Annotated in this window: 196 protein-coding genes, 3 tRNA genes, 1 other RNA gene and 4 pseudogenes (2 of these 204 cut by a window edge); 120 read left to right on the top strand and 84 right to left on the bottom strand. The window is 59.9% G+C overall.

From position 1 onward, the window contains the following. From M8Q45_RS21050 to M8Q45_RS21030, 5 genes and pseudogenes are all read left to right on the top strand, one after another. Positions 1-4,632 carry the 3' portion of a two-partner secretion domain-containing protein gene (locus M8Q45_RS21050; protein WP_249876235.1) on the top strand. It extends 2,805 nt beyond the left edge of the window, so the window shows 4,632 of its 7,437 coding nt (coding positions 2,806-7,437); its start codon lies off the left edge, out of view; the stop codon is at positions 4,630-4,632. A gap of 3 nt (positions 4,633-4,635) precedes the next feature. Beyond that, complete coding sequence (locus tag M8Q45_RS21045; RefSeq protein ID WP_249876234.1) at positions 4,636-5,088, top strand: hypothetical protein; 453 nt, start codon at positions 4,636-4,638, stop codon at positions 5,086-5,088. Between the two features lie 134 nt (positions 5,089-5,222). After that, positions 5,223-5,669 (top strand): hypothetical protein, encoded by a 447-nt coding sequence (locus M8Q45_RS21040; protein ID WP_249876233.1) that lies wholly within the window; start codon positions 5,223-5,225, stop codon positions 5,667-5,669. A gap of 260 nt (positions 5,670-5,929) precedes the next feature. Further along, a pseudogene (locus tag M8Q45_RS21035) lies at positions 5,930-6,418 on the top strand (PoNe immunity protein domain-containing protein); the annotation flags it as partial. A 101-nt stretch (positions 6,419-6,519) separates the two neighbouring features. Further along, complete coding sequence (locus M8Q45_RS21030) at positions 6,520-7,095, top strand: hypothetical protein (protein WP_249876232.1); 576 nt, start codon at positions 6,520-6,522, stop codon at positions 7,093-7,095. A gap of 190 nt (positions 7,096-7,285) precedes the next feature. Here the strand turns inward: M8Q45_RS21030 and M8Q45_RS21025 are convergent, their stop codons facing one another. Together M8Q45_RS21025 and M8Q45_RS21020 are read right to left on the bottom strand one after the other, a co-directional pair. After that, the gene (locus M8Q45_RS21025; protein WP_249876231.1) at positions 7,286-7,558 is read right to left on the bottom strand and encodes a hypothetical protein; all 273 of its coding nucleotides are present in this window, start codon (positions 7,556-7,558) and stop codon (positions 7,286-7,288) included. 369 nt (positions 7,559-7,927) lie between these two features. Beyond that, positions 7,928-9,490 (bottom strand): M10 family metallopeptidase C-terminal domain-containing protein, encoded by a 1,563-nt coding sequence (locus M8Q45_RS21020; RefSeq protein WP_249876230.1) that lies wholly within the window; start codon positions 9,488-9,490, stop codon positions 7,928-7,930. 176 nt (positions 9,491-9,666) lie between these two features. On the opposite strand from M8Q45_RS21020, the gene M8Q45_RS21015 reads away from it, so the two are divergent. The 3 genes from M8Q45_RS21015 (at position 9,667) to M8Q45_RS21005 (ending at position 13,177) form a co-directional block, all read left to right on the top strand. Beyond that, positions 9,667-11,148, top strand: a complete 1,482-nt coding sequence (locus tag M8Q45_RS21015) for a leucine-rich repeat domain-containing protein (RefSeq protein WP_249876229.1) — start codon at positions 9,667-9,669, stop codon at positions 11,146-11,148. A 242-nt stretch (positions 11,149-11,390) separates the two neighbouring features. After that, on the top strand, positions 11,391-12,224 hold the full coding sequence (locus M8Q45_RS21010; RefSeq protein WP_249876228.1) for an oxidoreductase: 834 nt from the start codon (positions 11,391-11,393) through the stop codon (positions 12,222-12,224). A 23-nt stretch (positions 12,225-12,247) separates the two neighbouring features. Beyond that, positions 12,248-13,177: an AraC family transcriptional regulator gene (locus tag M8Q45_RS21005; protein ID WP_249876227.1), complete on the top strand. Its 930-nt coding sequence runs from the start codon at positions 12,248-12,250 to the stop codon at positions 13,175-13,177. 31 nt (positions 13,178-13,208) lie between these two features. On the opposite strand, the gene M8Q45_RS21000 is transcribed toward M8Q45_RS21005, so the two are convergent. Next, positions 13,209-13,955: an NADPH-dependent F420 reductase gene (locus tag M8Q45_RS21000; protein WP_249876226.1), complete on the bottom strand. Its 747-nt coding sequence runs from the start codon at positions 13,953-13,955 to the stop codon at positions 13,209-13,211. Between the two features lie 103 nt (positions 13,956-14,058). Here M8Q45_RS21000 and M8Q45_RS20995 point away from each other — a divergent pair, with 103 nt between their 5' ends. Further along, positions 14,059-14,412: a winged helix-turn-helix transcriptional regulator gene (locus M8Q45_RS20995; RefSeq protein WP_249876225.1), complete on the top strand. Its 354-nt coding sequence runs from the start codon at positions 14,059-14,061 to the stop codon at positions 14,410-14,412. Between the two features lie 43 nt (positions 14,413-14,455). Here the strand turns inward: M8Q45_RS20995 and M8Q45_RS20990 are convergent, their stop codons facing one another. Continuing rightward, on the bottom strand, positions 14,456-15,334 hold the full coding sequence (locus M8Q45_RS20990) for a LysR family transcriptional regulator (RefSeq protein WP_249876224.1): 879 nt from the start codon (positions 15,332-15,334) through the stop codon (positions 14,456-14,458). 98 nt (positions 15,335-15,432) lie between these two features. Here M8Q45_RS20990 and M8Q45_RS20985 point away from each other — a divergent pair, with 98 nt between their 5' ends. From M8Q45_RS20985 to M8Q45_RS20960, 6 genes are all read left to right on the top strand, one after another. Continuing rightward, positions 15,433-16,596, top strand: coding sequence for a mandelate racemase/muconate lactonizing enzyme family protein (locus tag M8Q45_RS20985; RefSeq protein ID WP_249876223.1), 1,164 nt, complete (start codon positions 15,433-15,435; stop codon positions 16,594-16,596). Positions 16,597-16,703: 107 nt separating this feature from the next. Continuing rightward, positions 16,704-18,011 carry a C4-dicarboxylate transporter DctA gene (gene dctA, locus M8Q45_RS20980; RefSeq protein WP_249876222.1) on the top strand — a complete coding sequence of 436 codons (1,308 nt, stop codon included), beginning with the start codon at positions 16,704-16,706 and terminating at the stop codon, positions 18,009-18,011. A gap of 678 nt (positions 18,012-18,689) precedes the next feature. Continuing rightward, positions 18,690-21,458 (top strand): class I SAM-dependent DNA methyltransferase, encoded by a 2,769-nt coding sequence (locus M8Q45_RS20975; RefSeq protein WP_249876221.1) that lies wholly within the window; start codon positions 18,690-18,692, stop codon positions 21,456-21,458. After that, complete coding sequence (locus M8Q45_RS20970) at positions 21,455-22,513, top strand: PDDEXK nuclease domain-containing protein (protein WP_249876220.1); 1,059 nt, start codon at positions 21,455-21,457, stop codon at positions 22,511-22,513. Before M8Q45_RS20975 ends, M8Q45_RS20970 begins: the two co-directional genes overlap by 4 nt. Then, positions 22,513-24,627, top strand: coding sequence for a DEAD/DEAH box helicase (locus tag M8Q45_RS20965; RefSeq protein ID WP_249876219.1), 2,115 nt, complete (start codon positions 22,513-22,515; stop codon positions 24,625-24,627). The genes M8Q45_RS20970 and M8Q45_RS20965 overlap by 1 nt, the downstream gene beginning before the upstream one ends. Next, complete coding sequence (locus M8Q45_RS20960) at positions 24,620-25,810, top strand: GIY-YIG nuclease family protein (RefSeq protein WP_249876218.1); 1,191 nt, start codon at positions 24,620-24,622, stop codon at positions 25,808-25,810. Before M8Q45_RS20965 ends, M8Q45_RS20960 begins: the two co-directional genes overlap by 8 nt. Positions 25,811-26,230: 420 nt before the next feature. On the opposite strand, the gene M8Q45_RS20955 is transcribed toward M8Q45_RS20960, so the two are convergent. Beyond that, entirely contained in the window at positions 26,231-27,457 is a 1,227-nt protein-coding gene (locus M8Q45_RS20955) for a three-Cys-motif partner protein TcmP (protein WP_249876217.1), read from the bottom strand. A gap of 28 nt (positions 27,458-27,485) precedes the next feature. Continuing rightward, on the bottom strand, positions 27,486-28,271 hold the full coding sequence (locus tag M8Q45_RS20950) for a phage Gp37/Gp68 family protein (protein WP_173406541.1): 786 nt from the start codon (positions 28,269-28,271) through the stop codon (positions 27,486-27,488). 1,191 nt (positions 28,272-29,462) lie between these two features. Between M8Q45_RS20950 and M8Q45_RS20945 the strand changes: the two genes are divergently transcribed. The 4 genes from M8Q45_RS20945 to M8Q45_RS20930 are packed head-to-tail and all read left to right on the top strand — an operon-like array spanning position 29,463 to position 32,439. After that, complete coding sequence (locus tag M8Q45_RS20945; protein ID WP_249876216.1) at positions 29,463-30,863, top strand: YfjI family protein; 1,401 nt, start codon at positions 29,463-29,465, stop codon at positions 30,861-30,863. After that, positions 30,856-31,209: a hypothetical protein gene (locus M8Q45_RS20940; RefSeq protein ID WP_249876215.1), complete on the top strand. Its 354-nt coding sequence runs from the start codon at positions 30,856-30,858 to the stop codon at positions 31,207-31,209. The genes M8Q45_RS20945 and M8Q45_RS20940 overlap by 8 nt, the downstream gene beginning before the upstream one ends. Next, positions 31,193-32,173, top strand: coding sequence for an integrase domain-containing protein (locus M8Q45_RS20935; protein WP_249876214.1), 981 nt, complete (start codon positions 31,193-31,195; stop codon positions 32,171-32,173). Before M8Q45_RS20940 ends, M8Q45_RS20935 begins: the two co-directional genes overlap by 17 nt. Continuing rightward, entirely contained in the window at positions 32,170-32,439 is a 270-nt protein-coding gene (locus tag M8Q45_RS20930; RefSeq protein WP_095037538.1) for a hypothetical protein, read from the top strand. Before M8Q45_RS20935 ends, M8Q45_RS20930 begins: the two co-directional genes overlap by 4 nt. A gap of 166 nt (positions 32,440-32,605) precedes the next feature. On the opposite strand, the gene M8Q45_RS20925 is transcribed toward M8Q45_RS20930, so the two are convergent. The 8 genes from M8Q45_RS20925 to M8Q45_RS20890 all read right to left on the bottom strand — a co-directional run bounded on the left by M8Q45_RS20925 (position 32,606) and on the right by M8Q45_RS20890 (position 42,554). After that, positions 32,606-33,862, bottom strand: coding sequence for an integrase domain-containing protein (locus tag M8Q45_RS20925; protein WP_249876213.1), 1,257 nt, complete (start codon positions 33,860-33,862; stop codon positions 32,606-32,608). A gap of 186 nt (positions 33,863-34,048) precedes the next feature. Further along, positions 34,049-34,447, bottom strand: a transfer-messenger RNA (tmRNA) gene (gene ssrA, locus M8Q45_RS20920). A gap of 93 nt (positions 34,448-34,540) precedes the next feature. Further along, the gene (locus M8Q45_RS20915) at positions 34,541-34,831 is read right to left on the bottom strand and encodes a PA2433 domain-containing protein (protein WP_249876212.1); all 291 of its coding nucleotides are present in this window, start codon (positions 34,829-34,831) and stop codon (positions 34,541-34,543) included. Positions 34,832-34,955: 124 nt separating this feature from the next. Then, the gene (locus tag M8Q45_RS20910) at positions 34,956-37,766 is read right to left on the bottom strand and encodes an FAD-binding and (Fe-S)-binding domain-containing protein (RefSeq protein WP_249876211.1); all 2,811 of its coding nucleotides are present in this window, start codon (positions 37,764-37,766) and stop codon (positions 34,956-34,958) included. Further along, complete coding sequence (locus M8Q45_RS20905) at positions 37,763-38,434, bottom strand: LutC/YkgG family protein (protein ID WP_249876210.1); 672 nt, start codon at positions 38,432-38,434, stop codon at positions 37,763-37,765. The genes M8Q45_RS20910 and M8Q45_RS20905 overlap by 4 nt, the downstream gene beginning before the upstream one ends. Beyond that, complete coding sequence (locus M8Q45_RS20900) at positions 38,434-39,888, bottom strand: LutB/LldF family L-lactate oxidation iron-sulfur protein (RefSeq protein WP_249876209.1); 1,455 nt, start codon at positions 39,886-39,888, stop codon at positions 38,434-38,436. The genes M8Q45_RS20905 and M8Q45_RS20900 overlap by 1 nt, the downstream gene beginning before the upstream one ends. Further along, positions 39,885-40,709 carry a (Fe-S)-binding protein gene (locus M8Q45_RS20895; RefSeq protein WP_249876208.1) on the bottom strand — a complete coding sequence of 275 codons (825 nt, stop codon included), beginning with the start codon at positions 40,707-40,709 and terminating at the stop codon, positions 39,885-39,887. Before M8Q45_RS20895 ends, M8Q45_RS20900 begins: the two co-directional genes overlap by 4 nt. A gap of 150 nt (positions 40,710-40,859) precedes the next feature. Then, positions 40,860-42,554 carry a lactate permease LctP family transporter gene (locus tag M8Q45_RS20890; protein WP_249876207.1) on the bottom strand — a complete coding sequence of 565 codons (1,695 nt, stop codon included), beginning with the start codon at positions 42,552-42,554 and terminating at the stop codon, positions 40,860-40,862. Between the two features lie 263 nt (positions 42,555-42,817). On the opposite strand from M8Q45_RS20890, the gene M8Q45_RS20885 reads away from it, so the two are divergent. Beyond that, positions 42,818-43,585 carry a GntR family transcriptional regulator gene (locus M8Q45_RS20885; protein WP_249876206.1) on the top strand — a complete coding sequence of 256 codons (768 nt, stop codon included), beginning with the start codon at positions 42,818-42,820 and terminating at the stop codon, positions 43,583-43,585. Between the two features lie 118 nt (positions 43,586-43,703). Here M8Q45_RS20885 and smpB read toward each other — a convergent pair whose 3' ends face one another. Next, complete coding sequence (gene smpB, locus M8Q45_RS20880) at positions 43,704-44,186, bottom strand: SsrA-binding protein SmpB (RefSeq protein WP_030139770.1); 483 nt, start codon at positions 44,184-44,186, stop codon at positions 43,704-43,706. Between the two features lie 118 nt (positions 44,187-44,304). On the opposite strand from smpB, the gene M8Q45_RS20875 reads away from it, so the two are divergent. The 3 genes from M8Q45_RS20875 to M8Q45_RS20865 are packed head-to-tail and all read left to right on the top strand — an operon-like array spanning position 44,305 to position 46,458. Next, complete coding sequence (locus M8Q45_RS20875) at positions 44,305-45,708, top strand: sodium-dependent transporter (protein ID WP_249876205.1); 1,404 nt, start codon at positions 44,305-44,307, stop codon at positions 45,706-45,708. Between the two features lie 7 nt (positions 45,709-45,715). Then, a complete protein-coding gene (locus tag M8Q45_RS20870; RefSeq protein ID WP_030139772.1) occupies positions 45,716-46,159 on the top strand; it encodes a type II toxin-antitoxin system RatA family toxin in 444 nt (147 codons plus the stop codon). Continuing rightward, complete coding sequence (locus tag M8Q45_RS20865; RefSeq protein WP_249876204.1) at positions 46,156-46,458, top strand: RnfH family protein; 303 nt, start codon at positions 46,156-46,158, stop codon at positions 46,456-46,458. The genes M8Q45_RS20870 and M8Q45_RS20865 overlap by 4 nt, the downstream gene beginning before the upstream one ends. A gap of 58 nt (positions 46,459-46,516) precedes the next feature. On the opposite strand, the gene M8Q45_RS20860 is transcribed toward M8Q45_RS20865, so the two are convergent. Then, entirely contained in the window at positions 46,517-47,044 is a 528-nt protein-coding gene (locus M8Q45_RS20860; protein WP_030139774.1) for an outer membrane protein assembly factor BamE, read from the bottom strand. Between the two features lie 97 nt (positions 47,045-47,141). On the opposite strand from M8Q45_RS20860, the gene fur reads away from it, so the two are divergent. Then, a complete protein-coding gene (gene fur, locus M8Q45_RS20855) occupies positions 47,142-47,546 on the top strand; it encodes a ferric iron uptake transcriptional regulator (RefSeq protein WP_030139775.1) in 405 nt (134 codons plus the stop codon). 75 nt (positions 47,547-47,621) lie between these two features. On the opposite strand, the gene recN is transcribed toward fur, so the two are convergent. Further along, positions 47,622-49,295: a DNA repair protein RecN gene (gene recN, locus M8Q45_RS20850; protein WP_249876203.1), complete on the bottom strand. Its 1,674-nt coding sequence runs from the start codon at positions 49,293-49,295 to the stop codon at positions 47,622-47,624. A 241-nt stretch (positions 49,296-49,536) separates the two neighbouring features. Between recN and grpE the strand changes: the two genes are divergently transcribed. From grpE to M8Q45_RS20810, 8 genes are all read left to right on the top strand, one after another. Further along, positions 49,537-50,103 carry a nucleotide exchange factor GrpE gene (grpE, locus tag M8Q45_RS20845; RefSeq protein ID WP_181287537.1) on the top strand — a complete coding sequence of 189 codons (567 nt, stop codon included), beginning with the start codon at positions 49,537-49,539 and terminating at the stop codon, positions 50,101-50,103. A gap of 101 nt (positions 50,104-50,204) precedes the next feature. Further along, positions 50,205-52,121 (top strand): molecular chaperone DnaK, encoded by a 1,917-nt coding sequence (gene dnaK, locus M8Q45_RS20840; protein WP_030139778.1) that lies wholly within the window; start codon positions 50,205-50,207, stop codon positions 52,119-52,121. Positions 52,122-52,486: 365 nt separating this feature from the next. Next, complete coding sequence (dnaJ, locus tag M8Q45_RS20835) at positions 52,487-53,611, top strand: molecular chaperone DnaJ (RefSeq protein WP_030139779.1); 1,125 nt, start codon at positions 52,487-52,489, stop codon at positions 53,609-53,611. A gap of 9 nt (positions 53,612-53,620) precedes the next feature. Continuing rightward, complete coding sequence (dapB, locus tag M8Q45_RS20830) at positions 53,621-54,427, top strand: 4-hydroxy-tetrahydrodipicolinate reductase (protein WP_249876202.1); 807 nt, start codon at positions 53,621-53,623, stop codon at positions 54,425-54,427. A 255-nt stretch (positions 54,428-54,682) separates the two neighbouring features. Next, positions 54,683-55,819: a glutamine-hydrolyzing carbamoyl-phosphate synthase small subunit gene (gene carA / locus M8Q45_RS20825; protein ID WP_249876201.1), complete on the top strand. Its 1,137-nt coding sequence runs from the start codon at positions 54,683-54,685 to the stop codon at positions 55,817-55,819. 105 nt (positions 55,820-55,924) lie between these two features. Continuing rightward, the gene (carB, locus tag M8Q45_RS20820; RefSeq protein ID WP_249876200.1) at positions 55,925-59,146 is read left to right on the top strand and encodes a carbamoyl-phosphate synthase large subunit; all 3,222 of its coding nucleotides are present in this window, start codon (positions 55,925-55,927) and stop codon (positions 59,144-59,146) included. A 2-nt stretch (positions 59,147-59,148) separates the two neighbouring features. Continuing rightward, positions 59,149-59,625, top strand: a complete 477-nt coding sequence (gene greA / locus M8Q45_RS20815) for a transcription elongation factor GreA (RefSeq protein WP_030139783.1) — start codon at positions 59,149-59,151, stop codon at positions 59,623-59,625. Between the two features lie 28 nt (positions 59,626-59,653). Continuing rightward, positions 59,654-60,058 (top strand): MFS transporter, encoded by a 405-nt coding sequence (locus tag M8Q45_RS20810; RefSeq protein WP_249876199.1) that lies wholly within the window; start codon positions 59,654-59,656, stop codon positions 60,056-60,058. A gap of 10 nt (positions 60,059-60,068) precedes the next feature. Here the strand turns inward: M8Q45_RS20810 and M8Q45_RS20805 are convergent, their stop codons facing one another. Beyond that, on the bottom strand, positions 60,069-60,377 hold the full coding sequence (locus M8Q45_RS20805) for a YhbY family RNA-binding protein (protein ID WP_003177852.1): 309 nt from the start codon (positions 60,375-60,377) through the stop codon (positions 60,069-60,071). A 106-nt stretch (positions 60,378-60,483) separates the two neighbouring features. On the opposite strand from M8Q45_RS20805, the gene rlmE reads away from it, so the two are divergent. The 16 genes from rlmE to M8Q45_RS20725 all read left to right on the top strand — a co-directional run bounded on the left by rlmE (position 60,484) and on the right by M8Q45_RS20725 (position 75,988). After that, a complete protein-coding gene (rlmE, locus tag M8Q45_RS20800) occupies positions 60,484-61,116 on the top strand; it encodes a 23S rRNA (uridine(2552)-2'-O)-methyltransferase RlmE (RefSeq protein WP_249876198.1) in 633 nt (210 codons plus the stop codon). A 200-nt stretch (positions 61,117-61,316) separates the two neighbouring features. Continuing rightward, on the top strand, positions 61,317-63,227 hold the full coding sequence (gene ftsH / locus M8Q45_RS20795) for an ATP-dependent zinc metalloprotease FtsH (RefSeq protein WP_181287544.1): 1,911 nt from the start codon (positions 61,317-61,319) through the stop codon (positions 63,225-63,227). Between the two features lie 8 nt (positions 63,228-63,235). After that, positions 63,236-64,087: a dihydropteroate synthase gene (gene folP / locus M8Q45_RS20790; protein WP_249876197.1), complete on the top strand. Its 852-nt coding sequence runs from the start codon at positions 63,236-63,238 to the stop codon at positions 64,085-64,087. Between the two features lie 16 nt (positions 64,088-64,103). Then, positions 64,104-65,441: a phosphoglucosamine mutase gene (glmM, locus tag M8Q45_RS20785; RefSeq protein ID WP_030139787.1), complete on the top strand. Its 1,338-nt coding sequence runs from the start codon at positions 64,104-64,106 to the stop codon at positions 65,439-65,441. Positions 65,442-65,507: 66 nt separating this feature from the next. After that, positions 65,508-66,263: a triose-phosphate isomerase gene (gene tpiA, locus M8Q45_RS20780; RefSeq protein ID WP_249876196.1), complete on the top strand. Its 756-nt coding sequence runs from the start codon at positions 65,508-65,510 to the stop codon at positions 66,261-66,263. 4 nt (positions 66,264-66,267) lie between these two features. Continuing rightward, a complete protein-coding gene (gene secG / locus M8Q45_RS20775; RefSeq protein ID WP_181287548.1) occupies positions 66,268-66,651 on the top strand; it encodes a preprotein translocase subunit SecG in 384 nt (127 codons plus the stop codon). A gap of 21 nt (positions 66,652-66,672) precedes the next feature. Continuing rightward, positions 66,673-66,758: transfer RNA gene (locus M8Q45_RS20770), tRNA-Leu, on the top strand. A 97-nt stretch (positions 66,759-66,855) separates the two neighbouring features. Further along, positions 66,856-66,932 (top strand) — tRNA-Met (locus M8Q45_RS20765). Positions 66,933-67,068: 136 nt separating this feature from the next. After that, the gene (rimP, locus tag M8Q45_RS20760) at positions 67,069-67,527 is read left to right on the top strand and encodes a ribosome maturation factor RimP (RefSeq protein WP_033864484.1); all 459 of its coding nucleotides are present in this window, start codon (positions 67,069-67,071) and stop codon (positions 67,525-67,527) included. Between the two features lie 59 nt (positions 67,528-67,586). Continuing rightward, positions 67,587-69,068, top strand: coding sequence for a transcription termination factor NusA (gene nusA / locus M8Q45_RS20755; RefSeq protein ID WP_181287550.1), 1,482 nt, complete (start codon positions 67,587-67,589; stop codon positions 69,066-69,068). 27 nt (positions 69,069-69,095) lie between these two features. Then, positions 69,096-71,615, top strand: a complete 2,520-nt coding sequence (infB, locus tag M8Q45_RS20750) for a translation initiation factor IF-2 (protein ID WP_249876195.1) — start codon at positions 69,096-69,098, stop codon at positions 71,613-71,615. Between the two features lie 158 nt (positions 71,616-71,773). After that, positions 71,774-72,175, top strand: a complete 402-nt coding sequence (gene rbfA / locus M8Q45_RS20745) for a 30S ribosome-binding factor RbfA (RefSeq protein ID WP_181287552.1) — start codon at positions 71,774-71,776, stop codon at positions 72,173-72,175. Positions 72,176-72,178: 3 nt separating this feature from the next. After that, positions 72,179-73,096, top strand: a complete 918-nt coding sequence (gene truB, locus M8Q45_RS20740) for a tRNA pseudouridine(55) synthase TruB (protein WP_057450933.1) — start codon at positions 72,179-72,181, stop codon at positions 73,094-73,096. 140 nt (positions 73,097-73,236) lie between these two features. Next, the gene (rpsO, locus tag M8Q45_RS20735) at positions 73,237-73,506 is read left to right on the top strand and encodes a 30S ribosomal protein S15 (protein WP_039592311.1); all 270 of its coding nucleotides are present in this window, start codon (positions 73,237-73,239) and stop codon (positions 73,504-73,506) included. Between the two features lie 175 nt (positions 73,507-73,681). Continuing rightward, positions 73,682-75,787, top strand: coding sequence for a polyribonucleotide nucleotidyltransferase (gene pnp, locus M8Q45_RS20730; RefSeq protein WP_030139794.1), 2,106 nt, complete (start codon positions 73,682-73,684; stop codon positions 75,785-75,787). Positions 75,788-75,912: 125 nt separating this feature from the next. Next, positions 75,913-75,988 (top strand) — tRNA-Thr (locus M8Q45_RS20725). Between the two features lie 9 nt (positions 75,989-75,997). On the opposite strand, the gene M8Q45_RS20720 is transcribed toward M8Q45_RS20725, so the two are convergent. Next, entirely contained in the window at positions 75,998-76,546 is a 549-nt protein-coding gene (locus tag M8Q45_RS20720; RefSeq protein ID WP_249877372.1) for a hypothetical protein, read from the bottom strand. Positions 76,547-76,848: 302 nt separating this feature from the next. Between M8Q45_RS20720 and M8Q45_RS20715 the strand changes: the two genes are divergently transcribed. Beyond that, positions 76,849-77,154, top strand: coding sequence for a DUF6388 family protein (locus M8Q45_RS20715; protein ID WP_249876194.1), 306 nt, complete (start codon positions 76,849-76,851; stop codon positions 77,152-77,154). An 81-nt stretch (positions 77,155-77,235) separates the two neighbouring features. On the opposite strand, the gene nadC is transcribed toward M8Q45_RS20715, so the two are convergent. Further along, positions 77,236-78,084, bottom strand: a complete 849-nt coding sequence (gene nadC, locus M8Q45_RS20710; RefSeq protein ID WP_249876193.1) for a carboxylating nicotinate-nucleotide diphosphorylase — start codon at positions 78,082-78,084, stop codon at positions 77,236-77,238. A gap of 233 nt (positions 78,085-78,317) precedes the next feature. On the opposite strand from nadC, the gene M8Q45_RS20705 reads away from it, so the two are divergent. The 5 genes and pseudogenes from M8Q45_RS20705 (at position 78,318) to M8Q45_RS28670 (ending at position 84,332) form a co-directional block, all read left to right on the top strand. Continuing rightward, positions 78,318-80,528 carry a DUF1631 domain-containing protein gene (locus M8Q45_RS20705; RefSeq protein WP_249876192.1) on the top strand — a complete coding sequence of 737 codons (2,211 nt, stop codon included), beginning with the start codon at positions 78,318-78,320 and terminating at the stop codon, positions 80,526-80,528. 64 nt (positions 80,529-80,592) lie between these two features. Continuing rightward, a complete protein-coding gene (gene ampD, locus M8Q45_RS20700) occupies positions 80,593-81,153 on the top strand; it encodes a 1,6-anhydro-N-acetylmuramyl-L-alanine amidase AmpD (protein ID WP_249876191.1) in 561 nt (186 codons plus the stop codon). Continuing rightward, positions 81,150-81,986, top strand: coding sequence for a regulatory signaling modulator protein AmpE (ampE, locus tag M8Q45_RS20695; protein ID WP_249876190.1), 837 nt, complete (start codon positions 81,150-81,152; stop codon positions 81,984-81,986). The genes ampD and ampE overlap by 4 nt, the downstream gene beginning before the upstream one ends. Positions 81,987-82,334: 348 nt before the next feature. Continuing rightward, positions 82,335-83,426 (top strand): annotated as a pseudogene (locus M8Q45_RS28675) (methyl-accepting chemotaxis protein); the annotation flags it as partial. After that, positions 83,403-84,332: a methyl-accepting chemotaxis protein gene (locus M8Q45_RS28670; RefSeq protein ID WP_502940574.1), complete on the top strand. Its 930-nt coding sequence runs from the start codon at positions 83,403-83,405 to the stop codon at positions 84,330-84,332. The pseudogene M8Q45_RS28675 and the gene M8Q45_RS28670, both read left to right, overlap by 24 nt. 133 nt (positions 84,333-84,465) lie before the next feature. Here M8Q45_RS28670 and M8Q45_RS20685 read toward each other — a convergent pair whose 3' ends face one another. Next, complete coding sequence (locus M8Q45_RS20685) at positions 84,466-85,242, bottom strand: TatD family hydrolase (RefSeq protein WP_249876188.1); 777 nt, start codon at positions 85,240-85,242, stop codon at positions 84,466-84,468. A gap of 16 nt (positions 85,243-85,258) precedes the next feature. Then, positions 85,259-86,254, bottom strand: a complete 996-nt coding sequence (cra, locus tag M8Q45_RS20680) for a catabolite repressor/activator (protein WP_030139803.1) — start codon at positions 86,252-86,254, stop codon at positions 85,259-85,261. Between the two features lie 289 nt (positions 86,255-86,543). Here cra and ptsP point away from each other — a divergent pair, with 289 nt between their 5' ends. The 4 genes from ptsP to M8Q45_RS20660 all read left to right on the top strand — a co-directional run bounded on the left by ptsP (position 86,544) and on the right by M8Q45_RS20660 (position 93,842). After that, complete coding sequence (gene ptsP / locus M8Q45_RS20675) at positions 86,544-89,408, top strand: phosphoenolpyruvate--protein phosphotransferase (RefSeq protein ID WP_249876187.1); 2,865 nt, start codon at positions 86,544-86,546, stop codon at positions 89,406-89,408. Then, on the top strand, positions 89,408-90,349 hold the full coding sequence (gene pfkB, locus M8Q45_RS20670) for a 1-phosphofructokinase (protein ID WP_249876186.1): 942 nt from the start codon (positions 89,408-89,410) through the stop codon (positions 90,347-90,349). Before ptsP ends, pfkB begins: the two co-directional genes overlap by 1 nt. A gap of 14 nt (positions 90,350-90,363) precedes the next feature. Next, positions 90,364-92,109, top strand: coding sequence for a PTS fructose-like transporter subunit IIB (locus M8Q45_RS20665; RefSeq protein ID WP_249876185.1), 1,746 nt, complete (start codon positions 90,364-90,366; stop codon positions 92,107-92,109). Between the two features lie 191 nt (positions 92,110-92,300). Further along, on the top strand, positions 92,301-93,842 hold the full coding sequence (locus tag M8Q45_RS20660) for an alkaline phosphatase D family protein (protein WP_198797782.1): 1,542 nt from the start codon (positions 92,301-92,303) through the stop codon (positions 93,840-93,842). 160 nt (positions 93,843-94,002) lie between these two features. On the opposite strand, the gene M8Q45_RS20655 is transcribed toward M8Q45_RS20660, so the two are convergent. Further along, entirely contained in the window at positions 94,003-96,528 is a 2,526-nt protein-coding gene (locus M8Q45_RS20655) for a PepSY domain-containing protein (protein ID WP_249877371.1), read from the bottom strand. A gap of 222 nt (positions 96,529-96,750) precedes the next feature. Between M8Q45_RS20655 and M8Q45_RS20650 the strand changes: the two genes are divergently transcribed. From M8Q45_RS20650 to M8Q45_RS20640, 3 genes are all read left to right on the top strand, one after another. Continuing rightward, positions 96,751-96,918, top strand: a complete 168-nt coding sequence (locus tag M8Q45_RS20650) for a hypothetical protein (protein WP_249876184.1) — start codon at positions 96,751-96,753, stop codon at positions 96,916-96,918. A gap of 270 nt (positions 96,919-97,188) precedes the next feature. Further along, positions 97,189-99,450, top strand: a complete 2,262-nt coding sequence (locus tag M8Q45_RS20645) for an alpha-xenorhabdolysin family binary toxin subunit A (RefSeq protein WP_249876183.1) — start codon at positions 97,189-97,191, stop codon at positions 99,448-99,450. A 97-nt stretch (positions 99,451-99,547) separates the two neighbouring features. Beyond that, entirely contained in the window at positions 99,548-100,456 is a 909-nt protein-coding gene (locus M8Q45_RS20640; RefSeq protein WP_249876182.1) for a hypothetical protein, read from the top strand. 48 nt (positions 100,457-100,504) lie between these two features. On the opposite strand, the gene M8Q45_RS20635 is transcribed toward M8Q45_RS20640, so the two are convergent. The 5 genes from M8Q45_RS20635 to M8Q45_RS20615 form a co-directional block, all read right to left on the bottom strand. Beyond that, entirely contained in the window at positions 100,505-101,668 is a 1,164-nt protein-coding gene (locus M8Q45_RS20635; RefSeq protein WP_030139810.1) for a type III PLP-dependent enzyme, read from the bottom strand. 661 nt (positions 101,669-102,329) lie between these two features. Then, positions 102,330-103,487: an osmoprotectant ABC transporter ATP-binding protein OsmV gene (locus M8Q45_RS20630; RefSeq protein ID WP_249876181.1), complete on the bottom strand. Its 1,158-nt coding sequence runs from the start codon at positions 103,485-103,487 to the stop codon at positions 102,330-102,332. Positions 103,488-103,708: 221 nt separating this feature from the next. Further along, entirely contained in the window at positions 103,709-104,401 is a 693-nt protein-coding gene (locus M8Q45_RS20625) for an ABC transporter permease (RefSeq protein ID WP_249876180.1), read from the bottom strand. Positions 104,402-104,416: 15 nt separating this feature from the next. Continuing rightward, positions 104,417-105,319 (bottom strand): glycine betaine ABC transporter substrate-binding protein, encoded by a 903-nt coding sequence (locus M8Q45_RS20620; protein ID WP_249876179.1) that lies wholly within the window; start codon positions 105,317-105,319, stop codon positions 104,417-104,419. A gap of 24 nt (positions 105,320-105,343) precedes the next feature. Beyond that, positions 105,344-106,033 carry an ABC transporter permease gene (locus tag M8Q45_RS20615; protein WP_249877370.1) on the bottom strand — a complete coding sequence of 230 codons (690 nt, stop codon included), beginning with the start codon at positions 106,031-106,033 and terminating at the stop codon, positions 105,344-105,346. 447 nt (positions 106,034-106,480) lie between these two features. Here M8Q45_RS20615 and M8Q45_RS20610 point away from each other — a divergent pair, with 447 nt between their 5' ends. After that, a complete protein-coding gene (locus tag M8Q45_RS20610) occupies positions 106,481-108,064 on the top strand; it encodes a peptide chain release factor 3 (protein ID WP_249876178.1) in 1,584 nt (527 codons plus the stop codon). Between the two features lie 462 nt (positions 108,065-108,526). Then, positions 108,527-108,778, top strand: coding sequence for a hypothetical protein (locus M8Q45_RS20605; RefSeq protein WP_249876177.1), 252 nt, complete (start codon positions 108,527-108,529; stop codon positions 108,776-108,778). A 250-nt stretch (positions 108,779-109,028) separates the two neighbouring features. Here M8Q45_RS20605 and M8Q45_RS20600 read toward each other — a convergent pair whose 3' ends face one another. The 9 genes from M8Q45_RS20600 to M8Q45_RS20560 form a co-directional block, all read right to left on the bottom strand. After that, positions 109,029-110,009, bottom strand: a complete 981-nt coding sequence (locus M8Q45_RS20600; RefSeq protein ID WP_249876176.1) for a peptide ABC transporter ATP-binding protein — start codon at positions 110,007-110,009, stop codon at positions 109,029-109,031. Continuing rightward, the gene (locus M8Q45_RS20595; protein WP_249876175.1) at positions 110,009-110,977 is read right to left on the bottom strand and encodes an ABC transporter ATP-binding protein; all 969 of its coding nucleotides are present in this window, start codon (positions 110,975-110,977) and stop codon (positions 110,009-110,011) included. Before M8Q45_RS20595 ends, M8Q45_RS20600 begins: the two co-directional genes overlap by 1 nt. 10 nt (positions 110,978-110,987) lie before the next feature. Continuing rightward, positions 110,988-111,899: an ABC transporter permease subunit gene (locus tag M8Q45_RS20590; RefSeq protein WP_249876174.1), complete on the bottom strand. Its 912-nt coding sequence runs from the start codon at positions 111,897-111,899 to the stop codon at positions 110,988-110,990. A gap of 10 nt (positions 111,900-111,909) precedes the next feature. Further along, complete coding sequence (locus M8Q45_RS20585) at positions 111,910-112,920, bottom strand: ABC transporter permease subunit (RefSeq protein ID WP_063322947.1); 1,011 nt, start codon at positions 112,918-112,920, stop codon at positions 111,910-111,912. A 76-nt stretch (positions 112,921-112,996) separates the two neighbouring features. After that, positions 112,997-114,592, bottom strand: coding sequence for an ABC transporter substrate-binding protein (locus M8Q45_RS20580; RefSeq protein WP_249876173.1), 1,596 nt, complete (start codon positions 114,590-114,592; stop codon positions 112,997-112,999). A gap of 75 nt (positions 114,593-114,667) precedes the next feature. Continuing rightward, complete coding sequence (locus M8Q45_RS20575; protein WP_249876172.1) at positions 114,668-116,089, bottom strand: OprD family porin; 1,422 nt, start codon at positions 116,087-116,089, stop codon at positions 114,668-114,670. Between the two features lie 170 nt (positions 116,090-116,259). Continuing rightward, positions 116,260-117,861 carry an ABC transporter substrate-binding protein gene (locus M8Q45_RS20570; RefSeq protein ID WP_249876171.1) on the bottom strand — a complete coding sequence of 534 codons (1,602 nt, stop codon included), beginning with the start codon at positions 117,859-117,861 and terminating at the stop codon, positions 116,260-116,262. A 305-nt stretch (positions 117,862-118,166) separates the two neighbouring features. Then, positions 118,167-119,792 carry an ABC transporter substrate-binding protein gene (locus tag M8Q45_RS20565; RefSeq protein WP_249876170.1) on the bottom strand — a complete coding sequence of 542 codons (1,626 nt, stop codon included), beginning with the start codon at positions 119,790-119,792 and terminating at the stop codon, positions 118,167-118,169. A 255-nt stretch (positions 119,793-120,047) separates the two neighbouring features. Then, positions 120,048-121,649: an ABC transporter substrate-binding protein gene (locus M8Q45_RS20560; RefSeq protein ID WP_249876169.1), complete on the bottom strand. Its 1,602-nt coding sequence runs from the start codon at positions 121,647-121,649 to the stop codon at positions 120,048-120,050. Positions 121,650-123,060: 1,411 nt separating this feature from the next. Here M8Q45_RS20560 and M8Q45_RS20555 point away from each other — a divergent pair. Further along, entirely contained in the window at positions 123,061-123,444 is a 384-nt protein-coding gene (locus tag M8Q45_RS20555; RefSeq protein WP_249876168.1) for a DUF6124 family protein, read from the top strand. Positions 123,445-123,645: 201 nt separating this feature from the next. On the opposite strand, the gene M8Q45_RS20550 is transcribed toward M8Q45_RS20555, so the two are convergent. Continuing rightward, positions 123,646-124,362: an SIMPL domain-containing protein gene (locus M8Q45_RS20550; protein WP_249876167.1), complete on the bottom strand. Its 717-nt coding sequence runs from the start codon at positions 124,360-124,362 to the stop codon at positions 123,646-123,648. A gap of 273 nt (positions 124,363-124,635) precedes the next feature. On the opposite strand from M8Q45_RS20550, the gene M8Q45_RS20545 reads away from it, so the two are divergent. The 4 genes from M8Q45_RS20545 (at position 124,636) to M8Q45_RS20530 (ending at position 129,294) form a co-directional block, all read left to right on the top strand. Next, entirely contained in the window at positions 124,636-125,898 is a 1,263-nt protein-coding gene (locus M8Q45_RS20545; RefSeq protein WP_030139829.1) for an ATP-binding protein, read from the top strand. Continuing rightward, entirely contained in the window at positions 125,891-126,451 is a 561-nt protein-coding gene (locus M8Q45_RS20540; protein ID WP_003177957.1) for a response regulator transcription factor, read from the top strand. The genes M8Q45_RS20545 and M8Q45_RS20540 overlap by 8 nt, the downstream gene beginning before the upstream one ends. A 91-nt stretch (positions 126,452-126,542) precedes the next feature. Beyond that, positions 126,543-128,270, top strand: a complete 1,728-nt coding sequence (locus M8Q45_RS20535) for an ABC transporter ATP-binding protein/permease (RefSeq protein WP_249876166.1) — start codon at positions 126,543-126,545, stop codon at positions 128,268-128,270. A gap of 277 nt (positions 128,271-128,547) precedes the next feature. Continuing rightward, positions 128,548-129,294, top strand: a complete 747-nt coding sequence (locus M8Q45_RS20530; RefSeq protein WP_214999428.1) for a FadR/GntR family transcriptional regulator — start codon at positions 128,548-128,550, stop codon at positions 129,292-129,294. 163 nt (positions 129,295-129,457) lie between these two features. On the opposite strand, the gene M8Q45_RS20525 is transcribed toward M8Q45_RS20530, so the two are convergent. Beyond that, positions 129,458-129,814 carry a hypothetical protein gene (locus M8Q45_RS20525; protein WP_249876165.1) on the bottom strand — a complete coding sequence of 119 codons (357 nt, stop codon included), beginning with the start codon at positions 129,812-129,814 and terminating at the stop codon, positions 129,458-129,460. A gap of 382 nt (positions 129,815-130,196) precedes the next feature. Here M8Q45_RS20525 and kdgD point away from each other — a divergent pair, with 382 nt between their 5' ends. From kdgD to M8Q45_RS20495, 6 genes and pseudogenes are all read left to right on the top strand, one after another. After that, a complete protein-coding gene (kdgD, locus tag M8Q45_RS20520; protein WP_030139832.1) occupies positions 130,197-131,108 on the top strand; it encodes a 5-dehydro-4-deoxyglucarate dehydratase in 912 nt (303 codons plus the stop codon). A 128-nt stretch (positions 131,109-131,236) separates the two neighbouring features. Continuing rightward, positions 131,237-132,682: an aldehyde dehydrogenase family protein gene (locus M8Q45_RS20515; RefSeq protein WP_249876164.1), complete on the top strand. Its 1,446-nt coding sequence runs from the start codon at positions 131,237-131,239 to the stop codon at positions 132,680-132,682. Between the two features lie 264 nt (positions 132,683-132,946). Beyond that, positions 132,947-134,311: an MFS transporter gene (locus tag M8Q45_RS20510; RefSeq protein ID WP_109753530.1), complete on the top strand. Its 1,365-nt coding sequence runs from the start codon at positions 132,947-132,949 to the stop codon at positions 134,309-134,311. A 12-nt stretch (positions 134,312-134,323) separates the two neighbouring features. Beyond that, entirely contained in the window at positions 134,324-135,877 is a 1,554-nt protein-coding gene (gene garD / locus M8Q45_RS20505) for a galactarate dehydratase (RefSeq protein WP_249876163.1), read from the top strand. A gap of 486 nt (positions 135,878-136,363) precedes the next feature. Beyond that, positions 136,364-137,305, top strand: a complete 942-nt coding sequence (locus tag M8Q45_RS20500) for an AEC family transporter (protein ID WP_181287584.1) — start codon at positions 136,364-136,366, stop codon at positions 137,303-137,305. A gap of 40 nt (positions 137,306-137,345) precedes the next feature. Further along, positions 137,346-138,506: pseudogene (locus M8Q45_RS20495) on the top strand (IS4 family transposase); the annotation flags it as partial. A gap of 43 nt (positions 138,507-138,549) precedes the next feature. Here the strand turns inward: M8Q45_RS20495 and M8Q45_RS20490 are convergent. The 3 genes from M8Q45_RS20490 to M8Q45_RS20480 form a co-directional block, all read right to left on the bottom strand. Beyond that, on the bottom strand, positions 138,550-139,350 hold the full coding sequence (locus M8Q45_RS20490) for an autoinducer binding domain-containing protein (protein ID WP_249876162.1): 801 nt from the start codon (positions 139,348-139,350) through the stop codon (positions 138,550-138,552). Between the two features lie 79 nt (positions 139,351-139,429). Then, on the bottom strand, positions 139,430-140,014 hold the full coding sequence (locus M8Q45_RS20485) for an anthranilate synthase component II (RefSeq protein ID WP_249876161.1): 585 nt from the start codon (positions 140,012-140,014) through the stop codon (positions 139,430-139,432). Beyond that, positions 140,011-141,492, bottom strand: coding sequence for an anthranilate synthase component I family protein (locus M8Q45_RS20480; protein WP_249877369.1), 1,482 nt, complete (start codon positions 141,490-141,492; stop codon positions 140,011-140,013). Before M8Q45_RS20480 ends, M8Q45_RS20485 begins: the two co-directional genes overlap by 4 nt. A gap of 636 nt (positions 141,493-142,128) precedes the next feature. Here M8Q45_RS20480 and M8Q45_RS20475 point away from each other — a divergent pair. From M8Q45_RS20475 to M8Q45_RS20450, 6 genes are read left to right on the top strand one after another with little or no spacing between them, the layout of a single operon-like run. Continuing rightward, positions 142,129-143,481: a phenylacetate--CoA ligase family protein gene (locus M8Q45_RS20475; RefSeq protein ID WP_249876160.1), complete on the top strand. Its 1,353-nt coding sequence runs from the start codon at positions 142,129-142,131 to the stop codon at positions 143,479-143,481. An 8-nt stretch (positions 143,482-143,489) separates the two neighbouring features. Beyond that, a complete protein-coding gene (locus M8Q45_RS20470) occupies positions 143,490-144,035 on the top strand; it encodes a GNAT family N-acetyltransferase (protein ID WP_249876159.1) in 546 nt (181 codons plus the stop codon). Position 144,036: 1 nt separating this feature from the next. Then, positions 144,037-144,720, top strand: a complete 684-nt coding sequence (locus M8Q45_RS20465; protein WP_003200648.1) for an iron-containing redox enzyme family protein — start codon at positions 144,037-144,039, stop codon at positions 144,718-144,720. Positions 144,721-144,723: 3 nt separating this feature from the next. Next, a complete protein-coding gene (locus tag M8Q45_RS20460; protein WP_249876158.1) occupies positions 144,724-145,335 on the top strand; it encodes a flavodoxin family protein in 612 nt (203 codons plus the stop codon). A gap of 5 nt (positions 145,336-145,340) precedes the next feature. Then, the gene (locus M8Q45_RS20455) at positions 145,341-146,246 is read left to right on the top strand and encodes a DMT family transporter (protein ID WP_249876157.1); all 906 of its coding nucleotides are present in this window, start codon (positions 145,341-145,343) and stop codon (positions 146,244-146,246) included. Further along, positions 146,233-147,117 carry an alpha/beta fold hydrolase gene (locus M8Q45_RS20450; RefSeq protein ID WP_249876156.1) on the top strand — a complete coding sequence of 295 codons (885 nt, stop codon included), beginning with the start codon at positions 146,233-146,235 and terminating at the stop codon, positions 147,115-147,117. Before M8Q45_RS20455 ends, M8Q45_RS20450 begins: the two co-directional genes overlap by 14 nt. A 51-nt stretch (positions 147,118-147,168) precedes the next feature. Here M8Q45_RS20450 and M8Q45_RS20445 read toward each other — a convergent pair whose 3' ends face one another. From M8Q45_RS20445 to gatC, 6 genes and pseudogenes are all read right to left on the bottom strand, one after another. Then, the gene (locus M8Q45_RS20445) at positions 147,169-147,552 is read right to left on the bottom strand and encodes a carboxymuconolactone decarboxylase family protein (protein WP_249876155.1); all 384 of its coding nucleotides are present in this window, start codon (positions 147,550-147,552) and stop codon (positions 147,169-147,171) included. Further along, the gene (locus tag M8Q45_RS20440) at positions 147,549-148,610 is read right to left on the bottom strand and encodes a calcium/sodium antiporter (RefSeq protein WP_249877368.1); all 1,062 of its coding nucleotides are present in this window, start codon (positions 148,608-148,610) and stop codon (positions 147,549-147,551) included. Before M8Q45_RS20440 ends, M8Q45_RS20445 begins: the two co-directional genes overlap by 4 nt. 49 nt (positions 148,611-148,659) lie before the next feature. Then, a complete protein-coding gene (locus M8Q45_RS20435) occupies positions 148,660-149,037 on the bottom strand; it encodes a septal ring lytic transglycosylase RlpA family protein (RefSeq protein WP_181287586.1) in 378 nt (125 codons plus the stop codon). A gap of 149 nt (positions 149,038-149,186) precedes the next feature. Continuing rightward, positions 149,187-150,638 (bottom strand): annotated as a pseudogene (gatB, locus tag M8Q45_RS20430) (Asp-tRNA(Asn)/Glu-tRNA(Gln) amidotransferase subunit GatB); the annotation flags it as partial. A 143-nt stretch (positions 150,639-150,781) separates the two neighbouring features. Next, positions 150,782-152,233 (bottom strand): Asp-tRNA(Asn)/Glu-tRNA(Gln) amidotransferase subunit GatA, encoded by a 1,452-nt coding sequence (gatA, locus tag M8Q45_RS20425; RefSeq protein ID WP_249876153.1) that lies wholly within the window; start codon positions 152,231-152,233, stop codon positions 150,782-150,784. Between the two features lie 16 nt (positions 152,234-152,249). Continuing rightward, the gene (gatC, locus tag M8Q45_RS20420) at positions 152,250-152,537 is read right to left on the bottom strand and encodes an Asp-tRNA(Asn)/Glu-tRNA(Gln) amidotransferase subunit GatC (protein ID WP_020297123.1); all 288 of its coding nucleotides are present in this window, start codon (positions 152,535-152,537) and stop codon (positions 152,250-152,252) included. A gap of 214 nt (positions 152,538-152,751) precedes the next feature. Between gatC and mreB the strand changes: the two genes are divergently transcribed. The 8 genes from mreB (at position 152,752) to tldD (ending at position 164,208) form a co-directional block, all read left to right on the top strand. After that, positions 152,752-153,789 carry a rod shape-determining protein MreB gene (mreB, locus tag M8Q45_RS20415; protein WP_002555108.1) on the top strand — a complete coding sequence of 346 codons (1,038 nt, stop codon included), beginning with the start codon at positions 152,752-152,754 and terminating at the stop codon, positions 153,787-153,789. A 141-nt stretch (positions 153,790-153,930) separates the two neighbouring features. Continuing rightward, on the top strand, positions 153,931-155,067 hold the full coding sequence (mreC, locus tag M8Q45_RS20410; RefSeq protein ID WP_349654641.1) for a rod shape-determining protein MreC: 1,137 nt from the start codon (positions 153,931-153,933) through the stop codon (positions 155,065-155,067). Beyond that, entirely contained in the window at positions 155,064-155,552 is a 489-nt protein-coding gene (mreD, locus tag M8Q45_RS20405; RefSeq protein WP_249876151.1) for a rod shape-determining protein MreD, read from the top strand. The genes mreC and mreD overlap by 4 nt, the downstream gene beginning before the upstream one ends. 230 nt (positions 155,553-155,782) lie before the next feature. Then, positions 155,783-156,379: a Maf family protein gene (locus tag M8Q45_RS20400; RefSeq protein ID WP_249876150.1), complete on the top strand. Its 597-nt coding sequence runs from the start codon at positions 155,783-155,785 to the stop codon at positions 156,377-156,379. 56 nt (positions 156,380-156,435) lie between these two features. Further along, a complete protein-coding gene (rng, locus tag M8Q45_RS20395; protein WP_249876149.1) occupies positions 156,436-157,893 on the top strand; it encodes a ribonuclease G in 1,458 nt (485 codons plus the stop codon). Between the two features lie 61 nt (positions 157,894-157,954). Next, the gene (locus tag M8Q45_RS20390; RefSeq protein ID WP_249876148.1) at positions 157,955-161,758 is read left to right on the top strand and encodes a YhdP family protein; all 3,804 of its coding nucleotides are present in this window, start codon (positions 157,955-157,957) and stop codon (positions 161,756-161,758) included. Positions 161,759-161,896: 138 nt separating this feature from the next. Then, positions 161,897-162,760: a carbon-nitrogen hydrolase family protein gene (locus tag M8Q45_RS20385; protein WP_249876147.1), complete on the top strand. Its 864-nt coding sequence runs from the start codon at positions 161,897-161,899 to the stop codon at positions 162,758-162,760. A 5-nt stretch (positions 162,761-162,765) separates the two neighbouring features. After that, a complete protein-coding gene (gene tldD, locus M8Q45_RS20380; RefSeq protein ID WP_249876146.1) occupies positions 162,766-164,208 on the top strand; it encodes a metalloprotease TldD in 1,443 nt (480 codons plus the stop codon). 155 nt (positions 164,209-164,363) lie between these two features. Here tldD and yjgA read toward each other — a convergent pair whose 3' ends face one another. Beyond that, positions 164,364-164,888, bottom strand: coding sequence for a ribosome biogenesis factor YjgA (gene yjgA / locus M8Q45_RS20375; protein ID WP_014336624.1), 525 nt, complete (start codon positions 164,886-164,888; stop codon positions 164,364-164,366). Between the two features lie 152 nt (positions 164,889-165,040). Between yjgA and pmbA the strand changes: the two genes are divergently transcribed. Further along, positions 165,041-166,387, top strand: a complete 1,347-nt coding sequence (pmbA, locus tag M8Q45_RS20370) for a metalloprotease PmbA (RefSeq protein ID WP_249876145.1) — start codon at positions 165,041-165,043, stop codon at positions 166,385-166,387. A gap of 215 nt (positions 166,388-166,602) precedes the next feature. Here the strand turns inward: pmbA and M8Q45_RS20365 are convergent, their stop codons facing one another. From M8Q45_RS20365 to M8Q45_RS20320, 10 genes are all read right to left on the bottom strand, one after another. Continuing rightward, positions 166,603-166,878: an HPr family phosphocarrier protein gene (locus M8Q45_RS20365; RefSeq protein ID WP_249876144.1), complete on the bottom strand. Its 276-nt coding sequence runs from the start codon at positions 166,876-166,878 to the stop codon at positions 166,603-166,605. Between the two features lie 15 nt (positions 166,879-166,893). After that, a complete protein-coding gene (gene rapZ / locus M8Q45_RS20360) occupies positions 166,894-167,751 on the bottom strand; it encodes an RNase adapter RapZ (protein ID WP_030139850.1) in 858 nt (285 codons plus the stop codon). A gap of 2 nt (positions 167,752-167,753) precedes the next feature. Continuing rightward, positions 167,754-168,218, bottom strand: a complete 465-nt coding sequence (ptsN, locus tag M8Q45_RS20355) for a PTS IIA-like nitrogen regulatory protein PtsN (RefSeq protein WP_030139851.1) — start codon at positions 168,216-168,218, stop codon at positions 167,754-167,756. Positions 168,219-168,230: 12 nt separating this feature from the next. Continuing rightward, positions 168,231-168,539 carry a ribosome hibernation-promoting factor, HPF/YfiA family gene (hpf, locus tag M8Q45_RS20350; protein ID WP_030139852.1) on the bottom strand — a complete coding sequence of 103 codons (309 nt, stop codon included), beginning with the start codon at positions 168,537-168,539 and terminating at the stop codon, positions 168,231-168,233. A gap of 76 nt (positions 168,540-168,615) precedes the next feature. Continuing rightward, complete coding sequence (locus M8Q45_RS20345; protein ID WP_030139853.1) at positions 168,616-170,109, bottom strand: RNA polymerase factor sigma-54; 1,494 nt, start codon at positions 170,107-170,109, stop codon at positions 168,616-168,618. A gap of 164 nt (positions 170,110-170,273) precedes the next feature. Next, on the bottom strand, positions 170,274-170,999 hold the full coding sequence (gene lptB / locus M8Q45_RS20340; RefSeq protein ID WP_030139854.1) for an LPS export ABC transporter ATP-binding protein: 726 nt from the start codon (positions 170,997-170,999) through the stop codon (positions 170,274-170,276). Then, positions 170,999-171,547 carry a lipopolysaccharide transport periplasmic protein LptA gene (gene lptA / locus M8Q45_RS20335; RefSeq protein WP_030139855.1) on the bottom strand — a complete coding sequence of 183 codons (549 nt, stop codon included), beginning with the start codon at positions 171,545-171,547 and terminating at the stop codon, positions 170,999-171,001. Before lptA ends, lptB begins: the two co-directional genes overlap by 1 nt. After that, positions 171,534-172,106: an LPS export ABC transporter periplasmic protein LptC gene (lptC, locus tag M8Q45_RS20330; RefSeq protein ID WP_249876143.1), complete on the bottom strand. Its 573-nt coding sequence runs from the start codon at positions 172,104-172,106 to the stop codon at positions 171,534-171,536. The genes lptA and lptC overlap by 14 nt, the downstream gene beginning before the upstream one ends. Before the next feature lie 7 nt (positions 172,107-172,113). Further along, on the bottom strand, positions 172,114-172,638 hold the full coding sequence (locus M8Q45_RS20325; RefSeq protein ID WP_030139857.1) for a KdsC family phosphatase: 525 nt from the start codon (positions 172,636-172,638) through the stop codon (positions 172,114-172,116). Next, a complete protein-coding gene (locus M8Q45_RS20320) occupies positions 172,638-173,612 on the bottom strand; it encodes a KpsF/GutQ family sugar-phosphate isomerase (RefSeq protein WP_249876142.1) in 975 nt (324 codons plus the stop codon). The genes M8Q45_RS20325 and M8Q45_RS20320 overlap by 1 nt, the downstream gene beginning before the upstream one ends. A 274-nt stretch (positions 173,613-173,886) precedes the next feature. On the opposite strand from M8Q45_RS20320, the gene M8Q45_RS20315 reads away from it, so the two are divergent. From M8Q45_RS20315 to hisC, 10 genes are all read left to right on the top strand, one after another. Next, entirely contained in the window at positions 173,887-174,696 is an 810-nt protein-coding gene (locus tag M8Q45_RS20315; RefSeq protein WP_249876141.1) for an ATP-binding cassette domain-containing protein, read from the top strand. Beyond that, positions 174,696-175,493 (top strand): lipid asymmetry maintenance ABC transporter permease subunit MlaE, encoded by a 798-nt coding sequence (gene mlaE / locus M8Q45_RS20310; protein WP_249876140.1) that lies wholly within the window; start codon positions 174,696-174,698, stop codon positions 175,491-175,493. Before M8Q45_RS20315 ends, mlaE begins: the two co-directional genes overlap by 1 nt. Then, positions 175,493-175,960 carry an outer membrane lipid asymmetry maintenance protein MlaD gene (gene mlaD, locus M8Q45_RS20305; RefSeq protein ID WP_030139861.1) on the top strand — a complete coding sequence of 156 codons (468 nt, stop codon included), beginning with the start codon at positions 175,493-175,495 and terminating at the stop codon, positions 175,958-175,960. Before mlaE ends, mlaD begins: the two co-directional genes overlap by 1 nt. Positions 175,961-175,971: 11 nt before the next feature. Further along, positions 175,972-176,625 carry an MlaC/ttg2D family ABC transporter substrate-binding protein gene (locus tag M8Q45_RS20300; RefSeq protein WP_181287600.1) on the top strand — a complete coding sequence of 218 codons (654 nt, stop codon included), beginning with the start codon at positions 175,972-175,974 and terminating at the stop codon, positions 176,623-176,625. 8 nt (positions 176,626-176,633) lie between these two features. Further along, positions 176,634-176,939: an STAS domain-containing protein gene (locus M8Q45_RS20295; protein ID WP_249877367.1), complete on the top strand. Its 306-nt coding sequence runs from the start codon at positions 176,634-176,636 to the stop codon at positions 176,937-176,939. A 113-nt stretch (positions 176,940-177,052) separates the two neighbouring features. Next, the gene (locus M8Q45_RS20290) at positions 177,053-177,292 is read left to right on the top strand and encodes a BolA family protein (protein ID WP_003221710.1); all 240 of its coding nucleotides are present in this window, start codon (positions 177,053-177,055) and stop codon (positions 177,290-177,292) included. A 22-nt stretch (positions 177,293-177,314) separates the two neighbouring features. Then, a complete protein-coding gene (murA, locus tag M8Q45_RS20285) occupies positions 177,315-178,580 on the top strand; it encodes a UDP-N-acetylglucosamine 1-carboxyvinyltransferase (protein ID WP_249876139.1) in 1,266 nt (421 codons plus the stop codon). Between the two features lie 256 nt (positions 178,581-178,836). Further along, positions 178,837-179,472, top strand: a complete 636-nt coding sequence (gene hisG / locus M8Q45_RS20280; protein WP_030139865.1) for an ATP phosphoribosyltransferase — start codon at positions 178,837-178,839, stop codon at positions 179,470-179,472. 123 nt (positions 179,473-179,595) lie between these two features. After that, entirely contained in the window at positions 179,596-180,921 is a 1,326-nt protein-coding gene (gene hisD / locus M8Q45_RS20275; protein WP_030139866.1) for a histidinol dehydrogenase, read from the top strand. 1 nt (position 180,922) lies between these two features. Next, positions 180,923-181,975: a histidinol-phosphate transaminase gene (hisC, locus tag M8Q45_RS20270; RefSeq protein ID WP_249876138.1), complete on the top strand. Its 1,053-nt coding sequence runs from the start codon at positions 180,923-180,925 to the stop codon at positions 181,973-181,975. A gap of 338 nt (positions 181,976-182,313) precedes the next feature. On the opposite strand, the gene M8Q45_RS20265 is transcribed toward hisC, so the two are convergent. From M8Q45_RS20265 to algW, 3 genes are all read right to left on the bottom strand, one after another. Next, positions 182,314-183,033, bottom strand: coding sequence for a DUF4198 domain-containing protein (locus M8Q45_RS20265; RefSeq protein WP_249876137.1), 720 nt, complete (start codon positions 183,031-183,033; stop codon positions 182,314-182,316). 10 nt (positions 183,034-183,043) lie between these two features. Continuing rightward, positions 183,044-185,149 carry a TonB-dependent siderophore receptor gene (locus tag M8Q45_RS20260; RefSeq protein ID WP_249876136.1) on the bottom strand — a complete coding sequence of 702 codons (2,106 nt, stop codon included), beginning with the start codon at positions 185,147-185,149 and terminating at the stop codon, positions 183,044-183,046. 324 nt (positions 185,150-185,473) lie between these two features. Next, positions 185,474-186,634 (bottom strand): Do family serine endopeptidase AlgW, encoded by a 1,161-nt coding sequence (gene algW, locus M8Q45_RS20255; RefSeq protein ID WP_198797764.1) that lies wholly within the window; start codon positions 186,632-186,634, stop codon positions 185,474-185,476. A 104-nt stretch (positions 186,635-186,738) separates the two neighbouring features. Between algW and M8Q45_RS20250 the strand changes: the two genes are divergently transcribed. From M8Q45_RS20250 to cysN, 4 genes are all read left to right on the top strand, one after another. Beyond that, on the top strand, positions 186,739-187,497 hold the full coding sequence (locus M8Q45_RS20250; protein ID WP_249876135.1) for a Nif3-like dinuclear metal center hexameric protein: 759 nt from the start codon (positions 186,739-186,741) through the stop codon (positions 187,495-187,497). Between the two features lie 250 nt (positions 187,498-187,747). Then, positions 187,748-188,665, top strand: a complete 918-nt coding sequence (gene cysD / locus M8Q45_RS20245; RefSeq protein ID WP_030139871.1) for a sulfate adenylyltransferase subunit CysD — start codon at positions 187,748-187,750, stop codon at positions 188,663-188,665. 104 nt (positions 188,666-188,769) lie between these two features. Continuing rightward, positions 188,770-189,111, top strand: coding sequence for a four helix bundle protein (locus tag M8Q45_RS20240; RefSeq protein ID WP_249876134.1), 342 nt, complete (start codon positions 188,770-188,772; stop codon positions 189,109-189,111). Positions 189,112-189,164: 53 nt separating this feature from the next. After that, entirely contained in the window at positions 189,165-191,063 is a 1,899-nt protein-coding gene (cysN, locus tag M8Q45_RS20235; RefSeq protein WP_249876133.1) for a sulfate adenylyltransferase subunit CysN, read from the top strand. A 197-nt stretch (positions 191,064-191,260) separates the two neighbouring features. On the opposite strand, the gene yihG is transcribed toward cysN, so the two are convergent. The 3 genes from yihG to M8Q45_RS20220 all read right to left on the bottom strand — a co-directional run bounded on the left by yihG (position 191,261) and on the right by M8Q45_RS20220 (position 194,700). Further along, on the bottom strand, positions 191,261-192,169 hold the full coding sequence (yihG, locus tag M8Q45_RS20230) for a 1-acylglycerol-3-phosphate O-acyltransferase, YihG family (protein WP_249876132.1): 909 nt from the start codon (positions 192,167-192,169) through the stop codon (positions 191,261-191,263). Positions 192,170-192,172: 3 nt separating this feature from the next. Continuing rightward, the gene (pta, locus tag M8Q45_RS20225; RefSeq protein WP_030139875.1) at positions 192,173-194,272 is read right to left on the bottom strand and encodes a phosphate acetyltransferase; all 2,100 of its coding nucleotides are present in this window, start codon (positions 194,270-194,272) and stop codon (positions 192,173-192,175) included. A gap of 89 nt (positions 194,273-194,361) precedes the next feature. Next, positions 194,362-194,700 carry a DUF3565 domain-containing protein gene (locus M8Q45_RS20220; protein ID WP_249876131.1) on the bottom strand — a complete coding sequence of 113 codons (339 nt, stop codon included), beginning with the start codon at positions 194,698-194,700 and terminating at the stop codon, positions 194,362-194,364. Here M8Q45_RS20220 and M8Q45_RS20215 point away from each other — a divergent pair. From M8Q45_RS20215 to M8Q45_RS20205, 3 genes are all read left to right on the top strand, one after another. Then, entirely contained in the window at positions 194,669-195,154 is a 486-nt protein-coding gene (locus M8Q45_RS20215) for an FKBP-type peptidyl-prolyl cis-trans isomerase (RefSeq protein ID WP_018612607.1), read from the top strand. The two genes, M8Q45_RS20220 and M8Q45_RS20215, sit on opposite strands and share 32 nt — an antisense overlap. Positions 195,155-195,276: 122 nt before the next feature. After that, positions 195,277-195,759 carry a glutathione peroxidase gene (locus tag M8Q45_RS20210; RefSeq protein WP_249876130.1) on the top strand — a complete coding sequence of 161 codons (483 nt, stop codon included), beginning with the start codon at positions 195,277-195,279 and terminating at the stop codon, positions 195,757-195,759. A gap of 257 nt (positions 195,760-196,016) precedes the next feature. Beyond that, the gene (locus M8Q45_RS20205; protein WP_249876129.1) at positions 196,017-197,120 is read left to right on the top strand and encodes an NADH:flavin oxidoreductase; all 1,104 of its coding nucleotides are present in this window, start codon (positions 196,017-196,019) and stop codon (positions 197,118-197,120) included. Positions 197,121-197,233: 113 nt separating this feature from the next. Here the strand turns inward: M8Q45_RS20205 and M8Q45_RS20200 are convergent, their stop codons facing one another. Beyond that, positions 197,234-198,409: a glycosyltransferase family 4 protein gene (locus M8Q45_RS20200; protein ID WP_249876128.1), complete on the bottom strand. Its 1,176-nt coding sequence runs from the start codon at positions 198,407-198,409 to the stop codon at positions 197,234-197,236. Between the two features lie 64 nt (positions 198,410-198,473). Continuing rightward, a complete protein-coding gene (cysZ, locus tag M8Q45_RS20195; RefSeq protein ID WP_249876127.1) occupies positions 198,474-199,229 on the bottom strand; it encodes a sulfate transporter CysZ in 756 nt (251 codons plus the stop codon). A gap of 308 nt (positions 199,230-199,537) precedes the next feature. Between cysZ and trxB the strand changes: the two genes are divergently transcribed. Further along, on the top strand, positions 199,538-200,500 hold the full coding sequence (gene trxB, locus M8Q45_RS20190) for a thioredoxin-disulfide reductase (RefSeq protein ID WP_030139882.1): 963 nt from the start codon (positions 199,538-199,540) through the stop codon (positions 200,498-200,500). A gap of 196 nt (positions 200,501-200,696) precedes the next feature. Here trxB and M8Q45_RS20185 read toward each other — a convergent pair whose 3' ends face one another. The 7 genes from M8Q45_RS20185 to M8Q45_RS20155 all read right to left on the bottom strand — a co-directional run bounded on the left by M8Q45_RS20185 (position 200,697) and on the right by M8Q45_RS20155 (position 205,363). After that, the gene (locus M8Q45_RS20185) at positions 200,697-201,947 is read right to left on the bottom strand and encodes a 2-aminoadipate transaminase (RefSeq protein WP_249876126.1); all 1,251 of its coding nucleotides are present in this window, start codon (positions 201,945-201,947) and stop codon (positions 200,697-200,699) included. A 336-nt stretch (positions 201,948-202,283) separates the two neighbouring features. Further along, complete coding sequence (locus M8Q45_RS20180) at positions 202,284-202,622, bottom strand: HopJ type III effector protein (RefSeq protein WP_249876125.1); 339 nt, start codon at positions 202,620-202,622, stop codon at positions 202,284-202,286. Next, positions 202,615-202,911, bottom strand: a complete 297-nt coding sequence (locus M8Q45_RS20175) for a DUF1244 domain-containing protein (protein ID WP_181287618.1) — start codon at positions 202,909-202,911, stop codon at positions 202,615-202,617. Before M8Q45_RS20175 ends, M8Q45_RS20180 begins: the two co-directional genes overlap by 8 nt. Before the next feature lie 99 nt (positions 202,912-203,010). Next, positions 203,011-203,391, bottom strand: coding sequence for a dihydroneopterin triphosphate 2'-epimerase (gene folX / locus M8Q45_RS20170; protein ID WP_025211888.1), 381 nt, complete (start codon positions 203,389-203,391; stop codon positions 203,011-203,013). Next, on the bottom strand, positions 203,392-203,949 hold the full coding sequence (folE, locus tag M8Q45_RS20165) for a GTP cyclohydrolase I FolE (RefSeq protein WP_249876124.1): 558 nt from the start codon (positions 203,947-203,949) through the stop codon (positions 203,392-203,394). A gap of 20 nt (positions 203,950-203,969) precedes the next feature. Further along, on the bottom strand, positions 203,970-204,680 hold the full coding sequence (gene folM / locus M8Q45_RS20160; protein ID WP_249876123.1) for a dihydromonapterin reductase: 711 nt from the start codon (positions 204,678-204,680) through the stop codon (positions 203,970-203,972). A 122-nt stretch (positions 204,681-204,802) separates the two neighbouring features. Then, on the bottom strand, positions 204,803-205,363 hold the full coding sequence (locus tag M8Q45_RS20155; protein ID WP_249876122.1) for an antibiotic biosynthesis monooxygenase: 561 nt from the start codon (positions 205,361-205,363) through the stop codon (positions 204,803-204,805). 221 nt (positions 205,364-205,584) lie between these two features. On the opposite strand from M8Q45_RS20155, the gene M8Q45_RS20150 reads away from it, so the two are divergent. Then, the gene (locus M8Q45_RS20150; RefSeq protein ID WP_249876121.1) at positions 205,585-206,544 is read left to right on the top strand and encodes a MerR family transcriptional regulator; all 960 of its coding nucleotides are present in this window, start codon (positions 205,585-205,587) and stop codon (positions 206,542-206,544) included. An 8-nt stretch (positions 206,545-206,552) separates the two neighbouring features. Here M8Q45_RS20150 and M8Q45_RS20145 read toward each other — a convergent pair whose 3' ends face one another. Next, entirely contained in the window at positions 206,553-207,158 is a 606-nt protein-coding gene (locus M8Q45_RS20145; protein WP_030139890.1) for a hypothetical protein, read from the bottom strand. A gap of 52 nt (positions 207,159-207,210) precedes the next feature. Further along, positions 207,211-207,684, bottom strand: coding sequence for a PAS domain-containing protein (locus M8Q45_RS20140; protein ID WP_249876120.1), 474 nt, complete (start codon positions 207,682-207,684; stop codon positions 207,211-207,213). A 157-nt stretch (positions 207,685-207,841) separates the two neighbouring features. Here M8Q45_RS20140 and M8Q45_RS20135 point away from each other — a divergent pair, with 157 nt between their 5' ends. The 4 genes from M8Q45_RS20135 (at position 207,842) to M8Q45_RS20120 (ending at position 211,169) form a co-directional block, all read left to right on the top strand. Continuing rightward, entirely contained in the window at positions 207,842-208,297 is a 456-nt protein-coding gene (locus M8Q45_RS20135) for a flavodoxin (protein ID WP_249876119.1), read from the top strand. A gap of 150 nt (positions 208,298-208,447) precedes the next feature. Continuing rightward, entirely contained in the window at positions 208,448-209,230 is a 783-nt protein-coding gene (locus M8Q45_RS20130) for a class II aldolase/adducin family protein (protein WP_249876118.1), read from the top strand. Continuing rightward, a complete protein-coding gene (locus tag M8Q45_RS20125) occupies positions 209,230-210,132 on the top strand; it encodes an alpha/beta fold hydrolase (protein WP_249876117.1) in 903 nt (300 codons plus the stop codon). The genes M8Q45_RS20130 and M8Q45_RS20125 overlap by 1 nt, the downstream gene beginning before the upstream one ends. A 125-nt stretch (positions 210,133-210,257) precedes the next feature. Beyond that, the gene (locus tag M8Q45_RS20120; RefSeq protein WP_249876116.1) at positions 210,258-211,169 is read left to right on the top strand and encodes an SDR family oxidoreductase; all 912 of its coding nucleotides are present in this window, start codon (positions 210,258-210,260) and stop codon (positions 211,167-211,169) included. Positions 211,170-211,209: 40 nt separating this feature from the next. Here M8Q45_RS20120 and M8Q45_RS20115 read toward each other — a convergent pair whose 3' ends face one another. From M8Q45_RS20115 to M8Q45_RS20100, 5 genes are all read right to left on the bottom strand, one after another. Beyond that, positions 211,210-211,974, bottom strand: coding sequence for an N-acetylmuramoyl-L-alanine amidase (locus M8Q45_RS20115; RefSeq protein ID WP_249877366.1), 765 nt, complete (start codon positions 211,972-211,974; stop codon positions 211,210-211,212). A gap of 201 nt (positions 211,975-212,175) precedes the next feature. Beyond that, the gene (locus M8Q45_RS20110; protein WP_249876115.1) at positions 212,176-212,427 is read right to left on the bottom strand and encodes a bacteriocin immunity protein; all 252 of its coding nucleotides are present in this window, start codon (positions 212,425-212,427) and stop codon (positions 212,176-212,178) included. After that, on the bottom strand, positions 212,420-212,665 hold the full coding sequence (locus M8Q45_RS28665) for a pyocin-S2/colicin E7-DNase domain-containing protein (RefSeq protein ID WP_502940571.1): 246 nt from the start codon (positions 212,663-212,665) through the stop codon (positions 212,420-212,422). Before M8Q45_RS28665 ends, M8Q45_RS20110 begins: the two co-directional genes overlap by 8 nt. Positions 212,666-212,775: 110 nt before the next feature. Further along, positions 212,776-213,027 (bottom strand): bacteriocin immunity protein, encoded by a 252-nt coding sequence (locus M8Q45_RS20105; RefSeq protein ID WP_186611047.1) that lies wholly within the window; start codon positions 213,025-213,027, stop codon positions 212,776-212,778. Then, the gene (locus tag M8Q45_RS20100; RefSeq protein WP_249876114.1) at positions 213,024-215,768 is read right to left on the bottom strand and encodes an S-type pyocin domain-containing protein; all 2,745 of its coding nucleotides are present in this window, start codon (positions 215,766-215,768) and stop codon (positions 213,024-213,026) included. The genes M8Q45_RS20105 and M8Q45_RS20100 overlap by 4 nt, the downstream gene beginning before the upstream one ends. A gap of 634 nt (positions 215,769-216,402) precedes the next feature. On the opposite strand from M8Q45_RS20100, the gene M8Q45_RS20095 reads away from it, so the two are divergent. The 4 genes from M8Q45_RS20095 (at position 216,403) to M8Q45_RS20080 (ending at position 223,243) form a co-directional block, all read left to right on the top strand. Next, a complete protein-coding gene (locus M8Q45_RS20095; RefSeq protein WP_249876113.1) occupies positions 216,403-218,211 on the top strand; it encodes a DUF1302 domain-containing protein in 1,809 nt (602 codons plus the stop codon). 22 nt (positions 218,212-218,233) lie between these two features. Continuing rightward, positions 218,234-219,601 carry a DUF1329 domain-containing protein gene (locus M8Q45_RS20090; protein ID WP_198796638.1) on the top strand — a complete coding sequence of 456 codons (1,368 nt, stop codon included), beginning with the start codon at positions 218,234-218,236 and terminating at the stop codon, positions 219,599-219,601. Positions 219,602-219,810: 209 nt separating this feature from the next. Next, positions 219,811-222,363, top strand: coding sequence for a helix-turn-helix transcriptional regulator (locus tag M8Q45_RS20085; protein WP_249876112.1), 2,553 nt, complete (start codon positions 219,811-219,813; stop codon positions 222,361-222,363). A gap of 190 nt (positions 222,364-222,553) precedes the next feature. Further along, positions 222,554-223,243, top strand: coding sequence for a hypothetical protein (locus M8Q45_RS20080; RefSeq protein WP_249876111.1), 690 nt, complete (start codon positions 222,554-222,556; stop codon positions 223,241-223,243). Here M8Q45_RS20080 and M8Q45_RS20075 read toward each other — a convergent pair. After that, positions 223,223-224,029, bottom strand: a complete 807-nt coding sequence (locus tag M8Q45_RS20075) for an IclR family transcriptional regulator (protein ID WP_249876110.1) — start codon at positions 224,027-224,029, stop codon at positions 223,223-223,225. The genes M8Q45_RS20080 and M8Q45_RS20075 overlap by 21 nt on opposite strands. A gap of 151 nt (positions 224,030-224,180) precedes the next feature. Between M8Q45_RS20075 and hmgA the strand changes: the two genes are divergently transcribed. Genes hmgA through maiA form a run of 3 tightly spaced genes read left to right on the top strand, consistent with a single transcriptional unit; the run spans position 224,181 to position 227,442 of the window. Further along, positions 224,181-225,485: a homogentisate 1,2-dioxygenase gene (gene hmgA / locus M8Q45_RS20070; RefSeq protein WP_249876109.1), complete on the top strand. Its 1,305-nt coding sequence runs from the start codon at positions 224,181-224,183 to the stop codon at positions 225,483-225,485. 3 nt (positions 225,486-225,488) lie between these two features. Further along, positions 225,489-226,793, top strand: a complete 1,305-nt coding sequence (fahA, locus tag M8Q45_RS20065; protein WP_249876108.1) for a fumarylacetoacetase — start codon at positions 225,489-225,491, stop codon at positions 226,791-226,793. 10 nt (positions 226,794-226,803) lie between these two features. Then, positions 226,804-227,442, top strand: coding sequence for a maleylacetoacetate isomerase (gene maiA / locus M8Q45_RS20060; RefSeq protein WP_249876107.1), 639 nt, complete (start codon positions 226,804-226,806; stop codon positions 227,440-227,442). Between the two features lie 129 nt (positions 227,443-227,571). On the opposite strand, the gene M8Q45_RS20055 is transcribed toward maiA, so the two are convergent. Further along, positions 227,572-228,375, bottom strand: coding sequence for a SirB1 family protein (locus tag M8Q45_RS20055; RefSeq protein ID WP_249876106.1), 804 nt, complete (start codon positions 228,373-228,375; stop codon positions 227,572-227,574). Positions 228,376-228,560: 185 nt separating this feature from the next. Here M8Q45_RS20055 and M8Q45_RS20050 point away from each other — a divergent pair, with 185 nt between their 5' ends. Next, entirely contained in the window at positions 228,561-229,580 is a 1,020-nt protein-coding gene (locus M8Q45_RS20050; protein WP_030139906.1) for a Glu/Leu/Phe/Val dehydrogenase family protein, read from the top strand. Between the two features lie 15 nt (positions 229,581-229,595). Here the strand turns inward: M8Q45_RS20050 and M8Q45_RS20045 are convergent, their stop codons facing one another. Then, positions 229,596-230,686 carry the 3' portion of a benzoate/H(+) symporter BenE family transporter gene (locus M8Q45_RS20045; RefSeq protein ID WP_249876105.1) on the bottom strand. The gene runs 115 nt beyond the window's last position, so only the last 1,091 of its 1,206 coding nucleotides appear in the window; the start codon falls outside the window, past its right edge; the stop codon is at positions 229,596-229,598.

Genomic DNA, 230,686 nt, shown 5'->3' with positions numbered 1-230,686 from the left:
GTCGTGGTCGATGGCGTCCTCAACAGCTACGGTCGCCTGACCTCGGCGGCGGATATGAGCGTCACGGCCGCCACGCTCAACAACTACGGCACGCTGGGCAGTGCCGGCGCGCTCGGCGTAACGACCGGTGATTTGCTCAACGAACGCGGATTGATCTTCAGCGGCGGTAATACCAGCCTGCGCGTCAACAGCCTGACCAACCGCTATGCCGATATCTACAGCCTGGGTGATCTGAGCATCGATCGCGACGGCCTCGGCACCCGTGCCAGCCGCATCCTCAACAGCTCCGGCACGCTGCAGAGCGACGGCAACATGCGCCTGGCGGCCAGCACGATCGACAACGTGCGCGAGATCTTGACCACCCACGACGCAGGCATCTACACCGCCTCGATCAGTGAAGTGGCCTGTATCGAAGGGGTCAACGCCGGTGATTGCAGCGGCGGCAAGGAAAACCACGTCTGGCAGATCGTCCAGCGCGACAAGTTCGAAGTCACCGCGGCCAGCGCCGCCTCCAGCATCACCACCGGCGGCAACCTGAATATCCAGGGCGACACCCTGACCAACCGGAGCAGCAGCATCGGCGTCGGCGGCGCATTGACCGCCAACCTCGTCAGCCTGGACAACATCGGCATCGAGACCGGCGAAATCGAAACCTCGCGTACCTTCATATCCGAGCGCACGCGCCACCCGAGTGGCTGGCGCGCCGCTGCCAATGACTTCACCAACAAATACTGGCTGCAGAGCCCGGGTTACAACGCCAACGACCTGGGCGGCCTTGAAGCAGCGATGAGCCGCTTCATCGGCATGACCGAACGTGAGCTACCGCAGTTCCACACTCAAACAACCACCACCGATAACCAGACCTATGCCGCGATTATCCAGGCCGGTGGCGCCGTCGACATTCCTACCCAGGGCGACCTCAACAGCGGCGTCGTGCGTGGCGGCTACAACTACGTCGGCGCCGGCCCGCGTACCGACACCCAGGCCGACAACGCCTTCTCGACCCGCATCAGCGTCAATCGGCAACTCCCGCCGAGCCTGACCCAGCAACAGGTCGATCCACTGGCCCTGCCGGGCTTCGACTTGCCCACCGGGCAAAACGGCCTGTTCCGCATGAGCGGCGACGGCTCCACCACGCCAACCCAAAGCACGGGGCTCACGCAAGTACGTGGCCTGCCGGATCGCTCGTTCCAGGCCAACCCGCAAAAATACCTGATCGAGACCAACCCGGCGCTGACCGACATGCGCCGCTTCATGAGCTCGGATTACCTGCTGTCGAATCTGGGCTACGACCCGGACACCGCCGCCAAGCGCTTGGGCGATGGTTTCTACGAGCAACGCCTGATCCAACAAGCGGTGATCGCCCGCACCGGCCAGCGCTTCCTCGACGGCCAGACCTCCGACGACGGCATGTTCAAGTACCTGATGAACAACGCCATCGCCAGCAAGGACGCTCTCAACCTGTCGCTGGGCGTGAGCCTGACCGCTGAACAGGTTGCGGCCCTGACCCATGACATCGTCTGGATGGAAACCCGGACGGTGAATAACGAGCAGGTGCTGGTGCCGGTGCTTTATCTGGCCCAGGCCAATCATCGTCTGGCGGCGAATGGGGCGCTGATCCAAGGCTCGGACGTCAGCCTGATTGCGGGCAAGAACCTGAACAATGCGGGCACCTTGCGTGCGTCCAGCAACCTGAGGGCGACGGCGGACGACAGCTTTGTCAACAGTGGGTTGATGGAAGCGGGTGGTCGGCTGGAAGCGTTGGCGGGTAATAACCTGACTAACAGGGCGGGTGGGGTTATTGCTGGGCGGGATGTCAGCGTTGTTGCTCTGACTGGCGACGTGACTAACGAGCGTACCGTTACCACTCACGAAAGCAGCAGCGGCTACCGCACCGAACGCACCGACTTCATCGACAGCGCCGCGCGCATCGAAGCGGGAAACAACCTGACCGTCAGTGCCGGGCGTGACATCAACAGCGTCGGCGGCGTGCTGAAAAGTGACGCCGACACCACCCTAAACGCCACGCGCGATGTCAATCTCATCGCCGCCGAACGCATCACCAGCGGCACTCGCGGCAGGCATCGCGACCAAGACATCAAGCAATACGGCTCCAGCCTCGACAGCGGCCGCGACCTGACCGTCAACGCTGGTCGCAACCTCACCGTTGTCGGCACTCAGATCGATGCCAAGCGCGACGTTGCCATGGCCGCCCAAGGAAACTTGACCTTCGCCTCGGCGGCGGATGAGCAGCATTCCTACGGCAAGAGCAAGAAGGTCACCCGCCAAGAGGACCACGTCAGTCAGGTGGCCTCGACGGTTAATGCGGGGCGCAACGTTGTAATGAGCGCGGGGCAGGATTTGGCGATGATCGCCAGCAAGGTCAACGCTGCAAACCAGGCCTACTTCGTGGCGGGTGGCAAGCTTGAGCTGCTGGCTGCGCAGAACCGCGACTATTCGCTGTATGACATGAAGAAGAAAGGGGGCTGGGGAAGCAAGAAGACTCAGCGGGATGAGGTGACCGATGTGAAAAACATCGGCAGTGAAATCACTACCGGGGGCGACCTGCGATTGGTCAGCGGCGGCGACCAGCTGTATCAAGTGGCGAAACTGCAGAGCGGCAAGGACATCACGCTGGACAGTAGCGGTTCCATTACCTTCGAAGGCGTGAAGGATCTACATCAGGAGAGCCACGAGAAGACTGACAACAACGCGTTCTGGGTCTCGTCCAAGGGTAAGGGCAAGACCGACGAAACCTTGCGTCAAAGCCAGTTTATTGCTGAGGGCAGTGTTGCGATCAAAGCCGTCAACGGTTTGAAGATCGATATCAACCAGGTCAATCAGCAAACCGTCAGCCAATCCATCGATGCGATGGTCAAGGCTGATCCGCAATTGGCATGGCTCAAGGACGCGGAAAAACGCGGTGATGTGGACTGGCGTCAAGTCAAAGAGATCCACGACAGCTTCAAGTACAGCAACTCCGGCTTGGGGCCGGCTTCGCAGATCATCATTGCGATTGTGATGGCAGCGGTCGTTGGACCGTTAGCGGCAGGCGCAATGGGAACCGCGACTGGAGGGATGGTTGCCGCCGGAACAATTACGGCGGAGACGGCTGCAGGTATTTCAGCCGCGGCAGGCGCCGTTGCAGCGGGAGCTGCAACAAACGCGACCGTCAGCGTTGTCAATAATCGCGGCAATCTTGGCGCCGTGTTCAAGGACGTGACTTCTTCAGATGCCATGAAGGGGTATGCCATCGCTGGCGTTACAGCAGGGCTGACGGCTGCATATTTTGATGGATGGACTGGTACTGAAACGAATACGGCAATCGACAAAGTAAGCACGTCGAGCTCACTGAGCACTTGGAAAGGCGTCGGTCAATTTGCCGCCAACCAAACGTTGCAGAACGGAACCTCCATGTTGCTGAGCAAGGCGCTTGGACAGGGAGGGAGTGCCAGCGATGCGTTGAAAAGCGCGCTGTTTAATACATTGGCTGCGGCCAGTTTCAATCTGGTTGGCGATTACACCAAGAATGTTTTCGCGGATGGTTCAGCACCAAAAATTGCGATCCATGCCATGGTGGGCGGCCTGCTGGCCGAGGCCACTGGCGGTGACTTTAGAACCGGTGCCTTGGCCGCAGGCGCAAGCGAGGCGCTGGTCACTCATCTGGATGCATTGGTTAAAGGTAACGACAACCTGCTTACGATGAGTTCGCAGATCGTCGGTGTGGTGGCGGCTGCCGCCCAAGAGGATGCGGACGCGGCCAAGCTGGAAAAAGGTAGCTGGGTTGCGATGAATGCAACGAAGTACAACTATCTGTCACACAACCAACTTGAGAGGGCAGCCAAGAAGATAGCGGCTTGTGCCAATGACGCCTGTATTGAAGATACGACACGTGCATTCAAGGAGCTCAGTCTTCAGCAAGATATTGAAGCGATAACCGGTTGCAAGGCTGATCCTTCATCTTGCGAAGCGCGATCCAAAGAAGTCGCCAATACCATGGCGGACCTAAATCCAATCAAGGATATCGTCGAGTACGGTTCGCCAAAGGCTCGAGATGCAGTACAGAACCTCATAAATTCAAACTACGAGTTCCAAGAAATGCTAGCGACGGCGACCACCGAGCATACGGTAGGTGCGATGGTCGACTCTCTCAAGGCTAAATGGAACCTTAGCGATGCTCAGGCACAAGAAATCACCAACGATCTGAAAGTCGCGCTTGCTGTGGGGTTAGGTACCGCGGCAGGAGCATTAGCTTACAAACGTGCTGTGGCCCGTGGTGCCAAAGCAACCAATCCGATCGATACTCCTCCTGTGAAGAAGGGATGGCAGGTTGGTGATGATGTTTATAATCAAACGGCTAAAGGTAATGATCCTTCTTGGTCTACTGTTCGGTCCAGGTTTTGGAAAAACGAAGCTGTTGCTCCCGAGGCTGCAAATACGTATGGTTCAGAAAATTTGGCCCGGATGAGTAAGGGGCTCGCACCGCAGCGGTATAACGCGGATAAGGGCGGAATTGAGTCGATGGAATTAAGTCATGAACCCATTCCTGCTCGGGATGGAGGTAAAGACTTTGTTCCTCGTTGGCCACAAGATCACGCTGCTGTCGATCCTTTCAGAAAGCCAGGATATTGAAAAATGACGGAAACACTTTCTTCAATTTTTCAGCGGACACAAGGGGCACCTATTGAAATTGGTGAGCGTCTTGTGTTTCCGATATTTAAAAAGAAGATTAAAGCGGGACAAACTAACTTCTTGGCTAGAAGATTGAAATCATCTAAGCAGCCAGTGTCGGGGCTGCGCGTAAAAGTGCTAAAGGGTGAAATAGAGGTAAATAATCAGCGTCACTCTGAAATAATTTTATGGGCAGACTCTAGTCCGGAATCCGTTTTTTTTTCGGTGGTATCAAAAGTCGCATGTGAGTTGAAGATTTGGAATGTGTGGCGTGTTAATGGTGTTGTGCAGGCGTGGGTTGGGAACGCAGGAATTGTAATTAATGAAGAAGACGGAGTAACAAAGTTGGAATGTAGTGGAGGTACTGATTTAGTCGATTTCTCTACTTTGGTCTTTCATATTGAGTCTATTGATTGAGAGTGGAGCGGGGGCGAGCAGAAAGGGGGCAGAATATTTTGTGACGCACAGGAAGCAGATTTGTTGGTTTTGCTCGGGTTATAAATAAATCTGTCCCCTTTTTTCAAAGCATTTGATTAAATAGGTATGCAAGCATGACTGATAAACAAATATATGAATTAACCATTGATGATCTTGCTTGTTCTGGCGTTTGGTGCTTCCCTATGGATGAGTCTGCGGAAGATGAGCTGACAGTCCGACCTCTCCTTGACAAGGAGACTTGTAGTGACGCTCAAATAATCGTTCGCGCTAGTTTTGTTGGACTGGATGGTTCTAGTTATTTAGGCTATCTGTACTGGGATGGTAGTGGAGGGGTTGAGTATTTAAAACCTGTAATTCTTCTTGAGGATGGCTCGTTTGTTACATTTTGGAATGGGATGGTTGAGCCTTCTTGGGCAGACTACTCTGCAAATGCTCAAGCGCTGAGGAGCAGACTCCCTTTTTTGTATGTTTCAGATTCTGTTCTCGACCTGCCTAAAATGTCAGGAAAGCTTGAAGGGCTATATTATTTAGATGGGGATCACATTTCCTGGATAGGTTGATGGTGCAAAAGGGGGAGCAAAAGGAGGGGCAGGTGTTGAGGAGGCGTTTTTCAGGACGGTGACTCCGCTACGGGCCTTCTGAGTACGCAATTAGCTAAGGATACCAAGTCGTACCTTACAGATATTCAAGATTTGAGAGGTAGGCAGTTCACTCCCCAACAACTCGAAATTTTAGTGGAAAAGGGGACAGATTTATTTAAAAGGCGAGAGTGGATGTCATCGCTCTGACGGTTAAATAAATCTGTCCCCTTTTTTCCGTTCTTGAAATTCCCGACGACCAGTGGCTTCGTTTGGTTGCGTTGATAGGCGAGGGCGGGCAGGACGTTCTGCTTGATCGAGTCATGGCGTCTCGTCAACCAGAGCGGCCGATTGGGGAGAACCTCCTGCATGCCAAGCCCTACGCAAGGCTGCTCAAGGCCATTGACGCGCCGCAGGCGCAGCAAGCAACGTTGTTGCTTGCTTTCGTAAAACATTGGTATCCAGAGTTGAACCGGCGCGGCAAACAGCAACCGTGGTGGTACATCTATGGTGATCCAGTAAAACATCCGCTTGAGATGGGAAGTTATTTTGGTCGTTGGTGTTTCGAGGCGGTCGCCGCCGTGAAAGTCTTTGGGCTTGATGATAGTGGCTGCATCGGACATGAGCACTATCCGGGCGATTTACTCCATCCCAGCGAAGAAGCTGTTCCAACACCTGAGCCAGTCGCCAAGCCTGGATGGTGGGCAAGGTTGTTAGGACGTTCAGGTTAAGCGATGTCCAAATCAGCCATCGATTACTAGAACGGGGTCATCTCCATTCCGCTTTGTCGAAACTACTTCGGTGGTCATTCAAATTTTGCAGGGAAGTAATCATGAAAAAAACCACCTTTTTAGTTCTAGCCATGGCCCTGGCAGGCTGTCACTCAAATGTCAGGGACTCCTCGCCAAGCCTGTTCAAGGATGGCGTGCAGTTGCAACAACCCAAGGTCGTCGCTGACGCGGAACACGCCAAGATCATCATGAAGGCGACAGGATTCACCCACCCGGTGCAATTCTCCGTGCGGCGCAGTTCCGACGCAGACCAACGTGCCGAGGTCTTGGGAACCGTGGTCGATTCCGGTCGTGGCAAGGTATTCGGCTGGATCGCCAAAGTGAACGAGGTTGCCAACAGCGCCACCGTAAAACGCTTCCCCCAGCTGGAGGTGCAGGCTGACCCCGGGCAGGCGATTGAAGTGATCGGTGAATCACGGGTCTACGACTCGAACTATTACCGCTATGCCGGAAAAATTGTTTATGCATGCGGCCCTATGAGTTCCACCTTCAAGCCCGAGAAGCAAAAGATTTACCTGGTGGAGTTCGTGATCATTGGGGCAGGTTGTGAGCAGCATGTTTACGATGTCACTCAACCTCAGGAGCGTATTCCTGTGGCGAGCGTCCAGGGGCTTTGAGTCGACTTAAAAAGCAGAAGGTCCGAAAGCGAAAGGGGGACAGACTTATCTGTATGCTCAGTTCTTAAATGAATCTATCCCTTTCCCTCCGTTCGGTCGTCGGTGCTCGAAGGCATGCTTGTGTTGGCGCTGTTTGAGGACATTTTTTGGCGCAGTTATGGCGCAGTTCTCAGAACTGCGCCATTTGCATTTAATCCGCCGCCTGCGCCCGCAATCGCCTGCCAATCACATCCATCACATCACACCCGTCACGCAACGCGATCGTCAGCATTTTGCATAAGTCGGAAAGCACCAGCGTGTCGGAACTGATCTCTGAACGGAACGCAATATTTTCCAGCAGTTGGGTCACGGTGCGGATGCGGTAGTCAGCGGTTTCGAAGAGGACATCAAGCGGGGCTTCGGTGTCGATCAGCAGCGTGGCGGGGGTGCAGTCGATGCCGGTGATGGGCATGTATCGGTTCATGGGTAGGGCCTCATTCAGTTGAAAGGAGCTACCTCGTTGTCGAGTCGCCAAACCCGAGTCGCCATTGGGGCGACGACGAACTATAGGCCGTCCCGCTCAAGTGCCACAAGACACCGCTTTCCGAGCTTCGTGTAGGAGCGTTGGCGTTCCAGCAGTGGTATTTCCCTACATCGCTTTGCCGCTATCAACAAGGTCGAAACCAGCCGTCCATTAGGCACATTGGCATGGCTAGAGAGGTGACCGTGGTGAGGGAGCTTGCTCCCGTTCGGTTGCGTAGCGACCGCAAAATCGTAAGGCTGCTTCGCCCGAAGCGTCGGACCGGCCCAGTGGGAGCAAGTGAAATAGCCACAGATTTATTGCATGGCCTCATCAAACCACCGTCGGATCCTGATCCGTCATCCCTACCAGACCCAGCTCCACGTACCCTGGCGCGGTCGAATCAAGCAGATCCGCTCCATTGTAAGGCCCGGCTTGCACGGCATTGTTCGGTGCGCTGAATACCAGGTTGCTGTCGTCAAGTTGGGCGACGAAGTCGCCGTCGACCAGGAGTTCGAAGCGTTGGCCCTCGGCATTGGCTTCGAAGCTTTTCAGGTAGGTGCGGGTATGGTCGGCATTGCTCCGGATCGCCAGCGTCCCGTCGTAGCCGTCGCCTATGCCGGTGAAGCCCAGGGTGCTGAGGTCGATGCGGTCCTCGCTGGGGTTGAAGTCGAGTATGCGATCGCTGCTGCTGGTTCCAGCGGTTCGGAAGCTGTCGGCGACGCTGGTGTACTTGAACACATCGTGCCCCGCGCCGCCGGAAAGCAGGTCGCGGCCAAGGTTGCCCTGTAGCACATCGTCCCCTGCCAGGCCGCGCAGGATTTCGTCTGTCTCCAAGCCTTTCAACAGGTCGCTGCCAGAAGAGCCGACCAATCTGGCGCTGCCGTCCGTGCTGCCGAACGTGGTGTCGAGGCTGCCGTCGGCGTTTAGCTGAACGACGGCAAAATCGCTGCCGCCGTTGGCAAAAGCAGTTCCGCCCAGCAGCATCTTGCCGTCGGGCAGCAGCGTGATTTCGGTGGAGGCGGCCCAAACACCGGGCAGGTCGATGCGAGCCAGGCCCTGGTCGCCGAAGCTGACGTCTGGGCTGCCATCGGCGTTGAACCTCATGACGGTGAAGTCATCGAAGGCGGTCGTGGCGGACATCACTATCTTGCCGTCGTCCTGCACAGCCACGCCGCCGCGATAGCTGCCAAAGCTCGTCAACGCGAGGACGCCGTTATCGCCGAAGCCGGTGTCGAGTTCCCCGCTCGCGGTGTACTTGAACAAGCTGTTGTGGAAAGCGGGGGCGCCGTGGACCAGCATGCTGCCATCCGCGAGCGTGGTAATGCCTTGCACGGACTGAAGCGTGCCGGGGGCGGGCAGCGTCATCACACCGTTGATGCCAAATGACATGTCGCGCGTGCCATCGGTGAGCAACTGGGTCACCTTCAGCGACTGGCCGTCCACTGCGGCGACCTGTACGCCGCCATCGGCGTTGGCTTCCACGATCGGCCCGTAGCCGAACCCGCTGGACAAGCTGGCCGCCGCATTGCTGTTGAATACCGTATCGGCTTTGCCATCGGGGCCCCAACGCTGGACGATGGGCGTGTCGTCGTGGCCTTCATGAGCGGCTACGACCGCGCCGTCGGCCTGGACTCGCAGGGTGTAGGTTTTTTCAAGGGGGATTTGTTTATGAATCTCCTCCCGTCCAGCGTTGCCGTACGTAGTATCCAGACTCCCGTCGGGGCGAAGGCGAGCGAGAGAAAAATCCATGCCGTAGTCAGGGTCGAGGGGGTGATCAGTGACCCCCGCGATCAGTATCGAACCGTCGGGCTGTATGACCACGTCCTGGGCGTTCTCGGCTTGCCCGGAAATATCGACGAACATAATGCCAGGGGCGCTGTAGCTGGTGGGCATGATTTCAATCCTTTAAAACTTGGCAAAGCATTGACTCTAGCCTAGGGTCTGCGGTGCGCCAGGGGCCCTGGATAAGCGGTCATAGCGACTTGCACGGTGTCTTCGTAGTTTTTTCTTGCGCCCTGTTTCATCTCTCAAATTGTGTTTCGCGCCCCTGACTTTCGGACTGATAAACCGTGCCAACCCCTACTCGCAACGCGCTGATCGCCCAACTCGCCGCCAAACCCGATGACATCACCGCACGCGCATCGCTCTATCGCGACCTGCTCGATACCGGGGAGGCGTCACTGGAAGGTTTGCGCGTCGCGGCGGGCCTGGGCGATCCGGCGGCTAAAGTGGCGGTGGCTCAACTGAACACCGCGGTCCTTACAAATCGCCCCGGCCCATTGCTGCCGCAACTGCGTGGGCTGCCGGTGGATCAGCTGGAATTGAACAATGCCGAGCCAGAGTGGTGCGACGCCCTGGCCGGGTTGCCCCTGCGCACGTTGGTGCTCAACAGCCCCAGGTTCATCTGCGGTCCGCAGATGTGGCAGCGTTTGCAAGCCACTGCCCTCGAAACCTTGGAAGTCAGTAATTTTTCCCGCGACGATAACGCCCATTGCCTCCCGCCGACCACACGGTTGCGCCGGCTGAAGTTGCAAACCTACGGCGAAGATTTTGATGACCGTTTTCTCCATCAACTGAGCGACAGCCCGTTGCAGGAATTGTCGTTGAACCGTTGCGATGACATCACCGACGATGGCCTTAAAGCACTGTCACGCCTCAAGCTGCGATCCTTGACGTTGCAACGCGTGGGTGAGCTGACGTCCCGTGGCATGGCACATTTGGCCAGCCATCCCCTCGAACAGTTGTCGCTCAGTGACTGCGGCGCGATCCTCGATGATCCCGCCTGGCTTCGCGACCTGACGGGGTTGCGCTCGTTGAGTCTGGATGGCTGTTATGCAGGCGAGAGTGTTATGCAGGCGATTCGGGGGCTGCCGCTGGAAAAGCTTTCGCTCCATTGCGCGTTCATCTGCGAAGACGATCTTGAAGTCCTGGAAGGAATGCCGCTCGTCGACCTGGACCTCAAGGGGCTACGGCAGGTGATCGAGCGGCTCGATGTGCTGCAAGGTTTTCCGTTGAAGCGCTTGGGATTGTCTGATGTGCAAGGCGTCTGCGCAGATACGTTGAGTGATCTGCGCGGCCTGGACTTGGAGTCCCTGGAGTTGTCGTTGAACGACATCACCTGGAAGGAACTGAAGCAACTGGCCGGCCTGCCACTGAAACGGCTCGATCTGAGTTATTGCCGGGGCATCGACGGCAAGCTGTTGCGCAAGCTCGTCGAGTTGGGCTTGCCGTTGGAGCAACTTGAGATAAGCGGCCTGGACCTGCGCGATGCCGACTTGGCTTGTTTGCGGGACCTGCCGCTGCAGCGCCTGGGCTTGCATGACAGCCCCTGGCTGACGGACGCCGGGGTGGCTCATCTGGCGGGCATGCCGTTGCGGGACCTGGCGCTGGGTGCTGATCCAGGTGAATCGCGGCTCACGTCGGCCGTGGTGCCCGTATTCGAGCAATTGCCGCTGCAGAAGCTGTGGTTGCCCAATTGCTTGGGGATCGATGCGAACGGTTGGGATCGCTTGGCCAGGTTGCCCGCCCGTGTGACAGGTCCGGGAATCTGACGCGCTAGGCTCTGTACGAAATGTATCCGCACTCGCCCATACTGCGTTGAAACGGGGCTCGGAATGCTCATGTACTCCAGTACACTGCGCTTCCTCGCCCCGTTTCGCCTTGTCTGGCCTTCGCGCGAACACATTTCGTACAGAGCCTAATAGGAATAGGCAATGCCCCAAGGCAAACCCGCATAGGTGGGGCATTTTTCGACCGTTACCATGGCCTCCTGTCTACCCATTTGGAGTTCACCATGCACGACAGGAAAACCCTCTTCATCACCGGTGTGAGCAGTGGCTTGGGCAACGCCCTGGCGCAAGAGGCACTTTCAGCGGGTCACCGTGTCATCGGCACCGTGCGCAGTGAGGCGGCGTTGCAAGCCTTCGAAGCGCTCTCCGCGGAGCGCGCTCACGGTGTGATTCTGGATGTCACCGAGTTCGACCGAATCGATAGCGCAGTGGCAGCGGCAGAGGCCAGCTACGGCCCGGTCGATGTCTTGGTCAACAACGCCGGCTACGGTCACGAAGGCATCTTTGAAGAATCGCCGCTGGAGGAAATGCGTCGCCAGTTCGACGTCAACGTGTTTGGCGCGGTCGCGGTGACCAAGGCCTTCGTGCCGTATTTTCGCCAGCGCCGTGCCGGCCATATCCTCAACATCACGTCCATGGGCGGCACCATTACGATGCCGGGTATTTCCTATTACTGCGCGAGCAAGTTTGCCCTCGAAGGGCTCTCCGATACGTTGAGCAAAGAGCTGCTACCGTTCAACATCTTCGTGACGGCCGTTGCGCCCGGATCGTTCCGCACCGATTGGGCAGGCCGGTCGATGCAGCGCACGGCGAGGAGCATTGCCGACTACGACGCCAGTTTCGATCCGATACGTAAAGCGCGCGTGGAGAAAAGCGGCAAGCAACTGGGCGATCCTCGCAAAGCGGCGCAGGCGATGTTGCAGATCATTGCCAGCCCGACGCCGCCTGCGCACTTGCTGCTGGGCAGCGATGCACTGAACCTGGTGCGCGACAAACTCAGTCGTGCGGCCAGTGAGATCGATCAATGGGAAGCGCTGAGTCGTTCGACCGACGGTTGAACAGCCAGCAAAAGGGGACGCCGATGACTCAGGCCGCTGCGCGCATAGTGCAGTTGATGGAACAGCTCGCGCCCGTCGAGGGCTACAACCTCAGCGCACTGGACGACATTCGTTTCCTTCGCTCGAACCGGCCGCTGACGCGCACGCCGGTTCTGTACGAGCCCGGTATCGTGATCCTGTGCCAGGGGCGCAAGCGCGGCTATCTGGGTGAGGACGTCTATGTGTACGACGCCCAGCATTACTTGGTGGTGTCCGTTCCGGTTCCGTTCACCATGGAGACCGACGCCAACGCCGAGGAGCCCATGCTCGCGATCTACATGCGCCTCGATTTGCAACTGGCCAGCGAGCTGATGCTGCAAGTGGATGAGACCCTCGGCCCCAGCGATGCCCAACCCAAAGGCATGTACGCCTCGCCCATGGACGAGCGGCTGCGCAGCTCGACGCTGCGTTTCCTCGAAGCCATGAGCCGTCCGGGCGACGCGCAAATCCTCGGACCGTCGCTGGTACGGGAAATCTACTACCGGATCCTCACCGGCGAGCAGGGCGGATCGATGCGCGCCGCCCTCAGTCGCCAGGGGCACTTCGGCAAAATCACCCGGGCGATCCGCAAGATCCACAGTTGCTACCACGAGCATCTGGATGTCGAAACGCTCGCCGAGGAAGCAGGCATGAGCGTGCCCAACTTTCACCTGCACTTTCGCAGCGTGACAGACTCTTCGCCCATGCAGTATTTGAAATCGACGCGCCTGCACCAGGCGCGGTTATTGATGTTGCGCAACACCATGAGCGCCTCGACGGCAGCGTTCAATGTCGGCTACGAAAGCGCCTCGCAATTCAGCCGCGAGTTCAAGCGGATGTTCGGCAGGACGCCGCAGGCCGAGATTGAATGGATGAAGGCGACCTATGCATTGCCTGCGCCTGTTGGTCCGTCTGTTTATGTTTCGTCGCATTAGAACGGGGCGAAATCGCGCCGGTTAGTACGCGTCAATCAGGTGCGTTCAAGGAGCGGTTCATGGCGACAATATCGGCATGGCTTGGGTTGGGGCCGAGCCGCTCGAAGTGTTTAGGAAACTCGTCTCGTTTCGCAGCGGCTTGTCCTTTGGAGGCGGTCAAAAGCGCCTTGCGCAGAGTCTCGGCGTCGTAGTCACAGCAATAGCCTGGCGTACACGGTTGCTGTCTCCAGGACTCTTCCAGGGAACCTCCGTCCACCGGATCGAAGCCCGCTTGGTTGACCAGGGACATCACCGTTTCCTTCGCCTTGGGATCGTCGCCGGCCACTGCCGCTGCCAAGCGACCCGGGGTGCCTTCGGCACTGCCCAACTCTGCCAAGGTATAAGCCAGGATATTGTTGAAAGCCTTGATGACGGGGCGCCCAATCTGCTCCGAAACCCAAACACTTTCCGTCATCCCTTGATCAATTTCGGCAATGTTGGGGTCACGTAGGCCAGGGTAGTAATTACTCGTGTCCACCACCGGGACGCTGCCCGGTACAGCGGCAAACAGATCAGCAGGCAGTGCGCTCAACGCCGGTAGCGGTATGGATAGCACGATCACATCCGCGCCCTCGACTGCGCCGCGAATGTCCACCGGTTCGGCTCCAATCTCTTCGGCGAATGCGCGAACGCCGTTGATGCCTCGAGAGTTCGCAACACGTATGTCATGGCCCGCTGTCTTGAATTTTCGAGCGAGGGTGCCTCCGATGTTACCGGTTCCGATGATGCCGATTTTCATGGCTTAAGCCTCCTGAGTCATTTGTCTTGCACCGATTCTAGGAGGCTGGTGTGATAATGGTAAGTACCTACCAAAAGGTGTGTAACTCACCATCGAGGAAGAAATGGAACGGGAATGGGATTGCGGCGATCCGCAAAATCGTCGGAAATGGGCCGAGGCAACAACCGAAACGCTTCGCGTACTGGAAGGGAAGTGGAAGATCATTATCTTGTGCCAGCTTTTCGCGGCGAAGGGCGCGCTGCGTTTCTCGGATCTGGAGAAGTTGATTGAAGGGATCAACCAGAAGATGCTGATCCAACAGCTAAAACAGTTGGAAAAGGACGGCATTGTGCAGCGGACGGTGTATCCGCAAGTGCCACCGAAGGTGGAATACAGGCTCACGCCCATGGGACATGCACTGGGGCCGTCGATCCAGGCGTTGATCGAATGGGCAGAGATGAGGCGCGATCACACCTGACATGGCTGTCGAGGCGCAATGGCCCGACGCGGGCGAAGCAACTTCAGCAATCCTTTAGCTTCGCCCAAAACTCCTCCGCCGATGGGCTAATGGCGCCCGTTGGGCGAGTGAGGTGAATGTCCAGCGGGATATCCCAGCTTTCATCGAGGGCTCGTACAAGACGTCCGTCGGCAACCTCCTGCTCGGTCAGGCTGCTTGGCAGCCAGGCCACACCTTTGTTTTCCAGCGTCATGGACATGAGCACCGCTGCAAGGTGACTGCTGAACAGCGGCTTGAGGTGCAGGAACTCTTCCTTGCCCTGGAGTCGATGAGCGACGATGCGCCCCAGCCCGGACTCCTGGGTATACGCCAGGTACGGCAGCGATGCGGGCGCGTTGCCAAAGTTCGCGGAAGCGCTCGCCAGCGGGACGAGTACATCCTCTCCGACCTTCTTGCCCATGAACTGATCCGGGGCCAACAGCGGCGGGACATCCGGATGGCGATGGCAAAGCAGGAACTGCACCTGGCCCTGGATCAGCATCTGCTCACAGGCCGCCATGCTATCGGAATGCAGTCGCACCGCCTCGATGGGGGCGCCGTTTTCCGTGCTTCTCAGCCACTTCGGAAAAAACGTGAACGACAGCGAATGGGTGGCCGCGAATTGCAGCGTCTTGATCGCCATGCCCGCCACTTCCTGGGCGTCGCTGCGCATGCGATACAAGCGCCTGGCTGTCTCCTGGGCACTGGGCAAAATCTGCTTCCCAGCCTCGGTCAGCGTGGCACCTTGTGGCGTGCGAACGAACAGTTCCACACCCATCCAGTTTTCCATTGCGCGGACTCTGCGGCTGAACGCCGGTTGAGTCACGTGGCGCGCTTCAGCGGCACGGACAAAGCTGCCGTACTCTGCCAACGCTGAAAAATCTTCTAGCCAAACGAGTTCCAAGGGCAATGCCTCCTGTGCATGGGGCGCGGCATTATTAGCATTGGGCGGGTGTCCTCGCAAAGCATAACTTGGGGCCACCACAACAAGAGGACCCCGCCATGCGTATCGTCGACATCCGTGAAAAAACCGTTTCCATTGCCTCGCCAATTGCCAACGCCTACATCGACTTTTCCAAAATGACCTGCTCGGTCGTCGCTGTCGTCACGGATGTGATTCGCGATGGTAAACCGGTCATCGGCTACGGTTTCAACTCCAACGGTCGTTATGGTCAAGGCGCTTTGATGCGTGACCGCTTCCTGGCGCGCATCACCGAAGCCGACCCTGAGTCGCTGATCGATAAAGAAAACAATAACCTTGATCCGTTCGCCATCTGGAAAACCCTGATGACCAACGAAAAACCCGGTGGCCATGGCGAACGCTCGGTTGCGGTGGGCACCATCGACATGGCCGTCTGGGACGCCGTCGCCAAGATCGAAAGCAAGCCGTTGTATCGCCTGTTGGCTGACCGTTACCGCAGCGGCGTGGCCGACGACAAGGTCTGGGTCTACGCCGCCGGTGGTTACTACTACCCAGGCAAGGACGACGCCAAGCTTCAGGATGAAATGCGCAGCTACCTGGATCGCGGCTACGACGTGGTCAAGATGAAGATCGGCGCGGCGCCTCTGGCTGATGATATTCGGCGAATCGAATCCGTCATCAAGGTGGTCGGTGACGGGCGTCGCCTGGCTGTGGACGCCAACGGCCGCTTTGACCAAGACACGGCCATTGCTTATGCCGAGGCTTTGAAACCCTACAACCTGTTCTGGTACGAAGAAGCAGGCGATCCTCTCGACTACGCCTTGCAGGCGGAGTTGGCCAAGCACTATGACCTGCCGATGGCCACCGGCGAAAACCTGTTTTCCCATCAAGACGCCCGCAACTTGCTCCGTCATGGCGGCATGCGTCCCGATCGTGACTACGTCCAGTTCGACTGCGCGCTGTCCTACGGCCTGGTCGAGTACATGCGCACCCTGAAGGTGATGGAGGAGATGGGCTGGTCTTCGCGTCGCGTCGTTCCGCACGGCGGCCATCAGATGTCCTTGAATATCGCCGCGGGCCTGCATCTGGGCGGTAACGAATCCTATCCGGATGTGTTCCAGCCGTTCGGCGGGTTTGCCGACGGGATTCGCGTGGAAAACGGCTACGTGGGGCTGCCGGATATTCCGGGCGTCGGCTTCGAAGCCAAGTCCGCCTTGTACGCCGTCATGCGTGAATTGGGCTAGGGCTGACAGTCCCGAACGCGGCCTCTTCGCCTGAGGCCGCCGCTATCAGGCGTCACCCGTTGGCGCCACACCACACGCCCATCACAACAATAAAATGAGGTGCTTCCGTGGAAATCTCCAAGTCCCGCTGGTACAGCCAGCTCTACGTCCAAGTGTTGATCGGCATCGCGGTCGGTGCCGCAATCGGTCACTTCGAACCGCAGTTCGGCGCCAAGCTCCAACCGTTCGCAGATGGTTTTATCAAACTGATCAAAATGCTGTTGGCCCCCATTATTTTTGGCACCGTGGTGGTCGGTATCGCCAAGATGGGCAGCATCAAGGAGGTCGGCCGGATTGGCGTCAAGGCGCTGGTCTATTTCGAGATTCTTTCGACCATCGCCCTGGTCATCGGCCTTGTCGTGGTCAACGTTGTAAAGCCAGGCGTTGGAATGAACATCAATGTCGATACGCTCGATGGCAGTGCTATCGCCAAGTACAGCCAAGCCGCCACGGAGCAGGGTGGCACCATTGATTTCTTCATGAACATCATCCCGCAAACCTTCATCGGGGCGTTCTCCAATGGCGTCATGCTGCAAGTCATCCTGCTTTCGGTCTTGATGGGCGTGGCCCTGGTTCAAATGGGTGAGACCAGCAAACCGCTGATCAATACCATCGATCTGTTTCTGCAAGGACTGTTCAAAGTTGTTGCCATGGTCATGCGGCTGGCTCCGATTGGCGCTGGCGCGGGGATGGCGTTCACGATCGGCAAATATGGCATCGGTACGCTGCTGTCCCTCGGCCAATTGTTGATTGCACTCTACGTCACCACCCTGGTCTTCATCGTGATCGTGCTGGGCACGGTGGCTCGATGGTCGGGCATGCCCCTGTTGCAGTTTCTCCGTTACTTCAAGGACGAGATACTGATTACGCTCGGGACGTGCTCGACGGAGGCTGTGCTGCCGCGAATGATGGTCAAGCTTGAAAAGCTGGGCTGCAAGAAGTCGGTGGTGGGGATGGTGCTGCCGACGGGCTACACCTTCAATGCGGATGGCACCTGCATCTATCTGACCATGGCCGCGATCTTCATTGCCCAGGCAACCAACACGCCGCTGACGTTTATGGACCAGATGATCCTGTTGGGCGTTTTCCTGCTGACCTCGAAAGGTTCGGCTGGCGTGGCGGGGGCCGGATTCATCACCCTTGCGGCAACGCTCACCACCATCCACTCCATTCCGTTGGTAGGCCTTGTCCTGCTCCTGGGCATCGACCGGTTCCTCAACGAAGCGCGAGCCGTGACGAATTTGATCGGGAACGGTATCGGAACGATCGCCATTGCCAAGTGGGACAATTCTTTCGATGTGGAAGCTTGTGAGCGTGAAATCGCGGCCATGAAAAATGAAAAGGCGGCGCGTAGGGTGTTGGCTGCGCAGAAGTGATTGGTATTGCCTGCTTGATGGTGCTGGGAGCTTGGTTTGACTGGATTCCAGGCACAAAAAAAGACGTCCGAGGACGTCTTTTTTTGTTGGATTGGTGGGCCGGGGTAATTTGAATTGATTTGGCAAGTTATTGGTTTATAAGATTAATATCTTTTTTTGTTTTTCGCTGGAATACCAATTGGAATACTGGGATCTACTTTACGACCTATTTGCTGATCAGCACGATTCGTAATCACGATTGGCAGTGAACTGCTCCGGGCGGGCGACCGCCACTGGTAAAAACCGGGCAAAAGCGGAAATTTATACCAGGTCACTTTTGTTTCAACGCAGCTGTTCAGATCAGCGATCTAAGAGATTAGGTTTGAACGCCACACCAGAAACGACCACATCGACATTTTATGGCCTAGCCAGGAGGCTGTAGAAAACACGGGGAGGCCTAAGACTTTTTCGCATGGCAGAACCGCCTTCCTTTATCATCTCCACATCGTGCTCCCCGTTACTGGCATAGGGCGCTCGGCTGGCGTATACAGCAACATCCGGAAACACAAGCGGCTTGATCGACGGTGCTGAAAGCTAGCTGACAGAACGGCATGTGCTGGTCGGAATCTAACCATCAGAAATTTTTTTGCGGCTAAAATCGCCGTCTTCGCGCATCAGCGATCTGGACAGTGGTAAATCATGAATGCAGTAGAAATTGAGTCCGCTATTTCGGACCTAGCCCTTGAGCCCTTTGACGCGGCGGAGTTTCCATTTGTCTTCCTAGCCGCTTTTGGCAATAAGGAAACAACCCTCAAACGCTTGCGTGCCGGTAACAATAACGCTTCTGACGTGCCTGGCGGCGTGCTACTGCGCAGCAACATTCATATTGCCTCATGTGAGTCTGGTAGCGTGGGCGAAACGCTCGAGGCATTGCGCGCCAGTCCGGCCACCACAAAAGCCAAAGCCAAGTTTATCCTCGCCACTGACGGGCAGACCTTGGAAGCCGAAGAGCTGATCTCGGGTGAGACGATCACCTGCGACTATCCAGACCTCCCCAATCACTTCGGTTTCCTGCTGCCGCTGGCCGGCATCTCCACGATTAAGGAGATCAAGGACAACCCCATCGACGTGCGCGCCACCAGTCGCCTGAACAAGCTGTACATCGAGCTGCTGAATCAGAACCCGGACTGGGCCAAAGCCGAACGCCGTGCTGACATGAACCACTTTATGGCGCGCTTGGTGTTCTGTTTTTTTGCTGAAGATACTGACATTTTTAATGGCGATGGCCTGTTCACCAAAACGGTTGAGCAGTACAGCGAGCGCGACGGCTCTAACACCCATCAGGTGCTGTCGGAAATTTTCCGCGCTATGAACATCAAGCTGGCTGAGCGCGCCACTGTCCAGCCGCGCCTGCCCAGTTGGGCCAATAGTTTTCCCTATGTGAATGGCGGTTTGTTCTCAGGCAGTACCGAAGTACCTCGCTTCACGCAGATGGCGCGCACTTACCTACTGCACGCAGGCAAGCTGAACTGGCGAAAAATCAACCCAGATATCTTCGGCAGCATGATCCAGGCAGTGGCAGACGATGAGGAGCGTGGCGCACTTGGCATGCACTACACCAGTGTGCCCAACATTCTCAAGGTGTTGAACCCGCTCTTTTTGAATGATCTGCGTGCACAACTGGACGCAGCCGGAGATAACAAAGCCAAGTTACTCAACCTACGCAAGCGTATGGCACACATCCGGGTGTTCGACCCGGCCTGCGGCTCCGGTAATTTTCTGGTCATCGCCTACAAGCAAATGCGCGAAATCGAGGCAGAAATAAATCGCCGGCGAGGCGAGGCTAATAACAAGTCTCAGATCCCGCTGACCAATTTCCGCGGCATCGAGCTGCGCGACTTTCCGGCAGAAATTGCCCGTTTGGCGCTGATCATTGCCGAGTTTCAGTGCGATGTACTGTATCGCGGCCAGCAGGATGCTCTGGCCGAGTTTTTGCCGCTAAACGCGCAGAACTGGATTGTGTGCGGTAACTCGCTACGTCTGGACTGGTTGAGTATCTGCCGACCTACTGGCACAGGCGTCAAGATAATTGCCGACGACTTATTTGGTACACCGCTCAATCAGACGGAAATCGATTTCGAGAACGAGGGTGGCGAGACGTATATCTGTGGCAACCCGCCATACGTTGGAGATAAAAAACAGTCTCCGAGCCAGAAAGCTGACATGGAAGCCCTTTTTGGGGGTGTCAGTTCACGTTGGCGATCATTCGATTATATCTGCGGATTTATATTTAAAGCAGCCAACTATTTGAAGGCCACCCAAAGTTCGGCCGCAGGCCTTGTATCGACGAATTCTGTATGCCAGGGGATGCAAGTAGCCGAGTTCTGGCCGCTGGTTTTGGATGAAATACGATTAAATTTTGCAGTACTTTCCTTCAAATGGGCGAATCTCGCCGCGAATAATGCAGGGGTCACCTGCGTTATTGTTGGTTTGGATTGCATAGGATCCCGCGCGCCAGCCAAGCTCATAAACGGAGAGGTTGCACGAGAGGTAGAAAGTATTTCCCCTTACCTTACCTCGGGCCCGGTAATTTACGTAGCGGGGCGCCAAAAGCCGCTTTCGTTAGTATCTGAAATGCTGCTTGGTAACTTTGCCAAGGATGGGGGGCATTTGCTTCTATCCAGCAGCGAGGTTGCAGAAATTGGCTCTGCGGCCCGACAATTCGTCAGACCGATGTTCGGCGCCCGTGAGTTCATTCAAGGGGTTCAGCGTTATTGTCTATGGATCGAGGACCAGGATGTTGCTGTCGCAGCCGAGATCCCAAGCGTTAAGGAACGAATGCTCAAGGTTGCTGCAGAGCGGGCGAAAAGTCCAAAACTAGAGACGACACAGTGGGCAGCTCTTCCTCATCGCTTTGTTGAAATTCGATCGCCTAATTACACGTGCGCAGTCATCGTCCCGCGCGTAAGCTCAGAGAGTCGCGCATACCTTCCAGTGGGTCTATTGCCTGAGCAATCCATAATTACCGAGGCCTTTGGTTTTTACGACGCTCCGCTCTGGAACATGGCACTCATCGCCTCCCGCCTGCACTTGGTCTGGATTAGCACCGTCTGCGGAAAAATGAAAACAGACTTCCGCTACTCCAACACGCTTGGCTGGAACACATTTCCCGTGCCGCTGCTGACTGAGCAAAACAAGGCCGACCTGACCCGCGGCGCTGAAGACATTCTGCTGGCCCGCGAAGCTCATTTCCCCGCCACCATTGCCGACCTATACGATCCAGAGTCCATGCCAGACAACTTGCGCCGCGCCCACGAACGCAACGATGAAGTGCTGGAACGTATCTATATCGGTCGCCGTTTCAAAAACGACACCGAACGGCTGGAAAAGCTGTTTGACCTCTACACCAAGATGACAGCTGATACAGCGAAGGCCACGCCGAAAAAAACACTAGGAAGGATGGCATGAGCGATACCTCTGCTAGCCTGACAACCCCACCCGAGGGCTACGGCGAGTGGCTGGCTGACCTCAAAAGCCGCATCCACAACACCCAGCAACGTGCCACGCTGGCTGTAAACCGCGAACTGGTGCACTTGTACTGGCAGATCGGCAACGATATTTTGACCCGGCAGGCACAGCAGGGCTGGGGCGCCAGGGTGATCGAGAGACTGGCGCACGACTTGCGTACTGCCTTTCCTGAAATGAAGGGATTTTCTCGTGCCAACCTAATGTATATGCGAGCCTTTGCCGAGGCCTGGCCGGATGCTGCAATTGTCCAACAGGCTGTTGGACAATTGCCCTGGGGGCATAATCTGGTGTTGCTGACCAAGCTGAAAGATTCACAGCAGCGTCTGGCCTATGCCCGGAGCGCGGTTACTCATGGCTGGTCGCGTAATGTGCTGAACATACATATCGAAACCCGCCTGCTGGAGCGCAGTGGTGCGGCGGTCACTAACTTCGATGTCAGCTTGCCTAAGGCGCAGTCCGACTTGGCCCGTGAGTCGCTGAAAGATCCTTATCGCTTTGACTTTCTAGGTCTGCGCGATGAAGCGCAAGAGCGCGAGATCGAACATGCCCTGGTCAAGCACGTCACCGAGTTTCTGTTGGAGCTGGGCGCGGGCTTTGCGTTTGTGGGGCGGCAGGTACTTCTGGATGTGGGTGGTGACGAGTTCTTCATCGACTTGCTGTTCTACCACCTCAAGTTGCGCTGCTATGTGGTGATCGAGCTCAAGGCCGGCAAGTTCAAGCCCGAGCATCTTGGGCAGCTGGGGTTTTATATGACTGCCGTGGATCGCCAGGTCAAAGGCGAACACGACACGGCCACCATTGGCCTTTTGCTCTGCAAGAGCAAAAACAAGATCGTGGCCGAATATGCATTAGGCGATAAGACCCAGCCCATGGGCATTGCTGAATACAAATTGCTTGAATCTCTGCCTACCGAATTTCAAACCAGCCTGCCCAGCATTGAACAGATTGAACGTGAACTGGCGGGCGACGGCACCCTCATTGAGGATGAATCATAGTGACTAACACTACCAACCCGACCAACAGCTACACGGTGCCGTCGGTATCCATTGCTACAGCGCACACCGGTGCATCCAGCAAGGCCAATGAGTTGGGCATGCGTACCATGCAGGAGCGCGCCTACACCAAGCGCGGCGAACAGTACCTGCTGATCAAATCGCCCCCCGCATCGGGCAAGTCCCGCGCACTGATGTTTATCGCGCTGGATAAGCTGCATAACCAGGGTATGAAGCAGGCCATCGTCGTTGTGCCCGAGCGCTCTATTGGTGGCAGTTTCGCTGATGAGCCTTTGAGCCAGCACGGTTTCTACTGGGACTGGCAGGTAGCCCCACAGTGGAACCTATGCAATGCCCCAGGCATCGACGAACCGCGTGTGGCTAAGTCTAAAGTGGACGCCGTGTGCGCCTTCCTGGACAGCAGCGACAAGACGCTGGTCTGCACCCATGCCACCTTCCGGTTTGCCGTGGAAGAACTGGGCATCGAAGCCTTCGACAACCGCCTGATAGCCATCGATGAGTTCCACCACGTTTCCGCCAACCCGGATAACAAGCTAGGCAGCCAGCTGAGCGCGTTCATAAGCCGCGACAAAGTGCACTTGGTTGCCATGACCGGCTCCTATTTTCGAGGCGACAGCGAGGCGGTGCTGGCCCCGGAGGAAGAAAATAAGTTTGAGACCGTGACGTATACCTACTACGAACAGCTCAACGGCTACCGCTGGCTCAAGTCGCTGGATATTGGATACTTCTTCTACACCGGTAGGTATGTGAATGCTGTCGCCAAGGTGCTGGACCCGACGCTGAAAACCATCGTCCACATTCCCAACGTAAATGCCCGCGAGAGCCTCAAAGACAAGGAGCGCGAAGTCAACGAGATCATGAGTTCGCTGGGCGATTGGCAGGGTGTTGACCCTGGCACCGGTTTCCACCTTATCAAAGCCAAAGATGGTCGCACATTGAAAGTGGCCGATCTGGTGGATGACAGCGACGCTTCCAGGCGCTCCAAAGTACTCAATGCACTGAAAGACCCTGCGCAGAAGAACAACCGCGACAATGTGGATGTGATCATCGCACTGGGCATGGCGAAGGAAGGTTTCGACTGGATCTGGTGCGAGCATGCGCTGACCATCGGCTACCGTTCGAGCCTGACCGAAATTGTGCAAATCATCGGCCGCGCCACGCGTGACGCCGAGGGTAAGGAGCGCTCGCGCTTCACCAACCTGATCGCGGAACCTATGGCCGACCAGGCGGCTGTCGCTGAAGCGGTGAACGATATGCTCAAGGCCATTTCCGCCAGCCTGCTGATGGAACAGGTGCTCGCGCCACGCTATGAGTTCAGCCCGAAAGATAACGGGCCGAAAGACGGTTTCATTTACAACGGTGGCGAGGGTTATCAATCAGGTGGGACCAATCTGGGCGTGAACGATGCCACAGGTCAGTACCATGTCGAAATCAACGGCCTGACCACGCCGCAAAGCACAGAAGCCACGAGGATCTGTAAAGAAGACTTGAACGAAGTGGTAACCAGCTTCCTGCAGGACAAAACCGTGCTGGAGCGCGGTCTATTCGACAAGGAAAACACCCTACCTGAAGAGCTGACCCAACTGCGCATGGGCAAGATCGTGCGCGAGCGTTACCCCGACTTGAGCGACGCAGACCAGGAAGCAGTCCGTCAGCATGCCATCGCTGCTATGAACATTACCCAGCAGGCCAAATTGATGTTGGCTCAGACCGATGCCAGCCAGAGTGGCGCCTCACAGGGCAGTACGTCTCTGCTGGAAGGCGTGCGCAAATTCGTTAACGTCCGCGAGCTAGACATTGATCTGATCGACCGCATCAACCCCTTTGATGCCGCGTATGCGGTCCTTGCAAAGGCGATGGATGAAAAATCCCTGCGCCAGGTACAGGCTAGCATTGCAGCCAAGAAGGTGAGTATTCCCGAAAGCGAAGCACGAGACCTGGCAATGCGCGCCCTGCAGTTCAAAAACGAGCGCGGCCGGCTGCCAGACATCAACTCCGCAGATGCATGGGAGAAACGAATGGCTGAAGGCGTGGTTGCGTTCGCACGTTATCGCGCCCAAGCCAAAGCGACGCAGGGGGAATCCGCCAATGGCTAAAATGAATGATGACGATCTGCTAAATGCGCTAGGGGTAGAAATCCCCTCGCTTAAGACAGTCACTCGAACCCCTCGCGAAGAGCGCATCATCGCTGGCTTCGAGGACATTCAGCGCTTCCATCAGACCCATGGCCGCGCCCCCCTGCACGGCGAAGACCGCGACATCTTCGAGCGGTTGTACGCCGTGCGCCTGGATCAGTTGAGAAAGTTACCCGAGGCACAAACCCTACTGGCAGGCTTGGATAGCCACGGCTTACTGTCAGGTGTCGCGGTAGCCACGGTAAATGTGGATGACCTAGATGGGGACGCCTTGCTCGCCGAACTGGGCATCGGCAGTGAGTCGGTCCACCAAGACGACATCACCGTGCTGCGGCATGTGCGTTCCAGTGCGGCAATAAAGGCGGCAGAAGAAATTGCCGCCCGGAACCCATGTAAAGACTTCGAGAGATTTAAGCCGCTGTTTGAAGAGGTGGAAGCAGGCCTCACGCAAAAACTATGGGTAACCAAGCCCTTTGGCAAGAACGCCAGCATCGAGGTCGGGGACTTCTTCATTCTGAGCGGACTCATTGCCTATGTCGCCGAGGTGGGAGACACATACAAGACGCCGAATGCGGAAACGAATGGGCGTTTGCGAGTCATCTACTCCAATGAGACAGAAAGCGATCTGCTATTACGATCTTTGCAGCGGGCGCTCTACAAAGACAGTGACGGGCGTGCAGGGGCTCGGATCATCAAGGTAGACTCCGGCCCACTGTTCAGCGACATAACCGAGCCGGACGACATCGAGGCTGGCACTATCTACGTGCTACGCAGCCAGTCTAGTCACCCATTTGTAGCTAAGCATCGCGAGTTGATTCATAAGATCGGCGTGACCGGTGGAAAAGTAGAAGCCCGCATCGCCGCGGCGGATAAAGATGCCACTTATCTACTGGCAGATGTGGAGGTGATCGCTACTTACAAACTGCACAACCTGAACCGGACCAGGCTGGAAAACATTTTCCACCGCCTGTTCGGTGCCGTGCAGTTGGACCTAACCATCGAAGACCGCTTCGGCCATCCGGTCAAACCTAGGGAATGGTTCCTGGTGCCGCTGCATGTGATCGACGAAGCGGTTGAGCGCATTCGTGATGGATCGATTACCAATTTTACGTACGACCCGCAAACAGCTCGTCTGGTCAGTTAAAGCTCAACAGTCAGCTTCGGGAACAAACCTGTCTGTTCCCGGACTGGGAAACAGGGCGTTTAACTACGTTTCCTTTGGGTTGAGAGTCGCCGCCAGTGAGTGATAGTCCCGTATTCGTCCGGGCATTCCCGCCTTGTTTCAGTACCAACAGAGGTGGTGATATCAAATGCTGCGGCTGACGGTCAAGACGCGAATGCGTACAACGCGCTGGCTATTCGGGATGGTATGCGGTAGTTCCGCACGTACGGACCTATACGGGGGGCAGGCAACTGCCATCCCTACTGCGATCTTTTCGGATTAATTTTCGACGATATCGCGCGTCTGACTGGGGTCACAGTCGTGTAGACACATCGCGTCATTGCGGGAGCGGCCTATACACGGGTGACATTAATTTCACAGCGACACGCCTTGATTTGCTAACTACTTAAACATGAAGCTTCTCTGCTTTTTGAATTCAATATAATCCATAGTGTTGATTTGGCTTGATTTTCGCCTAGTGCCGCCAGTGGAGGTTTTTACCAGTAATTCATTGCTTCCGATTATCGCGGAATTGATGTCATCACTATGAGCCGGGGTGTGGTTGTAGATCATCTCATAGAAGCTTTTTACAGAAAGCGGCTGGCCAGAATCGCAAATGAAGCGCGGGATGTCCTCATGAAGCTCATCTTTTGCTTGGTCTCTGGCCGATGCATCAAAGAGGTAGAGCGTCTTATTTTCATTCGGGTCATGGGCTAGCATATTAAGTCCCGACCTACCATAGTGTGCCTGTGTCTCGCTATTCTGATGCAGGATGTCGTTGTATACCTGTCTGGCCCTATGGGAGTTGGCAAGATGTATTAACCAATATCGCCAGCCATCCGGATTGTTTATCGAAAAGGGGCTGACAAATTTTGCACATTTCTGAAAGGTGTCGAAAACTATCCGTTCAGCAATTCCGAGCCACTCTCGCTTCGAGGCTTGCTTGACCAGAGCCTCAAAATCTTGCTCGGTAAGTTGCAGATAAGACAGCTGTGCTGCCAGAGCTTTCGGATTATTTTGCTCCAAGAACGCCAGCAAAGCAGTAATGACGAACGTATAGAATACCTCAACGGACTCATTTAGGCCCATCATGTCAATCAGGGTCTCAGTTCGAACATGGCTATGACCACATTGGTCAAGATTGAAAATTATGCTTTTATGTCGTTCGGAGCGAATTAAAGACTTTATTGTTGGGTAAACTTCTTCGAAGAAGTTGCTAAAGTAGTGTGTGGTTATTTTTAGGTGGTTGTTGTTGAGCTTGGTATGTGTGAGTGCAGGGGCCAGGTTGACCTTCAATAGTTCTATGACGTTTTTGTCTGCGTCGTTTAGGATAAGGCTGCATTCGATATCAACCAGCGGCATATTGTTCACCGCTCGACGTAGATTGATGTCAGTTATTGCGCGGTTCAGTTCCTCCACAAAAATAATAGGAGAGCCAGCGGCGCCGCAATTGTAGCGACCCGCGCCACTGAATCCATCGACCACCGCCAAACGAAATTTCCTGACAAGTGGTGATGTGCAACGAATTTTTACATAGTTATAAAAATATTCGCGAAGAATCTGATGCTTCTTCCTTGAGTGCTCAGCTAGGGTTGCGCCTTCCTCCCAAGCGTACTTCTTCTCAGCCATGGATTTTCCTTGTCAGGCGACGGTCGATCTATTGGGCCATGCCTACCAATTTAATAGGCATTTCATCCCAAGTCTTGCCACGATATTCTCTACCGTTGGCTTTTTTAGAGCGGCGAACATTGTCTTTACCCCATGTCCCCCACTGTTTAAAGAAAAATGCTGTCCCGCTTTCTAGGCACTGAGTATAAATTTCATCGATCCAACTCTCTTCGATTGGACGCGCTTTGTTTCCGCTTTCACCGCCGACTATTGCCCAGTCGATTTCCGAAAGATCGATACTGCCCACAGGGCCAATGAGGGGCTCGAAGGAAATGAACCGAATCTGGGCCGGAGTTTCTTTCAAATATAGGACTCGCTTAGCCGCGTCAGCATCTTCAATGGAGGTGCCCAACCATACGTTCGGAAGTACCTCAGCGATGACTTCGTTGAGGATCTGCCTCATGCGCTTAGGACGCTTGGTCAAGATCTGGTAGTTGTGATGTGGCGTCTCCCGCATCACTTTCCAGACTGCAACGATGAACTCGTCACTGACCTTCTCATGGAAAAGATCGCTCATGGAGTTCACGAACACTTTTCTCGGCTTCTTCCATCGATACGGGATGGCCAAAGCGTCGCGATCTTCGACAATTGAGCCGTTCCAGACGATGCGCTTATTCTTCTTGCGGGTCAGCCCAACGTACTTTGGAGTGCCCATGGCCTCGAGGCGACGTGCCATCTCCATGGCATAGCAGTTTTTGCACCCGGCGCTAATGATGGAGCAGCCAGCTACTGGATTCCAAGTAGAGTCCGTCCACTCGATCTGTGTCTCTGCCATATCCCTTCCTAGCTCCTCGTTTGCGTTCCTGGCTGGCGCATTTGTCTCCGAGTGAGCAGAGTTCGATGGCCATCATAATGAATTCCTGCCCGTAAGGGCAGTCGTGCGGCTAAGCTGGCGCGCCTAGTTGACATTTGAGGCTTTGCTTTTCCCGCCAAACCCTCCGATCAAGCGATCTTTGATCGCGCTGATCGGAGGGTTCACTCGTTTTTTCTCGAAGCCGCCGCGTTCCACCATTCCATTTTCATATTTGATTAACGCCACGCTTGCTTTCACCCGTCAGTAATTACTCCGCGATTCCCTTTGAACGCAGTGCCATTAAGTGTGTGTGCGAATCTTTTCGTTGAGCATGGATATAGGGGTGGCGACAGCGGCGACGCCGGCGACAACCCACGTAGAACGTGGCCTGGGACTTGGCGACAAAAGTGGCGACAGTCGCCACTTTTTGAGCGTGTTGGCCGTGACCCTTGACCGCTTTTTCGAGTGGGTATAAAAATTGGCGCAAGGACCGCTGTCGTTGACAGCACCAGCCCAGGTAGCCAGAACCTTTAAGGCTACGCCACTTGCGTGGTGGTTCTTCCCCAAGTGCGATTAGCGTCCGGCGGCTCGCACGGCCACTCCTCAAGAGTGATGGATGCCTACTCTACCAATCTGCCCACTGCGGCAGACAATGGACCGACCTCGCTGCACTGCAGCAACCTCACCTTTTCGGCACACGTCGCTGCGCCAGACCTCGCCCGTCTCTTTCTTTTGGAAAGAGACGGGCGCTCGTACCACTGCTGCAAGCCACGTCGTACATGGCATTGCCGCAACTCTCCTCGTGACAATCGGACTGACAAATCCGATTCGTCGCCATCAGCAACGACACAGACACCGGTGCCGCAGCCTATGGAAAGGCTGCACCTGACTGACAGTCAGGCATGCCCCAGGTGTCCATGTCTTTGCCTTCTCCTGCCCAGGATCTCCAGGTGCCGAACTCGTCAGTCGGCGCAGCCTCCACCCGCCCGCATCTTCGGATGCGTCTAAGGAGGCCAGATTCATGGGTTTATGCCCTCGCTCCCGGTCGTAAGGAGCCGTGCGTTCCGCGTCAGTGAACACCTCGCAGGCCGCAGGGGCCTTGATCCCTGATAACACTCAACAGCCGTGGCGGGACTACGTGAGGACAACCAGCAATCACCGAGGAGAGGACCCATGCAGCAGTTAGATCCGACGCTTGAACTATCACGACCGCCTCGACCCCTGATTGAGTCGAATCCCGTGGCCGAGCCTTATCCAGTCCAGGCACTGGGTGAAATTCTTGGGCCTGCAGTCGAACGCATAGCCGAGGTCATCGGCGTGCCTCAGGCACTGGCCGCGCAATCGGTGTTGGCCGCCTCGGCGCTGGCCACTCAAGGTCATGCGGGCTTACAACTCGACGGGAGACATTATCCCCTGTCGTTGTACCTGATCACGGTGGCTGCGTCCGGTGATCGCAAGACCGCGGCAGACCGATCCGCACTGCTGCCAGCGCGCCAATGGGAGCGTGAACAGTGGCAACACTATCGTGAGCAGCTCTTTCGGTACCGTGCCGCACAGCGACAAGCGCAGCGTATCAATCCTGCCGATCCCGCCCCCACAAACAGCGTACCGTTCGAAGCGGAGCCTTCGGCCCCTCGGCTGATCACCACAGACCCAACGATCGAGGCCCTGATCAAGGGGCTCTGCCATGACTTGCCGAGCATGGGGCTGTTTTGTGACGAGGGCGGACAATTCCTTGGCAGCAGCACCATGAGTCGGGACAACCGTTTGAAAGCGGTCACGACCTTGTCGTCACTCTGGGACGGTAGCCCGATTGATCGTGCTCGCTCTATGGCAGGCGAAAGCCTAAGAGCCTATGACCGACGCCTGAGCCTGCACCTGATGCTGCAACCGTATTTGGCCATGCAGTTACTCAGTGACCCTTTGCTGCAGGGGCAAGGCATTCTAGGGCGCTGCTTGATGACCTGGCCTACCAGTCTAGCCGGGCAACGTAGCTACCAGGCTGTCGACTTGTCCAAAGACGCCGCCCTCAAGCGCTATCATCACCGCCTTTCGGCTCTGTTTTATCAGCCTTGGTCACTTTCCGCTGACGGAGCCTTGCAGCTGTCAAAGCTGAGCCTCAGTCCGCTGGCGCGTCGTCGCTGGATTGATTTGCATGATGCTATCGAAGCTCAGCTGGGGGAGTTTGGCGAGCTGGCCAGCGTACGGCCCAGCGGATCAAAGGCCGCCGATAACCTGCTGCGCATCGCCGGCATTCTTGCAGTTGTGGAGGAGGGCAGCGTCGTGGAGGTCGACCATATCCAACGGGCCTCCGCTTTAGTCGGCTACTACCTCACCGAGATCCAGCGCCTGACTGAGCAGGAGCCAGTGTGTCGAGTTAAGGAAGAGGCGGACCGGTTGTTGCGCTGGCTGCAGGTCAAAGATTGGAAGCGCTTCAGTATTCGAGACCTGAATCGCAACGGTCCCCGCTTTGCCCGTAAGAGCAGTCGCCATGCCACCAAGCTTCTGGTCGAGTTGCTTGATCATCAGTGGCTGATCACCGACGGCCACACCTTCGAGGTGCGCCATGTTTAATCTTGATGAAGCGCTGCGCAACCATCTGGCTCAGCGTCAAAAGGAGCCCAAAGCGCGATTTGTCGCCGCTACTGTCGCCACTTTGTCGCCACGCTCAAAACCAGGCAGTACAAGGGTTGTCGCCGCTGTCGCCAGTGTCGCCACCACCCATAAAGCTATCGCCTCGACGACAGCCATTATTCAATGGTTGAAAGAGGAGGGTGCGCATCTTTACGTCACCGACAACACGCTGTGTTTTCGCCCGACTGATTGGGCTCAGTTCGCGATTGTAAGTGCGCACTGGCGAGCCCTTTTGCATGATCTCGCGGCAGTCGATCAGGAACAGAAAAATGGCTCGGGTCGGTAAGCGAGCGGGGCGCAATTTCGGCTTCGGTCGCCAGCTTAGCTATGCTGGACCACAAGCACTGAAAGACCTGTTTGGCGACGGCCATTTTGCTACCGTCAAAGCCCATAATGATCGCTGGCAGGCGTTCGTGCATTGGTGTCGATCCGATGAGGGACCGAGGGTCAACGACGCGCGCCAGATAGACCGCGAGGTCCTCATGCGGTACGCCGTCCACGTGCGGGAGCAGGTTGATCAGGGCAACGTCGGCATTGCCACCGCGCAGAACCGACTGTCCAGCGTGAACCGAACGATGGCCGCGCTGCGCGGTGATCAATACGTCAAAATCCCGAGTCCGAGTAAGGCGCTTGGCTTGCAGCGCTCAAGCGTGCGTAGTGAGGCTCCGCAAGGCCAAGACCGTGCGCAGGTCGAGTTGATCGCGCGGGCGCTGTCAGATCGTCAGCAATCGAGGGTGAGTGCCATTGTGCTTCTCGCCCGTGAGACTGGTATGCGCCTGCGCGAAGCGATCCTAGCCGATCTGCCCCGACTGCAACGTGAGGTTCGGCAACTGGGAAAGATCAACATCCAGGATGGCACCAAAGGTGGTCGATCAGGGGCCTCGGCACCGCGCTGGATTACGGTAACGGATCAAGTTCGCGATGCCTTGGATTGGGCCAGCGCGACCTCACCCAATGGCAGCCGGAATTTGTTGGCGCCCGACGAAAGCTACAAAGACTTTATGCGAGCTGTTGTGCGACCGGCACGGGACATCCTGCATGAGTATGGATTGAAAGGTTTTCATGAACTGCGGGCGGCTTATGCCTGTGAGCGCTATGAGCAATTGACCGGTTTCCCTGCACCCGTTAATGGCGCCGGTGGTCATCAAAAAGATCGAGAGCTTGATCAGCGTGCACGACAGCAGATCAGCCACGAATTGGGACATAACCGCATCGATGTGGTGAGTGCCTACATCGGAGGTCGGCGATGACGGCCGAGTTCGACATAGCGTTGTTCCTGCGCCCCGTGCTCAAAGGTGCACATGCCACGCAGCAGCGGCACATCAGGCAAGCAGAAAGGATGCACAAGGTGATTCGTGAACGCTGGGGTTGCGCGACTCCCTGGTCCTGGAGAGAAAAGCACGTGAGATGGTTTCTGGAGCACTATTTGCGATGCTCAGCTCCAGCTACCATCTACTACTACGAGTTAACAGCAGGGTTGATCCGCCGTAGAAAGGCAAAAGTCGTGGTTGCCTGATAGACCTTTAAGCGTGAGCCCCTGAGTATGGGAATGCGGAGCCTTCCCATACTCAGGGGCTTGGCTGAAGAGGCGCAGGCGTACCAGAGATCTAGCGATTGTCGTCACTCCTTTCGCCCTACTACACGACACGGATCGTAGCCGGTGGCGCGTACCTTTTGGATGTTCAGCGAATCGGTACGACGTTGCGATCTCTGGTTTGATTGATGGCCGATGCCGACAGGCTGCCGGTGGCCGCCTTCTGGATATGTTCACTCCACCAAGCCATCATCGGACGCCGGCGTTCGATGTAATCCGTCCGGTTGTAGGCGCTACGAACTTCGTCCTTGTCAACATGCGCCAGTGCGACCTCAATCAGTTCCGGATCCCAGCCATGCTCATTCAGGATGGTGCTCGCCATCGAGCGCAAGCCGTGGCTGACTAGACGGTCCTGAAAGCCCATGCGCTTCAACGCCATGTTGGCGGTCTGGCTATTGGCATGGGTGCGGGGATTTCTATCTGAGGGGAACACGTACTCTCGGTTACCGCTGAGTTGCTTGAGCGTCTCCAGTAACGAAAGTGCCTGATCGGTAAGAGGGATTGTGTGCGGCCGGCGCTTTTTCATGCGCTCTGGCGGAATGGTCCAAATGCGCTTGTCGAAGTCGATATCTGCCCATCGTGTGGTGGCTGCTTCGGAAGGGCGGGTCATCGTATGCAGTTGCCATTCGATCAGGCAGCGGGTGGTGCGCTTGATGCTGGCGTTCGCGATTTCCATCATGAGCTCGGGAAGCTCCTCAGGTGGTAGCGCAGCCATGTTCTCTTTCTTGGGTTTCTTGAACACCGCCCGAATTCCATTGAGGGGGTTCGCAAATATCAGCCCGGAGTTGACCCCGTAGGTCATGATCTCGTTGAGTCGTTGGCTCAATCGTTTCACGGTTTCGAGGCTCCCTTTGGCCTCGATTGGGCGAAGGATCTTGATAACCATCGGAGCAGTGATTTGAGAGAGCGGCGTTGTTTTCATGCTTGGGAAAACATGGAGCGTCAGCGATCTCCAAATGTCTTCGGCGTAGGCTTTGGTTACGGAGTCTTTCTTCAACTCGAACCAGGCGGTGGCCACCTTCTCGAAAGTGTGTTCAGTCTCAGCAAGTTTGGCTTGCCTTACCTCATCACGCTGGGTTTTGGGATCAGTGCCCAAAGCGAGCAGTTCACGTGCCTCCGCGGCTTTCTTCCGGGCGTTGGCTAGCGAGAGGTCAGGGTATGGACCAAGCGTCATGTTGATACGGTTTCTGGTCAACGGCTCGCGGTAATTGAAATTCCACATCATCGAGCCGCTGGCGCGTACTCGAAGCTGCAAGCCATCGCCGTCACTGAGGACGAAGTCTTTACCAGTTGCCTTGACCGCCTTGAGCTGGCGATCGGAGAGGCGGGTTGCGTTAGTAGGCATGGGGGCTACCTCCAGCACCGTTTTGGTATCCTGAAAATAGCATTTGGTAGTCCGGGATACCACCTGGGATACCAAAGCGCCTGGAACTCAGAAACCCTACAAAGCCCCCATAAGCGCTGAAACCCCTGTATTCACTGGATTTCAGGCACAAAAAAAGACGTCCGTGGACGTCTTTAGATGATGAAGTGGTGGAGCCGGGGGGATTTGAACCCCCGTCCGCCAGTACTCCGCTGTCGGTACTACATGCGTAGCCGTGTCTATTGAGTTAACCCTCAGCGACCCGACGGGCAGGGTGCTTTGGGCGAGTTGTGTAAGTTTTAGCCGCTTCGTCCACAACGTACTGCACGGCGATTCCGTTCTATATGACAATCACTTTGGGTTTACGGACATCCCCTGGTGATTGCTGGACCCGAAGGTACCAGAAGCTCAGGCTCTTAGGGTTGCTTACGCAACCAGTTTGAGTTCCTGGCCGTAGTTTTCGTCATTGGCAACTATAGGAAGTTGCAACAGTGGATTTACGAGTTCTGTTACCAACTCGGCATGCACCTAAAGTTTCGCAACCGGCGTCGAATCCTAAACGGCCCCGAACTTGGCACTCTGTGAATCTGTAGAGTGACAGGCCTGCGTAGTGTACGCCAAAACGCATCCGGGGCCAACCCGAAGGTTGGCCCCCTGCATTCAGGAGTTTTTACCGTCTTTGCTGACTTTCTGAATCTCCTGGATGGTCTGGGTCGTTTCCGAGATGCATTTTTTGGTGCCCTCTTCGGTTTTCATAGCCTGATGGGCCTTGGCTTGCTGGACGCTCGCTTCGACTTTCGCTTCAAGATCCGAACCCTGGACCTGAGTCTTGGCGTTCTCGATGTTTTTGATGTTGGTGTCGCAGAGACTGTCCGAATCGCCGGCGGCAAAAGAGGGAGATGCCAGCATCGAGGCAGTGACAAACAGACCTAACAGCACAGAGCGTTTCATATGTCTCTCCTTGACCCAAGGGCAGCGTTCGCTGGCCCCTCAGGACTACCAAGTTTGAGGAAGCCCTGCGTTTGCAGGACCTGCTTAATGGACTGCCGCCGTTCGCCAGGGTTCTATTTTTTTCTCAAGTCGCCCTGGCGCGGGTCACTCGGTCGACCAGGTAGACCAGTCCGTGGTAGTCGATTGCACCGTGTTGCGTAAGACCGATCTCACAGGTCCTGCTGGTGGAAATTCCTTCGCTGCAATGCTGTACCGCGCCTTTGAGCGTGCGCAACGAATGGGCGTTCAGCTCCGGCGTGGTGAAGCCTTTGTCGCCGGCAAAACCGCAACAATGGATGCCTTCCGGAATGACGACATTATTGCTGCACTTGCGCACCAGATCGATCAGCGCCTGGCTTTCACCCAGGTGTTGCGTGCTGCAGGTGACGTGAACTGCGATGGGCGCTTCCTGAGGCGTGAAGTCGAGGCGATCCATCAGATGCGTGCGGATGAAGCGCACCGGGTCGTAAAGGTCCAGGCGCACGTCGCCGAGGTCCTGGACCAATCGCAGTGTGCAGGGGCTTGTGTCGCAGTAAATCGGATCGAGTCCGCCGCGACTGGCGTGCAGCAGCGCGCCGATCAGTTCCTGGCGCTTATGCTCGGCTTGTTCGGCATAGCCTTTGGACGCGAAAGGCTGGCCGCAGCAAAGACTGTCTACGTTGTCCGGAAAAACGACCTGATAGCCGGCCTTTTCCAGCAGGCCTCGGGTTTTGTCATGCAGCGACGTCTGTTCCCTGTCGCCCGCGGCAGGGCCCATGACCCGCGACACACAGGCCGCCAGATAAACCACCCTGGGCCGCTCATCCGACACCGCGGGACTGAAGCGAATAGCCCTCTCCGGCTGCGGCATGGCGCTGGTCCATTGTGGGACTTGTCCTTTGGACAGCCGCGTCAGGCCTGCTGATAAACGTGCCAGGCGTGGTGCGCCCAAGAGCATTCGCGCGCCATTGGCGACATGCAGCGTAAAGCGCGCGCCTTGCAGTGCTGTAGCGAAATTTCCCGCAAGCCAATCAGCGGTTTTCGTACGCGTTGCACTGCGGCCACGGAGCTTTTTCACCAGTTCGCCGGTGTTGATCCCTACAGGGCAACGTTGGGCGCAAAGCCCGGTGGCGGCGCAGGTGTCGATGCCCTGGTATTGATAAGCCGTTTCCAGCTCCGAGGTATCGGTGCCGGCGCGTTTTTTCGCCTGGATGTCCCGCCAGATCACGATGCGCTGGCGTGGGCTCAGGGTCAGGTCCTTGGACGGACAGACCGGCTCGCAGAAGCCGCACTCGATGCACTTGTCCACAATCCCATCGGCGGCAGGCAAGGGCTTGAGGTGCTTGAGGTGAATCTGTGGATCCTCGCTGAGCACCACGTCGGGGTTGAGAATGCCATTGGGATCGAGCAGGCGCTTGAGCTGCCACATCAATTGATAGGCGTCGCTGCCCCATTCCAGCTCGACGAACGGCGCCATGTTGCGGCCGGTGCCGTGCTCGGCTTTCAGCGACCCGCCGAATTCCACCGCCACCAGTTGCGCCACGTCATCCATGAACGCCTGGTAGCGTGCGACTTCGTCGGCGCTGTTGAAGCCTTGGGTGAAGACGAAGTGCAGATTGCCTTCCAGCGCGTGTCCGAAAAGGATTGCTTCGTCGTAGTGATGCTTGTCGAACAGCGCGATCAGGCGGTTCACACCGATCGCCAGTTGCTCGACCGGGAAGGTCACGTCTTCGATGATCACCGTGGTTCCGGTCTTGCGGACCGCGCCCACGGCGGGGAAGGTGTCCTTGCGGATCGCCCAGAGCCGGGCGTTTTCCCGTGGGTCTTCGGTGAAATCGACTTGCTTTTCCACCGGGAAACCTGCCAACGAGGCCATGATCAGGGCCAGTTGCTCCTGCAATAACGATGACGAAGCCGCGCGGGATTCGATCAGCAGGGCGCAGGCATTGTTCGACAGATGTTGTACGAAATCTGGCATGCCCGGCTTGTCCTGTACCGAACGCAGGCTGCGACGGTCCAGCAGCTCGACCGCGGAGACCGGCTGGCTTTTCAGCACGGTGACGGCGTTGCAGCAGGTTTCGACGTCGGGGAAGACGATCAGCGCCGACGCCTTGTTCGGGTGGTCGATGACCGTGTTGTAGGTCACCGCGCTGATGAAACCGAGGGTTCCTTCGGAGCCCACCAGCAAGTGGCTCAAGATATCCACAGGCTCGTCGAAGTCCACCAGGGCGTTGAGTGACAGGCCGGTGGTATTTTTCAGACGGTATTTATGGCGAATTCGGGCGGCCAGCGCTGTGTTGGCGCGTGTTTCGCGACCCAGGATCGCCAGTTGCTCCAGCAGTTCACCATGGCTTGTGCGAAAAGCCGCCACGCTGGCGGCGTCTTCGGTGTCCAGGCGCGTGCCGTCAGCCAGGACCAGGCGGATGCCGGCGAGGGTGTGATAAGTATTCTGCGCCGTGCCGCAGCACATGCCGCTGGCGTTGTTGGCGACGATACCGCCAATTTTGCAGGCATTGATCGACGCCGGGTCCGGGCCGATCTTGCGTCCGAATGGGGCTAGCCAGGCGTTGGCCTGGGCGCCGATGACGCCGGGTTGCAAACGAATCTGGTGGCCTTGCTCGCGAATTTCCCGTCCGTTCCAGTTATCCCCAAGCACGATCAGCACCGAATCGCTGATGGCTTGGCCTGACAAGCTGGTACCGGCGGCGCGGAATGTGACCGGAACCTGGTCGCGTTGGGCCAGTTTCAGCAGGGCGATGACTTCATCTTCGGATTCGACGCGCACCACCAGTTTTGGAATCAACCGGTAGAAGCTGGCGTCGGTGCCGAAGGCCAGGGTGGACAACGGATCGTCAAAGCGTCGTTTTTGCGGGATCAGTTGGTATGCGTCGCGCAGGAAAGGGGCCGGAAGCGTCATTGGTCCTCCAGGATCAGTACCACCAGGTCCTTCGGACCATGGGCGCCATAAGCCAGGACTTGCTCGATATCGGCGGTTTTCGATGGGCCGGACACCAGCAGGGCATTGGTCGGCATGCCCTGGGCCCACGCGAACTCCTGTTGCACTTCATAGAAGTTGTCGCGGATCTCGCTGGCCTTGAGCAGGGCGAAATGCACCGGCGGTACCAGACTCATGAGTCGCGGTTCTTCCCGCGTCGGCCAGAGAATCAGGCTACCGGTGGCGGCGATGGCTCCGAGGGTCCCGGTGAGGCTAGCCGGGGTGTCGTTGAACAGTTCGACTTTCCATTCTTCTACAGGCCGGTCGTAGGCCTTCAGAGCTGGCAGATCCGGATTATTCGCCCAGAACTGTACGATTTTTTGCCCGTGAGGCGTTGTCGGCGCGATCAGCAGGCTCGGCAGTTGTCGGTCGCGCAGCAGTTGCGCCAACAGTGCCGGCCAGGCTTCGCCACAGGTCAGGTGGATCTCGGTGTGCACCGCTTCCATTTGCTTGCGCAATTGCGGGATGCGTTCTCCAGGCCCATAGCGGTAGGTTTGCGTCACCAGTTCAACGTCATAGGTGTCGGCAACTGGTGTGGTGCCGGTCAGGCTTTTACGCAGCTTGGCGAGGATATTTTCCTTGGCGCTCATCAGCGGTCTCCCTGCGGGTTCAGGTGGTCGCGGGCCAGGTCATGCAGTGAGCGGGCGGCGGGTTTCGGGGCGCTGTGGTTCTGCGTCCACGGGCCGACATTTTGCGGGGCCAGGGCGCGCAGGCGCGTGGCAAGGAAGGCGAAGATCCGGTACAGCCTCGGCGAGCTGTTGAGCCGGGCCCAGGCATTCCAGATGAACCGTTCCTTGGCCGAATATTTACTGCCTTGGCCACGCATGATCGGGTTGGGACTGTCCGGTGCCTTGACGTTTTCCTCCCGGAGCCGCCGCAGCAAGGCAGGAATCGGAATCTTCACCGGGCACACTTCGCCGCAGGCGCCACACAACGAAGAGGCGCTCGGGTGATCCGGCACTTTCGCCAGGCCGACCATGTGCGGTGTGATGATTTTTCCGATAGGCCCCGGATACACCTCGCCGTAGGCATGGCCACCGATTCGGGTATAGACCGGGCAGTGGTTCATACAGGCGCCGCAGCGGATGCAGTTCAGGGTCTGGCGCAGTTCGCTGTCGGCAAACGCCTGGCTGCGACCGTTGTCGAGCAGGACCAGGTGGACTTCCTGGGGACCGTCCAGTTCGTCAGGCTTGCGCGGCCCGGAGATCATGTTGACGTAGGTGGTGATCGGCTGGCCCAGGGCCGAGCGGGTCAGCAACGACAGCAGCGGCACCACATCGCGTAGATTCTCGACGACTTTTTCTATGCCGGTCACGGCGATGTGCACCGGCGGTACCGTGGTGGACATCCGCCCGTTACCTTCGTTTTCCACCAGCAGCAGGGTGCCGGTTTCAGCGACGGCAAAGTTGACGCCGGAAACGCCAATGTCAGCTTCGAAGAATTTCTGCCGCAGGACCTTGCGACCGATCTGAATGAGTTGGTCAACGTCCTTGGTGTACTCCACGCCAAGTTTGTCGTGGAACAAGGACGCGACCTGACCGGCATTCTTGTGGATCGCCGGCATAATGATGTGTGAAGGCTTCTCGTGGTCGAGCTGGACGATGTATTCCCCCATGTCGGATTCGAGACATTCAATGTCCCGAGCCTCGAGGAAATGGTTCATCTCCATCTCTTCGCTGACCATCGATTTGCCCTTGATCACTTGCCGCGCCTCGTGAGCGCGGATGATCGAAAGGACGATGCCATTGGCTTCGTCCACCGTTTCCGCCCAGTGCACTTTCACACCGTTGCGGGTCAGGTTGCTTTCAAGTTGCTCGAGCAGGTCGGGCAGCTTGGATAACGCACGGGCGCGGACAGCGTTGCCCAGCACTCGCAAATGTTCTCTTTCGTGGGCATCGCTGAAAGACGTTGCCCGTTTGGTCATCAGTGAATCCATCGCACTGCGAAAGTTGTTTCGCAATTGCGTGTCGTCCAACGCCTTGTGGGCGCGGGCGCGAAAATCATTCCCCACTTCAACGGTCGGGATCAGCGTCGGCGTGCTCATGCGGCACCTCCGGTTCGCTGCCAGAGGAAGCTCGCCAGGTGTTGGCCGCGCAACGCTTCCTGCTGTTTTTCCAAGGCGCCATTGATATTCATCAAGCACCCGCAATCGGCACTGACGACCTGGTGCGCGCCGGATTCCTTCAGCGCCCGGGTCTTGTCGGCCACCATCGCGCCGGAAATGTCCGGCATCCGAACGCTGAACGTCCCACCAAAACCACAGCACTCACTTTCATGGCTGTGTTCGACGCGTTCCACATTACGCAGCTGTGCCAACAATGCGCGGCCATGCAAGTGGGTGTTCATTTCCCGGCGTGCCGAGCAGGACGTATGCAGCGCGACTTTCACCGGTGTGCCGCTGTCGTTCAATTGCACCTTGCAAACAAACAACAGGAACTCCGCCAATTCATAGGTCCTGGCAGCCAGGGCCTGGACCTGCTTGAGCGTTTCAGGCTCGTCCTTGAACAGGTCGGCATAATGCTCGCGCAACATGCCGGCGCACGAGCCCGACGGCACGACCACCGGATAATCCCCGGCAAACAACGCTAGCTGCGCCCGCGCCACCGTGCGCGCCTGTTCGGTGTAGCCCGAGGTGTACGCCGGTTGCCCGCAGCACGTTTGCCCTTGCGGATACTCCACTCGGATCCCTTCGCGTTCGAGCAGATGAATCGCATCCATCCCGGCCTCGGGATAGAACAGGTCCACCACGCATGTCCCGAAGAGGTAGACCCGAGGAGGTTTCTCGCTGGGGTACTGCCGAGGTTCGGGCAGGGGCGGGGCGACACGGGTCGCGTTCGGCACGGCGTTGTAAAAAAGCTCGCTCATCAGGCGTGTCTCCGGGTGGTCCCGGTTATCCGTCCGCTGAGGCTGCTGAATATAGTGAGGAAATCTTTCAGCAGCCTTGCAGACCCGGTTGTGAATAGCAGACACCGAATCACGGTTCGGCGTCGGTTTTTTCAGTGTTTTGTGTAGTACTTAGTGAACCAGCATGCCGGTGAACCAATAGGCCTGGGCCAGCGTGATCAGGCCAACGATCGTTGCAAAGAATAGGCTGTGTTTCAGGGTGAAACGGAACAGATCCGATTCCTTGCCCACCAGCCCAGTGGCCGCACAGGCCACGGCGATCGATTGTGGCGAGATCATCTTGCCGGTCACGCCGCCGCTGGTATTGGCCGCCACCAGCAAGGTGTCGTTTACGCCGATCTGGTGTGCGGTGGTGGCTTGCAGCGAGCTGAACAGCGCGTTGGACGACGTATCGGAACCGGTCAGGAACACGCCCAGCCAACCCAGGAAGGGCGAGAAGAACGGGAACGCCGCGCCGGTGCCGGCCAATACCAGGGCCATGGTCGAGGACATGCCGGAGTAGTTGGTGACAAACGCGAACGCCAGCACCATGCCGATGGACAGGATCGGCCAGCGCAACTCGAAAAGGGTTTCTTTGAAAGTGGTAAGACCAGTCTTGGCGTTGATTTTCAATACCAGCATCGAGATCAGCGCTGAGAAGAAAATCGCCGTGCCGGTGGCGGAAATCGGATCAAGCTTGAACACGGCCGGGATGGCGGTCGGGTTGACCACGATAGGTGCGGACTTGATGACCAGCTGATCCAGGTGCGGGATAGCGAAGTTGAACACCCAGGCGTACATCGAGCCGCCAGCGGCGAACATCGCCTTGAAGGGTTTCAAGGTCCAGATCGTGACCAGCACGGTGAGAATCAGGAAAGGCGACCAGGCCTTGATGATTTCCCCCAGGCTGTAGGGCGACGCCACGGTGCTGCGCGGCTGGCCGAAACCACCGGCGCTGGCGGAGACTGTTGCGCTGGAGGTGGCGCCAGCAATCTGGGCGCCTGCGGTGCGCTTGGGCTGCCAGACTTTCAGGAACAGCGTCAGGGAAATCAGGCTGGCGAGGGCGGACGTGATGTCCGGCAGCTCCGGGCCAATGAAGTTTGACGTGAAATACTGGGTGATGGCGAAGCTCAAGCCTGCCACCAGCGCCGCTGGCCAGGTTTCCCGCACGCCACGCAGGCCGTCCATCATGAACACCAGCCAGAACGGCACGAACAGCGACAGCAACGGCAGCTGGCGACCGGTCATCGCACCGATCTTGAACGCGTCGATCCCGGTGACCTGCCCGGCCACGATGATCGGGATACCCAGCGCGCCAAAGGCGACCGGTGCCGTGTTGGCAATCAGGCACAGGCCAGCGGCATACAAGGGATTGAAGCCCAGGCCGACCAGCAGGGCCGCGGTGATTGCCACGGGTGCGCCGAAACCGGCGGCACCTTCGAGGAATGCGCCGAAGCAGAAGCCGATCAACAGCACTTGCAGGCGTTGGTCATCGGTAATCGACAGCACCGAGCTGCGGATGACCTCGAACTGGCCGCTCTTGACCGTGAGTTTGTAGAGGAACACTGCGGCGACGATGATCCAGGCGATGGGCCACAAACCGTAGGCAAAACCATAGCCGGCGGCGGCGAAAGCCATATCTGCAGGCATGTTGAACGCGAAGATCGCCACGGCAATCGCCAGGGCCAGGGTGATACTGCCGGCCACGTGTCCCTTCAGGCGAAACACGGCCAGGGCCAGGAAGAAAAACACGATGGGAATGACGGCCGCGAGTGCGGACAAGCCTAGGCTGCCGAGCGGGCTGTAAAGCTGTTGCCAGGTTTGCATATTGGGTGAGCCCCTAATTGTTGTTGGTCAGGCACTGGTCAGCGGTTGTGGTTAATTGGTAATACCAATTTACAAGCGCTGTCGGCTAGGGTAAAAGCCTTGGTTGTCGTGTGTCAATTTGCCGCCCTGAAACTTTCGTCGAATAAGCGGTGCAGATCACATCTGATCTGCTGGCATTGGTGGTTTTTGGTGGGTGTGGACAAGGCCCGGATGGGCCAGAATAGAGAGCCCGGCGAGCCGTCGGGATCGTGGAGAATTGAGTTATGGGGTTTGATCAGATTCGTCAGCGCCGTTTGTCTGACGATATTGTCGAGCGGCTTGAAGGCATGATCCTCGAGGGCACGCTGAAGTCAGGTGAGCGCCTGCCGGCCGAGCGGACCCTGGCCGAGCAGTTCGGCGTATCACGCCCTTCGCTGCGTGAAGCGATCCAGAAGCTGACGGCCAAAGGCTTGCTGATCAGTCGCCAGGGCGGCGGCAACTACGTGGTGGAGTCGCTGGGCTCGACCTTCAGTGATCCGCTGCTGCAGCTCCTGGAAAGCAATCCGGAAGCGCAGCGCGACTTATTGGAGTTTCGTCATACCCTGGAAGCGTCCTGCGCTTACTACGCAGCATTGCGGGCGACGGAGGTCGACCGCGAGCGACTGACGACCGCGTTCGAAGCGTTGCAGGATTGTTATTCGCGCCACGAAGAAGTGAGTCGGGCGGAGGAGGGCGCGGCGGATGCACGTTTCCACCTGGCGATCGCCGAGGCCAGCCATAACGCGGTTTTGCTGCACACCATTCGCGGACTGTTCGACCTGCTCAAGCGCAACGTGGTGACCAATATCGGCGGCATGTACAAGCAGCGCAGCGAGACGCGCGACATGCTGATCAGTCAGCATCGCGAGCTGTTTCAAGCCATCATGGACGGGCACGCCGAGCTGGCGCGGGAAGTCTCCAGCCGACATATCCTGTATGTGCAGGAAGTCCTGGAAGAAGTGCGTCAGGAAGTGCAGCGCGTGGCGCGAGCGGAGCGGCGCAAGGGAATCTGATCGTGCCTGCGGACCCTGTGTGAGCAAGCTTGCTCGCGATGGCGGTCTATCTGACACATCTACAACTGATGTGACGACGCTATCGCGAGCAAGCTCGCTCCCATAAAGATCGAGGGCGTTAGTCTTCCTTGCCCTTGTTGCGCACCGCACGCTGCAACTCGCGACCGGCGTCGCGTTCGCGTTCGGTATCGCGCTTGTCGTATTCCTTCTTGCCCTTGCCCAGGGCAATTTCGCACTTGATCAAGTGCTTGCTCCAGTACAGCGACGTGCAGACGCACGCATAACCCTTCTGCTGCACGGAAGCGAAGAGCTTCTCCAGCTCGCGCTTGTTCAGCAGCAGCTTGCGCGACCGCACTGGGTCGGCAATGACGTGGGTGCTGGCGGTGGTCAGCGGCGTGATATGACTGCCCAGCAGCCACGCTTCGCCGTCCTTGAGCAAGACATAACTGTCGACCAGTTGCGCCTTGCCGGCACGCAAGCTCTTTACTTCCCAGCCGGCCAGGACCATGCCAGCCTCGAAACGTTGTTCGATGAAGTAATCGTGTCGCGCCTTTTTGTTTTGCGCGATGGTCCCTGTGGGGTGTTTCTTCTGTTTAGCCATAGGGGCGGCATTATAGGCAGTTGCGTGCGTGTCGGCTACGGTGAAGCGGTGTGCTTGAGCAGGTTGCATGAATCCCGGACAATGCGGCCTCTTTTTTGAACGCTTGGGCGTGATCACGATGTCGACAGACAAGGTTTCTGTCCACGGCAGTTGGGCTAGCCGCTGGGTCTTCATACTCGCCGCGACCGGTTCGGCCGTGGGCCTGGGTAGTATCTGGAAGTTTCCGTATATGGTCGGCGTCTATGGCGGCGGGGCTTTCGTATTGATGTTCCTGGCGTGCATCGTCCTCATCGGCGCACCCGTGATGCTGGCGGAAACGTTGATCGGTCGTCGCGCCCGACAGAGCCCGGCCAACGCCTTGAAGGTATTGGCGGTGGAGGCAGGGCACTCGCCGAAGTGGTCATGGGGCGCGTTCGCCGGAATGATCACGGCGTTGCTGATCCTGTCCTTCTACAGCGTGGTGGGTGGCTGGTCGCTGGACTACATCATCGACATGGGGCGTGGGGATTTCCAAGGTGCGACACCCGACCAGGTCGGTGCCTACTTTGGCGATGTGATCGCCGACCCGTGGAGGCTGACGCTTTGGCACACACTTTTCCTGGTGCTCTCCGCCGTGGTGATTGCCCGAGGCGTGGTTGCCGGGCTTGAGCGCAGCCTGCGGATCATGATGCCACTCCTGTTCGTGATGATCCTGGTGCTGCTGGGCTACAGCATGACCACGGGCCACTTCATGGAAGGCGTGCATTTCATGTTCGACTTCAAGCCGGAGAAAGTCATGGATGGCTTGTTGCCAGCCATGGGCCACGCATTTTTTTCCCTCAGCGTGGGGGTCGGCTCGATCATGATCTATGGCGCCTACATGCCGAAGAATGCATCTCTGACCAAGACCGTTGTCGGGGTCGCGTTGCTGGATACCTTTGTATCGCTGTTGGCTGGAGTGGCATTGTTCCCGATTGTGTTTGCCGCCGGCCTGAACCCCAGCGAAGGCCCGGGGCTGATGTTTGTCAGCCTGCCTTTTGCTTTCGGCAGCATGGCGTTCGGCCAAGTCATGGGGGTGGTGTTTTTTGTCCTGGTGGCTATCGCAGCCTGGAGTTCAGCCATTTCCCTGCTTGAGCCGATGGTGGCTTATCTTGTGGAACGAACCCGCCTGAGCCGCGCCTGGGTCACCTTCTGGCTGGCCTTTACTTGCTGGTTCGTGGGGCTGGGCACGGTTTTTTCCTTCAATATATGGAAGCAGGCAAAGTTTTTCGTGAACGAAGACGGCCTGTTCCACCTCTACCAGTGGGGAGCTGCCGGGGGACTGGATTTCTTCGGGGTGATTGATTTCTTTACATCGCGGATCATGCTGCCATTGGGAGGTTTGTGTTTCGTGGTGTTTGCAGGGTGGGTCATGGGGCGTGAAGCCGTACGCGACGAGTTGTCGCTGCGCAGTCCGGTGCTGTTCGCCCTGAGCCTGTTCTTGATGCGCTATGTGGCGCCCATCGGCATTCTTGTAGTGTTTGCCGCCCAGCTGTGGAAGTGACGCTTGCATGACGACACATATTCAACGCTCGGCCTTGCTGCCTTACCCGGCGCAGGCGCTCTATGACCTGGTCAACGACGTGGCGAGTTATCCGCAGTTCCTGCCGTGGTGCTCGTCCGCCGAGGTGCTCGAAAGCTCCGAAACCCATATGCGCGCCAGTCTCAACGTCGCCAAGGGTGGATTGAGCCAGCATTTCGTCACTCGCAATACGTTGGTGCCGGGCCAATCCATCGAAATGAACCTTGAAGAAGGCCCTTTCAATCAGCTTCATGGCGTATGGGTGTTCAAGCCGCTCGGCGAGAAGGCCTGCAAGATCAGCCTGGACCTGTCATTTGATTATGCCGGGCCACTGGTACGCGCGACGTTGGGCCCGCTGTTCAATCAGGCGGCCAATACCCTGGTGGACGCGTTCTGCCAGCGGGCCAAGCAAAATGCCGAGCTCAAGCGTTGATCGAGATAGAAGTGGTGTATGCCGCTACCGATCGCCAGGTCTTGCGCTCATTCAAGGTCGACGAAGGAACGTCTGTTCGCGCCGCACTGATCGTGTCGGGCATTGCCGAGGCGTTTCCGGAGCTGGACCTGACCACTTGCCCTGTCGGGATTTTTGGCAAAGTGGTTACCGATCCGGACCGGCAGGTGGTCCAGCCGGCGGATCGGCTTGAGATTTATCGACCTTTGCTGGCTGATCCGAAGGAAATTCGTCGCCTGCGGGCGGCCAAGGCCGCCCAGGCGCGTCAGGCGGATCAATAGCCGAGCTGAATTGCAGGCATGAAAAAACCCGGCATGCCGGGTTTTTTCTTGTCGCGATTTATTGCGGTGACGTATCCAGCGGCTCCGGAGTCGGCACAGGCACGGTCTCGACTTTGTCCACGTCTTTTTGGATCTGATCCAGCAGCGAACCTGGCTTGGCCGGTTTTTCCGGTTTTGGCTGTTCGGCGTTCTGGGTCGGGTCGGTCACCGTCGTGCCGCTGTCCTTGCCCATGATGGCTTCATCGCGGCTTACGCCCGGCATGAAATCACCCGACAGGCTGACAAGCTGATCATTGGCATTGAAGATAACGCTGATGCGTTCTTGTTGCCGCTCGCCGCCGCCAGGCTGCAAGCTGTACAGGTAATCCCAGCGATCGGCATGGAACGTGTCGGTCAGCAGGGGGTTGCCCATGATAAACCGTACTTGCCGACGGGTCATTCCCGGGCGTAACTGGTCTATCATGTCCTGCGTGACGACATTGCCCTGCTGGATGTCGATTTTGTAAACCCCGGGGAATGAACAACCGGCGAGTGCGAGCAGTCCCACGAAGGTGAAACTGGTTAGCAAGAGCTTGGTGTTTTGCATCGGTGGGCGACTTCCACTATCTTGGCTGGGACAACGTAAACGCCGATCATACCCGCAATAAGAGAAGCTGCGAAGCAGCATCGCGAGAAAGCTGACCATGGTTGAAAATAGCGAACTACGCAAAGCCGGCCTCAAAGTGACCCTGCCAAGGGTCAAGATTCTGCAAATGCTCGATTCCGCAGAGCAACGCCACATGAGTGCCGAAGACGTCTACAAGGCGCTCATGGAAGCTGGCGAGGACGTCGGTCTGGCCACGGTTTACCGTGTCCTGACCCAGTTCGAAGCTGCGGGGCTGGTGGCTCGTCATAATTTTGATGGCGGTCATGCTGTCTTTGAATTGGCTGACGGGGAGCACCATGACCATATGGTGGATGTGGAAACCCGTGAAGTTATCGAATTCGTCAGTCCTGAAATCGAGAAGCTGCAAAAAGCGATTGCTGAAGAGTATGGTTTCGAGCTGATCGATCACCATCTCGTCTTGCACGTGCGTAAGCGCAAATAAGCTCGTCGCGGGAATCAATTCTCCCAAAACGAAAGAAGGCGGCCCTCGGGTCGCCTTCTTGCTTTGCGGTGTCCTTTAGATTTTTGCCGCAATCACCATTTTCTTGGCGTGCGCCAAGGACTCTTTGGTCAGGTCGATGCCACCGAGCATCCGTGCCACTTCCTCCACGCGTTCATGCTTGTTGAGCTTGGACACGGCGGTACGAGTAGCGTCTTCGCCACGCACCTTGTGGACAAAAAGATGCTGGTGTCCCTGGGCGGCGACCTGGGGCAGGTGGGTAACGGTCAGTACCTGGCCGCGTTCGCCCAACCTGCGAAGCAATTGGCCGACAATTTCCGCTGTCGGGCCGCCGATCCCTACGTCCACTTCGTCAAATACCAATGTGGGCACTCGTGAGGTTTGCGCGGTAATGACCTGGATGGCCAGGCTGATGCGCGACAGCTCGCCCCCAGACGCCACCTTGGCCAGTGCCTTGAGCGGCTGGCCAGGGTTGGCGCTGACCAGCAGCTCTACCTGTTCAAGCCCATTGGGCAGCAGTTCGTCGCCGGCGTTGGGGTGCAGCTCGATGGTGAAGCGCCCGCCTGGCATGCCCAGTCGCTGGATTTCCTGCTCCACGGCATTGGCCAGCCCAGTCGCGGCCTGGCGGCGCAGCTGGCTGAGCTCGTTGGCTTTTTCCTGGTAATGACGCGCGTAGGATGCCAGCTCGTCGCCGAGGCGCTCGATGGATTCATCATTGGCGTTCAGGGTTTCCAGTTCTTCCAGCAGGCGTTGCTGCAGCTCGACGACATCGGTCGGCTGGACGCGGTGCTTGCGGGCGAGCGTGTAAATCGTATCCAGGCGTTCTTCGAGGTATTGCAGGCGTGCCGGGTCGGCGTCGAAATGATCAAGGAACCGGTTCAATTCCCCGACGGCTTCCTCGACCTGTATCTGTGCGCTGGTCAGCAGGTTCGTTGCTTCGTTCAGGGCGCCTACGGAGTTGCTGACGCTGGAGAGTCGGTTCAGGCTCGCCGTCAGGGCGTTGAGCACATTGCCTGAATCGCTTTCGCTGCATTGTTCAACGACCTGGCGGCAAATACCCAGCAGCGCCTCGGCGTTGGTCAGGTTCTTGTGTTCCTGTTCCAATTCCTCCAGCTCGTTTTCACCCAGGGCCAGGTTCTCCAGCTCTTCCAGCTGGTAGCTCAATAACTGGTGGCGAGCACGCTGTTCGTCGCCAGAGTTTGAGAGGCGATCCAGTTCCTGCCGGGTTTGCCGCCAACGCTGGGCGGCCAGTTGAACCTGGCGTGCCAGGTCTGTGGCGCCTGCGTATTCGTCGAGCAGTCGGCGATGGGTATCGGTCTTGAGCAGGGATTGATGTTCATGCTGGCTGTGAATATCAATCAGCAGCTCACCGAGGGCCTTGAGGTCGCCCAATGGACAGGGCGTGCCGTTGATATAGCCTCGGGAGCGGCCCTCGGCGGTGATGACCCGGCGCAGGATGCACAGGCCATCGGTGTCCAGGTCACGTTCGGCCAGCCAGGCGCTGGCTTCGGGAATATCGACCAGGTCGAAGGTTGCCAGGATGTCGGCCTTGTCCGCTCCGGGACGCACCACGCCGCTGTCGGCACGGTCGCCCAGCGTCAGGCCCAAGGCGTCGAGCATGATCGATTTGCCCGCGCCGGTTTCACCGGTTATCACGCTCATGCCCCGATCGAGTTCGAGGTCGAGATGTTCGACGATGGCGTAGTTGTGTACGGACAGGTGCACCAGCATAAGGCCGCTCCCAGGCTTTAGGTCTGGTTATTTATACAGTGTTTTGTTTCAGGCTGACAATGCCTGCGCTTAGCTCGATTTGCTTGGGAAGCTGCAATTCTTAGTGCGGCGAGGAATGATCTTGCCTCTGCCTTTTGTAGGGTTAATTCGTCAGATGACCCTTGAAGCTTGAAAACCCGGCCCCATATACCGGGGCAGAAGCGCGAGTCGAGCTCGCGGACGAAGTTGAAAGGAGAAATCTATGGCTGACGAACAGACGCAGGACACGCAAAATCTAGACGCCAATCAGGCTCCCCAGGACTCGGGCGAGGACCTGTCGGCACGTGTACAAGTGCTCGAGGAGCAACTGGCCGGTGCGCAGGATCAGGCGTTGCGTGTAGCCGCCGATCTGCAGAACGTTCGCCGTCGCGCCGAGCAAGACGTAGAAAAGGCCCACAAGTTTGCCCTGGAGCGTTTCGCTGGCGACCTGCTGCCAATCATCGACAGCCTGGAACGTGGTTTGGAGTTGTCCAACCCGGACGACGAGAACATCCGTCCGATGCGTGAAGGCATCGAGCTGACCCTGAAAATGTTCCAGGACACCCTCAAGCGCTATCAGCTTGAAGCGATCGATCCACACGGCGAACCCTTCAACGCCGAACATCACCAGGCAATGGCGATGCAGGAAAGTGCGGACGTCGAGCCAAACAGTGTGCTGAAGGTTTTCCAGAAGGGCTACCTGCTCAACGGCCGTTTGCTGCGCCCGGCCATGGTTGTGGTCAGCAAGGCGCCAGCTCCGGTTTCGCCTTCTATTGATGAGCAGGCTTGAAATCGGGCGCAACGGCCCCATTAAGAAGTCAAGCGTTTAAGTACTACCGCAGTTAGCCACCACTGCTGCGGCAAAAATATTCAAGTTCCGGGAGAGTTAACATGGGCAAGATTATCGGCATCGACCTGGGGACCACCAACTCGTGCGTCTCCGTGCTGGAAAACGGCAAGGCCAAGGTTATTGAAAATGCTGAAGGCGCGCGCACCACGCCGTCGATCATCGCATACGCCAACGATGGCGAGATCCTGGTGGGCCAGTCCGCCAAGCGTCAGGCTGTGACCAATCCGCATAACACCCTGTACGCGGTGAAGCGTCTGATCGGTCGTAAGTTCGACGAAGAAGTCGTTCAGAAAGACATCAAGATGGTGCCTTACAAGATCGCCAAGGCTGATAACGGCGACGCGTGGGTTGAAGTGAACGGCCAGAAAATGGCACCGCCACAGATCTCGGCTGAAATTCTGAAGAAAATGAAGAAGACCGCCGAAGACTACCTCGGCGAAGCGGTGACCGAAGCAGTCATCACTGTCCCTGCCTATTTCAACGACAGCCAGCGCCAGGCGACCAAAGACGCCGGCCGCATCGCAGGCCTGGACGTAAAACGTATCATCAACGAACCTACCGCGGCGGCGCTGGCCTACGGCATGGACAAGGCCAAGGGCGATCACACCGTGATCGTTTATGACCTGGGTGGCGGTACTTTCGACGTTTCCGTGATCGAAATCGCGGAAGTCGACGGTGAGCACCAGTTCGAAGTGTTGGCCACCAACGGTGACACCTTCCTCGGTGGTGAAGACTTCGACATCCGCCTGATCGACTACCTCGTCGATGAGTTCAAGAAAGAAAGCGGCATGAACCTCAAGGGTGACCCGCTGGCCATGCAGCGCCTGAAAGAAGCCGCTGAAAAAGCCAAGATCGAACTGTCCTCGAGCCAGTCGACCGACGTGAACCTGCCGTACATCACCGCAGACGCTACCGGTCCTAAGCACCTGAACGTAAAAATCTCCCGCGCCAAGCTCGAAGCGCTGGTGGAAGACCTGGTTCAGCGCACCATCGAACCTTGCCGCATTGCGATGAAGGATGCCGGTATCGACGTGGGTTCGATCAACGACGTGATCCTGGTCGGCGGTCAGACCCGTATGCCACTGGTGCAGAAGCTGGTTACCGATTTCTTCGGTAAAGAAGCTCGCAAGGACGTGAACCCTGACGAAGCCGTTGCCATGGGTGCCGCTATCCAGGGCGCCGTTCTTGCCGGTGACGTGAAAGACGTTCTGCTGCTGGACGTCAGCCCGCTGACCCTGGGTATCGAAACCATGGGTGGCGTGATGACCGCGCTGATCGAGAAAAACACCACGATTCCTACCAAGAAATCCCAGGTGTTCTCGACTGCCGATGACAACCAGAGCGCCGTGACCATCCACGTCCTGCAAGGCGAGCGCAAGCAAGCTGCCCAGAACAAGTCCCTGGGCAAGTTCGACCTGGCCGAGATTCCACCGGCACCACGTGGCGTGCCACAGATCGAAGTGACCTTCGACATCGACGCCAACGGCATCCTGCACGTCGGTGCGAAAGACAAGGCGACCGGCAAGACCCAGTCGATCGTGATCAAGGCCAACTCCGGTCTGTCCGAGGAAGAAATTCAGCAAATGGTCCGCGATGCTGAAGTCAACGCCGAGGAAGACCGCAAGTTCGAAGAGCTGGCAAGCGCTCGCAACCAGGGTGACGCTCTGGTGCACTCGACTCGCAAGATGGTTGCCGATGCTGGCGAAAAAGTGACCGCTGAAGAGAAAACCGCTATCGAGGCAGCCGTGGTTGCCCTTGAAGCGGCTGTCAAAGGTGACGACAAGGCGGCCATCGAGGCGAAGATCGAAGAACTGTCGAAAGTCTCCGCTCCAGTGGCTCAGAAGATGTACGCCGAACAGGCCCAGCCAGCTGAAGGCGCCGCGCAGCAAGGCGAATCGGCGGAAAAAGCCGACGACGTCGTCGACGCTGAGTTCGAAGAAGTGAAAGACAACAAGTAATCGCTTGTTGGTCGGCCGGTTGACTGCATTTGTGCGGTGGCTGGTAGGATGTCGCCGCGCGGGAGCTTGCTCCCGCGTTGGCGTGTCTGGAGCCAGCGAATTTTTACAGCATGCGACAGTGTTCGGGTGTTGGCGGTGTGTTCGGGAATGCTCCTGCTTTTCGGGCGATGAGCACCGCATTTTGGCCGGGGCCCTGGCTAAAAGATTTGGATTGTAGGAGACGTCGCGCAGGCACTTTTCCTACAAAGCCTACGACCAGGATCGTTGAATTGACGTGAGTTGGGTCCGGGCCTGTATTGGGGCTCAACGAGTTTGGCAAGGTTCAGGAGAGGTTTGCCGAACGTCCTATAAGAGTGCAAAGACTAATGGCAAAGCGTGATTTTTACGAAGTATTGGGTGTCGAGCGCGGTGCCAGCGAGGCAGAGCTGAAAAAGGCTTATCGTCGCCTGGCGATGAAGCATCACCCGGACCGTAATCCCGGCGACAAAGCGTCGGAAGAGATGTTCAAGGAGGCCAACGAGGCTTACGAAGTCCTGTCCGACTCCAGTAAGCGCGCGGCCTACGACCAGTATGGTCATGCCGGTGTCGACCCGAGCATGGGCGGCGGTGGCGCCGGTTTCGGCGGCCAGAATTTCTCCGACATCTTCGGCGATGTTTTCAGCGATTTCTTCGGCGGTGGTCGCGGCGGTGCCCGTGGTGGCGCCCAGCGTGGCAGTGACCTGCGCTATACGCTGGAGCTGAACCTGGAAGAGGCGGTGCGCGGTACGACGGTCAATATCCGTGTGCCGACGCTGGTCAACTGCAAACCGTGCGATGGCTCGGGGGCCAAGAAGGGTTCCTCGCCCGTGACCTGCCCGACGTGCGGCGGTATCGGCCAGGTTCGCATGCAGCAGGGCTTCTTCTCGGTCCAGCAAACCTGCCCGCGGTGTCACGGTCAAGGCAAGATCATTTCCGACCCGTGCGATTCCTGCCACGGCGAAGGGCGTGTCGAAGAGTACAAGACGCTGTCGGTCAAGGTGCCAGCCGGTGTCGACACCGGTGACCGCATTCGCTTGTCTGGCGAAGGTGAGGCGGGGGCCCAGGGCGGCCCGACTGGCGACTTGTATGTCGTGATCAACGTACGCGAGCACGCGATCTTCCAGCGCGACGGCAAACACCTGTTCTGCGAGGTGCCGATCAGCTTTGTCGATGCGGCGTTGGGTGGCGAGCTTGAGATCCCGACCCTCGACGGTCGCGTCAAGCTGAAGATTCCCGAGGGCACACAGACCGGCAAGCAGTTCCGGATTCGCGGCAAGGGCGTCGCGCCAGTGCGTGGCGGCGGTGCGGGCGACCTGATGTGCCGTGTGGCGGTGGAAACCCCGGTCAACCTGAGCCGGCGCCAGCGTGAGTTGCTTGAGGAGTTCCGCAGCTCCCTTGCGGATGACAACAGCCACTCGCCGAAAACCACTGGCTGGTTCGAAGGCGTGAAGCGCTTTTTCGGCGATCTCTAAGGAGTCCGCATGCGACGTATAGCAGTGATGGGCGCCGCCGGGCGCATGGGCAAGGCGTTGGTCGAGGCCGTGCAGCAGCGTTCGCCGCTGTCGGGGTTGACGGCTGCCATCGTCCGGCCTGACAGCACCCTGGTCGGCGCCGACGCTGGCGAATTGGCCTCGATTGGGCGTATCGGCGTGCCGATGTCCGGTGGGCTGGAAAAGGTGATCGACGAATTTGACGTCCTCATTGATTTCACCTTGCCGGAAGTCATGCTGAAAAACCTTGCCATCTGCCGCAAGGCAGGCAAGGCCATGGTGATCGGTACGACCGGTCTGGATGCTGCGCAGAAGCAGTTGCTGGCCGAAGCGGGCAAGGACATCCCAATCGTGTTCGCGGCGAATTTCAGCGTGGGCGTGAACCTGTCACTCAAATTGCTCGACTTGACGGCGCGGGTCCTGGGTGACGATGCGGATATCGAAATCATCGAGGCGCATCACCGGCACAAGATCGATGCGCCTTCTGGAACGGCCTTGCGCATGGGTGAAGTGATTGCCGATGCGCTGGGGCGCGATCTGCAGCAGGTGGCTGTGTATGGGCGCGAAGGGCATACCGGTGCTCGCGAGCGCGACACCATCGGCTTCGCGACCGTACGGGGCGGCGACGTGGTGGGTGACCATACCGTGTTGTTCGCCACCGAAGGCGAGCGCCTGGAGATCACCCACAAGGCGTCGAGCCGGATGACCTTCGCCAAGGGCGCCGTGCGTGCCGCGTTGTGGCTGGATGGGCGCGAGCCTGGTTTGTACGACATGCAGGACGTTCTCGACCTGCGTTGATGTCCTTGAAGGCGGGGTTCAGGTTATACTGAACCCCGTTTTACACCGCTTCGCGACGACCTGTCGCATTCCCCTGCCTTTAAGGCTCATTAGCGGTGGACCAAAAAAGCCTTTTTCTGTAAGCTACAGCTTTAGTGTGTCCACTAAAAGCGCGCAGAATAATTCAGTGAACAAGCGGGGTGACGTGTCCATACGTCACTCCGCTTTTTTACAACCTGCGATCGCCCTTTCAGGCTTTATTTACGGGAGGTCTTCTTGACTAAGCCAGCCATACTCGCCCTTGCTGATGGCAGCATTTTTCGCGGCGAAGCCATTGGAGCCGACGGTCAGACCGTTGGTGAGGTGGTGTTTAACACCGCAATGACCGGCTATCAGGAAATTCTTACCGATCCTTCCTACGCCCAGCAAATCGTTACCCTGACTTACCCGCATATCGGCAACACCGGTACCACGCCGGAAGACGCCGAGTCCGATCGTGTCTGGTCCGCCGGCCTGGTCATCCGTGACTTGCCGCTGGTAGCGAGCAACTGGCGTAACACGATGTCCCTGTCCGATTACCTGAAAGCCAACAACGTCGTGGCGATCGCTGGTATCGACACTCGCCGCCTGACCCGCATCCTTCGGGAAAAAGGCGCGCAGAACGGCTGCATCATGGCCGGCGACAACATCTCCGAAGAAGCCGCCATCGCCGCTGCCCAGGGTTTCCCTGGTCTCAAGGGCATGGACTTGGCGAAAGTCGTCAGCACCAAGGCGCAGTACGAATGGCGCTCCACAGTCTGGGACCTGAAGACCGACCGTCACGCGACGATCGAGGCTTCCGAGCTGCCCTACCACGTGGTTGCCTACGACTACGGCGTCAAGCTGAACATCCTGCGCATGCTGGTCGAGCGTGGTTGCCGCGTCACCGTGGTACCGGCGCAAACCCCTGCCGCCGACGTCCTGGCGCTCAAGCCTGATGGCGTGTTCCTGTCCAACGGCCCTGGTGATCCGGAGCCTTGCGACTACGCGATCCAAGCGATCAAGGACGTCCTGGAAACCGAGATCCCGGTTTTCGGTATCTGCCTGGGTCACCAGCTGCTGGCCCTCGCATCGGGCGCCAAGACCCTGAAAATGGGCCACGGCCACCACGGTGCCAACCACCCCGTACAGGACCTGGACACCGGCGTGGTGATGATCACCAGCCAGAACCATGGTTTTGCCGTGGATGAAGCGACGTTGCCAGCCAACGTTCGTGCGATCCACAAGTCGCTGTTCGACGGCACGCTGCAAGGCATCGAGCGTACCGACAAGAGCGCGTTCAGCTTCCAGGGCCACCCTGAAGCGAGCCCGGGCCCGAACGATGTGGCGCCGCTGTTCGATCGCTTCATCAATGAGATGGCCAAGCGACGCTGACCGCGTGAAGCCCGAGGGCGGCCCCGAAAGCGGCGGCCCCCACGGGCGCTTCAAAGATTGTTCGACGGCCTAGCCGACTGACCTGCGGATTTGAGTGACAAACCCATGCCAAAACGTACAGACATAAAAAGCATCCTGATTCTTGGCGCTGGCCCGATCGTGATCGGCCAGGCCTGCGAATTCGACTACTCCGGCGCCCAGGCCTGCAAAGCCCTGCGCGAAGAGGGCTACCGCGTCATCCTGGTGAACTCCAACCCGGCCACCATCATGACCGACCCGGCCATGGCCGACGCCACCTACATCGAGCCGATCAAATGGCAGACCGTTGCCAAGATCATCGAGAAGGAGCGCCCGGACGCGCTGCTGCCGACCATGGGTGGCCAGACCGCGCTGAACTGCGCCCTGGACCTGGAGCGCGAAGGCGTCCTGGAGAAGTTCGGTGTGGAAATGATCGGCGCCAATGCCGACACCATCGACAAGGCCGAAGACCGTTCGCGTTTCGACAAGGCGATGAAATCCATCGGCCTGGACTGCCCACGCTCGGGCATCGCCCACAGCATGGAAGAGGCCAACGCCGTCCTGGAGCGCCTCGGCTTCCCGTGCATCATCCGTCCGTCTTTCACCATGGGCGGCACCGGTGGTGGCATCGCCTACAACCGTGAAGAATTCGAGGAAATCTGCGCCCGTGGTCTCGACTTGTCGCCGACCAAGGAACTGCTGATCGACGAATCCCTGATCGGCTGGAAAGAATATGAAATGGAAGTTGTCCGCGACAAAAAGGACAACTGCATCATCGTCTGCTCCATCGAGAACTTCGACCCGATGGGCGTGCACACCGGTGACTCGATCACCGTCGCACCGGCCCAGACCCTGACCGACAAGGAATACCAGATCTTGCGTAACGCCTCCCTGGCGGTGCTGCGCGAGATCGGCGTGGAAACCGGCGGCTCCAACGTCCAGTTCGGCATCTGCCCGAACACCGGTCGCATGGTGGTCATCGAGATGAACCCGCGAGTATCCCGTTCGTCGGCCCTGGCCTCGAAAGCCACGGGCTTCCCGATCGCCAAGGTCGCTGCCAAGCTGGCTGTGGGCTACACCCTGGACGAGCTGTCGAACGACATCACCGGCGGCAAGACCCCGGCGTCCTTCGAGCCGTCCATCGACTACGTTGTGACCAAGCTGCCACGCTTCGCCTTCGAGAAATTCGCCAAGGCCGATGCCCGACTGACCACTCAAATGAAGTCGGTGGGTGAAGTCATGGCCATCGGCCGGACCTTCCAGGAATCCCTGCAGAAAGCCCTTCGTGGCCTGGAAGTGGGCGTTTGCGGCCTCGATCCGAAGCTGGACCTGGCCGACCCGGAAAGCATGAGCGTGCTCAAGCGCGAGCTGACCGTGCCGGGCGCCGAGCGCATCTGGTACGTGGCCGATGCTTTCCGCGCGGGCATGACCGTCGAGCAGATCTTCGGCATGAACATGATCGACCCTTGGTTCCTGGTACAGATCGAAGATCTGATCAAGGAAGAAGAGAAGGTCAAGACCCTGGGCATGTCCAGCATCGACCACGACACGATGTTCCGCCTCAAGCGCAAAGGCTTCTCCGACATGCGCCTGGCCAAGCTGCTGGGTGTGACCGAGAAGAGCCTGCGCGCCCATCGTCACAAGCTGGAAGTGTTCCCGGTCTACAAGCGCGTCGACACCTGCGCGGCCGAGTTCGCCACCGACACCGCCTACCTGTATTCCACGTACGAAGAAGAGTGCGAAGCCGCGCCATCGACCCGGGACAAGATCATGATCCTGGGTGGCGGTCCTAACCGGATCGGCCAGGGCATCGAGTTCGACTACTGCTGCGTGCACGCGGCACTGGCCCTGCGCGACGACGGCTACGAGACCATCATGGTCAACTGCAACCCGGAAACCGTGTCCACCGACTACGACACCTCTGATCGCCTGTACTTCGAACCCGTGACCCTGGAAGACGTGCTGGAAATCGTCCGTGTCGAGAAGCCAAAAGGCGTGATCGTCCAGTACGGCGGCCAGACCCCACTGAAACTGGCTCGCGCCCTTGAAGCCGCCGGCGTGCCGATCATCGGCACCAGTCCGGATGCGATCGACCGTGCCGAAGACCGCGAGCGCTTCCAGCAGATGGTCGAGCGCCTGAACCTGCGCCAGCCGCCAAACGCCACCGTGCGCAGCGAAGACGAAGCGATTCGTGCCGCCGCCAAGATCGGTTATCCGCTGGTGGTGCGTCCGTCCTATGTGCTGGGCGGCCGTGCGATGGAAATCGTCTACCAGGAAGACGAGCTCAAGCGTTACCTGCGTGAAGCGGTCCAAGTGTCCAACGACAGCCCGGTGCTGCTGGACCACTTCCTCAACTGCGCCATCGAAATGGACGTGGATGCGGTCAGCGATGGCAAGGACGTGGTGATTGGCGCGATCATGCAGCACATCGAGCAGGCCGGCGTTCACTCCGGTGACTCCGCGTGCTCGCTGCCGCCTTATTCGCTGCCGGCGCACATCCAGGACGAAATGCGCGAGCAGGTCAAGAAAATGGCCTTGGAGCTGGGCGTCATCGGCCTGATGAACGTGCAACTGGCCCTGCAGGGCGAGGACATCTACGTCATCGAAGTCAACCCGCGTGCTTCCCGTACCGTGCCGTTCGTTTCCAAGTGCATCGGTGTTTCCCTGGCAATGATCGCTGCACGGGTCATGGCTGGCAAAACCCTGAAAGAGCTGGGCTTCACCAAAGAAATCATTCCGAACTTCTACAGCGTGAAAGAGGCGGTGTTCCCGTTCGCCAAGTTCCCAGGCGTGGACCCGATCCTCGGCCCGGAAATGAAGTCGACCGGTGAAGTGATGGGCGTGGGCGATACGTTCGGTGAAGCCTTCGCCAAGGCGCAAATGGGCGCCAGCGAAGTCTTGCCGACTGGCGGCACGGCGTTCATCAGCGTGCGTGATGACGACAAGCCACTGGTTGCAGGCGTGGCCCGTGATCTGATCAACTTGGGCTTCGAAGTGGTTGCCACTGCCGGCACCGCCAAGCTGATCGAGGCGGCGGGACTGAAAGTGCGCCGCGTGAACAAAGTGACCGAGGGCCGTCCACACGTGGTCGACATGATCAAGAATGACGAAGTCACGCTGATCATCAACACCACCGAAGGTCGCCAGTCGATCGCCGATTCCTACTCCATTCGTCGCAACGCGCTGCAGCATAAGATCTACTGCACCACGACCATTGCTGCGGGCGAAGCGATCTGCGAAGCGCTCAAGTTCGGTCCCGAGAAGACCGTGCGTCGCTTGCAGGATCTACATGCAGGATTGAAGGCATGAGCATAACCAAGTACCCGATGACTGTTCAGGGCGCGAAGGCCCTGGAAGAAGAACACGCTTTCCTGACCAAGGTCGAGCGTCCGCGCTTGAGCCAGGCTATTGGTGAAGCGCGTGAGCTGGGCGATCTGAAGGAAAACGCCGAATACCATGCGGCCCGCGAAGAGCAAGGCATGGTCGAGGCGCGAGTCCGTGACATCGAAGGCCGCATGCAGAATGCGGTGATCATCGATGTCACGACGATTCCGCATACGGGCAAGGTCATTTTCGGCACCACGGTGGAAATCGCCAACGTCGAGACCGATGAAAGCGTGACCTACCAGATCGTTGGCGAGGACGAGGCAGACATCAAGCTCGGCAAGATTTCCGTCGGTTCACCTATTGCCCGCGCCTTGATTGCCAAGGAAGAGGGCGATGTGGTGGCGGTGAAGACGCCGGGTGGTGTCATCGAGTATGAGATTGTCGAAGTCCGTCACATCTGAACGAAGGCGCCCGCTGCGAGCCGGCGCCATGATCTGGCAGCTCACCCAGATGTTATGGGTGGGCGGCGTCTGGTTGTTGCACATCGGTTTGCTGCCGGTGCTGGGTCGAGTCGGCCTGGCACCGCTGCTCATCGACGAAATCGCAGGCATGCTGACGGCGCTGCTGGTGGCGTTTTCCGCAGCGTGTGTGATGTTTCAGGCTTTGGTGCTGGTTCAGGCCGAGGGCCTTGCCAGTCTATGGCGCGACATTCGTGGGCAGTTGTTGCTCATGTCGTTGTACGCGTGCGGGATGTTCTTTGCGGTGCATCTCGGCTGGCCGGATGCGAGCCAGTGGCAGGTATTCAGTTACCTGGTGCTGGGTTTTTCCGGATTGGTGCTTGTATTGCAGCCGGTTCCTGGCTGGAGTGGCAGGGTGTGCGAGGCACACCCTTGACCCTTTGGCATCACTTGAAGCGGTGAACGTTCGACAGTTGCTTGTTGACGCTGAAATTCTTGCGATAAATCAGCGCCATCTTGCCGATGACCTGCACCAGGTCTGCCTTGCCGGTCTTGCACAGTTCGGCAACGGCAGCCAGGCGGGCTTCGCGATCGAGGATGTTGAGCTTGATCTTGATCAGCTCGTGATCGCCCAAGGCGCGTTCCAATTCGGCGAGCACACCTTCAGTCAAACCGTTGTCAGCCACAGTCAAAACCGGTTTCAGATGGTGGCCGATGGATTTGTATTGTTTCTTCTGCTCTTGAGTGAGCGGCATAATCTGACCCCTGCGTCTGATCTTGTAAAAAAGCGGCGGCCAGTTTACCCGAGCGAGTCCGGGACCGCCCACTTAATCACGACCCGTTTTATTTTTGAGGTGGCCCGTGGCCCGTTCCAAGACAAGTCTTAAATGGCTGCAAGAGCATTTCAACGACCCATTCGTGAAAATGGCGCAAAAAGACGGGTATCGTTCCCGTGCCAGCTACAAGCTGCTGGAGATTCAGGAAAGAGACCGTTTGATCCGTCCAGGCATGAGCGTGATCGACTTGGGTGCCGCCCCGGGTGGCTGGTCCCAAGTGACCAGTCGTCTGATTGGTGGGCAAGGCACTCTGATCGCTTCCGATATCCTGGAAATGGACAGCATCCCGGATGTGACCTTCATTCAGGGCGACTTTACCGAGGACGCCGTACTGGCGCAGATCCTCGAAGCGGTTGGAAAAAACGAGGTGGACCTTGTGATTTCCGATATGGCCCCCAATATGAGTGGACTGGCATCTGTTGATATGCCGCGATCGATGTTCCTGTGCGAGTTGGCGCTGGACCTTGCGACTCGGGTGTTGAAGCCAGGTGGTGATTTTTTGATCAAGGTCTTCCAGGGCGAAGGCTTCGACGAATACCACAAGAGCGTGCGCAAGCAGTTCGAGAAGGTCACGACGCGCAAGCCGAAATCATCGCGTGATCGCTCCCGTGAGCAGTACCTGCTGGGTCGTGGTTTCCGTGGTCGCGGTGAGGAATAAGAGGTTTTTCGACCGGGGCGATAGGTTTTTCGTATTTCGTCCCGTGAGCATTAACGAATATTGTGTAGAAAGTGTTTCACAAAGGGTTACAGACGGCGCCTGCCAGAGTCGTAGGTAATGTAGTAAGTTAGGCCGGTGAATATCATGCGAAGCGCGCGCCAGTAGCGGAGCTTGCTTCAGAGGGTAGTTAATTGAACGATATGGCAAAGAATCTGATCCTGTGGTTGATCATCGCCGCTGTCCTTGTGACCGTGATGAACAACTTCTCCAGCCCTAACGAGCCGCAGACCCTCAACTATTCCGACTTCATCCAGCAAGTCAAGGATGGCAAGGTCGAGCGCGTAGCCGTTGATGGCTATGTGATCACCGGCAAGCGCACCGATGGCGACAGCTTCAAGACCATTCGTCCAGCAATCCAGGACAATGGCCTGATTGGCGACCTGGTGGACAACCATGTCGTGGTCGAAGGCAAGCAGCCTGAACAGCAAAGCATCTGGACCCAGCTCCTGGTCGCGAGCTTTCCGATCCTGGTGATCATCGCGGTGTTCATGTTCTTCATGCGCCAGATGCAAGGCGGTGCTGGCGGTAAAGGCGGGCCGATGAGTTTCGGCAAGAGCAAGGCCCGGTTGCTGTCCGAGGATCAGGTCAAGACTACCCTTGCCGATGTCGCTGGTTGCGACGAGGCCAAGGAAGAGGTTGGCGAGCTGGTCGAATTCCTCCGCGATCCAGGCAAGTTCCAGCGCCTGGGTGGTCGTATCCCGCGTGGCGTGTTGATGGTGGGGCCTCCGGGCACCGGCAAGACCTTGCTGGCCAAGGCAATCGCTGGTGAAGCGAAAGTACCATTCTTCACGATTTCCGGTTCCGACTTCGTTGAAATGTTCGTCGGTGTGGGCGCCAGCCGTGTTCGCGACATGTTCGAGCAGGCCAAGAAGCACGCACCCTGCATTATCTTCATCGACGAAATCGACGCCGTCGGTCGCCATCGTGGTGCCGGCATGGGCGGCGGTCACGATGAGCGCGAACAGACTCTCAACCAGTTGCTGGTCGAGATGGACGGTTTTGAAATGAACGACGGCATCATTGTGATTGCCGCTACCAACCGTCCCGATGTGCTCGACCCAGCGCTGTTGCGTCCAGGGCGTTTCGACCGTCAGGTCGTGGTGGGGCTGCCAGATATCCGTGGTCGCGAACAGATCCTGAAGGTGCATATGCGCAAGGTGCCGATGGGCGATGACGTCGCCCCGGGAGTGATCGCGCGTGGTACGCCAGGCTTCTCGGGTGCCGACCTGGCCAACCTGGTGAACGAAGCGTCGCTGTTTGCCGCCCGTTCCGGCAAGCGCATCGTGGAAATGAAAGAATTCGAATTGGCCAAGGACAAGATCATGATGGGCGCCGAGCGCAAATCCATGGTCATGTCGGAGAAGGAAAAACAGAACACCGCTTACCACGAGGCGGGTCACGCCATCGTTGGTCGTGTGGTGCCTGAACATGACCCGGTGTACAAGGTTTCGATCATCCCGCGTGGTCGGGCGCTGGGTGTGACCATGTTCCTGCCGGAAGAAGATCGCTACAGCCTGTCCAAGCGTGCATTGATCAGTCAGATCTGTTCGCTGTATGGAGGTCGTATCGCCGAGGAAATGACCTTGGGCTTCGACGGTGTAACGACCGGCGCGTCGAATGACATCATGCGCGCTAGCCAGATTGCCCGGAACATGGTGACCAAATGGGGGCTTTCCGAGAAGCTGGGGCCGTTGATGTACGCGGAGGAAGAAGGTGAAGTATTCCTCGGTCGCGGTGGCAGTGGCCAGCATGCGAGCTTCTCGGGCGAGACGGCCAAGCTGATCGACTCTGAAGTGCGTAGCATCATCGACCAGTGCTACGGTACCGCCAAGCAGATTCTCACGGATAACCGTGACAAGCTGGACGCGATGGCCGATGCCCTGATGAAGTACGAAACCATCGATGCCGAGCAGATCGACGACATCATGGCCGGGCGCCCGCCTCGTGAGCCCCGTGATTGGTCGGGTGGCACGGGTTCTTCCGGTACGCCACCGGCGGTACAGGGCGAACGTCCGGAAACACCGATCGGCGGTCCGGCTGCCGACGTTTAAGGCTTGAAATGACTTCTGCCCAGTCCTCGACCCGGCTGCCATGCGGCAGCCGGGTTCTTGATTTGTCCCATGCGCACGTCATGGGCATTCTCAATGTCACTCCTGATTCCTTTTCCGACGGCGGCCGATTCAGCCAGCTTGACGCGGCGCTGCGACATGCCGAGGCCATGGTGGCGGCGGGTGCAACGCTGATCGACGTGGGTGGTGAGTCGACCCGCCCAGGCGCGCGGCCGGTTTCGCCGACCGAAGAGCTGGAGCGGGTGGCGCCCATTGTCGAACGCATCCATCGTGAGCTTGATGTCATCATTTCGGTGGATACATCCACGCCTGCGGTCATGCGCGAAGCGGCGCGCCTGGGGGCGGGACTGATCAATGATGTTCGCTCCTTGCAGCGTGATGGCGCGCTGGACGCCGCGGCCTCCACGGGATTGCCGGTTTGCCTGATGCATATGCTTGGCGAGCCCGGCACCATGCAGAACGATCCGCACTATCAGGACGTGACCAGGGAGGTGGGGGATTTTCTGGTGGGCCGAATGAACGAATGCGCCGCCGTGGGCATTCCTGCCGAGCGGATCATTCTTGATCCGGGGTTCGGTTTTGCAAAGACATTGGCGCACAATCTCAGCCTCTTCAAGCACATGGAAGCCCTGCATGCTCTGGGCCGCCCCTTGTTGGTTGGCGTCTCGCGAAAGAGCATGATCGGAAATGCCTTGGGGCGTCCGGTGGGTGAACGCTTGTATGGCGGTCTTGCGCTCGCGGCATTGGCTATTACGAAAGGTGCGCGCATATTGCGGGTACACGATGTAGTCGAAACGATGGACGTCGTGCGGATGATCGCAGCAGTGGATTCAGCCGAATAAGAATGATGGAGCACTTATGAGCAAGAAATATTTTGGCACCGACGGTATCCGTGGTCGGGTCGGTGAATATCCTATTACCCCCGATTTCATGCTCAAGCTCGGCTGGGCTGCGGGCATGGCGTTCCGAAAAATGGGCGCCTGCAAAGTGCTGGTTGGCAAGGACACGCGGATCTCTGGCTATATGTTTGAATCGGCGCTTGAAGCCGGCCTGACGTCGGCGGGTGCCGACGTCATGTTGCTGGGGCCGATGCCTACGCCTGCCATCGCCTACCTGACGCGAACCTTCCAGGCACAAGCCGGTATCGTGATCAGCGCCTCGCATAATCCCCATGATGACAACGGTATCAAGTTCTTTTCCGGCAAGGGCACGAAGCTGCCGGATGAAATCGAGTTGATGATCGAAGAGCTGCTGGATGCACCGATGACGGTGGTTGAGTCGAGCAAGATCGGTAAAGTGTCGCGGATCAACGATGCGTCGGGTCGCTACATCGAGTTCTGTAAAGGCAGTGTTCCGACGGGTACCAGCTTTTCCGGCCTCAAGATCGTCGTCGACTGCGCCCATGGCGCAACCTATAAGGTCGCCCCTAGCGTTTTTCGTGAGTTGGGCGCCGAGGTGGTGGTGCTGTCCGCCCAGCCTAACGGGCTGAACATCAACCACAACTGCGGCTCGACGCACACCGAGGCGTTGCAGGCGGCGGTTCTGGCTGAGCACGCAGATCTCGGGATCGCCTTTGACGGCGACGGTGACCGGGTGCTGATGGTCGATCACACTGGTACGGTGGTCGATGGTGATGAATTGCTGTTCATCATCGCTCGAGACCTGCACGGTCGTGGCAAGCTGCAAGGCGGCGTCGTTGGGACGTTGATGAGCAATCTTGGGCTTGAGCTGGCCCTGGCGGACCTGGACATACCCTTTGTACGAGCCAATGTGGGTGACCGTTATGTCATCTCGGAGCTGCTGGAGCGCAACTGGGTGATTGGAGGCGAAAATTCGGGGCATATCGTCTGTTTCGACCACACCACTACCGGTGATGCGATCATCGCGGCACTGCAGGTGTTGATGGCCCTCAAGGCGCGCAATGAAAGCCTGGCGCAATCACGCCAGGCGTTGCGCAAGTGTCCGCAGGTTCTGATCAATGTGCGTTTCGGTGGCGGTGCGAGCCCGCTCGAACACGCGATGGTCAAGCAGGCCAGTGAGCGCGTAACCCAGGCAATGGCGGGGCGTGGACGGGTGCTGTTGCGCAAGTCGGGTACCGAGCCTTTGGTGCGTGTCATGGTCGAAGGCGAGGATGAAGCACAGGTCCGCGGTTACGCCGAAGAGCTGGCGAAACTTGTAACTGAAGTTTCTGCCTGAATTCGGCTTGCCAGTCATGAATCGGTTGGGTAACATCTGCGCCCACTTTGACCGACGAGGTACAGCATGCGTCGCCCTATGGTAGCTGGTAACTGGAAGATGCACGGTACCCGCGCCAGCGTCGCTGAGCTGATCAAAGGCCTTCGTCTTCTGGCCTTGCCAAGCGGTGTTGATGTCGCGGTATTCCCGCCTTGCTTGTATATCAACCAAGTGGTTGATGGCTTGAAGGGTAAGTCGATTTCGGTCGGCGCGCAGAACTCTGCGGTGGAATCCATGCAAGGTGCGTTGACCGGTGAGATTGCACCGAGTCAGTTGGTGGATGCAGGGTGTTCCCTGGTCCTGATCGGACATTCCGAGCGTCGTCAGATCATGGGCGAGCAGGACAAGATGCTGATCCGCAAATTTGCTGCGGCCCAGGCTTGTGGTCTGATTCCGGTGCTGTGCGTAGGGGAGACCCTCGAGCAGCGTGAAGCCGGCAAGACGCTTGAAGTTGTCGGGCGTCAGCTGGGCAGCATCATCGAAGACTTGGGTGTCGGTGCTTTTGCAAAGGCAGTCATTGCTTACGAGCCGGTCTGGGCCATTGGCACTGGGCTTACGGCTTCGCCGCAACAGGCGCAGGATGTGCATGCAGCCATTCGCGCGCAGTTGGCGGCAGAGAATTCTGAAGTGGCACGAGGTGTGCGGCTTCTATACGGCGGCAGCGTGAAGGCGGCCAATGCGGCCGAACTGTTCGGCATGCCGGATATCGATGGGGGGCTCATTGGTGGAGCTTCCCTGAATGCAGATGAGTTCGGTGCGATCTGTCGCGCCGCGGGAAACTGAAAAAATGCTGGAAACAGTCGTAGTCGTTTTTCATCTGCTGGGCGCGCTGGGTGTAGTCGCACTCGTATTGCTGCAGCAGGGTAAAGGTGCGGATGCTGGTGCGTCTTTCGGTGCAGGTGCTTCAAATACTGTATTCGGAAGCCAAGGTTCCTCTACCTTTCTTAGTAAGTTTACTGCTATACTCGCCGCCGGTTTCTTCATAACCAGCTTAGGGTTAGGTTACTTTGCTAAAGAGAAGGCTCATGAGCTGACTCAAGTAGGTTTGCCAAACCCAGCGGTGTTGGAAGCGCCAAAGCAACAGCCGGCTTCTGATGATGTCCCGGTGCTTCAAGAGCAAAAGTCGGCCAATTCGGCGACTGACGTACCTCCAGCTCAAGAGCAGAAGTAAGAAGGTTTCAAACGTTGTATTGCCGAGGTGGTGGAATTGGTAGACACGCAACCTTGAGGTGGTTGTGCCCATAGGGTGTAGGGGTTCGAGTCCCCTTCTCGGTACCAATTATCAGGAGAGCCCGCTATTGCGGGCTTTCTTGTAGGTGGAAGGGTTACATTGACCCTATAAGGGATCGGTCGTATACTTCCGCCCCAGCTTTGTCGCGGGATGGAGCAGCCTGGTAGCTCGTCGGGCTCATAACCCGAAGGTCGTCGGTTCAAATCCGGCTCCCGCAACCAGTTTCAGGGCCCCTTCCAAGGGGCTTTTTGTTAGCTGGACACTTTATAACGCCGCTGTTCAACGGCGTTTCAAGGATGGGCGTTTCGCCCATTTTTTATTTTGCAAAGCATGCACTACATGCACGAGGGGGTTCAGGTGTCGAGCAAGCTAGAAGAGTTGCAGGCCTTGTTGGCCCCGGTGGTCGTGGCCCTAGGCTATGAATGCTGGGGTATTGAGTTTTCGGCTCAAGGTCGCCACTCAATGTTGCGCGTTTATATTGATAAAGAAGGCGGTGTGCTGGTGGACGATTGCGCCATTGTCAGCCGTCAGATCAGCGGGGTGCTGGATGTTGAAGATCCAATCGCCTCCGAATACACCCTTGAAGTTTCCTCGCCTGGCATGGAACGCCCTCTGTTCACTCTTGAGCAGTTTGCTTCGTTTGCCGGTGAACAAGTGAAGATCAGGCTGCGCTCGCCTTTCGAAGGTCGACGCAACTTCCAAGGCCTTCTGCGCGGTGTGGAAGAGCAGGACGTCGTGGTGCAAGTAGACGAGCACGAGTTCCTGTTGCCGATCGACATGATCGACAAGGCCAATATTATTCCCAGTTTTGACTGATACGTGCCAGATACTGCGGATCCCGCGGATCCAATGGCTTGCGAAAGGCGAGGCGTACGATGAGCAAAGAAGTACTGCTGGTTGTTGAGTCGGTATCCAATGAAAAGGGCGTACCGGCTAACGTTATTTTTGAAGCGCTGGAGCTGGCCCTGGCCACTGCTACCAAGAAGCGGTTTGAAGACGAAGTTGATTTGCGTGTGGAAATCAATCGCCACACAGGTTCCTACGAGACTTTCCGTCGCTGGACGGTCGTCGAGGAAGCGGACCTGGACGATCCGGCTATCGAAACCTGGCCGAGCAAGGTTGCGGAAACGCATCCTGGCGCCAAGGTCGGTGATGTCGTCGAAGAAAAAATCGAGTCCATTGAATTCGGTCGCATCGCTGCACAGACTGCCAAGCAGGTCATTGTGCAGAAAGTTCGCGAAGCCGAGCGCGCGCAAGTCGTCGACGCTTATCGCGAGCGCCTGGGGGAAATCATCTCCGGCACCGTGAAAAAAGTCACCCGCGACAATGTGATCGTCGACCTGGGCAACAACGCCGAAGCGTTGCTGGCTCGCGAAGACATCATTTCTCGTGAAACTTTCCGGGTTGGCGTGCGTTTGCGTGCGCTGCTCAAGGAAATCCGCACCGAGAACCGGGGCCCGCAGTTGATCCTGTCGCGTACCGCGCCGGAAATGCTGATCGAGTTGTTCCGCATCGAAGTGCCGGAAATTGCTGAAGGCCTGATCGAAGTGATGGCCGCTTCCCGTGATCCGGGTTCGCGCGCCAAGATCGCGGTCCGCTCCAAGGACAAGCGTATCGACCCGCAAGGTGCCTGCATCGGCATGCGTGGTTCGCGTGTCCAGGCCGTATCCGGCGAGTTGGGCGGCGAGCGTGTGGACATCGTCCTGTGGGACGACAACCCGGCTCAGTTCGTGATCAATGCCATGTCGCCTGCTGAAGTGGCGGCAATTATCGTCGACGAAGATGCCCATGCCATGGACATCGCCGTTGGCGCAGACAATCTGGCTCAGGCCATCGGTCGCGGTGGTCAGAACGTGCGTCTGGCCAGCCAATTGACTGGCTGGACCCTGAACGTGATGACCGAATCGGACATCCAGGCTAAGCAGCAAGCTGAAACCGGCGACATCCTGCGCAATTTCATCGAAGAGCTTGAAGTCGATGAAGAACTGGCGCAGGTGCTGGTGGATGAAGGCTTTACCAGCCTGGAAGAGATTGCCTACGTACCGGTGGAGGAAATGCTCAACATCGACGGCTTTGACGAGGAAATCGTCAACGAGCTTCGCGCTCGGGCCAAGGATCGCTTGTTGACCAAAGCCATCGCTACTGAGGAAAAGCTGGCAGACGCCCATCCGGCCGAAGACCTGCTCTCGCTTGAGGGCATGGACAAGGATTTGGCGATGGAACTGGCGGTGCGCGGCGTAATTACCCGCGAAGACCTGGCCGAGCAGTCTATTGACGATCTGCTCGACATCGACGGCATTGACGATGATCGTGCCGGCAAGTTGATCATGGCCGCCCGAGCCCACTGGTTCGAGTAATTAGGCGCGGCCTGAGGAGAGAAGTGCATGACGCAAGTCACGGTGAAACAACTGGCCGATGAGGTCAAAACACCGGTAGAGCGCCTGTTGCAGCAGATGCGTGAGGCAGGTCTGCCGCACACCGCCGCCGAGGAACATGTGACCGACAGTGAGAAGCAGTCCCTGCTGACTCACTTGAAGAGCAGTCACAAGGCGAAAGTGGAAGAACCGCGCAAGATCACTCTGCAGCGTAAAACCACCAGCACCCTGCGTGTTGCCGGTAGCAAAAGCATCAGCGTTGAAGTACGCAAGAAGAAAGTCTTCGTACAACGCAGCCCGGAAGAAATCGAAGCCGAGCGCAAACGCGAACAGGAAGAACGTCGCGCAGTAGAAAATGCTGCTCGTCAGAAGGCTGAAGAAGAAGCCAAGCGTCGCGCTGAAGAAGAAGCGCGTCGCCAGCCTGCTGCTGCGCAACCTGCTCCAGCCGAAGCCGTCGAGGCTGTTGCCCCGGCCGCCGAGCCTGTTCGCGAAGCGGCTCCGGTCGCGGCGCCAGCGCCGGCTCCAGCCGATACTCGCAAGCGCGACGAACAACGTCGTCCGGACAAGCCACGTGCCGACGACAACCGTCGTGGCGGTGGTGATGGCGAGCGTAAAAACGCTCCTCATCGTGCTTCGGTCAAGGAAAAGGCGCCGGCACCACGCGTTGCGCCGCGTACCACCGACGAAGAAAGCGATGGCTTCCGTCGCGGCGGTCGCGGCAAGGCCAAGCTGAAGAAACGCAACGCCCACGGTTTCCAGAGCCCTACCGGCCCTGTCGTGCGCGAAGTGAAGATCGGCGAGACCATCACTGTGGGCGATCTGGCCCAGCAGATGTCGGTCAAGGCTGCTGAAATCATCAAGTTCATGTTCAAGCTGGGTACCCCGGCCACCATCAACCAGGTTCTGGACCAGGAAACTGCCCAGCTGGTCGCTGAAGAACTGGGCCACAAAGTGACCCTGGTCAGCGACACCGCCCTGGAAGATTCCCTGGCCGAGTCCCTGAAGTTCGAAGGTGAAGCGGTTGCCCGTGCTCCGGTCGTGACCGTCATGGGTCACGTTGACCATGGTAAGACCTCGCTGCTCGACTATATCCGTCGTGCGAAGGTTGCGGCTGGCGAAGCTGGCGGTATCACCCAGCACATCGGCGCCTATCACGTTGAAACCGACCGCGGCATGGTGACGTTCCTCGACACCCCGGGTCACGCCGCGTTTACCGCGATGCGTGCTCGTGGCGCCAAGGCAACCGACATCGTGATCCTGGTGGTTGCGGCGGACGACGGCGTCATGCCGCAGACCATCGAAGCCGTTCAGCATGCCCAGGCTGCTGGCGTGCCGCTGGTGGTGGCAGTGAACAAGATCGACAAGCCGGGCGCTGATCTCGATCGCATCCGCAGCGAGTTGTCGGTTCACGGCGTGACCTCCGAAGAGTGGGGTGGCGACACTCCATTCGTCCCGGTTTCCGCGAAGATGGGTACTGGCGTCGACGAACTGCTCGAAGCTGTCCTGTTGCAGGCCGAGGTTCTGGAGTTGACCGCTACGCCTTCGGCGCCTGGCCGTGGTGTGGTTGTTGAATCGCGCCTCGACAAGGGCCGCGGCCCGGTGGCGACCGTTCTGGTTCAAGACGGTACCCTGCGCCAAGGCGACATGGTGCTGGTCGGCTCGAACTATGGCCGCGTGCGCGCCATGCTCGACGAGAACGGCAAGCCAATCAAGGAAGCCGGTCCGGCTATCCCGGTCGAGATTCTCGGCCTGGACGGTACGCCGGACGCTGGCGACGAAATGAGCGTTGTGGCTGACGAGAAGAAAGCCCGTGAAGTCGCGCTGTTCCGTCAAGGCAAGTTCCGCGAAGTCAAGCTGGCCCGTGCTCACGCCGGCAAGCTGGAAAACATCTTCGAGAACATGGGCCAGGAAGAGAAGAAGACGCTCAACATCGTCCTCAAATCCGACGTCCGTGGTTCGCTGGAAGCTTTGCAGGGCGCCTTGAACGGCCTGGGTAACGACGAAGTGCAAGTACGCGTGGTCGGTGGCGGTGTCGGTGGTATCACCGAATCCGACGCCAACCTGGCACTGGCTTCCAACGCTGTACTGTTCGGCTTCAACGTGCGTGCCGATGCTGGCGCTCGCAAGATCGTCGAGCAGGAAGGCCTGGATATGCGTTACTACAACGTGATCTACGACATCATCGAAGACGTCAAGAAAGCGTTGACCGGTATGTTGGGCAGCGACGTTCGGGAGAACATCCTGGGCGTGGCCGAAGTTCGCGACGTGTTCCGTTCGCCGAAGTTTGGTGCCATCGCCGGTTGCATGGTGATCGAAGGTGTCGTTCACCGTAACCGTCCGATCCGTGTACTGCGTGAAGACATCGTGATCTTCGAAGGCGAGCTGGAATCCCTGCGCCGCTTCAAGGATGACGCTTCCGAAGTACGTGCCGGCATGGAATGCGGTATTGGCGTCAAGAGCTACAACGACGTCAAGGTCGGCGACAAGATCGAAGTCTTCGAGAAGGTCCAGGTTGCTCGCAGCCTCTGACTCGGTACTTCAAGAGCCGCATCGGGCAGCCGCATGAACATGCGCTGCCGCGCAGGCGGACTCTAAACGCAACGCCCGGTCTGGCTTTTGCCAGGCCGGGCGTTTGCCGCTTTCAGACCTCGCGGGTTTCACCGTGGGGCAGTAACAGGTAACAAGACATGGCAAAAGAATACAGCCGTACCCAACGAATCGGCGATCAGATGCAGCGCGAGCTGGCCCAACTGATCCGTCGCGAAGTCAAGGACCCGCGCGTCGGCCTGGTCACCATTACCGCAGTGGAAGTCAGCCGTGACGTCGGTCACGCGAAGATTTTCATCACCGTGATGGGCCAGGACAGCGCCGAAGAAATCGCCCAGAGCATCAAGGTGCTCAATTCGGCTGCCGGTTTCCTGCGTATGCAGTTGGCCCGGGAAATGAAGCTGCGCAGCGTTCCACAGTTGCACTTCCATTACGACGAGAGCGTCGTGCGTGGCGCGCATCTGTCGGCACTGATCGAGCGTGCCGTGGCTGAAGACAGCCAGCACCCGGCGGCCGCTGAACCCGAAGACACCAAGGAGTAATCGGTGGCTCAGGTCAAACGTATCCGTCGTAACGTCAGCGGCATCATCCTGCTCGACAAGCCGCTGGGATTCACGTCCAACGCAGCCTTGCAGAAAGTGCGCTGGTTGCTCAACGCCGAGAAGGCCGGTCACACCGGTAGCCTCGATCCGCTGGCTACTGGCGTGCTACCGCTGTGCTTTGGCGAGGCAACCAAGTTCTCCCAGTACCTGCTCGATTCCGACAAGGGTTATGAAACCCTGGCGCAGTTGGGCAAGACCACCACCACGGCGGACGCCGAAGGTGAGGTTTTGCTGGAGCGCCCGGTGACCGTTGGTCAGGCGGATATCGAAGCGGTGCTGCCGAGATTTCGTGGGCAAATCAGCCAGATACCGCCGATGTACTCCGCCCTCAAGCGTGATGGCCAGCCGTTGTACAAACTGGCCCGTGCAGGCGAAGTAGTGGAGCGTGAACCGCGTTCTGTTACTATTGCGCGCTTGGAATTGCTGGCCTTTGACGGTAATACTGCGCGGCTTGCAGTGGATTGCAGCAAAGGCACTTATATCCGCACCCTGGTGGAGGATATTGGCGAGCAGCTCGGTTGTGGCGCGTACGTGGCAGAATTGCGACGGACCCAGGCCGGACCTTTCACGTTGGCCCAGACGGTCACGCTGGAAGAGCTCGAAGCGGTACATGCCGAAGGCGGCAACGAAGCGGTCGATCGCTTCCTGATGCCATCGGACAGCGGCTTGCTGGACTGGCCGCTGTTGCAGTTCTCGGAACACAGTGCGTTCTACTGGCTCAACGGCCAGCCGGTACGTGCCCCGGATGCCCCGAAGTTCGGCATGGTGCGGGTACAGGATCACAACGGTCGCTTCATCGGTATCGGTGAAGTGAGCGAGGACGGGCGGATTGCGCCGCGTCGACTGATTCGGTCGGAATGACCGGAACCAGCCTGTGTAAGCAGGCTGGCGAGTGTGGCTGTTAACAGGCACGGTCACTACTCATTTATAGATACAGGGATTTGTCCCTGGCCTGTTGGTACGGTTTCCCTGGAAACGGTACCTCACAAGAGGAAAGCCACATGGCACTCAGCGTTGAAGAAAAAGCTCAGATCGTGACCGACTACCAGCAAGCTGTTGGTGATACTGGTTCGCCAGAAGTGCAAGTTGCACTGCTGACCGCCAACATCAACAAACTGCAAGGTCACTTCAAGGCCAACGGTAAAGATCACCACTCCCGTCGTGGTCTGATCCGCATGGTAAACCAGCGTCGCAAGCTGCTGGATTACCTCAAGGGCAAGGACGTTAATCGTTACAGCACCTTGATCGGTCGCCTGGGTCTGCGTCGCTAATAAGCGATTGCGCTATGAGGTTGGTTGTCTGCCAGTTGCCTGCGTTTTGCGTCGGCGACCGGCAGGCTCCCAGCCTCAAGTTTTATCTGGACAGTCGTTGGGCCGATTCCCCGCACTGCCCAAGAATTTCGCAAGAAGACAAGTTCCCCAAGAGCCACAAAGAAGGTAGGACACCGTGAACCCGGTAATCAAAAAATTCCAGTTCGGTCAGTCGACCGTTACCCTCGAGACTGGCCGTATCGCCCGTCAGGCCTCCGGCGCAGTGCTGGTCACCGTTGACGACGACGTCAGCGTATTGGTGACCGTTGTCGGTGCCAAGCAAGCCGATCCAGGCAAGGGCTTCTTCCCTCTGTCTGTCCACTACCAGGAAAAGACTTACGCTGCCGGTAAGATCCCTGGCGGTTTCTTCAAGCGCGAAGGCCGTCCTTCCGAGAAAGAAACCCTGACTTCCCGACTGATCGACCGTCCGATCCGTCCGCTGTTCCCAGAAGGTTTCATGAACGAAGTGCAGGTTGTCTGCACCGTCGTGTCCACCAGCAAGAAGACCGATCCGGACATCGCTGCGATGATCGGTACCTCGGCTGCCCTGGCCATTTCCGGCATTCCTTTCGATGGCCCGATCGGCGCAGCCCGCGTTGCGTTCCATGAAAGCACCGGCTACCTGCTGAACCCGACCTACGAGCAACTGAAGGCTTCCAGCCTGGACATGGTCGTGGCCGGTACTTCCGAAGCCGTGCTGATGGTTGAATCCGAAGCCAAAGAGCTGACCGAAGACCAGATGCTGGGCGCCGTGCTGTTCGCCCACGACGAGTTCCAAGTGGTGATCAACGCCGTCAAGGAACTGGCTGCCGAAGCCGCCAAGCCAACCTGGACCTGGGCTCCACAGCCAGAAGCCACCGAGCTGCTGGGCGCGATCCGTGCCGAGTTCGGCGACGCGATCTCCCAGGCCTACACCATCACCATCAAGGCCGACCGTTATGCGCGCCTGGGTGAGCTGAAAGACCAGGTCGTTGCCAAGTTCTCCGGCGAGGAAGGCCAGCCATCGGCCAGCGACGTCAAGGCTGCTTTCGGTGAAATCGAATACCGCACCGTTCGCGAAAACATCGTCAACGGCAAGCCACGTATCGACGGTCGCGACACCCGCACCGTACGTCCGCTGAACATCGAAGTCGGCGTCCTGCCGAAGACCCACGGTTCGGCACTGTTCACCCGTGGCGAGACCCAGGCGCTGGTCGTTGCAACACTGGGCACCGCCCGTGACGCGCAACTGCTGGACACCCTGGAAGGCGAAAAGAAAGACCCGTTCATGCTGCACTACAACTTCCCTCCGTTCTCGGTGGGCGAGTGTGGTCGCATGGGTGGCGCCGGTCGCCGCGAAATCGGCCACGGCCGTCTGGCTCGTCGTTCGGTCCAGGCCATGCTGCCAGCCGCTGACGTGTTCCCTTACACCATCCGCGTGGTCTCGGAAATCACCGAATCCAACGGTTCGAGCTCGATGGCTTCGGTCTGCGGCGCTTCCCTGGCCCTGATGGACGCTGGTGTGCCGATGAAGGCACCGGTGGCCGGTATCGCCATGGGCCTGGTCAAGGAAGGCGAGAAGTTCGCCGTCCTGACCGACATCCTGGGTGACGAAGACCACCTGGGCGACATGGACTTCAAAGTGGCCGGTACCGCCAAGGGCGTTACCGCACTGCAGATGGACATCAAGATCAAGGGCATCACCGAAGAGATCATGGAAATCGCCCTGGGCCAAGCCCTGGAAGCGCGCCTGAACATCCTCGGCCAGATGAACCAGATCATCGGTCAGTCCCGTACCGAGCTGTCGGAAAACGCTCCGACCATGATCGCGATGAAAATCGACACCGACAAAATCCGTGATGTCATCGGTAAAGGCGGCGCGACCATCCGTGCGATCTGCGAAGAAACCAAGGCTTCGATCGACATCGAAGACGACGGTTCGATCAAGATCTTCGGCGAAACCAAGGAAGCGGCAGAAGCAGCACGCCAGCGCGTCCTGGGTATCACCGCGGAAGCCGAGATCGGCAAGATCTACGTGGGCAAGGTCGAGCGCATCGTCGACTTCGGCGCGTTCGTCAACATCCTGCCGGGCAAGGACGGTCTGGTCCACATCTCCATGCTGAGCGATGCTCGCGTCGAGAAAGTGACCGACATCCTGAAGGAAGGCCAGGAAGTGGAAGTGCTGGTACTGGACGTGGACAACCGCGGCCGTATCAAGCTGTCCATCAAGGACGTCGCGGCAGCCAAGGCATCGGGCGTTTAATCACCCCATCGCTTAGCCGCTGAACAAGCAAACGCCCCGACTGGTTCGGGGCGTTTTGCTGTGTGGCGAAAATCACTGCCAGGCAGGTTGCCTGGCTACAGGGGACGGTGCTAGTTTTAGCCACCGCCCGTGTAGCTCAGTCGGTAGAGCAGCGCACTCGTAACGCGAAGGTCGCAGGTTCGATTCCTGTCTCGGGCACCATCCCCCTCGTCATTTCACCTTCCTGCTCAGTTCCTCGACCGTGCGTTTAAGCTGGCTCATCTCGCTGTCCTGATCACTGAGTTCCCGTTTCAGGGACGAAAGCTCGCTATTGCTCGAGCTCGAACTGGAGCCGCTATTGCGCTTGAGTTCTTCCACCTGCTTGCCAAGATCCTTCAGATCGCTTTCCTGTTCCTTGACGGTGCGCTTGAGCTCGTCGATCTCCCGGCTGCTGGACGTGGAGCTGGAGCCACTGTTGCGCTTGAGTTCTTCGATTTGTCGAGCCTGCTCGCTGAGCGTGCGCTTCTGGTTGTCCAGTTCGGCGGCGTTATCCTTTACCGTTTTTGGCAGGTCTTCCAGCGCGCTGGCGTTGATGTGGGTCTTGACCAGTACGTACTTGTCAGATTGGTCATAACGAAGGGCAGGGATGACGTCGGAGAAGGACAGCCCATCGGAGGAGACTTCAACAGCAGCTTGGGCAGCACCGGCCAAAGCCAGGCTGCCGAGCAGCAAGGTCGCGGTAGCAAGTTGGGTCGACGAACGTTTCGAAAAGCTGCGCATCACTGGGGTTCCTTGTGAAGTGCCGGTATGGCACATAGCTATGACTGGTTGTTTTGACAGATGTTCCAAGGCCTACCGAGCTTCTCCTGCATGGCTTTTTTGTGGGACAGATGTAAAGAGCCGTGTAAATCGTCGGCGAAACGTCCTATATTCGTTGCCTGCATGAGCATCGCCCAGCAGTTTTCAGATGATCCACGAATGGTTCTGAAGGCCAGGTAAACCGGGCTTCCAACGGCTTCCTGCGTCAGAGAGATCCTTGATGATCCAGATCCATCTTCCATTCCCAGATCAGCGAGAACGCCATGACCGTTAAAGAATTGAGTCAAGAAGCCAGACACGAAGAAGCCCTGCGCAAATATGCCCAGGACACGCCGCAGTTGCTGGAAGAGATCAAGGACCTCAGTCCTGATGATCAGAAAGACCAGCTCCAGTGGGCGTTCGAAGACGAGGCCGAAGCCCAGGGGCTGCAGCCTTGGGAGCTGACGCTCAAATACACCAGCACACCTGAGGCATTCGAGGCGCAGCGCCTTGCGCTGCACAAGGAGGCGGCCGAGGTGTTGGGTGTGGAATGGGATGAATACTGCGAGATGAACAATCTTGTAGTTTGAAAGCAGCTACAAGCTACAAGCTACAAGCTGCAAGACAAGCACGGAGCGGCTTGAAGCTTGCAGCTTGAGGCTTGTAGCTACTTAGAGACTGAGGCGCATCGACAGGTCGATGGCCTTCACATCCTTGGTCATCGCCCCGATGGAAATATAGTCCACGCCAGTCTCGGCAATCGGGCGCAACGTGCTTTCGTTGATGCCGCCGCTGGCCTCCAGTTTCGCCTTGCCGCCGTTCAGGCGCACCGCTTCGCGCATGTCGTCCAGGCTCAGTTCGTCGAGCATGATGATGTCGGCGCCGGCCGCCAGTGCTTCTTTCAATTCCGCCAGGCTTTCCACTTCGACTTCCACCGGTTTGCCCGGTGCGATCTGATGGGCGGCGCTGATGGCTTGGGCAATCCCACCGCAAGCGGCAATGTGGTTTTCCTTGATCAGGAACGCGTCGTACAAGCCGATGCGGTGGTTATGACAGCCGCCGCAGGTGACCGCGTATTTCTGTGCCAGGCGCAGCCCCGGAAGGGTCTTGCGAGTGTCCAGCAGCTTGACCTGGGTGTCGGCGACGAAGTCGGCCAGGTAGCGAGCCCGGGTGGCGACGCCCGAAAGCATCTGCAGGAAATTCAGCGCGCTGCGCTCGCCGGTCAGCAGCGAGCGGGCCGGGCCTTCGAGGTGGAACAGCGCCTGGTCAGGAGCCGCCCGGTCACCGTCACGTACTTGCCAATGCACCGCAACACGCGGGTCCAGTTGCCGGAATACCGCGTCCACCCAGGCCGTCCCACTGATGACGGCGGCTTCTCGGGTAATGATGGTGGCCTTGGCCAGGCGCTCGGCGGGAATCAGTTGCGCGGTGATGTCGCCGCCGCCGATGTCTTCCAGCAGCGCGCGGCGCACGTTGGCTTCGATTTCGGCGGTCAGGTCGGCGAGACGTAGATTCGGCATAACGGGCTCCACAAACAAAGTGGCCGGATTATATCCGCTTGGGGCTTGTTGGCTTGCATTTGGTCGCCTGCTCGCAACATTTACCCGAATTGCCGGTCATTTATTGCGATCTCTTTGAGCCGGTTCACAGAGTCCTCTGGTGCGACGAGCTCTTTTTACCCGATAATCCGCCTTTCGATTGACGTCATGACTTTGACGTAGCGAACCGAAGAATGCCGTTTCAGGAGGCCAGGATGCACAACGACGGGAATGTAGTGCCTTTGCACAAGGTGCCTACCGACCAGGCGAATCGTTCGCCGCTCGCCCGCCTGCCTGTGATTCTCCTTCAGGTTCGCGACAAGGCGGCGCAGCAGTTGCGCGTTGGATTGCAAGGCCTGTTCGATAACGCCGATGACACGCTGTTCGAAATGGCCGATCGGGCGCGCAATGATGTCGAGCAGAACCTCTATTTCGAAGCCATGCGTGACCTGCGCCTCAAACGCAAAAGCATCGAACGGGAATTTCTCGAACAGTTTTTCGAGGCGTTTGTCAGCCTGGCCCAGTATGACCTTACCCAGGCGACCCTGGCGCCGGTGCTGGGTGCCATACCGAGCCAGCCGAACCATGACGAGCTGGAGCGCCGCCTGGCGGTGGAAACCATGGTGGCCCGGGTGCTCAGCCGCGATGGCGTGTCGCTCGATCAACTCACGGCGCGGCTCAGTGTATTGCTGGACCGGCCGTTGGCAAACCAGCAGAACCCGTTGAGCCCGGCATTGCTGTGTGAGCATTTTCTCCAGGCCGGACGCAATCTGGGCGTGGGCATCAAGGTCAAGCTGATCCTGCTCAAGCTTTTCGAGCGTTATGTACTCAGCGAATGCGACCAGTTCTACGCCGAAGCCAATCAGTTGCTGGCCGCCACGGGTATCCTGTCGGACCTGAAGGCTGCTCCATCACGACGGGCGTCGGATCGCGCCGAAGAAGCCCCTCGGCCCAGGGGCGAGGGCGCTGCCCGGCCACGTGCGGAGGTCGTCGATGACAGCGTGCACGAAGTGTTTGCCGCATTGCAGAAGTTGTTGGTCCAGGTGCGAGGCAGCGTCGCGCCGACCCTGGAACCGAGCACGCCGGCCCAGCCGATCTCGACACGGGACCTGCTTCGCTTGCTGTCTCATTTGCAGCAATACGTGCCGGCGCCTGCGGTCCAGGACGATTTCGACCTGCGTAGCCAGCTCGAACAGTTATTGACCCGTGTCAGCGTCAAGAGCGGCCGGTCCCGTGTCGTCGATGGTGCCGATGAAGATGTGATCAACCTGATCGCGATGATGTTCGAATTCATTCTCGACGACCATAACCTGCCGGACGTCCTCAAGGCCCTGATCGGACGCCTGCAGATTCCCATGCTCAAGGTGGCGGTGCAGGACAAAAGCTTTTTCAGCCGCGGCAATCACCCGGCCCGCCGGCTGCTCAATGAAATCGCCGCCGCGGCGATGGGCTGGGGCGACTGTGATGATCACCAGCGCGACAGCCTCTACCAGCGCATCGAGCAGGTGGTGCAACGCCTGCTGAACGACTATGTCGACGATCCGGCAATATTTTCCGAAGTGCTGGCCGATTTCCTGGCGTTTACCAGCGATGAGCGCCGTCGCAGTGAATTGCTCGAACAACGCATCAGGGACGCTGAAGAAGGACGGGCCAAGGCTGAACTGGCGCGCCAGCGGGTCGAAGGGGCGTTGAACCAGATCATGCTGGGCAAGTTCCTGCCCCAGGCCGTGGTGGATTTCGTGCAACAGGCCTGGAGCCAGGTGTTGCTGTTGACGGGTTTCAAGCATGGCGAGCAGTCCGCCGAATGGCAGGCCGACGTGTTGACCCTCGAACAACTGGTCTGGAGCGTCCAGCACCACGAAGAGCCTGATGCGGGCCTGCGCTTGTTGGCGATGGTGCCGGAATTGCTCAAGGCCTTGCGCGAAGGGCTGAGCCGTTCGGCGTTCGATCCGTTCGCCACCAGCGAGTTTTTCAGCGAGCTGGAAGTGCTCCATGTCCAGGCTCTACAGAGGTTGGGCCAGGTCACGGAGCAGGCCGAGTCCACCGATTTGCCGGTCATGGTCGAGGTGGCGGAACCCATCGTCTTGCGCACGGCGCCGAAGACGCCAACGGAAGAACTGACCGTGCGCCTGCCCGCCGATGACGTGGGCCTGCTGCAAGTCGATCAATTGCGCCTGGGAAGTTGGGTCGAGTTCCAGGAAGACGAAGACAACAGCCTTCGCTGCAAGCTGGCGGCAATCATCCAGGCCACCGGCAAGTACGTCTTCGTCAATCGCACCGGCCTCAAGGTCCTGGAACACAGCCGCACCAGCCTGGCCCTGGAGTTCCGCCGGGGAGCGGCGCGGTTGCTGGACGACACCCTGCTGTTCGACCGGGCGCTCGAGTCCGTGCTGGGTAACCTGCGCCAACTCAATCGCGGCAAGTGATCGCGCAGCCCGGTCCGATCGCGGCATACTGACGGGATTCTCCGTCGTCATCGAAGGAACCTGTATGCAGCTGGACTCCGCGAGCGGTTGGTGCGATGGCGCGCGTCATTGCCCTTCGCCCAATTTCAATGCGCGCCCCGAGGGCGAAATTTCCCTGCTGGTCATCCACAACATCAGCTTGCCGCCGGCACAGTTCGCTACCGGCAAAGTGCAGGAATTTTTCCAGAATCGCCTGGATGTCACGGAACATCCCTACTTTGCCGGTATTGCCGACCTGCGCGTCTCTGCGCATTTCCTGATCGAACGTGACGGCGCCGTGACCCAATTTGTCTCTTGTCTGGATCGTGCGTGGCACGCGGGCGTTTCGTGCTTCGAGGGGCGGGAGACCTGTAATGACTTTTCCGTGGGCATCGAGCTGGAAGGTACCGATGATAGGCCTTTCACCGATGCACAATATTTCTCCCTCGTGGAACTGACCCGGCAGTTGCAGGCAGCGTTTCCGGCGATCACGGTGCAGCGTATTTGCGGGCACAGCGACATCGCCCCGGGGCGCAAGACCGATCCGGGACCGGCATTCGACTGGGCGCGCTACCGCGCGGCCCTGACAGGAGGGGAAGGACAATGAGTTTTCTGGTGTTGCTGCTGGCGGTCTGGATCGAGAAGTTCTCGGCCTTGCGCCAGCGGGTCCAGCGTGACAGCGGCTGGCTGGGCGAGCTGAACAAGCTCGAGGCGAGCCCGCGCTGGGGCAATCGGCCTTGGCTGGTGTTGGTAGCGATGGTCCTGCTGCCGGTGGCGGCGCTGGCGTTGCTGCTTTGGGTGCTGGATCCGGTGGCCTATGGTTTGCTGGCGCTGCCGGTGCACCTGTTGGTGGTGATCTATAGCCTGGGCCGCGGTGATCTATTGGCTGCTCTCGGGCCGTTCCGCGATGCGTGGCGGCGAGAGGACCTGCAAGCGGCGGCTCACGTGGCCAAGCGCGACTTGAATATCGACGCCGACGGCAGTGAGCAATTGCTGGAGCGGGTACAGCGACACTTGCTGTGGCAGGCCTACCAGAGCTTTTTCGCGGTGATCTTCTGGTACTTCCTGCTGGGCCCTGTAGCTGCCCTGAGTTATCGGTTGCTGGCGCTGGCCGCTGAACACAGCCAGAACCCCGGCGTGGCGGAGCGTGCAGCGCAGCTGCGGCATGCCTTCGACTGGGTGCCAGTGCGGTTGCTGGCGGCGAGCTTTGCCCTGGTGGGCAACTTCGTGGCGGTCAGCCGAGTCATGCTGCATGAGCTGCTGAACTGGAACATCAGCGCCGCTGACCTCATCGATAAAGTTGGCCTGGTGGCCGGCGAGATTCCCACGCCCGTCGCCGGGCCGGACGGTATCAACAGCCTGGATCGGCTCTGGGAATTGCTGCTGCGCGCGGCGGTGCTCTGGTATGCCGGGTTTGCGTTGTGGACGGTGTTGGCCTGATCAAACCAGGCAAGGCTGTGACGAGGCGCTGATGTGGCGAGGGAGCTTGCTCCCGCTCGGTCTCGTAGGCGCTGGCGAAGCCTGCGATCTTTTGATCTTTTGATCTTTTGATCTTTCGCTTGAGATTCAAGTGTTTTTGAAAAGATCGCAGCCTCGTTGCACTCGGCAGCTCCTACACAGCTCCTACACCGTTAACCTTAAGTTACAAATCTCCCCGTCGTTTTAGGCTATACAGTGGCAGCGCCCGCATAGTGGCTTTCTGCTGCTTTCGCGTGCCAGCCCCATAAAAATAAAAAACTACCGGGAGGCTTCCTTGTGAAGAGTTTGCTCTGGCCCGCCGTCGCCCTGATGAATCGCTTGAGCTTCGGCATGAAGTTCAGCCTGATCAGCGTCCTGTTCCTGCTGCCGATGCTGGTGACCAACTTCTTTCTGGTGCGCGATGCCTACCGGGAATTCCAGGGCACGCAAGTGGAGCTGCAAAGCCTTGACCTGCTGGGCAGCAGCCTGACGCTGCGCCGGGACCTGGAGACGCTAAACAATCTGGTGCAGATCAATGCCAGCCTCGGCCAGTCCGGCAAGGCCGGCGACGTGGAGGCGAAGATAACGGCGCTTGAGCAAAAGGTTCTCGCGCGGTTGCAAGGCCTGACGGCCATGGCCATGGAGCCCGAGCAGGTCAGTGCCTTCGATGCCAAGCGTGACGAAATGATCGCCGCCTTCAAGGCCCAACAGGCCGAAAACTCCCTGCAAAGCAAAAGCGCCTTGATTGGCAGCCTGCTCAACAAGGCGCAGATATTCGGCCAGATCATCGCCAGCCAGGCGGGCCTGAGCCGTGATAACCAGGGCGACATCCGTCAGCTCAGCGACCTCGTCATTGCCGTGACACCCAACGTCACCCAGACCCTGGGCGACGGTCGCGCGCTGGGCGCTTCGTCGCTGGGGCTGGGCTTTCTCAATTCCGCGTCGAGTACCCGGTTCGACGAGTTGCTGGTGCAGATCGAGAAACTCCAGGGCGAATATGATCTGAAACTGCAGGATGCCCTGGGCTCGAGCAAGGCGGCCGGGCAAGTACTTGCCGATCAGGCCGCAGGCAGTAAGAGCACTCTCAAGCAGGCCGCCGAGCTGATTGAAAACCAGGTCGTCATGGCGGATACCCTTGATGCGCCATGGCCTGCATTCTTCGAACAAGTCAGCGGGCTGATGGAGCAGACCTATCGGCTGAACGAGCAAACGCTGGGTTTTCTCGATGTGCAATTGCAGCACCGCCTGGAGCAGAATCGCAGCCACATGGTGCTGCAAGCCGTGGCGCTGGCAGCGGTGTTCCTGCTGATTTTTTACCTGTACGCCGGTTTCTACGCTTCGACGCGCACTACGCTCAAACATTTGGGCGCGATGATGGACAAGGTCGCGGCGGGTGACATGACGGTCAATTTCGTCGCCCGCAGCCAGGATGAGCTGGGCGAGTTGGGTGAGGTATTCAACGGCACGGTGGCGAAGATCCATGACTTGATCGAGCAAGTCGGCCGCACCGTCGCCGAGGTCGAGCGCCAGGCGGGGCAGGTGGAAACGGTATCGGCCCAGAGCAACCTGGCCGTCGCCGGCCAGCGCAGCCAGATCGAGTTGGTCGCCACGGCGATGAACCAGATGTCGGCTACTGCCCAGGAAGTCGCCCGCAGCGCCGCGGCGGCGGTCAGCAGCGCCCACAGCGTGAACGACGAAACCCTCAGCGGGCGGGGATTGGTGGAGTCCCAGCAGGGCAGCATTGCGCGGCTGGCCAGTGAAATCGACCAGTCAGTGCAGGTGATCAATCAATTGGCGACCGACAGCCAGTCCATCAGCCGCGTCCTGGATGTGATCAAGAGCATCGCCGAGCAGACCAACCTGTTGGCCCTCAACGCCGCTATCGAAGCCGCCCGGGCTGGCGAGCAAGGGCGCGGGTTCGCCGTGGTGGCCGATGAGGTGCGAACCCTGGCCAAGCGGACCCAGCAATCAACCGAAGAAATCGAAGCGATGATCAGTCGCCTGCACGGCGGCGTGGGTGCTGCTGTCAAGGCGATGGGGACCAGTCATGAGATGGCCAGCGGCACGGTGGGTCAATCGGAGAAAGTCCAGCAGGCGCTGGAAAACATTCTTGGCGCGGTCGGCATGATCGTCGACCAGAACCAGCAGATCGCCGCTGCGGTGGAACAGCAGACCGCCGTCGCCCATGACATCGACCAGAACATCGTCGAGATCAACCGCGCCGGCGAACGCACCGCCGAAGGCGCCCACCAGACGGAAGACGCCAGCCGCGAGTTGTCCGCCCAGGTGGTGCAACTCAAGCAACTGATCAATGCGTTTCGGGTGTGATTCCAGTCCCGCCACAAACCCAATGTGGAAGCGAGCCTGTGTGGAAGCGAGCTTGCTCGCGATGGCGGTGTGTCAGTCAATGAAGTGTTGCCTGGATCACCGCTATCGCGAGCAAGCTCGCTCCCACGAGGGATCACCAGTTGAACAGTTCGCGGGCGGTTGCCGTGCTGGCCTCGGCCAATCGCTCGGGGCTGACACCCATGATTTCAGCCAGCGCCTCACAAATCGCCGGCAAATGCGCCGGGCTGTTACGTTGGCCAGGGAACATCGCCGGAGCCATGTCCGGTGAGTCGGTTTCCAGCACCACCGCATCCAATGGCAATTTCGGCAGCACCCGGTGCATGCGCAGGGCTTGCGGCCATGTGGCCGCGCCGCCGAGGCCGAGCTTGAAGCCGAGCTTGATGTACTCGCGAGCCTCTTCGAAGCTGCCGGCAAAGGCGTGGATGATGCCGGCTCGCGCCGGGCAGATGCGTTTGAGTGTCGCGATCACGGCGGCGTGGCTGCGGCGCACATGGATCAGCGCAGGCAACTCGAACTCCACGGCCAGTTCCAGCTGCGCTTCGAACAGCGCTTGCTGGCGGTCGCGATCGAGGGTCTCGACGTAATAGTCCAGGCCGATTTCACCCACTGCGCACAGCTGCCGATGCCCCGCCAGGCGGGTCAGCCATTCACGCAACTGCGCAAGATCATCGTCGTGATGTTGATCGAGATACACCGGATGCAAGCCCAGCGCGGCATGCAGGTGCGGGTCGCTTTGCACCAGATCCCAGACGCGTTGCCAGTTGTCCCTGTACACCCCGAGTACCACCATTTCCCGGACGCCCAGGGCGCGGCTTTCGGCCAGCAGCGCCGGCCGGTCCGCCTCAAAATCGGGAAAGTCCAGGTGGGTGTGGGTGTCGATCAGTTCCATGCAGGGTTCCGAAACTTCAGCCTTGGTGAATGCGCTGTTTGAATGTGCGCGCAATCGCCTGTACACCGGGTTGGTAGTCGTCGTTTTCGATGGCCGCCAGCGCCAGTTCCAAGGCTTTTTCGGCGATCAGTTGATGTTGCTGGGACATGGCATTGACCGGCAGCGGCAGGAAATCCAGCAGTTGCGTGTCACCAAACGTGCCCAGGCGCAGCGGTCGCGCCTTGAGCGGAAAATCATGCAGGGCATCGAACACCCCTTGCAGCAGCACGTAGGAGGTGGTGATCAACGCATCGGGTAAATGGCCCAGGCGGGCGAGCATCTCGTCCATCATCTGGCGACCGCATTCACGGCTGAACGACTCGCCATGTTCGATCAGGACCTGGCCTTCGAAACCTTCCAGCGCCTCGCGGAAACCGGCGGTCCGCTCCTGGCTTATGCTCAGTTCGGGGCGGGCGCTGATCAGCGCGATCTGCCGTGGGTTCGTCTCCAGCAGGCTGCGGGTCAGTTGCAGGCTGGCCTGGCGGTCATCGCTGATCACCGAGCAAAAATGCGTGGGCTCCATCACCCGGTCGATGGCGATGATCGGAATACCCTTGGCCTGCAATTGACGGTAGCTGTCGTCTTCGGCGGGCAGGCAGCTGGCGACGATCAGCGCATCGCAGCGCCGGGCGCGGAACAGTTGCAACAGTTGCCGCTCGCTGTCGGGCGCATCGTCGGAGCTGGCGATCAGCAGTTGGTAGCCTCGGGCGCGCGCCCCTTGTTCGAGCAATTTGGCGATACGCGCATAGCTGGGGTTTTCCAGGTCCGGCAAGATGAAACCCAAAGTGCGGGTATGCCGGCTGCGCAATCCGGCAGCCTGGGGGTTGGGCGTGAAGCCATGCTCTTCGACCACCGCCCGCACCCGTTCGACGGTCGCGTTGCTGATGCGTTGCTGTTCGGCCTTGCCGTTGATGACGTAGCTGGCGGTGGTCACGGACACACCGGCGAGCTGGGCGATATCACTGAGTTTCAACCCGGTTTTCCTTGTTTTTTCGAGTTTGCCCCGACAATGAAGGGTCATCCTACCCGATTCGGATCGATGGTCACCCTCCAGACGCTTTCGACAAGTTGCACTTCAAGGATGAGAGATTATCGAGTAACGTGCCAATCTTTCTAGATTAAACGTTTCAGCAGGCGTATTTTCAAGGCTCTCAGGTTTTTGGTCGGTGCTGCCGCGATGCCGCCGGAAGCCGTTTTGCAACGCTAAGCTGATTCATTCAAAACAATACCTGGCGCCAACCGGACGCCAAAAAGGAGAAAGCATGCTCGAGCTCACTTTAGAGCAGATATCCATGGCCCAGGTGGCTGTGGATAAAGACGCCGCGCTGCAACTGCTCGCTGACAAACTGGTGGCCGATGGGCTGGTAGCCGAGGGCTACCTTGCCGGCTTGCAGGCCCGCGAGGCCCAGGGCTCGACCTTTCTTGGCCAAGGTATTGCCATCCCCCACGGAACTCCGCAGACCCGCGACCTGGTGTATTCCACCGGCGTGCGCTTGCTGCAGTTTCCTGAAGGCGTGGATTGGGGCGATGGCCAGATCGTTTATCTGGCGATTGGCATCGCGGCCAAGTCCGACGAACACCTGCGCCTGCTGCAACTGCTGACGCGTGCCCTTGGCGAGACCGACCTGGGCCAGGCCCTGCGTCGCGCCGGTTCCGCCGAAGCGCTGCTGAAATTGCTGCAGGGCGCGCCGCAGGAACTGGCGCTGGATGCGCAGATGATCGGCCTCGGTGTGTCGGCCGACGATTTCGAAGAATTGGTCTGGCGCGGCGCCCGTCTGTTGCGCCAGGCCGATTGCGTGAGCAACGGTTTCGCCGGCGTGTTGCAGCAGGTCGACGCGTTGCCCCTCGGCGACGGGCTCTGGTGGCTGCACAGCGAGCAGACCGTCAAGCGCCCGGGCCTGGCCTTCGTCACGCCGGACAAACCCATTCGTTACCTCGGCCAGCCCTTGAGCGGATTGTTCTGCCTGGCCAGTCTCGGTGAGGCTCACCAAGCCTTGCTGGAAAGACTCTGCGCGTTGCTGATCGAAGGTCGCGGCCATGAACTGGGCCGTGCCACCAGCAGCCGCAAGGTCCTGGAAGTGCTGGGGGGCGAGTTGCCTGCCGATTGGCCCAGCGCGCGCATCGGCCTGGCGAATGCCCACGGGTTGCATGCCCGCCCGGCGAAGATCCTCGCCCAGTTGGCGAAAAGCTTCGAAGGCGAGATCCGCGTGCGCATCGTCGACGGCCAGGACAGCGCCGTATCGGTGAAGAGCCTGAGCAAGCTGTTGAGCCTGGGCGCTCGTCGTGGTCAGGTCCTGGAATTCATTGCCGAACCCAGCATTGCCGCCGACGCGTTGCCGGCGTTGCTGGCCGCTGTCGAAGAAGGTCTCGGCGAAGAGGTCGAACCGCTGCCGCCACCGAGCGCGCCACGGGAAACCACCATTGCCGAAGTTTCCACCGTGCTGCTCGCGCCGGAATCCGGCAGCCTGATCCAGGCCGTCGCCGCCGCGCCGGGTATCGCCATCGGCCCGGCGCATATCCAAGTGCTGCAAGACATCGAGTATCCACTGCGTGGCGAGTCCCCGGCGATCGAGCGCGAGCGCCTGCAAAAAGCCTTGAGCCAAGTGCGTCGGGACATCGAAGGCCTGATCGAGCGTGCGAAGGCCAAGGCCATCCGCGAGATTTTCATCACCCACCAGGAAATGCTCGACGACCCGGAACTGACCGACGAAGTCGACACCCGCCTGAAGCTGGGCGAGAGCGCACAAGCGGCGTGGATGGGCGTGATCGAAGCCGCCGCGAAAGAACAGGAAGCCCTGCAAGATGCCTTGCTCGCCGAGCGTGCCGCCGATCTGCGGGACGTCGGTCGCCGTGTGCTGGCGCAGCTGTGCGGCATCGAAACCCCGGCTGAACCCGAGCAACCCTACATTCTGGTGATGGACGAAGTCGGCCCGTCCGACGTCGCCCGCCTCGATCCGGCGCGCGTGGCGGGGATTCTCACCGCACGCGGCGGCGCCACCGCCCACAGTGCCATCGTCGCCCGCGCCTTGGGCATTCCGGCCTTGGTCGGCGCAGGCGCTGCGGTGTTGCTGTTGGCGCCGGGCACGTCATTGCTGCTGGACGGCCAGCGCGGCCGCCTGCACGTGGACCCGGACGCTGCGACCCTGCAACGGGCCGCCGAGGAGCGCGACACCCGCGAGCAGCGCCTCAAGGTCGCCGCCGAGCAACGGCACCAGCCGGCGCTGACCCGTGACGGTCACGCCGTTGAAGTATTCGCCAACATCGGCGAAAGCGCCGGCGTCACCAGCGCGGTGGAGCAGGGCGCCGAAGGCATCGGCCTGTTGCGCACCGAGCTGATCTTCATGGCCCACACCGAAGCCCCGGACGAAACGACCCAGGAAACCGAATACCGCAAGGTGCTCGATGGCCTGGCCGGTCGGCCGCTGGTGGTGCGCACCCTCGATGTCGGCGGCGACAAGCCGCTGCCCTATTGGCCGATCGCGAAGGAAGAAAACCCGTTCCTCGGCGTGCGCGGCATCCGCCTGACCTTGCAGCGCCCGCATATCATGGAAGCGCAGCTGCGCGCCCTGTTGCGCTCGGCGGACAACCGTCCGCTGCGGATCATGTTCCCCATGGTCGGCAGCGTCGACGAATGGCGCCAGGCCCGGGACATGACCGAGCGCCTGCGCCGGGAAATCCCCGTGGCGGACCTGCAACTGGGGATCATGATCGAAGTGCCGTCCGCCGCGCTGCTGGCGCCGGTGCTCGCCAAGGAAGTCGACTTCTTCAGCGTCGGCACCAACGACCTGACCCAATACACCCTGGCGATCGACCGTGGCCACCCGACTCTGTCGGCCCAGGCCGATGGCTTGCACCCGGCAGTGCTGCAACTGATCGACATCACCGTGCGCGCCGCCCATGCCCATGGCAAATGGGTCGGCGTGTGCGGCGAGCTGGCGGCCGATCCGCTGGCGGTGCCGGTGCTGGTGGGCCTGGGCGTGGACGAGTTGAGTGTCTCGGCCCGCAGCATTGCCGAGGTCAAGGCGCGGGTCCGCGAGTTGAGCCTGGCGCAAGTACAAACCCTGGCTCAAGAGGCCTTGGCCGTGGGCAGCGCCGATGATGTGCGCGCATTAGTGGAGGCGCTGTAATGGCGAAGATTCTTACCCTGACCCTCAACCCGGCGCTCGACCTCACGGTGGAGTTGGCGCGCCTGGAACCGGGCCAGGTCAACCGCAGCGACGCCATGCATGCCCATGCCGCTGGCAAGGGCGTCAACGTGGCGCAGGTGTTGGCGGATCTGGGCCATACGTTGACCGTCAGCGGTTTTCTCGGCGAGGACAACGCCCAGGTGTTCGAGACGTTGTTCGCCCAGCGTGGCTTCGTCGACGCGTTTATCCGCGTCCCCGGTGAAACCCGCAGCAACATCAAGCTGGCCGAACAGGACGGGCGCATCACCGACCTCAACGGCCCGGGCCCGATGGTTGATGAAGCCGCGCAGCAGGCGTTGCTGGCGCGCCTCGAACAAATCGCCCCTGGCCATGACGCCGTGGTCGTCGCCGGCAGCTTGCCCCGGGGCGTCAGTCCGCAATGGCTGCAGGCGCTGATTACCCGGCTGAAAAATCTTGGCTTGAACGTCGCCCTGGATACCAGTGGTGAAGCCTTGCGCGTCGCCTTGGCGGCCGGGCCGTGGTTGATCAAGCCGAACACCGAGGAACTGGCCGATGCGCTGGGGTGCGATGTGGTCACCGAGTTGGCCCAAGCCCAGGCGGCGCAGCGCCTGCATGCCCAAGGCGTCGAGCACGTGGTGATTTCCCACGGCGCCGACGGTGTGAATTGGTTCAGCGTCGGTTCGGCGCTGCATGCCTCGCCGCCCAAGGTGACGGTTGCCAGTACCGTGGGCGCGGGCGATTCGCTGCTGGCCGGCATGCTGCACGGATTGCTCGGAGCCCACGCGCCGGAGCAAACCCTGCGCACCGCGACGGCCATCGCTGCCATGGCGGTCACCCAGATCGGTTTTGGCATCCACGACACCGCGTTGCTGGCGTCGCTTGAACAGGGCGTGCGCGTGCGCCCCCTGACAGAACAATAAGAGGGTTCGCAAAAATGAAACTAGCCATTGTGACGGCCTGCCCGAACGGCATGGTCACCAGTGTGTTGTGCGCCCGCCTGCTGGACGCGGCGGCCCAGCGCCAGGGTTGGAGCACCAGTGTCGAAGTCCATGACGCGGCCCATCCTGAACGCCAATTGTCGGCGGCGACCCTGGAATCGGCCGAGTGGGTGCTGCTGGTCGCCAGCGGCCCGGTGGACCTGTCGCGGTTCGTCGGCAAGCGGGTGTTCCGCAGCACCCCGGCCTTGGCCCTGCAGGACGTTGACGCCGTGCTGCGTCGCGGTGCCGAAGAGGCCGAGGTGCTGGGCGAGACCGACCTGATCGCCGAAGAACCTGCGCCATCGACCGAGCGTGCTCCGCGCCTGGTTGCCATTACCGCGTGCCCGACCGGCGTCGCCCATACCTTCATGGCCGCCGAAGCCTTGCAACAGGCCGCGGCACGCCTGGGTTATGACCTGAAGATCGAAACCCAGGGCTCGGTAGGAGCCCGAAATCCGTTGGGCCCCGAGGCGATTGCCGAGGCCGACGTGGTGCTGCTGGCGACCGACATTGAAGTCGCCACCGAGCGTTTCGCCGGCAAGAAGATCTACCGCTGCGGCACCGGCATCGCGTTGAAGCAGGCCGAAGCCACGCTGAAAAAAGCCTTGGCCGAAGGCGTCCAGGAAAGTGCCGCGAGCGGCGCGTCCACGGGGCCGGCGAAGGCGGAAAAAAGCGGCGTCTACAAACACTTGCTGACGGGCGTGTCGTTCATGCTGCCGATGGTGGTGGCGGGCGGCCTGATGATCGCCTTGTCGTTCGTGTTCGGCATCGAGGCCTTCAAGGAACCTGGCACCCTTGCAGCGGCGCTGATGCAGATTGGCGGCGAAACCGCGTTCAAATTGATGGTGCCGCTGCTGGCCGGCTACATCGCCTATTCCATCGCCGACCGGCCGGGCCTGGCCCCCGGCATGATCGGCGGGATGCTCGCCAGCACCCTGGGCGCCGGGTTCATTGGCGGGATCATCGCCGGCTTCCTCGCTGGTTACGCCGCCAAGGCGATCAACCGTTACGCGCGGCTGCCCCAGAGTCTGGAGGCGCTCAAGCCGATCCTGATCATTCCATTGCTGGCGAGTCTGTTCACTGGCCTGGTGATGATCTACATCGTCGGCAAGCCCGTCGCGGGCATGCTCGAAGGGCTGACTCATTTCCTCGACAGCATGGGCACCACCAACGCGATCCTGCTGGGTGTGCTGCTGGGGGCGATGATGTGCGTCGATCTCGGCGGACCGATCAACAAGGCCGCCTATGCCTTTTCGGTGGGGCTGCTGGCTTCGCAGAGTTACGCGCCAATGGCCGCGACCATGGCCGCCGGGATGGTGCCGCCCATTGGCCTGGGCATCGCCACCTTCCTGGCCCGGCGCAAATTCGCCCAGACCGAGCGCGAGGCCGGTAAGGCGGCGTTGGTGCTGGGGTTGTGCTTCATCTCCGAAGGCGCGATCCCGTTCGCGGCCAAGGACCCGTTGCGGGTGATTCCGGCCAGCATTGCCGGCGGCGCGCTGACCGGGGCGCTGTCGATGTACTTCGGCTGCAAGCTCATGGCCCCGCACGGCGGGCTGTTCGTGATGCTGATCCCCAACGCGATCAACCATGCGCTGCTGTATTTGCTGGCGATCGTGGCGGGCGCGCTGTTGACCGGGGTGGCGTATGCGCTGCTCAAGCGGCCGGAAGTGGTGGAAATGGCGTTGGAGCCGGTGAAGGCCTGAGCCGTCACTGGTTTCCCCTTGTGGGAGCGAGCTTGCTCGCGATAGCGGTGTATCAGTCAACAAATAGGTGGCCTGACACTCCGCAATCGCGAGCAAGCTCGCTCCCACAGTGGTTTTGGGTGGTCACAAAAATCTGTCACACCCATTTCACACGGCCATGCTTAAGTTTTCCCATTTCAAGGGAGAACACCATGAGCGAATTCGACCTGGGCCGGCGCCGCGTGATGCAAGCCGTAGGCGCTGGTTTGTTGCTGCCCGGGCTGGCCCCGGCGGTGATCGCTTCGGTCAAGGACCGGCCCGTGCTGACCGAAGGCGTGCAGTCGGGCGACTTGCAGGGCGATCGCGCGATGATCTGGAGTCGCAGCGATCGTCCGGCGCGGATGGTCGTGGAGTGGGACACCCGTAGCCAGTTCTCCAACCCCCGGCGCTTTGTCTCGGCGCTGGCCGACAGCCGCAGCGATTTCACCGCCCGGGTCGAGCTTACCGGCCTGCCGCCCGACCAGGCGATTTTCTACCGCGTGCATTTCGAGGACGCCCAGAGCGGCGTGGCCAGCGAGCCTTGGCTCGGGCATTTGCGCAGCGTGCCGCAATTCAAGCGCAACATTCGGTTTGTCTGGAGCGGCGACACCGTCGGCCAGGGCTTCGGCATCAACCCGGACATCGGCGGCATGCGCATCTATGAAGCCATGCGCCTGCGCCTGCCGGATTTCTTTATCCACAGCGGCGATACCATCTATGCCGACGGTCCGGTGCCGGCGCAGCTCACCACCGAGGGCGGGCGCATCTGGCGCAACCTCACCACCGAAGCCAAGAGCAAGGTCGCCGAGACCCTGGACGAATATCGCGGCAACTACCGCTACAACCTGATGGATGAGAACGTCCGCCGTTTCAACGCCGAAGTGCCGCAGATCTGGCAATGGGATGATCACGAAGTGGTCAACAACTGGTCGCCGGGCAAACAGCTGGACGAGCGCTACCAGACCAAGGATATCCACAGCCTGGTTGGCCGCGCGCGACAGGCCTGGTTGGAATACGCGCCCATGCGTCTGCAAAAGGCCGATGGCGGAGGCCGCATCTACCGCAAGCTCGGCTACGGGCCGATGCTGGATGTGTTCGTGCTGGACATGCGCAGCTACCGCGAAGCCAACGACGCCAATCTCGGCGCGGCGAAACCGTTTCTGGGCCGTGAACAGTTGGATTGGCTCAAGCGCGAATTGAAGCAATCCCGTGCCCAGTGGAAAGTCATCGCCGCCGACATGCCCATCGGCCTGGGCGTGCCGGATGGCGAGGTCAGCCCCGGCGTACCGCGCTGGGAAGCGGTCGCCAACGGTGACCCGGGCGAGGCCCAGGGCCGTGAAGTGGAGATCGCCGAACTGCTCGGTTACCTGCGCAAGCATCAGGTGCGCAACTACGTCTGGCTGACCGCCGATGTCCACTATTGCGCCGCCCATCATTACCACCCCGAACAGGCAGCGTTCCAGGATTTCGAACCGTTCTGGGAATTCGTCGCCGGGCCATTGAACGCCGGCAGCTTCGGGCCCAATGCCCTGGACAAGACCTTCGGCCCCGAAGTGGTGTTCCAGAAAGCCCCGCCAGCCCAGAACACCTCGCCGTTTGCCGGCTATCAGTTCTTTGGCGAGGTGAACATCGACGGGCAGAGCGGGGAGATGAGCGTGGTGCTGCGGGACCTGGAAGGCGTGGCGGTGTTCGAGAAGAAGTTGCAGCCGGTTTGAATCAGAGGCCACTACAGACCCCCTGTGGGAGCGAGCCTGTGTGGGAGCGAGCTTGCTCACGATAGCGGTGTGTCAGTCAAGGAAGTGTTGACTGACCATTCGCTATCGCGAGCAAGCTCGCTCCCACAGGGATTTCATTGAATTCTGGATAAGCGCTACGTCAGTAGACATCCCGCCGATACCGTCCCTGCTCGACCAGCTTTTCCACTTCCTCACGCCCCAGCACCAGGTTGAGCACGTGATCCACCCCTGACGCCATCCCTTGCAGGCTGCCGCACACATAGATTACCGCGCCGTCGGCCAGCCACTGCTTGAGCAGTGCCGCGGATTCCAGCAGGCGATCCTGGACGTAGATTTTCGCTTCCTGATCCCGGGAGAAGGCCAGGTCCAGGCGCTCCAGGTCGCCGGAGGTCACCCATTCCTGCAACTCATCGCGGCAGTGGAAATCGTGCTCGCGGTTGCGTTCGCCAAACAGCAACCAGTTGCGCTGCATACCTTCGGCGACGCGGGCCTTGAGCAAGCTGCGCAGGCCGGCCAGGCCGGTGCCGTTGCCCAGCAGGATCATTGGCACGCCCTGGGGCGGCAAATGGAAGCTGCTGTTGCGGCGTACCCGCAGGCTGATGGCGCTGCCCAGCGGCGCGTGTTCGGTGAGCCAGCCGGAACCCACGCCCAGGCGGCCATCGGCATGACGTTCCTGGCGCACGATCAACTCCAGTACGCCGTCGGCCGGGATCGACGCGATGGAATATTCGCGCGTGCCCAGCGGCGCCAGTGCTTCCACCAGTGCCTGGGCATGCAGGCCTACCAAATGGGCGCGGCTTTCTGGCAGTTGGCGGGTCGCCAGGGCTTGATCGAGGCTCTGGGACAAACCGTCGATTTGCACGCGAGCGTGGCCGGAGAGGCCGAGGCCATCCAGGAAGTGTTCGATGGCCCACGCATCATTGCGAGGCAGGATTTCCACCAGGTCGCCGGCCAGCCAACTGCTCGGGCCGGGGGCGGTGAGGCCCAGCAAGTACACCCCCGAGCCGCTGCTGTCGGGGTTGAGCAGGGTGCGTTGGCCGAGCGTCCAGTTCTGGAAACTTGGCGGCTGCCAGGCGTCCGCCGGAGCCTGGCCGGTCAGTTCGGCCAGCTGTTGCTGCCAGTGACGCAAGGCATAAGGATCGCCGCTGTCCACTTCCACCGGAGCGAACAGCGTCTTGCCGCCATGCTCCGCCAGCCAGGCATGCAGGCGCCGGGCGAAGCCGCAGAAGTTTTCGTATTGGCGGTCGCCCAGGCCCAGCACCGAATATTGCAGTCGCTCAAGGCTCAGGGCCTGGCCCAGCACCTTGCGTTCGAAACCACGGACACTGTCCGGTCCTTCACCGTCGCCAAACGTACTGACGACAAACAGCGCGCGGGTGGCGCTGTTCAGATCCTGCTCACTGACGCCGGCCAGTGGCTGGACCTTGACCGGCAACCCGGCGGCCTGGAGTTGGCCTGCGGTCTGCCAGGCTAATTGCTCAGCGAACCCGCTTTGGCTGGCGAAACCGATCAGCCATGCCGGGGTATCGACAGGGTTGCCGGCGAGTGCCTGGCGAGCCTGGCGGACCTGGCGCTTCTTGCGTCGGCGGTCCAGGTACAACAGCCAACCGGTGATGAAAAACAACGGCATGGCCAGTGCGGCAACCGTCATCAGGATCCGGCCGACCAGCCCGAAGTAACTGCCGACATGCAGCGCATAGATGCTCGTCAGCAACTGGGCCTTGAGACTTTTATCGCTGTAGCGGCTGTGACGGCTGATGGCGCCGGTGGCCGGGTCGAGAATGAGTTGGTTCAGCGCGCGGTCATGGGGCGAGTTTTTCAATAGATAGAAGACGGTCGCCGGTTGCCCGGCTACCGGTGGCATGCGTACGTTATAGGCGGACAGGTCGGGGCCGGCGGCGCTGTAGATGCTGCTCCACATCGCCCGATAATCCGCGATCGGCGCCGGGCCGTTTGGCACGGAGTCGCGGTTGCGCACGCGCTCATCCTTGGGCGAATCGGAGAGCAGGCGGGTCACGCCCTTGTTGTACCACTCGTAGGACCAGGTCAGCCCGGTCAGGGCGGCCAGCAGATAGAACACCAGGCACCAGGTGCCTGCGACGGAGTGCAAATCCCAATTGAAACTGCGACCTTTCTTGGCCCAGTCGAGGGTCAGCCAGGCGCGCCAGTTCTTCCATTGCCGCGGCCAACGCAGGTACAGCCCGGACAGGCAGAAAAACACCAGGATCAGCGTGCACGCACCGGTGATCTGCCGTCCCACGTCATCCAGGGTCAGGACGCGGTGCAGCCTGAGCACCAGGCCGAAGAAATCCTGGCCCACCACATCGCCCATGAACTGACCGTTGTACGGATTGAAATAGCGCATCGGCCCGCGTTTCTCTCCGGGCGGGGCCGTGAAGATCGCCCGCGCGGCATTGCCGCTATCAGTGTCGACCCAGAGCATGTTGACGGTCTTGCCAGACGCGGCTTCGATCTGTTCCACCAGTTCAGCGGGCGGCAGGACGCCCGCCGGTTGCTTTTCAACCGTCAGCACCTGCGGGTTCAACGCTCGCAGGATCTCGTCCTGGAACGATACCGTCGCACCGGTAATGCCCATCAACGCCAGGACCAGCCCGGCGCTGATGCCGAAAAACCAGTGCAACTGGAACAGGGTTTTCTTCAACACGTCGCTCGCCTTGTTCATTCAATTGGATCATCACGGCGTGCATTATGCCGTGTGTTATCGAGAAGCATTCATAAATACGCCTGAAGGCTCCGATCATTTGCATGAGCGGGGCTTTTGCCGGTGTGACCCCGCAGCTGGCTCCCCTTGCCTGCGTCCGCGGGAGTTATGTAGGCGCTGCGTAGGAGCTGCGTAGGAGCTGTCGAGTGCAACGAGGCTGCGATCTTGTCCCAGACCATTGAGTCGAAAGCGAAAGACCAAGATCAAGACCAAGATCAAGATCAAGATCAAGATCAAGATCAAGATCAAGATCAAGATCAAGATCAAGATCAAAATCAAAAGATCGCAGGCTTCGCCAGCTCCTACAAAGGCCAGCGCTCGCCGTGGGGTTAGTGCCCTGTACGGTGTTGATGTTGTCGGCGTGGATGGAAGGGTATCGCCTGCGCATCGAAAAGTTGGAATAGTTGCTCTAAGAGACAGTCCTTTATGGCTCGGTAAGTGGTGTTGATTATTGGTCTGGTTTCGTATTGTTCTCTCATATTTGAAGGTGTTTTAGTCTTTGACTGCGTTTGTTTTGATGGATTAGTGTCGGTGTCGCTGCACTTGCTTTTGTCTTGACGTGTAGGAATGACCAGGAATGACAATTTAATTAAAGGATTAACTATGAATGCTGACAGCCTATGGGGGGGCGCGCTTAAAGATGCCGCTCCCGACGACATTGTCCAGTTTGCAAAACTTGCGCCCAAGACCCTCGCCAATGCCTCCGCACCAGCGCAAGACGGTGGCTCTCGTGGCAAAGGGTTATTGCTGACGAAAAAACAGGTCATCGACCTGCGCAAATACGAAGCCGCCGCCCTGGCGCTTCCCTTCACCCTGGCGGATGTGAAGGATTACCTGAACTTTGGCGCCGATGCGGGCGTGGGACTCAATCATGGGGACTTTTTAAGGACCTTCAGAGCCACTCGCCATCATGCCCAACGTTGGTCGCCGTTGCGCGAAGCAATCATGCTGACCGGTAGTCAATTGAAATTATTTGCTGCAAGCATGAGCCTGTATGGTCGGGATATAGAAGAAGTCTATGCCGATGTCAGGGCTTCCGGTTTGCTGGATAAACATAACATCGAGAGTTGGGAGGAGTTAAAACGCCTGGAGCTGGAACTGGGCGATAGATTTCCGGGGATCGAGTTGGAACCCGACACCCTCAGTGACTTGGGATATTACTTGGAGCAGATTTCCAAACGGATCACAGATAACTTGGACGGTGTCACCACAATCAACGAACAGTTGGCTTTGTTTGGTTATGATTTGCGCGAGCACATCCTTCCTGAAATCAAATTGCGCACCAGTTTAATCAACAGCAATTCACTGCCAGCCGACATCGAGATGCTCAAGCAACAAATCGATGAGCGCTCCCAGCAGATCAACGAGAAAAACGCCGATTACAAGGCTGCCGTGGAAAAATCCATCGGGGCCGCTACGGGAATGAATGTGGTCGGCCTGGCGCTGGCTATCTACCTGGGCGTAGAGGCCGAAAACATCCGGGCGCAAAGGAATCTGCTCTACAAGGAACAGGACGAGGCGATCGAAACGCTGAAGGGCAAGAACCAGACACTTGGCTCCCTGACGCGCGTAAAGCACGACCTGCAAGGACTGGAACTGGTCGCTGTCGATGCGGATATCGCCACGCAGAACCTGATGCATGTCTGGAACGTCATGCATCTCTATGTGAAAAGTTCCCAGGCTGCGGTTTCCAGGATTACCGACGCTTTAAGCCTGAGGCGCTTTATGTCGACATTCCGGGAAGTGGTCAGCCCGTGGCGTCAGATCGAGCAGGACGCCGATGCGTTGATCGCAGTGTTCAAGGAGGCCGACACGGAGTACGAGCGCATTTATCGCGTCCGGCCTCGACTCGCCTCTTATAGTCTTCTGCCCATCGGTTATCCGACCGTGGATCGGCAGGTCATGGCTGACAGCCACGCATTGATGAGAGACGGAGCTGTCAGGTCCAAGGCGCTATTCATCACTTGGAACTACCTGCCGCAACTGCATGATCGGTTCCGTGATCTGGTGGGCTGCATGAGTGAGAGCGGCAGCGTCCTGAGCACGACTGCCCTGGATATGAAGGTGTGGCTCGACGGCAGCATGCAGCGCCTGGAGCTTCTGGAAAAAGAACGGGCGGATGCGTCGGATCCACAGGAGATAGAAGAAATCGAGGCCGACCGTGCGCAGGAATTGCTCGGCATCGCTTCTCTGATGATTCGGCCCGTCCGGCAACTCACCCGTCAATTATCGGCGATCAATGACCGTTTCGATCGGCGCTTGACGTTGGGTTTCATGGACGACCTTGGCAAGGATCAACAAGCGGTTCAGGCAGCTCTCGATCAAATGAGTCATGAACGTATCGAGCGCCAGAAACAGCGCAGTTCCTTCAACGAAGCCATCGATGCGCTGGAGAAGGGCGGGGTCGAGGCGATTGGCAACGATCTGCTCCTGACGATGGAAGAAGTCATGAAGCTCGGCATTGCACCCCCTCAGGTGCAATTGGTCATGTTTGCCATCGAGCAGCTTAAAAAGACCCTCGAACAAGTCGGCGATGGGCTCCGGTTCCTCGACATGGTGTGCGAGCGGGACAAGCTGGTCGAGAAAATCGAGGCGCTGGCACGGGATATCGAGACGAAAACCCGAGACTTGGCCTCGCTCAAGGGCAAAGCCGATTTTCTCCAGAACATTCACGCGCTGGACGACCAGCGCCAGCGCTACGTGGGCGAATACCAACGGGCCGTAGAGGCTTTCCAGGCATTCGCTTCGCAGATCGATGCGAGCGAGCAGGCCGATGACGCGCAGCGCAGTCTCGAATTCATCAATTACGCGCAGCGGTTCAGCGCCTTCTTGACACCGCTGGCATTGCCTTTGACGGCTTATTGAACCTCGACACGCAGTTATTGCTGTCTGGGCTTTGAATCGATGACAAACGGCTGTCGGGGAACCTGTACCGACAGTCTTTTAGTTTGGGTAAAGGGTCATGTTTGATTTCCTGTTGAACGAGAAGAATGTTTCTTCGTTGAAAGAGTACGTAAGTTTTTTGAATGACTTGCCTGTCGCCCTGGATGAGATCAAGCGTTTCTCGGATGCTTTCCAGCGGTCGGGCCACACAATGATGACCCCACCGGATGCGCAGGCGCTGACCCAGGCAGCCGTCGCCAATGCAGGTCGTTGGCGAGCGATCCTCATGGTCGTTCCTTCACTGGCGATGATGGGGCGTCAACTGGTTGCCGAGGCCGATACGTTTACCCGGGAATTTGCACAGGTGGCTCAGCATACTGCTGGCGCTGCGGGTCGCGTGTTGATGCAAAATGTCGATCCCCTGCGCTTCACTCCCATCAATGTGGGGCAACAGGGCACCAACCGTCCGCCCGACATCCTGTATCTGATCAACAATCTTTGCGTGCGCCTGGATCAATATGCGAAGGTCGCGGCGCATTTCAAGACCTTGGTCGTTGACGTATCCCAGACGATCCACAGTATCTTCGTGCGCTTCATCGACTCATTGGCGTTGAGGTTGTGTGTCTGCGATGCGCCTGTTTCAAAAATCGAGGCTTATTACAGCCAGGGGCGAATAGGCTTGCCGAATATGCCGTACGACACCGGTGGCTATTATTCCGAGGAACAACGACGGGAAAAAGCCAGGGAGCATTTGAGAATGTTGGGTGAGGTCTATGTGCGGGCCATTTCAGCCGGTAACAATCTTGCCGATTTTTGTCATCGTCTGAACCATTTCGTGACCTGCGTTAAGGTTGAGCTTCAATCCAACGATCCGCAGTGCAGCCTGCGACGGGCCAAAAGCTCGATGGCGCAAGTCGCTCATCCATTGCAACAACTGGATGTCATGGTGAGCGCCTTGGAACGTCTCTCTCCTAAATACCAGCCATAAAAAAGCCCGTGACATTGTCACGGGCTTTCAAGCTCAAGCGGCCAGCGATTAAACGTAGTACGACTTCAACGGCGGAAAGCCATTGAACTCCACCGCGCTATAACTGGTGGTGTACGCACCGGTCGACAGCCAGTACAGGCGATCACCGATCGCCAGGTTCAGCGGCAAGCCGTACTTGTAGTTTTCATACATGATGTCGGCGCTGTCGCAGGTCGGGCCGGCGATGACCACTTCTTCCATCTCGCCTTTCTTCTCGGTCCAGATCGGGAACTTGATGGCTTCGTCCATGGTTTCGATCAGGCCGGAGAACTTGCCCACGTCCGTGTACACCCAACGCTCGACGGCGGTACGGGACTTGCGCGCCACCAGCACCACTTCGCTGACCAGGATACCGGCGTTGGCGATCAACGAACGGCCCGGTTCCAGGATGATTTCCGGCAGATCGTCGCCGAAGTCTTCCTTGAGGAAACGGATGATTTCCTCGGCGTAGGTTTCCAGGCTGTTGGTGCGGGTGATGTAGTTGGCCGGGAAGCCGCCGCCCATGTTGATCAGCTTCAGGACGATGCCGTCTTCTTCCTTCAGGCGTTCGAAGATCACCTTGACCTTGGCGATGGCCGCGTCCCAGACGCTGATGTCGCGCTGTTGCGAACCGACGTGGAACGAGATGCCGTACGGCACCAGGCCCAGGTCGCGGGCCAGGATCAGCAGGTCCATGGCCATGTCGGTCTGGCAGCCGAACTTGCGCGACAACGGCCAGTCAGCGGTGGTCGAACCTTCGGTGAGGATCCGCACATAGACCTTCGAACCCGGCGCGGCCTTGGCGATGTTGCGCAGGTCGGCTTCGGAGTCGGTGGCGTACAGGCGCACGCCCTTCTCGTAGAAGTAGCGGATGTCCTTGGATTTCTTGATGGTGTTGCCGTAGCTGATCTGCTCCGGGCCGACGCCACGGCTCATGACCTTGTCCAGCTCGTAGATCGAGGCGATGTCGAAGTTCGAGCCTTTTTCCTTGAGCAGGTCGATGATTTCCACCGCCGGGTTGGCCTTGACGGCGTAGTAGACCTTGGCGAATTCGAAACCGGCGCGCAGGTCGTCATAGGCCTGGGCGATCATCGCGGTGTCGATCACCACGAACGGGGTTTCCTGCTTGTCGGCGAACGCTTTCATTTTCTGGAAAGTTTCGCGCGCGAAATAGTCTTCGACCTGGATCGACATACTTGGGACTCCTACTGGCAAACATCAGGATCAATGGGTTTGAGGGCAAGCTGCCCCCGCGAACGTCCTCCGTATCCCCACTTTGGTTCGCCTACTTCCCAAGGCATGTCGCCGAAAGCAAAAAGGCCATCCAAGTCGTTTGAGAGCTACTGCGTGCTGTGCGCCTTCGGCGCTACGCGAGCAATACTGCGTTGGGAAGAGGCTCGGAATGCTCATTTACAATCAGTAAACTCCGCTTCCTCGCCTCTTCCCGCCTTGTCTTGCCTGCGCTCGCTACGCTCTCAAACGACTTGAAACATGATTCCCTTGGCCTTGCTGTCTCGTCGTCAGTACTTGAGCCGGATGGATCGTTTCCAGCATGGACGTTCGGCGCGAACTTTAGGGCGTGAGGGGCCTGAGATCAACTAAAAATGTCGCGTTTTTGCACGTCTCCGTCGTGCGGTGCGCGACAGCCCATGATGTAACCGACCGGTGTGACAGGTTGATGTTCCCCCGGATCGGTATTCGGCCTTGCTCAATATGGCTTTTGCCTTTGTGGCGAGGGAGCTTGCTCCCGCTTGACCGGGCTGGCGCTCCAGTGCGAAGCGCTCATCGCTTTTTTGGGGCCGCTGCGCGACCCAGCGGGAGCAAGCTCCCTCGCCACAAAGGCAGTCGTGCCTGGTCAGACTGAGGCAGTCTCAGCCGGCGAAACAATACTGGTCTTGCCCCCACGCGACTTGCCGGAGCTCAGGTACTCGGCAATCGATTCCTGGGTCACTTCCCCCAGGAACACCCGCTCGGCGTCCAGCACCGGCAGCCACGAGCGATTGAACTCGTACATGCGTGACAACAGGATCCGCAGGTGCTCGTCGTAGGCGGCGGTGGCGTTGAACTCTCGCAGGAATTGGCCGCAGGTGCCGGTCTGGCGGTGCAGGTCGCGGCGTCTTACATACCCCAGTGCCTTGTTCTCGGCGCAGGTGACCACCACGTAGCGCCGGTCATGTTCGTCCATCAGTTCCAGCGCCTCGGCCACCGGCGTTTCGGGGCTGACCGACGGGGCGTTGTCCGCCGCGTCTTCGGCCTTGACCAGCAACAGTCGCTTGAGCGTGCTGTCCTGGCCAACGAAGTTGCTGACGAACTCGTCGGCCGGGTGCGCCAGCAATGTGTCCGGATGATCGCATTGCACCAGCTTGCCGGCGCGGAAGATCGCGATCTTGTCCCCCAGCTTGATGGCCTCGTCAATGTCGTGGCTGACCATGATCACGGTCTTGTTCAGCGCCCGTTGCATCTCGAAGAACTCGTTCTGGATCATCTCGCGGTTGATCGGGTCGACCGCGCCGAAGGGTTCGTCCATCAGCAACAGCGGCGCATCGGCCGCCAAGGCGCGGATCACGCCAATCCGCTGCTGCTGGCCGCCGGACAATTCACGGGGGTAGCGGTGCAGGTATTGCTTGGGTTCGAGCTTGATCATGCTCATCAATTCGCGGGCGCGGTCGTGGCATTTCTGCTTGTCCCAGCCGAGCAGGCGCGGGACAACGGTGATGTTTTCCTCGATGGTCATGTTCGGGAACAGGCCGATCTGCTGGATCACGTAGCCGATGTTGCGGCGCAGGGTCACTTCATCGAGGCCGGTGGTGTCTTCGCCGTTGATCAAGACCTTGCCCGAAGTCGGCGGGATCAGCCGGTTGATCATTTTCAGCGTAGTGCTCTTGCCACAGCCCGACGGCCCGAGGAACACGCAGATCTCGCCTTCGTTGACGGTCAGGTTCACCGAGTCCACGGCTTTGACATCCTTGCCGTTGCTCTTGAAGGTTTTGCTCAGGTTTTGAAGTTCGATCATTTCAGTAGTCCTGTGTAGGGGGTGTTCGCCGCAAATGACGGGCGCGTTGGAGCTGAGATCGCGCCGGGCAAGGCGTGGGACGCAGGGAATGGTGTTCCCTTTCCAAGTCCCACAACGCAGCCCGGCGCGATCTCAGCTCCAACCCGTAGGGCCGAGCCCCACAAAGCGCAATCCGTCGTTGCTCGTCGTTCATTTGAAAAACCAAACATCTCTCCTCGCGCCTAGTCTTGCGCTTTGTGGGGCGTCGGCGCGCCCGTCATTTGCGGCGAACACCCCCTACTTGTCAGCGAGCGTTGCAGCCATTGCAGGAGCAGGTCGGCGAAGATGGCCAGGAGGCTGACCAGCACGGCGCCGACGATCAGCATCGACATGTCGCTGCGGCTGATGGAAGCGAGGATGAGCACGCCCAGGCCACCGGCGCCGATGGTGGCGGCGATGGTCATGACGCCGATGTTCATGACCACGGCGGTGCGTACGCCGGCCAGGATCACCGGCACGGCGATGGGCAGTTCGACCATGCGCAGGCGCTGGCCGAAGGTCATGCCGATGCCGCGGGCGGCTTCACGGATGCCCGGTTCGACGCCGGTCAGGGCCAGGTAGGTGTTGCGCATGATCGGCAACAGTGAATAGAGAAACACCGCGGTGATCGCCGGCATCGGCCCCAGGCCCTGGCCGAACTTGGAATAGAACGGCAACAGCAGGCCGAACAGGGCGATCGACGGGATCGTCAGCAGCACCGTGGCACTGGCCTGCAACGGGCCGGCGAGCGCCGGGAAGCGGGTCATGAAAATGCCCAGCGGCACACCGATGACGATCGCCAGGGTCACGGCGATGCCCACCAGGGTGATGTGCTGCCAGGTCAGGTGCAGCACCAGCGGCCAATCCAGATGGGAAAAGGCGTCAAGAAAATCCATGGCTTTTCCTCCAGGTCATTGGGTTGAGAGCAGCGAATGCTGGCGCAGGAAATCGGCGGCAACGGCGCAAGGGCTCTCGTGATCGACGTCCACGCGAGCGTTGAGCTGGCGCATGGTTTCGTCGTCGAACAGCTCGGCCAGGGGCTTGAGCTGCGCGGCCAGTTGCGGGTGCGCGTCGAGGAAGGCCTGGCGCACCACCGGCGCGGCGGTGTAGTCGGGGAAATAATGCTTGTCGTCTTCCAGCAGCTTCAATTTGAAAGCATTCAGGCGCCCGTCGGTGGTGTAGACCAGGCCGGCGAATACCTGGCTGTTGCGCAGCGCGGTGTAGACCAGGCCCGCGTCCATCTGGCGGATGTTCTTGCGGGTCAGGTTCATGCCGTACTGCTCGACCATGCCGGCCAGACCGTCGGAGCGATTGGCGAACTCGGTGTCCAGGGCCACCAGATGGTTCTCGTCGGCCTCGGCCTGCAACACGGTGTTCAACTGGCTGATGGAATTGATCTGCGGGTACTTCTTCGCGACTTTCTCCGGCAAGGCCAAGGCGTAGGTGTTGCTGAATTTCGACGGTGCCAGCCAGACCAGGCCTTTTTTCGCGTCGAGTTCTTTCACCCGGGCGTAGGACTGGGCGCTGTCGAGTTTCTCGGTGACATGGTTGTAGGCCACCAATGACACGCCGGTGTATTCCCACAGCAAATCCAGTTGCCCGGTTTCATGGGCACTGCGGGCCAGGTTGCTGCCCAGTCCGCCGGTGACTTGCGCGTCGTAGCCTTTATCTCGAAGGTATTGCGCGGTGATTTCCGCCAGCAAGGTCTGCTCGGTGAATACCCGGGCGCCGAGGCGGATCAGCGGTTTCTCTGCGGCTTGGGCAAACCCTGCGAACAGCAGCAGGCAGCCCAGGATCAAGCTCAACTTCTTCATAACGATTCCTTTATCCAGCCAGGCTCAGGACGGTCGTAGACCGCGTTCCAGCCAGAGGCGGCTGGCCAGTGTCACCAGGCCGTCGAGCAGCAACGCGAGCAGGGCGGTGCAGGCGGCGCCGAGGAGCAATTGCGGCTGGTTGTTCAAGGCGATGCCGGGGAAGATCAGGCTGCCGAGGCTGTTCGCGCCGATCAAAAATGCCAGCGGGGCGGTGCCGACGTTGATCGCCAGCGCTACGCGCACGCCGCCGACGATGATCGGCACGGCGTTGGGCAACTCGACTTTCCACAGCACCTGGCGTGGGGTCATGCCGATGCCGACGGCAGCTTCCTTGAGGGAACCCTGGACGTTCTTCAGGCCTTCATAGGTGTTGCGCACGATGGGCAACAGCGAGGCGAGGAACAGGGCGAAGATGGCGGGCCCGCTGCCGATGCCCAGGATTCCGAGGGCGATGGCCAGCACGGCGAGGGGGGGCACGGTATTGCCGATGTTGAACACTTGCATGAAGCGTTCGGCGCGCCCGACCATGCCGGGGCGACTGAGGGCGATGCCGGCGGGGATGCCGACGATCAGGGCCGCCAGCATGGAGGCCACGACAAGCATCAGGTGCGCTTGCAGGTAGAACAGCAGGTCGTCGCGGTAACGTTGGATCGTATCGATGCCGATCCAGTGGACCAACAGGGCAAGAAGGGCGACGACGACCGCACCCCCCATAAGCCCTTTGCCATAGCGGATAGCCACAGGCGGACTCCTTTGTCTTTCAGTCGGCGCACGCTTTTCCGGGCGGCGAACCATCATGGGTTGCCGGGAAAACGTTCGCGAGAAGCAGCTCTTTTCGAGGCCGGTAAAACGACGTCGAAGCGAGCCATGAGCGCAGCCTCGTCAGGCTAACTTGCTGATTTTCAAGACCCTGACGAATGGCCGTAACAGGGAAGTGGACGTCTGTGCGGCTTGAAAGGTTCCCTCATAAGGCACCGTCGAACCTCTGTAGGAGCTGGCGAAGCCTGCGATCCTTTGGCATTTTCAGGGACGCCGAAGATCAAAAGATCGCAGGCTTCGCCAGCTCCTACCGTGCACCAACGCCTATGTACGGTGGTCCATGAGGGGCGTTTTGGGCTATACTCGCCGCCCTTTTTTGAATCACCTGCCAGGCGATTTCCCATGACCAAACAGGCCGCCGAAGTCGCGAAACGCCGCACTTTCGCCATTATTTCCCACCCCGATGCCGGTAAGACCACCATCACCGAGAAGCTCTTGCTGATGGGCAAGGCGATTGCGGTTGCCGGCACGGTGAAATCTCGCAAGTCCGACCGCCATGCCACTTCCGACTGGATGGAGATGGAAAAGCAGCGGGGTATCTCCATTACCACGTCGGTCATGCAGTTCCCGTATCGCGATCACATGATCAACCTGCTCGACACCCCGGGCCACGAAGACTTCTCCGAAGACACCTACCGCACCCTGACCGCGGTGGACTCGGCCTTGATGGTCCTCGACGGCGGTAAAGGCGTCGAGCCACGGACCATCGCGCTGATGGACGTCTGCCGCCTGCGGGACACGCCGATCGTCAGCTTCATCAACAAACTCGACCGCGACATCCGCGACCCCATCGAACTGCTCGACGAGATCGAAGCGGTCCTGAAAATCAAGGCTGCGCCGATCACCTGGCCGATCGGTTGCTACCGCGACTTCAAGGGCGTGTACCACCTGGCCGACGACTACATCATCGTCTACACACCGGGCCACGGTCATGAACGCACCGAAACCAAGATCATCGAGAAACTCGACTCCGACGAGGCCCGCGCGCACCTGGGCGACGAGTACGATCGTTTTATCGAGCAACTGGAACTGGTGCAGGGCGCCTGCCATGAGTTCAACCAACAGGAATTCATCGACGGCCAGCTGACCCCGGTGTTCTTCGGGACCGCCCTGGGCAACTTCGGCGTCGACCATGTGCTCGACGCCGTGGTCGACTGGGCCCCGCGTCCGCTGCCGCGTGTTGCCAACGAGCGCACCGTGGAGCCGGTGGAAGAGAAGTTCTCGGGCTTCGTGTTCAAGATCCAGGCGAACATGGACCCCAAGCACCGCGACCGCATCGCCTTCATGCGTATCTGCTCCGGCAAGTACGAAAAAGGCATGAAGATGCGCCATGTGCGCACCGGCAAGGACGTGCGCATCGGCGACGCCTTGACCTTCTTCTCCTCGGAGCGCGAGCAACTGGAAGAGGCCTTCGCCGGTGACATTATCGGCCTGCACAACCACGGCACCATCCAGATTGGCGACACCTTCACCGAAGGCGAAGCCCTGGGCTTCACAGGCATCCCGCACTTCGCCCCGGAACTGTTCCGCCGCGTGCGCCTGAAGGACCCGCTCAAGTCCAAGCAACTGCGCCAAGGATTGCAGCAACTGGCCGAAGAGGGCGCCACCCAGGTGTTCTTCCCGGAGCGCAGCAACGACATCATCCTCGGCGCCGTCGGTGTGCTGCAGTTCGACGTCGTCGCCAGTCGCTTGAAAGAGGAATACAAGGTCGAGTGCTCCTACGAGCCGATCACCGTGTACTCGGCGCGTTGGGTCGAATGCGGCGACAAGAAGAAGCTCGAGGAATTCTCCAACAAGGCTGTGGAAAACCTTGCGCTGGACGGTGGTGGACATCTGACCTACCTGGCCCCGACGCGGGTGAACCTGGCGCTGATGGAAGAGCGCTGGCCAGACGTGAAATTCCGCGCGACGCGGGAGCATCACTAAGCAGCAGGTGTGACCCATCGCGGGGGCGAGCCTGCTCGCGATCGCGGTGGGTCAGCTTGCCTGGATGTTGGATGTGCCGGCCTCTTCGCGAGCAAGCTCGCTCCCACAGGGGTTTGTGTTGGGCACGGCATTTGTGTCCAACCTCCTGGCTCACATGGGCTTGGCATTACTCAGACTCCCGGTCAGCCAAATTCTTTTGTGGGAGCGAGCTTGCTCGCGATCGCGGTGGGTCAGCTTGCCTGGATGCTGGATGTGCCGGCCTCTTCGCGAGCAGGCTCGCTCCCACAGCGAAAGTTTGTGGTGTTAGCAGGTTTGGAGATAAGGCTTATTCGAAACCATTCTGTAGAACGACGGCATTTCTAGCTGTACGGGGGCGTCTTATCTGGTGAACCGGGCGGTTCAGAACTAGATTTTTTTGAGCGCCGTCGGGCCCCGGCTTTATCCGGAAAGAAGGAATTGGCTATGAATAAGCTTCTACGCATGATGTTGCTATTGAAGGTTTTGGTGATGTTGTCCCTGGGCTCCACAATCGCGTGGGCGGAATGCGATCAGCATGATCAGCACGCATCGAGTGGGCAGGTCGTGCAGGGCGAGTTGATGCTGGCCGCGACCGATGCGGATGCAGGTGAACCGGACGATGGCGAGGATGACGATGGCTTGCCGGCCGATCCGCCGGATGGCGATGAGGATGAAGAGGGCGATAGCCAGACGTAGATACCCGACAATAAAAAACCTCCAGTCCTGATCGGACTGGAGGTTTTTTATTGCCCGTGGCGAGGGAGCTTGCCGGACTTTGTAGGAGCTGGCGAAGCCTGCGATCTTTTGATCTTTTGATCTTTTGATCTTTTGATCTTTTGATCTTTCGCTTGAGATCCAAGTGTCCTTGGAAAGATCGCAGCCTCGCTTCGCTCGGCAGCTCCTACGCAGCTCCTACGCAGCTTCTGCGCAGCTTTTATGCAAGCCCCTACGCCGCGCCGTCGAGGAACCGCTCGGCGTAGTGACACGCCACCAACCGGTTATCCAACGGGCGAAGCGCGGGCTCTTCAGTCTTGCAACGCTCGGTCGCATAGGGGCAGCGCTTGTGGAAGGCGCAGCCGGACGGCGGATTGAGCGGGTTGGGCAGTTCACCGACGATCTTGATCTTCGGCTTGTTCGGGTCCGGGTGGATGGTCGGGGTGGCCGACAGCAGCGCCTGGGTGTACGGGTGCAGCGGGCGGCTGTAGATCGACTCGTTGGGGCCCATTTCCACCGGGCGGCCGAGGTACATCACCATCACGTCGTCGGCGACGTGTTGCACCACCGCCAGGTTGTGGGAGATGAACACGTAGGCGGTGTTGAATTCCTGTTGCAGGTCCATGAACAGGTTCAGCACCTGGGCCTGGATCGACACGTCCAGCGCCGAGGTCGGTTCGTCCGCCACCAGCACCTTGGGTTGCAGCATCATGGCGCGTGCCAGGGCAATGCGCTGGCGCTGGCCGCCGGAGAACATGTGCGGGTAGCGCTGGTAGTGCTCGGGGCGCAGGCCCACCTGCTTCATCATCGCCTGGACTTTTTCCCGCCGCTCGGTGGCCGACAGTTGGGTGTTGATGAGCAATGGCTCGGCCAGTTGATCACCGATTTTCTGCCGCGGGTTGAGGGACGCGTATGGGCTCTGGAACACCATCTGCACGTCTTTGCGCAATTGCTTGCGTTCGGCCTTGTTCGCGCCGGCCACTTCCTGGCCGGCGATTTTCAAGGAGCCGGCGGACGGCTCTTCGATCAGCGTGAGGGCCCGGGCGAGGGTGGATTTGCCGCAACCGGATTCACCCACCACGGCCAGGGTCTTGCCGGCTTCCAGTTCGAACGACACACCGTTGAGGGCGCGCACGGTCGCATGGCCCTTGAACATGCCACGGGACACTTCGTAATGACGGGTCAGGTCACGGGCGGTAAGTACGACGGCCATCACGCCACCTCCTGGTTCAACGGGTAGAAGCAGCGGGCGAGGCTGTTGGATTTCGGATCGAGGCCCGGGCGTTGTTGACGGCAGTTGTCCTGCACGTACGGGCAGCGCGGCGACAGCAGGCAGCCTTGCGGACGGTCGTAGCGACCGGGGACGATGCCGGGCAAGGTCGCCAGGCGCTCGGCACCCATGCTGTGCTCCGGAATCGCCGCGAGCAGCGCTTCGCTGTAGGGGTGGGCCGGAATGTCGAACAGCTGCGGCACCTGGCCCACTTCCACGGCCTGGCCGGCGTACATCACGCACACGCGCTGGGCGGTTTCGGCGACCACGGCGAGGTCGTGGGTGATGAGCACCAGGCCCATGTCCTGCTCTTTTTGCAGGGCCAGCAACAGGTCCATGATCTGTGCCTGGATGGTCACGTCGAGGGCGGTGGTCGGTTCGTCGGCAATCAGCAGTTTCGGCTCGCCGGCAATCGCCATGGCAATCGCGACACGCTGGCTCATGCCGCCGGACAGTTGGTGCGGGTAGGCGTCCATGCGGCTGGCGGCGCCGGGAATCTCGACTTTTTCCAGCAGTTCGATGGCGCGTTTGCGGGCGGCCTTGCCGGACATCTTCAGGTGCAGGCGCAACACTTCTTCGATCTGGAAACCCACGGTGTAGCTGGGGTTGAGCGCGGTCATCGGGTCCTGGAAGACCATCGCCAGGTCCTTGCCGACGATCTGCCGGCGCTGGCGGTTGCTCAGCTTGAGCATGTTCTTGCCATCGAAGTTCAGCGCATCGGCGGTGACGATGCCGGGGTGCTCGATCAGGCCCATCAGCGCCATCATGGTCACGGATTTACCCGAGCCCGATTCGCCGACGATCGCCAGGACTTCGCCTTTTTCCACACTCAGGTCCAGGCCGTCGACCACCGGCACGGCGGTGGCGTCGCCGAAGCGGACGTTGAGATTCTTGATTTCTAGCAGTGACATGGGAATCTCCTCAGGCGGCATTCTTGAGTTTCGGGTCCAGCGCATCGCGCAGCCCGTCGCCCATCAGGTTGATTGCCAGCACGCTGAGCAAAATGGTCAAGCCAGGCAGGCTCACGACCCACCAGGCGCGTTCGATGTAGTCGCGGGCCGAGGCCAGCATGGTGCCCCACTCCGGGGTGGGCGGTTGCACGCCGAGGCCGAGGAAGCCCAGGGCGGCGGCGTCGAGGATCGCCGAGGAGAAGCTCAAGGTCGCCTGGACGATCAGCGGAGCCATGCAGTTGGGCAGCACGGTGATGAACATCAGGCGCGGCAGGCCGGCACCGGCCAGGCGGGCGGCGGTCACGTAGTCGCGGTTCAGTTCGCCCATCACGGCGGCACGGGTCAGGCGCACGTAGGACGGCAGCGAGACGATGGCGATGGCGATCACGGTGTTGATCAGGCCTGGGCCGAGGATGGCGACGATCGCCACGGCCAGCAGCAAGGACGGCAGGGCGAGCATGATGTCCATCAGGCGCATGATGGTCGGGCCGAGGATGCGTGGAAAGAACCCGGCGAACAGGCCCAGCAGGATGCCCGGGATCAGCGACATCACCACCGACGACAAGCCGATCAGCAATGACAGCCGCGAGCCCTGGATCAGGCGCGACAGCAGGTCGCGGCCCAGTTCGTCGGTGCCCAGCAGGAATTGCATCTGCCCACCTTCAAGCCACGCCGGCGGCGTCAGCAGGAAGTCGCGGTATTGCTCGCTCGGGTCGTGCGGTGCGACCCACGGGGCGAAGATCGCGCAGAACACGATCAGGATCATGAACAGCAGCCCGGCGACGGCACCCTTGTTGCGGGAAAACGCTTGCCAGAATTCTTTGTACGGGGACGGGTACAGCAGGCTTTGATCGACTGCTACCGCGGTAGTTGGAGTACTCATGGTCTTGATCTCAGCGCTGGTGACGGATGCGTGGGTTGGCAAAGCCGTAGAGGATGTCCACGACGAAGTTGACCAGAATCACCAGGCAGGCGATTAACAGGATGCCGTTCTGCACCACGGGATAGTCCCGGGCGCCGATGGCTTCGATCAGCCACTTGCCGATGCCCGGCCAGGAGAAGATCGTTTCGGTCAGGACCGCACCGGCCAGCAGCGTGCCGACTTGCAGGCCGACCACGGTCAGCACCGGGATCAGCGCGTTGCGCAGGCCGTGCACGAACACCACGCGCGACGGCGACAGGCCCTTGGCCTTGGCGGTGCGGATGTAGTCCTCGCGCAACACTTCGAGCATCGAAGAACGGGTCATCCGGGCGATCACCGCCAGCGGAATGGTGCCCAGCACAATGGCCGGCAGGATCAGGTGATGCAGGGCATCGAGGAATGCGCCCGGCTCGTCGGCCAGCAGCGTGTCGATCAGCATGAAGCCGGTTTTCGGCTCGATGTCGTAGAGCAGGTCGATCCGTCCCGACACCGGCGTCCAGCCCAGGGACACCGAGAAGAACATGATCAGGATCAGGCCCCACCAGAAGATCGGCATCGAGTATCCCGCGAGGGAAACCCCCATCACCCCATGGTCGAACAGGGACCCTCGCTTGAGCGCCGCGATCACCCCGGCCAGCAGGCCCAGGATACCGGCGAACAACAGCGCGGCCATGGACAGTTCCAGGGTCGCGGGAAACAGTGAGCTGAACTCGGTCCATACGCTTTCACGGGTACGCAGCGATTCGCCGAGGTCGCCCTGGGCCAGTTTGCCGATGTAGTCCAGGTATTGGGCATACAGCGGTTTGTTGAGGCCAAGGCGTTCCATTGCCTGTGCATGCATTTCGGGATCGACCCGACGTTCGCCCATCATCACTTCCACGGGGTCGCCGGGGATCATGCGAATCAACGCGAAGGTCAGCAAGGTGATGCCGAAGAACGTGGGGATCAATAATCCCAGTCGGCGGGCAATAAAACTAAACATCTTCAGGTGTACCTCATCAGCCGGTTAGGCGTGCCCTTCGATGCTTGGGGTCAAGCGTCGAAGGGCGTTTTCTTATCTACTTCACCTGGGTGGTGGCGAAGTTGTTGGTGGTGAGCGGGCTAATCACGTAGCCCTCTACGTTGCTGCGCATTGCCGTGAACATCCGGGTGTGGGCCATGCTGATCCATGGCTGGTCCTGGTTGAAAATCACCTGGGCCTGCTCATAGAGCCTGGCGCGCTCCTCGGGGTTCACTGAGGCGCGTGCCTGGTCGAGCAGCGCCTGGAATTTCTCGTTGCACCAGCGCGCGTAGTTTTCGCCGTTCTTGGCCGCCTCGCAACTGAGCATAGGCGTCAGGAAGTTATCCGGGTCGCCGTTGTCGCCCGCCCATCCGGCGGACACCATGTCGTGTTCGCCGTTTTTCGCGCGCTTGAGCATTTCGCCCCATTCCATCACGCGGATGTCGACCTTGATCCCGACTTTCGCCAGGTCCGCCTGCATCATTTGCGCGCCGAGCATCGGGTTGGGGTTGGTCGGGCCGCCGCCGTTGCGGGTGAACAGGGTGAACACGGTGCCTTCCGGCACGCCGGCTTCCTTGAGCAACTGGCGCGCCTTGTCGAGGTCGCGGGTCGGGTTCTTCAGGTCGTGGTTGAAGCCCAGCAGGGTGGGCGGGTACGGGTTGACCGCCACGGTGGCGTTGCCCTTGCCGAAGAGCGCGTTGACGTAGGCTTCCTTGTCGAAGGCCAGGTCGATGGCTTTGCGCACCCGTACGTCGCTCATGTACTTGTGGCTGGTGTTCAGGGCGGTGTAGGACACGGTCATCGCGTCCAGCTCGGTGACCTTCAGGTTAGGGTCTTTCTTGATGCTGGGGATGTCATCGGGTTTGGGGTACAGCGCGATCTGGCACTCGTTGGTCTTGAGTTTCTGCATGCGCACGTTGTTGTCGGTGGCGATGGCCAATACCAGCGCATCGGCCGGTGGCTTGCCACGGAAGTAGTCCGGGTTGGCCTTGAAGCGAACCTGGGCGTCCTTGTTGTAGCGCTGGAACACGAACGGGCCGGTGCCGATCGGCTTGCTGTTGAGGTCGCCGGTCTTACCTGCCTTGAGCAACTGGTCGGCGTATTCGGCCGGGTAGATCGAGGAGAAGGCCATGGCGATGTCGGCCAGGAACGGCGCTTCGCGGCGGGTCAGGGAGAACTTGACAGTGTGCTCGTCGACTTTCTCGACGTTTTTCAGCAGTTCCTTGAAACCCATGCTTTCAAAGTATGGGAAGCCCACGCTCGACAGTTTGTGCCATGGGTGGTTCGGGTCCAGCTGGCGCTGGAAACTCCAGACCACGTCATCGGCGTTCATGTCGCGGGTCGGCTTGAAGTAGTCGGTGGTGTGGAACTTGACGCCTTTGCGCAGGTGGAAGGTGTACGTCAGGCCGTCGTCACTGATGTCCCAGGACTCGGCGAGGGCTGGAATCACTTCAGTGGTGCCGGGCTTGAAGTCGGCCAGGCGATTGAAAACGGTTTCCGCCGCAGCGTCGGCGGTGACTGCAGTCGTGTACTGGACAATGTCGAAGCCTTCCGGGCTGGCTTCTGTGCAAACCACGAGCGGTTTGGCCGTGGCGCCAACGGCGACACTCAGCAGCGCGGCGGCGATGGCGGCGCGTAGGGGGTTCATGTTCATCGTCAATCCTCTGCAATCGGGTAATTGGCAAAAGACCGGGCGGGCGACCTTGTGAGTCGACCGCCCGGTGGCAGTTTAGAGAATGTTGAACGGGATGGTGGTGACCAGGCGGAATTCGTTGATGTTGCCATCAGCCTGGTTTTCGCTGGCGCGGTGAGTGGTGTAGGTGGCGCGAATCGCGGTGGCCTTGAGCGGGCCACTCTGCACGGCGTAGGAAGCGCCGACACCGTATTCATAGTGAGTTTCGCCATCCATCAGGCTCAAATTGCCGCGCTGGCTGCTTGGATCGGTGTAGGCCGTGCCACGGTAATGTGTGCCGTCGATGCCCCAGCCGCGTGCCTGGTAGATGTTGAACTTCAAGCCCGGTACGCCGTACTCGGCCATGTTCAGGCCGTAGGCGATCTGGAACGATTTCTCGTTCGGGCTGTTGAAGTCCGACAACAGGGAGTTGGCCAGGTAGATGCCGTTGGTTTCGTGCAGGTAGTCGAAGTACTCGTCGCCGTTCACTTCCTGGTAGGAGAACGTCAGGCTGTGGGCCTGGTGAGCAAGGCCGAGCGACAGGGAGTAGGTATCGTTGTCGATATCCCCCATCAGCTTTTTGCCTTCGTCGACGGTTTTGTAGTAGTTCAGGCTGGTGGTCAGGCTGAGTACCTGGCTATCACCCAGCTCGTGGGTAGCGCCGAAGTAGTACTGGTTCCAGAAGTCTTCGACCTTCGCGCCATACAGGCTGGTTTTTAGGCTCTTGAACGGCTGGTAGTTCACGCCAGCGGTGTAGACCTTGTCGGTCTCCACGCCAGTGGCGGAATATTCGCTGCGGAATTTCGACAGGCTCTGCTCGGTCCGCGGCGAAACGCGATCGAAACCGGCCAGGTCGAACGACAGGTTGTTGAATTCTTCGCTGTGCAGGCTGATACCCTCGAAGCTCGAAGGCAGCGCACGGTTACCGATAACGTCGATGATTGGCGTACTGAAGTTCTGGCGACCTGCAGTCAGCGTCGTGTTCGATGCGCGGAACTTGACGTTGGCCAGGCCCAGCTTGCTCCACTGATCCACGGCATCACCGTTGGAGTCCGCCAGGGTACGGTTGGAGCCACCGGCAATGTGTTTGCGGTCCTGGTCCAGAACGACGGCGTTGTAGGCGGCCACTTCGGTGCTGACGCCAACGGTGCCTTGGGTAAAGCCCGACGTGTAGTTGACGATGGTGCCCTGGACCCAGTTGATACGACGAGCAATGGGAGTGGCCGGTACGGACGGGTCATTTTTGACGCTGTTTGGCTTGTAGCTGAATCGGTCGTCGCGACGTTTCAGCTCGTTGGAGTACCAGTTACGAGTGGTGCCCCCCAGGCTCTGGCCGTCGATGAAGCCTTTTGCTTCGCTCTGGGCGCTGCTGTCGGCCAGCGCGGTAGGAACGAATTCCTGGCTGACAGATTCAGCATAAGCCGTGGCCGTAACGCTGCTGATGGCCAAGGCCAGTATCGCGGTGCTGCTCAGTTTCATCGGTAACGCTCCTTTTCTTTCTTTTTCACGCCGTTCTTTTTTGGTGATACGGCTATCGGTTTGCAACTCATTTCCAGCTTGCAAACGTTTGCATGTCGCCTGATCGGCGAATTACGGCAAGACGTCTGCGTGAGGGCTTCCAGGGAAGCCCTCGCTGTGCGGCTAAGCGGTTATGGGTTCAGGCTGACGCCCGAGAAGACGTTGCGACCGAAGGGGCTGACTTTGAACCCTTCGACTTTGGCACTCAGCGGCTGGTTGACCGTCGAGTGGGCAACAGGGGTGATCGGCACTTGCTGCTTGAGCAACTGCTGGGCCTGTTTGTAGAGCACGGTGCGCTGGTCGCGGTCGGTGACGACCTTGGCCTGCTTGATCAGCTTGTCGTAGTCCTGGTCACACCACATGGAGTAGTTGTTGCCGCCAATGGCGTCGCAGCTATAGAGCGTGCCCAGCCAGTTGTCCGGGTCCCCGTTGTCACCGGTCCAGCCGATCAGGCTGATGTCATGCTCGCCGTTCTTGGTGCGCTTGATGTACTCGCCCCATTCGTAGCTGACGATCTTCACCTTCAGGCCGATCTTCGCCCAATCCGCCTGGAGCATCTCGGCCATCAGCTTGGCGTTGGGGTTGTACGGGCGTTGCACGGGCATGGCCCAGAGGGTGATTTCGGTGCCTTCCTTGACCCCGGCGGCCTTGAGCAATTCCTTGGCTTTTTCCGGGTTGTAGGGCGTGTCCTTGATGGTGTCGTCGTAGGACCACTGCGTCGGCGGCATGGCGTTCTGCGCCAGTTGCCCGGCGCCCTGGTACACGGCATTGAGAATGCCTTGCTTGTTCACCGCCATGTCCAGCGCCCGGCGCACTTCGACCTGGTCGAACGGCTTGTGGCGGGTGTTATAGGCGATGTAGCCGAGGTTGAAGCCCGGTTTTTCGATCAGTTGCAGCTTGGGGTCGTTCTTCAAGGCTGGCACGTCGGCGGGACGTGGATGCAGGGTGACCTGGCATTCGTTGGCCTTGAGCTTCTGCACCCGTACCGACGCATCGGTGTTGATGGAGAAAATCAGGTTTTTCAGCTTCACCCGTTCCGGCGCCCAGTACTTGTCGTTGGCGACATAACGAATGTTGGAGTCTTTCTGATAGCTCTTGAACTCGAACGGCCCGGTGCCGATCGGCTTCTGGTTGATGTCGCTCGGCTTGCCGCTCTTGAGCAGTTGGTCGGCGTATTCGGCCGAGAGGATCGCGGCGAAGCTCATGGCGATGTTCTGGATGAACGCGGCGTCCACGCTGTTGAGCGTCATCACCACGGTCAGCGGCCCGGTTGCTTCGACCTTGGCGATGTTCTTGTTCAGGCTCATGCCGTTGAAGTAGGGGAACTCGGTGGGGTAGGCCTTGCGGAACGGATGCTGCGGGTCAAGCATGCGGTTGAAGGTAAACAGCACGTCGTCGGCGTTGAAATCCCGGGTCGGCGTGAAGTAATCCGTGGTGTGGAATTTCACCCCTTCGCGCAGGTGGAAGGTGTACTTCAAGCCGTCTTCGGAAATGTCCCAGCTTGTCGCCAGGCCGGGGACTACGTTGGTCGCGCCTTTTTCAAACTCGGCCAGGCGGTTGTACAGCGGCTCGGCCGCATCGTTGTCGGTGGCCGTGGTGTATTGCGCGGTGTCGAAACCGGCAGGGCTGCCTTCGGAACAGAACACCAGGCTGCCGCCGGCGGCCTGGGCTGCGGAGGTCGCGGCCAACAGGCCGGTGCCCAGCAATGCGGATAAAACCAAGGTATGGCGCATGACGCTCCCTCTCTCGTTCGGGGTGTTTGACAGTGAACCGGTGTCCTTCCGGGGACAGGTCCGGCGCACTGAGCTCATTCCATTGCGTAGCGATGCCGCAGGGCTGGCAAGTCGCCCCGGTGACGACGGTATGAGCCGTGGGCCGGGCGGTAAATGCGTAATACCTGAAAGACTCGTGGGAAAAGGCGATACGTCCTAAACCGACTGCTGTGGTACGCAGTGCTTTTGGATGTAGGCGATTTCCTGAGTCTTGGTCTCGGCAGATAAAGCAACGGCGACGTTGAGAACGCCGCCGTTGCTTGTCTTTATTTGCTGACGCTGACGCCGTAGAAGGAGTTCAAGCCAAAGGGGCTGATCTTGAAATCCTGCACGTTGGCGCGCATGGGTTGATACACCGTCGAGTGAGCGATAGGTGTCATCGGCACAGCATCCTTGAGGACGTGTTGCGCCTGTTTGTACAGTTCGGTGCGCTTGGCCTGGTCGGTGGTGCGCTTGGCTTCCTTCACGAGGCCGTCGAACTTCTTGTCACACCATTTGGAGAAGTTGTTGCCGGCCAGCGAGTCGCAGCCGAACAGCACGTTGAGCCAGTTGTCCGGGTCACCGTTGTCACCGCTCCAGCCAATGATCATGGCCTGGTTCTCGCCACCTTTGGAACGCTTGATATATTCGCCCCATTCATAGCTGACGATGTTGACGTTCAGGCCGATTTTCTTCCAGTCGGACTGCAGCATCTCGGCCATCAACTTGGCGTTCGGGTTGTACGGACGCTGCACCGGCATCGCCCACAGGGTGATGTTGGTGCCTTCCTTGACGCCGGCTTCCTTGAGCAGCTCCTTGGCTTTCTCAGGGTCGTACTTGGCATCCTTGATGGTGGTGTCGTAGGACCATTGGGTCGGCGGCATGGCGTTGACCGCCAGCTGGCCGGCGCCCTGGTAGACCGAGTCGATGATCTGCGGCTTGTTGACCGCCATGTCCAGCGCCTGGCGGACCTTCAGGTTGGCCAGCACGTTCGGCTCGTTGCTGCCCTTGATCTTGTCCATCACGTTGTAGGCGATGTAGCCCAGGTTGAAACCGGCCTGGTCAGGCATCTTCAGCGTCTTGTCTTCCTTCAGGGCCTTGAGGTCGGCCGGGCGTGGGAAGAGGGTGATCTGGCATTCGTTTTTCTTGAGCTTCTGCATGCGCACCGACGGGTCGGTGGTGATGGCGAAGATCAGGTTGTCGATCTTGACGTCGTCAGGCTTCCAGTAGTCCTTGTTCCCGGTGTAGCGGATGTTGGAGTCTTTCTGGTAGCTCTTGAACACGAACGGGCCAGTGCCGACCGGCTTCTGGTTGATGTCCGGGGCCTTGCCTTCCTTGAGCAGTTGGGCGCCGTATTCGGCGGACTGGATCGAGGCGAAGCTCATGGCCATGTTCTGGATGAACGCGGCGTCTACATCCTTGAGGGTGAACTTGACGGTGTGGTCGTCGACTTTATCGATCTTGGTGATGTTGGTGTCCATCCCCATGTCGGTGAAGTACGGGAATTCGGTCGGGTACGCCTTACGGAACGGGTCGTCCTTGTTGATCATGCGGTTGAACGTGAACAGCACGTCGTCGGCATTGAACTCACGGGTCGGCTTGAAGTACGGGGTGGTGTGGAACTTGACGCCTTCACGCAGGTGGAAGGTATAGGTGAGGCCGTCTTCGGAAATGTCCCACTTGGTGGCCAGGCCAGGAATCACGGCGGTGCCGCCGCGCTCAAACTGGGTCAGGCGGTTGAACATGGTTTCTGCAGAGGCGTCGAAGTCGGTTCCGGTGGTGTACTGACCAGGGTCGAAACCGGCCGGGCTGCCTTCGGAGCAGAACACCAGGTTAGTCGCGGCGGAAGCGAAAGGAGCGCTGGCTAACAAGCCTGCGCCGACTAAAAACGGAATGACCGCGTGTTTAAGCATGTTGGCCTCATGATTTGTTGTCATTTTTGGATTTGAGGGCGACCTCGTGAGTCGTCCTGCGGATACTTATGCAGGCCCCATACCCAATGCAAGATCCAGAGCGGTTACAAGTCTGAAACAGTGGCACGAACGTACCTTAATGTCGCATCTTTGTAACTTCTGACGCATTTGACCGTTTGCGCAGGCTTTTTTGGGGCGAAACGCGCTCCTTGGCGGTGCGGCGCAAGACCGCTACGCACCGCCATGGGGCGGGTTTTACTTGTTCAAACCCACGCCGTAGAAGGGTGTGAGGCCAAATGGGCTGAGTTTGAAATCCACCACTTCCTTGCGTATCGGCTGGAACACCGTTGAGTTGGCAATGGGCGTGATGGGCACTTGCTGCTTGAGGATTTTCTGCGCCTGCTGGTACAGGTCGATCCGTTTTTGCCGGTCGGTCGACACCTTGGCTTGCTGGACCAGTCGGTCGTAGGCCGGGTCGCACCACTTGGCGTAGTTGCTGCCCTTGACCGCCGCGCAGCTATAAAGCACGCCCAGCCAGTTGTCCGGGTCGCCATTGTCGCCGGTCCAACCGTAGATCATCGCGTCATGCTCACCGTTCTTGGCGCGCTTGATGTATTCGCCCCATTCGTAGCTGACGATGTTGGCCTTGATGCCGATCTTGGCCCAATCCTGCTGGATCATTTGCGCCGACATCCGCGCGTTCGGGTTGGAGGCGCGCTGCACCGTCATCGCCCACAAATCAATGGTTGTACCGGGCGCAACCCCGGCTTCCTTGAGGAGCGCCTTGGCCTTGGTCACGTCATGGGGCGCGTCCTGGATCGCCGGGTCGAATGACCATTGGGCCGGCGGCAAGGCGTTTTGCGCCAGTTGCCCGGCGCCCTGGTACACAGCCTTGATGATTGCCGGCTTGTCGATGGCCATGTCCAGCGCCTGGCGGACCTTGAGCTGGTCCAGCGGCGGGTGCGTCACGTTGTAGGCGAGAAAGCCCAGGTTGAAGCCGGGCTGCTTGAGCACCCGCAGGTTCGGGTCCTGCTCCATCACCTCAATGTCGGCGGGGCGCGGATAACCGCTGACCTGGCATTCGCCACGCTTGAGCTTTTGCAGGCGCACGGCGGCGTCCGGGGTGATGGAAAAAATCAGGTTGTCGAGCTTCACGTCCTCGGGTTTCCAGTACGCGGTGTTGGCGGCGTAGCGGATCTGCGAGTCCTTCTGGTAACGCTTGAACACGAACGGCCCGGTGCCGACGGGTTTCTGGTTCAGGTCGCCGGCCTTGCCTTCCTTCAACAGCTGCGCCGCGTATTCGGCGGATTGCACCGAGGCAAAACTCATCGCCAGATTCTGCACGAAGGCCGCATCGACGTTGTTCAGGCTGAAACGCACGGTGTGCTCGTCGACTTTCTCGACGTTTTTGATCGTGGTGTTCAGGCCCATGTCGGTGAAGTACGGCGACTCGGTGGGGTAGGCCTGGCGGAACGGATGTTGCGGATCGAGCAGACGCTGGAAAGTGAACAGCACGTCGTCGGCGTTGAAGTTGCGGGTGGGGGTGAAGTAGTCGGTGGTGTGAAATTTCACGCCGTCGCGCAGGTGGAAGGTGTAGGCCAGGCCATCGGCGGACACGTCCCAACTCGTCGCCAAACCGGGCTCGACCTCGGTACCGCCGCGCTTGAATTGGGTGAGGCGATTGAAAACGGTTTCGGCCGAGGCGTCGAAGTCGGTGCCGCTGGTGTATTGGCTGGGATCGAAGCCGGCGGGGCTGGCTTCGGAGCAGTAGACCAGGGTGGTCGCGGCCTGGGCCAGTGGGGCGCTGCCGATCAGGGCCAGGGCGAGCAGGAGGGGCTTGAAGGTGGTTCTGTCCATGAAATCCCTTGGGGGCGGTGAGGTTTTCAGCAGAGTAGCGTTGCGGGCGGGGGTGTTGGAAATATCGAAAAGTGAGGGGGACTGTTGGGTTTGGGCATAGCCTCTTGGACGAGGCGGCCAGATAGCCGGCCTGGTTCTTCCTGCTGTACTCCGATCAAACTGTGGGAGCGAGCTTGCTCGCGATGGCGGCCTTCCAGTCGGGTACATATCCATTGCTGCGGTAACGGCTACTTAGGGTTCCGCCCTTACGGCGGGTCACTTTTGGAAGAGCGCCAAAAGTAACCAAAAGCGCTTTGCCCCACCACTCGGCACCTCGCTTAGGCTCGGTGTGCCCTCACTCCGGCATCGCTCCGTGGGCCCGCCGCGAAGGGCCATCCATGGCCCAGCGCGGCTATCCCGGCATCCATGCCGGGATGCCCACTGCGCAATGCCTGCGTTCGGCCATCGTGGTTAACGGGGCCCCCAGATCAAAAGCCGGGCCGAGGCGGCCTTATAGCCGACCTGGCTCTTGCGGTCGTGCACCCTTCAAATCTGTGGGGGCAAAGCTTGCTCGCGAGGCGGCCTGGTAGCCGACCTGGCTCTCCCGGTCATATCCCAATCCATTGTGGGAGCGAGCCTGCTCGCGAAGGCGGCCTAGTAGCCGGCCTATCTCTCACGAATGTACCCGATCAGTTGTGTGTGGGTTTGTTCGCGAAGGTGGCCTGAAAGCCCAGGTATGAAGGCTGGTCATTTCATGCCTAAGAAAAATATTTTGACTTTTCAAGGCGGCCGAATCTTTCGCTGTCCACATTCCATAAAACGTGGACAGTTCTCTCGTGCTGTTTTTGGAGATGTCAAAACTATTGTGCGACTCCGTTCTGAGAAGACCCCAGCAGAGGTCGAAGCAATATGCCTATGTCCCGCCGACCACCAAACCCGTGGCGAGGGAGCTTGCTCCCGCTGGGGCGCGAAGCGGCCCCAAGAGCAGCGACTGCATCCATCTGACGTACCGAGGTGTCAGGTTTGGGGCTGCTGCGCAGCCCAGCGGGAGCAAGCTCCCTCGCCACGGGCCGCGCCAAGAAGGGGGATGAGTCATTCATCTGTGTCGGAAGGATCACCGGCCCGGAAACGAAACATCCCACAGCTTTTTAGGGTTGCCGGTCGGAAGTGGGGTCTCTAACCTTTGAACGTCGCTGCCAAAGCAGCGACCGGGCGTGAGAAACCCGAATAATAGGCATCCAGCCTCTGTACCTGCATAATTGCCGCCAGCTTATCCGCTGTCTGTAATGCGTTATGGCGGCTGTGTGCGGGCAGGCTTCGGTCTGGCCGAGTACCTATTCTCGGATTTCTCACCCCTGCACATAGCTGCCACCACTTTGCCGAGTGAGAAACGGCAAGTGATGGTCTTCATCACTCAATAGGTACAAATTAAATGGATAAGTCAGTCCCCGATCCCCCCTTCAACAGAACAAACCCGCTAGCAGAATTCGACGCCATCGAAGACCTGCTGAAAGACCGAGCCGCCGCCGATCGGGCCCTCGATCATTACCTCAACCCAAAGCCTCCAAAGCCCAGTACCGATCCACGCATCGATAGCCTGTTCTCCGTTACCGCCAAGGCCGACACCGATACGCTGTTGACCAGCACTTCCGAAACCCTGGCCTCGATCAAGACCATGGCCGAGGACCTGGCGTTTGAAGTGGAGGGCACCCGGCGCAGCGTGGCGCTGGGGATTCATCAGTTGGTGGAGTTGTGCCAGTTGCTGGTGGACAAGGCGCTTGATCAGCTTGAGGTACCGGCCACCCCGGCGCCGTGATCCTCCTGTGGCGAGGGAGCTTGCTCCCGCTGGGGCGCGAAGCGGCCCCAACAGCAGCGACTGTATCCATCTGATACACCGAGTTGTCAGGTTTGGGGCCGCTGCGCAGCCCAGCGGGAGCAAGCTCCCTCGCCACGGGAGTTTTGTCGCAGGGCTTCAGGGTTCAGCCAGTACGAAGCTGGCTGAACCCGCTGTCCATCATCACTGCATCAACACCTCAACCACACCATCCGCCGTCATCGTCACCTTGCTGGTGCCCGCTTCCACTTCCGGTGTCACCGACTCGGCATCCATCGACGCCGCTTTCATCATCATTTGCGGGCGCATGTACGGTTGTGGATAGCCGTTGGTGTTGAAGTTCAGGTTGACGATCTTGTAGCCCTTGCCGCCCAGGGCTTCGGTGGCCAGTTGAGCACGGGCCTTGAAGGCGTTGACGGCATCCTTGAGCAGGGCGTCTTCGCTGGTCTGGCGGGTGGCGGTGGCGATGGCGAAGTCCATGCCGGCCATTTTCATGTCGGTGAGCAATTCGCCGGTGAGTTTGGACAGGGCGGCGAAGTCGGCGCTTTCCAGGCGCAGTTCGGCGCGTTCGCGCCAGCCGGTGATTTTCCCGCCTTTATTGTCGTAGATCGGGTAACTGTTGCGGCTGCCCTGGCTCAAGTTGACGCCCTTGACCTGTTTGGCCTGGCCGATGGCTTTGTTCAGCGTGGTGCTGACGGCCGCGGCGAGCTTGGCCGGGTCGGTATTCTGCTCTTCGGTGTAGAGGGTGACGATCATCAGGTCGCGGGCCACTTCCTGGCTGGCTTCGGCGCGCAGGGAGATCTGGTTGTAGTGCAGCTCATCGGCGGCCAGGGCCGGCAGGCTGGCGACGGTGCCGAGGCTGAGGGCGAGCAGGGCGGCGGGGCGACTGAACGTGTGCATGAAAGCTCCTTGGGAAAAAATGCAGCTTCAAGCTACTAGCTTCAAGCTGCAAGTAAAAGCTTGTAACTGTAGCCTCTGGCTTGCAGCTTGCAGCTTGCAGCTTGCAGCTTGCAGCTTGCAGCTTGCAGCTTGCAGCTTGCAGCTTGCAGCTTGCAGCTTGCAGCTTGCAGCTTGCAGCTGCTCCCTGTGGCGCTTTGCCGCATATCTGCCTCTGCCCACCGCGCCTTGGTTATACTCCGTGCGATCCGCCTGGAGCGCTCATCAGGAGAGCTCATGCTCGCCCCTTTGCAAATGACTTCCGCTTCTCGCCAGAACCTCTGGCGCCTGACGTTTATCCGCATTCTGGTCCTCGCGGCCCAGGCCGGCTCGGTGGGGCTCGCCTATTGGTTCGACCTGCTGCCGCTGCCCTGGCTGCAATTGGCGATCACGTTGGTTTTCTCCAGCGTACTCTGCGCGTTGACGGCGATTCGCCTGCGTACCTCGTGGCCGGTGACCGAACTTGAATACGCCGTGCAACTGGCCTGCGACCTGTTTATCCACAGTGCGTTGCTGTACTTCTCCGGCGGCTCCACCAACCCTTTCGTGTCGTATTACCTGGTGCCGTTGACCATTGCGGCGGTGACGCTGCCATGGCGTTTTTCGCTGATCCTGTCCGGGATCGCCCTGGCGTTGTACACCTTGCTGCTGGCGCGGTTCTATCCGCTGGAAACCTTCCCCATCGCCCGGGAAAACCTGCAGATCTACGGCATGTGGCTGAGTTTTGCCCTGGCTGCGGCGGTCATCACCTTTTTTGCCGCGCGCATGGCTGAAGAGCTGCGTCGCCAGGAAGAGCTGCGGGCCATTCGCCGTGAAGAAGGCCTGCGGGACGAGCAATTGCTGGCCGTAGCAACCCAGGCCGCCGGCGCCGCCCATGAACTGGGCACGCCGTTGGCGACCATGAGCGTGTTGCTCAAGGAAATGCGCCAGGACCATAAAGACCCGGCGTTGCAGGAAGACCTCAGCGTGCTGCAGGACCAGGTCAAACTCTGCAAGGAAACCCTGCAATACCTGGTGCGCGCCGCCGAGGCCAACCGTCGGCTGGACATCGACATGCAGGCAGTCACGTTCTGGCTCGACGATGCCCTTAACCGCTGGCACCTGATGCGCCCCGAAGCCAGTTACCGCTTCCAGTGCCTGGGCAAGGGCACGGTGCCGCGCATGGCGCCGCCGCCGGACTTGACCCAAGCGCTGCTGAACCTGCTGAACAATGCCGCCGACGCCTGCCCCGAAGGGTTGGAAGTGGTGTTGGACTGGGATGCCTATGAACTGACGATCTGCATCCGCGACCACGGCGCCGGTGTGCCGCTGGCGATTGCCGAGCAGATCGGCAAACCGTTTTTCACCACCAAGGGCAAAGGTTTCGGCCTGGGCCTGTTCTTGAGCAAGGCCAGCGTGACACGCGCCGGCGGCTCGGTGAAACTCTACCCCCATGAGGAAGGCGGCACGCTCACCGAGCTGCGCCTGCCCCATGCCGACCGAGGAGACGAATATGAGTGACGAGATCCAAGTCGACGGCGAAGAACTGCCGCACCTGCTGCTGGTGGATGACGACGCCACCTTCACCCGCGTCATGGCCCGCGCCATGTCCCGTCGCGGTTTTCGGGTCAGCACCGCCGGCTCCGCCGAAGAGGGCCTGACCATCGCCCAGGCCGACCTGCCAGACTACGCCGCGCTTGACCTGAAGATGGACGGCGATTCGGGCTTGGTGCTGTTGCCCAAGTTGCTGGAGCTGGACCCGGAAATGCGCGTGGTGATCCTCACCGGTTATTCGAGCATCGCCACCGCTGTCGAAGCCATCAAGCGCGGTGCCTGCAATTACTTGTGCAAACCGGCGGATGCCGATGACGTGCTGGCGGCGCTGCTGTCCGAGCACGCCGACCTTGACACCCTGGTGCCGGAAAACCCCATGTCGGTGGATCGCCTGCAATGGGAGCACATCCAGCGCGTGTTGACCGAGCACGAAGGCAACATCTCCGCCACGGCCCGCGCCCTGGGCATGCACCGCCGCACCTTGCAGCGCAAATTGCAGAAGCGTCCGGTGCGTCGCTGAACCTGCGCTGAACGAATGCTGTCCACCCTCGCGATATATCGGGCCGTTGCTCTATGATCGGCCCGAGTTTTTTCATTATTGAGCCCTAACCATGAATCAGAACGCTGAATATTCCGCGGTCAATGACGCGGTGCGCGGCCAGTTTTTCCGCCGTGTCTGGCAAATGACCACGCCATACTGGCGCAGTGAGGAGAAGGGCAAGGCCTGGACGCTGCTGATCGCCGTGATCGCGCTGTCGCTGTTCAGCGTGGCGATCTCGGTGTGGATCAACAGTTGGTACAGGGATTTCTACAACGCCCTTCAAGAGAAGGACACCGCGGCTTTCTGGCGGTTGATCCTGTATTTCTGCGGCATCGCGGCGGTGGCGATCCTTGGCGCGGTGTACCGTTTGTACCTCACGCAGATGCTCACCATCCGCTGGCGGGCCTGGCTCACCGAGCAGCACTTCGCCCGTTGGCTCGCTGACAAGAATTACTATCGACTGGAGCAGGGCGGTTACACCGATAACCCGGACCAGCGGATTTCCGAGGACCTCAACAGTTTTACCACCAACACCTTGAGCCTGGGCCTGGGGCTGCTGCGCACCGTGGTCAGCCTGGTGTCGTTCTCGGTCATCCTGTGGGGCGTTTCCGGCAGTATTGAAGTGTTCGGCTACACCATTCCCGGCTACATGTTCTGGTGCGCGCTGGTGTACGCGGCGGTCGGCAGTTGGCTGACGCACCTGATCGGCCGTCGCCTGATCGGCCTGAACAACAACCAGCAGCGCTTCGAAGCCGACCTGCGTTTCTCCATGGTGCGGGTGCGCGAGAACGCCGAGAGTATCGCGCTGTATGGCGGCGAGCCCAACGAGAATCGTCGCTTGAGCGGTCGTTTCGGCCTGGTCTGGCATAACTTCTGGGACATCATGCGGGTGTCCAAGCGACTGACGTTCTTCACCTCCGGTTATGGGCAGATCGCGATTATCTTTCCGTTCATCGTCGCCGCCCCGCGTTATTTCGCCGGCAAGATCCAACTGGGCGAGCTCATGCAGATCAACTCGGCGTTCGGTAACGTGCAGGAGAATTTCAGTTGGTTCATCACCGCCTACGCCGATCTTGCCGCGTGGCGCGCCACCTGTGATCGCTTGTTGAGCTTCCGCCAGGCGATGAGCGACAACGAAGACCGCGTGCCTGCCATCGATGTGCAGAACCAGGGTAACGAGCTGAACGTACGCAACCTCGGGCTGGACCTGAGCGATGGTCGCCATTTGCTGACCCACGCCGAGCTGGATGTCGAACCGGGCGAGCGGGTGATGCTCAGCGGTCGTTCCGGCAGCGGCAAGTCCACCTTGCTGCGCGCGATGGGGCATCTGTGGCCTGCCGGGCATGGCAGCATTCGATTGCCGGCGGCCCGTTATCTGTTCCTGCCGCAAAAGCCTTACTTGCCGATTGGCAGCCTGCGCGAAGTGCTGAGTTATCCACAAGCCGGCGACGTTTACCCCAACGAGCGTTATGCACAGGTGCTGGAAACCTGTCGCCTGCCGCACCTGATCCCGCGGCTGGATGAAAGCAACCACTGGCAGCGCATGCTCTCGCCCGGTGAGCAACAACGCCTGGCCTTTGCCCGCGCATTGCTTTACGCGCCGTTATGGTTGTACATGGACGAAGCCACGTCGGCGATGGATGAAGAAGACGAGGCGACGCTGTACCAGGCGCTGATCGACCAGCTGCCGGGCCTGAGCATTGTCAGTGTTGGCCACCGAAGCAGTTTGAAACGTTTCCATCCGCGACATGTGCGTATCGAAAATGGCCAACTGGTGGAGCAGGCCGTGACCGCCTGACCACCCAAGACCTGTGGGAGCGAGCTTGCTCGCGATAGCGGTAGGTCGGTTAATTTTGCGGTGACTGACCCGCCGCCATCGCGAGCAAGCTCGCTCCCACAAGGGTTTGGGGTGAACCGGGTGTTTAGGTCTACCACCAATCCCATGTGGGAGCGAGCTTGCTCGCGATGCAGCCGACTCGGTGCCAGCATCCGACTCGCCACTGCACCCCCGGTGATCGTACAACCACGTTGCGCTATGATGTTGTCATTCAGCCGCTTGCCGAGACACAGACACAATGGAAAACCCGATCGACGTACCCCGCCTTCCCCGCAAGCGCCGCAGCCTGGCGCAGGAGCTGGTGACGGTCCTGACCGAGCAGATTCGCGACGGCCTGCTCAAGCGTGGCGATAAATTGCCCACCGAGTCGGCGATCATGGAAGCCCATGGCGTCAGCCGCACCGTCGTGCGCGAGGCGATCTCCCGGTTGCAGGCGGCCGGCCAGGTGGAAACCCGCCACGGCATTGGCACTTTCGTGCTGGACACGCCCAGCCCGAGCGGCTTTCGCATCGACCCGGCCACGGTGGTCACCTTGCGTGATGTACTGGCGATCCTGGAATTGCGCATCAGCCTGGAGGTGGAATCCGCCGGGCTGGCGGCGCAGCGCCGCAGTGACGAGCAGTTGGCGACGATGCGCGCCGCCCTCGACGCCTTGAAGGAAAGCGCCGCCCACGCCAGCGACGCAGTGGCCTCGGACTTCGCCTTCCACCTGGAAATTGCCCTGTCCACCGGTAACCGCTATTTCACCGACATCATGACCCACCTGGGCACCAGCATCATCCCGCGTACCCGGCTGAACTCGGCGCGCCTGGCCCATGACGACCAGCAGCACTACATGGACCGCCTGAGCCGCGAGCACGAGGAAATCTACGAAGCCATTGCCCGCCAAGACTCCGACGCGGCCCGTGCGGCGATGCGTCTGCACCTGACCAACAGCCGCGAAAGGCTGCGCCAGGCTCATGAAGAGGCGCAGGCGCAGGGCTGAAACGCTCACTGTTCTTGTGGCGAGGGAGCTTGCTCCCGCTGGGCCTGTAGGAGCTGTCGAGCGAAGCGAGGCTGCGATCTTTCCCCAGACACCTGAGTCGCAAGTGAAAGATCAAAAGATCGTCCGAACGCGGCCCGAGCCTTCGGCAGCTCCTACACGCGGTCTACGCCTCGATCCGCAACATCAGCGGGTCGGATTTATCGTTATCCCAGCCGCTCTCATAGCTAACCTCGTAACGAAGCTCGACCGATTTGCCTTTGAAAGCTGCCAAATCGGCGCCAGTTAACGTCACTGTCACATCCTTGCGTGGCGTCCCTTCCTCACCCTCGGTCAGAGGTGTAAACGCGCCTACCGTCGTTGAAGACGTCGAGCTGACGCCCAGAGTCAGTTGGGCGTTCGAGTACGGTTCGAAAGCAGCATCGGGAATCTTCACGGTTACCGTCTTTATCTTTGACAGGCTGATCGTGACTTCTCCTGTGGCCGGAAAATCCTTGAGCGTGGGCTTCGCATACGTTGTCATGATGTCACTCCTGGTCGTCGCAGATGGGCGACTCACTTGGAAATAGTGAAAGGGACTGCGAAAGAGGCTACGAAAGGGGCTACGGCCGTGCACCGCGCAGCCTAGCCTGCGTTATGCCCCCATGCCGCAACGGCGCCTACTGGCAGAGTTGACAGTGACGACGAGCGGTCGTGGTGGCCCGGTCGGCAAGTTTCATCCGTCTTCCCATCTCCCTCAAAAGCCCCAATCTACAAGGCTCCGCGCCAAACACCCCCAACCCGACACCCGACAAAAGACGAAATGCAGTTGACGTCCGCATTTTAAGTTGTACGATGACTTACAACTTCTCAGCGAAGCTAACCGTTTCCTACAACACATCATTTGCGTCCAGGGTGTTCGAATAATGAATCCACAAGAACTGAAGTCCATCCTCTCGTCTGGCCTGCTGTCGTTCCCGGTCACCGATTTCACTGCCAATGGCGATTTCAATCGCGACAGCTACATCAAGCGCCTCGAGTGGCTGGCCCCGTATGGCGCCTCTGCACTGTTCGCAGCGGGCGGCACCGGTGAATTCTTCTCCCTGGCCGCCAGCGAGTATTCCCAAGTCATCAAGACTGCCGTCGATACCTGCGCCACCAGCGTGCCAATCCTCGCCGGTGTCGGCGGTGCGACCCGCCAGGCCATCGAATACGCTCAGGAAGCCGAGCGCCTGGGCGCCAAGGGCCTGTTGCTGCTGCCGCACTACCTGACCGAAGCCAGCCAGGACGGCGTTGCCGCCCACGTTGAAGCCGTGTGCAAATCGGTAAAAATCGGCGTGGTGGTGTACAACCGCAACGTCTGCCGCCTGAACGCCACTCAGCTGGAACAACTGGCCGAGCGCTGCCCGAACCTGATCGGTTACAAGGACGGCCTGGGCGACATCGAACTGATGGTGTCGATCCGTCGTCGCCTCGGCGATCGTTTCAGCTACCTGGGTGGCCTGCCGACCGCTGAAGTCTATGCCGCGGCCTACAAGGCCCTGGGCGTGCCGGTCTACTCCTCGGCGGTGTTCAACTTCATCCCGAAGACCGCGATGGATTTCTACCACGCCATTGCCCGTGACGATCACGAGACCGTCGGCAAGATCATCGACGACTTCTTCCTGCCTTACCTGGACATCCGCAACCGCAAGGCCGGTTACGCAGTGAGCATCGTCAAGGCCGGCGCGAAGATCGTGGGTTATGACGCGGGCCCTGTGCGCACCCCGCTGACCGACCTGCTGCCAGAAGAATACGAAGCCCTGGCCGCGCTGATCGACAAGCAAGGCAAGCAGTAACAGACCCGACAAGGCCGCTGAGCAATCAGCGGCTTTTTGCGTAAGGCTTGTCGTTCCCACGCCCTGCGTGGGAATGCCGCCAGGGATGCTCTGCGTCCCTAGACCGCTTTTGTAGAAGGAGTAGCTCCGTGGCAGATTCAAAGCGTTTCGATAACTACATCAACGGTCAGTGGGTGGCCGGTGCCGACTATTGCACCAACATCAACCCGTCTGACTTGTCCGATGTCATCGGTGAATACGCCAAGGCTGACGCAGCGCAAGTCAACGCCGCCATCGAAGCCGCCCGCGCCGCGTTCCCGGCCTGGTCGACCTCGGGCATCCAGGCCCGTCACGATGCGCTGGACAAAGTCGGCACCGAGATTCTCGCCCGCCGCGAAGAACTCGGCCAACTGCTGGCCCGGGAAGAGGGCAAGACCCTGCCCGAAGCCATCGGCGAAGTGACCCGCGCCGGCAATATTTTCAAATTCTTCGCCGGTGAGTGCCTGCGCCTGTCGGGCGATTACGTGCCGTCGGTGCGCCCGGGCGTCAACGTCGAAGTGACCCGCGAAGCCCTCGGTGTGGTCGGCCTGATCACGCCGTGGAACTTCCCGATCGCCATCCCTGCCTGGAAGATCGCTCCGGCCCTGGCCTACGGCAACTGCGTGGTGATCAAGCCCGCCGAGCTGGTGCCGGGCTGCGCCTGGGCCCTGGCCGAGATCATTTCCCGCGCCGGTTTCCCGGCCGGTGCGTTCAACCTGGTGATGGGCAGCGGCCGTGTGGTCGGTGAAGTCCTGGTCAACAGCCCTAAAGTCGACGGCATCAGCTTCACCGGCTCCGTGGGCGTGGGCCGGCAGATCGCCGTCAACTGCGTGTCGCGCCAAGCCAAGGTGCAGTTGGAGATGGGCGGCAAGAACCCGCAAATCATCCTCGACGACGCCGACCTCAAGCAGGCCGTCGAGCTGGCGGTGCAGAGCGCGTTCTACTCCACCGGCCAGCGTTGCACGGCGTCGAGCCGGCTGATCGTCACCGCCGGCATCCACGACAAGTTCGTCGCGGCCATGGCCGAGCGCATGCAGTCGATCAAGGTTGGCCACGCGTTGAAAGCTGGCACTGACATCGGCCCGGTCGTTTCCGAAGCCCAGCTCAACCAGGACTTGAAGTACATCGACATCGGCCAGAGCGAAGGTGCGCGGCTGGTCAGCGGTGGTGGCGTGGTGATTTGCGATACCGAGGGTTACTTCCTGGCGCCGACGCTGTTCGCCGACAGCGAAGCTTCGATGCGCATCAGCCGCGAAGAGATCTTCGGCCCGGTGGCCAACGTCGTGCGCGTGGCCGACTACGAGGCGGCGCTGGCGATGGCCAACGACACCGAGTTCGGTCTGTCGGCCGGTATCGCCACCACCTCGCTGAAGTATGCCAACCACTTCAAGCGCCATTCCCAGGCGGGCATGGTGATGGTCAACCTGCCGACCGCCGGCGTGGATTACCACGTGCCGTTCGGCGGGCGCAAAGGTTCGTCCTACGGTTCGCGCGAGCAGGGTCGCTATGCGCAAGAGTTCTACACCGTGGTGAAGACCTCCTACATCGGCTCCTGATACACCGCAACACCCTAGGAGCTGTAGGAGCTGTAGGAGCTGTAGGAGCTGTAGGAGCTGTAGGAGCTGCCGAGTGCAACGAGGCTGCGATCTTTCCCCTGACAATTGAGTCGTGAGCGAAAGATCAAAAGATCAAAAGATCAAAAGATCGCAGCCTCGCTGCACTCGGCAGCTCCTACAAGCTCTTACAAGCTCTTACAAGCTTCCTACAGGGCTTAACACAACATTTACCCGCATAAAAATAAATAGTGGGAGTACTGTTACATGCAAGCGACCAAGCCGACTCACGTCCGCTATTTGATCCTGCTCATGCTGTTTTTGGTGACAACGATCAACTATGCCGACCGCGCCACCATCGCCATCGCAGGCTCCAGCCTGCAAAAAGACCTCGGCATCGATGCCGTCACCCTCGGTTATATCTTCTCCGCCTTCGGCTGGGCCTACGTGGCCGGGCAGATTCCCGGTGGCTGGCTGCTCGACCGTTTCGGGTCGAAAAAAATCTATGCCTTGAGCATTTTCACCTGGTCGCTGTTTACCGTGCTGCAAGGCTATGTCGGTGAATTCGGCATGTCCACGGCCGTGGTTGCGCTGTTCATGCTGCGCTTTTTGGTGGGGCTGGCCGAAGCGCCGTCCTTCCCGGGCAACGCTCGGATCGTCGCGGCCTGGTTCCCCACCGCGGAACGCGGCACCGCCTCGGCGATCTTCAACTCGGCGCAGTACTTCGCCACCGTGTTGTTCGCACCGCTGATGGGCTGGATCGTCTACCGCTTCGGCTGGCAGCACGTGTTCATCGTGATGGGCGTGATCGGCATCGTGTTCTCGCTGATCTGGCTGAAAGTGATCTACAGCCCGCGCCAGCACCCGATGATCAACGAAGCCGAGTTCAATCACATCGCCGCCAATGGCGCAATGGTCGATATGGACCAGGACAAGGGCAAGGAAAAGAAAGCCGACGGTCCGAAGTGGGACTACATCCGCCAACTGCTGACCAACCGCATGATGCTCGGTGTGTACCTGGGCCAGTACTGCATCAACGGCATCACCTACTTCTTCCTGACCTGGTTCCCGGTGTACCTGGTCCAGGAGCGCGGCATGACCATCCTCAAGGCCGGTTTCATCGCGTCCTTGCCGGCCATCTGTGGCTTCATCGGCGGCGTGCTCGGCGGGGTGATTTCCGACTACCTGCTGCGCAAGGGCCACTCGCTGACCTTCGCCCGCAAGACGCCAATCATCGCCGGCCTGCTGGTGTCCAGCAGCATCGTGGCGTGCAACTACGTGGACATCGAATGGATGGTGGTGGGCTTCATGGCCCTGGCGTTCTTCGGTAAAGGCGTTGGCGCACTGGGCTGGGCCGTGGTCTCCGATACGTCGCCAAAACAGATCGCCGGCTTGAGCGGTGGCCTGTTCAACACCTTCGGCAACCTGGCGTCGATCACCACGCCAATCGTCATCGGCTACATCATCAGCGCCACAGGCTCGTTCAAGTGGGCACTGGTGTTCGTCGGTTGCAACGCGCTGGTGGCGGTGTTCAGCTACTTGGTCATCGTCGGGCCGATCAAGCGTGTCGTGCTCAAGGAGCCAACGGCCAAGGATGCCGATATTTCCAGCCTGTCTGAAGCCAAATCCTGAGGAGCGGCATCAATGCAACTGATTGAACATGCCGATTCGCCCCGTTACATCCGCCTGCACGAGCGGGACAACGTGGTGATCGTCGTCAACGACCAGGGCGTACCGGCCGGGACTGAATTCCCGGACGGCCTGGTTACTGTGGATTTCGTGCCGCAGAGTCACAAAGTCACCCTGGTGGACATTCCCGAGGGCGGCGAGGTGATTCGCTACGGCCAGGTCATCGGCTATGCGCTGCAGCCGATCCCGCGTGGTAGCTGGGTCAAGGAAGACCAGTTGCGCATGCCCACCGCGCCACCGCTGGACAGCCTGCCGCTGTCTACCGACGTGCCGGCGGCGGATGCGCCGCTGGAGGGCTACTCCTTCGAGGGGTATCGCAACGCCGACGGTACCGTCGGCACGCGCAACATCCTCGGTATTACCACCACGGTGCAATGCGTCACGGGTGTGTTGGACCACGCGGTCAAGCGCATCAAGGACGAGTTGCTGCCCAAGTACCCGAACGTCGATGACGTGGTCGCGCTGACCCACAGCTATGGCTGCGGCGTGGCGATCACCGCCACCGATGCCTACATCCCGATTCGTACCGTGCGCAACCTGGCGCGCAACCCGAACCTGGGGGGCGAGGCGCTGGTGATCAGCCTCGGCTGCGAGAAATTGCAGGCCGGGCAGGTCATGCACGAAGGTGACAGCTCGGTGGACCTCAGCGAGCCGTGGTTGTATCGCCTGCAGGATTCCAGCCACGGTTTCACCGAAATGATCGAGCAGATCATGGAACTGGCCGAGACGCGCCTGAAAAAACTCGACCAGCGCCGTCGCGAAACCGTGCCCGCCTCGGAGCTGATCCTGGGCATGCAATGTGGCGGCAGCGATGCGTTCTCCGGTATCACCGCCAACCCGGCCCTGGGCTATGCCTCGGACTTGCTGTTGCGGGCCGGCGCGACGGTGATGTTCTCCGAAGTCACCGAAGTGCGCGATGCGATCTACCTGCTGACCTCCCGGGCACAAACCCAGGAAGTCGCCCAGGAGCTGGTGCGCGAAATGGACTGGTACGACCGTTACCTGGCCAAAGGCGAGGCCGATCGCAGCGCCAACACCACGCCGGGCAACAAGAAGGGTGGGTTGTCGAACATCGTCGAGAAGTCTTTGGGCTCGATCGTCAAGTCCGGCAGCAGCGCAATCAACGGTGTGCTTGGCCCGGGCGAGCGATTCAAGCAAAAGGGCCTGATCTTCTGTGCCACGCCGGCCAGCGACTTTGTCTGCGGCACGCTGCAACTGGCGGCGGGGATGAACCTGCACGTGTTCACCACCGGCCGCGGCACGCCGTACGGCTTGGCCATGGCACCGGTGGTGAAGGTCTCGACCCGCACCGAACTGGCCCAGCGCTGGCCGGACCTGATCGACATCGACGCCGGCCGCATCGCCACTGGGCGCGCGACCATCGAAGAGTTGGGCTGGGAGCTGTTCCACTACTACCTGGACGTGGCCAGCGGCAAGAAACAGACCTGGGCCGAGCGGCACAAGCTGTACAACGACATCACGTTGTTCAACCCGGCGCCGATTACCTGATGCGGCGCTGATCGCGAGCAAGCTCGCTCCCACAGGGATGTGGCGTGAATGTGGGTTTTGCGACCGCTGGAGATCCAATGTGGGGTGAATGTGGGTTTTGCGATCGCAGGAGAACCAGTGTGGGAGCGAGCTTGCTCGCGATGGGGGCGGTACATTCAGCATTGATGCAAGCTGACCCGCCGCCTTCGCGAGCAAGCTCGCTCCCACAGGGATGTGGGGTGAATGTGGGTTTTGCGATCGCAGGAGAACCAGTGTGGGAGCGAGCTTGCTCGCGATGGGGGCGGTACATTCAGCATTGATGCAAGCTGACCCGCCGCTTTCGCGAGCAAGCTCGCTCCCACAGGGGATATGTGGTGAGTGTGGATTTGTGTTCGACGCAGGACAAATGTGGGAGCGAGCCTGCTCGCGAAGAGGCTCGACCAGACGCCAGTGCCGTGAGTGGCTTATCATTAGCCACCTAACGACACCCTTCTCAAGGTCCCCTGCATGCTGGCAATTTTCCTCGAAACCCTGAACATCACCGCACCGGTGTTTGCCATGCTGTTCCTGGGGACATTGCTCAAGCGTATCTACTGGATCAACGACAACTTCATCCACATCGCCTCGTCGCTGGTGTTCAATGTCACCATGCCGGCGCTGTTGTTTCTCGGCATTCTGCACGCCGACCTGCACGCGGCGTTGCAACCCGACCTGTTGATCTATTTCTCGATTGCCACCCTGGTGAGCTTTGCGATGGCCTGGGGCTGGGCGATCTGGCGCTGCCCGCGGGAGGATCGCGGCATCTACACCCAGGGCGCGTTTCGCGGCAACAACGGTGTGATCGGCCTGGCGCTGGCCGCGAGCATGTACGGTGACTACGGGATTTCCCTGGGGGCGATTCTCGCGGCGCTGGTGATTCTGTTCTACAACACCTTGTCGACCATCGTCCTGGCGGTCTACAGCCCGGTGATCAAGTCCGACCCGTGGAGCATCTGCAAAAGCGTGATCAGCAACCCGCTGATCATCAGCGTGATCGTCGCCGCGCCGTTCGCCTATTGGCAGATCGGCCTGCCGAACTGGTTCGAGACTTCGGCGAAGTATCTGTCACAAATGACCTTGCCCCTGGCGCTGATCTGCATTGGCGGCACGCTGTCGCTGGCCGCCTTGCGCAAGAGCGGCAAGATGGCCCTGAGCTCCAGCCTGGTGAAGATGGTCGGCTTGCCGCTGGTGACCACATTGGGTGCGTGGTTGTGGGGCTTTCGCGGGGCGGAGCTGGGGATCCTGTTCCTGTACTTCGGCAGCCCCACTGCCGCCGCCAGCTTCGTCATGGCCCGGGCGGCCGATGGCAACCATGAACTGGCGGCAGCGATCATCGTCATCACCACGCTGATGGCGGCGATTACCACCAACCTGGGGATCTTTGTGTTGCAGTGGGGTGGGTGGATCTAACAGGCGCTGTTTTCGACGTGATTGTTTCGTTGTCTGAATACCAATAGTGCATGCCGCTGCGCGGCAGATGGAAGATCTTCCTGTCAGCTTGGCGGCGCTGTATGACAAGGTCAGCCGTACAGAGCCCGCGCTGCTGCGCGCTCTGGTTACCGGCAGCGCAGAGCGCTTGGCCCCGACGATAAAAGAGCTGGGGCACTCAGCCATTTTGCCTGGCTGGCAACTGCGGGTCGTTGACGGCAACCATCTGCCATCCAGCGAAAAGCGTCTGGGCGCTTTGCGCCGTGAACGGGGCGCCGCTCGGCCTGGTTTTTCCGTGGTGGTCTACGACCCTGATCTGGACCAGGTCGTCGATCTTCAACCTTGTGAGGATGCCTACGCCAGCGAGCGTGTCAGCGTGCTGCCATTGCTGGAAAAGGCCTGTGCGGGGCAACTGTGGATGGCGGATCGGCTCTACTGCACGCTCCCCGTCATGGAGGCCTGCGAAGAGTCCGGGGCTTGCTTCATCATTCGCGAACCAAGCAAGCATCCACGTTTGCTTAAGGAAGATGACTGGCAAGAGCCTATCCCGGTGGTGGCGGGCTCCGTGCGCGAGCAAATCATCGAAGCTAAAGGTGGTCGCCGGTGGCGGCGTGTCGAACTGAGCCTGCTAAAGCCCACCGAATCTGGCGACACCACGCTGTTGTTCTGGAGCAACTTGCCCGACTCGATCAGTGCCGAGCAAATCGCCGATTTGTATCGTCGTCGCTGGAGCATCGAAGGAATGTTCCAGCGCCTGGAGTCGGTGCTGGACAGTGAAATCGAAACCTTGGGTAACCCCAAGGCAGCCTTGCTCGGGTTTGCATCCGCAGTGCTGGCCTACAACGTCTTGGCGGTGCTCAAGCGCAGCGTTGAACAGGCCCATCGCCAGGCAGTGCCCGACGATTGGGAGGCCTCGATTTTCCATCTGACGGTACAGGTACGCAGCGGTTATGAGGGCATGCAGATTGCCTTGCCGCCAGAGTCTTTATCGATCCCCATCCCCGAAGCGGGGCTGGCTCCGTACTTACTAGCGTTGGCGAAAAACGTCTTACCCAAAGCGGTCGCCAAAAGCAAACGGGGGCCGAAGGTGCCCAAATCAAAAGAGTGGCTTGAAGGCAAAGCCGCGAATGCCCATGTGTCGACGGATCGGGTGCTCAAGGCCGCTAAAGCCAAAAGACCTTGAAAGGGCTGGCCTTCAGGGCGGCACGAAGCAAAAGTCGAGGAATTCATTTTGGGCATCTGTAAGTCGAAGAGACGACGGACGGCATTACCAGCCCACACGCCACTGCTGTGCTGATCGCCTGTTGGCGACTTATCGAATTCAGCTTACGTCGGGCATTGAGCAGGTGAAAGTCGATGGTGCGTTCGGAACAGGTCAGGATGTGGCTGATCTCCCAGGTGGTCTTGCCTTCGCTGGCCCAGTACAGGCAGTCCATTTCCTTGGGCGTCAGGTCCTGGCGCGGTTGGGTGGGCCGTTGCAACTGATGTCGTATCCCGGCGAGCAGGTAGGGGATCAGCATGAACAATTGATAAACAGCAGGGTTGGAAAAGCCCTTCTGCTCGGTTACCTGCGTGTCGTCGAAGGCCACGCTCAATGTCCCCCTGAGCATTTCGTAGCGCAGCGGGATACTCACGCCGCTGCGTAGGCCGTGTTGCTCGCGTTGCTCCCAGAAGTGCCGGGAGCGTCCCCGTGCGAGCTGTCGCTCGCTGTCCCAAAAAAGCGGCACCAGTTCGCGTCGACAGTGCCTGAGTATCGGGTCGATCTCGATCAGCCCGTCGCAGCGGTAGTGCTCCAGCCAGTGCTTGGGAAAGGTGGTGATGAGGCCGGCAAGAGGGTCGGTATCCCTCGGCGCTGCCGGCCCCAGGCTGATGAGGTAGCTGCCGAAGCCGAGTTGGCGCAGCACTTTGTTCAGCAGGCGCTCCCAATCGCAACGGTTGGCATCCTTGGCGAGGCTCGTGAAGGCGGTCTGCGTAGCGGCACGCTCGGCCTGGGTCCGGCCGCAGGTTGGGGAGTGGTGTCTGTCCATAAATGGATCGCTCTAGTTTTAGCAGGAATGAGGCAGTCGGAGTAATGGAAAGAAGGGGCGCATGCCCCTTCCGGGTGGATCACTGGTGCACATGGCTCCGGATGAAACTGCGGAACAGCTCCAGGCCGTTTTCGGTGAGGATGCTTTCAGGGTGGAATTGCACGCCCTCCACCGGCAGGTGGCGATGGCGCACGCCCATGACATAGCGGTCGTCCGTGGATCTGGACGTGATCTCCAGGCAGTCGGGTAACGGCTGCTCGCTGATCATCAACGAGTGGTAGCGGGTCGCCCGAATCGCATGTGCCTGGGTGTGGTCATAGACGCCCTTGCCGTCGTTCTCGATCGTGCTCACCTTGCCGTGCATCACGTGCGGGGCCCGGCAAACCTGGGCACCGAAGGCCAGGCCGATGGCCTGGTGACCCAGGCACACACCCAACAGCGGCAGGCGCCCCTGAAAGTGCCTGATCACTTCGATGTAGCCCACATCTGCCGGATGCCCAGGCCCAGGGCCCAGCACGCAGAAATCCGGCGAGAACGCTTCAATGCGCTGGATGAGGTCCGGTACGTCGTGACGCTCGACGTGGGTTTCTAGCCCCAGTTGTTCCAGGTATTGGCTGATGATGAAGACGAAGCTGTCGTAGGCGTCGATCAAGAATACTTTCACAGCGTGATCTCCTGGCCGGTCACTGCCCGATAGACGGAACCCATCTTGTACAGCGTCTCTTTCCACTCAAGCTCTGGCACCGAATCGGCCACCACTCCGGCGGATGCACGCAAGTGGTACGTGCCCTCGTCGAAGACCGTCGAGCGAATGCACAGCGCGGTGTTGACGCTGCCATCGAAGCCGACCAGGCCAAGGGCCCCGGCATAAATGCCCCGGCGGTTGCTCTCCATCCCCTCGATCAGCTCCATTGCCCTGACCTTGGGCGCGCCAGACATGGTGCCCGCGGGGAACGAGGCCTTGATGACGTCGTAGGCATCCAGGTCCGGGCGCAGCAAGCCGCGAACGTTCGACACCATGTGGTAGAGGTGCGAGTACTCTTCCACCAGCATGAACTCATCGACCTCCAGCGAGCCGGCCTGGCACACGCGACCGATATCGTTGCGACACAGGTCGATGAGCATCAGGTGTTCGGCGCGCTCCTTCTCGGAGCGGGTCAGCTCCAGGACCAACTGAGTCGGATCGACGCCCGGCTTCTTGCCCACGGTGCCGGCGATCGGGCGCATCTCGATCAAGTCGTCCTTGATCCTGACGAACAGCTCCGGACTGGCGCCGATCAGGTCGATGCCGCCGACGTGGGCCAGGTACATGTAGGGGGAGGGGTTGCGCAGGCGCAGGTTCTGGTACACATCGAACGGCGAAACCTGCGAGCGGATGCGAATCTCATGGCCGAGCTGGATCTGGTAGACGTCGCCGGCGCGGATGTGCTCCATCGCCACTTCGACACGCTCGACGAATTGCTCCGGGGTCACCGTGCGCTCTTCCTCGAAGGCCTCGGGGTAGGGTTGCGGAGCCAGCGCCTCGGCTGCCGGGGTTGTGCTCAGGAAGGGGTAGTCCTCCAACGTACGGGGCGACCAGAGATCGTGGTTGTTGATCAGGGTTTCGACGATGCCATTGCTGTGTAAATAAACCAGGGTCTGATAGACCGACAGGGCAATGAGCGGGTAGTCGTAGGTCTGTTTGGCCAGATCGGGAAGCCGCTCGATCAGGCGAACGCAGTCGTAGGCGAAATAGCCGAAGAAGGCCAGGCTGGAAGGGGCATTGGACGCAGGCTGGAACGTTGCCTGGATCGCCCGGAGCAGGTTCCACGCCGCCTCGCTGTCGGGTAGATGGATCTTGTGTTCCTGGTCGACCTGCATACCCGCTTGCCGCAGGCTGGCGGACAAATGTTCACACAGGGGGGCGCAGCCTCGCAGTTGGGCCTGGCCCTCATTGATACGCACCTCGAAAAGCGGTTCGAGCCCGATGATCGTCGCCCGGCGATCACGGCTTGGGCCGGACAGTGATTCAAGAATGAAAACAGACTCGCGACCCAGTTGTTCCAGTGCATTTGCATATATGCCAAGTGCATCCGTGGGTCGACGTTCTTCGCGACGAAGAACATTCACGCCAATTAGATTTTTATTCACGGTTAATACCATATTCAAGGTGTAACGATTCAGGCGCTCGATTAAGAGAGCGCCACGGGAATATAAAGCGCGCAGGCACTTTAAATACGTATTGACGGATATTCTGAATAGACGGAGCGGACGCCGTTCATGTCGTGCGCACTAAAAAGCTTGCAATGGATTGCAACCAATTGTTGCGCAAGGCACGAGCGCCTTCGATTTCAGAGGGGAAGATCAGATGTTGCTGGCAGGCAGCAGACAGGCTCCGGTCTTCGCTAGATTAGCGACGCCAGATATTGCTTTTGAAGATGGCCAGGATGGCCCGGGAACAGCTGTCGGGATAGCTGTGGGAGGAACTGATAGCAGAAAGGTGATAGTACATTTTTAGACATCCCAGTCTTGGCTAAGCACTGCGGGAATAATGGGCAGTGCGGCGAAATTACCAGCGTGCCCTGGGACTGTCAACTGCTGAGGGAATATTAGTCTTTCATTCCTTTCTAAGTGTCGACGGGGCGAAGAGCTATCCCTACGCGTATGTAATCGCGCGTGCTTTTAACAAGAAACTCGTGCGCGCACAACTGCGAGATAGCGCAGCTGGGTATTTATAAGTTCTGTTACTAACGTAGCGGCCGTCGAGTTCCAGTAACCCATCAAACCTGAGCGGCTGAAATGAAAGAGCATCTAGAGACATTCAAGCGGCGGTACGATCCGATTCATCATGCCTATTGGACCGACGTCCTCAGCGACACCGAGCTGGCGGCCTGGCACCAGGCACAGTTGCGGGAAGTGATTGGCCACGTGAAGCGGTCCTCGACGTTCTATTCCAGGCACCTTGCCCAGATCGACGAGCGTTCGCTGACCTTGGATGACCTTGCCACCCTGCCATTCACGACCAAGAATGACTTGCGCGAAGCAGGCTTCGACATCTTGTCCGGCCCGTTGGAAGACAGCATCTTCTATTACGAGACCACGGGAACCACCGGGCCCGCCACGCCATGCCCGCGGGACCGCAAGGAAAGCTACGCGAGCAATCGCCAACTGGCCATGGCCTACCAGGCCGTGATCGAAAAGCATTTCCTGGGCGAAAAGACCGTGGTCGGCATCATGGGACCTACCGAGGTCCATTCCTTCGGTGACACCCTGGGCGATGTCTGCACCCAGCTCGACCTGTGCAATGCCAAGATCTGGCCGCACTCACCGGTGATCGGTTGGCCCAAGGCACTGCAACTGCTCAAGGACCTGCGGATCGGCCTACTCGCATCGGCACCGGGGCTGTTGCTGGCCATGGCCAAGGAAGCTGAGCGCCAAGGCTTGAACCCACGCGAAGACTTCGCCCTGCGCGCGTTCATGATGAGCGGCGAGCTGTGCACCCCTGCGTTGAAGAACAACCTCTACAGCCTGTGGGGCGCGCAGGCCTACGACAGCCTGTATGGCTCCCAGGAAGCGATGATCATCGCGGCCTGCAACGCCAACGACCAGTTGGTGCCGCATCGCCTCAACTACATCATCGAAGTGCTCGATCCCAAGTCCGGGGAAAGCCTGGGCTGCACCGGCGACGGTGAGTTGTGCGTGACCATGCTGATCCCTGGCAGCAAGCCGTTGATTCGCTACCGCACGGGTGATCTGGTCTCGATCCAGTCGCGCCCCGGCTATCCGCAATCGATGTGCCAGACCGTCAAGGTCGTCGGTCGGGTGAAGGATGCCGTGCAACTGAACGATCGCGCCTTCTCGGCCGCACAGATCGAGCAGGCGCTGCTTGAAGGCGTCGAACAATGCCTTGGCTACCAGATCATCCTCAGTCGCGCCAATGATCGCGACACCGTCATCGCCAAGCTGGAAATGTCGCGTTTCTTCGAAGGCGATCGTGGACGTCTGGTGCTGTTGATCAAGGAGCGCCTGCGCGAACGGCTGGGGGTCGATGCCACGGTCATGGTGGTGGGCGATCTGGCCGAGCATGTGAACCTTGGCAGTTGGTTCAGCTGGAAAGAAGCGCGCATCGTCGATCAGCGTCAAGGCCAGTGAGGTCAGCGATGAGTCTGTCTGTTCGCGTGATCGACAACGCCAACGAACTGTTCGAGTCCGTCCGGCAACTCAGGAGTCGCTACCTGGGGACCAACCCGGCACGGGAGGATGACTTCGAGCGCAGGGAGCAGGTGCGCGACGCCTTGTCCTATCACCTGGTCTACCTGGACAAGGACGAAGTGGTCGGGACGTTGCGCGTCACCCCGCTGGGGCATGGCCTGAGCTTCGTCGAGCGAGCGGTCGACGTGCAGGCCTATTTCGAACAATCGACGGATGCCTTCGATGCCAATCGCCTGGTGCTGGACGAGCGATACCGCGGCGGTCGGCACCTGCGCCTGTTTCTCCTGCAAGCGGCCATTTGGCTGAAAGCCAACACCCACCTGCGATTCATCTCGGCACTGTGCCGCGGCCAATTGGCTGCGCTCTATGTCGGCCTGGGCGGGCGCGTGCTGGTGGATGACGTTACCTGGAGCGGGGAACAGGTCCAGCGACGCTACAGCCTCGTGTACCTGGAACTCGAAAGTGTTTACCTCAATGTTAAAGGAGCTAATTGAAATGCAAGCATTCTTCAAGGAACTCGACGCTATCGTCGACGCGGGCTGGGCCCAGATCAAGCAGGGCGCCTACTGGAAATTCAGCCTGGACAACCCTACGCCACCAGCCCTCTACCAACAGCTCATGCTCCAGGTCTACCACTACACTCGCTACAACTCGGTGAACCAGGCCGCCTGCGCTTTCAGTGCGGATCCTGAGGAGACGACGCTGTTGCGCTTCGTCTACAAGCACGCCCTGGAAGAGCTGGGCCATGAGCGCATGGTACTGCGTGATCTCGAGTCGGTCGGGCTGCTGCCGCAAGCCATGCCGGCACCCCTGGCGCCGACCCAGGCACTGATCGCCTTTCTCAACGATGTGGCTATCCGCAAGGGACCGATCGCTCGCCTGGGCTACAGCTACTGGGCCGAGGACGTCTACGAGCACATTCAACCGATCCTGGAGCGGTTCCGTGCCGACCTGGGCTTGAAGGATGAGCAGATGACCTTCTTCGTCGCCCACTCGACCATCGACGAGAAGCACGCCGAGGAAGTGCGTATGGCGATGCAGCGTGCGGTGAAGACCGAAGAAGATCGTCGTCAGATCAAGGAAGTGGCACGCGTCACGCTGTGGCTGACCGGGCAGTTGATGGAAGAGGCTTTGCGCGCCTACCTGGCTGGCGAAGAAGGGTTGCGGGAGGCGTCCTGAATCATGAATCTGACCATCATTGTCGGGTCAAGCCGACCTTGTGGTGTCAGTGCACGGGTGGTGGCGCTGGTGCGCCGCCACCTGGGCGAGGAGGTCGCGGTCGATGACATCTGGCTCAAGGATTACCGGATCGATTACTGCGACGCCGACAACGCCTGTGCCGACCAGGACTGTCAAGTGCAGGACGACGTCGGGCAGTTGGTGGTGCGGCTGGACCGCGCCGATGCGGTGCTCTATCTCCCCGTGATGCACGCCTACGGCACCAACAGTCGCTTCCAGGCGTTTCTGGAGCGAGTCGGCTATGGCTTTCTGCGGCCACGAGAGCGTCCGTTGCGCAACAAGCTCGCGGCGATTGCGGTCGTCGGCCGACGCTATGGACACACGGCGGTTTTCTCCCAGGTAGCGCTGAACGTGCTGCTCAACAAAATGATTCTGGTCGGCTCGGGATTTCCAGCGTGCTTCCAGACCCAACTGGCCCACGATCCTGAAGCGGAACAGGCCCTGCGCGAGACATTGGACCGGCTCTGTGAGCATCACTGTCGACTTAACCCCCCAGCCCTTGCGACAGGCAAGCCGGAAAGAATCCTGCGGCCCATTCAATTTCAGAAGGGATAACTGTCATGCCATTGAAAGATTCATTGCTCGCGTTACTGGTCGCGTTTCTCTGGGGCGCGCAGGTCACCGCAGTGAAAATCGGCGGCGCCGAGTTGCCGCCTATCCTCATGGTCGCCATGCGCTACGCGATCATGGCGCTGTTTCTCCTACCGCTGCTCAAGCGCGTCAAACGTGAACAGTTGGCGTCCGTGGCCCTGATCGCCACGATTACCGGGACCTTGCATTTCGGTTTGCTGTATTGCGGTATCGCCCGGGTAAATGCCTCCACCTCGGCGATCATCTATCAACTGGCGGCACCGTTTACCCTCGTCCTGGCATTCGCGTTATTGGGGGAAGTCCTGAAACTGCGGCTCCTGGCGGGCATCCTGCTGGCGTTCGCCGGTGTCCTGGTGCTACTGGCTACGCCATCGGCGGGCGGGACGTTCATCGGCATGTTGCTGGTGGCGCTGGCGGCCTTGGCATTCGCTGCCGGGTCGGTGTTGACCAAGCGTCTCGGGCCCCTGGATCCGCTGGCCTTGAGTGCCTGGACGGCGGTCATCTCCGCACCGCAACTGTTGCTGTGGTCGTTCGTGCAGGAAGGCGAGCAATGGACACGCGTCTACACGGCCAGCGCCCAGGCGTGGTGGGCGGTGCTCTACACCGCGCTTAGTGGTGGTCTGCTGGGGTTCGGCCTGTGGTTCTGGTTGCTCGGCCGCAACTCGATGCAGCAACTGAGTCCGTACCTGCTCCTGGTGCCGGTGTTCGCGATTGCTGTCAGCCAGGTCATGCTCGCCGAAGGTTTCAGCCAGCGCCTGGTGATCGGCGCCGTGTTGACGCTGTCAGGTGTGGCGCTATGCCAACTGCGCCTGCCGGCAAGATTTTCCCTCAAAGCGGCTAACAAAGGACAAGGAGTGACGGATGAACCGCGTTGATCGACTGCTGCTCGGCACTTTGCGCCTGGTCCACCGCTGGCGGTTCGGTTTGAAACTGCGCTGGCACACCGGTACACATGGACGCCTGGCCTATCTGCAAAGCCCTGCACGGCACCCGCGGACGACGCTGGTCATGCTCCATGGGTTGGGTGCCAGCAAAGACCAGTGGGGGCCTGCGATGCTGGGCATGGCGCGCCATCACCATTGTGTTTTCGTCGACTTGCCGGGGCATGGCCAATCCGTGTACGAGGCGGGTGCTGGCTTTGGACCCCAGGCAATGCTGGCGGAACTCGAAGGCTTGCTGGATACGCTCGTCGAGGGCCCCTTCGTGCTGGTCGGCAGCTCTTTGGGCGGGTGCGTGGCCGGGCTGTATGCGGCGAAACACCCGCAGCGTGTCAGTCACTTGGTCTTGCTGGCGCCAGCCGGTCTGGGTGAGCAAGCGCTAGGCCCCACATTGAAAGCAAGCCTGCAAGGCGCGGGTACGGTGTTTGGTTATCGTACGGTCGAAGAGATGAAGTGCTTCTGGAGCATGGTGTTCAAGGCGCCGCCCGAGGTAGGAGGGCGCTTGGCCCAGGCCATGGCGGCTAGCGGCAGGTCGAGGTTTGCCGGTGTGCAGCGGGTCGTCGAGGATTTTCGACGCGAAGGCCTGGACGTGCTGCTCGAACGGTTGCCTCAGATTGCTGCGAAGACGCTGGTGATCTGGGGACGGCATGATCAAGTGTTCCTGCCAACGGCCCTGGAGACCTTGCTCCAGCAACTGCCCGATGCACGCGGCGAGTTCATCGAGGACTCCGGGCATGTGCCCTATCTTGAACGGGGTGCCGATGTGGTTGCGGCCATCTCACGGTTCATTGCGACGCCCAGAACCTAACAGCTGGAAATTTGCTCCTTAAGATACCTAACTTTCAGGATCTATTTCCGGTCACTCAGGCCGCTTCTGATAACTATCGATCACTTCCTGCGCCGCCCGAAACGCATCGATCGCCGCCGGCACGCCCGCATACACCGCGCAATGCAGCAGCGCCTCGCGAATTTCTTCCACGGTGCAGCCATTGTTCAGCGCGCCGCGCACGTGGCCCTTGAGTTCCTGGGGACACTTGAGCGCGGTGAGGGCGGCGAGGGTGATCAGGCTGCGGGTCTTCAGCGGCAGGCCTTCGCGGCTCCAGACGCTGCCCCAGGCGTGTTCGTTGACGAAGTCCTGCAACGGCTGGGTGAAGTCGGTGGCGTTGCCCAGGGCGCGGTCGACGAACGCATCGCCCATCACCTGGCGCCGCATGTCGAGGCCGGTCTTTGGAGTGTCGGTCATGGCAAATCCCTCTTGTGGTGTTGGCGGCGCCAGGCGCGCACCGAGGTGAACAGCAAAAACGCGAGCAGGGTCGGCAGCACGTAGAACAACATCAATCGTTCAAGCTGGCCGGCCAGCGGCATGCCTGTGGTGAACGACACCACGTGAAGCCCGTAGACCGCGTACAAGCCCAGCAACAGCAAGCCTTCGGCGCGGGTGACGCGGTAGCCGGAGTAGAACACCGGCAGGCACAGCACCGCGACGCCGAGCATTACCGGCAGGTCGAAATCCAGGGCATTGGGCGAGACCGAGAGCGGTGAGGGCGCGGCGAGGGCGGTTACACCCAGCACGCCCAGCAAGTTGAACAGGTTGCTGCCGATCACGTTGCCCACCGCAATGTCGCGCTGGCCGCGCAGTGCGGCGATCAGCGAAGTGGCGAGCTCCGGCAGCGAGGTGCTGACGGCGACGATGGTCAGGCCGATGATGCGCTCCGACAAACCCAGGTCCGTGGCCACTTCCACCGCAGCGCCCAGCAACAGGTGCCCGGCGAACACCAGCATCGCCAGGCCCGACGCGATCATCACCAGGCTCCTGGGCCAGGATGCATGGGCCACCTCGCCACCCAGCGGGTGCGGCCGAGCGGAGTGTCGTGACTGGCGCAACAACAGGCCCAGGTACACCGCCAGGGCCATCAGCAGGACAACGCCGTCGAGTCGGGTCAGTTCCTCGTTCCAGGCCAGCACGAACACCAGCAGGCTGGCGCCGATCATCAGCGGGATGTCGAGGCGCACCAGTTGGCGCGAGACGCGCAGCGGGATGATCAGCGCCGACAGCCCGAGGGTGACGAGGATATTGAAGATGCTGCTGCCAATCACACTGCCCACGGCGATGTCGGCGTTCTGCGCCAGGGTCGCCTGCAGGCTGACGGCCATTTGCGGCGCGCTGCTGCCGAAGGCGACGACGGTCAGGCCGATGATCAGCGGTCGCACCAGCAAGCGTGCCGCCAGGCCGACGGCGGCGCGCACCAGCAGTTCGGCGCCGGTGATCAGCAACAGCAGGGCGCCGAACAGTTCGAGCAGGCTGAGCAGCGATAGGGCGTTGATCAGGGAAATGGCCGGGCTCCGTCTATCAATCGTCGAGGGCTTGCACGCGTACACGCGCGGTGCCGGTGCGCAACATGCCCAATTGTTCGGCAGCGGCGCGCGATACGTCGATCAGGCGACCGCGTGTGTACGGGCCGCGATCATTGATGCGGACCACGACGCTCTCATCGTTGCCAAGGTTGGTGATTTTCACCCGAGTGCCGAATGGCAACTGGCGATGTGCGGCGGTCAGGCCGTGCTGGTCGAAACGCTCGCCGCTGGCGGTGCGCTTGCCATGGTGCCTGGAGCCGTAATAGGAGGCGACGCCGGTCTGGTCGTAGCCGTGTGGATCGACCGTCCCGCTCTGGCTGGCACAGCCGGCCAGCAGGGACAGCAGGGCGCAGGCGCCGAGGAGACGCTTCATCTGAGAGGTTCCAAATACAAATGTGGGAGCGAGCTTGCTCGCGATGGGGCCATCACATTCAACATCTAGGTTGACTGTCATACCGCTATCGCGAGCAAGCTCGCTCCCACAGGGGGTTGAGCCAGATTCAAAGACTGGCTCCATGGCCATCAGCCTTCGAGCTTGCTTTTGAGCAATTCGTTGACCTGTTGCGGGTTGGCCTTGCCCTTGGAGGCTTTCATGGCCTGGCCGACGAAGAAGCCGAACATCTTGCCGCGCTTGGCTTCGTCTGCCGCACGGTACTGTTCGACCTGCTCGGCGTTGGCCGCGAGCATTTCATCGAGCACCGCGCTGATCGCACCGGTGTCGGTGACCTGCTTCAAGCCGCGCTTCTCGATGATCTCGTCGGCGCTGCCCTCGCCATTGGCCATGGCTTCGAAGACCATCTTGGCGATCTTGCCGGAAATGGTGTTGTCCTTGATCCGCAACAGCATGCCGCCCAGTTGCTCGGCCGAGACCGGCGACTCGTCGATTTCCAGGCCCTGCTTGTTCAACAGGCTGCCCAGTTCGACCATCACCCAGTTGGCCGCCAGCTTGGCGTCGCCGCCGATGCTCACGACTTTCTCGAAGTAATCGGCCTGTTCGCGGCTGGTGGCCAGGACGTTGGCGTCATAGCTCGACAGCCCGAATTGCGCCTGGAAGCGCTCGCGCTTTTGCGGCGGCAGTTCCGGCAAGGTGGCGCGTATGTCATCCAGGAACGAGTTCTCGATGACCACCGGCAGCAGGTCGGGATCGGGGAAGTAACGGTAGTCGTTGGCTTCCTCCTTGCTGCGCATCGGACGGGTCTCGTCCTTGTTCGGGTCGTATAGGCGGGTCTGCTGGATGACCTTGCCGCCGTCCTCGATCAGCTCGATCTGGCGTTGGATCTCGCTGTTGATCGCCTTCTCGATGAAGCGGAACGAGTTGACGTTCTTGATCTCGCAGCGGGTGCCGAATTCGGCCTGGCCTTTCGGACGGATCGACACGTTGCAGTCGCAGCGCAGCGAGCCTTCGGCCATGTTGCCGTCGCAGATGCCCAGGTAGCGCACCAGTGCATGGATCGCCTTGACGTAGGCCACGGCTTCCTTGGCGCTGCGCATGTCCGGCTCGGAGACGATCTCCAGCAATGGCGTGCCGGCACGGTTCAGGTCGATGCCAGTGGCGCCGTTGAATTCTTCGTGCAGGCTCTTGCCGGCGTCTTCTTCCAAGTGCGCCCGGGTGATGCCGACGCGCTTGACCGTGCCGTCTTCCAGGGCGATGTCCAAGTGGCCCTTGCCGACGATCGGCAATTCCATCTGGCTGATCTGGTAGCCCTTGGGCAGGTCCGGGTAGAAGTAGTTCTTGCGGGCGAACACGTTGTGCTGGCCGATCTCGGCGTCAATCGCCAGGCCGAACATGACCGCCATGCGCACCGCTTCGGCGTTGAGCACCGGCAGCACGCCGGGCATGCCCAGGTCCACCAGGCTGGCCTGGGTGTTGGGCTCGGAACCGAATGTGGTCGAGCTACCGGAAAAGATTTTCGACCGGGTGGTGAGCTGGGTATGAATCTCCAGCCCGATCACGACTTCCCATTGCATGTGTTTCTCCTCAGAAGTCTTATCAGGGGATTTTGAAACGTCGCGAGCGAAGGTAAGGCAAGGCGAAAACTGGCGAGAAAGCGGAGTTGACTTTAGTCAATGAGCATTTCGAGCCAGTTTTCAACGCAGCATTACCGAGCGCAGCAGTTTCAAAACCCCTGAGGGGTGCGGGTGTGCCAGTCAGTGTGTAACTGATACTGGTGGGCAACGTTCAACAGGCGGCCTTCCTGGAAATACGGCGCGAGCAACTGCACGCCCACCGGCAGGCCATCGACGAAACCGGCCGGCATGGACAGGCCCGGCAAGCCGGCGAGGTTGGCGGTGATGGTGTAGACGTCTTCCAGGTACTCGGCGACCGGGTCGCTGTTCTTGGCGCCGAGCTTCCAGGCCGGGTTCGGCGTGGTCGGGCCGAGGATGATGTCGACCTCGTTGAAGGCGGCCATGAAATCGTTCTTCACCAGGCGGCGGATCTTCTGAGCCTTGAGGTAGTAGGCATCGTAGTAGCCGGCGGACAGCGCGTAGGCGCCAACCATGATCCGGCGCTGCACTTCGGCGCCGAAGCCTTCGCCACGGGAGCGCTTGTACAGGTCGACCAGGTTTTCCGGGTTCTCGCAGCGATAGCCGAAGCGCACGCCGTCGAAGCGCGACAGGTTCGAGGACGCTTCCGCCGGGGCGATCACGTAGTACGCCGGAATCGCGTGCTGCATGTTCGGCAGGCTGATTTCCTTGATGACCGCGCCGAGCTTCTCCAGCGCCTTGACGCTGTTGTGGACCAACTCGGCGATGCGCGGGTCGAGGCCGGCGCTGAAATATTCCTTCGGCACGCCGATGCGCAGGCCTTGCAGCGAACCGTTGAGGCTGGCGCTGTAGTCCGGAACCGGTTCATCGATGCTGGTGGAGTCGTTCGGGTCGAAGCCGGCCATGCCTTGCAGCAGGATTGCGCAGTCTTCGGCGGTGCGGGCCAAGGGGCCGCCCTGGTCGAGGCTGGAGGCGTAGGCGATCATGCCCCAGCGCGAGACGCGACCGTAGGTCGGCTTCAGGCCGGTGAGGTTGGTGAACGCCGCTGGCTGGCGAATCGAGCCGCCGGTGTCGGTGGCGGTGGCGGCCGGCAACAGGCGCGCGGCCACGGCGGCGGCGGAACCACCGGACGAGCCACCCGGCACGTGTTCCAGGTTCCACGGGTTCTTCACCGGGCCGTAGTGGCTCGACTCGTTGGCCGAACCCATGGCGAATTCGTCCATGTTGGTCTTGCCCAGGGTCACGGTGCCGGCGGCGGCCAGCTTGGCGACCACGGTGGCGTCGTACGGGGCCTTGAAGTTGTCGAGCATCTTCGAGCCGCAGCTGGTGCGGATGCCCTGGGTGCAGAACAGGTCTTTATGGGCAATCGGCGCGCCGAGCAGGGCGCCGCTCTCACCGTTGGCGCGACGGGCGTCGGCGGCCTTGGCCTGGCTCAGGGCCAGCTCCTCGGTGAGGCTGATGAAGCTGTTGAGCTGCGGGTCGAGCTGGGCGATGCGCGCCAGCAGGGCCTTGGTCAGCTCTTCGGAGGAAAACTTTTTGTCGGCGAGTCCGCGGGCGATCTCGGCCAGTGTCATGTGATGCATGAGAGGCTCTTTCCCTTTAGTCGATGACTTTCGGAACCAGGTACAGGCCGTTTTCGACCGCTGGCGCGATGGACTGGTAGGCCTCGCGGTGATTGGACTCGGTCACGACGTCGGCGCGCAGGCGCTGGCTGGCTTCCAGTGGGTGGGCCAGCGGTTCGATACCGTCGGTATCGACCGCCTGCATCTCGTCGACCAGCCCGAGAATGCTGTTCAGGGCAGAAGTGATGTGTGGAAGATCGGCTTCATTGAGGCCCAGACAGGCCAGATGAGCGATTTTTTCCACGTCGGAGCGTTCAAGCGCCATGGGATTCTCCAGTGGAAAACAAAACGGACGCAGTCAGTCCGTGTGTTAGATTGTCGGAACACTACCGCATTTCTACGGCGCTACCGCCGCGATTCAGAGGTTTGGTGCACAGAAAAGCGGCCAATTTAACATATTGGCGCCTTGCCCAAAATCCCTGTCGTTGTTAGAGTTTGCCGCACTTTTTTACCCACGCGTTGCCTAGGGTCCCTTTCCCATGTTCAAGAAACTGCGTGGCATGTTTTCCAGCGATCTTTCCATCGACCTGGGCACTGCCAACACCCTTATTTACGTGCGCGAGCGCGGTATCGTCCTGAATGAACCCTCGGTCGTGGCCATCCGCACCCACGGTAACCAGAAAAGTGTCGTGGCTGTCGGTACGGAAGCCAAGCGCATGCTGGGCCGTACACCGGGCAACATTGCAGCCATTCGCCCCATGAAAGACGGCGTGATCGCCGACTTCAGCGTCTGCGAAAAGATGCTGCAGTACTTCATCAACAAGGTTCACGAAAACAGCTTCTTGCAGCCCAGCCCTCGCGTGCTGATCTGCGTGCCTTGCAAATCCACCCAGGTGGAGCGTCGCGCCATCCGTGAATCGGCCCTCGGTGCCGGTGCCCGTGAAGTGTTCCTGATCGAAGAGCCAATGGCTGCGGCCATCGGTGCCGGCCTGCCGGTGGAAGAAGCCCGCGGTTCGATGGTTGTCGACATCGGTGGTGGTACCACTGAAATCGCGTTGATCTCCCTCAACGGTGTGGTCTACGCCGAGTCCGTGCGTGTGGGCGGCGACCGTTTCGACGAAGCGATCATCACTTACGTGCGTCGCAACTACGGCAGCCTGATTGGCGAATCCACCGCCGAGCGTATCAAGCAGGAAATCGGCACGGCCTACCCGGGCGGCGAAGTGCGCGAAGTCGACGTTCGCGGTCGCAACCTGGCCGAAGGCGTTCCACGCGCGTTCACCCTCAATTCCAACGAAGTGCTCGAAGCGCTGCAAGAGTCGCTGGCGACCATCGTCCAAGCGGTCAAGAGCGCCCTGGAGCAGTCCCCGCCAGAGCTGGCGTCGGACATCGCCGAGCGCGGCCTGGTGCTGACCGGTGGTGGCGCGCTGCTGCGTGACCTCGACAAGCTGCTGGCCCAGGAAACCGGCCTGCCGGTGATCGTTGCCGAAGACCCGCTGACGTGCGTTGCCCGTGGCGGTGGCCGTGCATTGGAAATGATGGACAAGCACACCATGGACCTGCTCTCCAGCGAATAAGCTCGGCTGGATGGTCTATGTTGTTCGCTCCCGGGCAGCACTTTGCAGTGCTGCCCGTTGGCGTTTATCTTCTGTCATTCGTATCCAGGCCGGTTTGATGCCGTATGAATAAAGAAAACATTTGCCTGGGAGGAGCGGCCTATTAAACCGCTTTTTGCCAAAGGCCCCTCATTGGGTGTGCGCCTGCTGGTGTTGGCCGTGCTATCGGTTGCGCTGATGGTGGTGGATGCCCGTTTCACGCTGCTCAAGCCAGTGCGCAGCCAGATGTCGCTGGTGTTGATGGAGTCCTACTGGATCACCGACCTGCCGCAACGGTTGTGGCAGGGTGTGGCCAGTCAGTTTGGCAGCCGGACCGAACTGGTCGCCGAAAACGAAAAACTCAAGACCGAAAACCTGCTGTTGCAGGGGCGCATGCAGAAGCTGGCGGCCCTCACCGAGCAGAACGTTCGGCTTCGCGAGTTGCTCAACTCCTCCGCGCTGGTCAACGAGAAGGTCGAAGTGGCCGAGTTGATCGGCATGGACCCCAACCCGTTCACCCACCGCATCATCATCAACAAGGGCGAGCGCGACGGCGTGGTCCTCGGCCAGCCGGTGCTCGATGCCCGTGGCCTGATGGGGCAGGTGGTGGAATTGATGCCCTACACCTCCCGTGTCCTGCTATTGACCGACACCACCCACAGCATTCCGGTGCAGGTCAATCGCAACGGCTTGCGGGCGATTGCCAGCGGTACCGGCAACCCGGAACGGCTGGAGCTGCGGCATGTGGCCGACACCGCCGACATCAAGGAAGGCGACCTGCTGGTCAGCTCCGGCCTCGGCCAGCGATTCCCTGCCGGTTATCCGGTGGCGACGGTCAAGGAAGTGATCCACGACTCCGGCCAGCCATTCGCCATCGTGCGCGCGGTGCCGACCGCCGCGCTGAACCGCAGCCGTTACCTGCTGCTGGTGTTCAGCGACAATCGCACGCCTGAAGAACGGGCCAACGATGCTGCCGTGGCCCAGGAAGCCCAGGACCGGCAGGGCGGCGATTCGGCCACCCCGACGTCACCCGCTCCAGCACCTGTCCCGGCCACCGTGCCCAAGCCTCAGGTGGCGACACCTGTTGCGGCGCCGCCGGCCACCACCGCTCCGGCTACTCCTGCCGCGACACCCGCCAAGCCGGCCGTGCATCAACCGGCTGCCCGCCAGCCGGCGAGTCAACCTGCGAAGCCTGCGGCCAAGCCACCGGCCTCGACGCCCGCCGCTACGCCTGCCACCAGGGGAGCACGAGAAGAATGAGCAGTACTCGATCCGGTAACGGCTGGATGGTCTGGCTGACCTTCGCCATCGGCCTGTTGCTCAGCGTTTCACCGCTGCCGCAGTTCATGGAAATCCTGCGCCCGCTGTGGCTGGCCTTGCTGCTGGCTTTCTGGGCCCTGGCCTTGCCGCACAAGGTCGGCATGGTCACGGCCTGGTGCCTGGGGCTGGCCGAAGACGTGCTTTACGGCACGTTGTTGGGCCAGAACGCGCTGATCCTGACGCTGATTACCTTCCTGGTGTTGTCGTTGCAGCAGCGCCTGCGGATGTTCCCGATGTGGCAACAGTGTCTGGTGATTCTGGTGATCTTCGGCTTGGCGCAACTGGTGCAATTGTGGCTCAGCGCGCTGACCGGCAATCGCCAGCCGACCCTGGCGCTGGTCTTGCCGGCCTTGGTCAGCGCCTTGCTCTGGCCGTGGATAAGCTTCGGTTTGCGGGGCTTGCGCCTGCGTTTCAAAATCAACTGATTCGGTCAGGATATCTACACTTTCTTGATGACTTACAGGCAAAAGATTGAATTCCGCTGGGTTCTGTAGGCGCTGGCGAAGCCTGCGATCTTTTGATCTTGATCTCCACTTGCCACTCAATTGTCTGGGGCAAGATCGCAGCCTCGCTTCGCTCGTCAGCTCCTACGGCGTAGCCTGGCGGGGGCAATCTTTGGCCACAAAAGCCGGTCGCCTATAAGGGAGATGTCTTGATGAAACCGCTTTACCTCGCCTCAGGCTCGCCGCGACGACGTGAACTGCTCACACAGATCGGCGTGCCTTTTACCGCCATCGGTACGGACATCGACGAAACGCCCCTTGATCACGAAACCCCATCGGCCTATGTCGAGCGCCTGGCGCGTGGCAAGGCCGATGCTGGACGACGTGCCCTGGCAACCGACATCGATGGCTGCGTGCTGGGCGCCGATACCGCTGTCGTGCTGGACGGACGAATTCTCGGCAAGCCCCAGGATCAGGCCGACGCCGTGTCGATGCTCCTGGGCCTGTCCGGTCGCGATCACGAAGTATTGACGGCCATTGCCGTGCTGGATGGACAGCGTTGCGAATCCCGTGTGGTTCGCAGTCGGGTGGGTTTTCGCCTCATCACCGAACAGGAAGCCCTGGCCTATTGGGCCAGCGGCGAACCCCGGGACAAGGCCGGAAGCTATGGTATCCAGGGGTTGGGCGCGGTGTTCGTCGCCGGGCTCGAAGGCAGCTATTCGGCGGTGGTTGGCCTGCCGTTGTGCGAAACCGCGGAACTGCTGGGCCATTTCGGCATACCCTGTTGGCAAAACTTGAGCGCGCGCTGAGCGCTGACTGACTTGATGCGGCCATAATCGTGAATATGCCTGAACGAGACCCTGCCATGAGTGAAGAGATCCTGATCAACATCACGCCGATGGAATCGCGCGTGGCGGTGGTTGAAAACGGTGTCCTGCAAGAGGTCCATGTCGAGCGCACGCAGAAACGTGGCATTGTCGGGAATATCTACAAGGGCAAGGTGGTGCGCGTGCTGCCGGGCATGCAGGCGGCCTTCGTCGACATCGGGCTGGATCGAGCGGCATTCATTCACGCGTCGGAAATTTCCATGCGCGAAGGGCCGGCCGTGGAGAGCATCAGTGCGCTGGTCCACGAGGGCCAAAGCCTGGTGGTGCAGGTCACCAAGGACCCCATCGGTTCCAAGGGCGCACGCCTGACCACGCAGCTGTCGATTCCATCGCGCTACCTCGTGTATATGCCGCGCACGGCCCATGTCGGCATTTCCCTGAAGATCGAAGACGAAGCCGAGCGCGAACGTCTCAAGAAAGTCGTCAGCGATTGCGTGGAAAAAGAAGGGATCAAGGAGGCGGGCGGCTTCATCCTGCGCACCGCAGCCGAAGGCGCCGGGGCCGATGAGATCCTCATGGATATCCGCTACCTGCGCAGGCTCTGGGACCAGATCGCCGCGCAGATCAAGACCATCGCCACCCCCAGCGTGATCTACGAAGACCTGGGCCTGGCGCTGCGGACCCTGCGCGACCTGGTCAGCCCGAAGATCGAGAAAATTCGCATCGACTCCCGGGAAACCTTCCAGAAAACCACCCAGTTCGTCGCTGAACTGATGCCGGAAATTGCCGATCGCCTGGAGCACTACCCAGGCGAGCGGCCGATTTTTGACCTCTACGGTGTCGAAGATGAAATCCAGCGCGCCCTGGAGCGCAAGGTGCCGCTCAAGTCCGGCGGTTACCTGGTGGTTGATCCGGCCGAGGCGATGAGCACCATCGACGTCAACACCGGTGCGTTTGTAGGCCATCGCAATCTCGAGGAAACCATCTTCAAGACCAATCTTGAAGCGGCCACGGCGATTGCCCGGCAATTGCGCCTGCGCAACCTCGGCGGGATCATCATCATCGACTTCATCGACATGGAAGACGAAGAGCACCAGCGCCAAGTGCTGCGCACGCTGGAAAAACAGCTGGAGCGTGATCACGCCAAGACCAACATCATCGGCATCACCGAGCTGGGCCTGGTGCAGATGACCCGCAAGCGCACCCGGGAAAGCCTGGAGCAGGTGCTGTGCGAACCGTGCAGCAGTTGCCAGGGACGGGGCAAGCTCAAGACCCCGGAAACCGTGTGTTACGAAATCTTCCGGGAAATTCTCCGGGAGGCGCGCGCCTACCAGGCCACTGGCTATAGAGTGTTGGCGAACCAGAAAGTGGTGGACCGCCTGCTCGATGAGGAGTCAGGCAACGTGGCGGAACTGGAGGCCTTTATCGGACGCACGATTCGTTTCCAGGTGGAAACCATGTATTCCCAGGAACAATACGACGTGGTGTTGCTCTGAAGCGGCGTGTGGAGTGGCGAGGCCGCCCATTTGAATGCCTTGGCCAGGGGAGGCTGCTGACATGGAGCGCCTGACACGCCTTTTGGCTACGCTGACCCGTTGGGGGCTGGGCCTGTGTGCCCTGTTGCTGGTGCTGCTGGCATTGTACGTCAGCCTCGGTCGGGAACTGGTCCCGCTGGTGGCCGAATACCGTGGCGAGCTGGAGACCCGGGCCAGTGAAGCCTTGGCCATGCCCGTGCACGTTGGCAGCCTCGACGGGAGCTGGAGCGCCCTGGCGCCGATATTGGCGGCGCGTGACGTCGTGGTTGGCGACGGTGCCAATGCCTTGCACCTGGACCAGGTGCGCGTCGTGCCCGATCTATGGGACAGCCTGTTGACGCGTCAGGTGCGCATCGCTCATCTGGAAATCAGTGGGCTGAAGATCAGCCTCAAGGAAGGCGAAGACGGCAAGTGGGCCCTGGAAGGCCTGCCCGTGCGGGATGATCAGCCCCTCGATCCCCAACAGTTGCTGGACCGGATGCAGATCGTCTCGAAGCTGTCAGTGCTCGACAGCCAAGTTACCTTGCAACCCTTGGATCAGCCACCGCTGAGCCTGACCTACGTTGGCCTGAGCCTGCGCACCGGCCCCACGCGCCAACGATTGGACGTCCGCCTGACCCTGCCTGACGGCCAACCCGTGGCAATGAATGTGCGTACCCGGATCCGCGCCAGCGACTGGAAGAATGGCGAGGCTGATGCCTACCTGAGCCTGCCGCAAAGCGATTGGTCCCGATGGCTGCCGAAGCGCCTGACCCGACAATGGAATTTTTCCGAGATCAAGGCCGGAGGCGAGTTCTGGCTCAGTTGGGGGGCGGGCACCGTGCAAAGCGCGGCGGTGCGGCTGAACGCGCCGCAGCTGCAGGGCGCCTACGCTGATCGCAAACCGGTACAAATCCAGAACCTGGCCCTCAACGGCTACTTTCAGCGCGGTAGCCAAGGGTTCAATGCGACGCTCGACACCTTGGCGATGAGCCTGGGCGACACCCGTTGGGAATCACGCTTGCAGCTACAACAAAGCGACGCCACCGATAAAGCCGAGGAACGTTGGCACCTGGAGGCCGATCGTCTCGACCTGACACCGCTGACGCCGTTGCTCAATGCCTTGGCGCCGTTGCCCGAGGGCCTCGCCACGACGATTGATCGGCTCAAGGTGACCGGTGGCCTGCGTAACGTGCTGGTGGACTTCCGTCCACAGAACACCGGCGACCAGAAAGTCAGCTTTGCCACCAACCTGGATACGGTGGGCTTTGACGCTTATCACGGTGCTCCGGCGGCGCGCAACGTTTCCGGCAGTCTCAGCGGTGACCTGGGCGGCGGCGAACTGCGCATGGACAGCAAGGATTTCTCCCTGCATCTGGCGCCGATCTTCGCCAAGCCCTGGCAATACCTGCAAGCCAACGCCCGGTTGACCTGGAAGCTCGACAAGCAGGGCTTCACCCTGATCGCGCCCTACCTGAAGGTGTTGGGGGAGGAAGGCCGGATTGCCGGCGATTTCCTGATTCGCCTGCATTTCGACCACAGCCAGGAAGACTACATGGACCTGCGGGTCGGCCTGGTGGATGGCGACGGACGCTATACCGGCAAGTACCTGCCGGCCGTCCTCAGCCCGGCGCTGGACGAGTGGCTGCGCACGGCAATCGTCAAGGGCGCGGTGGACGAAGGTTTTTTCCAGTACCAGGGTTCGCTGAACAAAGGTGCCGAGGACGCAGCCCGCAGCATCAGCCTGTTTTTCAAGGTGCATGACGCCGAACTGGCCTTCCAGCCGGGCTGGCCTTCCGTCAGCAAGGTCAGCGGCGATGTGTTTGTCGAAGACAGTGGCGTGCGCATTTTCGCCAGCCAGGGGCAACTGCTCGATACCCAGGTGAAAGACGTTTCGGTGAACATTCCCCACGTGCCCACAGGGCAAAGTTCACATTTGCTATTGGACGGTGGGTTTGCCGGAGGATTGGGCGATGGGCTGAAAATCCTCCAGACCGCGCCTATCGGTACGGCCGAGACGTTCTCCGGTTGGGAAGGCGACGGTGCGCTGCAAGGCAGCGTGAAGCTCGATATCCCGCTGGTCAAAGGCGAGCAACCGAAAATCCTGGTGGATTTCGCCACCGACAAGGCCCGGCTCAAGCTAAGCGAGCCGGCGCTCGAATTGACCGAACTCAAGGGTGAGTTCCGCTTCGACAGCAGCAAGGGATTGAGCGGAAAGAACATTGCGGCCAGGGCGTTCGATCGACCTGTGGCTGCACAGATTTTTGCCGAGGGCCGCGCCGGTGCGCTCAATACGCGAGTGACGGCGTCGGGGCGGGTCGAGGTGAAGAAACTCACCGATTGGTTGAGCGTGACCCAGCCATTGCCTGTCTCCGGGGTGGTTCCGTATCAACTGCAGGTGATCCTTGACGGCGCTGACAGCCAGTTGTCGGTCAGCTCCAACCTCAAGGGTGTGGCGGTGGACTTGCCGGCACCCTTCGGGATGGCCGCCGATGTCGGGCGCGACACGGTGTTCCGCATGACGCTGCAGGGGCCGGAGCGGCGTTATTGGATCAATTACGGCGACCTGGCCAGCTTCACTTATGCCGCGCCGAGCGGGAAAGTCGCCGACGGACGCGGTGAATTGCTGCTGGGTTCCGGTGATGCAGTATTGCCTGGCGGCAAGGGACTGCGACTGCGGGGCACGCTGTCGGAACTGGACGTGAGCCCCTGGCAGGATCTGCTGGGCAAATACGCAGGCCAGGATCCTGGCGGCAGTGCCCGGCAAGTGCTCAGCAGCGCCGACCTGAAAGTGGGCAAGCTCACGGCCATGGGTACGACGCTGGACCAGGCTTCGGTGCAGTTGGACCGCAAACCGGATGCCTGGGCCCTGCGGCTTGACAGCCAGCAGGCCAAGGGCAGCGTCAGCCTGCCGGATGCGAAAGCCGCCCCGATCGGCATCAAGCTGGACTATGTGCGCCTGCCGGCTGTGGACCCGACGGTCCAGGCCGACGAAAACGCCCCGGATCCGCTGGCCACGGTCGATCCCAGCAAGATCCCAGCGATGGATATCGCCATCGACCAGTTGTTCCAGGGCCCTGATCTGATTGGCGCCTGGTCATTGAAGGTGCGCCCGACCGGCAAGGGCATCACATTGAACAACCTGGACATGGGCCTCAAAGGCATGGTGTTGAGCGGCAATGGCGCCTGGGAAGGCTTACCCGGTTCCACCAGCAGTTGGTACAAGGGCCGTATCAAGGGCAAGAACCTGGCTGATGTCCTGAAAGGGTGGGGGTTCGCGCCGAGTGTGACCAGCCAGGAGTTCCGCCTGGATGTGGACGGTCGTTGGCCCGGTTCGCCCGCCTGGGTTGCCACCAAGCGTTTCTCCGGCAGTCTCGATGCGTCATTGAGCAAGGGCCAGTTCGTTGAGGTTGAAGGCAGCGCCCAGGCTTTGCGGGTATTTGGCCTATTGAACTTCAACTCCATCGGTCGACGCTTGCGCCTGGATTTTTCCGACCTGTTCGGCAAGGGACTGAGCTACGACCGGGTCAAGGGGTTGCTGGTGGCGAGCGACGGCGTGTACGTCACGCGCGAGCCCATCACCCTGGCGGGGCCGTCCAGCAACCTTGAGCTCAACGGTACGCTGGACATGGTCACCGACCGGGTAGATGCCAAGCTGTTGGTGACCCTGCCGGTGACGAACAACCTACCGATTGCCGCGCTCATCGTCGGCGCACCGGCAGTGGGCGGGGCGCTGTTTTTGATCGACAAGCTGATCGGTGACCGCGTGGCGCGTTTTGCCAGCGTAAGATATGACGTCAAGGGGCCGTGGAAAGAACCGAAGATCAGCTTCGACAAGCCGTTCTGACAGGTTAACGCGAGTCCCTGTGGGAGCGAGCTTGCTCGCGATAGCGGTGGGTCAGCAAAGGAAATGTGACTGATACACCGCTATCGCGAGCAAGCTCGCTCCCACAGGGGCAGTGATGTAGAAAATGAGGGAAGCACCATGCCAGTCGCCGTGATTCAGATGGTCAGCCAAAGCGACGTGCTCGCCAACCTGGCTCGTGCCCGCGTCCTGCTGGAGCAGGCTGCGGCGGGTGGCGCGAGGCTGGCGGTGCTACCTGAAAATTTCGCCGCCATGGGCCGGCGGGACGTGGCGCAGATCGGTCGCGACGAAGCCTTTGGTCAGGGGCCGATCCTGCCCTGGTTGAAACAGGTCGCCCGTGACCTCAGGTTATGGATTGTCGCCGGTACATTGCCGTTGCCGCCCGTGGGCCAGCCCGAGGCCAAGGCCCATGCCTGTTCGTTGCTGGTGGACGACCAAGGCCAGATCGTGGCGCGCTATGACAAGTTGCACCTGTTCGACGTGGACGTGGCGGACAATCGCGGGCGTTATCGCGAATCCGATGACTATGCTTATGGCGGCAACGTGGTCGTTGCCGATACTCCCGTGGGCCGGGTGGGCCTGACGGTGTGTTATGACCTGCGTTTCCCTGAACTCTATAGCGAGTTGCGGGCCGCCGGAGCCGAGTTGATCACCGCGCCTTCGGCGTTTACCGCGGTGACCGGCGCGGCCCATTGGGACGTGCTGATCCGCGCCCGGGCCATCGAAACCCAGTGTTACCTGCTGGCGGCCGCCCAGGGCGGGGTGCATCCGGGACCAAGGGAAACCTTTGGCCATGCCGCGATTGTCGATCCATGGGGGCGAGTGCTGGCGCAACAGGATCAAGGCGAGGCCGTGTTATTGGCTGAACGCGACACTAATGAACAGGCGTCCATCCGGGCGCGCATGCCGGTGGCGAACCACCGGCGCTTTTTCTCGCAGGGCGCCCGACAGCGACCTGTCCAAGACAACGAATTCAAGGCGTAAAACATATGAGCGGGTTGTTGTCCTCAGTCAGTGAACACCTTTTGGCCCCCGGCGGCGTGACCCTGGAAAGCCTGCAAGGCGTGCTGGGCGACCTGGCCGGTCCGGGCATCGATGCCGCCGACCTGTATTTCCAAGGCCAGATCTCCGAGTCATGGTCGCTGGAAGACGGCATCGTCAAGGAAGGCAGTTTCAATCTCGACCAGGGCGTGGGCGTGCGGGCCCAGTCCGGGGAAAAGACCGGTTTCGCCTACAGCAATGCCATCACCCTCGAAGCCCTCGGCGCCGCCGCCCGTGCGGCTCGCTCGATCTCCCGGGCCGGGCAGAACGGCACGGTCCAGGCGTTCAGCAGCCAGGACGTGGCCCAGCTATATGCACCGGACAATCCGTTGGAAGTCATGAGCCGTGCCGAGAAAGTCGAGTTGCTCAAGCGCATCGACATTGCCACCCGCGCCCTTGACCCGCGTATCCAGCAGGTTTCGGTGAGCATGGCCGGGGTCTGGGAGCGAATCCTGGTGGCGTCGACCGACGGCGGCCTGGCGGCGGACGTGCGGCCGCTGGTTCGTTTTAACGTCAGCGTGATCGTCGAGCAGAACGGCCGGCGCGAGCGCGGCGGTCATGGCGGTGGCGGGCGTACCGACTACCGTTATTTCCTCAGCGAAGACCGCGCCATGGGCTACGCCCGCGAGGCGCTGCGCCAGGCGCTGGTCAACCTGGAAGCGATCCCGGCCCCTGCCGGCACGTTGCCGGTGGTGCTCGGCTCCGGTTGGTCCGGCGTGTTGCTGCACGAAGCCGTCGGCCACGGCCTGGAAGGTGACTTCAATCGCAAGGGCAGCTCGGCCTACAGCGGACGCATGGGCGAAAGGGTTGCCTCGAAACTCTGCACCATTGTCGATGACGGAACCCTGGCCGGCCGCCGTGGCTCCCTGAGCGTCGATGACGAGGGCACCCCGACCGAGTGCACCACATTGATCGAGAACGGCGTGCTCAAAGGCTACATGCAAGACAAGCTCAATGCCCGTCTCATGGGCGTGGCCCGCACCGGCAACGGTCGTCGCGAATCCTACGCGCACCTGCCGATGCCGCGCATGACCAATACCTACATGCTGGGCGGCCAGAGCGATCCGGCGGAAATCATCGCGTCGGTGAAGAAGGGCATCTATTGCGCCAACCTCGGTGGCGGCCAGGTGGACATCACCAGTGGCAAGTTCGTGTTTTCCACCAGCGAGGCCTACCTGATCGAAGATGGCAAGATCACCGCGCCAGTCAAGGGAGCGACCTTGATCGGCAACGGGCCGGAGGCGATGAGCAAGGTGTCGATGGTCGGGAACGACCTGGCGCTGGACAGCGGCGTGGGCACGTGCGGAAAGGACGGGCAGTCGGTGCCGGTGGGCGTCGGCCAGCCGACCCTGAAGATCGATGCGATTACCGTGGGTGGCACGGGTGCATGAGGATGCACCAGCTCCATGTAGAAGCTGCGTAGGAGCTGCGTAGGAGCTGCCGAGTGCAACGAGGCTGCGATCTTTTCCCCGACGCTTGAGTCTCAAGCGCAGGTCAAAGTCAAAAGATCGCAGCCTACGGCAGCTCCTACAGGGCCGGATGAAACTCAGCGCAGGCCGCGTTGAGTCTCGTCCAGCTCACGGATGTACTTGAAGATTTTACGGCTCGAGGCCGGTGGCTTGTTCTGCGCCAGTTCGTGCTGGGCCTGACGAATCAGGGAGCGCAATTGCTGGCGATCGGCCTCCGGGTAGTCGATGACGAATTTTTCCAAGGTGCCGTCGTCGCCTGCGATCAAGCGATCGCGCCAGCGCTCCAGGTTGTGGAAGCGTTCGTTGTACTGCCGGGTGGAGGCATCGAGTTGATCGAGCAGCACCAGGATGGCGTCAGTGTCCTGGTCGCGCATCAGTTTGCCGATGAATTGCAGGTGCCGTTTACGCGCGATATTCGCGGTGTGCTTGGGCGCATCGGCCAGGGCCCGGCGCAAGGCGTCGGTCAGGGGCAGCTTGGCCAGCAAGTCAGGCTTGAGTGTTGTCAGTCGCTCGCCGAGGTCAACCAGAGCATGCAGCTCGCGTTTGACCTGGGATTTGCTTTTTTCACCCTCGTAGAGGGAGTCGTCGTAAGAATCAACCATGGTGGCAGTCCGCAAAGAAACGCCGCCATGATAACCAGTCGGGGGCCGGTTGTCCGGCCCGGTCGCTCGAAGGCCAAGGGTTTGTACGAAAAAACGTCCAGGCGCTTTGCGTACAAAACCGTTACCGAAACAGAATTTGAGTGGAGAACACCATGAGTGCAGTTCAAAGCGTCGGCCCCCAGGCATTGCCGGCACTGCAGGAGCAAGTCGAGCAGATTCTCGCCGAGGCCAAGCGACAGGGCGCCAGAGCCTGTGAAGTGGCGGTATCGCTGGAGCAGGGCCTGTCGACTTCGGTGCGCCAGCGCGAAGTGGAAACCGTCGAATTCAACCGTGACCAGGGTTTCGGCATTACCTTGTACGTAGGCCAGCGCAAGGGCTCGGCCAGCACCTCGGCCAGCGGTCCGGACGCTATTCGCGAAACGGTCGCCGCGGCATTGGCGATTGCCAAGCACACGTCCGAAGACGAGGCCTCGGGTTTGGCCGATGCTGCACTGATGTGCAAGGATCTGAAGGACTTCGATCTGTTCCATGCCTGGGATATCACGCCTGAGCAAGCCATCGAACAAGCGCTGCGCTGCGAAGCCGCGGCATTCGACGCCGACAGCCGGATCAAGAATGCCGACGGCACGACGCTCAACACCCACCAGGGCTGCCGGGTCTATGGCAACAGCCATGGGTTTATCGGCGGTTATGCATCGACCCGCCACAGCCTCAGTTGCGTGATGATCGCCGAGGCCGACGGCCAGATGCAGCGCGATTACTGGTATGACGTGAACCGCCAGGGCACGTTGCTGGCGGACCCGGTCAGCATCGGCCAGAAAGCCGCCCAACGGGCAGCCAGTCGCCTGGGCGCTCGACCGGTACCGACCTGTGAGGTGCCCGTGTTGTTTTCCGCCGAATTGGCCGGCGGCCTGTTCGGCAGCTTCCTGTCGGCGGTGTCCGGCGGCAATCTGTATCGCAAGTCGTCGTTCCTCGAAGGTGCGTTGGGCCAGAAACTGTTCCCTGAATGGCTGACCATCGACGAGCGCCCACACCTGATGCAAGCCATGGGCAGTTCGGCGTTCGACGGTGATGGGCTGGCGACCTACGCCAAGCCGTTCGTGGAAAACGGCGAACTGGTGTCATACATCCTGGGTACGTATTCGGGCCGTAAACTCGGCATGCCGAGCACCGCCAATGCGGGCGGCGTGCACAATCTGTTCGTCACTCACGGTGAAGAAGACCAGGCGGCATTGTTGCGGCGCATGGGGCGTGGCCTGCTGGTCACCGAATTGATGGGCCATGGCCTGAACATGGTCACCGGGGATTATTCCCGTGGCGCGGCGGGTTTCTGGGTCGAGAATGGCGAGATCCAATTCCCGGTCCAGGAAGTCACTATCGCGGGGAACATGCGTGACATGTTCAAGCAGATCGTGGCGGTGGGGAGCGACTTGGAATTGCGCAGCAACATCCGCACCGGCTCGGTGTTGATCGAGCGTATGACGGTGGCGGGTAGCTGATATTCAGGGCCCGAAAAAAGGCGCGTCATCCATTTGGGTGACGCGCCTTTTTTTGTCGATTAGACCTCATGGCAAGATCGTTTTTATGGCGAGGGAGCTTGCTCCCGCTGGGTCGGTCCGACGCTCCGGGCGAAGCGACCCCAACATCTTGCGGCCGCTGCGCAGCCGAGCGGGAGCGAGCTCCCTCGCCACAAAATTACCTCGGATCCGGGGGGTTATTCCCCCTCGTCGAAATAATCGTTGATCAGCGCCACCAAGGCATCCATCGCCTCCTGCGCCTGTTCGCCTTCGGTGCTCAGGTGGATCTTGGTGCCCTTGCCAGCGGCGAGCATCATCATTGCCATGATGCTTTTACCGTCGACGGTGCTCTCGGGCGTGCGCCCGACACGAATGGTGGTATCAGGAAACTGACCCGCCACACCCACGAATTTCGCCGATGCCCGGGCATGCAAACCCAGCTTGTTGATGATTTCAATTTCCCGAGCAGGCATCGCGATGTGAATCCTTTAGCTGAGGTCGCGGTGGCGAACCTGGACGTTCTTCAGGGATTGTTGCAGGAGCTGACCCAGACGCTCGGTCAGGTAGACGGAACGGTGATGACCACCGGTACAGCCAATGGCGATCGTGACATAGGCCCGGTTGCTCGCTGCGAAGCGGGGCAGCCATTTGAGGAGGTAGCTGGAGATGTCCTGGAACATTTCCTCTACGTCCGGTTGGGCAGCGAGGTAGTCGACCACTGGCTGGTCCAGTCCGGACTGCTCGCGCAGCTCCGGTTTCCAATACGGGTTGGGCAGGCAGCGGACATCGAACACCAGGTCGGCATCGACCGGCATGCCACGCTTGAAACCGAACGATTCGACGAGAAACGCCGTTCCCGGTTCAGGCTGGTTCAGCAGGCGCAACTTGATGGTGTCGCGCAGCTGGTACAAGTTCAGGTGCGTGGTGTTGACCTTGAGGTCGGCCAGGTCGGCGATGGGGCCGAGCAGTTGGCTCTCGTCATGGATCGCTTCAGCCAGGGAGCGGCTGGCGTTGCTCAGCGGGTGGCGTCGACGGGTTTCTGAAAAGCGCTTGAGCAATGTTTCTTCGTCGGCATCCAGGTACAGCACATCGCATTGGATATGCCGGTTGCGAACTTCCTCGAGCAATTCCGGAAATCGCGACAGATGGCTGGGCAGGTTACGGGCGTCGATTGACACGGCGACCAGCGGTTGCGCGAGTTCGGTGTGGATCAGGGCGCGCTCGGCCAATTCCGGAAGCAGGCCTGCCGGCAGGTTGTCGATGCAATAGTAGCCGCTGTCCTCAAGCACATTGAGGGCCGTGCTTTTACCTGAGCCGGAGCGGCCACTGACGATGATCATGCGCATGTTTAATGGCCGTTCTGCTCGTCCAGGACTACCTGATACAAGGCTTCGTTGCTTGGGGCGCTGCGTAGTTTTTCGCGTACTTCCTTGCGATCGAGCATGCTGGCGATCTGGCGCAGCAGCTCCAGGTGCGCATCGGTCGCGGCCTCCGGGACCAGCAAGACGAACAACAGGTCGACCGGGGCGCCATCGATGGCGTCGAAATCTATGGGGGCTTCAAGGTGCAGCAGCGCGCTGATGGGCGAGGCGCAGCCCTTGAGGCGGCAATGGGGGATGGCAATGCCGTTGCCAAAACCGGTGGAACCGAGTTTTTCACGGGCAACCAATGCCTCGAAGACATCCTGCATTTCCAGATCCGGCACTTCGCGGTGGATCAGGTTGGCGATTTGTTCGAGGGCTTTCTTTTTACTGCCGCCCGGCGCGTTCACTTGGGAACGGCCGGGGGTCAGGATGGTTTCTAGTCGGATCATGGATTGGGGGGGTTAACGACCGGTTGCGCCCTGGAGGAGGCTCTGGGTCTTTTCCTTATGCTTTTTGAGTTGGCGATCCAGCTTGTCGGTCAGCAGGTCAATCGCGGCATACATGTCTGTGTGCTCTGCGTTGGCAACTACTTCTCCGCCGGGAATATGCAGCGTGGCTTCGATTTTCTGCAGCAGTTTTTCGACGCACATCGTGACTTGCACGTTGGTGATCTTGTCGAAATGCCTTTCCAATCGGTCGAGTTTTTCGCCGATGTAGGTGCGCAGGGGTTCGGTCACTTCCAGTTGGTGTCCACTGATGTTGACTTGCATACAGCTTCTCCTTCGTTGCCAGTGCATAAAGCGGCAGGCTGGGTTGCCTGCCACTGGAACGCTGTGGCGTGGCCTGTTACATCAACCGCTTGCGTTCGCTCGAAGGTGCGATCCCGAGGGATTCGCGGTATTTGGCGACGGTACGGCGGGCCACCTGAATGCCTTGTGCCTCCAGTAAACCAGCGATCTTGCTGTCACTCAACGGCTTTTTCTGATTTTCCGCGGCGACCAGTTTCTTGATGATCGCGCGGATGGCCGTGGACGAGCATTCGCCGCCTTCCGAGGTGCTGACATGGCTGGAGAAAAAATATTTCAATTCATAGATTCCCCGCGGGGTATGCATGAATTTCTGGGTGGTCACCCGTGAAATCGTCGACTCGTGCATGCCCACTGCCTCGGCAATGTCATGCAGGACCAACGGCTTCATCGCTTCATCGCCGTACTCCAGGAAGCCGCGCTGATGCTCGACGATCTGGGTCGCTACTTTCATCAGGGTTTCGTTGCGGCTCTGCAGGCTCTTGATGAACCAGCGCGCTTCCTGCAACTGGTTGCGCATGAACGTGTTGTCGGCGCTGGTGTCGGCGCGTTTCACGAAACCGGCGTATTGGGCGTTGACCCGAAGTTTCGGCACCGATTCCTGGTTGAGCTCCACCAGCCAGCGATCATTGTGCTTGCGCACGATCACGTCGGGGACAACGTATTCAGGCTCGGTGGATTCGATTTGCGAGCCGGGCCGTGGATTGAGACTTTGCACCAGCTCGATGACCTGGCGCAGCTCGTCTTCCTTGAGCTTCATGCGCCGCATCAGTTGGCTGTAGTCGCGGCCGCCCAGCAAGTCGATGTAGTCGGTGACCAGTCGCTTGGCTTCGGCCAGCCACGGTGTCTTGGCGGGCAACTGGCGCAATTGCAGCAAGAGGCATTCACCCAGGCTGCGGGCGCCGATGCCGGCGGGTTCAAACTGCTGGATGCGGTGCAGGACCGCCTCGACCTCATCCAGCTCGATGTCGAGCTCGGGGTCGAAAGCTTCGAGAATTTCTTCGAGTGTCTCGTCCAGGTAGCCCTGGTTGTTGATGCAATCGATCAGGGTCACGGCGATCAGGCGATCGGTGTCGGACATCGGCGCCAGGTTCAGTTGCCACAGCAAGTGGCTTTGCAGGCTTTCGCCGGCGGAGGTGCGGGTGGTGAAGTCCCACTCATCGTCATCGCCGCTTGGCAGGCTGCTGGCGCTGGTCTGGTAGACGTCTTCCCATGCCGTATCCACGGGCAAGTCGTTGGGAATGCGTTCGTTCCACTCGCCGTCCTCGATGTTATCCACCGTCGGGGCGGCTTCCTGATAGGACGGTTCCGGGATTTCGGCAGGGGTTTTCTGTTCGACGTTGTCGGCCAGCGGATCGGAGTTGTCGAAGTCGTCGCCTTCTTCCTGGCGTTCGAGCATCGGATTGGACTCCAGGGCCTCCTGGATTTCCTGTTGCAGGTCCAGGGTCGACAATTGGAGCAGGCGGATGGCCTGTTGCAGCTGCGGCGTCATCGTCAGCTGCTGGCCCATTCTCAAGACTAGCGATGGTTTCATGGCAGGGGCTTAACACCTTATTCGCCGGCGCACATGCGCCATCCACTACAAGGGCGCCGGAGCGCCAAACTTAAGCAAATTATATGCCTGAAACTGAGGTGTTTGCCTAGAGCGTCGCCACAATAAAATTGGCGACGCCCGGGCGATGCACCAGACATCTGTGCTTACAGGCGAAACTCGTGACCCAGGTACACTTCCTTGACCAGTTCATTGGCCAGGATGGTCGCGGAGTCACCTTCGGCAATCAGCTGGCCGTCATTGACAATGTAGGCCGTCTCGCAGATATCCAGTGTCTCGCGCACGTTGTGGTCGGTGATCAGCACGCCGATCCCCTTGGCCTTGAGGTGGTGGATGATCTGCTTGATGTCGCCCACCGAAATCGGGTCCACGCCGGCGAACGGTTCGTCGAGGAGGATGAATTTCGGCGCGGTGGCCAGGGCACGGGCGATTTCCACGCGGCGACGTTCGCCACCGGACAGGCTCATGCCCAGGTTGTCGCGAATGTGGCTGATGTGGAATTCCTGCAGCAAGCTTTCCAGCTCCTGTCGACGGCCGGCCTTGTCGAGTTCCTTGCGGGTCTCGAGGATGGCCATGATGTTGTCGGCAACCGACAGTTTGCGGAAGATCGACGCTTCTTGCGGCAAATAGCCGATCCCGGCCTTCGCCCGGCCGTGCATCGGCTGGTGGCTGACGTCCAGGTCGTCGATCAGGACGCGGCCCTGATCGGCCTGGACCAGGCCGACGATCATATAGAAGCAGGTCGTCTTGCCCGCGCCGTTGGGGCCGAGCAGGCCAACGATCTGGCCGCTCTCGATGGACAGGCTGACATCGCGCACAACCTGGCGGCTCTTGTAGCTCTTGGCCAGGTGTTGGGCTTTCAGAGTTGCCATTACTGGGCCTTTTGCTCGTCGGTTTTCTTTTTCGGCTGGATCACCATGTCGATACGCGGACGCGCCTCGGTGACCTTGCTGCCAGTGGCACGACCCGCGCTGGCCAGTTTCTTGACCGTGTCATAGACGATTTTCTCGCCTTGGGTCACGTTGTTGTCCTTGTCGACAACCTTGGCGCGGTCGATCAGGACAACGCGGTCCTGGGCGGCGTGATACTGGATGGTAACCCCATAACCCTGTACAGGCTTGGTGTCGCCCGCGGTTTGCAGTTGTTCGAAGTAGGCCAGGTTGCCCACCGAAGTCACCACGTCGATGTCGCCGGACTGGGTGCGGGTGATGGTCACGGTATTGCCGGTCACCTTCATCGAGCCCTGGGTGATGATCACGTCACCTTTATAGGTGGCGACACCGTTCTTGTCGTCCAGTTGCGCGTCGTCGGCCTGGATGCGGATAGGCTGGTCGCGGTCGTTGGGGAGGGCCCAGGCGCTCGCGCTTCCCAGTGCCGCGCCCAGACTGAGCAAAATAGGGAGGGTTTTAGCGAGCTTCATACTGTCCTCTTACTTTCGATAGCAGGTGTATCCTGCTTTCCTTCAAATACGCCTTCATTCCCACGCCGGTCGACACGCCGCCGGCGCCGTCGATTCTAACGGGTTGCTCGGTCTGCGCATATTCTCGTTGCGGAAAGACCGTCATGCGACTGCTGGTAATGATGGTCGTACGGTTTTTCTCATCGGTCCGGGCGATGCGTACCGAGTCGATCAGTTCGACTTCGGTGCCGCCGGGATTGACCTCGGCGCGCTCACTCTGCACATGCCACGGAAATTCGGTGCCGCGGAACATGTTCAGGTCCGGCTTGGTGACCAGCGTTATATCACTGGCCTTTACATGGTCGACTTTGTCAGACGTCATTTCGTACTGCACTTTGCCGTCTGGCAGGTATTGCAGGGTATGCGTATTGGTCGCATACCAATCGATATCGTTTTCCTCGACCTTGGTCGCGGATGGGTCAAGGAAGCGTTCCGGGCTGATGTTCCAGTAACCCACCGCCGCAAAAATCGCGGCGATGCAGCCGAACACCAGTAGGGTGCGAATCTTCTTGCTTAACATAAATGGCTCACAAGTACGCGGCGTTGGCCGCTTCGAGGTGGCCCTGGGCGTTCAGGATCAATTCACAGAACTCGCGGGCCGCGCCTTCGCCGCCCTTCGCGGTGGTGACGCCGTGGGCGTGCTCGCGTACGAAAGCGGCTGCGTTGGCCACCGCCATGCCCAGGCCGACCCGGCGGATCACCGGCAGGTCCGGCAAATCGTCGCCGAGGTAGGCAACCTGCTCATAGCTTAGATTGAGTTGGCCCAGCAGTTCGTCCAGCACCACCAACTTGTCTTCCCGGCCCTGGTAAAGGTGCGGGATGCCGAGATTTTTCGCTCGCCGCTCGACCACCGGGGTCTTGCGACCACTGATAATGGCGGTCTGGACGCCCGCGGCCATCAGCATCTTGATGCCTTGGCCGTCGAGGGTATTGAAGGTCTTGAACTCGCTGCCGTCTTCGAGGAAGTACAGGCGGCCATCGGTGAGTACACCGTCGACGTCGAAAACGGCGAGCTTGATGTTCTTGCCCCGTTGCAGCAGGTCGGTCGTCATCACATTACTCCAGCGCGAAGGAGGTCGGACAAGTTGAAAGCGCCGATCGCGCGATCCTCTTCATCCACTACCACCAGTGCATTGATCCTATGGTCTTCCATGATTTTCAGGGCTTCTGCGGCCAGCATGTCGGGGCGCGCAGTCTTGCCGTGAAGGGTCATGACTTCGTCGATGGTTGCGTTACGTATATCAATAGCGCGGTCGAGCGTGCGGCGCAGGTCACCGTCGGTAAAGATCCCGGCGAGCTTGCCGTCGGCTTCGAGGATAACGGTCATGCCCAGGCCCTTGCGGGTCATTTCCATGAGCGCATCCTTGAGCAGCGTGCCGCGTTGAACCTGCGGCAGCTCGCCTGCGCTGTGCATCACGTTCTCGACCTTGAGCAACAGGCGACGGCCCAGGGCGCCACCGGGATGGGAGAAGGCGAAATCCTCGGCGGTGAACCCGCGGGCCTCCAGCAGGGCCACGGCCAGGGCATCGCCCATGACCAGGGCCGCCGTGGTGGATGAGGTCGGCGCCAGGTTCAAGGGGCAGGCTTCGTGCTCGACATGAACATTGAGGTTCACCTCGGCTGCCTTGGCCAGCGGTGAATCCGGATTGCCGGTGACGCTGATCATCTGGATGCCCAGCCGCTTGATCAATGGCAGCAATGTGAGGATTTCATTGGTCGAGCCCGAGTTGGACAGTGCCAGGATGACATCGTCCCGGGTGATCATGCCCATGTCGCCGTGGCTGGCTTCGGCGGGGTGAACAAAAAAAGCCGTGGTGCCGGTGCTGGCCAGCGTGGCGGCAATCTTGTTGCCAATGTGGCCGGACTTGCCCATGCCGACCACGACCACACGGCCCTTGCTGGCCAGAATCATCTCGCAGGCGCGTACGAAATCAGCGTCGATACGGGGCAACAAGCCTTGTACGGCTTCAAGTTCGAGGCGGACAGTACGTTGTGCCGATTGAATCAGGTCGCTGGATTGGTTCATGTCAGATCGTATAGCCCAATGAAAAGGCGGCGATTATAGCGGTAATGAACGATTCCCTCACGTTAGTTCGTCACGCGTTTGCTCGAACGGCGCGAGGCCGGACATAAAATGTGGCGTTTTACCTTAAGCCGGGCTTAACGGGCCGGGTGTTGGCCTTGGGCGCCTGATGGTTGCAGTGATATAGTTCGCCGCCGGTTCGTGTGCCCGGCGGTACCGGCGTCTGTCGATTGGGGCCGGGGCACTCGAATATGAGGCTGCATCGCAAGGAGTTTAGATGAGTGCCGACAACGCCTACGCGGTCGAGCTGAAGGGACTGTCCTTCAAGCGAGGGACGCGCAGCATTTTCAATGACATCGATATTCGCATCCCGCGCGGTAAGGTGACCGGCATCATGGGACCTTCCGGGTGCGGAAAGACAACGCTGCTGCGACTGATGGGCGCGCAACTGCGTCCCAGTGCCGGCGAAGTCTGGGTCAATGGCCAGAACCTTCCGAAATTGTCTCGCAGTGATTTGTTCGATGCGCGCAAGGACATGGGGGTGCTGTTCCAGAGCGGCGCTCTGTTTACCGACCTCGATGTGTTCGAGAACGTGGCGTTTCCCCTGCGGGTCCATACCGAGCTGCCGGAGGAAATGATCCGCGACATCGTTCTGCTCAAATTGCAGGCAGTCGGGCTGCGCGGCGCCCTGGAACTGATGCCGGACGAGCTGTCGGGCGGCATGAAGCGTCGGGTTGCCTTGGCGCGGGCGATTGCCCTCGACCCGAAAATCCTCATGTATGACGAGCCCTTCGTTGGGCAGGACCCCATTGCCATGGGCGTGCTCGTGCGCCTGATTCGCTTGCTGAACGATGCGCTGGGCATCACCAGCATTGTGGTTTCCCATGATTTGGCCGAAACCGCCAGTATTGCCGACTATCTCTATGTCGTCGGTGATGGCCAGGTGCTGGGGCAGGGCACGCCGCAGGAATTGAAGGATTCGGACAACCCGCGCATTCGCCAATTCATGAAGGGGGACCCGGACGGTCCGGTGGCGTTCCATTTTCCGGCCACGGATTACCGTACCGACTTGCTGGGGAAGCGCTGATGCGCAAGAAATCGTTAATCGAAAGAATTCGCTTGTTCGGTCGCTCCGGCATCGACGTGGTGGCGGTGCTTGGGCGTTCCTCGCTGTTCCTGATGCACGCCTTGCTCGGCCGCAATTCGACCGGCGGAGGTTTCGGCCTGCTGGTCAAGCAACTGCATTCGGTGGGGGTGATGTCCCTCGTCATCATCGTCGTCTCGGGGATTTTCATCGGCATGGTATTGGCGCTCCAGGGCTTCAGTATCCTGTCCAGCTATGGATCGGAGCAGGCGGTCGGGCAGATGGTTGCGCTGACACTGTTGCGCGAGCTTGGCCCGGTGGTGACCGCACTGCTGTTTGCCGGGCGTGCCGGATCGGCGCTGACCGCGGAAATCGGCAACATGAAATCCACCGAGCAGTTGTCCAGCCTGGAAATGATCGGTGTCGATCCACTCAAATACATCGTTGCCCCGCGCCTGTGGGCCGGCTTCATTTCCCTGCCGGTGCTGGCGATGATCTTCAGCGTCGTGGGGATCTGGGGAGGCTCGTGGGTCGCCGTCGATTGGCTGGGGGTCTATGAAGGCTCCTACTGGTCCAACATGCAGAACAGCGTCGACTTCCTCGACGATGTGCTCAACGGTGTCGTCAAGAGTGCCGTATTCGCTTTCGTGGTCACCTGGATCGCCGTGTTTCAAGGTTATGACTGTGAGCCCACGTCAGAGGGGATCAGCCGTGCCACAACCAAGACCGTGGTCTACGCCTCGTTGGCCGTACTGGGCCTTGACTTTATTCTGACCGCCTTGATGTTTGGAGATTTCTGATGCAAAACCGCACCCTGGAAATCGGTGTCGGCCTTTTCTTGCTGGCTGGCATCCTGGCTTTGCTGCTGCTGGCCTTGCGGGTCAGTGGACTGGCGCCAACCGCGAGCACCGATACTTATAAACTTTATGCTTATTTTGACAATATCGCCGGTTTGACGGTCAGAGCCAAGGTGACCATGGCCGGTGTGACAATCGGCAAGGTCACGGCAATCGATCTGGACCGCGACAGTTTCACGGGCCGGGTGACGCTGCAGTTGGAAAAGCGCGTGGATAATCTGCCGACCGACTCCACTGCATCTATCCTCACCGCTGGGCTGTTGGGTGAGAAATACATCGGCATCAGCGTGGGCGGGGAAGACACCCTGCTCAAGGACGGCGGGACCATCCACGATACGCAGTCGTCGCTGGTGCTCGAGGACCTGATCGGTAAATTCCTGCTCAATACCGTTAGCAAAGACGCCAAATGAGGAGCTTTTGAATGATCTCTATCCTGCGACGCAGCCTGCTGGTCCTGTTGGCGGCCCTGCCGCTGATGGGCAATGCCATGGCGGCGCCTTCGGCGCACGACATCATCCAGGACACCACCACTCGATTGCTGGCGGACCTTGCCGCCAATAAAGAAAAATACAAGCAGGACCCAAGCGCGTTCTACGACGCGCTGAATGGCATCGTCGGCCCCGTGGTAGACGCTGATGGCATCTCCAAGAGCATCATGACCGTCAAGTACTCGCGCAAGGCAACCCCGGCGCAGATGACCCGCTTCCAGGAGAACTTCAAGCGCAGCCTGATGCAGTTCTATGGCAACGCCTTGCTGGAATACAACAACCAGGGCATCACCGTTTCGCCGGCCAAGGATGAAAGCGGCACCCGCACCAGCGTCGACATGCAGGTCAAGGGCAACAATGGCGCCGTTTATCCTGTGTCCTACACACTCGAGAAGATCAATGGCGAGTGGAAAGTACGCAACGTGATCATCAATGGCATCAACATCGGCAAGCTGTTCCGTGACCAGTTCGCCGACGCCATGCAGCGCAACGGCAATGACCTGGACAAGACCATCGATGGCTGGGCCGGTGAAGTCGCCAAGGCCAAGGAAGTGACCGAAGAAGCCAAAGAGAAGCAGGAACAATGAACGAGTCGGTGAGCGAGTCCGACATTCGCCTGGGCGAGGCCGGCGAGCTGCTGCTCAGCGGCGTGCTGGACTACCGCACCGGCCCGGGTTTGCGCAAGCAGGGCCAGGCGTTGATCAAGTCGGCAAAAGCAGCCGAGCTGGTGATTGATTGCTCAGCCGTGCAGAAGTCCAGCAGCGTCGGACTGTCGCTTTTGCTGTGTTTCATGCGCGATGCCCAGGCCGCCGGCAAGACATGGAGCATCCGAGGGATGCCCGAAGACATGCGCGAGATAGCCCAGGTCAGCGAATTGACCGAGCTGTTGGCGCACCCCTGATCCACATCGTTGAAAAGCCCCCCGTCAGAGTCCTGCTTCGCGGGGTTCGCAGGCGAGGGGCTTTTTTGTATGATGTGCGACCCGTGCGCACAGGGCGCCGATTGAGGTTGAGCATGCAGGCTGTAGAAGTGAAGAGCTTCCTTGAAGGAAAGCTGCCTGGTACGCAGGTGGAAGTTGAAGGCGAAGGCTGCAATTTCCAGCTGAATGTGATCAGCGATGAACTGGCGGCGTTGAGCCCGGTGAAGCGTCAACAGAGCATCTATGCCCATTTGAACCCATGGATCGCCGATGGCAGCATCCACGCGGTCACTATGAAATTTTTCAGCCGCGCGGCCTGGGCCGAGCGCACCTGAGCCCAAGGGCGTCGAGATTCTTATGGATAAATTGATTATTACCGGCGGCGTTCGCCTTGATGGCGAAATCCGTATTTCCGGGGCAAAGAACTCCGCGCTGCCGATCCTGGCCGCAACCCTGCTGTGCGATGGCCCGGTGACCGTGGCCAACCTGCCGCACCTGCACGACATCACCACGATGATCGAGCTGTTCGGTCGCATGGGCATCGAGCCTGTGATCGACGAGAAGCTCGCCGTCGAAATCGACCCACGCACCATCAAGACCCTGATCGCACCGTACGAGTTGGTGAAGACCATGCGTGCCTCGATCCTGGTATTGGGTCCGATGGTCGCCCGTTTCGGTGAAGCCGAAGTGGCGCTGCCTGGCGGTTGCGCCATCGGTTCGCGTCCGGTGGACCTGCATATCCGTGGCCTGGAAGCCATGGGCGCGGTGATCGACGTCGAAGGTGGCTACATCAAGGCCAAGGCGCCGGAAGGCGGCTTGCGCGGTGCGCACTTCTTCTTTGATACCGTCAGCGTGACCGGTACCGAGAACATCATGATGGCCGCGGCACTGGCCAAGGGCCGCAGCGTCCTGCAGAACGCCGCGCGCGAGCCTGAAGTGGTTGACCTCGCGAATTTCCTGATCGCCATGGGCGCCAAGATCAGCGGTGCCGGCACCGACACCATCACCATCGATGGCGTCGAGCGCCTGCACTCGGCCACTTACAAAGTGATGCCGGACCGTATTGAAACCGGTACCTACCTGGTAGCCGCCGCCGTCACCGGTGGCCGCGTCAAGGTCAAGGACACCGATCCGACCATCCTCGAAGCTGTCCTGGAAAAACTCAAGGAAGCCGGCGCCGAGGTCACCTGCGGCGAAGACTGGATCGAAGTGAACATGCACGGCAAGCGGCCCAAGGCCGTCAACGTGCGGACCGCTCCGTACCCGGCGTTCCCCACCGACATGCAGGCGCAGTTCATCTCTCTCAACGCCATTGCCGAAGGCACGGGCGCGGTGATCGAGACGATCTTCGAAAACCGCTTCATGCACGTCTATGAGCTGCACCGCATGGGCGCCAAGATCCAGGTCGAAGGCAACACGGCCATCGTCACCGGCACCGAGAAGCTCAAGGGCGCGCCAGTCATGGCAACCGACCTGCGGGCCTCTGCCAGCCTGGTGATCTCGGCCTTGGTCGCCGAAGGCGACACCCTGATCGACCGCATCTACCACATCGACCGTGGCTACGAGTGCATCGAAGAGAAACTGCAGATGCTCGGCGCCAAGATCCGTCGCGTACCGGGTTAATTGGAAAGTGACTGCGCGGCGATCAGGCAAGGCGAAAACAGGCGAGGAACGGCCGGGGTCGCGCCCGACTTGACTGATTGTCAATGAGCATTCCGAGCCTGTTTTCAACGCAGTATGATCGTCGCGCAGGCACTTTCCGTGGGCACACGGATGTGCCTGTTGAATCGCTTCAAATCGAGGGTGGTTTCACCCTCGATGTGTGTCCGGCGCCGCTTGCGACCGGGCATGAGTACCTTGATAAGGACTGACGTTTCCCATGTTGACCATCGCACTGTCCAAGGGCCGCATCCTTGACGACACCCTGCCGCTTCTGGCTGAAGCGGGCATCGTGCCGACCGAGAATCCGGACAAGAGCCGCAAGCTGATCATCCCCACGACCCAGGCCGACGTACGCTTGTTGATCGTGCGCGCCACCGATGTGCCGACTTACGTGGAACACGGTGCCGCCGACCTGGGCGTTGCCGGCAAGGACGTTTTGATGGAATACGGCGGCCAGGGCTTGTACGAGCCGCTGGACCTGCGCATCGCCCGCTGCAAGCTGATGACCGCTGGCAAGGTCGGTGCAGCCGAACCCAAGGGGCGCCTGCGGGTAGCGACCAAGTTCGTCAACGTCGCCAAGCGCTACTACGCCGAACAGGGCCGCCAGGTCGATATCATCAAGCTCTACGGCTCGATGGAGCTGGCGCCGCTGATCGGTTTGGCGGACAAGATCATCGACGTGGTCGATACCGGCAACACCTTGCGAGCCAACGGCCTGGAGCCCCAGGATTTCATCGCCGACATCACCTCCCGGCTGATCGTCAACAAGGCTTCGATGAAAATGCAGCACGCCCGTATCCAGGCTCTGATCGATACCCTGCGCAAGGCAGTGGAATCGCGACACCGCGGCTGATTCACCTGCGCGACCTTGAGTCGCGCCCGTCTATCCGCGTCATAGCCAATTTTCTCAGGTGCCCACGCGAATGGACTGGTAGCTTAGGGCGCCTGAGCATTTGCCATTAATGAGGCCCTCGCTATGACCGCTCCCACCTCGATTCGCCGACTCAACGCTGCCGACCCGGATTTCGCACATCATCTGGATCATCTGCTGAGCTGGGAGAGCGTGTCCGACGATTCGGTCAATCAGCGCGTGCTGGACATCATCAAGGCCGTGCGCGAGCGTGGCGACGCGGCCCTGGTGGAATTCACCCAGAAGTTCGACGGCCTGCAAGTTGCCTCGATGGCCGACCTGATCCTGCCGCGCGAGCGCCTGGAACTGGCCTTGACCCGAATCACCGTGCCCCAGCGTGAAGCGTTGGAAAAAGCCGCGTCCCGGGTGCGCAGTTATCACGAACGACAAAAGCAGGATTCGTGGAGCTACACCGAAGCCGATGGCACGGTGCTGGGCCAGAAAGTCACGCCGTTGGATCGCGCCGGCCTCTATGTGCCGGGTGGCAAGGCGTCCTATCCGTCCTCGGTGCTGATGAACGCGATTCCGGCCAAGGTTGCCGGCGTGACCGAAGTGGTCATGGTCGTGCCGACTCCGCGCGGCGAAATCAACGAACTGGTGTTGGCTGCCGCGTGTATCGCCGGTGTGGACCGAGTGTTCACCATCGGCGGCGCCCAGGCCGTGGCCGCGCTGGCCTACGGTACTGAAAGTGTGCCGCGGGTCGACAAGGTCGTCGGCCCGGGCAACATCTATGTCGCCACCGCCAAGCGCCACGTGTTTGGCCAGGTCGGTATCGACATGATCGCCGGCCCTTCGGAGATTCTCGTGGTGTGCGACGGCCAGACCGATCCGGACTGGATCGCCATGGACCTGTTTTCCCAGGCCGAGCACGACGAAGACGCCCAGGCGATTCTGGTCAGCCCGGACGCCGAGTTCCTCGACAAGGTCGCCGCCAGCATCGACAAGCTGCTGCCGACCATGGACCGCGCTGAAATCATCAACACCTCGATCAATGGCCGTGGTGCGCTGATCAAGGTCGACGACATGGAGCAGGCCATCGAAGTCGCCAACCGCATCGCGCCGGAACACCTGGAGTTGTCGGTTGCCGATCCGCAGGCCTGGCTGCCGAAGATTCGTCATGCCGGTGCGATCTTCATGGGCCGCCACACCTCCGAGGCGCTGGGCGACTATTGCGCCGGTCCGAACCACGTACTGCCGACCTCCGGCACCGCGCGCTTCTCGTCGCCGCTGGGGGTGTATGACTTCCAGAAGCGCTCCTCGATCATTTTCTGCTCGGAGCAGGGCGCGTCCGAACTGGGCAAGACCGCCTCGGTGCTGGCCCGCGGCGAATCGCTGAGTGCCCACGCCCGCAGCGCTGAATACCGCATCAAAGACGAACAGGAGGGGAACTGAAATGAGTAGATTCTGGAGCCCGTTCGTCAAGGACCTGGTGCCGTATGTACCGGGCGAACAGCCGAAGCTGACCCGCCTGGTCAAGCTAAACACCAACGAGAACCCCTACGGCCCATCGCCCAAGGCCCTCGCTGCGATGCAGACCGAACTCAACGACAACCTGCGCCTGTATCCAGATCCCAACAGCGACCTGCTCAAAAGCGCCGTCGCCCGGTATTACGGTGTGCAAGCCAGCCAGGTATTCCTGGGCAATGGTTCGGACGAAGTGTTGGCGCACATCTTCCACGGTCTGCTTCAGCACGACCAGCCGGTGCTGTTCCCGGACATCAGCTACAGCTTTTACCCGGTCTATTGCGGCCTGTACGGCATCCGGTTCGACGCGGTGCCGCTGGACGAGCAATTCCGCATTGACCCGGCGGACTATGCCAAGCCGAACGGCGGGATCATTTTCCCCAACCCGAACGCGCCGACCGGCTGCCTGCTGGCGCTGGAAGCGATCAAGCAGATCCTCAAGGCGAGCCCGGATTCAGTGGTCGTGGTGGACGAGGCTTATATCGATTTTGGTGGCGAGACAGCCATCAGCCTGGTGGATCGTTATCCGAACCTGCTGGTCACGCAAACCCTGTCCAAGTCTCGCTCGTTGGCGGGGTTGCGGGTAGGCCTGGCGGTGGGTCATCCGGATCTGATCGAAGCGCTGGAGCGGATCAAGAACAGCTTCAACTCCTACCCGCTGGATCGCCTGGCGAATGTCGGCGGCGCGGCGGCATTCGATGATCGCGAGTATTTCGACCGCACTTGCCGGTTGGTCATCGAACACCGTGAGTGGGTGGTGGCCCAGTTGCAAGCCAAGGGCTTTGAAGTGCTGCCGTCGGCGGCCAACTTCATCTTCGCCCGTCATCCCCGGCACGACGCGGCCGGGCTGGCGGCGAAGTTGCGTGAGCAGGGCGTGATCGTGCGGCACTTCAAGCAGGAGCGCATCGCGCAGTTCCTGCGGATCAGCATCGGCACGCCGGAGCAGAACCAGGCGCTGATCGAGGCCCTGGGCGAACTCTAAAGCCTGCGCATGGACCCTGTGGGGAGCGAGCCTGCTCGCGAAGGCGGTGTGTCAGTTAATGCCAGGGTGACTGACCCAACACCATCGCGAGCAAGCTCGCTCCCACATTGATTCCAGGGTTTTCTAACGATCAGCGACACTGAAATCCTTTGTGGGAGCGAGCTTGCTCGCGAAGGCGGTGTGTCAGTTAATGCCAGGGTGACTGACCCAACGCCATCGCGAGCAAGCTCGCTCCCACATTGATTCCAGGGTTTTCTAACGATCAGCGACACTGAAATCCTTTGTGGGAGCGAGCTTGCTCGCGATAGCGGCCAGATCAGCTCCCACAATTTCAGCGCTTACTCGTGATGCGGCTCGCCAAGGAACGTCAGCGAGGTAAACACCCCGCGCGTCGCGACATCCTTGTTGTCCTTGAGCGGGATTTCCATCTGGGCGGCGATCACGTTCAGGCCCTCATTGCGCACCAGTACCTTGGCTCGGCCTTCGGCATCGGTTTCGGTGCTCACAGTGCCCGGCGCGCTGCGATAGTCCCCGACAAGTTTCACCCCCACCGCCGGTTTGCCATCGAGCAGCACCCGCACTGGCAACGACTGGCCGGGGCCGACGGTGAGCGGGTCGACTTCCGGCACGATCACAAACTTGATCGCACCCAGCTTCGGCAGCTTCGCCCCCGGTTCATAGATCGCCAGGCTGTATTTGAAGGTCTGGGTCGACTCGATCGCACCCGGCACCTTGCTGCGGCCTTCGTTGATCCATTTCTTGTCAACGGTCTGCGACCACATGCCATTGTCCAATGCGACGGCCAACACGGCCGGCGGCTTGAGAGGCAGCAGGCGAGCGTGGTCTGGCAAGCGTTCCACGGTGACGGGGATCATGTTGCCTGCCAGGTCGTAGGCCCAGGCACCACTGACTTTCTGCGCCTTGAAGGCGTTGTCCTCGGCGCCGTGACCGTAGATCACTTCAATATTGCCGCGTCGTTGTTCTGTCCACAGGCCGTGGGCCGAGGCCTGGGTGGCCAGGAGCAGGCCGAGCAGGGCAAAGGTCTTGGGGTATTGCATGCTGACTTCCTTATAGATCGAGGGTGAGGCTGACAGTGAAATTGCGCGGATCGCCGGGCGTGACCCAGTAATTGCTGTAGGAGCGTTCGTAGTATTTTTTGTCAAAAACGTTGTTCAGGTTCAGGCCCACGGTGACGGTATCGCTGGCCTTGTAGTGGGCCAGCAGGTCCACGGTGTGATAGGCCGGCAACTCGAAATCCTTGCCGGCCTCACCCGAGCGATCGCCGACGTAAGTGAACGCCGCGCCGAGATCCGAGCCGCGCAGCTGCCCATCCTGGAATTCGTAGACTCCGAGCAGGCTACCGCTGCGCTTGGCGACGCCGAGGATCCGGCTGCCCGAGGGGATGATCTGGTCGCCCTTGGTGACTTCGGCATCGATGTAGGCGAAGGCGCCGATCACCCGCACCGCGTCGGTGAGCTGGCCGGTCATCTGCAGGTCGATGCCCTGGCTGCGTGCCTCGCCCACGGCGCGACTGGAGTCGGTCCCGGCAACTTGCGCCAGGACGTTTTCCTTCTCGATGTGGAACGCCGCCAGCGTGGTGCTCAGGCGGTTGTCGAACAGTTCGCTCTTGATTCCGGCTTCGTAGCCAACGCCTTCCTCCGGATTGAAAGTCTTGCCATTGGCATCCAGGCCATTGTTGGGTTTGAACGAGGTGGAAACGTTGGCAAACAGCCCGACCTCCGGCGTCAGTTGATACAACAGGCCGGCCCGCTGCGTCAGGGCGTCATGGCGTTGGCGGCTGGTCACGTCGTTGACGTGGTTGTCGATGCTTTGCTCGAAATGTTCGTAGCGCACGCCGAGCAAGCCGCGCAGCTTGTCGCTGAAGATGATCTGGTCCTGGAGGGTGACGGCCCTGCTTTCGACATGCTCGAAGAAGTCCGTGCCGGAGCGCGTGCCGTTGGGTTTTGGCTGGCCGTAGATCGGGTCGTAGATGTCGATCGGGTAAGCGCCGCCAGCGATAGTCGTCACGCGCTCGTTCTTGCGGTAGTCCTCGTATTCCGTGCCGATCAACAATTCATGCTGCCAGGGGCCGAGGTCCAACAGGCCGCGCAGTTCAAGCTGGGTGATGCTGTCGTGCCAATTGTTGTCGCGCTCGCGATAGCGGCGGTTCACCGTGCGGCCATCGGCGTTCAGCGGGCGCGCTTCGGAAGCGAATCCCCAGAGTTCACCCTGCTTGTAATGACTGGCCAGGCGCAGTTGCCAGGCGTCGTTGAGCTGATGTTCAAGGGCGGCCTGGAGCATGTTGTTGTGGTTGTCGATGTCGCCATCGTTGGGTTCGCCCAGGAAGGTCGAGCGGGACACGCCGCTCCAGCGATTGTTCGGGGCGACAACGCCTCGGTCGAAGGTCGAGCTGTGGCGAACGAGTTCGCTTTCCACCAGCAAGCGTGTGTCCGGGTTCAGTTGCCAACTGAGGGAAGGCGCGACGAAGACGCGCTTGCTGTCGACATGGTCGCGAAAGCTGTTGTTGTCCTCCACCGCCAGGTTGACCCGCGACAACACGTTGCCTTCGACGTCCAGCGGCGTATTGACGTCCAGGGCGGTTCGGTAGCGATCCCAGCTGCCGGCGCTGGTTTGCAACGTGGTGAAGGCTTCCGGTTGGGGTTTCTTGCTGACGATGTTTACCGTACCGCCCGGATCACCGCGGCCATAGAGGCTGGCCGCCGGGCCTTTCAATACCTCGATGCGCTCGATGTTGGCCGCCTCCGGGGTGCTCGGATAACCGCGGTTGGCGCTGAAACCGTCCTTGTAGAATTCCGATGTCGTGAAGCCGCGCACGCTGTATTCGTAGAGCGTCAGGCCGCCGAAGTTGTTCTGCTTCGATACGCCGCCGGCGTATTCCAGCGCTCGTTCGACGCGGGTGCTGCCGAGGTCCTTGAGCACGCTGGCGGGAATGACGCTGATCGATTGCGGGACGTCGCGCAAAGCCGTGTCGGTCTTGGTGGCGCTGACGGAGCGGGTCGCCCGGTAGCCCGAGACGGGGCCAGTGGGGGATTCGTAGTCGGACGTCACGTTGATGGCGTCCAGTTCCAGCGGTTGGATTTCTTCGGCGTAGGCGGGGTCGCCGAGCAACCCCAGCGCGAGGCTGGCAGCGGAAATCCGTTTCAGGGATGACATGTTATGTTGTTCCAATTTGCTGAATTGAAACAATATAACACTACTAATGAGAATTTATGTTATCTCTGATTTGCTGATTGAGTGTTGTTTTTGTGGGCAAGGGAGCGCGCTCCTGCTGCACCTGCACGGACTATATAGAAGCTACGTAGAAGCTATGTGAACGCTGTGTAGGAGCTGCCGAGTGCAACAAGGCTGCGATCTTGTCCCAGACAGTTGAGTCGCAAGCGAAAGATCAAGATCAAAAGATCGTCCGAACGCGGCACGAGCCTTCGGCAGCTCAGAGCCCAGCGGGAGCAAGCTCCCTCGCCACGGGGGGATGGAGTTTTACTGTTCTTCCTTGAGCACCACCGGCGCTGGCGGCGGTCGCAAACCAATCTCAGCCGTGAGCTTGAGTTCCTTGCCGTTGCGCATGACCTGGATCGTCACCTTGTCGGTGGGTTTGATCCGGGCCACCTGGTTCATCGAGCGACGGCCATCGCCCGCCGGTTCTCCGTCGATGCTCAGGATCACGTCGCCCAGTTGCAAACCGGCCTTCTGTGCCGGGCCGTCGCGGAAGATTCCGGCCACCACGATGCCGGGCCGCCCGGACAAACCGAACGATTCCGCCAGTTCCTGGGTCAGCGGTTGCACTTCGATGCCCAGCCAGCCACGAATCACCTGGCCATGTTCGATGATGGATTTCATCACCTCCATTGCCAGCTTCACCGGAATGGCGAAGCCAATGCCTTGGCTGCCGCCGGACTTGGAGAAAATCGCCGTGTTGATCCCGGTGAGGTTGCCGTTGGCATCCACCAGTGCGCCGCCGGAATTGCCGGGGTTGATCGCGGCGTCGGTCTGGATGAAGTCTTCGTAGTTGTTCAGGCCCAGCTGGTTGCGGCCGGTGGCGCTGATGATGCCCATGGTCACGGTCTGGCCGACGCCAAACGGGTTGCCGATCGCCAGGGCCACGTCGCCGATGCGAATACTGTCGGAGCGGCCGATAGTAATGGCCGGCAGGTTCTTCAAATCGATCTTCAACACCGCGAGGTCGGTTTCCGGGTCGCTGCCAATCACCCGGGCCAGGGTCTCACGGCCATCCTTGAGCGCCACCACGATCTGGTCGGCACCGCTGGTGACGTGGTTGTTGGTCAGGATGTAGCCTTCCGGGCTCATGATCACACCCGAACCCAGGCTCGACTCCATGCGCTTTTGCTTGGGCGAGTTGTCACCGAAGAAACGCCGGAATTGCGGGTCTTCAAACAGCGGATGGTTGGGTTTGTTGATGACCTTGGTGGTGTACAGGTTCACCACGGCCGGTGCGGCGGTGGTCACGGCGTCGGCGTAGGACACCGGTCCCTGCTGCACGGCCTTGGTTTGCGGCGCTTGCTGCAGGTTGACGTCAAGGCTTGGCAGCCCGACCCATTCGGGGTAGCGCTGGATAATCAGGAGAGCGACAAGCACGCCGGCCAACAGCGGCCAGCCGGAAAAACGCAGCGCCTTGAGCATTAAGCACGTCCTACAAAGGTTGCAGGCGGTATGAGACCGCCCATAATGTCGCGCATTATACGAGGCCGCGCGCGCCTCTGAACGGGATATTTAGGAGTCTTTTCATGGCCGTCGCCCTGAGCACCCTGGTCGAAGAAGCGGACCGTTACCTGGCAAGCAGCCGGATTGCCGATTATTGCCCCAACGGCCTGCAAGTCGAAGGCGCCCCCCAAGTCATGCGTATCGTCAGCGGTGTGACGGCCAGCCAGGCCTTGCTCGATGCGGCCGTCGAGGCCAACGCCGACCTGATACTGGTGCATCACGGTTATTTCTGGAAAGGTGAAAATCCCTGTATCACCGGGATGAAGCAGCGCCGGCTCAAGACGTTGCTCAAGCACGACATCAGCCTGTTGGCCTATCACTTGCCGTTGGACTTGCACGCCGAGGTCGGCAACAACGTGCAGTTGGCCCGTCAGTTGGACATCACTGTCGAAGGGCCGCTGGATCCGGATAACCCCAAGGTTGTCGGCCTGGTCGGCTCCCTGTCCGAACCGATGACGCCTCGGGACTTTGCCCGCCGGGTCCAGGAAGCCATGGGCCGCGAGCCGTTGCTGATCGAAGGCGAGCAGATGATCCGCCGGGTCGGCTGGTGCACCGGTGGCGGCCAGGGTTACATCGACCAGGCGGTGCTGGCGGGGGTTGACCTGTATCTCAGTGGCGAGGCATCGGAGCAGACGTTCCACAGCGCGCGGGAAAACGGTATCAGCTTCATCGCCGCCGGGCACCATGCGACCGAGCGCTACGGCGTCCAGGCGCTGGGTGACTACCTGGCGCGGCGTTTTGCGCTGGAGCACATCTTCATCGATTGTCCGAATCCCATCTGACTGCTTATAACCCCTGTGGGAGCGAGCTTGCTCGCGATGGCGGCGGATCAGTCAATATTGATGTGGCTGACCCACCGCTATCGCGAGCAAGCTCGCTCCCACAAAAGCTGTCGCAGTGCCCGAACCACCGGGCATATCCATATGCTGTTTCGATCTAGTTGGCGCCCTGATTAGAAGAGGTCGCTGTGCTAGGATTCCCCGCTCGAACACGGCCCGCTGGCCGTTCATAAGAAAGCTTTCGTGAGTAGCCATGGTCGACAAACTGACGCATCTGAAACAGCTGGAGGCGGAAAGCATCCACATCATCCGCGAGGTGGCCGCCGAGTTCGATAACCCGGTGATGCTGTACTCCATCGGTAAAGACTCCGCCGTGATGCTGCACCTGGCACGCAAGGCGTTCTTCCCCGGCAAGCTGCCGTTTCCGGTGATGCACGTCGATACCCGCTGGAAATTCCAGGAAATGTACAAGTTCCGCGACCGCATGGTCGAAGAGCTCGGCCTGGACTTGATCACCCATATCAACCCCGACGGCGTGGCGCAGAACATCAACCCGTTCACCCACGGCAGTGCCAAGCACACCGACATCATGAAGACCGAGGGCCTGAAACAGGCGCTCGACAAGCATGGTTTCGACGCAGCCTTCGGCGGTGCCCGTCGCGATGAAGAGAAGTCCCGCGCCAAGGAGCGCGTCTACTCGTTCCGTGACAGCAAGCACCGCTGGGACCCGAAGAACCAGCGTCCGGAGCTGTGGAACGTCTACAACGGCAAGGTCAACAAGGGCGAGTCGATCCGCGTATTCCCGCTGTCGAACTGGACCGAGCTGGACATCTGGCAGTACATCTACCTCGAAGGCATCCCGATCGTGCCGCTGTATTTCGCCGCCGAGCGTGAAGTGATCGAGAAGAACGGCACGCTGATCATGATCGACGACGAGCGCATCCTCGAGCACCTGTCCGACGAAGACAAGGCCCGTATCGTCAAGAAGAAAGTGCGTTTCCGTACCCTTGGCTGCTACCCGTTGACGGGCGCGGTGGAGTCCGAGGCCGAAAGCCTGACGGACATCATCCAGGAAATGCTCCTGACGCGAACTTCCGAGCGCCAGGGCCGGGTCATCGACCACGATGGCGCAGGCTCGATGGAAGATAAAAAACGTCAAGGGTACTTTTAAGCTTCGAGTTACAAGCGGCAAGCTGCAAGTTAAAGGCGGTATGCGTAATTTTGCAGCTTGGTGCTTGCAGCCGGTTGTTGCGAGCCGCGATTGAGTGACTCGTAATGGATTTCGAGAAGTTGGTTGTTTGGCAGAGAAGCAAGTGTCTGGCGGTGGAAGTCTACCGGGAGTTTGCCCAGTGCAGGGATCTTGGTTTCAAGGATCAAGTTACCCGATCAGCACTCTCGGTGCCCTCCAATATTGCTGAGGGAATGGAGCGTCGCAGTGCCAAAGAAAAGGTACGCTTTCTTTGGATCGCGAAGGCTTCTTGTGGAGAGTTACGAACACAGATCCTCATAGGCAGCGACATTGCTTACATTGCCCAGCCGCTGGCTGATAACTGGATTGCAGAAACTCGCGAGCTCTCAAAAATGCTCTGCGGCTTGATCAACAAAATTTCTGACTAGCTGTACGCCGACAAGCTTGCCGCTTGAAGCTTACAGCTCGGAGCTTGAACACAATGAGCCATCAATCTGATTTGATCAGCGAGGACATCCTCGCCTACCTGGGCCAGCACGAGCGTAAAGAGCTGCTGCGCTTTCTGACCTGCGGTAACGTCGACGACGGCAAGAGCACCTTGATCGGGCGCCTGCTGCACGACTCCAAGATGATCTACGAAGATCACCTGGAAGCCATCACCCGCGATTCGAAGAAAGTCGGCACCACCGGTGACGATATCGACCTGGCGCTGCTGGTCGACGGCCTGCAGGCCGAGCGCGAGCAAGGCATCACCATCGATGTCGCGTACCGCTATTTCTCCACCGCCAAGCGCAAATTCATCATTGCCGATACCCCCGGCCATGAGCAGTACACCCGCAACATGGCCACCGGTGCCTCCACCTGTGACCTGGCGATCATCCTGGTGGACGCGCGCTATGGCGTGCAGACCCAGACCCGTCGCCACAGCTTCATCGCCTCGTTGCTGGGCATCAAGCACATCGTCGTGGCCATCAACAAGATGGACCTCAAGGACTTCGACCAAGGTGTGTTCGAGTCGATCAAGGCCGACTACCTGAAGTTCGCCGAAGGCTTGAAGATGAAGCCCACCAGCATGCACTTCGTGCCGATGTCGGCCCTCAAGGGCGACAACGTGGTGAACAAGTCCGAGCGCTCGCCTTGGTACACCGGCCAGTCGCTGATGGAGATCCTCGAGACCGTGGAAGTGGCGGGCGACCGCAACTTCACCGACCTGCGTTTCCCGGTGCAGTACGTCAACCGTCCGAACCTGAACTTCCGCGGTTTCGCCGGCACGCTTGCCAGCGGCATCGTGCACAAGGGTGACGAAGTGGTGGTGTTGCCGTCGGGCAAGAGCAGCCGCGTGAAATCCATCGTCACCTTCGAAGGTGAGCTGGAGCATGCCGGTCCAGGCCAGGCCGTGACGCTGACCATGGAAGACGAGATCGACATTTCCCGTGGCGACCTGCTGGTGCATGCCGACAACGTTCCGCCGGTCACCGACAGCTTCGAAGCGATGCTGGTGTGGATGGCCGAGGAGCCGATGCTGCCGGGCAAGAAATACGACATCAAGCGCGCCACCAGCTACGTGCCGGGCTCGATCGCCAGCATCGTCAACAAGGTCGATGTGAATACCTTGGAAGAAGGCCCGGCCAGCGCGTTGCAACTCAACGAAATCGGCAAGGTGAAGATCGCACTGGATGCGCCGATCGCCCTGGACGGTTACGAGAGCAACCGCACCACTGGCGCGTTCATCGTCATCGATCGCCTGACCAACGGTACCGTCGGCGCGGGCATGATCGTGGCCCAGCCGCTGGCCCATGGCAGCAGCACCCACCACGGCAAGCTGGCCCATGTGTCGGTGGAAGAACGTACCCAACGCTTCGGCCAACAGCCGGCCACGGTGCTGTTCAGCGGCCTGTCGGGCGCGGGCAAGAGCACGCTGGCCTACGCGGTGGAACGCAAGCTGTTCGACATGGGCCGCGCAGTGTTCGTGCTCGACGGTCAGAACCTGCGCCACGACCTGAACAAAGGCCTGCCGCAGGATCGCAGCGGGCGTACCGAAAATTGGCGCCGTGCGGCCCACGTCGCCCGTCAGTTCAACGAAGCGGGCCTGCTGACCCTGGCCGCGTTCGTTGCACCAAGCGCCGAAGGGCGCGAACAGGCCAAGGACCTGATCGGCCGGGAGCGCCTGCTGACCGTCTACGTCCAGGCCTCGCCAACCGTATGTGCCCAGCGTGATCCGCAAGGGCTGTACGCGGCCGCTGGCGATAACATCCCGGGCGAGTCGTTCCCGTACGATGTGCCGCTGGATGCCGACCTGGTGATCGACACGCAGTCGCTGACGTTGGAAGAAAGCGTCAAGCAGGTGCTGGATCTGCTGCGCAAGCGTGGGGCGATCTAAGGGGAGCAGCTGCAAGCTTCTAGCTTCAAGCGGCAAGTAAAAGCCCGCGGATGAGTGATCATCGGCGGGCTTTTTTGTTATCTGGAAGGACGCCATCGCGAGCAAGCTCGCTCCCACCATGGTCAGCGGTGAAGCAACCCCTGTGGGAGCGAGCTTGCTCCGGGCGGCGATCCGACGATGAGGCCGGTGCAGCCACCTCAAGACTTGGCGGGATACTCCCGATGCATCTGTATAAGCAACGCATCCTTGTCCTGCCACAACTGGTTGATCCAACCCTGGAACTCCAGGCGATAGTCCCCGTCCTGGTCGTAGCTTTTGCCGATGAACTGCGGCGGTATCTTCAACGCTTGGAAATGCACCACCACTTCGCCAACGTTGCCGCAGAGCAAATCCCAGTACCCCGGGCGACCGCCCGGATAATGGATGGTCACGTTGATGATCGACTCCAGTTGCTCACCCATCGCATCAAGCACAAACGCGATGCCGCCAGCCTTGGGCTTGAGCAAGTAGCGAAACGGTGACTGTTGCTGGGCATGCTTGCCTTCGGTGAAGCGCGTGCCCTCGACGAAATTGAAAATGCCCACCGGGTTGTTGCGGAACTTCGCGCAAGTCTTGCGGGTGGTTTCCAGGTCCTTGCCTTTCTTTTCCGGATGCTTTTCCAGGTAAGCCTTGGAATAACGCTTCATGAACGGGAAGCCCAGCGCCCACCAGGCCAGGCCGATCACCGGCACCCAGATCAACTCTTGCTTGAGGAAAAACTTCAACGGGCGGATGCGTCGGTTCAGCACGTACTGCAACACCATGATGTCGACCCAGCTCTGGTGATTGCTGGTGACCAGATACGAATGCTGGTAATCGAGGCCGTCCAAGCCGCTTAGATGCCAGCGGGTAGGGCGTACCAGGTTCATCCACGCCTTGTTGTTGCTGATCCAGGCTTCATGGATATGGCTCATCAGCCAGTCGGTGAAGCGCTGGGCGGCGGGGAAGGGCAGCAGCAGTTTGAAAATCGCCACGATGAACAGCGGTGTGCAGCAGGCGATGGTATTGAGCGCCAACAACAGCGAGGCAATGACGCCGCGCAAGGGGACAGGCAGGAAATCCAGCATTGATCAAATATCCATGGGTCGGTTGGCGGCCTGGATTGCGGTCAGGGCGATGGTGTACACGATGTCGTCGACCTGGGCGCCGCGCGGCAAGTCGTTCACCGGCTTGCGCAGGCCTTGCAGCATTGGCCCGAGGCTGACGCAATCGGCGCTGCGCTGCACGGCCTTGTGGGTCGTGTTGCCGGTGTTCAGGTCCGGGAAGATGAACACCGTGGCCCGGCCCGCCACCTGGCTGTTGGGCGCCAGTTGCCGCGCCACGGTTTCGTTGGCGGCGGCGTCGTATTGCAGCGGGCCGTCGATCAGCAGACCGTGTTGGGCCTCGTGGGCCAGCAGGGTGGCTTCGCGGACTTTTTCCACTTCTTCGCCACTGGCCGACTCGCCGCTGGAATAGCTGAGCATCGCCACCCGTGGCGTGATGCCGAACGCGGCGGCCGAGTCGGCGCTTTGCAGGGCGATTTCCGCCAGTTCCGCTGCGCTGGGGTGCGGGTTCATCACACAGTCGCCGTAGACCAGGACTTCTTCGGGAAACAGCATGAAAAACACCGACGACACCAGCGAACAGCCCGGCGCGGTCTTGATCAGTTGCAGGGCCGGGCGGATGGTGTTGGCGGTGGAATGAATGACGCCCGAAACCAGCCCGTCCACTTCATCCAGCGCCAGCATCATGGTGCCGATCACCACCGTGTCTTCCAATTGCTGCTCGGCCATGGGGGCGTTCAGGCTTTTGCTCTTGCGCAGCCGCACCATGGGCTCGACGTAACGTTCGCGAATCGCGTCCGGGTCGAGAATCTCCAACCCCGGCGGCAGTTCGATGCCTTGGGCGCGGGCCACCGCTTCGACGTCGGCCGGTTTCGCCAGCAATACGCAGCGGGCGATGCCCCGGGCCTGGCAAATGGCAGCGGCCTGGACGGTCAGCGGTTCGCTGCCTTCGGGCAACACGATCCGTTTGTTGGCGGACTGGGCACGCTGGATCAATTGATAGCGGAACACCGCGGGCGACAGGCGCATCTCCCGTGGCGTGCCGCAACGCTGGTGCAGCCATTTGGCGTCCAGGTGACTGGCGACGAAATCGGTGATGATCTCCGCGCGTTCGCGGTCATCGATCGGGATTTCCTTGTTCAGGCCGTGGAGCAGGTTGGCGGTGTCATAGGAACCGGTGCTCACCGACAGTACAGGCAAGCCCGCCTGCAAGGCGCCACGGCACAGCTCCATGATGCGCGGGTCGGGCAGGGTGTCGCTGGTCAACAGCAGGCCGGCCAGCGGCACGCCGTTGATCGCCGCCAGGCTCACGGCCAGGATGATGTCGTCGCGATCCCCGGGGGTTACCACCAGCACGCCGGGCTTGAGCAGTTCCACCGTGTTGCGCATGGTGCGGGCGCAAATGATGACATTGCTCATGCGCCGGGTTTCGTAGTCACCGGCATTGAGCACCTGCGCGCCCATCAGGTCCGCGACGTCGCGGGTGCGCGGGGCGTTGAGTTCGGGGCGGAACGGGATGCAGCCGAGCAGGCGGAAGTCGCCGCTGCGCAGCAACGGCGAGTGCTCCTTGAGCCGGGCGGTGAACGCCTCCATGCTTTCGTCGGTGCGAACCTTGTTCAAGATCACGCCGAGGACTTTCGGGTCCTTTGGCCCGCCAAACAGCTGCGCCTGCAACTCAACGCGGCCGGACAGCTCCGTCAGCACTTCGTTTTCCGGCGCTGACACCAGGATGACTTCGGCGTCCAGGCTCTTGGCCAGGTGCAGGTTGACCCGTGCGGCATAACTGGCGCTGCGGGTCGGGACCATGCCTTCGACGACCAGCACGTCCTTGCCGATGGCTGCCTGCTGGTACAGGGTGATGATTTCTTCCAGCAATTCGTCGAGCTGGCCATCGCCGAGCATGCGCTCCACGTGGGCCAGGCCCAGCGGCTGTGGCGGTTTGAGGCCATGGGTGCGGGCCACCAGTTCGGTGGAACGTTCCGGGCCGGTATCGCCAGGGTGAGGCTGGGCGATGGGTTTGAAGAAGCCGACTTTCAGCCCGGCCCGTTCAAGTGTACGCACCAGCCCCAGGCTGATGGAGGTCAGACCCACACCAAAATCGGTGGGCGCGATAAAAAAAGTTTGCATGCGGATTCTCTAAGGGTGCATGACGAGTGCCCTGAATTTGCGCAACAGGGCACCAGGGCGCGACCTATGGCTGGTCGTCTACCCACAATTCAGTCGCCAAGGTTATCGCTAACCGGGCCCTGAGCGCACCAGCCGCAATCAAAGGGCTGGCCTGATTTTTCAATACGTTGCGCAGGGTCCAGCACCCAGGCCCGGGACTGCCACGGTGGCTGGTGGCGCAGATGCTGGGTGTGGCCGCAGGACAGCTCGGCTACCCAGTGCCCATCTTCATCCTGATGGAAGCCCATGACCGTCGGTCTGTTAGCGCTAGCCCGTTTGTCCGGGTTCCGTTCGCTTTCGGGCAAATCCTTGTTTAGACTTGTCCGTTCTTCATTCTTATGCAAAAGGTCTCGCCCCATGCTGATCGCCGCCAATAAGGCTGTCTCCATCGACTATACCCTGACCAACGACGCTGGTGAGGTCATCGACAGCTCTGCCGGCGGCGCTCCGCTGGTCTACCTGCAAGGCGCAGGTAATATCATTCCAGGTCTGGAAAAGGCCCTGGAAGGCAAAGCCGTCGGTGACGAGCTGAAAGTGGCCGTTGAACCGGAAGACGCCTATGGCGAATATTCCGCTGAACTGGTCAGCACCTTGAGCCGCAGCATGTTCGAAGGCGTGGATGAGCTGGAAGTGGGCATGCAGTTCCACGCTTCGGCGCCCGATGGCCAGATGCAGATCGTCACCATCCGCGACCTGGAAGGCGACGACGTCACCGTTGACGGCAACCACCCGTTGGCCGGCCAGCGCTTGAACTTCCAAGTCAAGATCGTTGACATCCGTGACGCCAGCCAGGAAGAAATCGCCCATGGTCACGTCCATGGTGAAGGCGGCCATCACCACTGATTTCTGCGCTACGCTCAGGAAACCAGTGAACTGGAAAGGCGCCTTATGGCGCCTTTTTAGTCGCTTGCTGTTAGCATCACCCATGGCTGTTTCGAAAAGATCCGCAAACCCTGGAGTTCGTCATGAGTGCTTTCCACGACCTTAAATTGAAAGCCCTGGATGGTCAGGAGCTTCCTCTGGCGCCTTTCAAGGGGCGAGTCGTGCTGGTGGTCAACGTCGCCTCCAAGTGTGGCCTGACGCCTCAGTACACGGCGTTGGAAAATCTTTATCAGCGATACAAGGACAAAGGGTTCAGCGTGCTGGGCCTGCCCTGCAATCAGTTCGCCGGGCAAGAGCCGGGAACGGAGCAGGAAATCCAGGCATTCTGCAGCCTCAACTATGGCGTGACGTTCCCGCTGTCCAGCAAGCTGGACGTGAACGGTCCCGACCGTCATCAGCTGTACCGCCTGCTGGCGGGCGAAGGGGCCGAGTTCCCAGGAGACATCACCTGGAATTTCGAAAAATTCCTGCTCGGCAAGGACGGCCGGGTGCTGGCGCGTTTCTCACCGCGTACCGCGCCGGATGATCCTGCCGTGATCCAGGCGATCGAGAAAGCGCTGGCCTGATCCCCGTAGGAGCTGCCGAAGGCTGCGATCTTTTGATCTTTCGCTTGAGACTAAATGTCAGGGAAAAGATCGCAGCCTCGTTGCACTCGGCAGCCCCTACGTACCGATCAGGAGCATGTCCCCTCGCCACGGTGCTTAAGTCACACACGGTCCCTTCTAACCCTTAATCACTCCAATCAATAGTGCTATCCAGCGCTGCGCACGCTCCATATTATCGTCGTCATATCTGAACTGCGACGCGTTCCCTGGAGAGCCTGATGCCTGTACAAGCCCTGTTCAAACCTTTTCACCTCGGCGCCCTCGAGCTGCCGACCCGGGTGGTGATGGCGCCGATGACCCGTTCCTTTTCGCCGGGTGGCGTACCGAACGCCAAGGTGATCGAGTATTACCGTCGTCGCGCAGCGGCTGGCGTCGGATTGATCATCACTGAAGGCACGACGGTCGGCCACAAGGCGTCCAACGGTTATCCGAACGTGCCGCACTTCTATGGCGATGCCGCGCTGGCGGGTTGGAAAGAAGTGGTCGATGCCGTGCACGCCGAAGGTGGCAAGATCGTTCCCCAGTTGTGGCATGTGGGCAGCGTGCGTCGCATCGGGACGGAGCCGGACGCCAGCGTGCCGGGTTATGGTCCGAGCGAAAAACTCAAGGATGGCCAGGTGGTGGTCCACGGCATGACCCAGGCGGACATTGACGACGTCATCGCCGCCTTCGCCCAAGCGGCCAAGGACGCCCGGGACATCGGCATGGACGGCGTGGAAATCCATGGCGCCCACGGTTATCTGGTTGACCAGTTCTTTTGGGAAGGCAGCAACCAGCGCACGGATGGCTACGGCGGCAGCCTCGCCAATCGCTCACGTTTCGCGATCGAATTGATCCGTGCGGTGCGCGCGGCCGTGGGCGAGGGTTTTCCGATCATCTTCCGTTTCTCCCAATGGAAACAGCAGGACTACACCGCGCGCCTGGTGCAGACGCCAGAAGCGCTGGCTGAATTCCTCAAGCCCTTGGCCGACGCTGGCGTGGATATCTTCCACTGTTCCACACGTCGCTTCTGGGAACCGGAATTCGAAGGTTCCGAACTGAACCTGGCCGGCTGGACCCGTAAACTCACTGGCAAGCCAACGATCACCGTGGGCAGCGTCGGCCTGGATGGCGAGTTCCTGCAGTTCATGGTCAATACCGACAAGGTTGCGCAACCGGCCAGCCTGGAGAAACTGTTGGAGCGCCTGAACAAGGAGGAATTCGACCTGGTCGCGGTGGGGCGTGCGTTGCTGGTGGATCCGGATTGGGCGCAAAAAGTACGCGAGGGGCGGGAGCAGGAAATCTTGCCGTTCAGTCGCGAAGCATTGATGACCCTGGTTTAAGCGGCGCCTGATCCGCCGCTATCGCGAGCAAGCTCGCTGCCACATTTGATCTTCAGCGCACTCATTGTGGGAGCGAGCTTGCTCGCGATGGCGACCTCAGCATCACCGAATAATCAAAGCACTGTCGGCGCAGCAGGCAGCACCTGCTCGCCCACGCAAACGCCGCGCAACTGCGCCTCGAACTGCTCGACCACCGAGGCCCAGCCCTGGCGGCTGGCATGCTGGCGCGCATTGAGCCGCACGCACCGCAAGGCCTCGCGTTCTTCCAGCAGCCAACGAGCGGCGTCGCAGAACGCTTCTTCATCCCCCGGCATCGCCAACACGCCGTTATAGCCATGACGGATGTGTTGCGCCGCTGCCGCCTGATCGTAGGCCACTACGCCCAGCCCGGAGGCCAAGGCTTCCAGCACGACATTGCCGAAGGTTTCGGTCAGGCTTGGAAAAATGAACATATCCCCCGATGCGTAATGGACGGCCAATGCTTCGCCTCGTTGCGCTCCACAAAAAATGGCTTCGGGTAGTTGTTGTTCGAGGGCGAGCCGCTGCGGGCCGTCGCCCACGACGACCAACTGAATCCGTCGCGTCGGAAAAGCGTTGCGCAGGGTGTCGAAGCTGCGCTTGAGCAGCCCCAGGTTTTTCTCCGGCGCCAAGCGTCCCACGTGAATGACCGCGATGTCGTCATCGCCCAGGCCCCAGGTTTCGCGCAGGGTCGTCGAGCGTTTGGCTGGATGAAACAACTGGCTGTCGACGCCGCGCGACAGCATCGCCACGCGCTCGAAATGCCGGCGCTCGAGCTCCAGGCGCTGACTATGGCTCGGCACGAGGGTCAGGCGGGAGCGGTTATGAAACCAGCGCAAATAATGGGTCAGCACTCGGCTCAACAATCCGAGCCCGTACTGTTGGGTGTATTGCTGGAAGTTGGTGTGGAAGCCGCTGACCACGGATATGCCCAGGCGCCGCGCCGCCCGCAGGGCCGACAAACCCAGTGGTCCTTCGGTCGCGATGTACAACACGTCGGGGCGATGGCGTTTCCAGCGGCGCAGCAGCTTGTGCATCGAGGCTTGCCCCCACTGCAAGCCCGGGTACCCCGGCAGCGGCCAGCCTCGACAGAGCAATAGCTGGTCGTCGCTGGCCTGGCCTTGATCACCGGCCTGACGGGGGCGGATCAGCTCCACCCGGTGCCCGCGGGCACGCAAGCCCTCGTAGAGACGGCCGAGGGTGTTGGCTACGCCGTTGATTTCCGGCGCAAAGGTTTCGGTAACGAGGGTAACGTGCAGGTGTGTGGTCATGACCCCAGTGTCGACCGGGGCCGTTTCGTCATTGTGACGCCCGCATGATGGATTTGTGACCGGCTCAGCCCTGTCGCGCCAACGCCGTCTCGGCCCCCTGCTCGCGCACCCAGAACAGCGTCGCCCCGGCCACCGCTGCCGGCATCATCAGGACGTTGACCACCGGGATCAGCAACACCAGGTACACGCTGCCGCCAAAGCCCAGGCTCTGCCAGCGTTTTTCCCGCAGCCAGGCGAGCATTTCGTTCCAGCCCAGCTTGTGGTTGTCCGCCGGGTAGTCGATGTATTGGATCGCCATCATCCAGATGCCGAACAGCAACCACAGCGGCGCGGCCACGATATTGATCACCGGGATGAACGACAGTACGAACAGGCCCAGGGCCCGCGGCAGGAAATAGCCGAGCTTGCGCGCTTCCCGGGCCAGCGTCCGGGGGATCATGGCGATCAGTTCGCCCCAACTGAACGCCGGGAAATCATCCGTGCCGCGTACCACCACTTCGACTTTCTCGGCGAGAAAACCGTTGAACGGTGCAGCGATGATGTTGGCGAGCATGGTGAAGGTGAAAAACACCATCAGCACCACAAGGACGACGAACAGCGGCCAGAGGATATAACTGAGGAAGCCCAGCCAATCCGGTAGCGACGGCATCAGCGTATCGACCCACAGGCTGAACTGGTGGCCAGCCAGGTAGATCAACCCGACGAACAGCACCAGGTTGATCGCCAGGGGCAGCAGCACAAACAGCCGCAGGCCGGGGCTCAAGATCAGTTTGAGACCCTCTCGCAAGTATTGCGGGCCGGACAGGACGGGGGCGGGCATAGGTGGCTCCGAGGATAGGTGGACGCGCCGACCTTACCGGCTTTGCTGGATGCAGGAAAGCCACGACACGGCGTGTAACAAAGGTTTAAGGTTCGTCGCTATCGCACACGCCGCAGCGAATAGAGCTCACCTATGAGCTGGATTGTTAAACCGTATTTCCTTAATCTTCGCTCCCTCGATACGCTGCACCCATTCTTTTTTCAGGACTGTCGAACCCAAGCCTTCCCCAAGTGCATCAACGGTCCTTTTTTATTCGCGCCGCTCACCCGGCGTTCCGGCCCGCAAGGTCCGGTCAACAGGAGCAGGTCATGTCTGAAGTCCGTCATTCGCGTGTGATTATTCTCGGTTCCGGCCCTGCCGGTTACAGCGCTGCGGTTTATGCGGCCCGTGCCAACCTCAAGCCGCTGCTGATCACCGGCATGCAGGCCGGCGGTCAATTGACCACCACTACCGAAGTCGACAACTGGCCGGGCGACGTCCACGGCCTGACCGGTCCGGCCTTGATGGAACGCATGAAGGAACACGCCGAGCGCTTCGAGACCGAGATCGTCTTCGACCACATCAATGCCGTGGATTTCGCCGCCAAGCCATACACCCTGACCGGCGACAGCGCGACCTACACCTGTGATGCCCTGATCATCGCCACTGGCGCCAGCGCTCGCTACCTGGGCTTGCCGTCGGAAGAGACGTTCATGGGCAAAGGCGTTTCCGCCTGCGCCACTTGCGACGGTTTCTTCTACCGCAACAAGCCAGTGGCTGTGGTCGGTGGCGGCAATACCGCGGTCGAAGAGGCGCTGTACCTGGCCAACATCGCCAGTACCGTTACCCTGATCCACCGTCGCGAAACCTTCCGCGCCGAGAAGATCCTCATCGACAAACTCAATGCACGCGTCGCTGAAGGCAAGATCATCCTCAAGCTCAACGCCACCCTGGACGAAGTGCTGGGCGACAACATGGGCGTGACCGGTGCTCGCCTGAAGAACAACGACGGCAGCTTTGACGAGATCAAGGTTGACGGCGTATTCATCGCCATCGGCCACACCCCGAACACTTCGTTGTTCGAAGGCCAGTTGGAGCTCAAGGACGGTTACCTGGTGGTCAAGGGCGGCCGTGACGGCAACGCCACCGCCACCAGCGTCGAAGGCATCTTCGCGGCTGGCGACGTGGCCGACCACGTCTATCGCCAGGCCATCACCTCGGCCGGCGCCGGTTGCATGGCGGCCTTGGACACCGAGCGTTACCTGGACGGCTTGCAGAACGCTTCGTTCTGATTCATAGGGCACAAAAAAACCGGCTTCGGCCGGTTTTTTAAGGCCTGTCACATGACCAACGGGTGGATGCCGAGCCCTTGTGGGAGCGAGCTTGCTCGCGATGGCGTCAGGTCAGCCGGCATCGATGTTGACTGATACACCGTCATCGCGAGCAAGCTCGCTCCCACAGGAGACTGTGTAGTGAGAAGGACGGTGATCAGGCCAGCTTCGCCAGGCACGTTTCCAGGATATCCAACCCCTCTTCCAACACCGCCGGCTCGGTCGTCAACGGCGCCAGCAGCCGGATGATGTGCCGCGATTTTCCGCTGGGCATCAGCAGCAAACCCGATTCCCGCGCCGAGGCCAGTAATTGCGTCAGTTGTGCCGGGGCCGGGGTGCCGTCGGCGTGGGCCAGTTCGATGCCACGCATCGCGCCGACGCCAGTCAGGCGGCCCAGATAAGGCGTAAGGCCGCGACGGCGCCAGGCTGCATGGCGGCTGACCATTGCCTCTTCCTGCCGCGTACCCCAGGCTTGCAGGTTGGCGTCGGTCATCTCGTCCAGCGTTGCCAGCGCGGCGGCGCAGGCGAGGGGGTTGCCGGAGTAGGTGCCGCCAAGACCACCCTTGGGCAGACTGTCCATCAGCGACTTGCGTCCCACCACCGCGCCCAACGGGACACCGCCGGCGATGCTCTTGCCCAGCAGGATCAGGTCGGGCTCGATGCCCAGTCGCGAAAATGCAAAGCGCTGGCCGGTGCGACCGAAACCGGACTGGATCTCATCGATGATCAGCACGATGCCCTTGTCGTCGCAGAACTGTCGCAGCGCTTGGGCGAAATCCACGTCCATCGCCAGGAAGCCGGCCTCACCCTGCACCGGCTCGACGATAAAGCAGGCCACGTCGTTCACATCGATCTCGACACTGAACAACCTGTCCATGGCTTTCAAGGACTCGGCGCACGTCACACCGTTATCCTGGCTAGGGTAGGGCAGGTGGTAGACAGGCCCGGGCAGTACCCCGACTTTTTGCTTGTAGGGCGCGACCTTGCCGTTGAGATTGAGCGTGGCCAGGGTCCGACCATGAAAGCCGCCATCAAAGGCGATGACCGCAGTGCGCCCCGTGGCGCCGCGCACAATCTTGAGGGCATTTTCCGCCGCTTCGGCGCCGCTGTTGGTGAGCATGCCGCTCACTGGGTAATCCACCGGGATAAACGCTGCCAGGCGCTCCATCAAGTCAAGATAAGGCGTATGGGGGGCTGCGTTGAACGCGTAATGAGTCAGCCGGGTGGCTTGCTCGCGGATCGCCTCGACGATGCGCGGATGACAGTGGCCGAGGTTCAACACACCGATGCCTCCGACAAAGTCGATGTAGCGCTTGCCGTCGGTGTCCCAGACCTCGGCATTTTTTCCATGGCTGAGGCTGATAGGGTGAACGAAGGAAATCGATTGGCTGATGGTTTCGCGGCTCATGGGGGGCGGCTCGGACGAAGAAAAGATGTCCGTTATCTAAGCCGCGAGCAGCAGCGCCCGGCAAACGAAATAAAGTTGCCGGGTCAATCATAAAAGTCGGGATGTGGTGAAGTGCGGCTTATCCGGGATGTGCAACCCGTGGCGAGGGAGCTTGCTCCCCGCCGGACTTGTAGGTGCTGCGTAGGAGCCGTGTAGGAGCTGCGTAGGAGCTGCCGAGCGAAGCGAGGCTGCGATCTTTCCAAAGAGATTTGAATCTCAAGCGAAAGATCAAAAGATCAAAAGATCGCAGGCTTCGCCAGCTCCTACGGGGCCCAGCGGGAGCAAGCTGCGGGTGGATCAGCGCTGTTGCAGCGGTTGGGCTTCGAACTTCACGCCGGCCAAGCCGTGGGCCATCAAGGCGCGGATATTGCCGTGGTCGCTGCCCTCGGGCGTGTTCAGCACCGAGCGATAATGTTCGCCGAATGCCAGGAGCGCTTCTTCATCGCTCAAGCCTTCAAGCAGTGCCAGGCCCAAGGTCTTGCAGGAGCCTTCGTTCTGCCCGGCGGCGTTCACAACGCCGCCGTTGTTGAAGGCTTGGGGCTGGTATTCGTAGCCTTCGGCAATAAAAGCCAGGGTGTCAGCGAAAGCATGTTCACCGCTTTTGAGGCTGGCGCGAAAGGTGTTCAGGTCAGGCATTGGGATTTCCTTTGGCGAACGCCGCTTGCTGTTCGGCGCTGGCCTCTTTCTGGTATTGGGCTTTCCATTCGGCATAGGGCATGCCGTAGACAACTTCACGCGCATCGTCGAGGCTGACCTCGATCTGGCGCTCGTCGGCGGCGGCCTTGTACCACTTGGACAGGCAGTTGCGACAGAAACCGGCGAGGTTCATCAGGTCGATGTTCTGCACATCCTTGCGGCTGTCCAGGTGGGCCACCAGTCGACGGAAAGCGGCGGCTTCAAGTTCCAGGCGTTGTTGGTCGTTCATGGGAGTCTCTGCGAGGCAGCTTCAAGGGGCAAGCTTCAAGCTGCAAGAGTGGATTTGCGGTGGTCAGGCTTGAAGCTTACAGCTTGAGGCTTGCAGCTGCTACGAAGTAGCCCGACTTGCCGCGAGGGTAATCGACACTGACTCGGCGAAGCGCAAGGCGTGCGGCTTGTCGACTTCGACCTCGGCGTACAGCACCGATTCGTTGGCCATGACCAGGTCCAGCAACTCCTGGGTCAGGCGTTCGAGCAGGGCGAAGCGGTTGCCTTCCACATGGGCGATGATCGCCTTGGTGATGGTGCGGTAGTTCAACGCATGGTCGATGTCGTTGTCACGCACGGCCTCTTGTGCCGCGTAGAGGATGGTCAGGTTGATCAACACATCCTGTTTGTTGAGGATCTCGTCTTCATTGATCCCGATGAACGTACGCAGGCGCAGATCCTTGACCTTGATGCGCGCCATGGCGGGCTGAAGTTGTGGCATTTATTGGCTCCGTCGAATCAATTGCAGGAATTCCTGGCGGGTGTTGCTGGACTCGCGAAAAGCACCCAGCATCACCGAAGTGTTCATGGTCGAGTTCTGTTTCTCGACACCGCGCATCATCATGCACATGTGCTGGGCTTCGATCACCACCGCCACGCCGGCAGCCTGGGTGACCTGTTGCACCGCGTCGGCGATTTGCCGGGTGAGGTTTTCCTGGATTTGCAGGCGGCGGGCGAACATGTCCACCAGCCGGGCGATCTTCGACAGCCCCAGGACCTTGCCCCTAGGAATATAAGCCACATGGGCCTTGCCGATGAAGGGCAGCAGGTGATGTTCGCACAGCGAATAAAGCTCGATATTGGCGACGATCACCATTTCGTCGCTGTCGGAGGCAAACAGGGCACCGTTGACGATCTGCTCGACGCTCTGCCCATAACCATGGCAGAGGTACTCCATGGCCTTGGCGGCGCGCACCGGCGTGTCCAGCAGGCCTTCGCGCTCCGGGTCTTCGCCCAGGCCGATCAGGATCTCGCGGTAATGCTGGGGCGATAGGGCCATGGTGCTTCCTCGGAACAGGACTATTTGATGTGCCGCCCGCCGTTGAGGGTCAGGGTCGTGCCGGTGACATAAGGATTGTCGAGCAGATAGCGCAGGCTCTGGTAAATCACTTCGCTGCCAGGTTCGATGCCCAGCGCCGATTTGGCCAGGGCCTTGGCGCGGTAGGTCGCATCGTCGTCGGGGTTGAACAGTAGCAGGGCCGGGGCGATGCCGTTGACCTTGATGGCCGGTGCGTATTTCGCCGCGAAAGAAAGCGTGAGGCTTTCCAGGCCAGCCTTGGTGGCGCAATAGGCGATGTGCTTGCTGCTGCCCTTGCGCGTCACGTCATCACTGATGTGCACGATATCCGCCGGCACCGAGCGCCGCAGCAAATCGGCGCAGTGCAGGTTGATCAAGTAGGGCGCGAGCATGTGGACACCGAACATGGCGCTGAAGGCCGCGGCTTCGTTGCCCGGGGTTTCGGCGAGCCAGGCCGAGGCGTTGTGGACGATGGCGCGCAGTTGATCGGTGTGCTGCTTGAGTTGTTCGATGAAGGTCAGGATCCCGGATTCACTGGAAAGATCGGCGAACAGTACCGTCGCCCCCAGGTCCCGTAGCGCCTGCATGCCCGGGCGTTCGGTGCGGTACGTGGCGATGACCGGTTGGCCGTCCTCCAGCAAGCGTCGGGCACAGTGCAGGCCGACGCGTTGGGCTGCGCCGGTGATCAGGATCGGAGCGGTGGCGCTGGACATGGGACGGCTCGGTTCGCGGTGGAAGCAAAACTATAACAGCGACGGCGGGTACGTCCTATGGACAAGGGAAATCCAGCGCCCGATTCGGTTTCCCTCACGGACCCTGGCTGGCTCCCATGGCGTCAGTGATTCTGCGCGGCCGGCAAGGGCCGTTGTGGCGTTCCCGCCAGCCAACTTGCCAATAAATGAGTCGACATCGGGATAAACAAATAGACCATCAGCGGCGTCAGGATGAGCGTGCTGATGAAGACCCGGCTCAACAGGCCCAGTTCGCCGAGTAACGGTCCCAAAAGGAAATTGAACAATAACGAAACCGGGAAGAACGCCAGCCAGATCGCCACGGCCTGTTTCCAGCGTGGCGGGCGTTGGCCGATCGCGCCGAACCAGCCGTCGATGCCTCGCACCCGGTGTTCGGAAGGATCTGCAAACAGTTCGCTGCCGCGTCCCAGCCAGGCCGTGCGCGAGGCGGAATGTTCCCACGCATGCAGGGTCTGCTCGTCGGCAAATCTGAAAATGATCTGGAATTCGTCGTCTTCGGGCGGCGGTGCGAGCACGCCGGAGCCCAGGTAGCCGGGAAAATCGGTGGCCAGTTGCTCGCCTTCGCGCAACCAGGCGATCAGGTCCTGATAGCGTCCGTTGGCGACGCGGCGCGCAACCATCAAGGTGACGGGGGAGGTAGACATTTTGTATCTCCATGTTACAAGCGCAACGCTCCGGGTAAGAGCTTCGCGGGAAACGCGCCCAAGGGTAGTGGGCTGCGTCTGGTCGCAAGAGGCGAAGCAAGGATTATTCCCCTATCGAGCAAAAAACAACAAATCCGCAAGCTGACCGAATTTGTCCTTGTCATGACAGGGTTGCGAGGGGGTAATATGGGATCCATTTTCATGTCGGGAAAGCCCTCGCAATGAGCGTAATCACGGAAGACAACTTCGTGTTTCCCACATCAAGTGCCTTGACGCGTGAAGACTTGTTTCCCATCCGCGAAGTGGCGCGGTTGACAGGGGTGAACCCGGTGACCTTGCGCGCATGGGAGCGTCGCTATGGCCTGATCCAACCCACGCGCACCGAAAGCGGGCACCGCCTGTATTCCCTGGGCGATATCGAAAAGGTCAGGAGCATTCTCGCCTGGATCGAGCGTGGGGTGGCCGTGAGCAAGGTGGGAAGGATTTTGGCGAGGACCGAGTCGTTGACGCCAGTCTCCAAATTCATTTCCCCCGACCTGGTTCGTGCCGATTACCACCGATGGCAGCAGCTAGTGGCGGAGGCGGTTGGTCATTTTGATGACCTGGCACTGGATCGCGTCTACGGACAGATTTTTTCCAACTATGCCGTGTCGGTGGTATTCCAGGACATCCTGATGCCGCTCTGGCGAGAGTTGCTGCAACGCCAGCATGAGTTCGGGCAGACCAGCGAGTGGCTATTTTTCGACGGTTTCCTGCGTTCGCGCGTGATGCAGCGGCTGCTGCTCAAGCGCGACGTTTCATCCCAACGAGTGCTGGTCAGCGCCATTTGCGGTCAGTGCCGGGAATTGGAGTTGCTGGTCACGGCGCTGTTCGTATCCAAGGCGGAAGTGGGCGTCAGGCTGATGACTGTTGGCCAACCGTTTGACGAACTGATCCTGGTCTGCCAGAAGATCCAGCCCCTGGCATTGGTTCTGGTGTCCAATCACGCACCGGCGGTTGATCTGCCCAAGCGCTTGGAGAAATTGGCGATGAGCCTGGATTGCCCGGTGATGCTGGCGGGTGACGCTTCAGACCTGGCGCAGGAAAGCCTGGCCGGCTCGTCGATTGGTTGCCTGGGGAACGAAGGAACGGAGATTCGCCAGCGTTTGCGTCAGTTTCTGGCGGGCAACCTGGACACTTGAAAGGCTTGCTACAAATGCATGGCCGGGTGAGCCAGGCGGTGCTGCTGAAGGATGTATTGGCGCAGCCGCTCGGTTTCGTCCTGGTCATGCTGGCTCAGGTGATAGGCGTACAGGCCTTGGGCGGTTTCCCTCTCGAACGTGCCACGCAGCGAGATCCGCTCGTAGCCTGACGGGCTGAACCACAAGGAAAATTGCTTCGGTGGTTTGGTGCGGTTGCGGATTTCCAGCAGTACGCCCTTGCAGGAAACCTCATGCACCCATAGCGGGCCCGGCTGGCCGTTGACGTTTTCCAGCGCCACGGGCTCTTCGAGGGTCAGGCGCCATGGACGAATCTTCGGGCCATCCTCGTAGATGCTCGGCACGCCCAGACGAAGGTGCATGGCATGGAATTCATCTTCGACCAGATGCAACGGGAAGGTCATCTGCTGGTTTTCGAAGTTGGCCTGCAGCGTGACCTGCTCGTTCGCCGCCAGGCGCGTCAGCAAATCCCGGATCTGGGATCCACCGTTTACCAGCAAGCTCGACGTGACATCCCGCTCATTCAACTGCGGGTTGTGCTGCATGGTCCGGATGAAGTCAAGTTCATCCTGGGTCAGGAGGGCGTCGCGCTGCATAAGGTGCTCGAAAAATATTTGCGTTATCACTGGTGATTGTAGTGACTGACCATTAATTCGCCGTTTTGTTTTCACCGCTCGTCGAATTAAATCGAGCAATGATCGCCCGGGCTTCGGCCAATTCTTTCTCCAGTTGGGCAATGCGCTGCTGGGCCTTCACTTGAACGGTGACGTCTTTTTGCACCCCCAGGAAATAAGTGTGGCCGTCCGCCCCGTTTTTTACGGTGGACAGCGACAGTTCATTCCAGAAAGGGGTGCCATCCTTGCGGTAGTTGCGCAGCACTTGTCGGCACGCACCTCCCTGTTTCAAGGCGGCGCGAATGGGCTCCAGGGACGGTTGGTCCCGGTCGCCTGACTGCAGGAAGCGACAATCCTGATAGAGGATTTCGTCGCGGCTGTAACCGGTCAGCCGTTCGAAGGCCGGGTTTACATAAATCAGGATGTTGTCATCGCCTTCTTTTTCGGCGATGACGATCCCGTCGTTCGATGCATTGATCACCAATTGCATCAGAGGGGCGTTGATCATGAGGCCTCCAGCCTTGGACTTCCCTGTACGCGCTGCATTCTAGAAGAACGCGAGGAGATGTCCACTGGCTATTATCGGTTGTTGAGAGTCAATCGCAGCTTGAGCGCGCAGCCTGTTACCATGATCACTCTCTTTATTCAGTTTCAGGATCAGACCGATGAAAGTCGCCATTCTTTCCGGCTCCGTCTACGGCACCGCCGAAGAAGTTGCCCGGCATGCCGCCCAATTGCTCGGTGACGCGGATTTCGAAACGTTCCTCAATCCACGGGCAACCCTGGCGGACATCCAGGCCTTCGGACCGCAAGCCTTGCTCGCCGTTACGTCGACGACCGGCATGGGCGAATTGCCGGACAACTTGATGCCGCTGTATTCAACGATCCGTGATCAATTGCCCGCTTCATTTCGTGGACTGCCTGGCGCGGTGATCGCCCTGGGGGACGCCAGTTACGGCGACACCTTCTGCGGCGGTGGCGAGCAGATGCGCGAACTGTTTGCCGAACTGGGCGTGAATGAGGTGCTGCCCATGTTGCGCCTGGATGCCAGCGAAAGCGTCACGCCGGAAACCGACGCCGAGCCCTGGTTGGCCGAGTTGATCGTCGCGCTGCGTGGTTGAGCCACCTCCGGCGAGCCCTGATGCTGACTCGCTCGGTCAGTAAGCTGGCTGCCAACGCAACTACCGACCTGGCGGGAGATGACTAGACTGGTTTCTTGTCCATGAAAACCATGGCCGTCTCCCTCATAAAAAAAACCAGAGGTCATAGCCGTGAGCGTAGCGTCCATTCAATCGACACCCGGCATCAAGGATCAGGTCAGCGCAGCCGAATGGCAAACCCGAGTCGATCTCGCTGCGTGCTATCGGTTGGTCGCGCTGCACGGCTGGGATGACCTGATTTTCACGCATATCTCCGCGAAGGTCCCTGGCACCGAAGATTTCCTGATCAACCCATACGGGTTGATGTTCCACGAAATCACCGCGTCGAGCCTGGTCAAGATCGATCAGGCCGGCAACAAGTTGATGGACAGTCCCTACGAGATCAACCCTGCCGGCTACACCATCCACAGCGCGGTGCACGAGGTGCGGCACGATGTGACGTGTGTGCTGCATACCCATACTGCATCCGGCGTCGCGGTGTCGGCGCAGAAGCAAGGGGTGTTGCCGATCAGCCAGCAATCGCTGTTCGTGCTGTCGAGCCTGGCCTATCACCCGTATGAAGGGGTCGCGCTGAACCCGGAAGAAAAGGCCCGCCTGCAAGCCGACCTGGGCGAGAGCAATTTCCTCATGTTGCGCAACCATGGTCTGCTCACCTGTGGTGGGACCATTGCCGATACGTTCCTGATGATGTTCATTTTCCAGCGAACCTGCGACATCCAGGTCATGGCCCAGGCGGGCGGCGCCGAATTGATTGCCATCGAGCCGCAGGTATTGGCCGGCGCCCGGGCGATGGTCGCCGGCGTGACCAAAAGTGCCCAGGGCATGGGGGGCGCGTTGGCCTGGCCAGCGCTGCTGCGCAAACTCGACCAGCAAGATCCAGGCTATAAAAGCTGATGCCCATGGTCCAGATCCCGTTGCGTATCTGGCGTCAGCGCGGCCAGACATTCATGTTTCGCGGCCACGCCATCCGCTATTGGACGGCCGGGCACGGCGAGCCGTTGCTACTGATCCATGGGTTTCCAACCGCCAGTTGGGACTGGCATTACCTGTGGCAGCCGTTGGCGCAGCGTTATCGAGTCATCGCCTGCGACATGCTCGGGTTTGGTGATTCCGCCAAGCCGACGGAGCATGTCTATAGCCTGCTGGAGCAGGCCGATCTGCAACAGGCATTGCTGGTTCACTTGAACGTGACGCAAGGGGTTCACGTACTCGCCCACGATTACGGCGACAGTGTGGCCCAGGAGCTGGTTGCCCGGCATGGCGAGGCGCGCATTGACGTCGCCAGCTGTGTCTTCCTCAACGGTGGCCTGTTTCCCGAGACCCATCGTCCGGTGTTGATGCAAAAACTGTTGCTCAGCCCCTTGGGCTGGCTGGTTGGCCGGGCTTTCTGCAGGGACGGCCTGGTGAAAAGTTTTCGGCAGATTTTCGGTCCCTGGACCGGTCCCACCGAAAGCGAGCTGGATGATTACTGGAGCCTGGTCGAGACTCACCGCGGACCGCGAATCATGCACAAGCTCATTGCCTATATTCCCGAGCGCCGCGTACAGCGTGATCGCTGGGTCCGGGCGATGCAGAGCGGCGAGGTGCCGTTACGGTTGATCGACGGGGCATTCGACCCGATTTCCGGTGCGCATATGGTGGCGCGTTACCAGGCGCTCATTCCCCATGCCGACACGGTCTCGTTGCCTCACATCGGTCATTACCCGCACACCGAAGCGCCGGTGCAGGTGCTCCATCACTACCTGGCATTTCGCGAGGCCATCGCCGGGCCTCACAGGCAAATGGCGTATTCATGATGGGTTGCCTGCATCATCCCTGCACCTTATCGCCCAACATTCACTTTCAACCCAGTTGATTGTGACCAGCGGACTTGTACCCGACACTCCCGTTCATTGTCCTACGGCCTGCTGGAGTTCTGCCCATGAATGAATCTGTGCGCTTCGAAGATAAAGTCGTGATCGTCACAGGCGCCGGTGGTGGCCTGGGGCGTGCCCATGCGCTGCTGTTCGCAAGGCAAGGCGCGAAAGTGCTGGTCAACGACCTGGGTGGCTCGGCCCAAGGGGAGGGCGCCAACGCTTCGGCGGCCGACCGGGTGGTCGCCGAAATTCGCCAGGCCGGCGGTATTGCGGAGGCCAATCATGACTCCGTCACCGATGGCGACAAGCTTGTACAGAACGCCCTCGACGCGTTTGGTCGCGTCGACGTCGTTGTCAATAACGCTGGCATCCTGCGAGACAAGACCTTTCATAAAATGGATGACGCCGACTGGGACCTGGTTTACCGCGTCCATGTCGAAGGTGCTTATAAAGTCACCCGCGCCGCCTGGCCGCACCTGCGTGAGCAGAATTATGGCCGGGTGATTTTCACCGCCTCCACGTCTGGCATCTATGGCAACTTCGGCCAGTCCAACTACGGGATGGCCAAGCTCGGTCTCTACGGCTTGACCCGCACCCTGGCCATCGAAGGCCGCAAGAACAACATCCACGTCAATGCGATCGCTCCCACCGGTGGCACTCGCATGACTGAAGGCCTGATCCCGCCGCAGGTGTTCGAACAGCTCAAGCCTGAACTCGTCAGTCCGCTGGTGGTGTACCTGGCCAGTGAAGCCTGCCAGGAAACGTCCGGATTATTCGAAGTGGGCGGCGGCTGGATGGGCAAGGTGCGCTGGGAGCGCAGTCTCGGCGCCGGGTTCGACCCGCGCAAAGGTTTCTCACCTGAGGATGTCGCCGCCCATTGGCAACAGATTTGCGACTTCGAGAACGCGGTGCACCCGAACGACAATCTCGAAGCCCTGAAAGAGATGATGGCTAACCTGCAGCGTCACACTGTCTAGCATTTTTGCCCGGGCCGGTTGCTGTCATCCGGTGACCCGCTCAGGGAAAATATTTCTTCACCAAGGCCGCCAGGTTCGCGGCGGTCTCAATATCCATCACGCCGTCATATCGAGCCGGGCGAAAGTGCAGCTGAAAAGCGCGTACAAGTCGCTGGAAACCGGCACTTGTCGTGGCGGCGGAGGTGTCATAGCCATATCGCTTGAACAGCCCGAGCAATTGTTCACGCAGGGGGATGCCTCCGGCTTGATACGTCTGCACGAAAGTGTCTCGGGTGGCGTCATCGAACCAGGCCCCGATACCTTTCAGATACAACGCATGCCACGGGAACATCGGACCTGGATCGCTCTTGCGTCCGGCGGCGATATCCGAGTGCCCGACCACGTTGACCGGACTGATATCCGGGTAGCGCCTGAGAATATCCTTGGCCAGGTATTCAATGGCCTCGATTTGCCGGGCCTTATAAGGCGGAAAGGTAAACTGGCCTTGGTTGTCAGTTGCCAGGTTGACAATCTCCACGCCGATCGACGTGTCGTTCAAGTTGCTGCGATTACCCCAACTGCTCACGCCGGCATGCCAGGCCCGCTGGGTTTCGTCCACCAGGTTGAAAATCTGCGGTTCCTTGAAACCTGCTTTCAAATAGGTGGGGTCGCTAAAGTCGGGAATCAGGTAATGGGCGCTGACCGACGGGCCTGTCAGTGCATTGGTGGACGATGCGAAGTTGCCGGCGGTGTAATGAAAGACTAAAAAGCGAACGCGGCTGTTATAGCCTTTTTTTGAGCGGTAGCTTGTATTGTTTATTTGCATTCTCGATAACTCACTGTTCAATAAATCGAAGCGAAGTGCTGCGATTGATTTCAGCGTAACAGTGGATTTTTTATGTGCACGTAGTTGGATTCTTGCTTTGTTGTAGGAACTGGCGCTAAGAGGCTAAGGATTTTTTAATGGCGACAAAAAGCCCTTTTGCTGCGGGCTAGCGGCAGCAAAAGGGCGTTGGTTTATACAGGGTCAGGGTTGCTTGAAGCCTGGTTTACCGTTGGCTGCACGCCAGTTTTTTATCTCGTCGACTATCGCCTCAGAGCTTTCCTTGCCAGGCTCTGGATAAAATAGTAGATCTGATCCTGCGGGGTGTTCTGAGATACGCTTGAAATCCAAAACGGCGTTGTTATGTGCTTTTTCAGAAGGAAAATCACCTTCTGAAATTTTTATTACGAAGGCGAGAAACTCTTCTTCAGTTATTTCGATTATCGATTTATTCATTGCTTGCGCTCTCTATGAATTTCAATGTGTCTTTTAGGGGGGCGAGAGTGATATTGTCAATGTCGTAAACTCCACCATTTAAAGAGATGTATTGTTTATGGTGAAGCTCATATTTGGTTCGTGCGCCAATCTGTTCAGTCTCCTTGGTATAGGCAGAGCGACCTTTTTTCATTTCTACTAAATTACGTGAATTAAATTGTTGCGAGAGTATAGGGTCAGCAGCAACCGCTTTCCCGATGTAGAGGTTCTGTTGTGCGTTATTAGGTAACCGGCATCACTCTTGTATCATGATCAATGAGCCCTTTCGCTACATCTATTAGCCGCGAAAGGGCACCGATTTAAATAGGGTTAGGGTTGCTTGAAACCTGGTTTTCCATTAGCAGAGCGCCATTTTTTTACTTCCTTCACCACAGCCTCAGGTCCGCTCTTCCCCGCTTCTGGGTAATACAATAAATCTGATCCGGAAGGATGTTCTGAAATTCGTTCAAATTCTAAAACTGCGTTAGTATGGGCCTCTTCCGGGTAGTAGTCAGCCTCATATATTTTCCTGACAAAAGCCAGAAACTCTGACTCGCTCATATCGTTTATTGTTGAGTTCATATTTTGTTCTCCCGATGCGTTTGGACGTGCTGTCGAGGCGTCATTAGCCTGATATTTTCAAGGTGGTAAACCTCTCCGTCCATGGAAATGTATTGCTTGTGATGCAGCTCGTATTTAATGCGAGCGCCAACCCGTTCATTTTTTTTGACGAATGCCCCATATCCGTTTTTCATATGAGCTAGGCTGCCCGGATCAAACTGTTGAGAAAGTATAGGATCGCCAGCGACGGCCTTCCAAAAAGCCTCCCGAAACTTCCTGAAATTCCTAAACTCCTTCCCCCTCAACTGATCCGCAATCTGCGACGGAATGGCGGCCCCTTCACCTTTCGATGCTGCATCCGTCCACACGCCTGAAACCGGAGCCCCCATTCCCAGCGCAACCCCAGGGTCTTCCCGTCGATCCCTGAACATGACGTACAGAGGCGGCAGGCCTGAGTCGATTGGGAAAACGAAAACATAATCATCGAAGCTGTCTGCGGTTATTTCGGGGAACGGATCGATCCTTCCCTCTATGGGCGTTACCGATGCGCCTGTATAAACAGGCGGGGCGGGTGGTTCGGCGGGAAGGGCCGTGGAGCTGTTTCCGGGTTGAACGACCGGCGTCCACGTCAAGGTTCTGGGTGGGGTTTGTTCAGTTGTAGCGATGTAGAGGTTCTGTTGTGCGTTATAGGTAACCGGAACCACTTTGACTTTCGACGGATGGGTTATGCCGTCGGTGTTGATCACGAGGATTTCGGATTGGCCATCCACGGTCGCTTGAGAAGTGAGGCGTACCGGCAAGTCAACGAATCCGTCGGCCGCCGCGATTGCATGCAAATCGTGGTGTTGTGTCGGTGCGAGCTCCGAGAGTGGCGTGCTGAACGCATATCGCTCGGGTAATTCACCGTTCGCCAGCTTGGGTGAGTAGAGCAGCGCCGCAAGACCCGCCAAGGTCGGCACAGCCACTGCGGTGAGCGACTCGATAGCCATGGCGACTGCGGCTCGTAGCGCGGCCTGGATTGCCAAGGTCGCTTCTGAACTCATGGCCAGGCTACTGCCGACAAGCGTGAACACCGGACCGGCCGTGGCTGCCGCGCCCAGTATCGGATAGGCGCGCCCCGCCAGGACTTGTTCCAGTGCTTGTGCCTGGGCTACGCGTAGGATCTCGGCTTCGGCTGCCTTGCGTGCCTCTTCCGCGGAAGCCCATTCAGAAGAATTGTTAAAGACGGTATAGATGGGCGGAATACCCGACTCAACCGGGAACACCGTGACGAACCCACTACCAAAATCGTAATCCTTCAGATCCGGATTCTTCTTGACCCCTCTGGTTATGGCCCAAGGGGTCCCGCCCTCATAGAGGTCGATCTTCGGCACGATCGATGGCAGTGTCGTGGATGCATCCGTCTCTTTTACGATAGGCGTCCAGGTCATCAAGGTGGATGAGCCATCTGGACTGTAGGATTTGTAGACGTTGCTCTGAGGGTCGAGTGTTGCAACCCTGACCGGCACGCTGGAGGGCACCGATGTTCCGTCGGCACTCGCGACGACGAACATCATCTCGTCGTCGGTGGTCATGGAACCCAGCACCACCGGGAGATTGACCTCTCCTTTCGATGTTGCGACTGCCAGCAAATCATCGGTGTTGGCTGGAGCTAGTTCTGACAGCGGAACACTCAGGGCGTAGCGTTCTTCGTTGCCCAGCTCCGACGGGTCAATCAGTGACGCAAACCATGCAACAGTGGGTAATGCCGTTGCGGCAACTGTTTTTAGGATCGCCGACACCGCGGTGCGCAACTCATCCGTGATGCCCGAGGCGGTCCCCCGGTTGGGGGCAAAGGTCCCACCTGCGATTGTAAATACTGGGCCGGCGGCTGCGGCGGAGCCCGATACTGGGAATGTACGGGTAGCCCGGGCTGGTTGACGTGCCTTTTGAACTTCTGCCTGGCGCCTCGCTTCCTCCGCCTCCAGTTCTTCAACAGCGGCCCACCTTTTGGCCTCCCATAAGGCCATGAAGGCATCGTTGGCTTGTTTAGCAGCTACTGTTGCGGCAATCCGTGCAATCCGTGCTTGTTCTTCAGCCGCGCGTTTAGCCTTGGTTTCGGCGGCCTTGCGCGCCTGTTCCTGAGCCACGCGTTTGGCTTCAGCCTGAGCCTTTGCCCGAGCCTGCGCGGCTGCTTTTGCGTTTGCTTGGGCAATGGCTTTGTTGTGTGTGGTTAAGCGAGCATCCAATAGCTTGATCTGCTCAGCCAGGAATTTTGCCTCGTACGCCGCAGCATAAGAGACATTCCACTTGGAAATTGCGTTGTAGTAAGCCCTTCCACCTCCACGACGGCCAACGAGCTCGAACCCCTTACGACGAGCGTCTTGAAATTTGTGAGTCAGTGGATCATGACCATAATAAAGATTGGCTATCGCTATGTGTTCTTGATGATCTTTTCTCGCTTTGAACAGTTGTAGCTTGAGTGTTCGTAATTCAATTTCGGCCGCGTCGGTTCCACGAGGGACCACCGCAGCGACGGCTGCTCTTGTTTTTGCGAGTTCGGTGTTGGTTATATGGGTGATATTTTTGATATTTCCTTTGAAGAGCTCTTCGGTGGATGTGTTACTTTCATCCAGCCAATCAATGGCATAGTCAACGGCATCGTATGCACGATCGGAGTGGTCTGGGCCTGACACGCGCCTTGCGCTAAATCCAAAACCGTCAGACGACGAAGGCGTGCGAGGTATACCTCTATTCACAAGGATATTTTTTTCTTGCTGCATATCGAGTTCCTTTCGAATCGAATCTGAACAGCCACACCGTCATTCAGCACGTGCGGTCGTTCATGGCTGTTTGTGCAGCCACCCATCCTGGGCGACCAAGGAAACTATAAGTTCGATCACTGAATGAAGGCAGGTGAGCCTTTCCGACAACAATGTAGGAAACAAGAAGTTCTAACTGGGAAATAGCCGTATATAAAAAAGGCCGCTGCAAAAACGCAGCGGCCTAAACGTGACGTTGCAAAGGAGCTACAAATCAACGTCAGTGGACACGGGGATGATGGATCGATGTGCAATCCATCCGAATGACGGTGCGCCAGGCGCGAGGGACGCCGGACGACTTGTGCTTGCAGGCCCGTTGCCCTGCAAGCCCGGCCAGCATAGGGATCGGGCGCCGCGGGAAACAGCCCGGTTTTGGACATGCACTGTTGCGGTGCGCGCAACAGTCGTGACGGACGGCCCTGCTCATGCGCGGCGTTGATAACCCATCATCCAGCCTGTTCATGTCCCGCTCAGAGGCCGCTCCCGCACAGGCTGTAATCCTTTTTAGGTACAGCGCGAATACCCCCTTGGTGCGCTTATCGCCCATGACGTGCGGCAGTAGGGTGAAGGCTCTGTCACTCACCGGGGAAGACGCATGACAACAATAACAATGCGCGCCATCTTCAAGCCGCAGGCGCTCGCCGTCGCGGTGGCCTTGGGCTGCTGTGCCCAGGCGCAGGCCGTTTCTTTCAACATTGGCGAAATCGAGGGTCAGTTCGACTCCTCGCTGTCCGTTGGCGCGAGCTGGGGCATGCGCGATGCCGACCAGGATCTGGTTGGTACGGTCAACGGGGGGAAGGGGCAATCCTCCACCGGTGACGATGGACGACTGAACTTCAAGAAGGGCGAGACCTTTTCGAAAATCTTCAAGGGCCTGCACGACCTGGAACTCAAGTACGGCGACACCGGTGTGTTCGTGCGTGGCAAGTATTGGTATGACTTCGAGCTCAAGGATGAAAACCGTGAGTTCAAGGACATCAGCGACAGCAATCGCAAAGAGGGCGCCAAATCATCAGGCGCGCAGATTCTCGATGCCTTCGTCTATCACAACTATTCCATTGCCGATTTGCCTGGCACCGTGCGTGCCGGCAAGCAGGTGGTCAGTTGGGGTGAAAGTACCTTCATCGGCAACTCCATCAACAGCATCAACCCGGTGGATGTCTCCGCGTTCCGTCGCCCGGGCGCGGAGATCAAGGAAGGCTTGATCCCGGTGAACATGCTGTTCGCCTCCCAGGGCTTGACCGACAAGCTCACCATCGAAGGGTTCTACCAGCTGGAGTGGGACCAGACGGTCGTCGACAACTGCGGTACGTTCTTTGGTAACGATGTGGTGGCCGATGGTTGCACCAGCGGCTATACGGTGGCCAGCCCGTTGATTGCGCCATTCGTGCCGTTGACCGAGACATTCGGGCAGGGCATCCAGGTGACCAGCGAAGGGGTTGTCATTCCTCGCGGCGGTGACCGTGATGCACGGGATTCCGGCCAGTGGGGCACTGCGTTGCGTTGGCTCGGCGATGACACCGAGTACGGCTTGTACTTCATGAACTACCACAGCCGTACGCCGACCGTGGGCACCACCACGGCAGGCCTTTCTACGTTGGCTGTGCTGGCGAACAATACTCCGGGGGGCATGCTTCCGATTGCGGAAACTATCGCCCAAGGCAGCAGTGCAGCCCTGGCACAAAGCGTAATGCTTGGCCGCGGTGGTTATTATCTCGAATACCCTGAAGACATTCGCCTGTACGGCGCAAGCTTCTCCACCACGCTGCCCACCGGTACCGCGTGGACCGGCGAGATCAGCTATCGCCCCAACGCACCGGTGCAGGTCAATACCAACGACCTGACCCTGGCACTCCTCAACCCTATCGCCGGCGGCGCCGCATCCCCCATCGCCACTTCGCCAGGCGCCGACAACACCGGCTACCGCCGCAAGGAAGTCACCCAGGTCCAGAGCACCCTGACGCATTTCTTCGACCAGGTCCTGGGCGCCGATCGCCTGACCGTGGTGGGCGAGGCAGCAGTGGTGCACGTCGGCGGCCTGGAGTCGAAGGACAAGCTGCGTTACGGCCGCGACTCGGTCTACGGCCAGTACGGCTTCAATGGCGACACCGACGGTTTCGTCACCTCGACGTCCTGGGGCTACCGCGCCCGGGCGATCCTCGATTATTCCAACGTCATCGGCGGGGTGAACTTCAAGCCCAACGTGTCCTGGTCCCATGACGTGGCCGGCTATGGCCCCAACGGCCTGTTCAACGAAGGCGCCAAGGCCATCAGCGTGGGTGTCGATGCCGATTACCGCAACACCTACACCGCCAGCCTGAGCTACACCGATTTCTTCGGCGGCGATTACAACGTTCTCGAAGACCGCGACTTCCTCGCGCTGAGCTTCGGCGTGAACTTCTGATCTGGCTGACAAGGAAAACCCAATGCGCAAGATGATCCTGCAATGCGGTGCCCTGGCCCTGAGCCTGCTGGCCGCGAACGTGATGGCGGCGGTGTCGCCGGAAGAAGCGAACAAACTAGGCACCAGCCTGACCCCGCTGGGCGCGGAGAAGGCCGGTAACGCCGATGGCTCGATCCCGGCCTGGACCGGCGGCATTGCGAAAAACGCCGGTGCCGTGGACAGCAAGGGCTTCCTGGCCGATCCGTTCGCCAATGAAAAACCGCTGTTCATCATCACCGCCGCAACTGTGGATAAGTACAAGGACAAGCTGTCCGACGGCCAGGTCGCCATGTTCAAGCGCTACCCGGAAACCTACAAGATCCCGGTCTACCCGACCCATCGCAGCGTCGGCCTGCCACCGGAAGTCTATGAGGCGGCCAAGCGCAGCGCGCTCAACGTGAACGCGATCAACGACGGCAACGGCCTGGCCAATTTCACTGGCAACCGCTACTACGCGTTCCCGATCCCGAAGAACGGCGTTGAAGTGCTGTGGAACCACATCACCCGTTATCACGGCGGCAACCTGCGGCGTGTCATCACCCAGGCCACGCCGCAGACCAACGGCAGCTTCACGCCGATCCGCTTTGAAGAAGAGATCGCCGTGCCGTTCCTGATCAAGGACGCCGACCCGGAAAAAGCCAGCAACGTGCTGACCTATTTCAAGCAGGAAGTGACGGCCCCGGCGCGCCTGGCCGGTAACGTGCTGCTGGTGCATGAAACGCTGGACCAAGTGAAGGAGCCGCGCCTGGCGTGGATCTACAACGCCGGCCAGCGCCGCGTGCGTCGCGCCCCGCAAGTGGCCTATGACGGCCCGGGGACTGCCGCCGACGGCTTGCGCACCTCCGACAACTTCGACCTGTTCTCCGGTGCGCCGGATCGTTACGACTGGAAACTGGTCGGCAAGAAGGAAATGTACATCCCGTACAACAGCTACAAACTCGATTCGCCGAGCCTCAAGTACGATGACGTGATCAAGGCCGGCCACATCAACCAGGACCTGACCCGCTATGAGTTGCACCGGGTCTGGGAAGTGATCGGTACCGTCAAGCCCAGCGAGCGGCACATCTATGCCAAGCGCCACATGTACATCGACGAGGACAGCTGGCAGGCGGCGCTGGTGGACCACTACGACGGCCGCGGCCAGTTGTGGCGCGTCGCCGAGGGGCATGCCCAGTTCTACTACGACCATCAGAACCCGGGCTACACGCTTGAAGCGCTCTACGACATTATCGCCGGCCGCTACATCGCCCTGGGCATGAAGAACGAAGAGAAACACGCCTACGTCTATGGCTTCGAGGCCCGTGCAGCCGACTATACCCCGGCGGCGCTGCGTTCGAGTGGCGTCCGGTAGAGCGGCCAGTACTGTGGCGAGGGCGCTTGCTCCCGCTGGGCCGCGCAGCGGCCCCAATCGCTCTTCAGGAGAAAATACGCAAACCGATGACCGGCAACTGGGTTGCCGGTCTTTTTTTTATGGCCGCCAATCAGCGCGCTGAATACTTCTCCTAAGGTGGTCGACAGAGGTCTAGGGTGAAGGAACAACAATAAAAGGGACCTTGCACAATGACCGCCATGACTCCGTGTCCGGACCGTCCTGGGCTGTTGCCTCGCCTGTCTTCGACGCATGTGTCGCGCCGGTCCTTGAGCGAACCCCTGCTGGCGTCCGAGGCGCGAGTCAAACTGCTTTGCGCGCCGGCCGGCAGCGGCAAGAGCGCATTGTTCGCCGAATGCTTCTTGCAGGCCCCGGCGGAATGCCGGTTGCACTGGTTGCCGCTGGCGGGCGCGGCGCTCGATGCCGCGCAGTTGTGCGAATACCTGGCGCAAGCCCTTGGCCTGCCCGTCACGGATGAGGCAAGCCTGTCGGCCCATCTGGCCCGTTTGCAGACCCCCACGTGGTTGTTCCTGGACGATTATTGCCGGGTGCCCAATCCTGGGCTGGATCATTTGCTCGACCGTTTGTTGAGCGTCAGCAGTCCCGCGCTGCACCTGTGGCTCAATGGCCGCCGGCGCCCTCACTGCAACTGGCCGCGCCTGTTGCTCGATGACGAACTGTACGAGTTCGACGCGAAAGTCCTGGCGTTTGGTGTCGAGGATGTCCAGCAATTCCTCAGTCATCTGCCCGGCCCACTGGCTGCTCGCACCGCCCGCGAAGTCATCCAGCGCAGCGGTGGCTGGTGCGCCGGGGTGCGCATCTCATTGCTGGAACGTTGTGAATGGGCGCGTCGTCACGCCGCGCCGGGTCGTCCCGGTACCTTGCTCGATTACCTGGAATACGAACTGTTCGGCACCCTCACGCCCGAGCTGGCCCAGGCCTGGCGGGTGCTGGCGCATCTGCCGCGCTTCAATGCCCGGCTCTGCGAGCATCTGTTCGGTGACACCGTGGGGGCTGAGTGCCTTCCCCTGTTGCGGGACCTGGGCTGTTTTATCGAACCGTGGGAAGCGTCTTCGGACTGGCTGCAGATTTTCCCGCCGCTGGCCCGGCTGGTGCGTGATGAACCTTGGCCTCAGGGACGTTCCTGGCACCGACGGGCCTGCCAGTGGTTCGCCGCCGAGCAGGATTGGCCCATGGCGTTCGAACAAGCCATGCAGGCCTGTGAATTCGAGGCCGCCGTCAGTTTCCTGCAGCATTTGAATTTCGAGCATGTGTTACAGCGCAGCAACGCCCAGCTCTTGCTGAACCTGCACGACCAGCAGGGCGAAGCACTGTCGCTCGGGACGGCGCAATCGGTAGGTCTGGTGACCACGGCCCTGATGTTTGCCGGACGTTTCGACCAGGCCGAGGCATGCATCGAACAGTTGGTCAAATTCATGCCCCAGCCCCTGGCCTGCCAGCAGCGACAGTTGATTGCCCGTTGGCAGGTCCTGCGCGGATGGTTGCTGCACCTTCGAGGCGACGGCGAACCGGCCCGCGAGCATTTTCTCCAGGCCCAGGCCAGCCTGGGCCCGGACGCCTGGGCGCTGCGGGTGCTGTGCCTGATTGGTCAGACGCAGCAGGCGTTGCTCAAAGGCGAATTGGCTTCTGCCCAATGGATCAATCGCCAGGCGCTGTGCCTGGCGCGCGCGCAAGGCTCCCTGGTATTTGAAGGCCTGCTGGAGCTGGATCATGCCCAGGTCCTGGAGCAACGGGGTGCTCCTCACCGGGCCGACCACCTGCTGGGTGCTGTCCAGGCATTGCTTGATAAGCCTGGGCAGGATTTTTCGGCGTTGCTGGGAAGAATCGCCCTGCGTCGCGGGCGACTGTCCTTGCGGATGGGCCTGGACGAGCAGGCCAACGAGCACTTTCAGGCGGGCCTGGAAACGGGGCTGCGCAACCAGGACAAACAGGTGCTCTATGGCTTTCTCGGCAAGGCCTGCCTCGCCGCCAACCAGGGCGATTATGGCGAGGCGTTCATGCAGCTTCGCGACGCCGAGCGCGTCATGCAGCAGCGGCACATTCCCGACACGGTATACCGTGGCGTATTGCTGCAAACCAGCTGTCAATTCTGGCTGCAGCAGGGGCGCCCGGAATTGGCCCATGAAGTACTCACTCGCGTCTTGCGGCATTTTTGCGGACCGCAGGCCAAGCAGGCGCCGCCGGCAACGTTGGAACTGATTCCGCGCCTTGAATATCTTTTGATCCTCACAGAGGTTTACCTGCAACGGGCACAAGAACCCCAGGCTCGCCTGAAAGACATGATCGTCCAGGCGCAACGCCGTGAAATGCATGGGCTGGAAACCGAGTTGTACCTGGCCCTGGCTGAAGTAGCCTGGTTGTCCGCTGACCGCGGCCAGGCGCGCTCGTTGATGGAAGAGGGCTTGCAGCGTGTCGCCTGTTGGCGGGCGCAACAAGCCCTGCATGAGCTGCGCTTGCGCCAGCCTGAGTTACTGCGCTGGATTGAATCGGCGGAGCCAGTCGAGCAGCCGGTCGTGCTGGCCGAAGAAACGGTACTCAGTCAGCGTGAACTCGAAGTGCTTGAGTTAATTGCACAAGGTCATTCAAATCAACAGATCGCCGAACAGTTGTTCATTTCATTGCACACGGTCAAAACTCATTCGCGTCGTATTCATAGCAAGTTGGGCGTACAACGGCGTACGCAAGCCGTGGCCAAGGCGAAGTTCATGGGCGTGATGAATTGAACTTGGCTGTGCTTTACAGGTACTTACATTTGCCGTGGTAGCATTTAAGGATGTTTGAGGTATAACTGCCGCGCTGAAGTGGCAAAGGGGATTGATGTTCTTTGTCTCAGTTGATGAACGCTATTAATAGCGCTGCTTATTAAATGGCTCGAATCGGAAGTTCGAGTCCACTCCATAACAAGGATGTTTTATGTACGCTTCATTTTTTTCTTCAACTTCGCAAAGGCTGGCTGCACTCAAGAAAACGCGCGTGGATTTTGCCGTGCGGGTGCTGCTAGGCCAAGCATTGGAAAAGCTGCGAATCAATCCGCACGAGACCTATTTAACGACGGCCAGCGAAGAGAATCTGTCTTCTGTTACCTTGTTTGATGAAACGTTGGCGTGCGTTGAAAAACAGAGTTGCCCCACTTATACGCAAGGGACGAATGAAATCTTCAACAAGCGTTACTCGTTCGCCCCGGAGGATCGGGTCAAGGCGCTTGATCTGATTGCCTTTGAAAAAATCGTTCTGGGTATTGTCTCGAGCCTGATCGAGAAACCGGCGATGGATCTATCCTGGCCGGGTCTGAGGTCGGTAACGCCCAAGGACATGGAGGCGGTCTTGAAAGCGTATCTACCGGGCCTCGACTTGAATGACATCCATGTCACCGGTTTCGCCATCGATGAACGGGGCGGTCGGACAGTCGTCTCGTCACAGACGTTGGCAGACCACCTGCTCGGGCATTTCGACGATAACGATATTCCCTATCATGCAGAGGGCGACCATCAAGCGGTGAACCTGGTGCCTTTCTCGGGTGAAGAAATGCATCGGCACCCACTGCTGACCGCCGGCCACCTCAACGATCTGCTAATCAAGATCCTACCGCGCTTCCTGGTCTGATCCCGCGCTGGTCTCATAACCCATCCGCCAGCTCACGGCCCGGGTCGCCGCCAACAAGCGTTGAGCCGCCGGGCCGTTCTCATCGGCATGAAACAGCGACGTCGGGCCGACAATGGTCATGACTGCCGTCACTTGGCCCATGGCGTTGAAAACCGGCGCGGACAATGCATCTACCCCGGGCATCAGCAAACCGTGGACATGATGCAGGCCGCGTTGGCGGATGTGTTCGCACAACGCCGCGTAGGCCTGGTCATCCGCCAACGCATGATCACGGGTGGCGCGGATTTCCTCGTCACGAAGTCCTACGGTTTCGCGCTCCGGCAAGTAGGCGCTGAAAACCAGGCCCGTGGAGGAGCTGAGCAACGGCAAGACCGAGCCCAGTTGCGTCACCACTGTGACGGCCCGCACGGCAGGCTCGATCCGCACCACGGTCGCGCCGTGGTTCCCCCACACCGCCAGGAAACAGGTTTCGTTCAAGTCGTCGCGCAACTCGGCCAAGGGCAGGGCGGCCACTTGCAGCACGTCCATGCCGTTCAAGGCCGCCAGACCCACGCGCAAGGCTTCACGGCCCAGGCCGTAGTGGTTGGTGGCGGTGTTCTGTTCGGCGAATCCGCTGGCGATCAAGGCCTGCAGATAGCGATGGACCTTGCTCGCCGGCATCTGCACGTGTTCGGCCAGGCGCGACAGCGACGTGGAGGGGGAGAGTTCGGCCAGCGCCTTGAGGATGTCGGTGCCGACCTCGGCCGAGCGGACTTTCTGTTTACCGTTGCTGGGCAGGTTTTCCATGGAGGTGCGGGTCCGGAGAGCGAATGGGCGTCTTTATAGCTTGACGGTCGTCGTCGAGCAAATTACGTTATGCGTAATTGGATTACGATAAAAATAACCCGGTGCGCTTCGAGCATTCCCCAATGCGATGGGCCGCATCCCAGGAGGCTCCATGAACCTCGACTCCACGGCGTCGGATCTGGCTTATCTGTCTGGCTTCGGTAACGAGTTCGCCAGCGAAGCGCTGCCTGGCGCACTGCCGGTTGGCCAGAACTCTCCGCAGAAAGCACCGTACGGCCTATATGCCGAGCTGTTTTCCGGCACCGCTTTTACCATGGCCCGCAGCGAAGCGCGGCGAACCTGGATGTACCGCATCCGGCCCTCGGCCAATCATCCGGCCTTTACCCGGCTTGATCGACAATTGGCGGGTGGTCCACTGGGCGAGGTCACGCCTAATCGCCTGCGCTGGAGCCCGCTGGAGATCCCGGCGCAGCCGACCGATTTCCTCGACGGGCTGGTGCGCATGGCGGCCAACGCCGGTTCGGACAAACCGGCCGGCATCAGCATTTATCACTATTGCGCGAACCGTTCCATGGAGCGGGTATTCTTCAATGCCGATGGCGAATGGCTGATCGTGCCGCAACTCGGGCGCTTGCGGATCGTCACCGAGTTGGGTGTGCTGGAACTGGCGCCACTGGAAATTGCCGTGCTGCCGCGAGGGCTGAAGTTGCGCGTCGAACTCCTCGACCCGCAGGCCCGCGGCTACATCGCCGAGAACCATGGCGCACCATTGAGATTGCCGGACCTGGGTCCTATCGGCAGCAATGGCCTGGCTAATCCGCGGGATTTCCTGGCGCCCGTCGCCCATTACGAAAACCTCGCGCAACCGACCACGCTGGTACAGAAGTTCCTGGGTGAGCTATGGGCTTGCGAGCTGGATCATTCACCGTTCGACGTGGTGGCCTGGCATGGCAATAACGTGCCGTATAAATATGACCTGCGCCGATTCAACACCATTGGCACGGTAAGCTTCGACCATCCGGATCCGTCGATCTTCACCGTGCTGACTTCTCCCACGAGTGTCCACGGCTTGGCAAACCTCGATTTCGTGATCTTTCCGCCGCGCTGGATGGTGGCGGAAAACACCTTCCGTCCGCCGTGGTTCCACCGCAACCTGATGAATGAATTCATGGGCCTGATCCAGGGCGCGTACGACGCCAAGGCTGAAGGTTTCCTGCCCGGAGGCGCATCGTTGCACAGCTGCATGAGTGCCCATGGTCCCGACGGCGAAACGTGCACCAAGGCCATCAATGCCGAACTCAAGCCGGCGAAAATCGACAACACCATGGCGTTCATGTTCGAGACCAGCCAAGTGCTGCGCCCGAGCCGTTTCGCCCTGGACTGCCCCCAATTGCAAACGGACTACGATGCCTGCTGGGCCTCGTTGCCAGTCACGTTCGACCCGACCCGGAGATAATCCATGAATCACGTTTCCCCCATCCGCAGTTGGGTCGCCTCCGCCAACGGTCATGCCGACTTCCCGCTGCAGAACCTGCCGCTGGGCATTTTCAGCATCGCAGGCGGCGCCCTGCGGAGCGGCGTTGCCATCGGCGAGCGGATTTTCGATCTGCAGGCAGCGTTGCAAGCCGGCCTGTTCGAGGGCGCGGCAGGCGATGCGGTCGCGGCCATGGAAGGTGGTCAACTGAACGCTTTCTTCGACCTGGGCCGCACCGCCCGCGTCGCCCTGCGTGAACGGCTCCTGGAGCTGCTGCGCGAAGACAGCCCGCTGCGGGACAAGATCGAAGCCCAGGGTGACAGCCTGTTGCCCCGTGCGGCGGATTGCCAGATGCACCTGCCCGCTAAAATCAACGATTACACCGATTTCTACGTCGGCATCGAGCACGCGCAAAATGTCGGCAAGCTGTTCCGCCCGGACAATCCGCTGCTGCCCAATTACAAATATGTGCCGATCGGCTACCACGGCCGCGCCTCGACGGTCCGCCCGTCCGGCACCGATGTGCGCCGCCCTAAGGGCCAGACCTTGCCGGCTGGCCAGGCCGAGCCGACCTTCGGCCCCTGCGCGCGGTTGGACTATGAGCTGGAACTGGGCATCTGGATTGGCCAAGGCAACGCCTTGGGCGAGCCCATCGCCATCGGTGACGCTGCCGAGCACATTGCCGGCTTCTGCCTGCTCAACGATTGGTCGGCGCGGGATATCCAGGCCTGGGAATACCAGCCGCTGGGGCCTTTCCTGTCGAAAAGCTTCCTGACCAGCGTCTCGCCCTGGGTGGTCACCGCTGAAGCCCTGGAACCGTTCCGTCGTCCCCAACCGGCGCGTCCCGAGGGCGATCCGCAGCCGCTGCCGTACCTGCTGGACAAGCGTGACCAGGCCGGTGGTGCATTCGACATCGAGTTGGAGGTGCTGCTGCTGACCGAAACCATGCGCGAACAGAACCTGCCAGCCCATCGGTTGACCCTCAGCAACACCCGATACATGTACTGGACCGTGGCGCAGATGGTGGCGCACCACAGCGTCAACGGCTGCCAGTTGCAGGCAGGTGACCTGTTTGGCTCGGGTACGTTGTCGGGGCCGGAAAGCGGCCAATTCGGCAGCCTGCTGGAAATCACCGAGGGCGGCAAAAAGCCGATCGAATTGGCGTCCGGCGAAGTTCGCAAATTCCTCGAGGACGGCGATGAAATCATCCTGCGCGCGCGTTGCAGTCGTGACGGCATGACGTCCATCGGCTTCGGCGAATGCCGCGGCAAGATCCTGCCGGCGCGGTGAGGAGCGGGGCATGGAACTCTATACCTACTACCGGTCCACTTCGTCGTATCGGGTGCGTATCGCCCTGGCGCTCAAGGGCCTGGATTACCGGGCCATGCCCGTCAACCTGATCGCCCCACCGGGGGGCGAGCATCGCCAGCCGGCTTACCTGGCGATCAATCCGCAGGGGCGGGTACCGGCGCTGTGCACTGATGAGGGGGCGCTGCTGGTGCAATCGCCGGCCATCATCGAATACCTGGAAGAGCGTTATCCACAGGTGCCGCTGCTCAGCAACGACCTTGCGACTCGCGCCCACGAACGGGGTGTCGCGGCGCTGATTGGCTGCGATATTCATCCCCTGCACAACGTCAGCGTACTCAACACGCTGCGCAAGTGGGGGCATGACGAAGCGCAGGTGGCGGAGTGGATCGCGGATTGGATCAGCCAGGGGCTGACGGCGGTGGAGCAATTGATTGGCGATGACGGCTATTGCTTCGGCACGCTGCCAGGCATCGCGGATGTGTACCTGATCCCGCAGCTGTACGCCGCCGAGCGGTTCAATGTCGCGTTGCAACCGTATCCGCGAATCCGGCGGGTTGCGGCGTTGGCGGCCAAGCATGAGGCCTTTCAGCGGGCGCATCCGGCGAATCAGCCAGATACCCCTGCTTGATATTGATGTTGGTTGGCCTGGCGTCTTCGCGAGCAGGCTCGCTCCCACGCGGATGGGTTTCTGTGGGAGCGAGCCTGCTCGCGAAGGCGATTCAACCATCACTCTCTATTTACTGGCCCTGCACCTCGCTCAATGCACAATCGAATTGGGCGGCAGATGCCCCAGTCGCTCGGTCAGGCGCAGCCGCTGGATCGGATCTTCACTGAGCATCAGCGCGTGCTCAAGGTCGAAGCGTTCAGCGTTAGGGCAGTCGAGGCGCTGGTAAAGGCTGGCGCGCGCCAGGTAGTCGGCGGCGTTGGCGTTGCCCATTTCGAGCACTCGTTCGGCATCAATCAGCGCAGCGATGTAGTCATCGTTCGCCAGGTGCAATTGCCGCAGGTTGCGCGACAACCGTTGCAGCATCTGCATCGGCTCGGCATTGACCATATGCTCAGCCTTGAGCGGCATGTTCGCGCCGTACTGACGCTGCAGCAATTCCCGGCAATCATTGGGATACAGCCGTCGGCCGCCGCACGGGTCGAGCAGATGGTCGGCACCGGGGACGCGTAGCAGGAAATGGCCGGGGAAATTGACACCGGCCATTGGAATCTCCAGGCCGCGGGCCAACTCCAGGGCGATCAGGCCGAGGGCCAGGGGCTGGCCTCGTTTGTGCGCCAGGACCTTGTCCAGCAGCGCCGCGCGGGGTCGTAGTGGGGTGGAATCGTCCTGGGCGAAACCCAGGTCATTGAGGCGTCGAAGCAAGGGTTGGCCTAATTCACTGACCGGCAACATGGGCAGGCCATGGCTGACCTGCCGTTGCAGATCCTTGAAGTCCTTCAGCAGCGTCGATACGTCCAGCTCGCGGTCATGTTCGGCGGCGATCCACAGCGCGGCTTCGAACAGCGCCGGTGGGGAGCGGTGCAGGCAATCAAAAAAGGCTTGGCGCGGCTTCATCACAATCTCCGGGCTATGCCTCGTTTTAGCTCTGCCATGGGTTTTCGTCCAGTCTCACAAATACGCGGTAACAGGTTATGCCGAAATAACAGGCAACGACGCCTGCTTATTCCGGCGAACTCCAGCAATTTTCGAGCGCACGCCTATACTGGCGAAACAGACAAAAGTGATTCGGGAGCCTGTCGATGTTCGCTCTCATGCAAAGCTCCCGCCTTGAATCGCTGCACTTAAGCGTAGACCCGGTGACCGGGTTGAAGGCGGTGATTGCCATTCATTGCAGCCGTCCGGGGCCTGCCCTGGGAGGTTGTCGTTATCTTTCCTACCCCGACGACGAAAGTGCCGTGGCCGACGCCGTACGCCTGGCCCAGGGCATGAGCTACAAAGCCGCCCTGGCCGGCTTGCCCGTGGGGGGCGGAGTGGCGGTCATCATGCGCCCTGCGCATGTCGAAAGCCGGGCGGCGCTGTTCGAAGCCTTTGGTCGTTGCATCGAGCAGCTCGACGGTCGCTACATCACCGCCATCGACAGCGGTACGTCGGTGGCGGACATGGACTGCATCGCCCAGCAGACCCGTCACGTCACCAGCACCACCGCCTCGGGAGACCCGGCGCCGCATGCAGCGATGGGCGTCTTCGCCGGTATTCGCGCCACGGCGATGGCCCGTTTGGGCAGCGATAACCTGGAGAGCCTGCGCGTCGCGATCCAGGGCTTGGGCAACGTCGGTTATGCCCTGGCCGAACAACTGCACGCGGCGGGCGCGGAACTGCTGGTCAGCGACATCGACCCCGGCAAGGTCCAGTTGGCCATGGAGCAATTGGGCGCCCACCCCATCGCCAACGATGCATTGCTCAGCACGCCGTGTGACATCCTGGCGCCTTGCGGGCTCGGCGGCGTGCTCAACAGCCACAGCGTGGCGCAACTGCGTTGCTCGGCGGTCGCCGGCTCGGCTCATAACCAGCTGAGCAACTTGCAGGTGGCTGATCAATTGGAGAGGCGCGGGATTCTCTATGCGCCGGACTACGTGATCAACTCCGGCGGCCTGATCTATGTCGCCCTGAAGCATCGCGGCGAGGAGTTGCCGACCATCACCGCGCATTTATCGAAGATCGGCGCCCGGCTCACGGAAGTCTTCGCCCACGCCCAGGCGGAAAAACGCTCGCCGGCCCGGGTGGCCGATGAGCTGGCGGAGCGTTTGTTGTACCGATGAAGCCGTAGCGGGCGCTCAGGGGCGAGTGCCCTCGACCAGTACGGCCGCCCGGCGTTCGCGGCTGTAGTTCAATGCGAAATGCGCCACGAGACCAAAGATCAACCCCCAGAATGCGGCGGCCAAACCGAGGAAGCTCATGCCCGAGGCTGTCACCAGGAAGGTGATCAGCGCCGCTTCCCGCTGTTTCTCGTCGGCCATGGCGCCGGTCAGCCCGGCACTGATCGCGCCGAACAAGGCCAGGCCGGCGAGGGACGCGATCAATTCTTTCGGCAGCGCGGAAAACACCGAAGCCAAGGTCGCGCCGAAGACGCCCATCAGAATGTAGAAGACCCCGCAGGCAATCCCGGCGATGTAGCGTTTGTCGCGGTCCTCATGCGCTTCGCGGCCGGTGCAGATCGCTGCGGTAATCGCGGCCAGGTTCAAGCCATGGGAGCCGAACGGGGCCATCAGGATCGAGCCGATCGCGGTGAATGAAATGATCGAGCGAGCCGGCGTGTCATAGCCGGCGGTGCGCAGCACGGCCATGCCCGGCACGTATTGACCGGTCAAGGTGACGAGTGCGAGCGGCAGGCCGATGTTGATGATCGCGTGCCAGCTCCACTGCGGGGCGATGAAGACCGGATGGGCCACCGCAACATTGATCGAGCCGCTGTTGAGTTCGCCGAACGAAGCCGCCACCGCACAGCCAATGATCAGCACCGACAGGATCGCGTAGCGTGGCGAGAAGCGCTTGAAGGCCAGATAGGCCGCGATCATCGCCAACACCAACGCCGGTTGCAGTTCGATGGATGTGAACAGCCCGGCGCCGAAGCGGAACAGGATGCCGGCGAGCATGGCGGCGGCAATGGCCTTGGGCAGGCGGCTCATCAGCTTGTCGAACGCGCCAGACAGGCCGACCACGGCGATGATTACCGAAGCCACGAGGTAGGCGCCGATCGCCTGGGGCAGGGTAACGGTGGGCAGCATCGACACCAGCAAGGCCGCGCCCGGCGTCGACCACGCCGTGATCACCGGAACCCGCAGGCGCCAACTCAAGAACAGCCCTGTCACCCCGCTGCCAATGGAAATGGCCCAGATCCATGAAGACACCACATCGTTGGGCAGCT

It is taken from the genome of Pseudomonas sp. T1.Ur, assembly GCF_023516725.1.
GTDB classification, from domain to species: Bacteria; Pseudomonadota; Gammaproteobacteria; order Pseudomonadales; family Pseudomonadaceae; genus Aquipseudomonas; species Aquipseudomonas alvandae.
The sequence above is the reverse complement of the archived record's forward strand: the minus strand, read 5'-3'. Positions and strand labels throughout refer to the sequence as shown.

Excerpts from the sequence above, each read along its gene's own strand:
- M8Q45_RS20200 (WP_249876128.1), bottom strand. The coding sequence starts at position 198,409 with ATGACCACACACCTGCACGTTACCCTCGTTACCGAAACCTTTGCGCCG.
- M8Q45_RS20960 (WP_249876218.1), top strand. The coding sequence starts at position 24,620 with ATGGCTAAAATGAATGATGACGATCTGCTAAATGCGCTAGGGGTAGAA.
- M8Q45_RS20805 (WP_003177852.1), bottom strand. The coding sequence starts at position 60,377 with ATGCCGCTCACTCAAGAGCAGAAGAAACAATACAAATCCATCGGCCAC.
- hpf (WP_030139852.1), bottom strand. The coding sequence starts at position 168,539 with ATGCAAGTCAACATCAGTGGACACCAACTGGAAGTGACCGAACCCCTG.
- M8Q45_RS20240 (WP_249876134.1), top strand. The coding sequence starts at position 188,770 with ATGGATTTCGAGAAGTTGGTTGTTTGGCAGAGAAGCAAGTGTCTGGCG.
- M8Q45_RS20090 (WP_198796638.1), top strand. The coding sequence starts at position 218,234 with ATGCGCAAGATGATCCTGCAATGCGGTGCCCTGGCCCTGAGCCTGCTG.
- M8Q45_RS20545 (WP_030139829.1), top strand. The coding sequence starts at position 124,636 with ATGCTCGCCCCTTTGCAAATGACTTCCGCTTCTCGCCAGAACCTCTGG.
- M8Q45_RS20080 (WP_249876111.1), top strand. The coding sequence starts at position 222,554 with ATGTACGCTTCATTTTTTTCTTCAACTTCGCAAAGGCTGGCTGCACTC.
- M8Q45_RS20185 (WP_249876126.1), bottom strand. The coding sequence starts at position 201,947 with ATGAGCCGCGAAACCATCAGCCAATCGATTTCCTTCGTTCACCCTATC.
- M8Q45_RS20955 (WP_249876217.1), bottom strand. The coding sequence starts at position 27,457 with ATGGCTGAGAAGAAGTACGCTTGGGAGGAAGGCGCAACCCTAGCTGAG.
- M8Q45_RS20645 (WP_249876183.1), top strand. The coding sequence starts at position 97,189 with ATGAATGCTGACAGCCTATGGGGGGGCGCGCTTAAAGATGCCGCTCCC.
- kdgD (WP_030139832.1), top strand. The coding sequence starts at position 130,197 with ATGAATCCACAAGAACTGAAGTCCATCCTCTCGTCTGGCCTGCTGTCG.
- M8Q45_RS20570 (WP_249876171.1), bottom strand. The coding sequence starts at position 117,861 with ATGCGCCATACCTTGGTTTTATCCGCATTGCTGGGCACCGGCCTGTTG.
- M8Q45_RS20390 (WP_249876148.1), top strand. The coding sequence starts at position 157,955 with ATGGAGCGCCTGACACGCCTTTTGGCTACGCTGACCCGTTGGGGGCTG.
- rapZ (WP_030139850.1), bottom strand. The coding sequence starts at position 167,751 with ATGCGCATGATCATCGTCAGTGGCCGCTCCGGCTCAGGTAAAAGCACG.
- M8Q45_RS20635 (WP_030139810.1), bottom strand. The coding sequence starts at position 101,668 with ATGTCGATCCAGGTCGAAGACTATTTCGCGCGCGAAACTTTCCAGAAA.
- rbfA (WP_181287552.1), top strand. The coding sequence starts at position 71,774 with ATGGCAAAAGAATACAGCCGTACCCAACGAATCGGCGATCAGATGCAG.
- rpsO (WP_039592311.1), top strand. The coding sequence starts at position 73,237 with ATGGCACTCAGCGTTGAAGAAAAAGCTCAGATCGTGACCGACTACCAG.
- M8Q45_RS21020 (WP_249876230.1), bottom strand. The coding sequence starts at position 9,490 with ATGCCCACCAGCTACAGCGCCCCTGGCATTATGTTCGTCGATATTTCC.
- M8Q45_RS21045 (WP_249876234.1), top strand. The coding sequence starts at position 4,636 with ATGACGGAAACACTTTCTTCAATTTTTCAGCGGACACAAGGGGCACCT.
- hmgA (WP_249876109.1), top strand. The coding sequence starts at position 224,181 with ATGAACCTCGACTCCACGGCGTCGGATCTGGCTTATCTGTCTGGCTTC.
- M8Q45_RS20205 (WP_249876129.1), top strand. The coding sequence starts at position 196,017 with ATGCCTGTACAAGCCCTGTTCAAACCTTTTCACCTCGGCGCCCTCGAG.
- rng (WP_249876149.1), top strand. The coding sequence starts at position 156,436 with ATGAGTGAAGAGATCCTGATCAACATCACGCCGATGGAATCGCGCGTG.
- lptB (WP_030139854.1), bottom strand. The coding sequence starts at position 170,999 with ATGGCAACTCTGAAAGCCCAACACCTGGCCAAGAGCTACAAGAGCCGC.
- ampD (WP_249876191.1), top strand. The coding sequence starts at position 80,593 with ATGCAGCTGGACTCCGCGAGCGGTTGGTGCGATGGCGCGCGTCATTGC.
- M8Q45_RS20250 (WP_249876135.1), top strand. The coding sequence starts at position 186,739 with ATGGCCGTCGCCCTGAGCACCCTGGTCGAAGAAGCGGACCGTTACCTG.
- M8Q45_RS20685 (WP_249876188.1), bottom strand. The coding sequence starts at position 85,242 with ATGGAACTGATCGACACCCACACCCACCTGGACTTTCCCGATTTTGAG.
- hisD (WP_030139866.1), top strand. The coding sequence starts at position 179,596 with ATGACCGCTCCCACCTCGATTCGCCGACTCAACGCTGCCGACCCGGAT.
- hisC (WP_249876138.1), top strand. The coding sequence starts at position 180,923 with ATGAGTAGATTCTGGAGCCCGTTCGTCAAGGACCTGGTGCCGTATGTA.
- M8Q45_RS20525 (WP_249876165.1), bottom strand. The coding sequence starts at position 129,814 with ATGACAACGTATGCGAAGCCCACGCTCAAGGATTTTCCGGCCACAGGA.
- ptsN (WP_030139851.1), bottom strand. The coding sequence starts at position 168,218 with ATGATCCGACTAGAAACCATCCTGACCCCCGGCCGTTCCCAAGTGAAC.
- M8Q45_RS20625 (WP_249876180.1), bottom strand. The coding sequence starts at position 104,401 with ATGGATTTTCTTGACGCCTTTTCCCATCTGGATTGGCCGCTGGTGCTG.
- M8Q45_RS20530 (WP_214999428.1), top strand. The coding sequence starts at position 128,548 with ATGGAAAACCCGATCGACGTACCCCGCCTTCCCCGCAAGCGCCGCAGC.
- M8Q45_RS20210 (WP_249876130.1), top strand. The coding sequence starts at position 195,277 with ATGAGTGCTTTCCACGACCTTAAATTGAAAGCCCTGGATGGTCAGGAG.
- folE (WP_249876124.1), bottom strand. The coding sequence starts at position 203,949 with ATGGCCCTATCGCCCCAGCATTACCGCGAGATCCTGATCGGCCTGGGC.
- M8Q45_RS20075 (WP_249876110.1), bottom strand. The coding sequence starts at position 224,029 with ATGGAAAACCTGCCCAGCAACGGTAAACAGAAAGTCCGCTCGGCCGAG.
- M8Q45_RS20325 (WP_030139857.1), bottom strand. The coding sequence starts at position 172,638 with ATGACGACCGACCTGCTGCAACGGGGCAAGAACATCAAGCTCGCCGTT.
- M8Q45_RS20300 (WP_181287600.1), top strand. The coding sequence starts at position 175,972 with ATGATCTCTATCCTGCGACGCAGCCTGCTGGTCCTGTTGGCGGCCCTG.
- M8Q45_RS20895 (WP_249876208.1), bottom strand. The coding sequence starts at position 40,709 with ATGAGCGAGCTTTTTTACAACGCCGTGCCGAACGCGACCCGTGTCGCC.
- M8Q45_RS20995 (WP_249876225.1), top strand. The coding sequence starts at position 14,059 with ATGGAACGGGAATGGGATTGCGGCGATCCGCAAAATCGTCGGAAATGG.
- tldD (WP_249876146.1), top strand. The coding sequence starts at position 162,766 with ATGAGCGGGTTGTTGTCCTCAGTCAGTGAACACCTTTTGGCCCCCGGC.
- M8Q45_RS20550 (WP_249876167.1), bottom strand. The coding sequence starts at position 124,362 with ATGCACACGTTCAGTCGCCCCGCCGCCCTGCTCGCCCTCAGCCTCGGC.
- maiA (WP_249876107.1), top strand. The coding sequence starts at position 226,804 with ATGGAACTCTATACCTACTACCGGTCCACTTCGTCGTATCGGGTGCGT.
- M8Q45_RS20435 (WP_181287586.1), bottom strand. The coding sequence starts at position 149,037 with ATGAAGCGTCTCCTCGGCGCCTGCGCCCTGCTGTCCCTGCTGGCCGGC.
- M8Q45_RS20935 (WP_249876214.1), top strand. The coding sequence starts at position 31,193 with ATGGCTCGGGTCGGTAAGCGAGCGGGGCGCAATTTCGGCTTCGGTCGC.
- ptsP (WP_249876187.1), top strand. The coding sequence starts at position 86,544 with ATGCTCGAGCTCACTTTAGAGCAGATATCCATGGCCCAGGTGGCTGTG.
- M8Q45_RS20915 (WP_249876212.1), bottom strand. The coding sequence starts at position 34,831 with ATGAAACGCTCTGTGCTGTTAGGTCTGTTTGTCACTGCCTCGATGCTG.
- M8Q45_RS20320 (WP_249876142.1), bottom strand. The coding sequence starts at position 173,612 with ATGAACCAATCCAGCGACCTGATTCAATCGGCACAACGTACTGTCCGC.
- M8Q45_RS20150 (WP_249876121.1), top strand. The coding sequence starts at position 205,585 with ATGAGCGTAATCACGGAAGACAACTTCGTGTTTCCCACATCAAGTGCC.
- M8Q45_RS20345 (WP_030139853.1), bottom strand. The coding sequence starts at position 170,109 with ATGAAACCATCGCTAGTCTTGAGAATGGGCCAGCAGCTGACGATGACG.
- M8Q45_RS20930 (WP_095037538.1), top strand. The coding sequence starts at position 32,170 with ATGACGGCCGAGTTCGACATAGCGTTGTTCCTGCGCCCCGTGCTCAAA.
- M8Q45_RS20950 (WP_173406541.1), bottom strand. The coding sequence starts at position 28,271 with ATGGCAGAGACACAGATCGAGTGGACGGACTCTACTTGGAATCCAGTA.
- M8Q45_RS20460 (WP_249876158.1), top strand. The coding sequence starts at position 144,724 with ATGAATCTGACCATCATTGTCGGGTCAAGCCGACCTTGTGGTGTCAGT.
- M8Q45_RS20660 (WP_198797782.1), top strand. The coding sequence starts at position 92,301 with ATGAGCGAATTCGACCTGGGCCGGCGCCGCGTGATGCAAGCCGTAGGC.
- M8Q45_RS20465 (WP_003200648.1), top strand. The coding sequence starts at position 144,037 with ATGCAAGCATTCTTCAAGGAACTCGACGCTATCGTCGACGCGGGCTGG.
- M8Q45_RS20215 (WP_018612607.1), top strand. The coding sequence starts at position 194,669 with ATGCTGATCGCCGCCAATAAGGCTGTCTCCATCGACTATACCCTGACC.
- M8Q45_RS20400 (WP_249876150.1), top strand. The coding sequence starts at position 155,783 with ATGAAACCGCTTTACCTCGCCTCAGGCTCGCCGCGACGACGTGAACTG.
- M8Q45_RS21010 (WP_249876228.1), top strand. The coding sequence starts at position 11,391 with ATGCACGACAGGAAAACCCTCTTCATCACCGGTGTGAGCAGTGGCTTG.
- M8Q45_RS20595 (WP_249876175.1), bottom strand. The coding sequence starts at position 110,977 with ATGTCACTGCTAGAAATCAAGAATCTCAACGTCCGCTTCGGCGACGCC.
- M8Q45_RS20615 (WP_249877370.1), bottom strand. The coding sequence starts at position 106,033 with ATGGGGGGTGCGGTCGTCGTCGCCCTTCTTGCCCTGTTGGTCCACTGG.
- M8Q45_RS20975 (WP_249876221.1), top strand. The coding sequence starts at position 18,690 with ATGAATGCAGTAGAAATTGAGTCCGCTATTTCGGACCTAGCCCTTGAG.
- pfkB (WP_249876186.1), top strand. The coding sequence starts at position 89,408 with ATGGCGAAGATTCTTACCCTGACCCTCAACCCGGCGCTCGACCTCACG.
- murA (WP_249876139.1), top strand. The coding sequence starts at position 177,315 with ATGGATAAATTGATTATTACCGGCGGCGTTCGCCTTGATGGCGAAATC.
- dnaK (WP_030139778.1), top strand. The coding sequence starts at position 50,205 with ATGGGCAAGATTATCGGCATCGACCTGGGGACCACCAACTCGTGCGTC.
- M8Q45_RS20620 (WP_249876179.1), bottom strand. The coding sequence starts at position 105,319 with ATGAAGAAGTTGAGCTTGATCCTGGGCTGCCTGCTGCTGTTCGCAGGG.
- glmM (WP_030139787.1), top strand. The coding sequence starts at position 64,104 with ATGAGCAAGAAATATTTTGGCACCGACGGTATCCGTGGTCGGGTCGGT.
- M8Q45_RS20315 (WP_249876141.1), top strand. The coding sequence starts at position 173,887 with ATGAGTGCCGACAACGCCTACGCGGTCGAGCTGAAGGGACTGTCCTTC.
- M8Q45_RS20715 (WP_249876194.1), top strand. The coding sequence starts at position 76,849 with ATGACCGTTAAAGAATTGAGTCAAGAAGCCAGACACGAAGAAGCCCTG.
- M8Q45_RS21040 (WP_249876233.1), top strand. The coding sequence starts at position 5,223 with ATGACTGATAAACAAATATATGAATTAACCATTGATGATCTTGCTTGT.
- M8Q45_RS20890 (WP_249876207.1), bottom strand. The coding sequence starts at position 42,554 with ATGCAAACCTGGCAACAGCTTTACAGCCCGCTCGGCAGCCTAGGCTTG.
- M8Q45_RS20885 (WP_249876206.1), top strand. The coding sequence starts at position 42,818 with ATGGGGTTTGATCAGATTCGTCAGCGCCGTTTGTCTGACGATATTGTC.
- infB (WP_249876195.1), top strand. The coding sequence starts at position 69,096 with ATGACGCAAGTCACGGTGAAACAACTGGCCGATGAGGTCAAAACACCG.
- M8Q45_RS20540 (WP_003177957.1), top strand. The coding sequence starts at position 125,891 with ATGAGTGACGAGATCCAAGTCGACGGCGAAGAACTGCCGCACCTGCTG.
- M8Q45_RS20945 (WP_249876216.1), top strand. The coding sequence starts at position 29,463 with ATGCAGCAGTTAGATCCGACGCTTGAACTATCACGACCGCCTCGACCC.
- M8Q45_RS20120 (WP_249876116.1), top strand. The coding sequence starts at position 210,258 with ATGAATGAATCTGTGCGCTTCGAAGATAAAGTCGTGATCGTCACAGGC.
- lptA (WP_030139855.1), bottom strand. The coding sequence starts at position 171,547 with ATGAAGCTCGCTAAAACCCTCCCTATTTTGCTCAGTCTGGGCGCGGCA.
- M8Q45_RS21030 (WP_249876232.1), top strand. The coding sequence starts at position 6,520 with ATGAAAAAAACCACCTTTTTAGTTCTAGCCATGGCCCTGGCAGGCTGT.
- smpB (WP_030139770.1), bottom strand. The coding sequence starts at position 44,186 with ATGGCTAAACAGAAGAAACACCCCACAGGGACCATCGCGCAAAACAAA.
- M8Q45_RS20490 (WP_249876162.1), bottom strand. The coding sequence starts at position 139,350 with ATGGACAGACACCACTCCCCAACCTGCGGCCGGACCCAGGCCGAGCGT.
- M8Q45_RS21025 (WP_249876231.1), bottom strand. The coding sequence starts at position 7,558 with ATGAACCGATACATGCCCATCACCGGCATCGACTGCACCCCCGCCACG.
- nusA (WP_181287550.1), top strand. The coding sequence starts at position 67,587 with ATGAGCAAAGAAGTACTGCTGGTTGTTGAGTCGGTATCCAATGAAAAG.
- M8Q45_RS21005 (WP_249876227.1), top strand. The coding sequence starts at position 12,248 with ATGACTCAGGCCGCTGCGCGCATAGTGCAGTTGATGGAACAGCTCGCG.
- M8Q45_RS20555 (WP_249876168.1), top strand. The coding sequence starts at position 123,061 with ATGGATAAGTCAGTCCCCGATCCCCCCTTCAACAGAACAAACCCGCTA.
- M8Q45_RS20590 (WP_249876174.1), bottom strand. The coding sequence starts at position 111,899 with ATGAGTACTCCAACTACCGCGGTAGCAGTCGATCAAAGCCTGCTGTAC.
- M8Q45_RS20970 (WP_249876220.1), top strand. The coding sequence starts at position 21,455 with ATGAGCGATACCTCTGCTAGCCTGACAACCCCACCCGAGGGCTACGGC.
- pmbA (WP_249876145.1), top strand. The coding sequence starts at position 165,041 with ATGAGTGCAGTTCAAAGCGTCGGCCCCCAGGCATTGCCGGCACTGCAG.
- M8Q45_RS20155 (WP_249876122.1), bottom strand. The coding sequence starts at position 205,363 with ATGTCTACCTCCCCCGTCACCTTGATGGTTGCGCGCCGCGTCGCCAAC.
- M8Q45_RS20600 (WP_249876176.1), bottom strand. The coding sequence starts at position 110,009 with ATGGCCGTCGTACTTACCGCCCGTGACCTGACCCGTCATTACGAAGTG.
- cysD (WP_030139871.1), top strand. The coding sequence starts at position 187,748 with ATGGTCGACAAACTGACGCATCTGAAACAGCTGGAGGCGGAAAGCATC.
- M8Q45_RS20175 (WP_181287618.1), bottom strand. The coding sequence starts at position 202,911 with ATGAACGACCAACAACGCCTGGAACTTGAAGCCGCCGCTTTCCGTCGA.
- M8Q45_RS20925 (WP_249876213.1), bottom strand. The coding sequence starts at position 33,862 with ATGCCTACTAACGCAACCCGCCTCTCCGATCGCCAGCTCAAGGCGGTC.
- M8Q45_RS20860 (WP_030139774.1), bottom strand. The coding sequence starts at position 47,044 with ATGCAAAACACCAAGCTCTTGCTAACCAGTTTCACCTTCGTGGGACTG.
- mlaD (WP_030139861.1), top strand. The coding sequence starts at position 175,493 with ATGCAAAACCGCACCCTGGAAATCGGTGTCGGCCTTTTCTTGCTGGCT.
- grpE (WP_181287537.1), top strand. The coding sequence starts at position 49,537 with ATGGCTGACGAACAGACGCAGGACACGCAAAATCTAGACGCCAATCAG.
- M8Q45_RS20560 (WP_249876169.1), bottom strand. The coding sequence starts at position 121,649 with ATGGACAGAACCACCTTCAAGCCCCTCCTGCTCGCCCTGGCCCTGATC.
- M8Q45_RS20085 (WP_249876112.1), top strand. The coding sequence starts at position 219,811 with ATGACCGCCATGACTCCGTGTCCGGACCGTCCTGGGCTGTTGCCTCGC.
- M8Q45_RS20140 (WP_249876120.1), bottom strand. The coding sequence starts at position 207,684 with ATGATCAACGCCCCTCTGATGCAATTGGTGATCAATGCATCGAACGAC.
- M8Q45_RS20055 (WP_249876106.1), bottom strand. The coding sequence starts at position 228,375 with ATGAAGCCGCGCCAAGCCTTTTTTGATTGCCTGCACCGCTCCCCACCG.
- M8Q45_RS20510 (WP_109753530.1), top strand. The coding sequence starts at position 132,947 with ATGCAAGCGACCAAGCCGACTCACGTCCGCTATTTGATCCTGCTCATG.
- M8Q45_RS20665 (WP_249876185.1), top strand. The coding sequence starts at position 90,364 with ATGAAACTAGCCATTGTGACGGCCTGCCCGAACGGCATGGTCACCAGT.
- M8Q45_RS20260 (WP_249876136.1), bottom strand. The coding sequence starts at position 185,149 with ATGTCATCCCTGAAACGGATTTCCGCTGCCAGCCTCGCGCTGGGGTTG.
- M8Q45_RS20095 (WP_249876113.1), top strand. The coding sequence starts at position 216,403 with ATGACAACAATAACAATGCGCGCCATCTTCAAGCCGCAGGCGCTCGCC.
- M8Q45_RS20640 (WP_249876182.1), top strand. The coding sequence starts at position 99,548 with ATGTTTGATTTCCTGTTGAACGAGAAGAATGTTTCTTCGTTGAAAGAG.
- lptC (WP_249876143.1), bottom strand. The coding sequence starts at position 172,106 with ATGTTAAGCAAGAAGATTCGCACCCTACTGGTGTTCGGCTGCATCGCC.
- M8Q45_RS20535 (WP_249876166.1), top strand. The coding sequence starts at position 126,543 with ATGAATCAGAACGCTGAATATTCCGCGGTCAATGACGCGGTGCGCGGC.
- M8Q45_RS20145 (WP_030139890.1), bottom strand. The coding sequence starts at position 207,158 with ATGCAGCGCGACGCCCTCCTGACCCAGGATGAACTTGACTTCATCCGG.
- M8Q45_RS20605 (WP_249876177.1), top strand. The coding sequence starts at position 108,527 with ATGAATAAGCTTCTACGCATGATGTTGCTATTGAAGGTTTTGGTGATG.
- M8Q45_RS20565 (WP_249876170.1), bottom strand. The coding sequence starts at position 119,792 with ATGCTTAAACACGCGGTCATTCCGTTTTTAGTCGGCGCAGGCTTGTTA.
- folX (WP_025211888.1), bottom strand. The coding sequence starts at position 203,391 with ATGCCACAACTTCAGCCCGCCATGGCGCGCATCAAGGTCAAGGATCTG.
- M8Q45_RS20610 (WP_249876178.1), top strand. The coding sequence starts at position 106,481 with ATGACCAAACAGGCCGCCGAAGTCGCGAAACGCCGCACTTTCGCCATT.
- yihG (WP_249876132.1), bottom strand. The coding sequence starts at position 192,169 with ATGCTGGATTTCCTGCCTGTCCCCTTGCGCGGCGTCATTGCCTCGCTG.
- M8Q45_RS20450 (WP_249876156.1), top strand. The coding sequence starts at position 146,233 with ATGAACCGCGTTGATCGACTGCTGCTCGGCACTTTGCGCCTGGTCCAC.
- secG (WP_181287548.1), top strand. The coding sequence starts at position 66,268 with ATGCTGGAAACAGTCGTAGTCGTTTTTCATCTGCTGGGCGCGCTGGGT.
- M8Q45_RS20900 (WP_249876209.1), bottom strand. The coding sequence starts at position 39,888 with ATGAGCACGCCGACGCTGATCCCGACCGTTGAAGTGGGGAATGATTTT.
- M8Q45_RS20290 (WP_003221710.1), top strand. The coding sequence starts at position 177,053 with ATGCAGGCTGTAGAAGTGAAGAGCTTCCTTGAAGGAAAGCTGCCTGGT.
- recN (WP_249876203.1), bottom strand. The coding sequence starts at position 49,295 with ATGCTGGTGCACCTGTCCGTACACAACTACGCCATCGTCGAACATCTC.
- M8Q45_RS20720 (WP_249877372.1), bottom strand. The coding sequence starts at position 76,546 with ATGCGCAGCTTTTCGAAACGTTCGTCGACCCAACTTGCTACCGCGACC.
- M8Q45_RS20455 (WP_249876157.1), top strand. The coding sequence starts at position 145,341 with ATGCCATTGAAAGATTCATTGCTCGCGTTACTGGTCGCGTTTCTCTGG.
- M8Q45_RS20125 (WP_249876117.1), top strand. The coding sequence starts at position 209,230 with ATGCCCATGGTCCAGATCCCGTTGCGTATCTGGCGTCAGCGCGGCCAG.
- gatA (WP_249876153.1), bottom strand. The coding sequence starts at position 152,233 with ATGCATCACATGACACTGGCCGAGATCGCCCGCGGACTCGCCGACAAA.
- mreB (WP_002555108.1), top strand. The coding sequence starts at position 152,752 with ATGTTCAAGAAACTGCGTGGCATGTTTTCCAGCGATCTTTCCATCGAC.
- M8Q45_RS20580 (WP_249876173.1), bottom strand. The coding sequence starts at position 114,592 with ATGAACATGAACCCCCTACGCGCCGCCATCGCCGCCGCGCTGCTGAGT.
- ampE (WP_249876190.1), top strand. The coding sequence starts at position 81,150 with ATGAGTTTTCTGGTGTTGCTGCTGGCGGTCTGGATCGAGAAGTTCTCG.
- M8Q45_RS21000 (WP_249876226.1), bottom strand. The coding sequence starts at position 13,955 with ATGAAAATCGGCATCATCGGAACCGGTAACATCGGAGGCACCCTCGCT.
- cysZ (WP_249876127.1), bottom strand. The coding sequence starts at position 199,229 with ATGCCCGCCCCCGTCCTGTCCGGCCCGCAATACTTGCGAGAGGGTCTC.
- M8Q45_RS20470 (WP_249876159.1), top strand. The coding sequence starts at position 143,490 with ATGAGTCTGTCTGTTCGCGTGATCGACAACGCCAACGAACTGTTCGAG.
- M8Q45_RS20385 (WP_249876147.1), top strand. The coding sequence starts at position 161,897 with ATGCCAGTCGCCGTGATTCAGATGGTCAGCCAAAGCGACGTGCTCGCC.
- algW (WP_198797764.1), bottom strand. The coding sequence starts at position 186,634 with ATGCTCAAGGCGCTGCGTTTTTCCGGCTGGCCGCTGTTGGCCGGCGTG.
- M8Q45_RS20870 (WP_030139772.1), top strand. The coding sequence starts at position 45,716 with ATGACGACACATATTCAACGCTCGGCCTTGCTGCCTTACCCGGCGCAG.
- M8Q45_RS20110 (WP_249876115.1), bottom strand. The coding sequence starts at position 212,427 with ATGAATAAATCGATAATCGAAATAACTGAAGAAGAGTTTCTCGCCTTC.
- M8Q45_RS20135 (WP_249876119.1), top strand. The coding sequence starts at position 207,842 with ATGAAAGTCGCCATTCTTTCCGGCTCCGTCTACGGCACCGCCGAAGAA.
- M8Q45_RS20585 (WP_063322947.1), bottom strand. The coding sequence starts at position 112,920 with ATGTTTAGTTTTATTGCCCGCCGACTGGGATTATTGATCCCCACGTTC.
- fahA (WP_249876108.1), top strand. The coding sequence starts at position 225,489 with ATGAATCACGTTTCCCCCATCCGCAGTTGGGTCGCCTCCGCCAACGGT.
- pta (WP_030139875.1), bottom strand. The coding sequence starts at position 194,272 with ATGCAAACTTTTTTTATCGCGCCCACCGATTTTGGTGTGGGTCTGACC.
- mlaE (WP_249876140.1), top strand. The coding sequence starts at position 174,696 with ATGCGCAAGAAATCGTTAATCGAAAGAATTCGCTTGTTCGGTCGCTCC.
- M8Q45_RS20220 (WP_249876131.1), bottom strand. The coding sequence starts at position 194,700 with ATGGAGACAGCCTTATTGGCGGCGATCAGCATGGGGCGAGACCTTTTG.
- hisG (WP_030139865.1), top strand. The coding sequence starts at position 178,837 with ATGTTGACCATCGCACTGTCCAAGGGCCGCATCCTTGACGACACCCTG.
- M8Q45_RS20985 (WP_249876223.1), top strand. The coding sequence starts at position 15,433 with ATGCGTATCGTCGACATCCGTGAAAAAACCGTTTCCATTGCCTCGCCA.
- yjgA (WP_014336624.1), bottom strand. The coding sequence starts at position 164,888 with ATGGTTGATTCTTACGACGACTCCCTCTACGAGGGTGAAAAAAGCAAA.
- M8Q45_RS20480 (WP_249877369.1), bottom strand. The coding sequence starts at position 141,492 with ATGGTATTAACCGTGAATAAAAATCTAATTGGCGTGAATGTTCTTCGT.
- gatC (WP_020297123.1), bottom strand. The coding sequence starts at position 152,537 with ATGGCGCTTGAACGCTCCGACGTGGAAAAAATCGCTCATCTGGCCTGT.
- ftsH (WP_181287544.1), top strand. The coding sequence starts at position 61,317 with ATGGCAAAGAATCTGATCCTGTGGTTGATCATCGCCGCTGTCCTTGTG.
- M8Q45_RS20265 (WP_249876137.1), bottom strand. The coding sequence starts at position 183,033 with ATGCAATACCCCAAGACCTTTGCCCTGCTCGGCCTGCTCCTGGCCACC.
- M8Q45_RS20905 (WP_249876210.1), bottom strand. The coding sequence starts at position 38,434 with ATGAGCGCCAAGGAAAATATCCTCGCCAAGCTGCGTAAAAGCCTGACC.
- M8Q45_RS20105 (WP_186611047.1), bottom strand. The coding sequence starts at position 213,027 with ATGAACTCAACAATAAACGATATGAGCGAGTCAGAGTTTCTGGCTTTT.
- cysN (WP_249876133.1), top strand. The coding sequence starts at position 189,165 with ATGAGCCATCAATCTGATTTGATCAGCGAGGACATCCTCGCCTACCTG.
- M8Q45_RS20940 (WP_249876215.1), top strand. The coding sequence starts at position 30,856 with ATGTTTAATCTTGATGAAGCGCTGCGCAACCATCTGGCTCAGCGTCAA.
- dnaJ (WP_030139779.1), top strand. The coding sequence starts at position 52,487 with ATGGCAAAGCGTGATTTTTACGAAGTATTGGGTGTCGAGCGCGGTGCC.
- M8Q45_RS20445 (WP_249876155.1), bottom strand. The coding sequence starts at position 147,552 with ATGACCGACACTCCAAAGACCGGCCTCGACATGCGGCGCCAGGTGATG.
- M8Q45_RS20180 (WP_249876125.1), bottom strand. The coding sequence starts at position 202,622 with ATGCCTGACCTGAACACCTTTCGCGCCAGCCTCAAAAGCGGTGAACAT.
- M8Q45_RS20115 (WP_249877366.1), bottom strand. The coding sequence starts at position 211,974 with ATGCAAATAAACAATACAAGCTACCGCTCAAAAAAAGGCTATAACAGC.
- mreD (WP_249876151.1), top strand. The coding sequence starts at position 155,064 with ATGAGCAGTACTCGATCCGGTAACGGCTGGATGGTCTGGCTGACCTTC.
- carB (WP_249876200.1), top strand. The coding sequence starts at position 55,925 with ATGCCAAAACGTACAGACATAAAAAGCATCCTGATTCTTGGCGCTGGC.
- M8Q45_RS20365 (WP_249876144.1), bottom strand. The coding sequence starts at position 166,878 with ATGCCTGCTCGGGAAATTGAAATCATCAACAAGCTGGGTTTGCATGCC.
- fur (WP_030139775.1), top strand. The coding sequence starts at position 47,142 with ATGGTTGAAAATAGCGAACTACGCAAAGCCGGCCTCAAAGTGACCCTG.
- M8Q45_RS20630 (WP_249876181.1), bottom strand. The coding sequence starts at position 103,487 with ATGATCGAACTTCAAAACCTGAGCAAAACCTTCAAGAGCAACGGCAAG.
- M8Q45_RS28670 (WP_502940574.1), top strand. The coding sequence starts at position 83,403 with ATGACGGTCAATTTCGTCGCCCGCAGCCAGGATGAGCTGGGCGAGTTG.
- M8Q45_RS20050 (WP_030139906.1), top strand. The coding sequence starts at position 228,561 with ATGTTCGCTCTCATGCAAAGCTCCCGCCTTGAATCGCTGCACTTAAGC.
- M8Q45_RS20475 (WP_249876160.1), top strand. The coding sequence starts at position 142,129 with ATGAAAGAGCATCTAGAGACATTCAAGCGGCGGTACGATCCGATTCAT.
- M8Q45_RS20575 (WP_249876172.1), bottom strand. The coding sequence starts at position 116,089 with ATGAAACTGAGCAGCACCGCGATACTGGCCTTGGCCATCAGCAGCGTT.
- garD (WP_249876163.1), top strand. The coding sequence starts at position 134,324 with ATGCAACTGATTGAACATGCCGATTCGCCCCGTTACATCCGCCTGCAC.
- M8Q45_RS20705 (WP_249876192.1), top strand. The coding sequence starts at position 78,318 with ATGCACAACGACGGGAATGTAGTGCCTTTGCACAAGGTGCCTACCGAC.
- trxB (WP_030139882.1), top strand. The coding sequence starts at position 199,538 with ATGTCTGAAGTCCGTCATTCGCGTGTGATTATTCTCGGTTCCGGCCCT.
- M8Q45_RS20910 (WP_249876211.1), bottom strand. The coding sequence starts at position 37,766 with ATGACGCTTCCGGCCCCTTTCCTGCGCGACGCATACCAACTGATCCCG.
- folP (WP_249876197.1), top strand. The coding sequence starts at position 63,236 with ATGACTTCTGCCCAGTCCTCGACCCGGCTGCCATGCGGCAGCCGGGTT.
- dapB (WP_249876202.1), top strand. The coding sequence starts at position 53,621 with ATGCGACGTATAGCAGTGATGGGCGCCGCCGGGCGCATGGGCAAGGCG.
- M8Q45_RS20500 (WP_181287584.1), top strand. The coding sequence starts at position 136,364 with ATGCTGGCAATTTTCCTCGAAACCCTGAACATCACCGCACCGGTGTTT.
- folM (WP_249876123.1), bottom strand. The coding sequence starts at position 204,680 with ATGTCCAGCGCCACCGCTCCGATCCTGATCACCGGCGCAGCCCAACGC.
- M8Q45_RS20100 (WP_249876114.1), bottom strand. The coding sequence starts at position 215,768 with ATGCAGCAAGAAAAAAATATCCTTGTGAATAGAGGTATACCTCGCACG.
- M8Q45_RS20810 (WP_249876199.1), top strand. The coding sequence starts at position 59,654 with ATGATCTGGCAGCTCACCCAGATGTTATGGGTGGGCGGCGTCTGGTTG.
- M8Q45_RS20875 (WP_249876205.1), top strand. The coding sequence starts at position 44,305 with ATGTCGACAGACAAGGTTTCTGTCCACGGCAGTTGGGCTAGCCGCTGG.
- nadC (WP_249876193.1), bottom strand. The coding sequence starts at position 78,084 with ATGCCGAATCTACGTCTCGCCGACCTGACCGCCGAAATCGAAGCCAAC.
- tpiA (WP_249876196.1), top strand. The coding sequence starts at position 65,508 with ATGCGTCGCCCTATGGTAGCTGGTAACTGGAAGATGCACGGTACCCGC.